We start from the raw sequence: 191,572 nt of genomic DNA on the forward strand, positions 1-191,572 counted from the left end.
GAGACGCATCTGATGATTTACGGTACCTGTACCCGATACAGCCCCATAAATCAGCCGGGCATAATCGGTTTTTGAAGTTGCTTCGAGGGTGATGGTTCCGTTGTTGGTAAGGGTGCCGGATACTTCCATGGATCTTCCCGCTGGAATTGTGGTTGTTCCATTAACTGTAAAATTCTCTGTGGAATTGCTTGGAATAATCAATGGTGTTGTACCTGACGTAGCATTGGCTGTATTTACAGCACCCCACTGTCCATCGCTGTCTGTAATTACATATTTTAAATTTCCAGTGGTATGATCTCTGACTTCAATTCTGCGTATTCCATTTGAATTATTATTGTTGACATAAGCCCCCCAACGACCATTTGCTGTAGCTGAATCTCTATACCACGATGCAATAGATGTAGCATAAGTTATTCCAACATTTTCCACATATGTACAAGCGATTGGTCTTCCAGTTCCAGACACATTGTCGTATAATACCACAAAATCTTTAGTGCTACCGAGCGAGTTTTGCCAAATTGCAGATATGTTAGAGGAGCTTGTTCCAAAATTAGCTACGATTGCAGAATTTGTGGTAGTAAGTCTGGTGGCAACTGTTGTTCCGCCGGCACCATCATTAAGCATTATTCTCATAATTACGTTATTCCCCGGTGTAAATCTTGTATTACCACTAGGTTCGGTGATAAACCATCCGGTATAACTACCAGATGCATTTGTAGTAAACTCACCAAAACTTCCGGATGTTGATAAACTTGGGCTTGATGTTTGGTAAAAACTCCCAGTTTCATTGTAAAAAATCACATTACCAGCACCATTAAATGTTGCTCCATCAGAAGAAATAACAACTTGATTAAAATATCTGTAAGTTGCATTTGGGATTAATCCGCTTATTGTCACGCGGAAAGCATATGGCACTCTGTTGTTATTTGTTCCATTTATGCCTTGAATATACTGCGGAAGAATTACTTCTGTCAAAGAGGGCTGTGAAAACATTGACAATGAAGGAAATAATAATAGCAAATAAAATCTTTTCATCACTCAGTCGTTTATGCGGTTTGACTTCATTTTCTTAGCGCCATAGGCTGCACCGGCAGCGATGAGCAGTCCGATCCCGCCATCGATGGGCACAGGGCCTCCCGGAGGGTCGGGTTGAGCATAGAGGGCTACAGGAGCCACTATAGTCGCTATCCACACGATAGACGATGCTGCGATGTTGAAAAGTTTTCTCATTTTTTGTAAGAATTAGACACTTTTTTTTATCATTGACCAAATGTATTTGTCTGAGAAAAAATCTTCGGTGTTGTGGGATTAAGATTTTGTTACCTTTACGTTTGACTGTTATCATAGACAATTTGTACATGAAGGAACATTTACAGAAGTTAATAAATTATGAACACGCATAGAATGGAATGCTAACTTTGTACATTGACCAACTGTGTTAAAAAACACATTAATCAATTGAGCATATATCACCTTTTTTGAATTGGATTCGTCAAAAAGGTCGTTTATCCATGCATAGTCAAAAAAATTTCGAGCGTATTAATTACTTGCAGAATTCTAAAAATATAATTTGGTCTATATTAACGGTTTTTGTATTGAATGAATGGCGCCATATTTAGGGCCAATCATCATATAGTAATCGTCTGGTAAACAACATTAAATGTGATAAGCGATATAGAAATCACCACAATACCCATCTTAGCCATGCTATCTTTACTATTTTAATAGAAAGCTGGTATTTTGAGGAAGATTATTTTTTCAACTTTAGAAAGAAATACTGAGAAAAAAATGTAATTTTTCATGGCACTACGTGTACTTTCATTAATAAAATTCACATGAACTACCTCGGCCATCTGTATCTGTCACCGCACGACGCACCCTTCAGACTCGGCAATCTGATGGCCGACGGGCTACCTGCCAGAACGGTGGTAAACTACCCTTCAAGGATGCAACTCGGCTATCGTTTCCACCTTTGGATTGACGACTTTACCGACCGCCATCCCTCCTTTAAACACAGCCGTGAGCTATTGGCCGTCACTCAACGACATTATGCCGGGGTGGTGGCCGATGTGCTGTACGACCATTTTTTGGCCAAAAACTGGGCAAAATATTCTAACGAGTCACTTGAAGATTTCAGTCAGACGTTTTACGTTCAATATCAAAGCTATCTGGATGTACTTCCTGAAAAATTTACCTATATGATGCAGTACATGGTACGCTACCGATGGCTGGAGTCCTATGCAAGTGTAGAAGGTTTGCAGCAGGCGCTATCCGGACTTGGCAGGCGCAGCCGGTACAAGAACAATATGCACACAGCCATTGAAGATATTTATGCTAACTATGAACAGCTGGAATGCGATTTTCTTGAGTTTATGGCTGAAATTAGGCGTGCTGCCCGAAAATGGCTAACTGACCATAACGGCTTTCTGTAGAATCCAACATTTTTTCAAATAGAGCCAGATTAAACCAAAAAGGCGGTACTTTAATAAACTTCAAAGCGATCGGCGTCCTTTAGAAAACCTAGAGACTCTCGCACTTGCACCAATTCATCCATCCTTACCGCAGCCGATACAACCTCTTCCCTACCCTCCTCAGCCACATGAAGGATTTGCCCCAAGACATCATACACAGCTGAATCGCCCGAGTGATATACGCCCTTTGCATCGTAGCCCACGCGGTTTACACCGGCCACGTAGGCCATATTTTCAATGGCACGGGCAGGCAATAGGGAACGCCAAGCATGGCTTCGTCTGTGTGGCCAATTCGCAACGTAGAGCAGCAAATCATAATACGCTCCCGGTCGTTGACGCGACCATACAGGAAAGCGCAAATCATAGCAGATCATCGGACATATTTTCCAACCACGATACTCGATCAGAATCCGCTCTATTCCGGGTGAATACACTTTTTCCTCTCCGGCGAGTGAGAAGAGGTGCTTCTTGTCGTATGTGTATTCCTCCCCTTCAGGAGTCAGGAAGTACAGCCGATTATAGTATCTGCCGTCATCGAAGGTAATCAACGATCCGCAAACAGCCGATTGATATTTTTCAGAAAGCTCTATCAAAAGTCGCCTGCCGGATTGGGCGGCACTATTTTCAAAAAGATGAGGCTCCATGCTGAAACCCGTGTTAAACATCTCCGGGAGCACAAGGAGATGGCAGCTGGGCATATCTTCGCACAGTTTTTGGATTTTGGCGTGATTGGCTTCTATATCGTGCCATTGAATATCGTACTGCAAAAGATTGATGCGCAATTCGTTCATAGGAAAATTTGGACTTATTTGTTTGATTTGGCTCTCCGCCGTACACACAAAAGTACATGCTCAGAAAGTCACCCGTATGCATGCCGAAGGCCGCTATTCCGAGCTGCTGGTTTACGGCTCAAAGATTGACTCTCTACGAGGTGATGAGGCCCTGCTGGTAGCCGATGCCTTTTTCAGAAACAAAAATCCCGGAAAAGCCGAAGAAATTCTCCGGAAGGTCATCGGACGTGGCTACACCACTGAAGAAGCCTACTGGCAACTAACTCAGGTGCTGCTCGCCCAGGAGAAATGGCTTCCGGCACTCGACAACATTGAGAAGGCCCTGAAATTCAACACATCAAACTTCACCTACCTGAAAGTGCGCGCGGGCATTCTGTTGCAACTTGGCAAAAACCGCGAGGCCGAGGCCGAATATCGAAAGTTGCTGCGCTTGCGACCCCATGATGAATCGCTTCATTGGCTCACTTACCAGTCCATTGTTGAGCAGGAAGACTACCGACGAGGTAAAAACTTTTTACTTTCAAATTTGTCGAAATTCAAAACTTCAGAATTTAAAAACAAGGTGTATGACGCACTGGTGCGCTTCTATCAATACACAGTGCAAAATCCGGACAGTGCCCTTTATTGGGTAAAAAAATGGCAAGCGGAAACGGGAAAAAATACTCTAAACGTTCCGATGGAACTAATCATTCTCAATACGTTGGGAAGGCATGATGAAGCAATAAAATTGTATGTTGACAACAAAAGATTGTTCTCTCCCGGCACCGATGGCGTCCTCTTCGATGAAATTTCGGGCCACTCAGAATTCGCGCTTCAGGTTTATCATCATGTCGAAAAATCTACCTACACCATGTACATTATGGATGCCGAACGTAAGTATATTCAGGGCAAAATCATTTGGAAAAAAATCGATGACGGCCGATCGGAAGCCATAGTCAGCCTTCCTCGACAATCAATCCGTAAAATTTATTCTATACCCATCAGCAATTACCAAAAAATAAAACAACAAAGTATTAACATCGCAAAAAGTGTGAACAATCTAGAATAATTTCGCTTGAAACAAATTGGCATTTTTAGATGTATTTAACGAAAACAACCGGATGAAAAAACACACTGCCCGAATTGCAGCGATTATTAGTTGTGCTGCCCTGGTTACAGGCCGGCTAACGAGCTACAGCAGCGGATTTTTCGGAAATGGATACACCGGTTCACCAGGCAATAATGGTATGACGTGTGTTTCATGTCATTCAGGCTCTCCGGTCACCACAGCACAGGGAGCCATTTCGAGCAATATTCCGTCTTCAGGATATGTGCCGGGCCAGTCCTACATTATCACGATCACAGCACAGCACCCTACTTTTAACACGTTTGGTTTCATGCTTACGGCGGAAAGTTCTTCCGGGGCTAAGGCAGGTAACTGGACAATATTAAATACTACCGAAACCCAGTTAACAGCAGGAGGCGCATATGTTTCTCACACTTCATCCGGAATTAGTGGCATGAATAACAGCAAGACATGGACTGTACAATGGACTGCACCTACACCTGGGGTTGGTCAGGTGACCTTCTATGCAGCCATCAACCGTGCCAACGGCAATTTTTCGACCAGTGGCGATCAGATACAGACAGCCACGTTGGCCGTAAGTCAGTTCAGTCCACCTCCTCCACCTCCACTCAGCCTTAAAATAGACACAGTAATACACGAGGTATGCCTCAATGGATGCAATGGCAGCATACAGGCCTCACATACAGGGGGTATACCTCCGGTTACATATTCCATTACAGGTGGCAGTTTTATAAATCTGTGTGGGGGTCAGTACTGGGTAAAAGTTACGGACAGTGTAGGTCAGAAAGACTCTTTGCAGGTCACAGTTCAAAATGGTGTAAATCCACCTGTACCGGATATTATATATGACCAGCAAAATATACTGCTTTACACTACAGCCCAGGCAGCACAATATCAATGGCTTTACGATGGCCAGCCTATACCCAACAGCAATAACGATACGCTTAGTCTGGTAGGATTACAGCCGGGAGAATACAGTGTGACAATTACTGATATAAAAAATTGTCAATCCACTTCGCAGAAACTTACAGTAATTTTTGGCAATATTCATCTCATAACTGCTCAGGACATAAGAGTATTACCCAATCCATGTAAAAGGGGGCAGTCCGCTTTCTTTGAATGGAATTACGAACCGGGTGAGTGGTTACTGTTCGATACTTCAGGCCGGTTACTCAAACGCTCTTACGCCGATCCTGGAAGAAATTTTATTCACACAGAGCACTTAAAACCGGGGACGTATCTAATCGTCATCCGCACCGGAAACTTATCACATGCCATATCTAAAATGCTGATATTGTGACTATAATTTCAGATGCGAGATGATTTTCTGCCGGGAGGCCTCTAGCACTTCAGGAGATAACTTTAGTTTGGGTTTGGTGAAATTAATGTCATTCATCGCATTAATGGGCATAAGGTGAATGTGGGCATGAGGAACTTCAAGTCCAATAACAGCCACACCAACCTTTATGCAAGGATATGCGTCTCTGATGGCATTTCCGATTTTCTTTGAAAAAGCCCAAAGTTCAGTATAAATATCATCGGGCAAATCAAAGAGGTTGTCCACCTCCATTTTAGGAATAACCAGCGTGTGACCTTCCGTAAGGGGAAATATATCGAGAAATGAATAGCAATTTTCAGTTTCGGCAATTTTATAGGATGGAATTTCGCCTTTTACGATTTTTGTGAAGATCGACGCCATATTCAAAATGTTTATACCACGGATATTTCAAGAATCTCGAATTCAAGGGTTCCGGCAGGTACTTTGATCGCTACTTTCTCACCTACTTTCTTTCCTACAAGACCCTGACCGATGGGTGAATTTATGGAAATCTTTCCTAACTTGAGGTTGGCTTCCGATTCAGATACCAACGTATAAGAGACGACCTGATTGTTTTTAAGGTTTTTAAGTTTTACAGTACTCATGACCATCACCTTCGATACATCGACATCTGATTTATCCATCAGACGAGCATTGGCGATGAGGTCTTCGAGTTTCGATATTTTTAGCTCCAAAAGGCCTTGGGCTTCTTTTGCTGCATCGTATTCTGCATTTTCAGATAAGTCGCCTTTATCGCGTGCTTCCGCGATTTGTTGAGAAATCTTTGGCCGTTCTACGTTTTTTAGATAATCGAGCTCTTCTTTTAATTTCTTTAAACCTTCTGGGGTTAAATAGGTAACTTTTGACATAGGTGTTCTTCTTTTAAGTTAAATAATAAAAGAATGAGACCTCGATTCGAGGCCTCATTCACGCCACAAATATACAATGTTAAAGCGATAATCTAACGCCTATGGAGTGAGTACCCTGAAAGGGTGTACGAGTTGTGCGAATAGAATAGTCAAAAGCAAGATTTGAACCTGATTCTTTAGACATGGGCACTAAAAAAGAAATACCAGCGGCTAAACCTGTATGGATATTAGTTTGTTGGCGGTCTATACGATTATCAAAGATGGTGTAACCAACTCTTGCCATGAAGGTTTGACGAAAAGCGTATTCGAGCCCTACACCATACTCATCTTTTTGAAGAGAGTTAGATTGGAAGTTGATAGCAGCGGTCAACAATTGATCACCACCAAGAAAGAAGTCATAGCTGCCACCGATTACCAAATTTGATGGAAACTCAAATTTTGCTGATCTGCTTGAGAAAGTTTGAGTGTAACCACCACCGGGAACAGTCGCTTGTATAGACATACCGTCACCACCGAAGGAGGCAGATGGGCCGATGTTACGCAGAGTGATTCCGAATTTTAGGCGGTTTTCTTCACCGGTGTGATATTGAACTCCTGCATCAACAAGTAGAGCTGAAACACTAAGGTTTGGAAGGCCCTGATTGTAAAATTTTAGATTTATGCCTCCAAAAATACTCTCCGTAAACTTTTGAGCATACCCACCCGTGATGATAGCAGCATAAGGTGAAATCGTAGAAATACCACCATCAGGCTGCGCTTCTGTGCGAACGATTAATTCTCCGTAAGAGAAATTGTTAATAGAAAGCGCCAAAGCTCCGGTACTACCTACAGTCTTTACAAGACCAATAGAGTTAATAGTGATATCACTACCGGCAAGCCATTGAGTATTTGTAAAAGCTATTTCGAGATTTTCGGTATTTGCAATACCAGCGATGTTAAGGAATACAGATTCAACTCCTCGTACACCGGCAGTATTTACATTTCCCCAGCCAGAATTTCGGGCCCAAGTGTTGTTGAGCAATTCATTAGCACCGGCTGAACCAACGCGCTGGGGGTTACCGGCAAAGAGTGAGCTTGCAGAGAGGCTCACAGCTATTGCGATAGAAGTTATTCTTCTCACTTTTTTACTCGGGATTAAATTGTTAGAACGCATTCAGGTCCACAGGTCGCATAGCACCAAACCACTTGACCACTTTATGCCCTATACCAAAGGCATCGACGTGTATGATGTACATTCCACTGGAAATGGGGATGCCATAGTTGTTTCTTAGATCCCATTCCACCCAGGTATCGGTATTGTCTTTTGTAATTGTACGAACAAGCTCTCCGTTGGTTGTGAAGATATTGATGTTACAACGTACCGGTAGATTAATAATCTTTACTCTGTTGTCAAGCTGAGAGGTCTCATACAGCGAGTAAGCGAAGTATGGATTAGGCACTACACCGATCAGATCGAGCGCATTCTTTGCTGTTTGTAGATCGTTGTTACGAGCAGCTATGCTTCGAGTGCTAAACTTATAGGAAGGATTGCCATTGTTTCCGTCAGGATTAGCACTGAACTGTGTTTGATAACGAGAGAAAGAGCGAGATACTCTCAGTTTAATAGTAACCTCAGCAGGCATACTTACATTGGGATCTACGTTATAACCAGGCGCTGTAAGAGGTATGCTTACCCAGTCAATATTTCTGAAAACAGCAGCTCTTGATATTGGTTGATTCAGGTTGCTTATTTCATTGAACAGCGGGAAGTCCTGAGGTTCATTTCCACGGTAAGTAAGGTCAATTGGTTGACCGGAACCATTCAATCCATCAGCAGCAAATACATAAACGTAGTGCTGCCCACCGAAAACAAAGTTTCCAAGTTTGTCCTGCACTTCAGAGGTTGGGTTCCATCGCATATCGTTGCCTCGCTGGCCAATGCGGAAGGAGTTTTCACCAAAAGCCATACAGAGTCTTCTGCCGGTTTCAACATCAATGGCATATCCGGGGAAGAAGGACCAACCCTGTGGTAAAGAAGGATCCTCAACCAACTGACCATTTACCAAACTCAGTGATGTACTCCTGCGCAGATCAAATTTATTTGCATCACCAATGGCAAGAGCAGGTTCCTCACACAATTCAAAAACAGGCACCCGGGTCCATTTACTACGGTCATTGGTAATCACAACATTTATCGATCTCAGGTTTGCAATATCTCTCCTTGGTGTTTGAGCCCGTGCCGGACCCATTCCTAAGTTGTTCGGAAGGGCTAACGTGTTTGTTCTAGCTAATGTGTACGGACCCCAAGTACCATCCACAAATGTTGCAAAGTATCTACAGGGATCCATTGGCTCAGATATATTTGTATTAGGCAAAACAAAAGTTTGATCAGGATACAGGTTAGCTGGTGGAGACGTAGCAACGGTATTAGTTCCTACAGCCAACCAGTTTCTCGGTGAAAAGGAAGTATTATCGGAGACTCCAGAGAGCCATGCTTTATTCGGATCTGTGAAGATTATCTGGGATCCAACTACACCATTTCTGTAGGTGCATTGCCAGTCTCTTCCTGGATTATTAAGGTTACTGATGGTCACTGATAGTCCAAGTTCCGGAATTATTTGCTCATTTGGGAAGCTCAGCGTGGTATCACTAAAGATCGGATTAGTCAGATTACCACCCGTAATAACCCAACGGGCGGTATCACCCACTCCTATAAGTTTTAAATTAAAATCTCCTGAAGGAACTCTTTTTGGGTCAACCACTTTAATATCGAGTGGACCAAAACCAGGTAGATATGCTAATTCATCCACCCTACCATCGCGTACGATTTTTTCTTCAATATCAGGTCTTAAATCTATGAATTTACCCATATTACCAAGACCTTCATAACGAATGATTTCAGGTGAATCGCCATAATTAGCCCCTAAAATCAAACCGTTTTGCTCTGGCTTTGTGATTCTTGGAATTCCTTTAAATACTAAAATTCCTTCAGCACCTGAAGTCTTTCTACCTGGCAAATAGGGTACTTTTTGAGTCAATTCTGGTCTGGCAGGATCGAATGGTGCAAATTGATTGACCGCATAGGCGATGGCAATGAAGTAATATTCGCGATGATTGATTAATCTCCTGTTAGATCCAGTAGCAAAGGCATCCTCTAATATTCTAAATGACATTCTGATACCATTGTTATTGGCTTGAATTGTCATATCTTGAGGAACGAGTGCATTTAAGCTCGGATCTCTGGTGTAGTTTACAAGCTGTGCATGTTGGTTTTTGATGTCACACTGAGCTACTAAACGAGCTAACGCAGGGTTGTAGAGATCAGCAACACTGACGTTGGCATCTCTCAACTGGAAGATTTGAAAACCTTCGAATTTGTAGTCATAGTATCCTGTGTCGCGCGCAGTTTGAATTTGCTGTGGAGTTGCCCCGGGAGGATCTGGGATCAAAGGATCTCTCTGACGATAGCGTAGATTGAAATTGTTAGAAGTTTCATCATAAAATAAGTTTAGAATCAATTCACGATCCAATTCTACGATGTTGAGTCTCGGACCATCGGGACCATCAAGCAATTGAAAGCAGTTGTCAAAGAGTTTTTGAGCCTTGTCGTCAGCAATGATTACCAATTCCATAGAGGCAAACAAGTCATCAGAGAAAAAGTTTCTCGCCCAAACTGCACCTGTTGTAATGAAGTTAAGAGCACCAGGGGCAAGTGAGAAAGGACCGGCACAATGAAGGCCTCTTTTATCAGCTTTGTTTGCGGGAGATTCCCACCATCCTCCGTTTGGAAGTGGAGCGTCGGGCTTATATGCACCAGTAGTATCGTATGATAGACCTGGATAAGCGAAAAAAGTACGGGTACCTGAACCATCTACAGTAAATCCATCCCCGTTATTAGTGTTACCCTTGCCGCTCGGATTTTCAATGACGAGAGGGTTACCATTTCTCCATATACACTGAAGGTATTGATAGAATTCAGCTGCATTCCTCGGGTCGGTTGTATTGGGGTTAACACCAGGGCTTCCTGTGTTATTGTAATACATAAAGCCGCTCATGATGATACGCTCATTTCTACCGATAGCCGGATTCTCAGGTTGACAAACTCCAAAGTCGTCGCGTACACCATCCACACATCCATCGCGGTCGTTGTCTATACCATCGAAGTAATCAGCAAATGGCCCTTGGAAAAAGTCAAATCCAATGGCAGGAGGATATGCTCCGTATCCCAGAGGACCAGCATCTACTGGCTCTGCGTTATAAACGTATCCGAGTCCACGTGCAATATCGCAGCCAATAATGTCGTCATAGGGGTTTCCCAGGTCGGCGTCAAACCAGGTACCAAAGAATGTATTTGTAAGTCTGAAAGTTGATTTGTTCAGGATTCGGTAGTTGTAAAAGGTCATATTGTTGATCTCGTCATTGGTCGAGAAGGCAAATGCCTGGGCACGAATTTCAAAACCGAGTGCTCCGGCCTGTGTTTCAGTGTGAATATTTCCACGGTCATTGTACACCCACCATATGGTCATATCGCCATACAAGAGGTCAACCTCTTTAATTCTACAATCGAAAGCTCTGTCAAGGTCATAGGCAGGATAATCAAAGCGATAGTCGTAGAGGTCGTTGCCATCTAGATCCATGAAAGGAGCAAGTTTGAAATCTAATTCTCCGTTAATACCATTACCTGGCCAATCGCGGATAATGGTGGGTACTTCATTTTCATAATTAGGATACTTAGCAGCTAAGTCGCAGTTTGGGTCGTCTTTGCACTGAAGCCAGCCTCTGTGTTTTTCTACCTGGGATCTGAAAATAATCCAAAATCTATCATAAGTACGACAAATCTCCGCATTTACACTTGCGAGTCCGTCGTTAGACAAAGGACCAGGCCAATAATCGTTACCGCGCTGACGATAGGTCATTGCGCCGAGTTTCAACTGATTACCCTCGTCCAATCCACCTAACCATAGAGCGCCGGCAAACATGGAGTGGCGGTTTGAACCTTTCGGTACTTCATATCGCGGTTGATTAAGGTTCCACCACATGTCACCTGCTGCTAATACAGTGGCTCTTACGTTATTCAGGTTAAGGTCAGCCTGGGCAGTAGCGGGTGCGCACAATTCCTGTAGAGTTCTACCTGTACGCTTTTTTGGGCTTCCAAGGCCCGGAATTTCTCTGGCGTTCATAAAAAGGGCAGCATTTGCCAGAGTGAGAATGAATAGTGTTCTCAACCAATTCATATTCAAATTATTAGAAATTAAACATAATACCTAAACGAATTCTTCTCGGCAAACCGAAATTAAATGGGCTCAATAAACGCACATTGTAGAGGTCGATATAAGACTGTGCACTAACCTGAGAGTTGATTGAGTTCACGGCCTGTGGAGAGGTAAGATAGCCATCGTCATCAGGCAATCCGGTGTATGGATATACAGCTACGATGTTCTTAGTGTTAAGCAAATTGAGGATCTGCAGGTATACATCTAAACCATAGACTTTTTTGCTTTCTTTATTGAATTTTATGTCAAAAACCTTATTTACACGAGCATCCACTCTTACTTGCCAGGGCAGACGTGAACCGTTTACTTGCCCGATAAGCGGGGATTGAGTTTCAGAACTATTGATCGGATACGCAAACAGCCTTCTCGAATAAGGGGTACCTGAGTTTGCAGTTACTACGAAATTAGCACCAGCGTTTTCAAAAATGCGTTTGTTAAACCAAACAGGGCCATTGTAATTAACTCCCTTCCCGTAGCGATAGTCAAGACGAGTTACAATTCTGTGGCGGGTATCGAAACTAAGAGGCAGGATATAGCGAATGTTTGGCTGTCCTGAGCGGGCCAGGTTTGCACCAGAGTTAGGACCAGAACCCGTACCATCGGCAAATTGGAGGGTATAGTTTGCTGTAACACTTACATTTCCAGTACGACGAAGGTCAAATTCGAAGGTGAAACCTTTTACAGTACCAAAGTCGCGGTTACCATATGTAATATATGTATTAGGATATGCCTGGGTGAGAGCAATGGTTTGCATCATATCTCGCATCTCGCGATAGAAGGCTGCAAGCTTGAGAACGGATCTGGATGAGAGAACTTGTTGGAAACCAAGTTCGTAATCAGTAGTTCTCTGAGGCTTAAGATTCGGATTATTAATCGGGTCTTGCAGGTTTTTACCAAATTCCAGCTCGAGATATTCAATGGGATTAAATCTTGACAATCCAACATCAGGTCGCTGAGCGAGTACATCGTAATGCGCATAGAAAAGTGCAACGTCAGAAATCGGGAAGTTAAAGCTCACACGAGGCATTACTACTACCTGAGGCCTGTAGTCGGTAAATGAGTTTGGGCCAAGACGTTGGTTCTCAGGGCGGTCATAGAGTACCGGACGCACATTACCACCTCCGAGGTCGGCTATAAGCTTGGGGTTATCTACCCGACGGCCCAAGATGTCGTACCAGTTATCGCCATCTCGGAAGCCAACGATGTTTGAAAACTCGTTACCTCCAATAAAATAGTTGTAGTTATCTACATATAATGCGAAATTATCTCCAATGTTAGAAGGAATATTGCCTCGAATGTTGGGGAAAATTCCGTTGCGCACCTCACCAACGGTTACACCTGGATACAAATTATATGGATCCTTGAGAACCGGCTGGTTTAGATCGAAATAGTCAACGCGCACACCTACGTTAAAACGCAAATCATAAAACTCAAATTGGTCTTGAATATAACCGGCTACATAGATGGGTTCGAAAGCGCCGATAGGTCTAAGCAATCTTCCATCAGCACCCCTGCGGGTAAAGAAATCGTTTATGGAAACACGTCGTTCTGAAATTCTTCCGGTGTGGTCATATCCATAATATCCGACAAGGCGAGAACCACTCAAGTTAATAAGTTCATCAGCACTAAATAGATCAAGTGAAAACACAGACGGATCGTAGCTAAACACGTTCAAGAAGTCCAATCCATTCGGATCGAGGCCAATTCTTCTTCTGAAGCGCTCGTCAAAAGCGTTTTGCTTGCCGGCATCAAATTTTCTAGGATAATAAATGGTGTCTAAGAATACGCCATTTTCATCTCTTACAGGCATGGGCTTGCCAAAGTCGAGCTCGCGGATATGGTCATTTTGCAACTGCTGCATCAAGCCCCAAAGTCCATTGGCCCCTACGCTGAAAGCGCGATCTATGCGCTGCTCGAATTCAAAACCTGTAATAATCTGGTGGCGCAGGTATTCAAATGAAAAAGAACCTGTAACGCGGAACTGAGAGAAGCGACCTATGCTGTAACCTGCTATCTGAGCACCTACGTTACCCCATAAATCGTTATATACTGTCTGTGGATTGTCGCCATTCCAGAGTGCGCGGCCTTGACGGAGTGCATCATATGTACGAGTGTTTCCCAGGAATGGATTTGCTCGTACGGTCTCATAGAAAATCTCTGTATATCTGGCTCTGATGGGATTGTATGGACCCGGACGGAAAGTAATAGCTGTGTCAAAAGGCACAATAGCTAACCAACCTTGCAGTCCGGTAGCGGTATCAGTACCATAGGTGAAAAAGAACGATTGAAATCTATCAAAATAACCAATATGGCCATACGCAAAGATGTTATCTCTGAATCGCGGATCAAAACTTCTGCGCTCACTCCTTGAGTAATCAACCTGAATTTGGTAGTAAGCATTTTTGATTTTAGAACTACCTTCTGAAGAACCTAAGGTCTGCTGGAATCTAGCAAACACCGCCCAGTCGGAGTTATTGGATTGTCCATAGTTTTCGTAATTAAAAAGTGAATTCAGGAAACTAACGTCTTTGCCCCATCGAGCTGAAAGGCGACCTCCCAATAAAATGCCCGAATTTGCTCCTGTTTTTATATTAATGTTCGACTGCAATCTCAACTCACTGCGATCGGCGTTTAATCGCGCGGGAATTTCTTCAAGGTCAGCCATTGTAATAAATTCTGTATTGTAGAGAACCCCTTGACCCAGGTTCGCCGGACGTACCGGTGTTTTTTGCAGTTCGCGCAAAACATTCTCTTTTACTCGGTACTGCTTCGTTACGAAAGGTCTTGGGTCGGCCTCGTATTGAAATTCTGATGAGAGTAGAAAACCAACTATCGGTTGACCCTTCTTCTTAATGAGTGGACCACCGGCAGTTAAAGCGAAAAGATTAAAGTGATACTTGTCAAAAAGAGAAGAGGAGAGAACTTCCGCTTCACCAAAGTAATTCGAAGAAGGACCCTTGGTAGTAGTAGAAATTACGCCACCGATCGCGTCGCCAAACTGAGCGGGAAGACCACCCGTGTACACTTGCTGCTGCGCGATGGCACCCTGAGGAAGCGAAAGGCTACCGCGCACCTTTACACCATCGATAAAATAGGTAGTTGCATCTTCGCGACCACCGCGTATGCTGATACCACCTCCTTCGACTGCCTGAAATGCCCCAGCCGCTGTAGCAGCCACTGCTGCCACATCGCGTATGGCCATTTGGGTGATTTCTTCAGAAGTCACTACTGTTTTGTTATCAACCAGAGGCTTCTCCCAGGTGATGGTAACCTCTGATAGCATTTCAGTAGATTCCTGCATGGGAATGTTTAGGGTGGTAGCCTCGTTCGGCTTTATTAAAATTCCGGTAATAGTAGCCTTAGCATAGCCCACTGCTGTTACCTCAATGTTATATGTACCGGGATTTAAAGGCGAAATGTTGTAGTTTCCGTTGTCGTCACTAGCTGTTCCCTTTACCACTGCCCCAGCTTTGTCTTTTACAATTACATTAGCGAATGGCACAGGTTCTTTGGGATTGCCTTTTTCAAAAATCCTTCCTATCAATCGACCTGGTCGCTCTTGTGCGCCGGCTGATAATGCAATAGCACATAAGAAAATGACGAGTAATCTTTTCACCATTTTTTGATTGTTATAATTTGGGCATTTTAGAGGGCATAAATTAAAAACATTTTAAATAATCCTTCAATAAAGGCAATAAGATTTTTTATTTCCGCGTTAGTGTGACGTATCTTACTGATTCTATTTTTGTTATAATTAGGTTAACGGTCAATTAATAAATTTTGAAACAAAATTGAACTTAGAGATGACTATAAATTTTGAAAATTTTAAAGGCTTTAAAGTCTGGAAATTTTTCGTTTTCTCAATAGCAATCGTCTTTATGCTCTTCAGTTGTAATGAATCTAATCAGCACATGGTGCCAAACGTGGTAGTAGATGAAATCATTTATCTCAACTTACCCTCAAGTGCTCCGTTACAATCTCCGGGCGGATGGATTTATCATCCAGGAGGGTTTAGAGGTTTACTGATTTACCGGGCTTTTTTTAATGGGAATGCGGATGACTTCCGAGCTTTTGACCGAACATGCCCTAATCATGTAAATCAAATATGCGGTGTAGTTCATGTTTTGCCTGATAATGTACTAACATATTGCAAATGCGACAGTGCTCGCTACGTATTGTTTGATGGGACACCTGCACAAGGCAATCAATCCCAGCCTCTCCGACAATATAGAGTGCAGTTTTTCGGCAACAGCATCCGGGTTTTTAATTGAGTATCGATTTTTCTTGTTTTTATTTGCTGTAAATTTTAGTAAAAATGAACACCCGTTATGTGCTATGCACGGCTGTTTTGATTTTTTCACTTCCTCTATTCTCTCAAAATTACTATCAACAAGGATTTTTTATCAGAGGTGGTGCCTCTTACACGTTGAGCCAACCTTACTCCATTCCTTTTAATAATTGGGAAAATCGAACGCTTACAGACTCTACACTCGATATACAGGTAAAATATTTCTCCCCAGGCTCTGGTGCTTTTGCACATTTAGGAGTAGGGTATCAGATAAATGATATCTTCCGAGTGGGTTTGGATGTGGCTTATCAATTCAATAGCACTTCCACGGTAAAAGATGTTTACACCACACGCATCGACACGGTCGATTTCACTTTTGAATCGCCCAGAACACTGACTTCTAATGCTTTTCTCTTTACACCTGAAGTGAGCTTTATGTTGCCAATAGAGTATATCACAAGGCCATATATACGCGTTGGCTTCCCAATACTTTTCGGTGTACTTCAGGAAAAATCGTCGATGGTGCTTCCTAATGGAAGCAATTTTTATGATTTTATAGAGAAACAAACAAATTATGTAGGACGCATTTCAATGGGCCTATCTGGTGCTATCGGCGTTGAGTGGTCGCTTGACGATCGGTTTTTTATCTTTACAGAGATAAGAGCATTAAATGCAAATTTCGCTCCGAGAAGGTCTGAACTGGTTTTTTATGAAGTAAACGGCCAAGGCCAACTGAATCAATTTGCCCACTTTGAGCGCGAAACCGTGTACGACCGCAACATACGAATCACGGACAGCGATGAAATCATCGCAAATGAGCCCAGCCGTGCCAGGCCATTCAGTCTGCCTTTCAATCACATTGGTATATCCGTAGGTCTTACTGTGCAGCTTTTTTAAGTTATCGGGACAGTGTTTCTGCGATTTCGAGCAGGTAGCGGTTGAGTTCTTTGTTGTGTTTTATAGCTTTTTCAAAAGGCACATAAACGATTTCACGACCCTGGCGGCCGACCATTACATTATACTTTCCGGCTATTAGTCCCTTCACAGCTGCATATCCCATTTCGCTGGCCAGCACCCGGTCATAGGCTGAAGGACTGCCTCCGCGCTGAATGTGGCCAAGAATTGTCACGCGCACATCGTACTTGTTAAAATTTGCTTTGACAGCCTCTGCCACCTGATAGGCGCCACCACTTTCATCGCCTTCGGCTACAATTACGATGGATGAATGCTTCTTACGCGACCATCCTTCGCGCAGTTTTTGTATCAGTACATCGATGTAAGTAGGTGTCTCCGGCACCAGAATGGCTTCAGCCCCGCAGGCTATGCCCGACCGCAAGGCAATAAATCCGGCATCTCGACCCATTACCTCAACGATAAAAAGCCTATTATGAGAGGCGGCCGTGTCGCGCAGTTTGTCCACAGCTTCTACCACTGTATTGACTGCTGTGTCATATCCTATGGTGGAATCCGTGCCATACAGGTCATTATCAATCGTGCCGGGGGCACCAATGGTTTTGATTCCGTGTTCTTCGTAAAGGACTGAAGCCCCCTTGAAAGACCCATCGCCACCGATACAGACCAGTCCTTCGATGCCATACTTTCTCAGATTTTCAGCGGCTTTAGCGCGGCCTTCCGGTGTGCGAAATTCTTCGCTTCGAGCAGTTTTGAGGATGGTGCCTCCGCGCTGAATGATGTTTGACACATCGCTGCTCTGCATGGGTATGATATCACCCTCAATCATGCCCTGATAGCCCCTGTAGATGCCAAACACCTCTAATCCATTGGCCAAAGCCGTGCGCACAGCCGCACGTATGCATGCATTCATGCCCGGTGCGTCACCTCCTGATGTGAAAATTCCGATTCGTTTCATGGCATATTAATATATGTGAAATTGTTGAAGAAATACCGGTAGTTGTCCGTTGTAAAGGGGAATGGTTTGGGAGGATTTCAATCCCAAGTGTTTCGTATGTTCCTTACCGGCTGAGAGTATCCAACACTCACTGCCGGGATAGTTTTTTTTCAAGGTTTCGCCTAATTTTGAGAAAAAAGCCTTTGGATCGATTTTCAATCGTTGATTGTACGGCACATTCATCATCAAAAAGGCCTTGTCCACTGGATTTTTCCAGGTGAAAAAATCAGCTTTTTCAACGTAAACTTTAGAATGACCAACTATTTTTTCAATAGACTTTCTCGCGTTTTCAATGGCTGATGTATCGTTGTCAATTGCATAGAATACTGTTTTACATTCCATGGATTCTTCAGACGTTGTAACCATTGCTTTTTTCCAGTGATCTTTGAATGAATCCCAATGAAATTTCAAAAAAGAAAAGTCTTTTCTAAACCGGTTAATACAGGAATTTTTTTTATAAAGCAAAGCTTCGCTTAGGAAGGTGCCCGAGCCGCAAAACGGATTGATGAAGGGCAGATTTCCGTCATATCCACTGAGCCTTATAATACCATGAGCAAGCACTTCATTCACAGGCGCCTTTGCTGAAAGCGATTTATATCCTCTTTTGTACAAGGGTTCGCCGGAAGTGTTAATGTAGATAGATACTGAATCTCTATAGATGTATTGATAAAATTCTATATCCGGATTTTCCACATCGACATTGCTCCTCGAGCCTGACGCTATCCGCTGAACATCTGCAATGGCATCTTTTAGCAGAAGGGAGGCATACATCGAATTGTCAATCCACGGACATTGATAAACATCGCTCTTTACGGCAAATGTTTGATTGGTTTTCAGGTAGTTTTGAAACGGAATTTTTGATGATTTGCGCACATATTCCTCTTTAGAACCAGCTGAAAATTCATCGATTAATACATAAACGTAAAGAGCCACACCGCAGCACACATTTACATCCACGATGAGCTTGCAGTCACCCTTGCACAGTACTGATCTTTTTTGAACAGAGAGCACTTCGCCACCAAGGCTTCGAATATCATCGGCAAGCAAATTTTCAAATCCAGTAAGTGTTTTGACAAGTAGGGTGTACATTCAGTGGTAAATGAGGTCAATTTTCGGCGGATTTTTTTCATCGTAAGGCAGTTGTGTAAAGACGACATTGGCTCGTGCTGTATCTTCTTTTTTTACAGCAAAGAAAACACTGTCGAGAAAGGTATTTTCTCCTCTCATAGCCTGAATCACAAGGGTAAATGCAGAGTCGCGTTCGCGGGCCACAAGGGTTGTCTTAACCTGTGTGACGATGAGCGTGTCGGACAACTGATAAGGCAAAATTTCTACATTCGAAATAAAAGACTCGTTTTTTTCTGTCGATTCCTCCTCGGATTTCATCTCGTCAGCACATCTACAAGACGAAAGTAACAAGCAGAACAGACCCAATAAACTGAGCGAAATCAGGTAGTTGGATTTTTTCATAAGTCGTCAATCGGTTTACACATACACGCGAATGCAATCTACGCAATCGGCCTGATACGACATGCCAAAAAGTGCTGCGTGAACAAGAAGGGGATAAAGCTTGTAAAGCGGTAATCTTTGCCTGAAATCGGACAATAGAGGAAACGTTTCGTAATAGGCCTTGTAAAAGTAATTGTCGAAGCCTCCGAAGAGCATGGTCATGGCCAAATCTACTTCCCTATGACCAAAATAGACCGCCGGATCGATGAAATACGGTCGGCCGTCGGCTGCAGCCATCAGATTACCACCCCAGAGGTCGCCGTGCAAAAGCGAGGGGGCTTCATCAGGAAGCAATTCGGGAAGTTTTTTGTATAATTCTTCCAGATCTGTGAGCACAAAATTCAGCAAATGACCACGCCTATGCGCTTCTGCAGCCGCCGGCCAGAGTTTGGAATGAAAGTAGCACTCTGCCCAATTGTCATACCGCCCATTTGGCTGCGGTAAAGAGCCGATATAATTGTCTTCGTCGAGGCCAAAAAAGGGCTGTGGCTGACGGTGCAGTTCTGCCAGCGCTGCACCAGCCAACTCCATGGTCGCAGAAGTTTTTTGGCCGGGCTCGATCCATTCTAATACCAAAACATCATCATCGACCAGCAATACTTCAGGCACATTCTTAAGACCTTGTCTTTTAAGCATTTGCAGGCCTCTGGCTTCTTTCCGGAAAAAATCCGCAGGCATCGGCTGTGATGTGGTTTTTACAAACAGACGCCTATCCCCGCCTTCAGCACGATACGATTGTCCAATACAGCCGCCGTGGACGGGATGTAATAATACCTTTCCATCAATATCAAAAAATGACTTAAACAGTCTTATAACTTTGTCCTCCAAATTTCTTTATTGTAAATTTCTGTAATTTTCCAATAATCCACGACTGTAAAGTACACTCCTTTGTATTTTTTTTTTTTTTTATGACTTTGAACCGGTATTCAGAAGTCCAGCCACTGTCCCTTCAAATTGCTGAATAGCCTCCTCCATCGGCCCATACCATGTGCCACCGGCGGCATTGCGGTGGCCACCTCCATTGAAGTACTTGCGGGCATATTGGTTTACATCCACATCGCCTTTTGAGCGAAAGGAAATGCGAATTTTACCTTCTTCTTCCCGAAAGAGGGCTGATACTTTTACCCCTCGTATGGATAGCCCCATATTTACAAATCCTTCTGAATCGTCTTTGTCCGCACCCGATTGTTCAAATTCCTCTTCTGTAATCCATGAATACGCTACAGAATCGCAAGGAAAGGTCAGATGGCTGAGCATGATGGCCATGAGCCTGAAGCGTTCGGGACGGTTTTGGTCGAAAATGGCTTCGTGAATGGCCGTATGAGGTGCGCCGGCTTCGAGTAAGGCCGCCACAGCCCTATGAGTGCGCGGTTGTACTGTATTGAAGCGAAAGGAACCGCTGTCAGTTAGAATGCCTGTGTACAAACACGTAGCCACAGCAGGTGTGAGCCACTTTTTGTCAGGATATGCTACTGAAAGTACGTGAAAGAGCAATTCACATGTACTGCAATATGACGTATCAGAAAATGAAATCGCAAAACCTGTATCAGGCTGCTGGTGGTGGTCGATGAGTACTTTCCTGCCTGTGAAAGATTTAAGTGCATCACACATCGCATCACCGGTACGGCTGAGGGTGTTGTAATCAAGGCAAAAGAGCAGGTCAGCCCTTTGCAGCGCGTCAATGAGAATGTCAGGTTTCTGATTATATGGTACACAGACCTCTGCCCCGGGCAGAAATTGCAGAGATGGGGATATTTCGTTTGGTGTAATTAAATGTACTTTTTTGCCCATATCACTGAGCACGTGATACAATGCCAGAGAACTCCCTGAAGCATCACCGTCAGGATTTATGTGCGTGGTGATCACAAATTCCGACCCTGCATCGATGAGTTTTTGTAATTCAGCGGCATCATTGGTCATGTACACAAAGGTAGATTCAATAAGTGAAAAGGATTTTCTCATAAAAAAACTGACTTAAAGCGATGGGGTGCGCCCGCCATCTACCGGCAGATTGATTCCTGTGATATAAGCCGCCTCCGGTGAAGCAAGGAATACAGCTGCAGCTGCAACTTCTTCCGGCAGGGCAAACCGACCTGCCGGGATTTCGCTGATCATCTCCAGGCGCACCTCCTCAGGCGACTTTTCTGTTTTTTGGGCCTTTGTCTCAATGATGGCCTTTAGGCGGTCAGTATCCGTAGCACCAGGCAATATGTTATTCACCGTGATGCCGTGTGGTGCTAGTTCATTGGCCAGGGTTTTTGACCAGTTGGCCATAGCCGCCCGGATGGTATTAGATACGCCCAGATTGGGTAGCGGGGCTTTTACAGAAGTGGAAATCACATTGATGATTCGGCCATAGCCTGCATGTTTCATCCCTTGCAGGCATGCCTGCATGATAAGGTGTGAAGCGATAACGTGCTGTGCAAAAGCCTTCTCAAGCTCCGATGCAGCCGCCTGATGTAAGGGCCCTGGTGCAGGCCCACCGGTATTGTTGATGACAATGTGAAAAGTCTTTGAGTGGGTGGCGATATATTCATCCAATGTTATCTTAAGGGCATATGGATCAGCCTGATTGGCAGCGATGTAGTCGTGCTTCTGGCCTGCCGAGGTGCTCAGTTCGCTCAGCGCTGTTAGACATTTGGCCTCATTGCGGGCAAGCAGGGTAACGGTAGCACCGGCTGCAGCCAGGCGCTTTGCTATGGCCAGTCCGATACCGGCAGTACTTCCCCCTACGAGGGCATTCAGTCCATTCAGTTGGATATTCATTGATTATACATACATTTTTTTGCGAATCTGCATATAGACCACCCCGGACAATACGACAATCACCACCGGAAGAGCCACATTGATGATCCTCCACAGCCACATCTCCTCGTATACGCGACTCATCTTCAGCAGCCTGAGTTTAAACTCACGGTTGCGCAGGGCGATGAGGCCTTTGTCGTCCAGCAAATAGTCGAAGATGTTGAGCATCAGGTCGCGGTTGCCGTACTGAGTGCCTGTAAACTGGTCGAAGCCCAGCGGAAGGGGTACCCCTTTCTGGATGTTGGGGTTCACGATGTTGAGCTGATTTTTAATAACATCGCCATCGGCTATTACCACTTGCTGGGTCGGCAAACTCTCTTCGCGGAAGGGTATCTGACGACCGGATTCTTTGGGCACAATCTGATTTTTGAAATACGACGTAAACTTCCCTTCCAGCAGCAACCCCACAGTTAAGAAGCGTTTGGGATAAGGTTCTACACCAGGATAGTTATACAAGTGCGCCAACCGCACGATATGTGGCGTGGCTACCGTACGGGTAGCGTCTGAAGTCTTCAGCAGAGGGGTCTTTTTCACGCCGGGTGCCATTACGGTGTCAATGGTTGAGGCAAATTCGAGCTTTACAGAGTTCAGATCTTTTGTGATCGGGTGAAAGACCAGAGGATCGATCAGCGGGAAGTATATCCACCTGCGCACCGAGCGCATATCACTCACCCACGCAGCCTTGCGGTCTTGCACCAGATTGGTATTGATGCGAAATCCGTAGCGGAAAAATAAATTTCCCAGCCGCAACTCATCCAGAATCGGATAGGCCATAAACTCCGAGGCACGGCTCAGCGAGTCCATATCTGCCGCCACCGCATCGATCAGCCACACCACTTTACCCCCGTTCATGATAAACTGGTCGATCAGAAAGAGGTCAAGGTCCGTAAAAGGCTTCTGTGGCTTTGCCACCACCAGACAATTGTAGTTGTCCATCCGCTGCATTTGCCGAAGGATGCTCACATCCCCGGTGACAGAGTCTTTTTCATACTGGCGAATGTTAAAGCGCGAGACAGTATAATGCTCCGACAGCGCTCTCGAAATATCTGCCACTCTTCCGGGCAGCAGTTCGTCATGCCCCTCCAGAAAAGCGATCGTCGGGCTAAACTTTCTTGTCAGCTTCCGTATGGCATTGGCCAGATTGTATTCCAGGTTTTGTATGGCGATGTTGATCTGGTTCTCAGGTGTGGTGTTGATGTGTGTGCTCAGCAGCTGAATGGCGGATTCCTTTTCCCCATAGGTAGCAATAATCCCCGGAAAAAGCTGCAGAAACTGCACCTGATTGCCCTCATTCACTTCCACCTGCACAGGCGAGAGCCCTTTAAATTCCAGTTGCTGCTGAAAGTCGCGCACCGCCTTCTTATCACCCACCGAAGCAGGGTCTTCTACCTTAAACAAGATGTTCCGGTTATACGCCCTGAATTCCTGTAGCACCTGACGCACCTCCCGCTGCAGTTTTCGGAAGCCCGAGGGCAACTGCCCATCCAGATAGAGCGTAAAAATCATCGGCTCCTTCACTTCAGCCAGCAGTTCTTTGGTGACCGGCGAGAGGCTGTAGCGCTTCTCAGCTGTGAGATCAAGTCTTACCACCCCCGCAAACTGCACCAGCACATACGCAGCCACCACTGCAGCCAGCAGGCTGCCATACCATATGTAGAGATTCTTTACCTTTTTAGTCATGCGCATTTAGCTTCTCCGCACTATTAATATCAATCGGGTAGTAGCCAGCGCCACCAAGATCATCCCCGCAAAGTACACCACATCTCTGCTATCCACCACCCCACGGCTGATGCTGTTGTAATGTTCACTGATGCTGAAGTGCGCCAGCAGCAGTCCAGTATTTCCTAGTACACTCAGAGCTGCCAGCTGATCAATCACATAGAAAAAGAAAAAACACAGAAACACCCCAATCAGAAAAGAAACGATTGAATTCTCCGTCAGCACCGACGCAAGTATTCCAAGGGCTGCGTACACCGCGCCGAGCATCAGCAGTCCGAGGTACGAGCCTATGGTAGCCCCCGAATCCAGATTGCCCGGCGGGTCGCCCAGCACATACACCGTCGCCACATACACCAGCGACGGCAGCAGCGAGAGGATTACCAGCGTTACAGCCGCCAGATATTTGCCCAGGATCAGCTGCCACTCCGTAAGAGGCCGCGTCAGCAGCAGCTCAATCGTACCGTACCGAATCTCATCCGAAAACATCCGCATCGTAATGGCCGGAATCAGAAACAGAAACACCCAGGGCGCAATGATAAACAGGCTATCCAGCCCCGCATACCCCATCGATAGCACATTCAGCCCCCCCGGAAACACAAACAGAAACAACCCCGTAAGCAGCAAAAAAGTAATAATCGTCAGGTACGCCGTCAGCGACCCGAAAAAACTTCTGATTTCCTTCCAATACAGACTTACCATCGTACCACACTCACAATAGACCAGCAAAAGTAAAGCCCCACCGGCTAAATACCGCCCTAAATCGCAGGACTGCACTGGATATTAAGGGTCTTTCACAGATGGTTTTTTTGGGCGTGCCCCCTGACAAGGCGCCTGTAGCGCCTTCGTCAGGGGTCGGGCTATCCGCTCCTATTCGCCTTGCAGCCGGGCGAGGCACATCGGGCTGCGGTGGCTTCGCCTGTCGCCTCCTCGCCCTGTGTGCCTCAGGCCCGTCTGCTGCGGCTCATATCCGCTTCTATCCCTCACGCGATGCACGTCAGCTTGCTGCACATCTCGCGCTTCCATCGCTCCAGTAACAAATCCGTGATAACATGCGCTTCTTCCAATCGACAGGCAGAACGCAGTGAAAACTAAAACTAATTAAAAACTTTTGCCGTGTACATCCGGGGCAGATTAAGCTAATACATTCCTCTTTGCCAATTCGGCTGCCAGCACATCCATACGCTTTGCCCATGTATTTTCCATAGCTTCCAATAATGGCGCGTGAGGCTCAAAATTTTTTTCTAACATGACATAGATGGCTTCGACAAAACCTTTAACTCCCTCAGCCACTGCCATATGCCCCGAAACTTTATCTATCAAATCAGGCAACGGTGTCGTTACAACCGGTTTATTGCATGCCAGATATTCATAGTATTTCGTAGGAAACACACCTGAAGTACGATCATTGACCAAATAAGGAATTAATCCAACATCAATGCTGTTTAATGCTTTATTCAACTCAAAGTATCCAAGCCGGCCAGTGAAAAGGACATTAGAATATTTTTTCAAACTGATTAATCCATTCTGTTTAAAATCACCAATCAGTACAAATAGAAGATCAGAACACCTCTCAACGATCCCTTCCATCAAAGGTATATCTACCACAAGATCGGTACCCATGTAGCCAATTACACCTTTGAAATTCTCAGCTCGCTTAGCAATCTCTTCAAGGCCTTCTGTTGGATAAAATCTCCCAACATCCACCCCTTGAGGAAGATATAGTATATCCGGCCTGATGTTAAAATAGTCTTCTACCGTCGTGCGACTGTCAGCAGTGACTAGATCGGCTGTTTCCACGGCTTTGCGTTCAACTTCTTTTGCCTTGCTCGATAACTGATCAGAAACCTGTCGACGTGCAAATAAGTCCAACCAACGAAAGCCCCCTTTTTGAAAATAGTTCAACATAAACGCATTGCAATATCCCGCATAAACTAACGACTCTTCAGCAGGAGCAGCATTCTTCGACAGAATTTTATAATTCAACCTGTCAAATACCGGGTTGTAATGAAAAGGTATATATAAGTGATTGACGAATTCAAAGTTCTTTCTTACAGGATTAGTTAAAACCGAAGGAGCTGATTTTCTTTTATTCGCCGAGTATTCTTGAAATTTAACCAGTAATTCTTTAAAACCATAATTGATTAAACCATAGGGCTGATGCACGTAAGCTCTTTCAAACCACTCTGAGAATCGAAAAATCAACTCATGCTGCCGCTCCCAATTGTGGCTCCAATGAACTGTAGGAAATGCTACAAAATTTCTAAGTTTCAATTAGCTTTTTTTCTTTTTGCGGTGAAAAACAAACACCTTCATCGGGAATCCGTTTACATCCTGCGAAAAAGCCGTTTGTAGTCTCCAGCCCAAATCAGAAGCTTTTTCGAGCACTTCAGCCGATGAGCGAATTATTGACGAACGCAATATGGCGGCTTCACGAAGATTTTCAGGAGTTGCATATACTTCCACTATTAGCCCCATATTTCGCATGTCTTGCAGCTTGCGGTCTATTTCTGTCAGTTTTGGCTGAAGCTGTGCCGCTGATTGAAGCACATCTGATTGTGCTGGCTCATATACGGAAACGACTAAATATTCGAGTTTAAGTGATTTGTGCTGGGCATGTGTTTTATGTCCGACAATCAGAAAGACAACAAAAACGATAAAACCTAAAATTCTTTTTCTCATTTCTTAAACCATGAACTGTACATTACATAATTATTTGCTATGCGCATTACCTCGCCTTCGAAAAGTTCCTGATCCAAGTCTTTGACCTTACGGGCAGGTACTCCGGCAAATATACTCCCTGAAGGCACGCGAGTACCTTCGAGCACCACAGCACCAGCTGCTATGATGCAGTTGCTTTCAATCACACAGCCATCCATCACTATGGCACCCATACCGATGAGCACATTGTCGTGTATCGTACATCCGTGCACGATGGCATTGTGGCCTATAGAAACGTTGTTGCCAATATTGGTAGGCGCCCTTTGATACGTGCAGTGGATTGTCGCATTGTCTTGTACGTTCACCTTGTTGCCCATTCGGATGTAGTGTACGTCGCCCCGCACCACGGCATTAAACCAAATACTGCAATCATCGCCCATCACCACATCGCCCACTACCACGGAGGTCTCGGCCAGATAGCAGTTTTGACCGAAAACAGGTGATTTGCCATTGACTTCCTTTACAATTGCCATAACGATTTATAAAAATCTGAACACAAAGGTAACAGGATGGTTTCTTGAGGTTGAATAAAAGTACTTTTGTGTTTAAATTACTTGAATAATGGAAACAAAAAAAATACCCATCAGCATATATGCCGAGGCTACTCCCAACCCATCTGTCATGAAATTTGTGGCCAATCGAATGCTGGTAGATGATGGTGCTTATGAATTCAAAAACATAGAAGAAGCTCGCATATCCCCCCTGGCTACTAAGTTATTTCACTTTCCCTTTGTAAAAGAAATATTTATCTCGGCTAATTTTATTGCTATTGCCAAATACAACATCACCGAGTGGAACGATGTGGCATTAGAAGTGCGTGAATTCATCTCTTCGTATCTGCAAGAAGGTAATCCTATAGTAACAGTACCCTCATCTATAGCTTCTGCCGCTGATGAAACTTGTGACACACAATCAGAAACCACCGTAGACTTTAAACTTCCTAATCCAGAAGAATTAGGTGAGGTAGAGCGCAGAATCGTGGAAATACTCGATGAATATGTAAAACCCGCTGTCGAGCAAGACGGCGGCAATATTGTTTTCGTTGGCTATGATGAAGGTGTTGTAAAAGTGCTTTTGCGCGGAGCATGCTCAGGATGCCCTTCTTCTACCCTCACGCTTAAGAACGGAATACTTACCCTACTACAGCGTATGTTGCCCACTTTGGTCAAAGATGTTGAAGCCATTAATGGGTAAAGGAAGAAAATGTAAATTTTTTATTGAATTTATTGCATCAAAACATTGATTAAATCGATGTAATCTAATTTAGCCGCCAACGATCACAATTCTTTTACCCATGATGCTCTCTCTCATCGAAAAATTTCCAGGGCATATTGTCGATGCAGTCACTTTAGCAAAGAACAGCGCTTTTAAAAAACCACAAAACGAAATCCGAAACGTAATCATTACCGGACTGGGAGGTAGTGGCATAGGCGCATCCATGGTGCAAGACCTCCTGTCAGCACATGTTGAGGTGCCCATCGTTATAAACAAAGACTACCATCTGCCTGCATTTGCTGGAGAAAATACACTTGTAATTGCCTGCAGCTACAGTGGCGATACCGAAGAAACCATCAGCGCCCTACAGCAGGCTGAAGATTGCAGCTGCGAAATTGCCATCATTACATCGGGTGGATACATGTTGGAAATAGCCCGCCAGAAAGGATACAATCACCTGGTGATGCCCGCCGGAAATCCGCCCCGCTCCATGCTTGGCTATAGCCTTGTATTTCAGCTTTACATGCTAGCTAACTACGGAATCTCTCGCCTTGCCTTAGACAACGATATCCTGCTTACATCTGAATACCTTCGCGAAAACCGTGAAAAAATTCAAACTGACGCTCGCTATATTACAGTGCGCTTGCATAAAAAAGTGTTTGCCATCTATGCCTGCAGCGGATTTGGCAGCATAGCCGAGCGCTTCCGCCAGCAACTGAATGAAAATGCCAAAATGCCTGGCTGGAATGGCACCATACCTGAGATGAATCACAATGAACTCGTCGGTTGGCAAGGTGGAGATGCCAATCTGGCAGCTGTATTTATTCATACCCCTTTTGACGATAAGAGAAACCAACGCCGGGCTGAAATCAGCGCTCAAATAATTTCCGATAGCACTCCCACCGTATTGCACATTCAAGCAATTGGTGAAACACCCTTGCGCGCCATGTTGTACCTCATACATCTAACTGACTGGATATCTTTCTATCTCAGTGAACTAAATGGCGTTGACATCATGGATATCCAAGTAATTAACCACCTAAAAAAAGAATTAGCCAACTACCGTTGAGCTTGCTTTCAAACCATCCACGCTCAGTAAAGCTGCTCCGATGGGGCATTCGCGACTATGCCCCCTCTTGGGCTCTGCAAGAGGAGCTCTTTAAAAGCGTTGAAGAGGGTAAACTGCTCAGAAGAAACGGCCAAACAGTCCAATATCCCGTCAACTATCTCATTACCGTTGAACATCCGCCCGTTTACACATTAGGCAAGAGTGCTAATGCAGCCAATCTCATCTACCCGGAGCAGTTTTACATTGAAAAAGGTGCCCAAATTTTTAAAACCAATCGAGGAGGAGACGTCACTTTCCACGGACCTGGTCAACTGGTAGTTTATCCCATTTTCGATCTTGACCAGTTTTTCACGGACATACACAAATATTTAAGGTTTTTGGAGGAAGCCGTTATCCGCACTCTGGCAGAGTACGGCATCATTGCCGATCGTTCACCCGGTGAAACCGGTGTTTGGATCGATCCTAAAGGGCTACAACCACGCAAAATTTGTGCAATGGGCGTAAGAGCAGCCCGCTGGATTACCATGCACGGACTATCCCTCAATGTAAATACTGACTTGAGGTGGTTTGATTACATCATCCCTTGCGGTATCCGCAATAAAGCGGTAACATCACTTAAAGAAGAACTCAACCGCGAGGTACCCTTGCAGGAAGTTGAAGAAAAGCTTCTTCGACACTTTAAAGAGCTATTCGAATTTCAATGGCATAGGTAAAATCCATCACAACGGACTGTTTTCTATAGCCATCCAAAGCGAAAGGGCAAATCCACCTCCAGACACAAAAATGAGCCAGTCTCTATGTTTGTAATTGAGCAAATTTTGTATTAATAGTGAAACTCCTAAAATAATAAAAACCACTACTAATTGTCCCCACTCAATTCCTAAGTTAAAAGGTAAAAGCGCCGACCAAAAACTTCCGGCAGAATTTGTAAGCATGGAATAGTAATTTGAAAAACCAAATCCATGAATTAATCCAAAAAGCAAGGCAATCCACTTGGTGAATTTTCCGCCCTTTTTATCGAGAGAGATGAGGTTGTTTATTGAAGAAAGTAAAATTGTTACGGGAATTAAAAATTCAATCCAATTTTTTGAAGGTTTAAAAAGATCTAAAGCGGAAAGAATTAATGTAATAGAATGACCAATGGTAAAAAGAGTAATCGTTATTATAATATCAAACCATTCTTTGGGCTGAAAGCGAACAATAAGTACCATTAAAAACAAAATATGGTCAATGGCTGCCAGATCTGTTATATGTGCATATCCAAGCCAGAAATAGGTAGAAAATGCTTCCATCAGGGCAATGTATATTCAGCATTTCTTGCGTCCAAAACAGTTGTTTTTATCTTATCGTTTCGATATATATGCACAACATTTTTTTGCGCCGAAAATTTTTCTAAGAAAATTGTATTTTTTACTTTTAAACGGTTTATAAAACTGCTTGATACTGTACCAAATATCAGCACTGCATCCCCCTTGTCTTTAATCTCTTTAAAAAATATCCTGAGGGATTTTTGGTCGTCGTATAGTTGAAAGTGTTTTTCAAAATAAACATATACTTTTAGTGAGTTTTTTTCTAAATTTTCAAAGTCGTCGTCAAGTACTTTTTCAAGGTCATCTTTAAAGACACGAATTTCAATTTGAAGGTCGCTTTCAGTAAATCTAATCGTTGAAACGCTCAGATAGTACTCGTGAGAAATAGCACTAAATATTGTGCTTAAGGTCAATAGAAAAACCTTTATGGACATCTGACTGAAGCTGTTTTAGCAGTATCTACATACAGTACTGTGGCTTCTTTTTCACAGTTGCGTATTACCATATGTACTATTGGAAGTGTGCCTTTCGTGCTGAGTACATACTCCGGGCACTCCATTCCGCGAATTTTACTCTCTGAAAAGTGAACCATAGAGACCGACAGTAAACTGTCAATTGATTCCTGTTCTATTCCGAGCTGAGAAAGTTGACATTTTGAAAATTCTGTAAGAATAAGTTCTTTTCTCTTTAGGTTGTCAATTACTCTGCCTTCAGGAAAGTATGTGCACGCAATGTTTCTGTTCCCAAATAAAAATTTAACCAGAAAAATTCCGAGTAACACCCCAAATAAATACAAAATGATTTTCTTTGCCATGACAGGGCAAAAGTAGAGAAATCAGCTAACTGATGAGATTAAAATTTTCATACCTGGTGGCACTCACATTTAGTCTTCTCGCCGTATTCACCGTAAACGACTTACAGGGTCAGGAACTTTTGGTGAATGAAATCAACGTTTTTGAAGGAATATCAAATGTGCCAATTTATACTATACAAACTGATGAAAAAGGATTTATATATCTGACTACCGAAAAAGGCATATTTCGCTATAATGGAATTACATTTACAAAGTTTGATCTAGATGGAGCAAATAATGAATCCTTTAATTACGTCTATAAGCTTAGCGATGGAAGAATTTTAGCAATAAACTTTTACGAGGGCATTTTCGAACTTAAAAACGACAAATTTGAAAAAAGAAACATCTTCGGAATAAAAGACTATAAATATACTTTTTTCTCAATAACTGAATTGAATAAAAAAATCTATTTACTAACGGATATTGCCCTTTTTGTGCTTGACAAAGAATTTCAAATAAGTAAATTATTGGACAACGAAAACAAAGAATACAACATAAAGTACTTCTCACACATGGAAAAAATAGGAGACACCATTTATGTGTTTCCAAAGGGAAAATATTTATTGAAAATCGATAAATTCGGTAATTTTTATAAAGATTCATTACCAGGAGATTGCAGATGGACTGCAACAGTAATGGGAAACCAATTGTTTTTCACATGCAGAGATTATCCTTCAGCCATTTTTAAAAGAGTAAGAGGAAATAACGAAAAAATTTACAATGCAATTTTTAACGATGAAATTACAACATATAAAATTAAAAATATAAATAACGATCTTTACTTCTGTACTTCAAAGGGATTAGCAAAAATAAATAATAAAACAAACCAAGTTGAGTGGATTATTCGAAACAAACGCACAAATGATTTAACCATTGATTACGAAGGGAATTACTGGGCAATAACACTTGATGGAGAACTTTTGAATTGGAATGATTTTAACATTAGAAAAATACACACAAAACTTGCTGAAAACATTACTAATTCAACAGCAATAGATTCAAACAAAATTCTGTTTGCTACAAGTTTAAATAACTTTTATTCATTTGATCTTAAAACCAAGACCTTAAAGCATATCGGACAGTATGGAAAAGACGGTGTAAAATTTTTATATTACGACAAAGCATCTAATAGACTCTACTTTCAGTTCGGTAGTATTGATTTAAGCACTGGAAAGTATTACAATTTCTATTCAGGAAATTATATTGCTAAAGGGCCAGATGGAGATATGATTTTTTGTATTTCCAATAAAATTTATGTGTTTTCAAACACACAAAAAGACAGTACCTATAAATTTCAAGCTGATATGGGCGGATATTTAAAAAAAATCTATGAATCCCGCTCGTATAAAACCGTTTTTATTGATTCTGCTGCCTACATTCTCCTTTTTAATGGAATAATTAAATATTATCAAGGAAATATAACTTTTGTAAAGGACCTTCTGACAGGTAAAAGTATAATAGGATATGACATGGTTATTGATTCTGAAAAGAATTTATGGGTTGCCAACTTAGATAAAGGTATAGAAGTGTACAGATATGAATTTTTGAAGAAAACTTTCGAAATGCAAAATTACTTTACTAAGGGTAGTTCAATCTTAAAGTTGAAATACAACAAGCCCTACATACTCGCATTGTATCAGGAGGGGTTAGTTATGATACATGAGAAAACACACGAAATCATAGATGTAAATAGCATCTTAGGAAAATTTAGTAAAGTAATGAACGATGCTGTTTATTCAAATGATACACTTTACATTTTTACAAAAGATGAAATCATTTTTTGTACATTGACAAATAAAAGAGATGCAAGGGCAAAAATTTTTCTTAATGGTATTACTGATGCTAATTCAAACTTTTATTCAACTGAAAATAATCCAGAAATAAAATTAAGCAGCAAAACTATCTTCCTAAATTACGATTTTTTAAGCTACAGCAATCAAGGTGGAATTAAAATAGCCTATAGAATAAAAGATTTAGATACATCCTGGAACTTTATAAGTGCAGATGTAAATAAAATCTTCTTTCCTTATTTAATTCCCGGAAAGCATACCATACAACTTGCAGCTGTAAACAGTAGTGGAAAAATAATATCCGATATACAAACAGTAACTGTTATTGTACCTCAGTCATTCTTTTTATCCCCATTGTTTTTTATTTTAGTTATAATTGCGTTAATCGGATTATTAGTAATAGCCTACTATTTAAACGATGCTAAGGTGAAGAAAAGAGAGCTTCTTAATAACCAACTTCGCATGTCAAAACTTACTGCTCTACGTTCGCGAATGAACCCACATTTTGTGTACAACATTTTGAATTCTATACAAAGTTTAATCTACATAGGTGATAAAAAAACAGCCAGTTCAAGCTTATCAAAATTTTCTGAACTTATGCGACTCGTGTTAGACCTCTCGGATAAAGAAAACATTTCACTGGTAGATGAAATACATGTCATTGAATTATATCTGGAATTGGAGAAATTGCGGTTTGGTGATGAATTTAAATTTACCATTGATTTTGATAATGAATTGAGATATTTAAATCCTAAAATACCGGGATTTTTCATACAACCGTTTGTAGAAAATTCGATCAAACATGGGCTTTTGCATAAAAATGGCGATAAGAGATTGCTGTTAAAAATAGAAAAGGGAACGAATAATGACATACGGATTATAGTTGATGACAATGGAATTGGTCGGAAAAAATCAGCAGAAATTAATGCCCGACGTAACCTAAAAAAATCTTCTTTCGCGGTTGAAGCTATTATCAATCGAATAAATTTGATAAATTCGCAACTGAAACGAAAAATTGTTTTGCAAATTTTTGACAAAGTGGACCTGAACAATGAACCTTCTGGCACGACTGTCATAATTAGCATACCCGTTGAATTAGAATTGGATACATAAATATTGATTATGGAAGAACAAAAAATTACTGCTCTCATTGTTGATGATGAATTGCATGCGCGTAGAGGTTTGCAGAGTCTGCTAGCCGAGCATTTTCCTGATATCACTGTATTAGGTGAGGCTAAGGATTTGCCTGAAGCAGTTAGACTGATCAACGAACTGCACCCAACGGTGATTTTCCTCGATGTAGAGATGCCAGGCTATAGCGGGACTCAGATTTTTGATTTCTTCCCAAGCACTGATGTTGACTTTAAAATCATTTTTGTAACTGCTTACAGTGAATATGCAGTTACAGCATTCGAATTAAGTGCAATAGACTACATTCTGAAGCCAATAACTCTGGAGGCTCTCAATCGAGCAATTACTAAACTGAAAGTAGCCCTCCAAGCCGATAAAAGCTTAGAGAAAGAGCGATTACAGGCGTTGATTGCCAATATTCAAAATCCGGAAGACGCAAGACTTGTACTTCCCTCAAACGACGGCCAGGTTGTTATTAAGCTCAATGATATTGTATTTCTGAAAGCAGACAGTTCCTACACAGAAATTTACTTGGCTGATGGGTCTAAACTCTTTTTGAGTCGAAAGCTGCTGGAGTTCGAAAAATTGCAAAACTATGGCCCTTTTATGCGCACCCACAGGTCATACATCGTTAATCTGAACCGCATAAAGAAAATCCTCAAACAAGATGGAGGCTTACTGATGGACAATGGAAGAGAAGTAGCCTTGGCGGCCGACAAGAAAAATCTATTGTACGAAAAGCTAAATGCACTTAGATTTTAATGTCTTCGCCGAAGAGCCTTTTTAAAAATTCTGAAATAATACCTTTCATCGCCCCATAAAGGTCGTCGATAGGACTGTCGTATCCCGGAATAATGTCGATGGAGTAATACCTTTTTAGCTCTAACAGCATAAAGAGAAAAAAAAACAAAAAGACAAAAACGTATATGATTTCTAATACAATTTTGGTGTCTTCTAATAGAAGCCAAAGCTTGTTTTTGAGTTTGTTTTTTTGAGCAGAGTTTTCCGTCATTTTAGTTTAAATGCCAATAAATTGGCTACGAGGCAGTGGCCCTTTGAGCCCTCTCCCACGTGGCTTTCTGACTACCTTTTAGCCAACGAATGAACCCAGCAAAAACGGCGTAGTTCATCATGGTAAAATAGTAGGGCACAAAGAGTACTTTTACTTTTATCTTTTTGCTTTGCAAATACCAGCCCACGAAAGCCATTAGATAAAAGAGAACCTGGCCAACGAAAAGCACTTGATACAACAAACCCTTTTCGAGCAAGAAGATGTTCAATAGAAAAATAATAGGAAGGGAAAAGGCAGCGATGCTCCAACGCAAAACTCTGTGCGAAGTATATAAAAAAGTGAGCAAAGGGTGTTTAAACAGGTTAAAGGCCGGGAGCAATCGACTCATGCTCTGCCAGCCTCCAGCGCAAATGCGCACTTTGCGCTTGAGTTCTTCCTTTACATCGGCTGATGCGGTTTCCATTGCATAAGCATTGGGCTCGTAGATCACTCTGTATCCTTTCAAGGCAATGCGCATGCTTTGCATAAAGTCGTCGAGGATGGTGTCTTCTTCGAGGTCCTGTACCAGAGAAGTGCGGAAAGAAATTAGTTCACCCGCAGCACCCACGATGGTAAGCATTTCGGAATCCATTTTTTTAAGGGCACTTTCGTATTTCCAGTACAATCCTTCGCCTGCAGCTGAGGCCCCTTCGGCTTCTGAGGTCATGATGCGCTTTTCTCCACTCACAGCTCCTACCTTGGGATCGCGATAGTGTTTTACGAGCTCGCGAATGGCTTCTTTGTTGAGCAGGGTATTGGCATCGCAAAAAACAACGATTTCTGATTTTACAAATTTCATTGCTCGATTTTCAGCAGCCGATTTGCCTGCTCTTCGATTTTCGTGCAACACTTTTACGCGACCGTCTTGTTCCAGAAGCTCTTTGGTGCGATCGGTAGAGCCATCGGTGATAAAGATGATTTCAAATTTATCTTTGGGATAGTCGAGTTGAAGGCAGTTTTCTACCTTTTTCAAGATGAAATCTTCTTCGTTGTAGGCTGGTACTACAAGCGTAACTGTAGGTTCATAATCCGTTTGGTCGACAAGCTTTTTAGTGGGAGTAAAAAGTCTTTTGAGTCGTACTAATAGAAAAAGAAGCATTCCATAACCCAAATAAGCGTAAAAGACGATGAAAAGCAGAATCCAAAAGAGCACTTCCATAGCTACTAACGAGTTTTTTGGGTTGTAAAATAATGGGTAAAATACTTCAAATTGTTTTTTAGGCGAATCCAAAGCGCCTTTGTGATAGGCCCGTCGGCCTTCATTCGTCGGGCTGATGTGTAGATGAATGCTTTAGGCGTGGAGACGAGTTTTATCTTTCCAAACTTACTCAGCTCAAAAGCCAAGGTGCCATCGCTGCCTCTTTTCAAGCTCTCGTCGTATCCGCCAAACTTCAAGGCCACCTCGCGCACATAGGCTGAGCTGGCCCCACCGCAATTCAGATGTGGGCGCTTGAAGTTTTTTAAATAAATCCCTATCAACTTGATGTACTGATAAATGTAGAGGGCAAGGGGGTAGTGATTGTCGTCGTCGTAAAACACATGCAGGCTGTACGTACAAACTACATTGGAATCGTCGAGCATAGGTTGTACCATTTTATCGGGCCATTCGGGCAGATAGATCGTATCCACATCGCCTGATATGACGTATTTGCCTTTTGCTGCTTTTAGGCCTGCATTGCGAGCTTTTGCGATGCCCGGTCGGGTTTCGAGCACAGATTTTACATTGCAGCGGTCGAGAAAGTCTTGTGTGCGATCTGTACTGTTGTTGTTTACCACGATGATTTCAATTGAGTGCTTGCTCTGTATATTGGCTAAGCTTGCCAAGGTTGGCAGTATGTTTTCTTCTTCATTCCAAGCGATGAGTACAATGGAAATGAGAGGATTGTCCGCATGAAATTTTTTGAATTTTTCGGCTATTGCATCAAAAAATTCGTTGGGTACATTTTCAAAAGGCACCTTTCGCCATTTTAAGTACTCTCTGACTTTTTTAGGCACATAAAAGCGGGAAAGTTGCAGCATGGTTTTTCAGTTTTTATTTATTTTTTATTTGTGTAAAATACTCTGGTAAGTTAATGAGTTGTTTTTTTACACGTATTAAAAAAGCTTTTGCGATGCTTCCGTCTGCCCGCATTCGGCGATTGCTGGTGTAGATGTAGGCCTGGCGATGGGGTACCATTTTTACTTTACCTATTTTACTAAGGTCATATGCCAAGGTGCCATCTTCCCATCGTTCCAAATCGGTATTATATCCTCCCACTTTGAGGGCGTCGGCCCGCCGATAGGCCATACTTGCACCACCACAGTTTAAATGAGGTCGCTTAAAACTGTGTAGATACTTATTAGCGTGTTTTAAATATTGATACACATGTAGATCGATGGGATAGTGCATCTCATCGGTGTAAAGAACGTGCATAGAATATGTTACGGCTATTTTAGGATCGTTTTTAAGTGGCTCGGTCAATCTTATGTACCAGTCGATGTTGTAAACAGTATCAGTGTCGCCTGTTACTATATAGGTGCCCTTGGCGTTTTCCAATCCGAGTTGCCGTGCTGGGCCTGCTCCTACTTTCTTCTCAGTGAAGTATTTGATGCCTAACCTATCGAGAATTTCCGTTGTGCGGTCATTCGAATCGTTATTAATGACCAAAAGCTCAGCAGGAACAGAAACTTCAAACTCAGCTACACTTGATAATGTGCACAGTATTCGATCCTCTTCGTTACGCACGATCAGTACTATGCTGACTTCGGGATTGGAATGATTGAAAGTAGAGAGCCTATTGCGCCAGTAACTCCACTGTGCCTCGGGTATAGCCTCAATCGGGGTTTTAAGCCATTTTAGGTGCTCTTTTACATGAGCAGGAAGGATAAATCGGGGCATATGCTTATATTTTTAAGTTAGCTCGCGGTAGTGGTCGATGAGTTGCGAAGCAGAGTTTTCCCAATTAAAGAGCCTTGCCCGTTCTAATCCTTTTTCGATTAATTGATTTCGAAATACAGTATCGGAGAGCAGCCGCAATGTGGCTGATGCGATATCATCTGGCCGAGTAGGGTCTGCAAACATGGCTGCGTCGCCTGCCACTTCAGGCATGGAGGTCACACTACTTGTTACTACAGGAGTGCCGCAAGCCATGGCTTCAATGATGGGAATTCCAAACGATTCGCGGAGCGAAGTATATAGAAATACTTCGGCCTGTGAGAGTATGGCTGGTAAGTCAGAATTTTTAATGTATCCTGTAAAGTGAATGTAATTAAAGAGATCTGAAAGATTGTTTCTGTCAAGTATGTTTTTTACAAACTGCTTGTCGAGGTCGCCCAAAAGGAGCTTGTAGGAGTAATTTGTCTCTTTGGCTATTAATGCAAAAGCTTTTAATGTGTTTTCAGTATTTTTCTTAGGGTCGGTATTGCCCAAAAACATTACGAATTTTTCCGGCAAGTAGTACTTCTGGCGCACAGTATCGAGCTGATGTGGGTCTGTTATCTTCCGAAAATGTGCACCTACTCCATTGTAAAGCACATGCAGTCGATCTTTAATCTGTGGTAAAAACCTCAGCACGTTACCCACTTCGTATTGGCTTACAGTGAGCACTCTGTTTGCCTGGGGAATGGCCGTTTTCACCACCCACCGGCGATACATGTTTCCAAAGCGCTGATAAGGAGTGTACCCGGGAGCGAAGAGCGGATTTTTTTCTAAATAAATAACGTCGTGTAGCGTAACCATTAATGGAACATCAAGCCAAATGGGAGCGGTATTTGAAGTGCAGTGGAGCAAATCGAGTTTATCAACTTTAGCGCGCTTCGGCAACCATAACTGCTCCCAAATCGGATAAGGCGCCTTGTGAACTATGACATGAAAGTTGTCTTCAGACTGAAAGCAGGGGTCTTCGCCTTCGTTTACATATACAAAGTACTCATTGTCTTTATCCAACTTACTCAGTGCCTTCAGTAGCTCGAGTGCCACGAAGTCCATTCCGTGCTTCTTTGCCCTGTAAATTCGCTGTGCTTCAAATCCGATGCGCGCCATTAGTCTACAGTTTTACTACTTCAAGGGGTCTTACTTTGGGTGAATGTGTGAGGTTCCAGAGGTATGCTTTCCAAAGAGCTTTGAGCAGCTTAAACTCGCCCTTTACAATAAAGCGAAGCGAATTGACCGGCAACGATACAAGTGTATAAAATAACCAGGCCGAGAGCAGCTTGGGGCCGGTAAAGTTTCGACGAGCGAAAAGAAGTCGGTTCCTGTTTAAGTAGTACACCTTCAAAGGGCTCATCCCTCCCACCGATACTGACTCTCTGTGGATGATTTGCGAGGTGCCTACATACCAGGTTTCGTACCCCGCCTTTCGTATCCGCTCGTTCCAGTCCAACTCTTCGTAGTAGAGAAAGTAGTCTTCGTACATCTCGCCTACTTCGTCAATCACTTTTCGAGGCACCATCATTGCGGCTCCATGAATGTATGCTGTAGGCCTCACATCGCGGTACTGGCCCGTGTCGAGCTCCCGATAGCCAATGCCTTTGTTGCGCATTGTGTAGGGATTAATTGGGGTAGTGCCTGCATACTGCAACAATCCCTCTGGCTTGTGGTACACAATGCGAGGGCTGGCCATACCACATTTGGGATGGGTTTTAAAGTGCTCCACGAGCGGGTCTAAAAAACCTGGCTCTACCAGTACATCGTTGTTTACAAAAAAGATGTATTCACCAGTACAATGTCTCAAACCAAAATTGTTACCTCCCGCAAATCCCAAATTTTTTCCTGTTTTTAAAAACTTTATGTCAGGAAATTTTTGACCAATGGGATCCGGATTATCGCGTTCACTGCCGTTGTCTACAATTACGATTTCAATGTTTGGATAGGTAATTTTTTTTAGAGATTCTATTAATTCGATTGTCATCTGTGTCTGATTGAAATTGACAGACAAGATGCTGACCAACGGCTTTGTGATCATACGGGCAAATTATCGCTGTAAATGTAAGAGGATTGCCTCTGAATCATTCATGATATTCAGCAATATTTGTTTAAATTGAAAACAAAGCCCACACGTATTTTTGTAAACAAATTAGTAACAAAGCGGATGAGGATTGTCCTAATGTTAATTGTCTTTGTATTCCTATCAACTTTAAATGCCCAACCGCGCAAACCTGAACCACTGATAGAGCCGCTTGGTAAGAAGCACGTAATCATCGATAAAGGCATCACAGGATACATGTACAGCATCGATGGCCAGTGGATATCAGCCCCTATGAAAATACCTGCCAGGCTCAATTCCAGAGATAAGCAAAGTTTTAAGCTTAAAGAGAATCTCTTAGGCACGGATAACATCGTTGCTCTTTACATGCATCAGGTGAAATACGGCGACAGAAAACTCTATGTATTATATAAGTTTTACAAAGTAGGGTATTACAAGTATCAGGCTACCCAAAAGGGCTGGAAAGAGGAATTGAGAGCCTATTACTACGTGCTCGACGATGATGCCCTGCAAGCTATTTTAAATGCCCCCAATGAAGATGTAATGCTCAAACTCAAACTATATGATTCTGGCATATTAAGCGATGTGAAAATTTCAAACGTACAGAAGAAGGCACTGTTACAAATACGCGTAAAGCAAGAGTTTGATCGACAATTAATCTTCCACATCGACAAATCAAATGGTGAAAGCGAAATTAGATTTTTCTTCTACTCTCAGCACAAGATTTTCAAAGACACTGAAGGTGTGCTTCAACCCGAATTTAAGATTTCAGGGCGATCGTATTTTGCTCAACCTACTCTGTTAAAATTTTTCTATTATCAGATTTCCAAAGAAACTTTAGAGAATTTTCTCAAAATGATAAACCCAAAGTTTAAAGACGAAGAACCAGACTTGCCATTAAGCGATGCAAACACAGGACAAGATTAATCGATTTTTTCAAAACGAAACGATTGCCGAAGTCCTACGCTGGGCAGCATTTCTGAGTTTTGCGGTTTTCACAGCTTTTTTAATAGCCAAAAAAGGTATCGCCATTGCGGCTGTACTAATGGCTTTGCCTATCGTGGTGGCATATATTATTCTGTTTTTCCGTTATCCTAAGCTGGGTATTTACACCTCGCTTGTCATCAGCTTTGTACTGCCGATGATTAACCGGTGGGGCGATTATTACGGAATTCCCCTTCCGCCTTTAGGATTAGGTGTTGATATTCTGTTGCTTCTTACATATGTTATTGTCATTTTAAAATATTGGAGGAGGACAGATTTTTCTGCTCTTAGCAACGATGTAATGCTGCTACTTACCATTTGGATGGCCTACATCGTTTTGCAAATTGCTAACCCACTGGCCTACAGTTTTGCTGCCTGGTTCTATTCAATGCGCGGCATTGCACTTTATCAATTACTCATAATTGGGCTAGGTTTCTGGATGTTTAACAGTCGAAAGGATTTTTACAACTGGCTGCATCTCTTCCTCGGCTTTTCTGCATTGGCCATCGTATGGGCCATTAAGCAGAAATTCATAGGCGTATCGCCTGCCGAGCAAAAGTGGCTCGACGATGGAGAGCACGTTACACATGTGCTTTTCGGAAAGTTGAGAATCTTCTCTTACTACTTCGACGCGGGCACCTTTGGGGCTGCTATGGGGCATGTGTGTATTGTTTCTGCTGTGCTGTTTCTTGGTCCTTATTCAAAAGCGCGAAAGATTTTCTACTTCTTGATGGCATTGTTTGGCTTCTATGCTATGATGCTTAGTGGCACGCGTGGTGCTCTGGCAGTGCCAGGGTTGGGCGGGGTGGCTTTTCTGGTGATGTCGAAAAATGTACGTTTGCTCGTAGCTGGTTCGCTCATCATGCTCGGTGGCTTTGTGTTTCTCAAATACACCACCATTCTTCAGAGCAATTATGAGGTAAATCGACTAAGAACTGCTCTCGACAGCGATGACCCTTCGCTCAACACTCGAAAGCGCAACCGAAAAAGGCTTACCGAATACCTGAGAGACAAGCCCTTTGGCGGTGGCGTAGGAACCACCGGAAGTTGGGGCAAGCGCTTCTCGCCGGGCACGTGGTTGGCCGACTTCGAGCCAGATGGCTTATACACCCGCATTCGGGCTGAGACCGGTCTCATAGGCCGCCAGTTTTACGTGTGGATGTGGCTGTACATTTTGTTTAAGGCGATTTGGAAAATATGGAAAATGCCGGCAGGTACAGAAGAGCACAATGTGTCAATGGCCCTCATGGCAGGATACGCGGGTATTCTTTTGGCTAATTACGGGAATGCGGTGATGACTCAGCACCCTATCAGCCTCGTTACATTTCTATCTATTTCTACAGTGTACACGATTCATCGATGGAATAATCCTACAAAACCTTATAAAGACCGAGAATGGTAAAAGACCTAAGGCATTAAAATAAAGTTTTAGGAAGAGCATGCAAACAAATGATAGGCTTGTTCACTTTTATATTTTGTACCAAAAATCATGTTTTAAATGAAAATAACCATACTCTCAGGAGCCACTCGCGAAAGCAGCCATTCCACATCAATAGCCAAAAGACTGGAGAAAAAGTTTTATGAGATTCAGGAAGATTTAGACGTTGTACTGATCGATAATAGAAAGCTGCGCCTTCCCGTGTTCGACAATTTTGAAAACCTATCAAACGAAGAAAAAGACCGTTTAGACGCAATATCTAAAACGCTTCTTTCATCGGATGCTCTGGTAATCGTATCACCCGAATACAACGGCGGAATAGCTGGTGGATTAAAAAATACTTTAGATTACTTTAGAAAAGAATACGAATGGCGCCCAATGGGTTTAGTGAGCGTTACTTCAGGTACCTTGGGCGGTCAGAATGCCATGAATCAAATGGCAGCTTTTGCCAGCTACGTAGGTGCATGTCTCGCTCCTACGCGCCTTATGGTAAGCCAAGTTCAAGAAGTAGTTAACCTCCCGCACAGTGCAGAGTCAATGCGCTTTGAAAAAAATGCTGAAAAGTTTTGCAGCGATTTGCTTCGCTTCGCTCAGATCATTAAAAATGGGATGTTAAATTATTCACTTGTAAAATAAAGATTTGGATTTCTTTTAACTTTGTAACAAATCCAATACATCATGAAAAAAATAAACCTCTTTGCAGTAGTACTTTCACTGCTACTCTTCTACGCTTGTAATTCCAACGAATCAGCCGAGAAAGAAGAATCAGTCCAAGAACTACAAGACGTTGTAGCTGAAGATACAACAGAAGAAGCTGAAGAACACGAACATCACATGCACGAAAGTCATGAGCATTCATCACAACCTGCTGAAAATAGTTCAACAAAGTCAGCATCAGCTTCTGAAAGCACCAAAAAATCCACTTCTACAAAAACATCTTCAGGCAAAAAGGCTTCGACCGATCAAGCTCAAACTCAGCAGCCCACTACACTAAAAGATGCGCTCAGACAACAGCCAACACAGGTAGAACAAGCCGCTCAAAAGGCCCAGCAGCAAAGCCAGGAGGCCATTCAGCGCGGCCAGCAAGCCACAGAAGATGCAGCTAAACAAGCTCAAGAGCAGCAAAGAGAATATCGCAAAGAAATGATGCGCCGTAGTCGCAATAATACTGAAAGCACCGGTGGCGGACAATAGCAACTCATTACGCTTTACGTTTCAAAGCCGTCATTACTCGACGGCTTTTTTTGTATCTGCTATTTTAATTACTTTGTAAATAGAATTTCTTCGACATGCCACTGAGCCAAAAGGAAATAAAGCTGATTAAATCACTCAATATAAAAAAATATAGAAAGCAACGCAACCTCTTTGTGGCAGAGGGTCGTAAGTTGATCGAAGACCTTCTTGAGTCGAACCTAAAACCTTATAGACTACTTACTACACAGCCTTCTGAAGCTCATACCTACGAGCTGATTGACGAAAAAACAATGAAGGCAATAAGTAATCTTGATACCCCCTCCTCGCATTTTGCCGTATTTGAAATACCTAAACTCCACACCTTCAAATCGCTCAGACCAGAGCGATTTTTTGCACTTTATGCACTTCAAGATCCCGGTAATCTCGGAACTATATTGAGGTCGCTCGATTGGTTTGGACCGATACCAGCAGTTATTTTATCGGGTACTGTAGATCCATTTTCCCAGAAAGTCGTTCAAGCATCTATGGGCAGCATCGGCAGAGTTCCAATGGTATTAACTGATTGTGAAGATCTCGATAGCTACATAAAAAAGGAGGGGATCGCCTTAATAGCAGCCCATATGACTGGGTTCCCAATTGACCAATTTAAAGCTCCCGAAAAGTTTTGCATAGTAATTGGAAACGAAGGCCAGGGATTATCAGATTTTCCTTTAATCCCCGATCAGATGATCAGTATTCCGCCCTCGCCGTATTCAAAGTGCGAAAGCTTAAATGCTTCTGTATCGGCCGGTATTCTGGCCTATTGGCTATATTCTACTTCGAGGTAAATTATAACTTCAATACGCAATTTTGTGCATCGCCTATGCCAGCAGGCACGTATTCATCAGCCTCAGCGTCGTTGATGTATTCGCTTCCATTTAACACATATCTGAATTGATATGAAGCGTCTTTGGGAAGCTCGATTTGAAGACTAAATCCACCGGCTTTGAGCTTTTTCATGGGATGCGCAGAGGGGTCCCAGCCATTGAAGTCGCCCACCAAAGAAGCCGATTCGGCGCCTTTAGCCTCAGAAGCTTCTATTGAAAAGCTCACCTTGCACACATCCTTTGTCTTGAAGTATTGTTTCTTGATAGCCATATGTTAAGAATTTTGTGTTGCAAAAGTACATTTTAAAATCATAAAAGCATATTAATCAATTATTTGTAAATTAAAGGTAGCCTTATCAAAATTTAATGATTTAGTAATACTATTCTTAACTTATTGCTTTTTCGCTCATTTTTAAAGCTGAAAGGCCGATCATTAAAATGTAGCGATGGTGTACTCTGTACGCTGTATTTCTTGGAAGCCACACTGTCCGTTTTGTATCGATTTTGCCTATAGTTGATTGGGTTGATCGGTGTATTCGGGTAAATCTCAGCATAAGTGAAAGATGATGTTTTGCGGAATCGTCATTGCATTCCGAAAATTTGAAACAGTTATAAATTTTTTCTTTTCAAACACGCTTAAACACACCTATTTAAATGGTATTTAAAAACGAAATTTTAACAAATACTTTTAACTTACCACTTCTGTTCACTACTTTCGATGCGATGCAATATGAGAATGCGAAGTGCCCCCGATGAATGCATTCGCATTAAAGATTACGTTTATTTCAAAAGACTTTTAGGATAAACCTTCTTGCATACATAGGTATCAGGTCTTCTTGGAGGCATTCTTCCGAATACTAGCAATGTTTTTCTGAAAAAACATGAAGTCACTCCAGTCTAAAATACTGATAGAGCGATAATCGAGTTACATGCCCTAAGCTTTTTCGATTTACATTTAAAAGGAAGAGTAGGCTGATCCTCTTATAGGTATACAGTCAGATAGCTAACCAATCAGAAAAAACAAGAAAAACTTATTAATGTAGATTTTTTAAATACATTCGTCATACTTCACGGTAAAGCTTTAAAAAATACCTTGACTCCAGAAGAAGCGTTAAGTACCTATTGGGGATTCAGCAATTTTAGGCCTCTTCAAAGAGAGATCGTAGAGTCTATCCTTCGAGGCCAAGATACGCTTGCGCTTTTGCCTACAGGTGGTGGCAAATCGCTGTGTTATCAAGTACCAGCAGTTTGTTCAATAGGTGTCACGTTGGTCATTTCTCCACTTATAGCTTTGATGAACGACCAGGTGGCTGCGCTCCAGAAGAAAGGCATACGAGCGGCAGCCATTACATCACAGCTTTCAAAACGCGAATGGCTTTCAGTATTGAACAGCTGGCACGAAAGCGATTTAAAACTCCTTTACCTCAGCCCTGAAAGGTTACAGAATTCACTTCTGCTAGAAAAACTCTCACAATTAAAAGTATCATTTATCGCTGTCGATGAGGCACATTGCATCTCTCAATGGGGTCACGACTTCAGGCCGGCCTATCGCCAGATAGCCTACTTGCGAGAGGTGCTGCCTTCTGATACAGCTGTTTTGGCCCTTACTGCCACTGCTACCCCTGAAGTGATTGAAGATATTGCTACTACACTGCGCTTCCGGCCTGGTTATCAACTTTTTAAAAAAAGTTTTCACCGTCCAAATCTCAGTTACAACATTCGGATAGTTGAGAACAAAATAGACCGACTTTTTGAAGCTCTTGATGCAGTACCGGGCAGTGCCATTGTCTTTATGCGTCACAGACTTAAAACGGCTCAAGTAGCCCGGCTCCTTTGTGCGCATGGTATAAAGGCAGACTATTACCACGCCGGTCTCACTGACGAAGAACGCAAAGAAAAACAAGAGGCCTGGATGCTAGGCAAAACGCGTGTTATAGCAGCAACCAATGCATTCGGGATGGGCATCGACAAGCCAAATGTGCGCCTTGTAATTCATCTCGACCCTGTACCTTCGCTCGAGGAGTACTTTCAGGAAGCTGGTCGTGCCGGGCGAGACGAAAAGTTGGCTTATGCCGTCAGTTTTATAAGTCCTGCTGATATTGCCCGTCTCACCGACCCGTCGAACAATTCCTTTCCAACGCCTGATGAAATCGGTGAGGTGTATCAAAAACTCTTCGAATTTCTCAGAATTCCGGTAGGACAAGGCGAGTGGGAAAAGTTCCCATTCTCAATACAAAAATTTGCTGAGTACACTAAGCTATCCAAGCTCAAATGCTATGAAATACTACGCTGGCTCGAGCGAGATGAACATCTCGGCTTCGACGATCAATGCCTTCGCCACTCGCGGCTTCGGTTTTACTTTGACTTTTACGATTTAAGTGCGCGCCATTCGCCTGAAAGTACAGTAATTAAGGTAGCACAAAACATCCTGCGCATGTACGAAGGTGTGCGTTACACCTTAGTTGAAATTGACGAAGCCCGAATAGCCAAATTGGCAGAAATAGAAGAATCACATGTGATAAAAATCCTTTATCATTTATCGCGTTCCGGTGACGCTGATTATTTTCCAAAAAACACCGAGGGGTTTCTCACTCTTTTTAAGCCAAGGCTCGACCGCAAGTCTTTTAAAATTGACCTGCAGGAGTACAATTTTCGTAAAACCCGGCATCAAGCCCGACTTGCATCTGTCCGCAGGTTTTATCAATCAACCGATGAATGCCGCGTAATTCATTTGCTCAAGTATCTCGGCGAAGAAAAAACAGACCCTTGTGGCCTATGCGACTACTGTCGCGACCTGCGTCGAAAACACAAAGTTCCTTCTCCTCCCAGCCTTTTTTTACGTCAATCGTCTGATAAAGAGACCATTACCCGCCAGCCCGATGGTAAGATTCTCTTTAAAAAAACCCCTTAAAAACGTTCGAACCACCACAGCTCTTATTAACTTTGCACGCATAACATTTAATTTTTAAGAGAGACAATGAATTTTCAACTGACGGAAGAGCACCTGATGATCCAACAGGCCGCACGCGACTTTGCTCAGAATGAGCTGCTTCCCGGTGTCATAGACCGCGATACCCACGAAAAATTTCCCGCCGAACAAATCAAAAAAATGGGAGAGCTCGGTTTCATGGGCATGATGGTCGATCCTAAATATGGCGGTGCAGGCCTCGACACCATCAGCTATGTGCTCGCAATGGAGGAGATTTCTAAAGTAGATGCTTCAGCCTCAGTCTGTATGAGCGTTAACAACTCCCTCGTATGCTGGGGCCTCGAAAAATTTGGAACCGAAGAACAAAAACAAAAGTATCTCGTGCCTTTGGCCAAAGGCGAAATCATCGGAGCCTTCTGCCTTTCAGAGCCCGAAGCCGGTTCCGACGCCACATCCCAAAAAACCACCGCCATCGACATGGGCGATTACTACCTGCTCAACGGCACCAAAAACTGGATCACAAACGGCAGCTCTGCCAGCGTGTACCTTGTAATGGCCCAGACCCACCCCGAAAAAGGCCACCGCGGCATCAACTGCCTTATAGTAGAGCGTGGCATGGAAGGATTTGTGATAGGTAAGAAAGAAGAAAAAATGGGCATTCGTGGCTCAGATACCCATTCATTGATGTTTACTGACGTAAAAGTGCCCAAAGAAAACCGCATAGGCGAAGATGGCTTCGGATTCAAATTTGCTATGAAGACCCTCTCAGGTGGTCGTATAGGCATTGCAGCACAGGCACTTGGTATTGCGTCTGGAGCCTATGAGCTCGCTCTCAAGTACAGCAAAGAGCGCAAAGCCTTCGGTAAGGAAATTTACAAGCACCAGGCCATTGCCTTCAAGCTCGCCGACATGGCTACCGAGATCGAAGCAGCCCGCCTTATGACGCTTAGAGCTGCCTGGCTGAAAGATCAGGGGCTCCCCTTCGACAAGGAAAGTGCTATGGCCAAGCTCTTTGCCTCAGAAGTAGCTATGAAGACCACTATCGAGGCAGTACAAATTCACGGTGGTTACGGCTATGTAAAAGAATTCCACGTTGAGCGCCTGATGCGCGATGCCAAGATCACCCAGATCTATGAGGGTACTTCTGAGATTCAGCGCATTGTAATCTCACGCGCCATTTTAGATCAGCAATAAAAAATTTTGTTTCTTCTTTTTTTGGGCGTGCCCCAGGCAAAGCTCCTTAAGGTGCGTTTGCCTGGGGTGGTCCGATGATGGTTCGGTTATCGTTCGGCTGCTCCGCAGCGCACCGCAGTGCCAGCTTCGCTATAACCCTTCACGTCTTTAGATGCTGAAAAAGTTTTTAACCTTTCATCAGCTCACCTCACGCATCGCTAGCATCGTTCGATTTACAATTACAAGATTAAGAAGATCCCTTATCCTTTAAATCCATCCGATGGTAGTTCCGGTTTTGCTTTCATTTACAACTCTTTAAATTAAATACATTACACTAGCTTTAACGTTATCTGAACAATTACACATAGCTACAGCGTATGACCTTTGTGAAAAGATTCAAACGTGCAAGATCACCTGCTTCTTAAAGCCTTAAGGGGCGAACCGGTAGAACGCCCTCCCGTATGGATGATGCGCCAGGCTGGCCGCTATTTGGCTTCTTACATGGAATTGAGAAAAAAGTACGATTTTTTCACCCGAGTTCAGACGCCTGAGCTCGCTTGTGAGATTACTCTCCAACCTGTGGATCAAATCGGGGTTGATGCTGCCATCTTGTTCTCCGATATACTTGTGGTGCCACAAGCCATGGGCCTCGAAGTGGAGCTGGTCGAGCACAAAGGCCCTTATTTACCCAAAACCATTCAGACCAAAGCCGATATTTCATCCCTCGAAGTAGATGAAGCTGCTGAAAGACTAAACTACGTGTACGATGCGATCAAACTCATTAAAAGGGCACTAAACGACCGTGTACCCCTTATCGGATTTGCCGGAGCACCATTTACTATACTTTGCTATATGGTCGAAGGCAAAGGCTCAAAAAATTTTGATCGCGCCCGTCAGTTTTGTATTAGCAAGCCAGTAGAGGCCCACAGCCTGCTAACAAAAATTACTCAAGTAACGATTGATTATCTCAAACGACAAGTAAAGGCAGGTGCTGATGTAGTACAAGTCTTTGACTCGTGGAGTGGTTTGCTCTCGCCTTCCGATTTCAACAAGTTTGCCCGTCCTTATCTATTACAAATAGCTGATGCTCTGCGTGTTCATGCACCTGTAATTCTATATCCAAAAGGCTCTTGGTATGCTTTAGCAGATTTGACAATAAATTCCAAAGCATCAGCACTTGGGGTTGATTGGTGCATTTCCCCGAAAACAGCACGTGAACTCACCGGTGGTATTATTACCCTTCAAGGAAATTTTGATCCTGCTCATTTGCACCTTACACCAGACCAGATACGGGAAGAAGTACATCAGATGATCGACGAATTCGGCCCGCAGCGCTATATCGCTAATCTCGGACATGGCATTACACCCAGTGTGCCCTTTGAAAATGCCAAGGCTTTTGTAGAGGCGGTAAAAGAATATCGAATGCACTGAATATGCATCCTTCGCGTTTTGATGTAAAAGAGTATCTTTCATCATATTACGTGCTTTTTCTCAAGTTTCATACCGAGTAAACGGGTTATTTTTGTAATTAAAAAGTAGATGATGAGGATCAAGCTCTATGTACTTGGTGTGCTAACGTTGTTGGTTTCAATCTTATCCATAAGTTGCAGAAAGGAAAACAACAAGTCCGATATTTATACTCCCACCCCATATAAGCTACAAGTTCCTCCAGGTTTTCCACCTCCGATATTAAATCCGAACAATCCGCTTACAGTAGAAGGTGTCGAGCTCGGCCGCCATCTCTTCTATGAAAAGAAGTTGTCGCGTGACAATTCTATGAGCTGTGCCAGCTGCCACAAACAGGAATTTGCTTTTTCAGATGCTCCAAATAAATTGAGTAAAGGAGTAGATGGCTTAGCGGGTACTTTTAACGCCATGCACATTGTAAACATGGCCTGGCTCGAAAATTTCTTCTGGAATGGGCGTTCACCAAGCCTCGAAGATCAAGCTTTCCATCCGATCGTGGACCCCCTGGAGATGAATACCACCTGGGAAGCTGTGCTTAAAAAACTGCGGGAAGACCCAAAGTACCCTCCAATGTTTAAAAAAGCTTTTGGTACCGAAGAAATCACCGTGGAGCGCGTCACAAAGGCCATAGCACAATTTGAGCGAACCTTAATTTCAGGAAATTCCAAGTACGACAAATGGCGTAGAGGAGAGACAACGCTTACAGAGCTTGAACTCTTTGGCTTTACCATGTTTGAAACCGAACGTGGCGACTGCTTTCACTGTCATGGAAGCACCACCACCGGCAATATGTTTGGAGCTTTCGGCCAGTTAATATTTACCAATAACGGTGTGGAGCCGGAGGCTACTATGCCCCTTGGTCGAATGGCTGTGACTGGAAATCCCGCTGATCGCGGTAAATTCAAAATTCCCTCGCTGCGCAATGTGGCCGTTACATTTCCTTACTTTCACGATGGCCGTTTTCAGTCACTTCAAGAAGTTATTGAATTTTACAATATGGGAGGGCATCCCTCGTCTACCATTGATCCTAACATGAAAGCCGCCGGTGTGGGTCGCAACTGGACGCAATACGAAAAAAGTGCTCTTCTTGCATTTTTAAATACGCTCACAGACGTTGATTTTCTCACTGACCCCCGCTTTTCTGATCCAAACGAGTAAATTCTTCCTTTTCATTTCTATCATTAAAATAAGAAATATGAATTCAGCTTTTTGAATTTTTATTCAAAAAAGAGAATTTTATCATTCCATTACCTTTGCCGGTAGTATGAAAACTTTTGAAGAAGTAAGTGCATTAGCGGGGCGCCTGGAAGCGCTAAGGGGGTATCTTTGACCCGGAAGGTAAGAAAATAGCCCTTCAAAACGAAGAAGAGCGTACAGCTGCACCAGGCTTTTGGGACGACCCAATAACAGCCCAGAAAATCCTTCGAAAGATTAAAGAACTGAAATTCTGGATCGAAGGCTTTGAAGAAGCTGCTCGAATGGTGGAAGAAGCGCAGCTTGCATACGATTTTTACAAAGAAGAAGTGATAAGCGAAGAAGAACTCGACAGAGCCTACGAAGCTGCTTTAAAAGCAATCGAAAGCCTCGAGTTCCGTAATATGCTCTCGGCCGAAGAAGATCGCCTAAGTGCCGTGCTACAGATTACCGCAGGCGCTGGTGGTACCGAGAGCTGCGATTGGGCATCTATGTTACTGCGCATGTACACACGCTGGGCAGAGCAGCATGGCTACAAGGTCACTGAACTTAACATTCAAGACGGCGATGTGGCCGGCATCAAAACGGCTACCATTCAGATAGAAGGCGATTATGCATTTGGCTATTTGAAAGGCGAAAACGGAGTACATCGTCTGGTGCGGATTTCTCCTTTTGATGCAAACGCTAAAAGACATACATCCTTTGCTTCCGTTTACGTGTATCCGCTTGTAGACGACACCATTCACATCGAAATCAATCCTGCCGACATCGAATGGGACACCTTCCGCTCAAGTGGTGCCGGCGGACAGAACGTAAACAAGGTGGAAACTGGCGTGCGCCTTCGTCACAAGCCTACCGGCATCATCATAGAAAATACGGAGACCCGCTCCCAGCTTCAAAACAAAGAAAAAGCCCTTCAACTGCTAAAGTCGCAACTCTATGAAATGGAGCTTGAAGCGCGCAACCAAAAGCGAGCTGAAATAGAGGCAGGCAAGAAGAAAATCGAGTGGGGTTCCCAAATTCGCAACTATGTGCTGCATCCCTACAAATTGGTAAAAGATGTGCGCACTGGAACTGAAACATCGAATGCCGAAGGCGTACTCGATGGCGATCTCGATGAGTTCCTCAAAGCTTACCTGATGAGCACGGGCAGCAGTAAGACAGCCAATGCAGAATCGGCTTTATGAAGTTTGGCATAATAGATCGCTACATCCTTCGATATTTTTTGGGCACTTTTTTCTTGACCCTGGTACTCATTCTACTTATAGCCATAGTATTTGACATCTCAGAAAAGATCGAAGATTTTATCACAAAAGGCGCTTCAGCCCGTGAAATAATCTTCGATTATTACCTGAACTTTATAGTGTACTATGGCAATATGTTCACCAGCATGATTGTGTTTATCTCAACGATCTTTTTCACAAGCATGCTGACAAATCGCACTGAAATAGTTGCCATTCTTACAGGTGGAATGAGTTTTAGTAGGTTAATGTATCCTTACGCTATTGGTACGATTATCGTCACTGTATTCAGCATGCTTCTAGCGCATTTTGTCATTCCCATAAGCAATGTGCGCAGACTTCATTTCGAAAATCTCTATATCAATGTTACATCTGGAGAGAGGAACAACGACTTACATCGACAGATTAAGCCAGGCCACCTGATATATCTGGAAAATTACAATCCCGACCGAATGAGCGGGTATAGATTTACTTATGAAGTATTTGATGGTCAGCGTCTTGTTTCTAAGCTCTCCTCTGATTTCATCAGCTTCGACACTGTTCAATCCAAATGGAAGCTCGACAATTACACAATTCGATACATTCAAGAGGGAGGCGATCAGCTCATCATTGGTCGGCAGCTCGATACAATTTTTGATTTTAAACCTGACGAACTTAGTCCAAAGCTTTATAGCGTCACAATGATGAATACGCCTCGGCTAATTGAATTTATTAAGGCCGAAAAAGTCAGAGGTTCAGAAAAAATAAACATGTATCTGCTTGAATTACATCAGCGCACCGCATGGCCTTTTGCTACCATCATTCTGGTACTCATTGCCGTAAGCCTGAGTAGTCAAAAACGCAGGGGTGGAATGGGGTTAAACATCGCATTGGGTTTAGGATTATGTGTTACATACGTATTTTTTCAAAGAGTTTCCGTTGTCTTTAGTACGAATGGCAATCTTTCACCTTTCATCGCTCTCTGGTTGCCGAATGTAATTTTCGCAGGGGTGGGAATTTATTTATTTCGAATAGCACCAAAATAAAAAAACCCGGGAATTGAATCCCGGGCTTTTTACTATCAGGACTGTCTATCCTTAAAATATAAAATTAGCGAATTACCAGCTTACCGCTCACTGATTCAGTAGCTGTGCGCAAAGTATAGGTGTAAACACCTGCGGGCAAATGACCAATTCGGATGTTTTTAGCATTAGCTCCTTGGTAAACAGCTACGAGCTCTTCGCTGTGTACGGTTTTACCAGTCAGGTCATGGATGCTGAACTGAGCTTTGCTGTTTTGAGCGAGGCTATAAGATACGGTTACGATATCTGATGCAGGATTTGGGAATACCTTTACTGAATTCTTCAAAAGAAGAAAGTCATTGTCAAGTCCAATGGTTCCAGTTCTTTCTACTTCAGCAAGTATGTATAAGACTACATCTACTTGCGCTCCCCAGGCATTCGGGTCGTTAAAAGCGTACCATTGACCAGTGTCCCACTTTTCCCATGCTGATCCACCACCGCAGTTTCCGCCTGTGTGGAAAATTCCAACAGTGTCATTTCTGTTGCCGCCTCCTACAACCACACTGGCAAAGAAAGGACCGGAATAATTAACCGGTGTGGCAAAGGTAAATTTGGTAAATTGACCTGATGTATCAATGTTGGTAGATGATACATTGGCTGATGTAGCTACACCCGTACCTGAGGGTGAACCGTTTGCAGCATTTACGTTGTAAATAATTACATTGTAATTATCTGCTGTACCAACAATTCTTTTTGCTCCAAAAGCTACAAGTACTGAGTGAATCTTGCCAAGAGTATTGGTTGCAATTCTTTGAGCTTTTTCAAAGTCGCCGTATCCATTTGTACCGGCTACAAATCCACCATTTGACGAACTGAGTAGCTGTGGACCAACTGTACAACCAGGCAACAAAGTAGGTGAAAGCGTATCATTAACATTCTCTGTACCACTTATAAAAAAGTGATGAGATAAATTCGGTGCAATTTTTACAACAGGTTTTCCTGCAATTTTTTGTTGCGCCTGAGCTGATAAGCTTATACTTAAAGCAAGAGTGAAGAGGTAGAATTTTTTCATATCAATCAATTTTCTACAAAACAATTAAAAAAAACTCAATGAATTTAATGTATTTTGAGACTTTCAAGAATTTTTATGGCATTTTCAAGTCTTTTTTGTCCAAAACCTGAAACTATTTCAAAAGTATAGTTGCATTTTTTTAAAATTGTTATGTGATAATCAAATAATTCTTTGCGATCGTGAGGATTTTCGCGCTGTGGATCATAGGTCCAAGGCAAGTCTATGTCTGATAGTAAAATCAAATCGTATTTTGGATTACAATAGCTATCCTCTATCATTTTGGAAGTTTTTCTATATTTCCATTCACTCCAAATTTTAATGGTGAGCAATGTAGTGTCGTAAAAAAGCCATTTTGACTCTTGTAATCTTTCATATAAACCTTCCCACATAAGTTGTCCAAGAGCTATTTTCTCTAAATCGTTGTAGGAATACAAATTGGACTGCGACAGTAAAAAATACCTTGCAAATTCTGGCACCCATAATCCTTTGTAATACAGGGCAAGTTTCTTACATAAGACAGATTTACCGGTAGATTCCGGGCCTAAAACAGCAATTTTCACAACTGTTGAGCGCGTTTTCCGAATTCGATTACCTCAAGATTTTCCACTTTTCCGGCATTGACCTGAAATCGCAAAGCTGTACGAACATGGTGAAATCCGTGAATTCCTGCTGCTCCGGGATTCATGTGTAAGCAAGCGTTTTTAGAGTCATACATAACCTTTAGGATGTGCGAGTGTCCGCATATGAATAATCCTGGATTGATGGCATTCCACATTTTTTGAACTCGTCTGACGTATTTGCCGGGGTATCCTCCAATGTGCGTGATCCAAACTCGCAGACCTTCTATTTCAAACACAGCATCCTCAGGCCATTTTTTTCGTAGAGCTGTATCGTCGATGTTACCAAATACCGCACGAAGCAAGGTGCCGGTCTGAGATAATCTTTCCAATACATTTTCAGAGCCTATATCACCGGCATGCCATACTTCGTCAGCCTGGGCTGCATACCGGCAAATGGCATCGTCCAGAAATCCATGTGTGTCTGAGAGTAAAAATATTCGTTTAATACCCGCTATCGATTACATGTACCTTTGCAAAAGTAAATACTGGTGTGCGTTGCGATATTTTATAGAGTTTGCTTATAATGGTATGGCCTTTCACGGCTGGCAGATTCAGCCAAACGCTATTACTGTACAGCAAACCCTGAATGAAGCACTTACTACAGTACTAAGGCAAGAAGTGTACGCAGTAGGCGCTGGCCGAACGGATACCGGAGTTCATGCGCTGCAAATGTTTGCGCATTTCGACACCTCAGAGCCCATAGACGATCTCGAGCGACTGACGCGTTCATTGAACGGAATCCTCTATCCTAATGTTGCCGTAAATCAGGTATTTAGAGTTAGCGACGAGGCTCATGCCCGATTCAGTGCCATAGAGCGCGAATACCAATACGACATTCATTATAAACATAACCCCTTTCTCTATCAACGAAGCCTTTTATGGCTGTGGCAACCATTTGATGTGGCTCAACTAAATAGAATCAGCCAGCTCCTCCTGGGAGAAAAGGATTTTTCCTGCTTCGAAAAAACCGGAGGAAACAACAAACATTCATATTGCCATGTGCGATTAGCACAATGGACAGAGACTGATGTGGGTATCCGTTTTACGATTCGCGCCAATCGCTTTTTGCGCAACATGGTGCGCGCCATAGTAGGCACTTTGCTGGATTATGGCTCTGGAAAACTTTCGGAATCAGAATTTACCTTCGTACTCGAAAGCGGAGATCGTCGTCAGGCGGGAGCTTCTGTTCCACCATACGCACTTTATCTGACTCAAGTTTGTTACCCCGACACAATTTTTATAACTCATGAGTGAATCATCTTATACTTCCACAGCCTTAGATATTTCAGCGCTTCGAAAAGTTTTCAGATTTATAGGACCTTACCGAAAGGAATTTTTTTACGGTATGGGACTAGTCATTTTTTTGTCAATCATTACATCGGCACGTCCAGTACTTATCCAAAAGGCTATTGACGAATCTATAATCACGCGTGACAAAACTCTGCTCATTCAGCTCAGCACCTTGATTTTAGCATTAATGGTGTTCGAGAGCATCGCCCAATACTTCTATTCATATCTGGCAAATTTTTTGGGCCAAAACATTATTAAAGACATACGAGCCTCGCTCTACAAGCGTTTAGTGCATTTTAAACTTGAATTTTATGACCGCACTCCCGTTGGAAATCTCGTAACGCGAGCAATATCAGATATTGAAGTTATTTCTGAAATTTTCTCAGAAGGATTACTTGTAATAATTGGTGACTTACTTAAGGTAGTAGCTATGCTTATTGCCATGTTTTATTTCATTGACTGGCGACTTAATCTCATAGCGCTATCCGTTTTACCATTTTTATTCGTCGCTACAAGGTGGTTTCAGAAAAACATAAAGATTTCCTTTCAACAGGTGCGCAACGAAGTGGCCAACCTAAACGCCTTCGTACAAGAACGTCTCACCGGAATGAGTGTCGTTCAGATCTTCGGCCGCGAAAAAGCTGAGTTTGAAAAATTCAAAATCATAAATGCTCGACATAGAGATGCCAACATTAAGGGCATATGGTACTTCAGCATCTTTTTACCTCTTCTTGACTTGATTTCAGCTATTTCAATTGCATTGGTAGTAAGTGCCGGTTCTTGGTGGGCAGTAAGTGGGCAGGATATTTCCCTTGGTGAATTAACCTCTCTGATCATGTTTATCAACATGATTTTCAGACCGCTTCGCCAGCTAGCTGATCGCATCAATTCGCTGCAGATGGGTATTGTGGCCTCCAATCGCGTATTTTCCTTACTCGACAATATTGAGTTCCCTGAATCAGATACCTCTACCTCTTTAATGCCTCCTATTGTAGGCCAAGTGCGTTTCGAAAATGTAACCTTTGGTTACAAGGCTGACGAAACGGTTTTGCACAATGTATCTTTTGAGATTGAAGCGGGCAAAACATTGGCTATAGTAGGTGCAACAGGAGCTGGCAAGTCCACTATTATTCAATTGTTATCACGCTACTACCAGCCTCGGGCAGGTGCTATTTACATCGATAATATTGATATTTCTAAAGTATCACTTCAGTCTCTGAGAGGTCAGATGGCTGTGGTACTTCAAGATGTGTTTCTGTTTTCTGACACTATTTACAAAAACATTACGCTCGGACAGCCATACACACTTGCTGAAGTAGAGGAAGCTGCTGACAGAATCGGCATTATGCCTTTCATTCGTTCACTGCCCGGTGGCTGGGATTACAATGTGCGTGAAAGAGGGGCTACTTTGAGCACAGGTCAGCGACAATTGATAGCGTTTTTGCGCGCTTATCTGGTACGTCCCAAAATTTTTATCCTCGATGAAGCTACTTCTAATATCGATAGCCAAACTGAACAGATGGTGCAAAAAGCCATAGAGCACATTACACGTGGTCGCACAAGCATCATCATCGCCCACCGATTAAGCACCATCTTGCATGCGGATAAAATCCTTGTGCTTAAAAAAGGCAAAATCATTGAAGAAGGCACACATCAAGAATTGCTTAAAAATAAAGGCTACTACAGCAAATTATTCGAGATACAATTCGCATCCTTGACCGAACAAGTCTCAGACCGATAATAATGAAAATACTTTTAATTGTATTTAAATTTTTAAATAATGTTGTGGTAAAAAACAGAGAGTTAGTTCTGTTTTTTATTGCTTCTGTTTTAATAGCTCTACTCTATCCGGAGGGGAGAAGATTTCCACATGATTGGAAAAAAAACTCAACCTGGAAATACGATGATTTGTCCGCTGAATTTGCCTTCGTACGACCCCTTTCCGACGATGAACTTTTCGAACAAAAAGATAGTATCCTACGAACTATTACATATTTTCAACTCCTACAACAATCACCTCAAATTCAACTACAATTTTCTGATTCATTAGCAAAAAACATCCTTGGGGATGAAACTTTAGATCTAATTGTTAAATTGTATAAAGTAAAATTGATTTCAAATGAAAAATTTAATGAAAAAAATTCCTGTTTTATTTTAAAAGATACAGATACACTTGCTATCGACTGTGAGAGTATTTTGCTTTCATCAAATGTACAAAAGGAGTTAAAAAAGTCACTTGATAGTGCATTCCTATATAAGGGTTTTTCACCTCAAAATGTTTTAATAACCATCGTACCAAACCTTAAGTTTTTTAAACAAGAAAAGTTATCAGAATCGAAGATTTTAGTAACTTCAAAAAGTGAATTGATACAGCAAGGTGATATACTTGTAAAAAAAGGACAGATCATAGATCTGAAAACACATAATAGATTGCTTTATTATAGAGATATTTACAATACTGGATACCCCTTTGGCTTAAACAGATCTTATTCATTTTTAGGCAAGTTTATTTTAGTATCTATTATACTGTTTATGTTGTATCAATTTTTAGTTTTTTTCAGGCCGAATGTGTTTGAAGATAGCTCCAAAATTCTGATGATACTTTCTATAGTCATATTCTTTTTTTTCGTAAGTATACAAGTAGCAAAAAGAAATGAAGAGTGGATTTATTTTGTGCCTTTGCCGATTGTTCCTATTGTCTTAAAAGCCTTTTATGATACGCGATTGGCACTCTTTACACATTTCTTATTGCTGTTGCTCATAGGCATTTATATTGGTGATGTTTATACGTTTTTCCTTTTGCATTTTACCAGTGGTGTTTTTTCCATTATCACTGTGGAATCAATTTATAAAAGAAGTCAACTTTTTACATCTGTTTTTAAAATAATTGCTGTTTATCTCTTTGTGTTTTTTGCTTTACAACTTACTACCGGACAAACTATTACCTCATCGACCGACATATATTTGAAATTAATCATTAATTCCTTTCTCATTTTATTGGCTTTTCCAATAATTTACGGTATTGAGAGAATTTTTGGCATGGTGTCAGACTTAAGCTTACTTGAGCTTTCAGATACCAATATGCCATTGCTCAAGGAACTTGCTGAAAAAGCACCTGGAACTTTTCAGCACAGTATCCAGGTGTCAAGTTTAGCCGAGAGTGCAGCTGCTGTCATAGGAGCCAACACACTGCTGGTGCGCACAGCGGCTTTGTATCACGATATCGGCAAAATGAAACACCCTCAGTTTTTTATTGAAAATCAGGTTAGCGGATACAATCCGCACGACGAACTTTCATTCGAAGAAAGCGCCAGAGTGATTATTGAACATGTAAAAGAGGGTATCACCTTGGCACGCGAACGCAAACTTCCTGAATCGATCATCGACTTTATTCGCACCCATCACGGCACTACTACTGTTCAATATTTTTACAAAATGTATTTAAAAAATTTTCCTGAAAATCCAACAGTGGAAAAACGTTTTCGGTACCAGGGTCCAACGCCATTTTCAAAAGAAACGGCTATACTTATGTTGGCTGACAGCGTGGAAGCGGCATGTCGTAGTCTGGCTCAGCATGGTGCTGATAGGTTTCAGTTAGAGGCCCAAATTGATGCCATTTTTGATTCGCTCATGGAACAGCGCCAGTTTGATAATGCAAACATTACACTTGCTGAAATATCAGAGGTTAAAAAGACTCTTAAGAAAAAAATCATCAACATTTACCACAGCCGAATAACTTATCCAAAATAATGACAATGGGGACTTTGTGCCAGAAATAACTTTGTGTTTAATTCTAACCATTTATCTTCTTCAACCGTCTATAAAATGGCTGAGCTAAACAAAGAAAACTTGGACGGCACATTTATCAATCTCGTTCTTGAACAGCACCAATCCACTACGACAGGTTTATTGGGCTGGATCGAACGTTTGATAAAGGGTGACAACAGGGCTGAAGAAGAATTATATAAATACATTTACCAAAAGCAATATGCCGTAGCTTACAGATATGTAAACAACCATGACGATGCCATCGAAATTTTCAATTCGGCCATGGTAAAAGTGTTTAAACACATTAAATCGCTCGACGATTATGAGAAAATTGAAAGCTGGATCAAAAAAATCATTATAAATACTGCTTTAGATTTTATTCGTACCAACAAACGACATAAAGACAACCTTCAGCCCATCGAAGATGATTTAAAAAAAATTCCAGTGACTGCTGCTGCTGATAGTGCCTTTGAATATGACTATTTAATTCAATTAGTATATCAGCTTCCGCAGCGAAAAAGAATGGTTTTTATGCTCTATGCCATTGAGGGATTTTCGCATAAAGAAATCGCTGAAACATTGCACATTTCTGAAAGTAATAGCAAACTCTTGCTGCATGAAGCAAGAAAATTTCTTCAGAACAGATTGAATAAAAAAGCTTGATGATGCAAAGAGAGGGTAAAGACATTGATAAATTGTTCAGAGAAGCTTTTGAACAAGCCAAAGAAGAAATCCCTCCTGTAAATCAGGCTTGGAGAAGTATGCAGCATAAACTCTATAAAAAGAGGCAAAAATCTTTTTTACTTGTTACTCATGCTCTTGCTAATGTTTTCCTTTTTATTGGATTTATTGGTTTTATTAAACCTATTTTGCTTGAACAAGAAAACGAACGCATATCAACAAGTGTGTTAAAAACTGAATACAACGATGATAAAACTTCAAAAAATCTCTCAGAAACCCATTCCATACCAACTAATAATGCAGAAATAACTTCAAAATCTAATTTGCCTAATAAAACTAATACTTTACTAGCTGTAAATATTTCGATCAGAAAAGATGAAGTTGACAGTAAAGCAGTGGACAAAAAAATTTTTTTTGAATACAAAAATTTTGAATTTCAAAAAGACGATAATACACCCAAATTATTTTTAAATATAGATGAAAAAATAATTACAAAGGATAAATCTGATTTTCAATGGATTTTGACAATTGGTTCTTTAATGCACAATCATTGGATTGTAGGAGGTGATTTTATGGGGAACAATTTGCCAAGTATTGGCGTCCTTATTTCAAAAAACATTAAGCCAAATATTCAAATTATTGCAGGTGTAAGGTACTTACATCGTGGCAACATGGATTACGTAACATATACAAAAACAAAAGAAATTTATGATCAGGAACAGATAAATTTTTACACTTTGTATGTAAATGGAACTCATTGGCTCGAAGTTCCGATTGGTGCTCAGTATTATTTACCAAATCGAAAAATATTTGTTGGTGGATTCATTACATCCGATATTTTTTTGCATCAAACAGCCGAATTGGGGGTAAAAACAATAGTACCCGCATTGAGCCTTCAGACTGAAGAGCGCCGAAAAAGAGCATGGAATTACGAATCAGGCATTCCAAAGGTGAATGTTGGTATTCGTGCAGAAATAGGTGTCTATTTGAATCCAAAAAGTACTGTAAATTTCTTCTCAAAAGTAAGTCCATATAGTGGGGTACCAAATGCCAACATTCAGAGAAATTACGGTTGGGATTTGGGTGTAGAATGGAGATATTACTTCTAATAACATTATGTTTAAATATTTTGTTTCACTTTTTGCGTTAACTTTCATACTGGTTTGTTGCAGAAAATTCGACAGCTTACCTCAGGATGCTTATTTTGAACCCCTCACCATCAGTTGGGATGAAAATGGAACAACCCATAGTTTCAAAGTTGGAGAGAATGCCTTGTATTCGAGAAGTTTCACAGTATTAAATTCTGAAGAAAATCGTGTTTTTATTTATGAATTTTATATTAATCACAATAATTTTATTCGCATATCATTTGCAAGTGAAAAATCAGGCGTTCAAATCGAGCAAGATTTAGAAGAACTTTTTCAACCAGATAAAGAAATATTTTTTGAAACAACAGATTATATTTCTACTGGTAAAACTGTTATTGAATTTATAGAAAATCGCACTATAACAGCAAGTTCAATTACCCCTTTAAATCTCCAGAAAAAAATTAAAATTCTGCAATCCAGAAAAGTTCAGATTTCTAACAAATTTTATTACGAGGCTGAGATAAGTTTTACTTGTATATTAAAAAAAGTTTCTGATAATTCTACTCAAACCCTTAACAACGGCAAGGCGAAGATTGCTATTCGGTACAAATAGTAGTTGCACTTAACATTGCATTTACATTTTACACTTTTGAGTGAGCCGTATTTTAGCCATTGAAGAAAATGACAAGGGAATTGAAAAACAAAAGAGTTGTTCTCGGTATAGTTGCATTAATGATTGGCGTTGTTTCTTATGTGATTTTTAATAAACCGAAGGACGATTTAGAGGCTTTAAAAGCCGATTACACCATCCATATCGAAGATACTGCCTCTATAACCAAAATCATTATTTCTGACAAGACGCCCAAATCAGTAACCCTCGTTCGCACGAAAAACGGATGGGAGACTGAAAGCGGTAATCCTGTGCGAATAGATGCCATTCAAACACTGCTCGAAACGCTTAATCGCGTCCGCCTTAAAAATTTTGTTCCCGAATCAGCTCGAGACAATGTGTTGCGCCGTATGGCAAGTGCCGGTAAGGAAGTGAAGGTATATGCCGGCAGTAGGCTAATCCGTCATTTCTATGTCGGTACTGAAACAATGGATGAAATGGGTACCTACATGATGCTAAAGGATGGTAAAAATCCGTATGCCATGTTTATACCTGGCTTTAACGGATTCTTGTCCACTCGATTTTTTGCAAACGAAGCGCTTTGGTTGCGAAAAACTATTTGGGCCTTCGACAATCTCGAAATCTCAAAAGTGGAATTCAAAGACTTTGATACACCTGAGAATTCTTTCACACTGACCGTTGATAACGGTTATCAACTGACCAATGCGACCGGTCAGCCAATAAAAGCAGACAGCATCAAGGCTGCCGTCTTCCTCGCAGGTTTTAGAACGGTGGAATACGAGGGTGTGATTTTGCCCGAAGATCCCATTTACAAAAGGCAAGATTCTTTAAAGGCCTCTATTCCAGCCTTTGAACTCACCGCTTGGAAAAAAAATGGCAGTTGGAAAAAACTTACGACATATCACATCAAGGCCAATGAAGATGCAGCTGAGTTTTACACCAATCTGGGCAAATTTGACCCCGACCGTCTGCATGCTTTCATTTCTGATGATAAAGGAAAAGAACTCTTTGTACTGGTTCAGTATTATGGTTTAGCGCCGGTACTTGTTACTGTTCACGATTTGAAAAAGCGATAATAACACATTCAAAAAAAATATTATGCGTGCATAAAATTTTGAAGTTCCCTTCTTGCGCAATACCTTCGCAACGTACAGTAACCCTTTAAAAGTGTGACTAATGAAAGTTTTGGTATGTATCAGTCATGTGCCTGACACAACTTCGAAGATCAACTTTATCAACAACAATACAGAGTTTGACAAAAACGGAGTGACCTTCGTAATCAATCCCTACGATGAATTTGGGCTTACTCGAGCCATTTGGCTACAAGAAAAACAGGGGGCTCACGTCACTGCAATTAATGTTGGAAAAGCAGAAACTGAGCCCACATTGCGCAAAGCTTTGGCTATAGGTGCAAATGACGCCATCAGAGTGGATGCAGAGCCTACTGACGCATACTTCGTAGCATCAGAAATTGCGGCTCAAGCACGAGAAGGCGGATATGATCTGATCATCGCAGGGCGTGAATCGATCGATTACAATGGTTCACAAGTGCCAGGAATGGTGGCAGCTATGCTCGGTTGGCCCTTTGTAAACGCTTGCGTGGGCCTCGAAATCGAGGGCAATAAAGCCAAAGTGATCAGAGAGATAGACGGAGGTAAGGAAAAGTCAGTGATATCTCTGCCAGCTGTTATTGCCGGGCAGAAAGGTTTGGTGGAAGAGAGCGATCTACGCATACCGAATATGAGAGGCATCATGCAAGCCCGTACTAAACCCCTGCGCGTGGTTGCACCTACCTCATCTGAATTTCTCACAAAGGCAGTAGCATATGAAAAACCTGCTCCAAAAGCTGCAGTAAAAATGGTAGATCCTGATAATATGGATGAGCTAGTGCGTCTGCTTCACGAAGAAGCGAAGGTGATATAAATCTTTTTAAATCAATAAATTTTTGAAGATATGAGTGTATTGGTGTTTGTAGAAAATTGGGACGGAAAGCTTAAAAAAGCTTCTTATGAAGTTGCCTCTTATGGTGCTCGCCTTGCAGCTAAACTTGGCACGCATGCCAATGCCGTGGTGATAAATGCAACAGACGACACATCTGTGCTTGGAAAATATGGGATCGAAACCGTTTATTCTGTTGAAAGTTCTGAACTCTCGAGCTTTAACAATTATAAAATAGCTGAGGCCATTTCAACAGCAGCCAAGGAATCGGGAGCCAAGATAGTTGTGCTTTCAGGTACATTCACTGGAAAAATGATAGCTCCGCTACTTGCAGTACACCACAAGGCAGCATTGATTACAAATGTAGTAGCCGATCCTGATAGCACTACTCCTTTAAAAGTAAAACGCAGTGCTTTTTCAAACAAAGGGTATGTGTATTATGAAAGTTTAGCTGATACGGCTATTATCTCCATAGTCCCTAATGCATTGGGTATTACCGAACACAGTGGAAAAGGTGAGGTGAAGAAGTTAAACTTCACACCCACTACATCTGTTCAAGTTGAGGTAGTTGAAATAGATCGCGCGAAAGGAAAAATTCCCCTGCCTGAAGCAGAAATAGTTGTATCAGCCGGCAGAGGCCTAAAAGGTCCTGAAAATTGGGGAATGATCGAAGAACTTGCCGAAGTGCTCGGTGCCAGCACAGCCTGCTCAAAGCCTGTGAGCGATATGCACTGGCGCCCACATAGCGAACACGTTGGTCAAACAGGAATTACAATTAATCCACAACTATACATTGCTGTGGGTATTTCTGGCGCTATACAGCACTTAGCAGGCGTAAGTGGCTCGAAGACCATTGTTGTTATCAACAGCGATCCGGAGGCACCATTCTTCAAAGCGGCTGATTACGGAGTAGTAGGCGATGCTTTTAAAGTAGTACCGGCATTGACCGAAGCGATAAGAAAGTATAAAGCACAATAAATGAATTAACTTTGCACCATGACTAAGGTGCAGCTCTTTTTGAAAGGTCTGTCTTACAGCCAGACCCACTCCGGTGCCTATGCACTGGTGTTAGGTGAAGATGAGCAAAACATTCGCCTGCCTATTATTATTGGCGGTTTTGAAGCTCAGAGCATTGCAATGGCTGTAGAAAACGAAATGAAAGTCCCCAGACCGCTGACGCACGACCTGTTCAAAAAATTTGCAGAAACATTTGGTATTGAAATCGTAGAAGTAGTCATCCATAAACTAGAAGAAGGGGTATTTTACTCCTATATCGTTTGTACGATGGGCGGCCGGGAAGAAATTCTCGACGCCCGTCCTTCTGATGCTGTGGCACTTGCCATACGATTTAATTGTCCTATTTATACAACAGAAGAAATTTTAGCTAAGGCAGGTGTGGTAATTGACGATCCAGATAAACCCAAGCCAAAATCCGCTCCAAAGGCTTCAAGCGATGAGTCGTCTTCTTCTAATCTCAGCAATAAATCCATCGAACAACTCAAAAAAATGCTCCAAAAGGCCGTTGAAGCTGAAGACTATGAATATGCGGCTCGTATCAGAGACGAAATGAGCAAAAGAGGATATTCAGGAATGTAATATTGTGCCTTCTTTTGCATTCCTGTTTTTACATGAATAAGAGCTACAGCACAATGCTAAACAGTGTTCTATCGAATTTCACAGCGATTCTTTTCGCTGTATTTTTTTTGTTTTTAGTTCCAGAGACGGCCTTATGTAAATCCTCTGATACATCCATTATTGCTGTTCAAACCACGGAGTATAAGGATGAGGATTCACTTGCTGACGAACCAATATTGGAAAAAAAGGACTTATCGTCATCAATCAAGGCACTTGAATCAGATGGTATTTCATTGATTTCGATAGCCAGGGGGGGTCTTGGGCTTACTGTATTATTGATTATTGGTGCTTTACTTTCAAAAGATCGAAAGAACATTAATTGGGCATTAATCGCCAAAGGCCTTTTTATACAAATCGTAATAGCAGTATCTGTACTCAAACTGCCTTGGGTGCAGCAAGCGGTCGATTTTATAAGCCAAAAGTTTGTTTTGCTGCTGTCTTTTACGCAAAACGGAGCGAAATTTCTCTTTGGAAGCATCATCGAAAATACTCAAACCTTTGGCTTTATATTCGCTTTTCAGGTACTTCCTACCGTAATCTTTTTCTCAGCTCTTACAAGTCTTCTCTTCTATTACGGCATTTTACAAAAAGTCGTATATGCCTTTGCCTGGTTTATGAAATACACGCTTAAGCTGAGCGGTGCCGAAAGTTTATCAGCAGCAGGCAACATTTTTTTGGGTCAAACAGAGTCTCCACTTCTTGTAAAGCCCTATATCAGCAGAATGACTCGTTCAGAGTTACTATGTGTGATGACCGGTGGAATGGCTACCATTGCTGGAGGGGTTTTGGCCGCTTACATCGGATTTTTAGGAGGCAATGATCCGATGCTTCAGGTGTTTTTTGCCAAACATCTCATTACGGCATCTGTAATGGCGGCTCCAGGTGCCATTGTCGCTTCTAAACTGCTCCTTCCTGAAACGGAGAAATTTTCGGAAGAGATGAATATAGAAAAGAGCAAAATCGGTTCAAATGCCCTGGAAGCAATTGCCAATGGAACTACCGATGGCCTGCGCTTGGCCGTAAATGTGGCAGCGATGCTCCTGGTTTTTATCTCAATGATCGCTTTGTTCAACTACATTTTAATGAACGCCATCGGCGAAATCGGCGGTATTAACGAAGGCATTCAAAAGCTTACCAACGGCCAGTACAATGGGCTTTCCTTGCAATTCATACTAGGTTATACCCTTGCACCGCTCACGTGGCTCATGGGCGTGAATGGTCCTGATATAGTACTCGTGGGTCAGTTGCTCGGCGAAAAATCCATTTTAAACGAGTTTGTGGCTTATGTATCAATGAGCCAAATAATCCAGGCTGGAGGTTTTGCTAATCCGAAATCCATTGTAATTGCCACTTACATCCTTTGTGGATTTGCCAATTTTGCAAGTATTGGAATTCAGATCGGGGGCATTGGTGCCTTAGCCCCAAACAGAAAGAGCGACTTGAGCAAATTGGGTATTTATGCTCTAATCGGTGGAAACCTTGCTTCAATGTTTACTGCCACTATTGTAGGCATTTTGATTTAAAAGCCTTAATTGCTTTTAATTTTCATTAATAAATCTAAAACATTTCCATTAGATTTACCGCCACTAATGCGAAATGTATCGTCATGAATGTACACTTTTCTGATAATTTTCCTTCAGAAGTTACATTGTGCTTTGTTCCTTTATGCAATGATGGTCCAGATTTTTCCGGTAACTTAGAACGTTTTGGAGTAAACAGCAGCCACTTCAGGGAATTTTTATCAAAGAAATCGACCAAAGAATTTGCCACGGTTGTAGGTTCTGCACTTTACGTCTTTATAAAGACAGATCCTTCAGAATCGTTTCTGGCTGTGATGCAAAAATTTCGCAAAGCAGCGAGAGACTACAAGGAGTATCCATCCAAATCCTGGGCTTTAGATCTTTTGCACATTCAGTCCTTAGATACTTGCGAAAGACTTGCTCAAGCGTGCATTCACGGTTTAATTACTTCAACCCAAAATATTGGAAAGAACAAAACAACCATCGACTTCGAGCACACTCTGTGTGATGAGAATGCTTCGTTAACTATTGTATCTCTATTTTCTGATAAATTAAATTCCAAAGCAGAAGAATTCAAAAACTTGGCGAGGGCACACCTCAACGCAATGAATCTGGGCAATGCTCCATCGAACAAAAAAGATGTAAACTACATGGCTGCATACTGCGAAGTATTGGCCAGAAAGACAGGTGTGGAAATCGAAATCTACCACAAAGATCGACTTGAAATCGAGGGTTTCAGAGCGCTTCTGGCTGTGAACAGAGGAAGTGAGTATCCGGCAAAATTTATCTTACTCAAATACAACATGTCAGCCAATGATCGCCCGCTTATTGCATTGGTGGGCAAGGGTGTACTATTTGATACCGGAGGAATCAATCTAAAGCCTTCAGACAACTTGTTTTTGATGAAAAGCGATATGTGTGGGGCTGCTGCAGTGCTCAGTGTAATAGAGGCAGTAGCCCTTTCGAAATTGAACATTCGACTTTTAGCAGCTGTGCCCTTTACCGATAATGCGATTGATGCAAAAAGCACCAAGCCCGGAGATGTAATTGGTTCTTATAACGGCAAAACCATTGAAGTAATTGACACGGATGCCGAAGGTCGCCTCTGCTTGGCCGATGCGATAAGCTATGTGTGTAAAAATTATTCGCCAAATTACCTCATTGATATCGCCACTCTAACAGGTTCAGCTGCAAGGGCCTTAGGACAACATTATGCGGCTTTGTTTTCAAATTCTGACAAATTATCTGCTCTTCTTTCGCAAGTCGGAAAAAACACTGGCGAAAAAGTCTGGCCTATGCCGCTCGACGAAGCTTATCGAGAAGATTTGCACTCTGACGTGGCTGATTTAGCGAATTTCTCAAACAAGCCTACTGCAGGGGCAATCAGCGCAGCACTTTTCTTACAAGAGTTTGTAGAAAATACCCAGCATTGGGCTCATATCGATATTGCCGGCACGGCTTATACATCTTCAGAATTTGGCAAACAGCGAAACGCAACCGGCTTTGGGGTGATTTTATTGTATCATTTGATTAAAAACATTTCAGAAAACGCTTAAAATTCTCTACGATGAAAAAACACACTTTTCTCTGCATCACTTTTTACTACAAAGGCGTAGATTTTCTTAGACAGTGCAAAAAAGAAGGCAACACTGTTTTTCTGCTAACAAAGAAGAAACTCGAAAACAAGCCTTGGCCCTGGGAGAGCATCGATGATGTTTTTTACATGGAAAACGATGAAAATACTCCTGAAAACATTGCAAACATTATTTTAGGTGTAGCCTGGCTCATGCGAAAACACAAGATAGATCGCGTAGTAGCCCTTGACGATTTTGATGTGGAAAAGGCAGCTGCCATACGTGAAGAATTCCGCATTCCGGGCATGGGACAGACCACAGCCCGCTACTTTAGAGACAAGTTGGCTATGCGCATTCAGGCCCGCGATGCTGGTTTGAGAGTTCCGGCATTTTCTCCTCTTTTTAACGATGAGGAAATCAATCACTTTGCTGACTCTATTCCAGCACCTTGGCTGGTAAAGCCCAGAAGCGAAGCTTCAGCGACCGGCATTAAAAAAGTTTACGACAAGCAACAATTGTGGGACGTTGTAAATAGCTTAGGCCAGCGAAGACATATGTTTCTTGTAGAGCAATTTAAACCCGGTGACGTATATCATGTCGATGCCCTCACAGTGGAAGGTAAGATGCTCTTTAACTGGACATCAAAGTATCTTGCTACTCCTTTCGACGTTGCTCATGGAGCCGGAATTTTCCGTTCGATGACCTTAGAGCACAACTCTACCGACGACAAGGTGCTAAAAAAGTTCAATACTGAAGTAATGAAAGCCTTTGGTATGAGAAACAGTGCCTCACACACTGAATACATCAAGTGCCACGATGATGGTCAATTTTACTTTCTCGAAACATCAGCCCGTGTGGGTGGCGCTCACTTAGGTATTATGGTTGAGGCAGCTTCTGGCGTCAATCTATGGAGCGAATGGGCCAGATTAGAATCTTGCCTGCTGCGCGGTGAAGCCTATGAGTTGCCTCCAATTAAAAAGCACTATTCAGGCATATTGATTTCTCTGGCAAGGCAGAAACATCCAGACATGTCGCCTTTCAATGACCCTGAAGTGTATTGTCACATCCCTGAAGAGCACCATGTGGCCCTGATCGTACATTCCGAAAAGCAGGATAGAATTCTGGAGCTGCTCGACAAATATGCTGCAATTGTTAAAGAACACTATCACGCCTCAGCCCCGGTGCCCGATAAACCTTCACACTAAATTGAATATTAGCTTTATTATTTAAGTGATCTTTATTTCGCTCATTGCCCGCATAAAGTCCGAAAACTTCTCAGTAGAAATGCCAACGGTATCGCCATTTTTCATTTTAATCGATCCGCCATCAGCCCGTACGTACTCGTGTACATAATTAAGGTTCACCAGATAACTCTTGTGTGTACGCATAAAGTGCGGATGGTTCGAAAAAATTTCGTCGTAATACTTTAGCAACTTGCTTGAAAAGATGCTTTCGTTGTTCCCGTACACAACGCGAGAATACGCCCCGTCAGCCTGTATATAGTAGATTTGATCAATATCGATGTAGCGTATGATCGAGGTAGTACTCACTGCCAGTTTTTTTGGATTACCGTTTTGAAAGTTGCTTAATAATACGTCGTACTTCCTGGCAATTTTTTCTTCTAATCCCATGTAGCGATCAATGGCTTCTATCAGCTCGTGGGCTTCAATGGGTTTCAGAAGGTAGTCAACAGCACTGAGTTTAAATGCCTGAATTGCATACTGATGATACGCTGTAGTGAAGATGATGTGAAAGTCGATTTCGTCTGGATTGAAAAAGTTCAACAACTCTAATCCACTGTGGCCAGGCATTTCAATATCTAAAAAGACCAAATCAGGTTTTAATTTATTGATGGACTTAACAGCCGAAGGGATGTCTTCACATGTATCAACGAGTTGTACCTCAGGAGTATTCTCAATAATTAATCCTTTTAACAACTGTCTGGCCATAGGTTCATCGTCAACGATAATGGCCCTTATAGACTTTTTCATGAAGTATATGGAATTAAAATTCTTACACGCGTTCCAGTTGAAATATGGTTTTCATCAAATAGTTCTTCGATATCAATTTTATAATTACCCCCCTTTAATTTATTTAACAAGTCTATTCTTTTATCATTTGCAAGAGATGAGAAGGGTTTATGTGCAATGTATTTCTTCGAATTGATTTCCCGGCTTTTTGAAAGGCCAATGCCATTGTCGGTTATTTCTACTGCTATTTGATTTTTTGAAATTTTTTGAATAAATATTCTTAAGTACTTTTCACCTTTTTTGTGTAACAAACCATGTTTAATAGCATTCTCAACGTAGGGTTGTATTAACATTGTAGGTATATAGATACTTTCCGTATCAAAGTCGTCGCTCATGCAAATGTCAAATTCAAAATTGTTTACAAAACGCATCTTTTCAAGTTCAAGATAGATGGCTATGGTCTTCAACTCGCTGGCTAAGTCAATTTGTTCGACCTCAGAATTTTCGAGAATAAGACGCGTTAACTTACTAAACTTTGAAAGATATTGGGTAGCACTGCGTTTGTCGTTTGCGTAAATGAATGCTTGAATGGTATTTAAAGCATTAAAGAAAAAATGTGGATTCATTTGCGCCTTAATGGATTTTAAAGTCATCAATGCAAGATTTTTTTCAATCTCTGCTTTTTCTGTCACAAGTTTGTTTTTTTTACTAAGCAATTGAATTTGCCATAGTACATAAAAAACAAATAAAATCAAGACAATAAATTGAAATAAAAATAAAAACCAGGTTTTTTTGTAAATAGGAGTTGTTACGACAATATTGAAGGATTTAATTAAGTCCATTTGTCCAAATTCTTTAATTGCAAAATCAATGGTATATTTATCAGGCTTCAGCGATGGAAAAAGTAAATAATCTGTACCAGAGAGAATAGAATTCCATTGCCCCTTATTGATTCGATAGTAAAGTCTTGATGTCGACCTTTTGTCTAAGTTCAAAAAAGTATAATTTACTTGTACATCTTGCCCTTTTTCGTATTTAATTTCTATATGTTGGGTATTATTTGGCTTTATCCCGTTTACATTATTTATAACAATTTTTTTTGGAAAGTTTATTTTTCTTTCAGTTATGTTATTTATATAGCTTAATCGAGAATTGGAAATTTCCAGGAAAATATTTTTTAATCTATATATGTATTTAATGTTTTGATTTGAAACAAGTTCTGTTTCGAATATCTTATTATTCTTTAATTCATATATTCTATTGAAAACTGAAATAAATATGGAATTATTTCCCAAAATAAATCGAATATCATTCGCTGAGAATGGTATTTGAATCCTATTAAATTTATTTTTTTTATTGTCGTAAATATAGAGTTGATTTCTAAAATCTATTCCATAAATATTGTCATTTATTTGAAATAATTTTTTTAAAAACAAATTAGGATAAGGCGATGAAATTTCGCCATTGCTTGTAGCAATTAAAACACCCGTGTTTGTTGAAACGAAAATTTTATTGTAAAGAGGTGAGAATATCACATCTTTGTTTCGATTAAAATTAGTAAACTTTCTAATGCGATTGAGTTTTTCAGAAGCATCGTAAAGCGAATCCCAACTGGATTTTTTTAATGGATTAAATACATAGTCCAAAAATCCATTACCTCCAGTAGCGGTTACGAAGTAGTACTTGTCGTCTACAATGGTTACTTTTTTAGGTGCTACATTTTCAACTGTGAATAATTCTCTTCCGTTCGGACGAATAATTTTTACTTGATTATTGAGAATAATTACAAGTTCATTGTAATTTGTATTAATAATGAAATGATTTATTTGCCTCTTATACACATCTTCGTATATCAATTTTGATTTTTTAGTCACAATATCAAATTCGAAGATTTTTCCAGATTCGGTGGATAGATAAATTTTGTTTGAAGTAAAAAATGTAGTTGTAAAATTTTCTTTTAAGTTTTGAAAATATTCAATGTCATTTTCACTCGGTATGATCAGTATGCCTGCGTTTAGTGTACTTGATATTAGTTGTCCATAATTATCAAGAATTGTTTTTGAAAATTTATAATCCTCCATAAAATAATTCTTTTTACTACCATCATGTATCTGAAGACCTAAATTAGTTGAAATGTAATACTTGTTGTTCTTTAAGTCAATCCAATTAATACGTACAACATCTGAATAAAAAAGTATTTTATCGTTTTCTTTTAATTTATAAACATTATACGTTGTATCTGACTTAATTTGGAAAAAGAGCTCATTATCAGTCGTTAAGATAGAGAAAATACCCGTTCGTGTATCTAAAGTGTCAATATTTTTAAAATTTTGAGTTATTTTATAAAATCCATTTCCGGAAATATAGTAAAAATTTCTAAAGAATACAATTGATGATATTTCCGCTTTTGGTAAATGAATTTCTTCAAGAACTTTTTGTGTGTTTAAATTGACTTTTACTAATGAATTTCCATTGTAAAAAATTAATAAGCTGTCAATAATTTTAAAAGTAGAATAATTATTTGATCTTAATTGTTTAAGTGTTTTAACTGTATCGTTTTCTATATAAAAAAAATGTCCATCGAAGGATTGGTACCAAATGCGTCCTTTGTGATCAAACTGAATACAACTTCCAGATTTATTTACATTCTCGGTATAGACAAATGATAAAAATTTATTTCCGTCGAATCGTTGAATGCCTTCTTCAGTGGTTATCCAAAGAAATCCATCTTTATCAAGACTAACATCGTAAGCAGTATTATCGAGCAAACCTTTTGAAACGTCAAATCGTTCGTGTACAGGAATTTGTGCCTTAAGACTAAAAATGCAAAGGTTTAGTAAAAACAGCAAAACAGATAAACTAAAACAAGAGGAATAATATTTTGACATGAAAGGACTAGAATAATTCGAAAGATATATTTTTCTTTTTCAGATCATTGATAATGCAAATATTAGATCACTTTTGCCAACTGGCTAACATCAAATTTATAGCTTTGCCAGCTGATTTTATAAATTCGAGAATGAACCAAGATACCGCTTTGAAAGATTTAATCGCCCATTGTAAGGAATATGGTTTTATTTTTCCATCAAGTGAAATTTACGATGGACTTGCCGCTGTGTACGATTACGGCCAACTTGGTGTGGAATTAAAAAACAACATTCGCAATTATTGGTGGAACGCCATGACAAGGTTGCATCAAAACATTGTCGGAATTGATGCTGCCATTTTTATGCACCCACTTACTTGGAAAGCTTCTGGCCATGTAGACGCATTCAGCGACCCGTTGATTGACAACAAAGACTCAAAAAAGCGATACAGAGCTGATGTGCTGATCGAAGAACAGATCGAGAAATACAACGAAAAAATAAAGAAAGAAGTAGAAAGAGCTCAAAAGCGCTTTGGCGAATCTTTTGACAGAGAACTCTTTATATCTACAAATGCGAGAATGCAAGAAATTGCTGGCAAGCGCGATACCCTTCACAAGCGATATGTGAAGGCTATGGAAGAAAACAACTTAGAAGAATTGCGCCAGATTATCTTAGACGAAGAGATTGTCTGTCCGATTTCAGGCACTCGCAATTGGACTGAAGTCAGGTATTTCAACCTAATGTTTGAAACTAAGCTTGGGTCTGTAGCTGACGAAGCTTCACTTATCTATTTACGACCTGAAACAGCCCAAGGAATTTTTGTTAATTTTCTAAACGTCTATAAAACCGGTAGAATGAAAGTGCCATTTGGCATTGCACAAACAGGAAAAGCCTTCAGAAACGAAATCGTTGCTCGCCAGTTCATTTTCCGTATGAGGGAGTTTGAACAGATGGAGATGCAATTTTTCGTAAAGCCGGGTACTGAAATGGACTGGTACCACTACTGGAAGGAAGAACGAATGAAATGGCACCTTTCGCTGGGCATTCCGGCTGAGTATTATCGCTTTCACGACCACGACAAATTAGCTCATTACGCCAATGCTGCTTGCGACATTCAATTCAACTTTCCATTTGGATTTAAAGAACTCGAAGGCATCCACTCGCGCACCGATTTTGACCTTTCCAATCACGAAAAATACAGTGGTAAAAAAATTCAATACTTCGATCCGGAAACTAACGAAAGCTACATTCCCTATGTAATTGAGACTTCAATTGGTCTCGACCGGAGCTTCCTGGCAATAATGAGCTATGCACTGCGCGAAGAAACTTTAGCCGATGGAAGTACAAGGATTAATTTAAAACTACCCTACATCTTGGCACCTATTAAAGTGGCTGTACTTCCGCTGGTAAAAAAAGATGGATTGCCAGAAAAAGCTAAAGAAGTACTCGAAATGCTTAAGTGGGATTTTATGTGCGCTTACGATGACAAAGATTCTATCGGTCGTCGATACAGACGTCAGGATGCCATTGGCACACCATACTGCGTTACCATTGATCACCAGACACTTGATGACAATACTGTGACCTTGCGCGACAGAGATTCATTAGAACAAATCCGATTGCCCATTCAAGATGTACACGCTTTTGCTAGTGATAAATTACACATAAAAAACTATTTAGGTGTGCCTAAAAAATAGTTTCAAGGCATTAATATGCGACTTATTTTTGCCTTGAAAAGAGGCAAAGGTGTATAGTCTTTCAGAAGAAAATTATCTCAAAACCATTTTTGATTTAAGCAATGGTGGTGCTACACCAGTGAGCACATCAGCCATTGCTGCTGCTTTAGATACAAAACCTCCGTCAGTGACTGAAATGATAAAAAAACTCACTGACAAAGGGCTCACTGTGTATGAAAAATATCAGGGTTGTATACTTACCGAGCAAGGCAGGCAACTGGCCGTGCGCATCGTTAGAAAGCATCGCTTATGGGAAGTCTTTTTAGTGCAAAATCTCGGCATGGGTTGGGATGAGGTGCATTCGATTGCAGAGCAAATGGAGCACATACAAAGTGATGCTCTTATCGAAAAGCTGGATAAATATCTGGGATTTCCAAAGTTTGATCCCCACGGTGAACCTATTCCTGACCGCAATGGGAACATCGCCCGAAATAACTATGAAAAACTCAGCATAATGAATGAAGGTGACACAGGTGTATTACGGGCTGTGACGTGCGACACAACCGATTTTCTTCAATACTTAGATTCAGAAAACGTTTGTTTGGGATGTGTTGTAAAAATTTTAAAAAAATATCCTCACGACAGCAGCTTTAAAATTGAGATTAATCGTACATTAAACACCAACATTTCACAAAAAACAGCTGAATTATTACTTATCGAACGGATATGAAGGGACTTCATTGGTTTATTTTAATAATTGTATCAACATATATTTACTCCTGTAATTCTAATTATCAGAGTGACAGTGCTAAACCATATGTTGTTTGCACAACTACTATGATATATGACGCACTGTCTCAAATACTTGACACTACAATGTATGTATCTACATTGATGCATCCTGGTATGGATCCACACACATTTAAGGCATCAGCGGGAGATTTGAAGCAATTGAAAAAAGCAGATTTTATTATTTACAATGGTTTAAATCTGGAAGGAAAATTTTCAGAAACATTAGATGAAATTTCAAAATCGGGAAAGGCTATTGCTGTTACAAAATATTTGAAAGAGTCTGATTTGATTTACACCGACGGAACTATTCCCGATCCGCACATCTGGTTTGATATACCGCTATGGCAATATTGCATTAGAAAAACTTTAGACGAAATAGTGATGCGCTTTAAAAATCAACTATCAGCTCAGGAAATTGATTACATAGAGAAAAATGCTGAGAAATACTTTTTAAAACTTACTGAAGTTCATCATGAAGCATTGAGAAAATTTGACGAAATTCCTCAGGAACAGAGAGTTGTTATAACTGCACATGATGCCTTTAATTATTTCGGAAGAAAATATGGAGTAGAAGTGATTGGTTTACAGGGTATAAGTACAGCTTCAGAATTCGGTCTAAAAGACGTAATAGAAATGATTCATTTGATTACCGAGCGTAAGATTCCAGCCATTTTTGTCGAGAGCACTGTATCAGACCATACTGTTAAGGCGGTAATAGATGGTTGTAAATCAAAAGGACATACCCTTATACTCGGCGGCACATTGTATTCTGATGCCCTTGGCCCTAAGGGATCGGGTCATCATACTTTATATGGAGCTTTTCGTCACAATGTAGAGGTGATCTATCGATCTCTAAAAACAACATATTAATGGAAAAAGATTCATCCAATGCAATCGAAGTATTTAATCTGACTGTCAGCTATACCCATAAACCTGCTCTTTGGGATGTAGATTTAGCAATTCCCAAAGGAGTTCTTTGTGGCATAATTGGACCAAATGGATCGGGTAAATCGACGCTGCTTAAAACAATTATGGGCCTAATAAAGCCTGATACCGGAAGTGTTCGCGTTTTTGGAAAACCTATCGACGAAGTTCGCAAGCGCGTGAGCTATGTTCCACAAAGGGAGTCGGTTGATTGGCATTTTCCTGTCAGTGTAATGGATGTAGCTCTTATGGGCGTTTATTCCAGAAAAAGCATTTTTTCAAAAATAACTGCCGCTGATAGAGAAATTGCCTCACAAGCTTTGGCCAAGGTTAATCTTTTAGAATATAAAGACCGACACATTAGTCAGCTGAGCGGGGGGCAGCAACAGAGGGTCTTTTTAGCTCGTGCTTTGGCACAGCAGGCTGATCTGTATATTATGGATGAGCCCTTCGCAGGAGTTGATGCCATCACAGAAGATGCGATTTTACATCTTCTTAAGGAGATGAAAGAAGATGGTAAAACGGTAGTAATAGTTCATCACGATTTACAAACCGCTTACGATTTCTTCGACTTCATTGTGATGCTGAATTCGAGGCTTGTAGTAGCTGCACCGAAAGAACAAGCCTTCAACAAGAGATATCTTCAAGAAGCATATGGAAGCAAATTGGCGATATTGAGCAAGATCAGCGAGCTCTTTGGAGCTGATGATCTGAAACGCACCACTACAGAAATCAATCGCGATGTGGCAGATGTTTGAACCAAATTTTCTATGGGTTACGGCTGGTAGCGTATTTCTTTCTTTGGCCTCCTCGGCAGTTGGTACTCATTACTTTTTACAGAAAAAATCACTTTCAGGCGATGTAATATCCCACGCTTTACTTCCCGGAGTTGTACTTGCATATTTGCTAATAGGTCAGAAAAGTTTTTCAGTGCTGTTTCTCGGATCCTTTTTAAGTGGATTACTATCGGTAGTTATGATGCAGTGGGTTCAACGCATCACTTTCATCAAGCCGGATGTTTCAATGGCGGTAGTACTAACTTCTTTTTATGGCTTTGGAATTGTTTTACTCACATATGCAAATAGGCTCCCATTAGGCAATCAAGCAGGACTAGATACTTTTTTGTTTGGAAAAGCAGCTGCACTCACACCATCGGATGTGCGAGCGTATTCTGTTCTTGCTTTTTCTATTTTATTAATTCTCAACATTTTCGAACGTTCCCTCATCATCGTTTCATTTGATCCGGTATTTGCGAAGGCATCAGGCTTACCAATAAAGACTTTACACTACATACTGGTTGCTCTGATCATAAGTTCTGTAGTGCTCGGAGTAAAAGCAGTAGGTGTCGTGCTCATGTCAGCCTTTATCATATTGCCTCCATTTATTGCCAGGCTTCTGACAGATGCATTTAACCAGATGAAGTTAATAGCTTCACTGTCGGGCGTGCTTATGGCTCTAATCGGCTCATCGGCTAGTTATTATTACTCAAAGGTGCCCACTGGGCCGGTAATGGTAGTAGCCGGTGGAGGTATATTGATCCTTATTTTACTAATTAAGGATTTGTACTTAAAAATCAGAAAGTACATCCTGCAACTTATTAGCGCCAGACAAATTCAGCTCGAGGATTTATTAAAACACCTGTACAAACTTGAAATCGAAGAAAATACAAATGTCGAAATTAGCCACTTAATGACTTCGCTTCCTGTTAATAATGCACTTTTTAAAAATAAAAGTGAAGTTAGTCGAACGATTAAACGCACAGCAAAGCGTGATTTGATCTCATTGAAAGGAGACTCAATCGCTCTGACAGATAAAGGACTATCGGAAGCCAAGAGAATCGTGCGCTTACACAGGCTTTGGGAAGTATATCAGGCATCAAAACTCGGCAAAGGTGTGGAAGCCATCCATGCAAGCGCTGAAACCATCGAACATATCATTCCAAAAAACGTGGAAGAAATGCTGATACAAGAACTCCAACAGCCTCAGAAAGATCCACACGGCAAAAACATACCTTACGATGGACATTGAGATTTTGCTCACAGCTTTATTTCTTTCTTCGGCTGCAGCTTTGGCCGGATCATTCTTAGTACTGAGTGGACGATCGATGTTCGGCGATGCTCTTTCGCATGCTGTGTTGCCTGGCATTGTACTCATGTACCTCCTTACCGGCGAGCGCTCTTTTGGTGGTTCTTTGGTAGGAGCTATCCTTACTGCTATTGTAGTTTCTTACTTAATCGAACATCTTCAAAACATAAGAGGAATACCATCAGATGCAGCAATCGGGGCAGTTTTTGTAGTTTTTTTTGCTTTGGGAATAATTTTTATAAGTGGTCCTGCTGCTGGAGTAGATCTTGACCAAGAGTGCGTTCTCTTTGGCGAAATTGCATTTGTTCCCTTCGAGCGATGGATTGTTGGTGGAATAGATTTAGGTGCTAAAGGAGTTTGGATTTCAGCTGGCTTATTAGTGTTTGTGGGTTTATTTCTCCATTTCTTTTGGTCTCTATTATCTGTCGTAACTTTTGATACAGAATATGCTAATGCGATTGGCATTCCTTCGAAAAAGTGGCAGCAGCTCTACAGCATTCTTATATCTGTAGTAGTTGTTATAGGTTTTGAATTAGTAGGAGCTGTTTTAATTGTATCGCTTTTAGTAGCGCCGTCAGCTATTGCGTGGTTATTTTCTGCCCGAATCAATGGAATGCTTCGATTAGCAGTTCTGGTGGCAATTGTGAGTTCTTTAGTGGGTACTGGAGTCGCTGATGTATTCGATGTTTCCATCAGCGGCTCCATTGCCAGTGTACAGGGAATCCTGTTCTTTATAGCATCGGCAGTTTACCGAAGAAGATTCGCTAATAAGCTTAAAAAGGTTCACTAACCGTTGTTGGATTGCTTTTCGATCAGGCGGAAACCTTCGCCGTGAATATTGATTATCTCGAGGCTTGGATCCTCTTTAATGTACTTGCGAATTTTTGCCATATACACATCCATGCTTCGAGCTGTGAAGTAACTGTCGTCTTTCCAGATTTTCAAGAGCGCATCCGTTCTCTTAACGAGGTCGTTTTTGTGCTTAAAAAGCAGTGCAAGCAATGCAATTTCTTTAGGCGAAAGCGTGCGGGCTTTATCAAAAATTTTGAGCTCTCTTAGTCGGGTATTGATAGTGCAATTTCCAGCGGTAAGCACTTCGGGGATTTCGCTGTCTTTGTTGTCGATCTCCTTGCGATTAAGCAGAGCGTAGATCTTGTGCAATAGAATTTCTGAGTCAAACGGTTTGATGATGTAGTCGTCAGCACCAGACTGATATCCTTTGATCACATCGTCTTTAAGTGCCTTAGCTGTTAAGAAAATGATCGGTGTTACCTTGTCGATCGCCCGAATATCTGCAGCGAGAGAAAAGCCGTCTTTTTTTGGCATCATCACATCAAGAATGATGATGTCGTAGTTGTTAGATTTAAAAAGATTAAGACCCATGATTCCATCACGGGCTAAGGTCACTTCAAAGTTGTTTATTTCAAGGTAATCCTTTAGTACCAATCCGAAGTTGGTATCATCTTCTACCAATAAGATTTTTTTTGTGCTCATTTTGTCGTGTTTTTAATTGTTTTTGAAGGTTACAGTGAAAGTGCTGCCTTTATTGAGCTCACTTTTCACTTTTATATCTCCGTTGTGAAGTTTTACGATTTCTTGCACGTAGCTAAGACCAAGGCCATGACCCTTTACGTCGTGAATGTTTCCGGTAGTTTGTCGGTAGAATCGATCGAAAACTCTTTTTTGTACTTCTGGGGTCATGCCAATTCCTTTGTCTTTTACTGCTATCGAAACTTCGTTTGGTTTAGGTGTAAAGAGTTCTATTTGAATGTCTAAGATTTCAGGTGAATACTTAATTGCATTATCCAGCAAATTTATGATAACATTTTTAATGTGTTCTTTATCTCCAAAAATTCTTGTATTCGATGCATTGTTGATCAACCTAATGTTTCCGTTTTTGCTCTCAATGATGTACTTCATGTGATGTATGGCTTCTTGTGCTACTTCAAGCAAGTCAAAATTTTCAAGTTTCAGTTGTAGTTGTTTTCGATCGAGTTGAGCAAGTCGAAGTACGATTTCAACTTGCTGATTCATACGTTTATTTTCTTCTTTGATTTTATTGACATATTTCATCAATCTCTCTGGATCAGAAATAACTTTCGGATTGCTCATCAAATCTGTTGTCAGACCAATGGTAGCAATCGGGGTTTTAAATTCATGAGTCATGTTGTTTATAAAATCCGATTTAATTCTTGAGATTTCCTTTTGTGTTAGCATTTGATCGACTGTGATGTAAAAAGTAACAATTATGATGACGATTAGAAAAAAAGTCAATACTATAAGCCATAGAACATTATTGTAAAGAAACGATTTCTTTTTTGGAAAGTAAAGATAAAGCCACACAGGTGGTGACATTACATCATATCGAAGGAGCATTGTCTTGTATTCTACCAGAGCAGGATCAAAATTTTTAGATCGAATTTTTGTCAATTGCTGTTTTTCGTAGATGCCATACTCAAAGGGAGTTTTAATATTTTTAAGTGCTAATTCACTCTTGATCAAAGAATCAAGATTGATACCTTCCAAACGTTCATCAATGGATTGAAAAGTGAAAAAATCAGTCATCATTAGCTCTTTCACAAGCGAATCGACCACCTGAATTCTGCGCTGATAGAATTTTTTTAAAGATTTGTTGAAGCTTTGTGCTATATCTGTCTTATCTAAATTCTCACTACCCGACTGTACTGTGCCGGGCATGTTTTCAAATACTTCGTCGATCGATTCTACTAATTCATTCTCAACTGGCGATTTTTGAAGATTTAATTTTTGGATAATTTTTCGAAATTTTTCGCTGTTGTCTATTTTTTCTGCTACTCGATTTAATGCTTCATTTACATCTCGATCTAAGTTGGTTTCTGATAGCTTCAGGGCGGCATTCATCCATAGAACTTGAATGACAATCACCCCAAAAAGCGCTATTGAATTTAGGGTAATTATGAATTTAATGTTCTTGAATCTCAATCAGATGTTTTTTGTTTGGCAAAGTTATACAAACGGTTGTACCTACGGAAACTTCAGAACTTAACTCAACGTGACCATCCATCTTTTCTACTGCTTCTTTTACCAAATATAGCCCCAATCCATTTCCTGATATTTCAGGTGAAACGCGGAAGAACATATTAAAGACTTTTTCTTGTAATTCGTTCACAATGCCTTCCCCATTGTCTCGTATTATAATTTTTGCTTCTTTTTCATTTGAAAATACTTCGATGTGAACTTCGGGGTTCGGATTGTCTTCGCGTCGAAATTTTATAGCATTCGAGATTAAATTTCCAAGTATGATTCTCAATCTAAAGGTATCTGTAACGAAGTCACTATTTGAATAGATACTGATGGATGTCTTTATGTTATTTTGATGTATTTCAAAAGAAAATTCTTTCAAAACAGATTCGATAAAACTCTTAAAATCGATAACCTTATAATCGAATACATCTTTTCCATTTTGATAATATTGAACGATAGATCGAATGAACGAATCTAACTTGATGACACTGTCTTCGATCATTGAAAAATATTGTATACTCATGGGGTCAGTCACATCTTCTCTGGCCATATTGAGTAGGCCTTTAATCGTAGTAATTGGCGCTCTCAAATCGTGAGAAGCAGAGTATATGAATCGATTTAATTCTTCATTTGTCTTTTCAAGTTTCTTAATTTGTTGGCGTATAGTTTCTCCGGCTAAAAAATATTTTACGGCATTATCAAGAATTATAGCGACATCGTTCAGGTCCCAAGGTTTTTTTATGTAGTTATATATGTGTCCTTTGTTTACAGCATCAATGACTGCGCTAATATCGGAATAGGCAGATGTTAGAATTTTTATCGCATCTGGATGCAACTGAGATGCCGTATATAAAAATTCAACGCCCGTTACAATCGGCATTCTTTGATCAGTGATGATGATTTCTGGTTTTTCAGTTTTTATGATTTCAATAGCTTCTTGCTGATCATGTGTTACAAAAACTTCATACTTTCTTCTAAAGGCAGCGAGGAATGACTGCAAGTTGCCAAGTTCGTCGTCTAAATAAAGTATCTTTATTTTTCTCATTGCGTTTCAAGAATTTCAGGTATTTCAGTAAGTTTTTTATAAATGTACAATTTGAAGGTAGTTCCTTTACCTAATTCGGAATCAACCCAAATTCTGCCACGATGTTTTTCAATAATTTTGTAAACAATCGACATTCCAAGTCCGGTTCCTTCACCTACTTTTTTTGTTGTGAAAAAGGGTTCAAAAATTCTCTTCTTTACCTCATCAGTCATTCCAATTCCGTTATCACTAATCTCTACTACAAAATACTTATCTGCATGGTATGTTTTAATCGTTATTTTTCCGGAATCATTTGGCTCAAAGGTTTTTCCATTAATGGCATCTATAGCGTTTGAAAGAATGTTCATAAAAACTTGATTTAACTTGCCAGGAAAACATTCGATGTCCGATTCATTGCAATAGTCTTTTTCGACGATGATTCTATTTTTAATTTTATTATTAAGAAGTACAAGGGTGGCTTCTATATTTTCATTGATATTAGTAAACTTTAATGCGTCCTCGTCAAGCCGGCTAAAAGTACGAAGGCCTACTACTATTTCGGTGGTGCGTTTTGCGCCTTCTTCAATTCCTTTTAGTAAGTCATCAATTTCTTTTTTGATATATTCTATATCGACCTGCTTTTTGAGAGAAATAATTTCATTTGCTTCAGGATGGTTGTCAAATGTTTTTTCATAAGCTTCAAGTATTTGAAGCAAATCATTAATGTCGAGTTTGAGAGGTTGGATTCCGCTTGTAATAAAATTGACCGGATTATTGATCTCATGGGCTATACCGGCAGTAAGCTGACCCAGGCTTGCCATTTTTTCTTTATCAACTAATTGCGATTGAGCTTCTTTTAACTCCTGAAGGGTTTTTTCCAGTTTTTGATTGGTTTTTGAGAGTTCTTCTGTTCGTTTTTGTACTTTTTCTTCGAGAATGATGTTTTGTTCTCGTATTAGTTTTTCGTTCTCTTCTGCCTTGAGCAGAGCCTGCAATTGTGAATATTCTTTTTCGCGCTGCAAAACTTTTATCTTATCAGCAAGTGCAAAGGATAGCAATAGTACTTCTATTCCTGAGCCAATAAACATTGTGTATTTAGTAAAATTGTTATAGGGTAGTATCCCAAAATCTTTCATGGAAAAAACAAAAATTCCTACCATGAAAATACTCCATGCTATTAGATAAAATTTGGCCGAGCGTATTCCAGATATGGCCATTTTTATTGAAATATAAAGTATGATTATTGCAACTAATCCCTGTGCAGGAAGTAAAATTTGATATCCTATTTTAATAGAAGAAAAAAGAGAAATTAATATTATTATAATGTATTGATAAATAAATAAATTTAAAATAAAATAAAAGTTTTTGCTGTATTCTTTTATATGAAGAAAGCTAATCATAAAAAGGATACCAGTAATACTAGCAAGTGCAGAAAAAAGCGTAGGTGTAATTTCGATTAAAAATGGCGAAAACTGAAAATACAAAAGATGTAAACCGTTGAAACTCGACTGAGCAACACCTACGAATAGTGTGTGAATAACATACCATAAATAAGATTTATCTCGAATGGTAATGAGCAGAAAGAAATTATATAAAAACATCGAAGCAATGAGTCCTATATAAAGACCATTAATAAGCAAATAGTTTCTTTCAATATCTCTATTGTATTCAATCGATTCTAACTTTAAAGGCACCAGCATTTGCTCATCATTGTGAATCTGAATGTACACCTCCAATTCATCGGTATCTTTAAAGATTAGGCGATATACGTGGTCTGTACTACGTACATCTCTTTTATCGATGGAAATGTGCGTATTACAAATTTTTTCAATTGTGTCATTTTTAGATATAATAAATAATCTTGAGCTCTCTAAAATAGGATTAGCAATTCTGAGTTTTATTGAATCATAATTACTGTGATTTTTTACTTTAAACCGCACCCATAATTCTCCATTTACATTGCCGAAATTAATCCTGTTATTTGTTGGTGATTCAAACGGCTTCTGTATTACATCTTTTAGTTTTAATCCATACTCATTAGAAATAAAAAATTGAGAAAATCTATTAATATCAATTACGTCTTCTCCTCGGTATTCAATTGTTGATAAAACTTGTTGTGCTTTTAACACATTTAAACTTGAGATACATATTAAGAAATACACTAATTTATTTAAAGTTTTCATGCTATTAAAAATCTAATTGATATTCGATGCACAAATCTCCTTTTGGTCCTTTTTCTTTTCGTATTTGTCTCGGTTTTTCTCTTAGAGAAAACACAACTTGTCTATCGTTTTCATCAGCTGCCTTAAGGGTATCTAAATCGTTGCAAACCATTAAGGTAGCAAGCATATCGGGTTTGGGATATTCGAATTTACCGTCCATACCTAGAGATGTTTCAACCACAAAGCCCACGTTTCTTACCATTTGTACTGTAAAGGGGGAGCAGAATACAAATAGAGTGTCTATTTTAAGTCGTTGAGCCAAAGTTACTCCAGCTTTTGCAACACAAGCTTTGGTAAGCAACCAAGATACGCCTCTTCCGGCGATTGCTTTAGAATTCCACAAGCCGCAAAGTTCAGCTACCTTACGTCCGGCATCTAATTCCCGTTGAATGTATTCTTGAAATCGGGGCTCAATATCCTTTAAGGCCTCTTCGACAGGCAGGGGTTGAAAGTCATTTCTTATTTGGATGCGTGCTCCGCCAAAAATTCTGATTCCATCACTGCTCTCTGCCACGATCGGATACACATCTGGATTATCAACCCATTGTGCTTTAACAGATGTTACTTTAGGTACGCCGTATTCTTCTAATACTTTTTCATGGCCTTGCACATACTTGAGGCACGCTTCCCGATCGTCGATCGAACGAAAGGCTCTAATTCTAAGGTCGATTTCTTCCTTCATCGATTTAAACAGTGTAATGAGTGAATATTTGATGAATAGGAAGTCGATAGGATTTTTTCACAACATCGGTAGATTTAAACAATCGAAACACAAATCCGAAGGAATAATCTGAATCTATTTGAAATAGTTTTTTAAATGCATTTTCAGCCTCGGCTAACAAGGCATTTTGCCAAGGCCGATGATAGGTATTGGGGTACAATCGATTTCTGTACATTAAAAAGGTAATAGGACTTACAGGTTGAAATCCGATTTCATATTGTGCAGCAAGTATCCAAATTTTCTCCACAGTTTTGCCCAACATAAGCATTTGGTTTCGATCGCACCCGTCAGATTGCACCATCATAAGGGCACCAGATTTTTCCACTGTTTCGCGACTCATTTTTTCAAGTCCTTTGCCTAAGCCCCAGTCGGCAGTAAGCGATAAAGCATTCCAGTCGCGTAATACTCTGAAGGCAGCTTTGTCGGTTACGGTGGGATTTAAGGTTTCGATGTCAATCCCGTCGCAGGTCTCTCGGGCATGGGCATCGTTCCAACGGGTTTCGTTCATAAAGTCGTGATGTGCCCATGGATGTGTCAATCGGATGCGATCTGCAATACCTACGAGCTTAGCGAATTCTTCGATGTCGGCTCTGTGGGTGAGAAGTTTAATTTTCTGGCCGGTTTCAAGCTGTTTTTCAGCTTCTTCAAAAAATGCAGCATCTATTTTTTCTATGCTTCCTTTCAATCGGTTTGTGTGTCGTTCGTATAGAAAGCGCACCCGAGCAGTTGCGGTGGAATCACTATTTTCAGATCGCTCGATCACTTGAATGGAAGCGATCAAATTTGTAAATTCATTATCTAATGAGTATTGAAGTTGGGTTTTAAGATGAAGCGCCTTTGCAGCTGTTTCAAAGTTTTCGAGTGCAGCTCCTAAGGCTAAATAGCTGCCTAAAAAATCGACATCGAGGAAGGAAAATGCTCTCCGTGGGTTTAGAAACAAATAAAAGGTGTCTTCGAAGAGCAACCACTTCCAGGGTTGGACGTTTCCGCCGGAAGGAGCCAGAGCCGCTGCTCGTATCAATGATTCGATTTCTTCAGTCGATAGTTTGAGGTAATGATTTTTCCTGGGTAGTTTTTTTACAAAATGGTCGAAGTACTGGTTCCAATCTGGTTCGTCTGGGGGAGTGGGAATGGATGGTTGAATCTCGTCTGCTGCTTTATCGGGTATTAGCTCTTCAAAGTCTAAATAATATCGACCGCTTTGGGTGTATTGGTTCAGAAAAATTCTGCGCGCCGTATCGGCTCCCATTGCTCCTCCAAGAAATACGCTCGATGCCAGTTGTGGCCAAGTATTAATGGTTTGCTGCACTTCGAGCATGCTTGCTTTCAGGCGGGCACTCATCTGCTCGGCGCTTACCATATCGAGTATGTAGGGAATTTTCTCTTCGTTTGTGAGTTCAGAGATGTTGTCAGGATTCAGCCCATCGGCCAGACCGTGGAGTATTGGGCGTAGAGGTTCGAGGTCGAAGCGCTCCACATCGAGCATACCCCGGTCGGAGGTGTCCATTAGTACAGGTATACCGAGCTCTCGGGCACGATGACGAGCGACGATTTTAATGTCCAGTCCGTCGCATTCATCTACGAGCAAGTCGATTTTTCCATCGGTGAGCAAAAAGTCATCAAGATTTTCACGCGTAATTCCTTCAGGATAGATTTTTACTTTTAAAAATGGATCTATTTCCGCTATTTCCCGAGCCGCGATTACTACCTTTTTTAAACCAATGTTAGTAATGCCTGAACGTAATCTGTTGATGTTGCTCAGCTCCAGTTCGTCGAAGTCCGCCAGGCGGAATTCAGTAGCTGAGCGCTCCATGGCCATTGTAATAGCAATGGTTTGACCCACTGATAATCCTATGATTCCAACCTTTTTAGATGAAAGAATTTTTTGTTCCTGAGGGGTTATTTTGTACTGATTACGCGCTGTTCGAACTCTGACGAAGTCTTCTTCTGATGGAATTCGACAAGCGGTATTTTTCCAAGGATAATATACCCAAATATCGGATTTTTCTTCTAATTTTTCTCGTATAAAATCTTTTGATTTTTGGTTATACAGAGAATGTTTCGAGGTAATTTCAGGATGCAATATTTTAAATAATTCGTGATAAATGGATTCTCTTATGTCATAAATAATCAGATTAGTTAAGTGTTTTTGTGCAATCTGAAATTCTTCGTTTGTAAAAAATTCTGCACGCCAATGTTCGATGAAATTTTCTATTGGAGTAAAATTTGAATTCATAGTATTGAATTTTCTTGAGCTCATCTTGTGAGCGATGCGCTAAAATAGAAAAATTTCGATTTTACAAAAAAGAAGATCAGCTTTGCCAAAAAATTAATTTTTTCGAGAAAAATGCTTCTTGGTTAATTGTTTAGTTTTGATTTAAAAAATTTAATCTGACTTTAGATTTGTTTTGTTTATTTGCGATTACCAAACTCAAGTAAATTATACTTAAAAAATTTCACTTCTATTTGCGTTTTTGAATCAAAAAACTACTATGAACGAAAGAGACTTGAAATCCATCAAAGTAGTGTATGTAGATGACGAAATGTCGAATCTCACAGCATTCAAATCAAATTTTCGACGTTTCTACACGGTAGAGACATTTATTAATCCCTCAGAAGCATTGGAGTGGCTCGATAAAAACGAAGCACATGTAGTTATCAGCGATCAACGCATGCCTGTAATGCAAGGAACAGAGTTTTTGGGAATTCTGTATGAAAAAAAGCCGGATATTGTTCGCATGCTTCTTACAGGTTATGCTGATATAAAGGCGGTAATCGATGCTATTAATGTAGGTCATGTATTCCGATACATTACCAAACCTTGGCATGAACACGATATGCGCACTGCCATTGAAAGTGCTTATGAAATGTATCGCCTAAAAAAAGAAAACGCTGAACTACTGCGCAAGCTCCAGAGGATAAATGAACAATTGGAATTTATGTACAGACAAAGCATTTTGTCCTGATAATGAAAAAGGCCTGACACCATCACGGGTCAGGCCTTTATTCATCACGCGTCACTACTTATTTGTTTCTTGCTTTTCTTCGCTCTTTAAGTTTTTCTCGTCTGTTTTTTCTTTCGTTTTTTAGTTTATTAAATTGTTCTTCGGTCAGCACTTTTTTTAGTTTTTCTTCGCGATCTTGAATGGCTTTTTTACGTTGTTCATTTAAATAAATCGCTTGTTCTGCGAATTCATCGTTGATTTTTGAAACTTCTAGGTACTGCTGTTCGCTGAGCATGAGCTCTTTAGAGAGTCTGTCTGTATTTCTTTTCGCCAACTCTTTAATCCTTTCAGGTGATAGTGCTGGCGATTCCTCTAATTGAGCCATTAAAGCTCCCACAGGAAGCACAAATGCTAATAGTATGATAATTAAACTTCTCATTTTTTGTCGCTTTTAATATTTGACAAGTTTTGTGCCAAAACGTTTAATTAATCCTTAGCCAATCTTTAGCGATGGATTAATTTGTCTTATGGCTGAAGTTTGGCAACTCAAACTCAATACCTTTGTATTAAGGCATACATGTTTATTGCAATTAAATGGAAAAACAGCAGAATTATTTGGGATATCATGTATCACTCACTGAAGTGGAACCTTGGAAAGACCTGATAATATGTGAGTTGGGAGAAGTGGGATTTGATATGTTTGAAGACACTGATAATGGATTTGTCGCCTGGGGTTATGAAAAAAATATTGATCAACAAAAAGCAATGAAGCTTTTGGAAGAGTATGAAAAAAAAGTTTCTCTTACTCTTCGAGTTGAGCAAACCCCTATCCAAAATTGGAATCAGGAGTGGGAAAAAAATTTTGATCCGGTGGAGATCCCTGGCTTTTTGCGCATACAGGCGCCCTTTCACCAATGGAAAGAGGGATTTCAATATTCCATCGTTATAGCGCCTAAAATGGCCTTTGGAACGGGACATCACTCTACAACTTATGGAATGTGTATGCTTATGCAGAAAATCGATTTCAAAGGTAAACGCGTGCTCGATATGGGATGTGGCTCTGGGGTTTTAGGAATATTGGCGCTTAAAATGGGTGCACACTCTGCTGATGGCATCGATATTGACGAGTGGGCTGTTCAGAATACGGAAGAAAATTCAGCTCTTAACTCAGTAAATATGTATGTAAAACTTGGCGATGCAAGTACTATTTCAGGAGTGTACGACGTTATTCTTGCTAACATACAGCGCAATGTGCTTCTGGCCGATATTCCCGAGTATATTAAGCATTTGTCCGGTGAAGGCAATCTTTTAGTATCGGGATTTTATCTAGAAGACATTCCTGCCATTGAGTCGGTATGTGTAGCACACCAATTATACTTAATTGACCGTTTTACAAATAACGGTTGGGTAGCCCTTCACTTTCAGAAAAAGAATTAGGATGAGTCGCATACAGGGGTGGTGTTTTTTTGGATTATTGAGTTTATTTCCGTTTTTATCTGCATCTCAAAAAGTTCGCTCCTTCAGCAACGATACAGCACTTTGGCGCTCTGAGGTTTATGAAGTACTCAAAGATCAAGACAAAGACAGGGCGGCTAAGTTGGTGAGTGAAATTAGTCCTATACTGAGTAGTGGAAAATTGTCTAAAGAAGCCTTTGAGTACCTTGTAAAAACAAGTAACACGCTGCTAAAGAAGAGACTACTCGACCTCGATGCATGGAACGACTGGTTTAAAGTAGTAATTCACCTAGCAGAACAAGAAGATCCAAAACACGCTCTTAGCTTTCACCAAGATTTTGAAATTTATACACAGAAAAATCCAAATAAAGCCATTCGCGACTACTTATCGGTAATGCATGGAGTCTTTTTAAAAGGTGAGCTTTATAACGATGGTCAGTTGAGATGGGTGTACACAGGTGCTTTTGAATTTTTGTTTGACAAAGAGCCTGTTTTTAAAATTTCAAACACTGATCTTTATGCTACCTTCAGAGGCGATAGCACTTATATCGAAAAAACACGTGGAACTTTTTATCCAAAAAGTTTGATTTGGTATGGACAAGAGGGTTTTATCTATTGGGAGCGCACTGGTCTGAGCCGCGATTCTGCCACGGCACGATTTCAAAAGTATCAGATAGATGTATCAAAAGCTTTTTTTGAGGCTGATAGTGTAACACTTTATACTAAAGTATATCTCAAAGAGCCTGTTAAAGGCCGGTTGGAGGAGCGACTGAGTAGCAGGAATACCCCTGAAACAGCCAATTTTCCGCGTTTTTATGCCTACCGAAAAGACATTGTCATAAAAAACATTGTAAAGGATGTCGATTATGTGGGTGGTTTTTCGGTGGTGGGCAGTGGTGTTTATGCCTCTGGCACACCTGACCATCCTGCTGCTTTTATACACTTTCATAACAAAAAACCTCAACTTATTGTACGTGGCGAGCGCTTTAGTCTTAAACCAAATTTATTTACTTCCGAAGCGGTGCAACTCTCCCTGTTGCTGGATGGCGACAGCATCTATCATCCACGACTTTACTACAGGTTGATACCCGACGATCGCATTGTTACTTTGATTCGCCAAAATGAGGGTCTTGGCCTTTCACCTTTTGTAGATTCGTACCACAAGTTGATCATGCGTTTTCAAACCCTGGTTTGGAAGTTGGGCGATGAGAAAATTTTAATCTCCAACATGAACCAAGGCTTAGAAATACCTGCAACATTTGAATCAGCCCAATACTACCGCGAAGAGCGAATGGATCGTTTAAGAGGGCTTAGTAACAAACACCCGCTGATGGAAGTAATTGAAATGAGCAAATACTTCGGTTCAGAGGTGCTCGACGCTGATAAAGTAGCCGAATATTTGCGCATCAATCCCCAAAACGGTAGAATATTTTTAATGAATTTGGCCGTTGAAGGTTTTTTAAAGTACGATTTAAATACCCACAGAGCAACCATCTTACCACGCACGTATGAGTATGTAAACAACTATTTAGACAAAAGAGACTTCGACGTTATTCAGTTTGTATCGTCAGTAAGTGGTAAACCAAATGCAACGCTCAGTTTGCTTTCTTTCGATTTAACCATCGAGGGGGTAAACAGCATCGCTTTGAGCGATTCACAGCAAGTAGGGCTTTTCCCCGCTGATCGAAAGATCGTAATGCACCGCAATCTGAATTTTGATTTTTCGGGTCGAATCTTAGCTGGGCGCTTCAGCTTTTGGGGGCGAGAGTTTAAGTTTAAATATGAGCCATTTATTATCGACATGCCTACGATTGACTCTATGCGCTTTGCTGTTGAGAGTTTTGAGAAAGACGCCACCGGAATTGTCACATTAGTAAACGTTCAGAGCGTACTGGCTGATCTAACCGGACAACTCGATATCGATAAACCTAACAATAAATCAGGCAGGAAATCACATGCAGAATATCCAATTTTTAGATCCCTAAAAGAGAGCTACATCTACTACGATAAGCCAAGTATTCACAATGGGGTGTACAACAAAAAGGACTTCTTTGTGCGCTTAGAACCCTTTACCATCGACAGCCTCGACAACAAGCGCACAGAGGGTATATCGTTTGACGGTACGCTGGTGAGTGCTGGTATCTTTCCCGACATTCAACAAACCATAAAGGTTCAGCGCGATTATTCATTGGGCTTTGAGATGGAAACGCCCGTCACGGGGCTGGCAGCTTATGGCGGAAAAGGAAAATTCACACAAAGTCTTTCTCTATCTAACAAAGGTCTTCGCGGTGATGGCCGGATAGACTATCTCTCATCGGTGGCTATAGCAAAAGAATTCTTCTTCTTCCCGGACTCTACCAATGCCGTGAATGTCTCTTACGAAATTGCTGAAGATTCAAAATACAACGTACCACATGTGCAAGCCGACAATGTCGTGCTTCACTGGGAGCCGAAGCGCGACATCATGTTTACGCAGAATACTTTGAGCCCTTTTTCGATGTATGACGACATAGCCATGAGGGCTGAAGGAAGAATGGCGCTCTCACCTAAAGGGCTTAGGGGCGATGCAGCCATAGCCTTCCAAAACGCTGAGATGAAATCGCGCGACTTCTCCTTTCGCCGACGCGAGTTTTCTGCTGATACGTCTAATTTCAGGGTACGTCCTTACGATTCAGGACCGTGGGTGTTTGAAACGCTGGCAGCTTCCTCTTATGTGAACTTTGACAAAATGAAGGGCAACTTCACCCTTCATTCAGCAGCTCAGTACATGCACTTCCCCGAGCATCTGTACATCGCTTACATGGATTATGCCGACTGGCATATTAGAGAAAAGTCGATCGAAGTAATGAAGAAAAGTGCATTGCCTTCGTCACGCATGGTAAGCACTCGTCGCGACCAAGACAGTCTTCAGTTTGTGGCAGGTAGTGTAAAGTTTAGGATGGTAGAAAATTACTTAGAGGTTTTTAAAGCTTTTGAGATTGAGGTGGCCGACGCTACCATTTATCCTGATACAGGCTATGTGGTGATCGATCCTCAGGCTCAAATGCGCACACTTAAAAATGCCAAAATCATCGCCAATCGCCAAACGAAATATCACACCTTTGAAAAAGCCACTGCGAGCATCATCTCGAGGAAAAATTATACAGGATCCGGATATTATCAATATTTAGACGAAGACAATACTGCCTGGCCTTTATTCTTCGATCTGATACAGGTAAATCGCCAAGGAATTACCAATGGTAGGGCTCAAATTTCAAAAGACGACGCCTTCTTCCTCAGCACCTATTTTGCCTTTTACGGCGAGGCATTATTAACTGCGCCAGAAAAACAACTCACTTTTGATGGCTATACACTGATCCAACACACGTGCGAAAGAATACAAACAGATTGGTTCCCCTTCAAGTCTATAATCGACCCAAAAAACATCATAATTGACTTACCTGAAACAGCTGAAGAACTCAACCGCGCCCGAATTTTTAACGGAATTTACATCGCCAATGACTCGACATCTGGCTATTCTGCATTCCTGTCGAAAGAGAGCAGTAGAGCTGATCTGGAGCTGATTCTGGCCGGAGGACAACTCTATTTCGATAAGGCACAAAACAGTTACATCATCACAACAGCCGAGAAAGTCAAAAATTCGGAAGCAAAAGGAAACTACCTGGCATTAAACATAAAAACCTGCGAAATGTATGGAGAGGGCCGCCTTTCGTTTGGCGACCGCACAGGCCTAGTTGAAATCGATGCCTATGGAACCATTCGGCACAAGCTAGCCAACGACGAAATTACCATCGATATGTGGATGGGCTTTGATTTTCACTTTAACGATGATGTGCTTAAGGCTATTTCCCAGACACTTAAAGACGCGGATCTTCCCTCTGCTGATTTAAGCAGGAGGGCATTTGCTGTGGCTGTAAACGAAATGCTCGACGGTCGCGAGCGTCAGCGATTCATTGACGAACTGCGAAAAACAGGCTTGCCCGAACGAATGCCCAAACCATTTCAAAGTACTATTACCTTCAGCGACATCAGGCTAAAGTGGAACCCAGAAACCAATTCGTTCTTTTCCGAAGGACCAATAGGCATTGGTTCGATAGGGAAAGTACAGATTAATAAACGCGTAAACGGTATACTTGAAATAGCCCGTAAACGCCGGGGGGATGAGGTGACGCTGTACATCGATTTAGGAAGTAAGGATGTATACTTCCTTCAGTACAGGCGAAATCTCATGGAGTTTTACTCACCACGCCAAGAGTTGATGGACATGATTACCAACACAAAGCCCGATGCGCGTCGCAAGGAAGAGAAGGGCAAGCAACCCTACTCATATACAACCTCTACTCGCGGAAAAATGAACCGATTTATAAACCGCATGGAAGGTGAAGGCGAATAATAATAGACATCGATCTTAGGGAAGTATGCTTTTGTTTTTTAAACCTTCGTATTGAATAAGTTCAGCTTTAAGTGAGCCAACTAATAATTCTGTTTTGATTAAAACTGGTACTTTGTTGTCGTCGTTTGATACCCAAATGGTCATTGTGTCTTTGTCTTTGAAAACTCGACCTTGTTGAACTAAAGGCTTGAATTTCAGGCAATTGATTTTTCCAAATTTGGTTTTAATAGTCTCTTCCCCAATATATCGGATTTGAAACTTAAACATTTCGTGATCGAGAAACACCGGAATCTGAATTACAGCTCCCGGAGTGAGTGATTTAATGTCGATAAACCGAGCATAGTAAAAGGCAGAAAAAATGTCTTGAGTGCGGTCTTCGAGCTGAAAGATTTTGTTTTTATCCAGCAATATGTCTACAGCAGTGTTTGTTTTAGAGTCGAAGAGGATGTGGTGTTTAATGATGTACCCACCTTCATCCACATCTCTGATGAATTCTATAGGTTCCAGGTTATCGATATCGTAGTAAGTTTCATATCTGTCGCGCACTCTGAAAAACCATTCGAACATTCCTTTTGAATAGCCGATGCCTACCATGTGGGCGATGTTTTTTCCTTGGCGCTGCTGAATGTCATCAACGCTTAAAATGGCTTCTCCAGCTGTAAGTAATCCGTAAGATATTGAATACACAAGTCGCTCGCCGGTAGCAAATGGCTTGACTGAACTGATGCGATTGGTTGGAGTGTTTTCGGCAGTTTGTACGGATGATTGTGCTCCGGCAGTGAGTGCTAAAAGTATTACTATGGCACTTTTGATGTTCATACGGAAACTTCTTTGTGCAAATAACTTCTAAAAAAATGCCAAAATTTTACTTTTGTCCAAAGATAATAACAGTATTATGAGACTCGCCATTTGGTTACTACTATTGGGCTTTTTGATTTATTCAGAAAACAGGCTTCGCACAGTTGGTGAAGAACGCCTTAAACCTTTGGTAAAAGGCATGAATCCACCGGACTTATCCATTGGAATATCGAGAGAGAGTTTGATAAATTTTTATGAAACAGCCGGTCGGGAAGGAAGAGAGACCTACACTAACATATTGATGAGATACGACCTGCTATATCCTCTTTCCTATGGATTGTTTTTTGCCTACACCATTTCGCTTCTTATACGGAATTTCCGCAAGCGCTTTTTAAGTATCCTGATTTTTCTGCCTCTTATCGGTATGCTGTCAGACTTTGTAGAGAATGCGGGCTTTATACTGCTCGCTTACGAATACCCAAATTTTGACGATCAACTGTTTGAAATAGCTCGAACAGCACAAATACTCAAGTGGTCAATGGCCTTCGCTTCAATAGCCTCTATACTTGTGCTATTGGTAGCTAATGGAATTAGACTCACCAATAGAACCAAATCTTAAAGCAGGAATAATCATTAAAACAAGGGCATTTAGCGCTTTTTGTTGTTTTGCTTTTTACCCTTTTTGTTTTTTCGATCTCTTCCCTGATTTTTTTCTTTTTGTCTTTCGGTTCTTTGAGAACGTTCGATTTTTACCTCATGAAGGGGAAATTGATCCAATATTTCCAATTTTTTAGCCACGAGCTCGAGGTTTGCTTTGTGTCGGGAAATATTTTTCTCAACCTCTTTGATAAAGGGATTTGAACTCGATTTATTAGAGAAAAGATTGATGTTGTTTTCTAGTTTTTGGAGGTCTTTTTTGAGGTCGTCGTACTGATGGAGGAGTCTTTGTCGCTCTATATACACAGCCTGCTTGTCGTCAGCATCCCACAAAGCTTGCATTTTCGCTTCGAAACGCACCAAGTAGATATTTTCTTTATCGAGATCGAGTTTTTCAAAGAGTGCATCTATTAGCTTTTGAAACTCTTTATCGATGTCGCGATATTCAGCAGGAACTTTTCCAAGTGACTTCCACTTTTCAATTTGTTCTTTTAAGAAGGTAACACTGATGTTATCTGATGGAGTAGTCTTTAACTCTTCGAGAAGGGCTTTTTTGTTTTCGTAATTTTTGTAAAGCTCAGCTTCTTTTTCTTTAAGGTATGCATGATATCTGTCGAAAAAGGAGTTGCACAACTCTCTGAATTCATTCCACATCGATTCAGAGAGTTTTCTTGGCACCGGACCGATGTTTTTCCAATCGGCCTGCAATTTTTTAAAAAAGTTTACCCCCTCTTCCCAGTCAGTTCTTTCAGCATTTTGACGTGCGAGTTCGATCAGTTCTTTTTTCTTCTGAAGGTTTTGCTGCTGAACCTGTTTGAATTGCTTGTAAAAAGCGTTTTTGCGCTTTATTATATCTCGAATAGCTGCGTTGAAATCTTCCCAAATTTTATCGTTTTCTTCATGCAGAACCCTACCGATTTTTTTAAATCTTTCGGCGTACGAACTCAAACTTTGGGTCAGATTTTGCCAGCCTTCATGTGTATTGATTTCATCAAGATTAATGGAACGCAGCTCTTCGAGAATAGCTTTTTTCTGAGCGATTTTTTCCTCTTTTTCCTTTTTAATTAGCTCTGCCAATTCACTTTTTTTACTACGCACTTTGTCAATAGCTTCATAGAATGCCTTTGCAAGTGCTTCTCGATTTTCGTAAGGAACAGGCCCTGTTTCTCTCCACTCTTTTTCAAGCGCTCTTACGGCTTTATTAAAATCAGCGATGCGTTCAAAAGTCTTATCTGCCAATTCGAGTGCTCGCTGTATGATTTCTTCCTTGATTTCCTGATTTTTTCTAAAGTGAAGTTCCCTAAAATCTTTATTTAACTTGAGATTGTCATAAAATCTGTCGAGGTAAAAAGAATAGGTACGATTTATGTGATCGGCCACATTGTAGGGTATAGGGCCAATTTTTTTCCAATTTTCTTGTAAGTTGCGGACCTTTTCGAAAATTTCCTCCGTAATGTCCACATTCATGGCAAGCGCTTTCAGCTCATCGAGTATAAGCTGCTTTTGATGAAGGTTGTTTTCGAGTTGTTCCTTTTTTTCTTTATAATATTCACTTAGTTTGTTCTTGTATTCTTTGTAAAGTTCTTTGAATTTGATACGAAGCGGCTGTTCATAGCTGAAATCTATTTCATTGCCACCTTCTTCGACAAAGGCGTGGAGCTTATCTCTGCGCTCTTCGTCGAGATGATAGAGCAGATGCCTTTTGATGGCTTCCATATGCTGCTTTATGGCAGATACATGGTTGTGTTTCAGCAGCGAAACAGCTTCTTTATAGAGTTTCTCTGGAGTATAATCTGCATATTTACTAAATAGACTTTCTGACTCTGAAGCTTCGTCTTCATGATCTTCTTCGTCAGAGTGATGCTCCTGGATTATGTCATCCATTTCATCATTTTGAGAAATCGAAGTTGTTTCCGGAGTAGAGGTTACGGTTATTTCATTTTGATCATCTACAGTCTTAGCCATATTGTTTTCGTGAAGTCCGTTGTTCATAGTCATTATGTAAATATCAGAATAACAGTGTTTTACAAAGAATGTTTTGATATAAATTCCCACGCTTTGCGAGCTTGTAAATGTAGCATTTCAAGTCCATTTTGCACATAGGCCTTTTGGTTTTCACATTTTTGTAAAAAAAGAGTCTTTTCCGGATTGTAAATCAAGTCAAAACAATAGCTTTTGGGTTTGATTTTTTTAAAGTCTATGGGTGGATGTTCATGGATACTCGGATACATTCCCAGTGGAGTGGTATTTACTATGATATCGGGGTATTCAAAGGCACTTTGATTAACCTCTTCATAAGTAAAGACATCAGCATTTTTTTTTGTGCGTGAAACTAGTATGTAAGGAATTCTCTGTTTTTCAAATACATATTTTATGGCAGCGGCACTACCGCCAGTACCGAGTACCATGGCATTTGACGGTACCCAACCGTTTAAAAATTTTAAAAGACTGATTTCGAAGGCCACTGCATCTGTATTGTGACCGATTAACTTACTTCCGTATGCTTTTACTACCGTATTAACTGCACCCACACCCTGAGCTTCTGGGGTAAGGTCGTGCAAGTAGTTGAGTATTTCCCGTTTGTATGGTATGGTTACATTAAAACCAATAATAGATTCATCTTTAAGGAGTCTAGAAACTTGTCGAATATCAGAAATTTCAAACAGTTGATACGAAAACTCTGATAAATCCTCTTGCTCAAAAAGCTTTTTCCAAATTTTAGGTGAATATGAGTGGCTTAAAGGATAGCCAATAAGACCTATTATTTTACCCATTGCCTCGCTCACTAACCAGCTTGGCAGCCATCACCTCAATGGTAATTACGAGAGCCGCGCCAATTATGAAAAATATAAAACATTCAAAAATCATCGGATCACTTTGCATTTCAGTAGGCCATATGCTGCGTTCGATAAAGGGCACTTCTATGCCTTTGCTGTTGATGCGGGTTTGTAAAACTTTCTTCCAAGGCCACACTTTATAGAGAGCGCCGATCATAAAACCACTTAGCAAGCCAACTGCTGCATCGTGGTATTTATTTAACAGCCATGTTAGGACGTTTGCCATTACCAAAAGCCCAAGTCCGCATCCAACGGCAAAAAGTATAATAATTCCGATTTGCAAAGAGGTAACAGCTTGAAGTATGGTCTCGTACTTGCCTAACAGAAGCAATATAAAACTGCCCGAAATGCCTGGCAATATCATGGCTGATATGGCAATAAAGCCGCTAAGGAAAATGAAGAAATTTCCTTCGGGCAAAGAGACCGGAACAGACCGAGTAATTTGGAACGCGATCGCAAATCCCAAAAGTAATAACGCGATTACGGCAACAGTCCAGGTTTTTATTTTTCTCATTACCAAAACAGAACTTGCCAAAATCAGCCCAAAAAAGAAAGACCACGTAAGTAATGGATAAACACTCAAAGCGTATTGAATAGCTTTTGCCAGGGATGCAATGGAGACGCCAATTCCGAGAAAAAGCGGTATTAAAACGCCGAGTCGGGCAGATTGTGCAAATGCTTGAAAGCCATTTGACTTCCACTCAAGCCAAGCCGGTCCGCCAAGATTTTTAATGCCTGCAAGCAGATCTTCATAAACACCTGTAATGAATGCAATGGTGCCACCCGAAACACCTGGTACTATATCAGCAGCACCCATACCCATCCCCTTTAAAAATGTTAAAAAATACTGTTTCATTTTAATAAATTGCCGACAAACCTAAGTGAAAAAAGGCAATTATGCCGGAGTATTCCGCTTTTGACCTGTTGATAAAAATGCCTGCACGGCCTGTATTTGTTGTAATTTTGTGGCCAAATTTGAAGTAATACTTCTCCTTATTTACCATGCCTGATTTTGAATACGACGAAACCACCGGCTTAGTAATGCGCTTTGAGCGTATGCTCGCCGAGGATCGTCAAGAATACTTTGACATTGATGAGTTAGAAATAATCATCGATTATTATTACGCCAGCGAGGAGCTCAAAAAAGCCTTGAAAGTAGCCGATTATGGCTCCGAGATCTTTCCTGCTTCTGAAGTGTTTCCGATTCGCAAAGCGCAGATCTACATAGATCTGGGCAGAATCGACGAATCCCGTAGAGTATTGAAAAAAGCTGCACAGATAGATCCAGACAATCCAGATGTACTCTATCTGCACGCCGAAATACATTCTAAAACCGGCAATCATCAACTCGCTATCCAATACCTCAAAAGACTCACTCAACTGTATCCCGAAGACACTGAGGCTTTGACTTTTTTAGCTTCTGAATATGTTGTGGTTTCTAACTTTCAGCAAGCCATAAGTATCTATCGTCAGTTGATCGAGGAATTTCCTGAAGATCATTTCATCTTACACAATTTGGTAAATTGTTATGATGAAATAGGCAACCATGAAGAAGCCATTAAGCTTATAAACAACGTTATAGATAAAGTACCTTACAACGAAGTTGCATGGCACAATTTGGGAAATATGTATGCCAAAAGTGGCAATTACGAGAAAGCCATTTGGGCATACGAATATTCTATTCTGATCGATGAAAATTATATAGCGCCCTATTATGACCTTGGCTACACCTATGAAACAGTGGGCAACTATGAAAAAGCCATAGAAATCTACAACCAAGCTTTAGAAATAGACATCTTCACAGCGCATTCCTACTTATGTCTCGGCAGGTGTTATGAGGCTTTAAATTCCAACAAAAAAGCACTTTTTTACTACAAAAAAGCTCTCGAAGAAGATGAAAATAACCCAGCAATACATGCTGCTCTCATAAAATTTCATGCGCAAAAAGATCACAATCGCAAGGCTCTATTGACTCACATCGAAAGGCTGCTCGAATTAGAGCCTGATGCCGAAAGCAAGCTTTTAGCTGCAAAAATTCTCTTTGCTCATCGACTTGACGTCGAGGCCATGAAGATCACAATAGAACTCATGGCTCAGCGGAAGTATGACAAAGAGCTCCTTCTCTACTACACGCGTGTGCTTATCGGCACCAATCGATTTAAAATAGCCATTAAGATATTGCGGTATCTGACGGATGTGCATCCCGACGATATACATATTAGAATAATTTTAACAGCTGTGTACATGCTAAATGACAACAATGCCTCTGCAAAAATTCATTTTCGGAAAGTCCGCAAACTCAGTTCCTATACCTTAGATGATCTGGTAGTACTGTTTGATCAATTTTTAAATACGGATGACCTCTCCGAGTGGATGTTTGATGTGAACATGGGGTTGTAGCGCTTCGAATGCCCTGCAAACATGACGATCCTCAATCAAATACGCGAATGGATTAACATACGACTGTACCCTTCCAAAAGAAGGGTGCTTTTGTTTTTGAGGTATTCATCCTTTTTTGTAGCGCTCGGTACCTTATGTGCACTTGTCATAAATTACGGCTACGAGCTCAGTGGTGAAGACCGAAGAATGGTCTATCAAATCGTTCGCTTTTCCTTGGTTTTTTACTTGATTAAATATGTAATAAAAATTATATACGATTTCCACCCTCTAGCGTTTATTAAAAATACCTTAAGGGAGGGCCTTATAATGCTCATCATTTTTGTGAATTTGCTCACAATTCACTTTTTCGATTTCAACGTGTTAACTTTTTTAGGTAACTTATTCGATATCGGCGATATCAATCACTTTTTTGAGGTGGGTATTCAAGTGTATTTTTTAATTGTATTTTTAATAGAAGTAGGAAAGGCGACATCAATACTTGAAAAGATAAATGTAAGCCCGAGTACATTGTTTATTTTTTCATTCATCATTCTAATAACCGTTGGAACAGCCCTGCTGATGATGCCAGAGATGAACACAGCCGGGGTTAGTCCTCGATTTATTGATGCTCTTTTCACCAGTATATCTGCCAGTTGTGTAACAGGTCTAACGGTGGTTGATACCGGTAATTTTTGGTCGGTTAAAGGGCAATTCGTCATAATGGTGTTAATACAATTTGGCGGATTGAGCATTATCAGTTTTGCTACACTACTTGTACTTTTTACTCGAAATAACATCGGAATTCGTCAGCAAAGCATTATGCAAAACAATCTTCTGGCTGATTCATTAAGTAGCTCTTCAGGTCTTTTAAAACGTATTTTTTATTATACTTTTTTCTTTGAAATTATCGGTGCTACGTTGTTGTATTTGTCCTATTACGGAAAGGTAGATTCGAGTGTGGGAAACAATATTTTCAATGCGCTTTTTCACAGCATATCAGCTTTCAATAATGCAGGCTTTTCAACTCATATTGGTGGATTTACATCCGATGAAGTGGATGATGTATATTTATTACATATTCTTATTGCTTTTTTAATCATTTTCGGCAGTTTGGGCTTTTCTAATATTTTTGATTTATTTTCGATCAGAAGGCGAAGAAGAGAACAAAGAAAGCCTTGGTTAGGGCTTAAAATCGACACTAAGATTTCGCTTTATGCCAGTAGTATTTTAATCTTGGTGGGTGCAGTTTTGTTTTACCTTTTGGAGGAAAAAAATGTGCTTTCTGGTAAAGATCTCTTTGCTAAAATTACCACATCTTTTTTTCAATCAGTAACCACACGTACAGCTGGCTTTAACACGGTAGATGTTGGGTCACTTCAGATGTCCACAATGATAATTTTTATCTTTCTCATGTTTATTGGTGCCTCACCGGGTTCAACAGGGGGTGGTATTAAGACAAACACTTTTGTACTGATTTTTTTAGGCACTTACACCATCATCCGAGGTCGTGCTCGCTTTGAGCTTTTTAAGCGCACGATTCCGCACGATTTAGTACTTAAGGCCTACTCTATAATGCTCTTCGCCATTTCGATCATCAGTCTGGGTATTTTTCTTCTCTCGTTGTTTGAGCCACAATTTTCCTTAATTCAAATATCTTTCGAACAGGTAAGTGCTTTTGCAACGGTAGGGCTTTCAACGGGCATTACACCTCATCTCAGCACAGCCGGAAAAATCATCATAATGTTTACCATGTTTATTGGAAGAGTAGGACCATTGACCCTGGCTTATTCACTCTTGCGGCAAACCAGGGCCAATGCTTATAAATACCCTGAAGCACGTATGATGGTGGGTTAATGTATTATTTAAATAAATTTTTTACCCATTTTATCTTGTTGCCAAAAGGCGGGTAGCGCAGAGGAATGTCGATCCAGGTAGATTTGTACAATACGCTGCGCTCGTGCGAAAAGCAGTCGAAGCTGCGCTTGCCGTGATAATTTCCCATGCCGCTATTGCCTACGCCACCGAAGGGCAAATGGTCGTTGGCAACTTGCATCACAACTTCATTGATGGCAGCTGAGCCAGAAGAGGTTTTTTGCAGGATTAATTCTTGCTCTTTGGAATCTTCTGAAAAAATGTAGAGCGCAAGCGGCTTTGGTCTTTCGTTGATGAATTGAATGGCTTCATGGAGTGTTTCAAAAGTTAAAATGGGCAAAACTGGACCAAAAATTTCTTCCTGCATCACAGGTTGATCGGCTGTAGCTTCTACGATGGTGGGCTCGATGTATCGGCGTTCGATGTCAGCGCGACCTCCAAAAAGCACTTTTGAGTGACGAATATAGTTTGCGATGCGCTCTGCATGGCCACGGCTTACGATGGCTGGATATTCTGGATTTTCAACTGGATTTTGACCATAGAATTTGTGGACATACTCCTTAAGTTTTTCGATTAAAGGCTCTTTAACGCTGCGCTGTACCATGATGTAATCAGGTGCTATGCATGTCTGGCCGGCGTTAATCAGCTTGCCCCACACAATTCGGCGTGCTGTTACATCAATGTTAGCCTTTTCAGTGACGATAGTTGGGCTCTTACCGCCTAATTCGAGCACAACCGGAGTCAGGTGTTTAACTGCTGCTTCGTAAACAATTTTGCCTACTCGGGGGCTACCGGTAAAGAATATTTTATCCCATTTAAGCTCTAATAATGCCTTTGATACTTCCGGACCACCGGGGAGCACTTTTACGAAAGATTCGTCGAAGGTGTTTGAAATAATCTTCTCAATAACAGAAGCTACAGTAGGTGTAAATTCAGAGGGTTTGATTACTGCAGTATTACCCGCTGACAGAGCACCTATAAGTGGCATCATCACGAGTTGGAAGGGATAATTCCAAGGTGCTATGATGAGGGTTTGTCCGTAGGGTTGGGGAAGTATTCTACTCACAGACCAAAAGTGGATTAATTGATTGGTGGGTACGTGTTTGCCTTTAGCCCACTTAGGTAAATTTTTGTAATGGAGTTGAATTTCTTGATAAACGATACCAAGTTCAGTGGCCCATGCTTCGAACTCCGATTTTCGCAGGTCGGTGTGAAGTGCGCTAAGGATTTCACCTTCATACAATTCTATGCTTTTTTTAAGCCGCATAAGAGCTTCGCGTCGATTTTGTACGGCTAGGGTATGTCCTTCAGCAAAGTACTTTTTCTGTTTTTCCAGAAGGTGAGAGAAGTTTATGGAAGTTATTTCTACGGTGTTCATAGTCGCATTTTTACAATAAAGCGATAAGCAAAAAAATTTGTTCAGTAGCGTCGGCCCATGCGATAGATTTCGTCGTAGTAATAAATGGCACCACTTGTAGTTTGAACGTAAGAGCGTTGATGAAGATGATCGTCTTTCGTGCGCTCTTCTACAGGAACATTTTTGTAGTAATTGCTGCGATATGTGAATCCGATATTCGAGTTTGGGTTAAACGATGGCAGTTTTCTAGCTCCATTGGAAGAATCGTGCACAATAGTTAGGGGTTTGTAGGGGAGAGAAAAGGTAGATTCTGTTTGAGTCAAATGCTGAGCTGAAGGAAGCGTATGCAGAAGTAAAAACAAAAGTGAGATAGCAGGTTTCATGGCTTTTGGAAAAAGAAAAGCCGCCCATATTTTGTGGCGGCTTAAAAATAAGGATAAAACTTTAATTAATTCCATCCAAAGCCAAAGTAGTCAGGTCTTCCATCGGGGCGAATACCCTGAATCAGCACACCGTCGCCTGATTTTAGACCTTGTAACATAGCGTTAAACTCCTCTACAGAGCGTACCGGACGATTGTTAGCAGAGGTAATGATGAATCCGTCAGGAACTCCGATTTTGCGGAATTTTCCACCTGGTTGTGTACTAACTACCTTAACGCCGTGAGAAATGTTAAAACGGCGTTTGTCTTCGTTAGAGATGTTTTCGAGCTTCGCACCTAAAATGTTTTCAAGGGCGAGATCTTCTTTCTTCACGATTTTGGTGTTGCCGTGAATATTGCGAAGTTTTACTTTGAAGTCACGGCGTTTATCGTCTCTTAGCACAGTCACCACGACTTCATCGCCAGGTCTTTTGCGACCGATTAATTCCTGAAGTTCTGAAACTTTAGAAATTTCGCGTCCATCGATAGCTATAACGATGTCTCCTTTTTTGATGCCTGCGGCTTCAGCAGCACTATTTTCATTTACTTCATTTATGTAAACTCCTTTTGTTTGCTTGATATTCAATTCACGAGCAAGTGCCGGCGACAGATCTGCAATGGACACTCCGAGGAAAGCTCTTTGTACATTGCCGTATTCGATCAAGTCTTCCATTACCTTCTTTACAATGTTAGAAGGTACAGCGAAGCTATATCCTTCAAAAGAACCGCGGGTAGATGATATAGCCGTATTAATGCCCACCAACTCTCCGCGTGTATTTACTAAAGCGCCACCGCTGTTTCCAGGGTTTACAGCTGCATCTGTTTGAATAAAAGCCTCGATCGGGAATTTGTCGGCAATGATATTGATGGAGCGCCCTTTTGCACTTACAATTCCGGCAGTCACTGTTCCGGTTAGATTAAAGGGATTACCCACTGCGAGCACCCATTGACCTACTCGGAGTTCATCGCTATTGCCAAATTTTATAAATGACAGATTGTCAGCATCTACTTTAAGCAGCGCAATATCTGTTGCAGGGTCTGTACCCACTACCCGAGCGCTGAGTTCGCGATTGTCGTGCAATACGACGGTGATTTCGTCGGCATTTGCGATTACGTGGTTATTGGTAACAATGTATCCATTTTTGGTTACAATCACTCCGCTACCAGTGCCTTGTTGTATGCGATCGGGCATCTGGCTGCGTCCGAAAAAGAGTTCTTCAAAAGGACTGAGCTGACGACCGCGGATGGTGGCAGAGGTTTTTACGTGCACTACGCTTGGCAGGGTAATTTCGGCTGCTGCTATGAAGTCGCCATCTTCAGGCGCAGCAGATGCCGGTCTTACAACCCCACTGTAACCTTCTTCACGAATAATGCGCACTTCAGGCTTTTCAAAAAAGAATTTATAACCTGCCAGAGTAGCTGCACCGGCTAGTATGGCAAAAGATATTTGAGCAAGCGTTTTTTTCATCGCTGTAAAAATTTTTAATTTTTGAGGCGTTTATGCCAAAAACTGTTCCAACCCCAATTTTATTGAAAACACAGCAATTTTTAACACTTGAGACAGATATCCTACTTCACCGGCGATTGCACAATTGATTTGATCACTTTTAGTGCCTCGGGTACATGCGATTTGGGCGCAAGGTTGCTCTTGTATGCCCAGGCTATGTTTCCATTCAGGTCAATAATATAGGTAATCCGAGAGAAGAAAACCCCCAAAAATCCAGTAGGTACGTCGTACATCCGGCGGATGGAACCATCGACGTCAGTGGCTAAATGAAAGGGCAAATTGAATCGGCTTGAAAACTGGGCATGAGAGTCGTCTGAGTCGCCCGAAATGCCAATTACCTCTGCTCCATGTTCAACAAACTCTTCGTATTCGTCACGAAAACTGCAGGCCTGAGCAGTACAGCCCGGGGTAAAATCTTTAGGATAGAAATAAAGTACAATGATTTTTCGACCAATAAATTTTGATAAATGCAATTTTTCGCCATGTTGGTTTTTGAATTCGAACAAGGGCGCTTTTGACTGAAAAGGCAACATTTTTTGTTTTTTGGAGAAAAACCTGGCTTGTAGTGGAATTGTTTTTCGATGCCGATGAAAAATTACTTTTCACCGTAGTGGACTGACATTTTCTAAAAATTTATAGCAACATGGGTGACAAAAAGTCATTTTTGCTGAGATTTTGCCTGATGGCACGTGTATTGACAAGTTTGAATGTAAAATTTTGAAAACAATCGGATTATGAGCAAAATAATTGGAATCGACTTAGGTACTACCAACTCATGCGTTGCTGTAATGGAGGGCAATGAGCCGGTAGTAATTCCAAACAGCGAAGGCAAGAGAACAACGCCTTCGGTAGTAGCTTTTGTGGAAGGAGGTGAGCGCAAAGTGGGTGATCCCGCTAAGCGTCAGGCAATAACCAACCCCAAAAAGACAATTTATTCTATAAAGAGATTCATGGGACGCACATATGATGAGTCGCTTTCAGAAGCGAGTCGTGTGCCCTATAAAATTGTGAAAGGTGACAATAATACACCTCGTGTAGAAATCGATGGCCGCCAATACACTCCGCAAGAGATTTCGGCCATGATTCTTCAGAAAATGAAAAAAACAGCCGAAGATTATCTCGGTACTACCGTAACTGAAGCCGTAATTACTGTACCTGCATATTTTAACGACGCTCAACGTCAGGCTACAAAAGAGGCTGGTGAAATTGCTGGTCTTAAGGTGCGTCGCATTATAAACGAGCCAACTGCTGCAGCCCTTGCCTACGGTATTGACAAGAGAGGCAAGGACATGAAGATCGTGGTCTTTGACTGCGGTGGTGGTACTCACGACGTATCAGTACTCGAGCTTGGCGACGGTGTTTTTGAAGTACGCGCAACTGATGGCGATACACACTTAGGAGGTGATGACTTCGACCAAGTAATTATCGACTGGTTGGCTGATTCCTTCAAACAAGAAGAAGGCATTGATCTCCGCAATGACCCGATGGCGTTACAGCGCTTGAAAGATGCAGCTGAAAAAGCTAAGATTGAGCTATCGTCTTCATCAACTACTGAAATCAATCTACCTTACATTACCGCTACCAATACAGGACCCAAACACCTTGTAAAAACACTTACAAGAGCTCAATTTGAGCAACTTTCACACCACCTCATCCAGCGCACTATCGAGCCATGCCGCTCGGCTCTGCAAAAGGCTGGATTGACCGTAAACGACATCGATGAAGTAATACTGGTAGGTGGTAGTACACGTATACCCGCCATTCAAGAAGCGGTGCGCAAATTCTTTGGCAAGGAACCTTCAAAAGGTGTAAACCCTGATGAAGTAGTAGCTATTGGTGCTGCCATTCAGGGTGGTGTTCTCAGCGGTGATGTAAAAGATGTATTGCTGCTCGACGTTACTCCGCTCTCACTTGGTATCGAAACTCTGGGAGGTGTATTCACTAAACTGATCGAGGCAAACACTACCATACCCACTCGCAAGAGTGAAATCTTCTCGACAGCCACTGACAACCAACCTTCCGTTGAAATTCACGTTCTGCAAGGAGAGCGCCCAATGGCTAAGGACAACAAAACCATCGGTCGCTTCCACTTAGACAACATTCCGCCGGCTCCAAGAGGAGTGCCTAAGATTGAAGTGACCTTTGACATCGATGCCAACGGTATCTTGAACGTATCGGCTAAGGATATGGGAACCGGCCGTGCTCAGAGCATCCGTATTGAAGCTTCTTCTGGATTGACAAAAGAAGAAATCGAGCGTATGCGGAGAGAAGCTGAGCTTAATGCGGAAGCCGACCGCAAGGCTCGTGAGCGCGCTGACAAGTTGGTAGCTGCTGACTCAACGATCTTCAGCACTGAGAATCAATTGAAGGAGTACGGCGACAAGATCGATCCGGCAATGAAGTCAGAGATCGAAAGTGCTCTTGCCGAGCTGAAGCAAGCTCATAGTGTGCAAGACATTGATCGCATCGATGTAGCTATGAAGCGCCTAAACGAAGCCTGGTCAAAAGCTGCCTCAACAATGTACAGCAATGCCGGAACATCTAATCAAGGATCTCAGTCAAGTTCGGGTAGCACCTCATCTACAGAGGGCGTATCAGATGTAGAGTACGAAGAAGTAACTGACAATAAGTAATAGTTTTATAAAAATAAGGATAAAAAACCGGGATCTTTAATTTCCCGGTTTTTTTTTACCTGCCTGTGATCTCCCGACGAAAGCTCAGACATTCTTTTTTGACATCTCGGTCTATCTAATCCCTTCTGCAATCAGAAGTCACAGATGTGCGCAGAAAGAGGATTGGGGTTTTCTGCTGGGATAAATTAAAGTTCACTGATGAGAAATAAAAAAGGCTGCAATGCATTCAAAGGTTAATTGCTTTGATTTTAAAAATATTCTCAAAGCTCTGAAGGTGCGAAAATAATTTTTAGAATATACAACTGATGTTGCTACTGTAGGGATAATGATTTGTTGCTCTTTTTTGATATTTACGTTATGCCTCAATGCGATTTTAATTTAACATCTTCGATTACACCCAGCATGAATTCATGCGAATCTATGTTCTAAAAAAGTTTTCGTTTTCAGTAAAGTTAATGTATTCCGGAGGGGCCTGTGGCCACTGTCGCGTGAGGCAAGCGGAGGGCGCGCGATTGCGCGGTGCGTAGGCGAAGCGAAGCTAAGCCGAAGCACGGGAACGAAGTGGACCCCGAAGCACGCCGACCCCGGCAAAAGCGCTGATAGCGCTTTGCCGGGGGCACGCCCAAAAACAAAAAAATTAAAAAAGCTTTAAAAGTCAAAGCCGAGGGAAATGTGGAATTGGCGCGGGAGGATGCTGTAGTCTTCGATGCCGCGGGCCCAGTCAATGCGCACCATATGGCCAAAGAGGAGCATACGCAGGCCGGCACCAAAGCTGCCGATAAGGGGGTCCTTGCGACTGTCGATGATGATGCGGAGATTGCCTTTGTCGATGATTTTTTGGTTGATGGCGTTTTCAGGGCTGAGGGGCGAGAGGCCGTTCCATGCGGTACCTACGTCGCTGAAAAGGACGATCTGCATGCTGCTGACAAAGGAGTTGCGGATAGGGCGGTTGAGGAGCATGCGAAAGATGGGCAGGCGCAGTTCCGAATTGAGGAGGGCAAAACTGTTTCCGTTACGGGCATTTTGGTAGAAGCCACGCATATTGGTAACGAGGGTTTGGAAGATGTAGTTCTGCGACTGAGCGATGGGTGTGCTTTCGTCGAAACGGGGCACGAAGGCATTGTCAACCCCGCCCAGGAAGTAGATAAGTCGCTCGGGGCCAAAAGAGGTACCTACGGCCAATCGATTGGCCCAGATGGCTGAGCGCCAAACGGGCAAGTAGTGGCGGGCATCGATGCCTGCGGTGTGCATTCCTGAGCGTGGATTGAAGAGGTCGCGGTAGTACTCGGTAAAGACCTTCCAGCGGTGACCTCGCCAGAGATTGACACCGGTGGTGAGGGCTTCGTCGTGCACATAGCTGGCGCGTAATATGGCTAAGTGCTTATAGAGTGTGGGCTGCTGAAGAGAAACAGCATCGCGGGCGAGGGTGATACGGGAATCAAGCCTGTAGGAAGGATGGAGATGGAGGGAACGGACTTCGTCGAGTGGGAAGATGGCTTTGTACTGTGCTTCGTGGGTGAGGAAGCGCACCCAAACGGGCTGGCCGCCTGTCTGAATAGCACTGCGACGGTAGAAGGTGAACTCGTGTTTCCAGCGCTTCTTGTGGTTGGCTAGCCAGAGGACTATTTCGTGATTGGGGGCGAGGGAGCGGCCGGCCAAGGGATTGAGCTCTGTGCGAATGCCGGCGAGCAGTCGGTAGTCGCGCAGTACATCGGCCATACCTACTTTGAACATGCCGTTGAACTGCGGATTGAGCAGAAAGGGCAGGGGCCTGCCGGTAAAGGGCTGATATTGGGGTAAAAGGAAGGCATTGTCGAGGCTGAAGGTAACATTTTCGCGATAGAAACTGAGCAGGTATGGACGACGAGGCGGGAGTTTAACTTCTTCGAGCTCGGGGGTCGTGCGGGTGGCGTGCATCCGGCCGAGTATTGACGGTACATTCGGGAGTGCCTGGGCAGGTGGCTGTAGCGCTGAAGGACGTGGGGCATAGCGATAACGCTCAAGCAGTCGAGGGTCAAACTGATAATCGTTGATGTTGATCTCATTATCGGGCTGCCGACCTTGAGGGGTATTGATTAATTGGTAAGTACTTTCGGGTTCTCTTTCGTCTGTTTTTGTAGGTGGTTTTTTGAACAGAGGTGTTGCTGTGTGGTCGGAAAGTGAACGGCGGAAGACGTAGGCTCTGTTCTTTCGCCGGAGGGTGTAGCAAAAGTCGCCGGTGTCGGCTCCGAGGGTATAGGTGTAAACGATGCCTGGAACGGAAGCAATGCGCTGATTTCGGAAAAAATAGCGGTAGTGAATGGCGGTGTCCACATGGCTGATGGTGCTGTCGAGTACCGCGAGATGGAGGTGTGTGTAGAGATCGGCGGTATGCTCCGCGTAAAGCATCCGGCCGTCGCCGGCTTTCAGAGGCCTAATGTGGCTGCCGGCTGACTGAAGAATGAGTTCAGGACGGTCTTTTTGCAGAAGGTCGATGTATTGGATGTTCAAAGAATTTCTGGTAGGAGTCCATTTGAGTTTATTGTCCAGATCGTTGGTTCGGCGGGTAGTGGCTACGGCAATCCATCGGCTATCGGAGACGTATGCAGGCCATAGATCAGGGTGGAAGTCGGAGGTGATTTTTTTCAGATTGGTATTGCGGATAGTGTATTCTATTACGTCGCTTTTGCCCTCCTTCATGGCGCTAAGGAGCAGCTTTTCGCCATCGGGACTATACACGGCAGAATAGACCTTATTGACTCCGTAAAGAGGTTTTACGGTCCATTTTTTTTCGTCGAAATCGTAAAAGTGCAGTTGGATGAAACCGGCTTTTTCGTCGATGACCAGCAGGATGGGAAGGGCCGGATTCCATGCCACAAGGGGCACTTTGAGATCTGTTTCTTCGTATGAGAGCGAGCCTGAGCGAAAGATGCGCTTTTTCTTACCACTTTCGACATTTATGAGATACACACGTTTTTTGCCATTTCGGGTGGTGGCTACGGCTAATCTTTGTTGCTGATGGCCAAAGGATATGTCAGTAATGACTTCGCCTTTTCGCAATCTGATCAATGTCGTATCTATGCTTGATCTCTGGAGTTCCCCAAGCTCTTTGTAAAGTTGCGAGCTGTATTCATTCCATCGACGGATGAGTTCTTTTGTAGAGATGCCGAGCACGTATTCGATGCCGAAGTCCATATTCTTATGTACAATGCTGGTGAAAAGTATGTTCTTGATCACATTTCGACCGTAGGTGAGCACGATGTACGACCATACGCCATGACCTGCCAGTCTTGCCAGATCGGGCTCAAGTGCATTGATGCGCCTAAAAGCTCGCTCTGAGTGCAGCCTAAGAATTTCCCAGGTGTACTGAGGGTCGTCGCCGTAAGCAAACCAGGACACCAATCCTTGTAAAAACCAATCGGGAAACTGCGCACGATAGAGGTCAAGACCACCGGCAGAGAGATCGCCGTAGATCTGATAGCGAATGAGTACATCGGCGATGCCGGCTCTCAGGTCGCGTTCGAGATTTTGCAGATTACCGTCGAAATAGAGCAGGATGGAAATTCGGTCATTAAAGCGGGAAATGCGGGTGTCGTTGTCAGGCTGATTGATGTCGAGATTGTTATTCGATTGTTTCTTATCGCCCAGAGTATTAAAGAGCAAGATTTGGAAGCGGTCGTCGAAGGCTACGTCCAGAGCAGCTTCGAGCTCACGCAGGTGCATATGTGCCATGGTTGCCACAGTATGAGGCAGTAGGTCATTGTCAGCATATGTGTAAATGTCCATGCGGTCGAAGCGGTAGAAGCCCCAGTCAAACTGATTGTATTGCACGCGATTGCGCCCGTACTGCTGCAGCAGCCCGTAGTAAAACTGCGCATCAGTACATACCGGAAGCATCAGCAGAATGACGACCCATACACGCACCACCCTCTTCATATAAACAAATATATCTGAAAAAAGAAGATTGAGGGCGTTATGTTTTGTGGTAACGAGATTCAAATTGGGACTTAAACTTTAACTAAATCTATGATTCGACAAAACCAATTACGAGAATAGGCAAAAAGAAGAGGTTAGATTTTTTGGAAGTTAAAAGCTTGTAATGAATAAAATTTTTTAATACAAGTACATTTCCTATACGAAATCCAAAGCATGGATGACTTCACAAAATTGCAAGAGACAAAAAATGCCGCTTTAATTCTCTTCAGATTTTACACTTTAAAACTGATGATATTCATCTTATTTGGCACGTATCTGAAAAAACATCTTCAAGTATTATTCATTCTATGTTTAAGCTTCGCTCTGAGCATCTTCATAATACCAATACCTTCTATGCCTCTATATTTGCCGCAGTTTGGTCTTTTTAATTCGTTTACATGAGTTTATTAGTAGTGGGTACAGTTGCCTTCGATGCGCTGGAGACTCCTTTTGGCAAGACAGATAAGATCATCGGTGGTGCAGCCACTTACATTAGCCTTGCGGCTTCATATTTGCTGCCTGAGATTCGGTTGGTTTCGGTCGTGGGCGATGATTTTCCGGACGAAACCATTCAGATGCTGCGCGAGCGGGGAGTTGATACAAGTGGTCTTCAGGTGAAGTCAGGTCAGAAGACTTTCTTTTGGAGCGGGCGGTACCACCTCGATATGAATACCCGCGATACGGTAGAAACACAACTCAACGTGCTGGCCGACTTCGACCCTGTGCTTCCAGACCATTTCAAAGACAGCAAATACCTGATGCTCGGCAACTTGATGCCCAGCGTGCAACAACGTGTGCTGGAGCAGATGAACGAACGGCCTCGCCTGATCGTGCTCGACACAATGAACTACTGGATGGAACACCATTGGGACGATCTGATGGAAAACCTGAAAAACGTAGATGTACTCACTATCAACGATTCGGAAGCCCGACAGCTTTCCGGTGAGTACTCTCTGGTAAAGGCAGCCTCTAAAATCCTGAAAATGGGCCCGAAATACCTGATCATCAAAAAGGGCGAACACGGGGCATTGCTCTTCGGCGAAGGTCATATTTTCATCGCACCGGCCCTGCCGCTGGAGGAGGTTTTTGATCCTACCGGAGCCGGCGATACGTTTGCCGGAGGGTTTATCTCTTACCTGGCCCGTACCGACGATGTGAGCTTTGAAAACATGAAGCGCGCCATCATACATGCCTCAGCCATGGCTTCTTTTTGTGTGGAAAAGTTTGGCACACAGCGCCTTGAAGAGCTTACGCTCGACGAATTGGCACACCGCCACCGCCTCTTCAGGGCATTGACCCACTATGAAATGGATTTTTCGACCCTGAAACAACTCATTTAAATCAGCTCCTATGTACAGTACTCTCAAACAGCGACTCGCTGACGAGCTAAAAAGCATTGAAGAAGCCGGACTATATAAGCGCGAGCGCATCATCACTTCACCTCAAGGACCAGAAATCACCCTGAATACCGGACAGAAAGTACTCAACTTCTGCGCAAACAATTATTTGGGGCTGTCATCTCATCCGAGAGTGCTCGAAGCCGCTCATCGCGCTCTGGAAACACACGGCTTTGGTATGTCGAGTGTGCGGTTTATCTGTGGAACACAGGATATTCACAAGGAGCTGGAAGAAAAGATTTCAGCATTCCTGGGCACAGAAGACACCATCCTTTACGCTGCCGCCTTCGATGCCAATGGGGGAGTCTTTGAACCCCTCTTTAACGATATGGACGCAATCATTTCCGACGAACTGAACCACGCCTCCATAATCGACGGAGTGCGCCTGTGTAAGGCCAGGCGCTACCGCTACAAAAACAACGACATGAACGACCTGGAGGCCAAGCTCAAGGAAGCTAACGAAGAAGGAGCACGCAATAAAATCATCGTGACAGACGGCGTATTTAGCATGGATGGCTACATCGCCCAGATGAATCACATCGTAGAGCTGGCCGAGAAGTACGATGCTCTCGTGATGACCGATGAATGTCATGCAACCGGATTTATAGGCAACACTGGCCGCGGTACCCACGAATTTCACAACGTCATGGGTCGTGTGGACATCATCACCGGTACCCTTGGAAAGGCACTTGGAGGAGCTATGGGCGGCTTTACTTCAGGTCGAAAGGAAATCATCGACATGCTTCGCCAGCGGTCGCGTCCATATCTGTTTAGCAACTCGCTTATGCCCGCCATCGTAGGGGCTTCAATAGCAGTTATTGACATGCTCAGTGAAACCACCGCTCTGCGTGACAAGGTAATGCACAATGCCGCTTACTTCCGCAAGCGAATGACGGAAGCTGGATTCGACATTAAACCGGGCATTCATCCCATTACACCTGTAATGCTCTACGATGCCCGCCTCTCACAAGTGATGGCTGACGAACTGTTGAAAGAAGGCATTTACGTCATCGGCTTCTTCTATCCGGTAGTGCCCCGCGACCAAGCGAGGATCCGTGTACAACTCTCAGCCGCTCACGAAATCGAACACATCGATCGCGCTGTAGAAGCCTTTATCAAAGTCGGTAAAAAACTCAACATCATCTAATTTCACGAATGAATAATACTCTTTTCAAAGGCTTTGGTACCCGCGCCATTCACGCCGGTCTGGAGCCTGACCCAAGCACCGGGGCTGTAATGACTCCCATCTATCAAACCTCCACCTACGCTCAAGAAGCACCAGGAAAGCACAAAGGCTACGAATATTCGCGCACCCACAACCCCACGCGCAAAGCTTTAGAGGCCAACCTCGCAGCCATCGAAGGTGGCAAATACGGCCTTGCGTTTGCCAGTGGACTGGCAGCCATCGACACCCTTTTAAAAACCTTAAATCCCGGAGACGAAATCATCTCCACCAATGACCTCTACGGAGGAACATACAGGCTTTTTGTGCGGGTGTATGAAAAATTTGGCCTGCGCTTTCACTTCGTGCCTATGCAGCAATTGTCTTCTATAGAAGAAAAGATCACTGAAAAAACCCGCCTCATCTGGGTAGAGACCCCTACCAATCCGATGCTGAACGTTATCGACATAGAAGCCGTTGCTCAATTGGCCAAGACAAAGGGAATACTGCTGGCTGTGGACAACACTTTTGCCTCTCCATACCTACAGCAGCCGCTCAAGCTAGGCGCCGATATTGTAATGCATTCTGCCACTAAATACATTGGTGGACACAGCGACTTGGTGATGGGCGCACTGGTGCTAAACAACGATGCCCTTGCTGAACAATTGTATTTCTTGCAGAATGCTGCAGGTGCTGTGCCAGGACCAATGGATTGTTTCCTGGCACTGCGCGGTATAAAGACACTCCATGTGCGGATGCAACGCCACTGCGAAAATGCCGAAAAAGTAGCCCGATTTCTACGTTCACATCCCAAGGTGGAAAAAGTCTTTTGGCCGGGTTTTCCAGATCATCCGGGCCACGAAATCGCCAAAAAGCAAATGCGCGCATTCGGAGGAATGATCTCTTTTACAATGAAGGGTGACAGCATCGAAGAGGCTTTTCGGGCCGTGTCGTCGTTTAAAATATTTACCCTGGCCGAATCACTTGGAGGAGTGGAATCGCTGGCTGGACACCCAGCTACCATGACACACGCCAGCATACCGCGCGAAGAGCGACTTAAAGCCGGACTCTCAGACTCTCTTATTCGCCTCAGTGTAGGCCTCGAAGATGCAGATGATCTAATAAGCGACCTCAAGCAGGTACTTCAATGAAAGGGAAAAAATTTGCCGTAATAGGTCTTGGACGTTTCGGTAGCGCCATCGCCCGCAAGCTCTCAGAGCGTGGTGCTGAAGTGATGGCAATTGACATTAATGAACAGAAAGTTGAAGACATTAAAGAAGACGTAGCCTACGCCATTACCCTGGACTCCACCGACCCAAAAAATCTCGAATCGCAAAACATACAGGAAATGGATGCCGTGGTGGTAGCCATCGGCACCAATTTTCAGGATCTGATACTCACCACCTTCGCCCTGATGGAGCTCGACGTTGAGCGCATTATTGTGCGTGCCCAAGACCCCATACAAAAACGAATTCTGGAAAAAATCGGCGTACGCGAAATCCTTTCTCTTGAAGACGAAGTATCAAACAACGTAGCTGAGCAGTTGCTCAACCCCTCTGTATTGATGAGCATTCGCTTACCCGATGACTACGAAATCATCGAAGTAAAAGCTCCGCGCATCATTTGTAACCGCACTTTGGCCGACATTGGTTTACGCGAGAAGTACAATATTAACTTAATTACACTCATGCGCAAAGGCAAACTTGACGACAAAATGCACATTATTGGTGTACCTGAACCGGCCACAAAAATTCTCGAAAACGATATCATTGTGATTTTTGGAAAATCGAAGGATATCGACCGCTTTTTAGAAATTAACGAATAGCTTTATAGCTCCTGTGTTTTCTCGTTAATACGATGGATTACTTCGTCAATGTTTTTTATTTCTTTTATTAAAAGCTCCAACAATTTTTCATTGGTTAATTCTGAAGATTCATTATTTAACAAATCCTTGTTTATAAACACTTCGCAAATACCGAGCGCGTTTGCGACGGGTCTGCGAATCACGTGCGACTGAATCCAGGCAATTTCGCGAAGTTTTTCGTTTTGAATTTGAAGTTTTTCTTCATTTTTTACTTGAATAGTAATGTCAATACATAGTAAAATTAGTTCTATTGAGTTCTCTTGTTCGATTATTCCACATTTTGCCATTAAAATCGTTTCAGATGTTTCGGAGCGGAGGTAAAACTTAATTTGATCTTCCTTTGAAAGGTTATTTAAAACTTTTTTCAAGAAAAATTCTACTCTCTGTCGGTCATTTTCGTGTACCAAATCGAGAAAGTTGATACCTTCTAAATTTTCAGGTCGAGTATTAAAATACCTCTCAGCTAAATGAGATGCAAACTTGATGTAAAAACCTTCTGATAAAGTAAAAATTATACCATGACTGTTGTCATTGATTGTGCGATAATATTGCTCTGATCTCTTTATTTGTTGCTGTGCAGAAATTTCCCTGGTGATATTGCTAAAAATAACACTGGTACCATAAGATTTCGTGCGTATATCAAAAACCGGATAAAATAAGACTTTAAAATACGACGTGTTTCCATCAGAATGTTTGTGAGAGAAATATCCGTGAAAAATATTTCCACTTACTGTCTCTTTTATGCCTTTTAAAAATTCTTCTCTAACGAGTTCATCTAAGTTCAAACTTTCTAATTTGTCTCCCTTTTTAATGTCTTTTCCAGAGAGATTTTTCATTACTTCTTTTGCCGTATTGTTGTATAAATAAATTTGATCATTAATGATAAATAAAATTCCATTCGGAGAGCTGTTTTGAATAGACTCTCGCAACGTATTGGAAGCGGTAAGTTCGATGTTTAAATTTTCTAATTCTATAATCTGCGGTACGATAATTACAGCCAGAATTATAATGACAATGAAAACCGATGAGAGAGAAAAAGCAATATTGATTTTTTCATTTATTATTTGTTGTTGATCGGTATAAGCAACCATTTCAATGATCATTTCGCTGATCACTTTTAGTGCAGAATCTACTTGTTCAATAACTCCTAGTAGGCGATCAACTTCATCCTTTGGTGTTATTAAATAATCTTCATAGGAACTTTGAACGATTTTCTCTAATTTTTCGAATTCCTGAAGTACATAGTCCTTCTTTTTAAAATCGATGTCTGTACTTCCGTAAAATTGTTTGGAAAAATCAATGGTTTTCAACAATTCTTTGTACGTTTTGATTACTCTTTCCGTTTTACCATCATGGGCTGAGAGCAGAATATGGTATTTCAATTCAGCAGTTTCGTTTTTAAAGCGCGATGTGATTATGAAAAACCTCTGTAAAAGATTTTGTTTCTCCTGACCTTGATTGTAAAAGTAGTATTGTGTCAAGGATATGCAAATGGCAAGAGCAATCAAAAAATAAACTTTGGCAGATAGTTTCAGGTTTTTGCTCACGTCGGGTCAGGGTTGTGACTTTTCTATCATCAAAAGTAAGGATTCTAAAGTATCCGCTTCTTGTGCCTTTTTATCGTGGCGCCATCTTTGAATTCTCGGAAATCTGAGGGCTACTCCACACTTATGTCTATTGCTAGGCTGAATACCTTCAAAAGCTATTTCAAAGACCAATTCGGGTTTTACGCTGCGCACGGGGCCAAAATTTTCAAGTGTATTTTGTCGGATAAATTTATCTACTTCTTTTATCTCTTCGTCAGTTAATCCGCTATATGCCTTTGTAAAGGGCACTAAAGTATCGCCATGCCACACGGCAAAGGTGTAATCTGTATACAGGTTTGCCCGTCGGCCATGTCCGCGTTGGGCATAAATGAGCACAGCGTCCACCGTACGGGCATCTACTTTCCACTTCCACCAGTCGCCCCGCTTCCTACCGGTATGGTAAGGAGAATTTTTGTGCTTAAGCATTAAGCCTTCGCTGCCTTTATGAGTGGCTTGGGTGCGGATATGAGCTACTTGCTCCCAACTCTTGGTTGAAAGAACGGGCGAAATATCAAAAAGTGGATTCAGATAGGCAGAGAGAATACGTTCCAACGCTGCCCTGCGTTCAATAGCCGGAATTGTTCGTATATCTGTGCCATCTACTTCTAGCAGGTCATACACCCTGAATCGAACAGGATGTTTTTCGATGAGCGATTTAGTCACTTTTTTTCTTCCCAGTCGCGGTTGTAGGGCATGAAAAGGAGCTACGCGACCTTCTTTTAGCACTGGAATGATTTCTCCATCGAGCACAACAGATTGCGGCAAGGAGGCAGCAGCTTCTATCAGCTCAGGAAAACTCTCTGAAATCAGCTCTTCGCCTCGCGACCAAAGCGCTACTGAATCTCCTCTTCTGATGAGCTGCCCTCTGATACCATCCCACTTGTACTCAATTAGCCATTCGCTAACAGGGCCGAGGGATTCTGGGGCTTCTTCAAGTGGATATGCCAAGCAGAACGGATAGGGCTTTAAATCGCTTTGAGCATCGGCCGAGCGCTCAAAGAGTGCTTGCCAAGTGGTCTCAGCAGGATTCCAATCTCCCGCCAAGGCTAATGCAACGGCATCTTGTGAAAGGCCTACAGCTGTGGCTATGGCTCGGTGAAGTAGCCCTTCGGAAACGCCAAGGCGAAAGCCGCCCATCATAAGCTTGTTAAACACAAAGCGCTCTTCAACAGTCATTTGTAGCCATTTTTGACTTATTGATATTTTCTTCTCTTCGGGGCTGAGTGTTCCGGCACTTTTTAGAAATTCCATGCTTTCGGCCAGGCTGAGGAAAGCATTTCCTTCTCCTTCGGGAAGAATTTTGGCTATGGTTTCAGCTAAGTCGCCTACGATATGCCAGGTTTCGTACACGAGCCAATCGGGTAAATCTGCCAATTCGCCTGCCCATTTGCGCAACTCGGTGCTACTGGCTGCCTTGCGTGGCCGCTTTCCGCTGAAAAGGGCTGCTGCCCAGAGTTTATCCTTGTCACTGGCTTCCCGAAAATATTTGACAAGAGCTGAAGTCTTGTCGGTCGTTTTATTGCTTTGGTCCAGACTACGGATAAGGTCTGAAAAGGCTTTCATGACCTATATAACCTGATATACAAAAAAGAGGTTCTTTCTTATATTATATCAACCTTCTTCCGCCGGAATTACATCTGATGAGAATGTATCGTTGAGAAAGCGAATGGTTTCTTTACAAAGCTCAGAAAGAACATTCAGATCAATGTCAGCAAGTTTTTTTACATAAATGCAGGATTTTCCCATTACAAATTTCCCTAAACCTCGAAGCAATTCACGGCTTTTTTCGGTATCGGAGTAAATGTAAAGTGAAAAGGCCGATGCGCGTGGGGAAAAACTAAGTACTGGTGCTTCACCTTCATGCCCGCTGGGGTAGCGGTATTTATATGTACCAAAGCCGATAATTGACGCACCAAACATTTTGGGCTCGTGCCTTGTGAGCTTTCCGAGCAGCTCAATAAGGGCATAGGAATCGGCCTTTTTTTGTGGATTTTTGATGGTTGTTTCCAGATATTCTGATACCGACTGATCTGTGTAGGTTGTTTTGTTTGGCATAGAAGGAATTTAGCGGTTAATAATTTTTTCCAAAGGCTTGCCTTTAGCTAGCTCATCCACCAGCTTGTCGAGAATGCGTACTAGACGCGCAGTCGGATGTTCGATGGATTCGATGCGCACACCGCATATTGTGCCCTTTATCTGACCGGCTGATGGATGTATGCGGGCATTATTAAAAAATTCGCTGAATGTCAGAGTGCTTTTAGTTAGTTCAATGACTTTTTCAGCAGTATATCCTGTCAGCCATCCGATCACCGACAATAGTTCAGCTTCGGTACGACCTTTCCTAACAACTTTCTGTACATAGAGAGGATACACCCGGTCGAAGGACATATCCAGTAGCTTTTGCTCTTTCGGGTTTGAATTTTCAGATGAGGGCATACTTGGGTGGGTTTTAATTGGAATACAATCCAGTTGCGTCAATATAATTCCAAACCTTGTGATGCAACAGAAACCGGATATCTTTCCCTGCTTTAAGGCTTTCGCGAATGTATGTAGATGAAATATCGATAGCCGGAGCTTTTTCGAAATAAATGCCTAATTCTGTTTCATCGGCGTCGAGCCGTACGAATGGGCGTGGATAGATGTATATGGCGTGATGTGATAATATTTGCTCATAGTCCTTCCACTTGCGGAAGTTTTTGATGTTATCAGCACCCATGAGCAGCACAAAGGTTCGGTTCGGATGGTTTGCGCGAAGTTTTTCCAGCGTTTTTACAGTGTAATTTGGCTTTGGCATGCCAAATTCTACATCGGAAGCCCGTAAACCATTTACTCCTTCAATGGCCAATTGTACCATGTAGAGTCGCTGGCGATCATCTGTAATTTTTTCTTTTTGCTTAAATGGGCTTTTAGGGCTTATGACAAACCACACTTCACCGAGGTCAGTCTCGTTCAGAAAATATTGAGCTATAATTAGGTGGCCAATGTGTATGGGATTAAATGTTCCGAAAAAGAGACCTGTTTTTTTCATTCAGACAGGTGTAGAAAGGATTTTACAAGTTGTTCAGCTTTTTTAAGGGCAAAATGTAGGTCAGTATTTTCAAGGCAAACGTCGAAAAGACTGGCATATTGCATTTCTTTTTCAGCTTTTGAGAGTCTCTGTTGCAGTTTCTCAGGTGTTTCGGTGTTGCGCTGCTGAAGACGCTCTTTTAAAACTTCGAGACTTGGTGGCTTCACAAATACGGCCAAGGCATTTGCGCCATACTGATTTTTAAGATTCAATCCGCCTACTACGTCAATATCAAAGATTACGGCTTTTCCCTTCTGGAAGATGCGATCGATTTCGCTTCGCAATGTGCCATAATATGCGCCTTTGTACACTTCTTCCCACTCTACAAATTCTCCTCTATGGATTTTCTGAAGGAATTCGTCTTTTGTAAGAAAGTAATAGTCTCTCCCGTTTTGCTCAGTGGGTCTAGGGGCACGGCTGGTAGCAGATACTGAAAACTCTATAAAATCGGGAAAAGTATTTAGAAGGTGTCTTACAATCGTCGTCTTGCCTGCACCGGATGGTGCAGAAAAGATGAGCAATTTTCTAAGGTCGGCAGTGGCTTGCATGAATTTTTTAATGGCTTAAACGATGTTCAAAATCTGTTCCTTGATTTTTTCGAGCTCGTCTTTCATTTGAACGACGATTTTTTGAATACCGGCGTGATTGGCTTTGGATCCCAAGGTATTGATTTCGCGGCCGATTTCTTGAGCTATGAAGTTGAGCTTGCGACCGGGATATTCTTCGCTGTTTATGGTTTCAATGAAATAGTTGAGGTGATTAGCGAGGCGTACTTTTTCTTCGGTGACATCGAACTTTTCGATGTAATAAATCAATTCTTGTTCGAAGCGGTTTTGATCTACTTGCACATCTTCGCCAAGAGAAGAAAGGTTGCTTTTTAACCTCTCGCGAATGCGCTCGATGCGCTCTTTTTCAAAAGGCTCAACTTGAGCAAGCAATTGGCGAATGGCAGAGATGCCTTTTTCAAACTCCTTGGTTAGGGCCAAGCCTTCAGCTTGCCTGTGTCTGATCACATTTTCGAGGGCGATGGTAAAAGCTTTTTCAAAGATTAAAATATCCTCATCCGAATGTTCTGCCGGTGATTGTATAAAGACATCAGGCATGCGAATAGCTGCCTGTAACAAGTCGGTTTGAATTCCAAACTCTAAAGACAGTTTCTTGAAAAACAGAATGTAGGACTTTAGTACTACTTCATTGATGGGCAATTGTGCATCTTGTATATCGGAGTAAATAGTAACTTCTACTTTACCTCTGAGTAAGAGGTCGGCTGTCAGTTTTCGAAGGTTGGGTTCCAGTGGACGAAGTTCGGCCGGAAGACGAAGGGTTAGGTCGAGCTGCCGGCTGTTCAGCGATTTAATTTCTGCCACATATCGCTTACCTCTCCACGTAAAGGAATGCTTTCCGAAGCCGGTCATCGAATGCAATGACATACTGATGTTTTAGCCGGCAAATGTAATTGGATGGTGTGGAAACAATTTTTTAATATTAAAATCGCCAACAGAGCGCTTCAAAATTCTCTAATCTTAAAACGCACCCGATCGGGATAGTCGCGTATGCGAAGTACTACAAGGCTATCTGAATAATTTGAAAACAAACTGAGATCAAATTCTCCAAAGCCTTCAATCAATCGATCGCATGGGCCCGTATCATCGACATATACCGACAGATTGGCCTGTGGTGGATAGGTTTTCAGCATGATTCCGTTCCACACGAGCATGGCAGCGCCTTCGTTGCATCCGCTGTACTGATAGCGTATGCGCAGACAGAGACCTTCCTGCACTACTTCAAGAGGAGTAGCTACCTGTACTTTTACAGAGTCTTCCACCGCCTGAAAAGCTTTAATCACCATCGGGGTGCAGGCGGGTTTTTCGACAGACTCCGGTGCGGATTCCACTGCAGACGCTGATTGGTCGAGTTTCTTTATCTTACAGGAAGTTGCCAATGCGATCAGCAGGCTACTGAGCCACCACCACTTTTTCATGCCAGGTTTTGTTTTCGGATTCGATGTGCAAAATGTACACCCCGGCACGATTCAGTTGAAAATGCTGGTTCATTCCTTCGGAAATATCTGTCAGTAGCAATCGGTGCAGCACTCTACCTGTCATATCCGTAAGGGTAATTTCAGCCTCACGAGTGGGATGCGTACCGGAATATGACAAGGTAAAGCGCCCGTCTGCCGAAGGATTGGGATACAGCCGCCATGAATGTACAGTTTGTTCAAACTCCTGCTGATTCACATACAGTCCGCCAAGGCTTGTCTGCCCTGTGTTAAGAGGATCGAGCCAAGGGCGCAGCTGGCGGTTGTTGGCCGTGCCGTTTTTATCCCAGTGATACCAGAATTTTCCGTAGAAATCTGTGCCAGTGCGAAATGAACAGGAAGCAGATCCACCGGTAAGGGTGCCAATAATTTCACCCGCAGAATTAAACAGAGGCGAGCCGCTGCTGCCTCCTTCCGTCACGCCATGGCCGCTTTGAGTCGCCACCCAATTTACAAGCCAGAAAGCACCCTGTGCCTGCTGAAAGGTGCCACTTTGCAAAGTAGCTGTGTAGGTGCTGATTTTTTTGATGTCGCCGTTGGGATGGTGAATACCAGCCCCCCCAATGGCAGGTATGTTATTTCTGTTCCATCCGGCATAGAAGACGTTGTATGAATTAGGAGGTTGTATAGCCAGCTCAAGAAGCAGCATGTCCGATCCGGTAGCTCCTCCGCCGTCGTTAGATCGCGCTCGGAGACGACCCCCGGTAATTATTTGGTTCGGTATCCCGGAGGAATTGGGCGGATTGGTACATGTAGGCGCTTCCCAATTGAATCTGAATACAATTGAAGCAAGAGCAACGGAGTCAATGATAACATCGTTGTCGTCGAGCACACAATGCTCGGCCGAGAGCAAGTAGGGCTTTCGATCCTGAGCTGTATTGTTTACCAATGCACCGGTGCAGTAGTAGATAAATCCACCGATGGGTACATTCATTCGCACTACACTGCGTCGTTGCAGCTGGTAGTTATTACCCTCAGGGCATCGCACATTTACATTGCAGCTGCCCGCTGTTCCAAAGTCAGCGGTACGCTTTTCGATATGCCAGACTGATGTTATATGTGCAGCCCGGATTGCCGGGATTTCGATAATGCCTTTGTAAAAAGGGCCAAGGCTTTCAATTTTGTTGGAAAAAATTTCTTCTCTTCGTTCAACCCCGTTTTCAATGATAGAAATCACAACCTTTTCATCAGCTGAAGACACTTTGAGCTGAACCCACACTTCATCATCGGTCAGATTATCTAATATGAATGACTCAGATAAATCAAAGTCTTTGGATAGAATCACACCGGCGGGTGTCAGGCGAGGATGTGGATTTTTGCTCAACATTTCTTGAACCGGATTTTCTATTCTGATGTGCTTTTGAGCAAAAACAAAATGAACCGAAACCAGAAGCACGAAAACGATCGATCTAATTAAAGGCATTGAATGAGTGTTTTATTTAAAATCAAAGCTACAATTAATTTACCAAAAAACGGATTGCCGCCGGAAATCGCATCTTCCAGTAGATCTCATTGTGGTCGTGAACAGGAAAAAAAAGACTTTTATAAGTATTGCCGATATGATTGCTTTTAAAAAGTCGATCCACAACTTGTTGATATGGACCGTATAAGGTATCGATACCTCTGTCGCCATAGTCGAAGTACCAGCGCTTTTCTTTCACGCTGTGAAAGCGCTGATGAAAATAGCTGATAAAACCCTCTCCTGCCGCAGAGGGTATTTCTTGAATCAAAGGCCAGTGTGTCGCAAAACAGGCTGCACCGTCGAAGGCATCGGGGTATCTCAAGACCGCATACCACGCAATCAGCCCTCCCATCGATGCACCTGCGATGTAAGCCTTGATTGAAGTCTTGTTTTTCAGATATTGCCTCTCTATTTCGGGTTTTACTCGTTGTGTGACATATTGTAGATAGGAATCGCCTACTACATCGGCGCGGTAATACGAAGTGCCGTTGGGACGCACAGCTGTGCGATAGTATTGCTGCACTTCAGCTGGTAAGGAGCGGAAGGGCTTCTCAGGGGTGTATTCTGAATGTCGAATGTCGCTATTAGGTATCGCTACTAAAAGGATTGGCGGAATGTATCCGTTTGAAATCAAGCTGTCGAGCGACTCGCGCACCATCCAGGCACGTCCGTTCCAGGTGGTCGAGGAGTCAAATAGGTTTTGGCCATCGTTCATATAGAGCACATGTTGTACTTTCTCAACGCCTTGAGCCGGTATCCATACAAATACACGGTCTTCGTTGGCAGGTCTTCCCGGTATTCGCAGAGTGTCCATTCGGCCGGGCTGGGCTGTGAGTATAAATATTGGAAAAACCAGAGCAGCAAAGAGATTTTTCATCATATTAAAATAGGTTTTTTTTGAATCACAACCAAATGTACCCAGGAATTTCCCTTCAGAAGAGGTAAAATCCAGGTTGGATTTTTTCAATGAGAAAAATTAACCCGTGACCGCCTGCTTCCGACGGCGTAACCAAGCTTCAATAAATACAACTGACAGGATAATTACCGTGCCAAGATAGAACTGAGGACTCATCTTCTCACGCTCACCGAGAAAGAGTGCGGCCATCAGTATGCCATACACCGGCTCAAGGTTAATGGTGAGCATGACACTGTAAGGGCTGAGAACTTTCATGACACGCACGCTCTCAATGAAGGCATAGGCCGTACACACGCTGGCGAGGATGAAAATGAGAAACCAATCGCCGTTGAGCCATCCCAGTGAACCTTTTGTGGTAAGTGACGCGAAAAGACCGGCATCCAATCGTCCTGAAACCCATAGATATAGAGTAAGGGCTATCCATCCGCCGGTAAGTTCATACGTTGTAATTACATTGGGCTTCAGGCGCTTAACCATCAAACCGTTGATCACCGAAAACAGGGCCGACAAAAAGGCGCTGCTTAGCGCCACTATTATACCCAAGGTGTGCTGTGTCTCAAAATTGAAAATAATATAAAGCCCGACCACCACGGCCATTCCGAGCAATATTTCACGCACGTCGAGCTTCCGGCGAAAGAAAATCGGCTCCAGTAATGCTGTAAAGAGCGCCCCGGTACTTAGGCACGCCAGCGTGACCGAAACGGTTGAAATCTTAATCGCATGAAAAAACGTGATCCAATGCGCGGCTATCACACTGCCGGCCAGTAGTAAGGTGACGATTTCGCGCACCGTAGCCCTGAAACTTCTTCCGATTATCAACAAATAGGTGACCAGTACAACCGTAGCCATCCACATGCGATGCCATACAAGCGTATAAGCATCCACTGTAATCAAGTGTCCGAGAATGCCGGTAAATCCCCAGATAAATACAATAAAATGCATGCGCAGGCGCGCACTCAGCTGGCTATCGGCAGACAATGCAATCAGAGTAAATTTCGGTTTTTAAAATTTAGGCAGCAAAGATAGACGCGGTTATTGCCCGGCAGGTCTGAAACATCTAATCCAGCTTAATCCACTTTAAATGGTGAAGTTCATCGCCGAGTTCTACAATTACGATGTACATCCCGCCGGAAAATCTTCCCGTAGGTACGGAAATTTTACTATCAATTATTTCAAATTCGGCTGTAGTCAGTTTATGCACTATCCGACCATCTGGCAGTGCAAATGAAATGGCTCTGACATCCTGTGCTCTGCTTCCCAGCTCGAGGGTCAGTTGGTTGCTACCAGGATTGGGATACAAACTAAACTGCGGTGTAAGCTCCCTGAGCTGACTAATGTGCAGACTTACACTGTTTTTTGAAATCAACCAACGCTCAGGATCAAAGACTACGGCTGATGCACCTTGAGGCATATAGTGTGCAAATGAAAATGATGCTCCTGGCACGCTTACACGCAAGTGATGTACCTGCTGATTGCTGTCTGTCACGCGTATCGGTAAGGGAATGCTAAACCAAGATACAGAGGGATGGCTTGTGGTCTGCGAAATGTTCATGCGAAGGCTGTCGCCGTCCTGCCACCAGATGATTTGATAGGTGGGATAGCCCTCCCCGTAAATCCATTGATCGAAAAACTCCGTAAGCGAACACTGGCAGGCAGCCTCCATATGGGCTTTGAATTGGGGAGTAAGCGCAAAGGCATACGCCAGCGAAGTGTCTTTCAGATAGTTTCTCGTGCCGGCGAAAAAGGCCGAATCACCCATCAGCCATCGCAGCGAATGCAATACATATCCGGCCTTAGAGTAAGTAAGCCGGCCGCTGAAAAGTCTGCTGAGATTCAATGTGTCCGGTGTGTAAACCGACCCATCCGGCTGTGACGTTATTTTGTTGATTTCATTGATTTTATATGCTTGATATTGCTGGGGTTTGATGTGTTCATAGGTCAGTTGGGTCAGATACACAGCCCAGCCTTCGTTGAGCCAGAGGTCGGCCCAGGAGCCGCAGGTCACCAGATCGCCAAACCACATATGCGCCAGTTCGTGTGTTATCAGGTCTTGCTGCCAGCCTCCCATGAAGCTCATCGTCTGATGCTCCATACCTCCATTCCACCCAAAGCGCGCATGGCCGTACTTCTCAGATTTGAAGGGATATGGCGCTATCAGGGTGTCAAAAAGTTTCATCACCTGATGCGTGTAAAGCACACTCTGATATACAGCAGGTGTATCGGTAGGATACACATAGTTCACAAAAGGAAGGGATTGCCCATTTGACGGCAGCGTAATTGGCTGGTCAAAGACCACATAAGGTGCTACTGCTATAGCCACCAGATAGGGGGCTACGGGATATCGATGCTTCCAGTAGCTGGTTCGCTGATTGCCCTGCACCCATTCTGACACCAGCACACCAAGAGATGCACCACGGTTGGGTACTGGTGTTGTGATTAGGATATCGATGGAATCAATCTTATCTGTCAGCCCATCCTTACAGGGCCACCAATCAGGCGATCCATACGGCTGTGAAAGGGTCCACAAGGCACTTCCAAAGCTGTACGTCTGCCGTCCCACACTGCCCAGCCCGGTGCTTACCGGAGTACCGCGGTAGTAAATTACCACGCTGTCAAGAATGCCTTTGGGTAATACTTGACCCAGCTGTATTGAAACCTGATGAAACTGATGCTGATAGCTGAGCATCTGCCCGGTGCGTAGGCTTTTAACCGAATCCACGGTCATCGAATTTCGCAGGTCGAAGACTAACGTGGCCACACTGTCCTGCAAGGCACGCACATACGTGGCAGCCGCCCCCTGAATAAACATGACAGACGGATTTACCCAGAAATGCAGACGGTGATACACCACATCATAGCGGGCCATCAGCGGTGATGAGAGCTGACCGCTCTTCCAGCGACTGCTCTTTAGCACAAAAGGCCGCTTGCACAACATATCGCCATCCTGAATTCCCGAATCAATCCTTTGACCCCACACACCTGTCGTCAGCACCACTGCTCCCACCAAAAGCCAGCTCCTACAAATCATAACATCTGAACGGTATATCCTTTTTGTTCTAACAAAGATAACACACCACCTTCTCCCAACAGATGGCCCGCTCCCACCGCAAAGAGCACAGATCCTTCTTTCATGGCGTCTTCCATCACCGGTATCCAACGCCCATTACGGTCAGAGATAAAGGCTTTTTCGGCCGCTGAAGGCAGCAGCACCCAAGCCCACTCATCAAAAAGCCGATGAATGCCTTCCATGTCGCCCGTATGGTATGCGTCTATCAGTGCATTAATGCCCTTTTTCACCTCCTCATAATGGGTTATACAGTACAATAGCTGTCGCCAGTATTCTTTATTTGGCACTTTGCCAATCGTGCCGATGTGCTCTTCAAAGCTTTCTAATCCTCTGACACTTTTGCCCAAGTTCATCGCCTGAAACATTAGTTGATGATCAAGAGCCATCGTAGAGCATTCAAACAGATCAACCTGCAATTGCGCCAACAGAGCAAACGGATGCATACTCAGAAGTTCATCTTCTCCGAAATTCCAGTGCTGCCTGTTGAATGCCCGGAGTTGTTCCAGCTCATTTTCACCCATTTCGACAGTAGTATCGGCTTTCAAATCCATCAAATTAAAATCTACCAGGTGTGCGGCATCAGGCGATATGTCCGTTTCTAAGTAGAGCACTTCGACAGCAGTCAGCAGGTCATTGATGCCATCAGGCCATTGATACCGGTCAGCACACACTATATGCATGGTACCGAAGATGTAGGAAGGTTTATCAGATTTTGTGCAGGAAATTCGATACAGCCAGTTGGTATATTTTTTTTCTAAAATGCTCATTTGTATTTCTTTTCGTTTCTTATAAAAATTTTGGAGTTTTTTTTCTGGGCGTGCCCCCAGGCAAAGCGCATTCGCGCCATTGCCTGGGGTCGGTGTCCTCTGGAGTACGCTTCGCTTCCGTGCTCAGGCATTCGCTTCGCTCAGCCTTCGCACCGCCCTGCGCTGCGCTTCGGGCGTCCGCCGGCCACCTCACGCGACGCTCACTGCGTTCGCTTCATTACCATAAATAACCCTTTTCACATTTTGCTTATCACCAGTACCAATTCACCTTTAAAAGGTTTTTGCTTGTGCATGCTCAGAAGCTGACTCACAGGGCCACGCACGGTCTGATGAAACATTTTGCTGATTTCTCGACTAATCGACACTTGTCGATCCGGTCCGAGTACTTCGGCCAGATCACTCAATGTCTTCTCAATTTTGTGAGGCGACTCGTACAGAACAATGGTTTCACGCCTTTCGGCCAGGGCTTTGAAAAAAGATTGCCTACCCTTTTTAACCGGTGGAAAGCCCAGAAACACAAACTCATCGCATGGAAATCCGCTTTCTACCAGAGCCGGCACAAATGCCGTGGCACCTGGCAGGCACTCGACATCCACTCCGTTTCTAAGGCATTCCCGCACCAGCAAAAATCCCGGATCGCTGATGCCCGGCGTACCGGCATCCGACACAAGAGCGGCCGATGTGTCTCCACTGAGTGATGCAATGATTGACGAAGTCACCTGATGCTCATTGTGCATGTGGTAGCTGCGCAAGGGCGTCTGAATGTCGAAGTGTCTGAGCAATATGGCAGTGGTACGTGTATCCTCGGCATAGATGACGCTTACCTCTCTGAGCACTTTCAGAGCGCGAAGTGTGATGTCTTCCAGATTGCCGATCGGAGTGGGCACTACATAGAGCTTGCCCATCAGTCTTCGATGATTTCAGGTTTGCCAAACTTCCGGCGAACCAGATTCTCCAGCCGTGTCACAAACTCTTTTTTCTCATCCCAATGTCCAAACTGAGCCCTCGCCTGGTGGAGGTAATTCATGGCCTGTTCGAAGGTCTGGGCACCGTTCATAGCATCGATTAATGCACTCATAGCTGCATCATCTCCATTAAACAAATGGCGTGAAAAGGCAATTTTGTCGTTCAGACCCAGCGCAATCTTACTCGATGTTGCAAGTCGTTCATTTAGTGCCAACCCACCATCGGTGATCGATACTTCTACTTTCTCCTGTTTGATTTCTGTATAAACTGCCCTGCCAACATTTTCTGTATCTACATACAATTTTTTTTCGATGACGGATTTCTCTGTTTTTTCTTGCACAAACGTCTTTTCAACCTTCTCTTTTACAGGTTTTTCAATGCGTATATCTGCTTGTTGATGTACAATTTCAGTCGGTGTATTCTCAGGTGTTTTTTTGTCTTCTACTTTGGTCTCATGTGTATCATATGTTTTTACACTCAATATTTTATCTGATGCTACATCGGTTTTTGTTTCATTTACAGCATGTTGTTGATACAGGTAGTGCATGATCACCAACTGTTCGTACAGCTCCCTACTCCATTCGACAAGCTGTGGTAGGTCATCTTTTGCGCTTTTCAGTATAGCAGCACAGAGTTCGTCCAGTACTTGCTTAGCTTCTTTGGCCATGAGATGTGTTTTGGTTACTACTTTTGGGTGCTTATTTCGGAAATGTTTTTAGAACAATACAGAGGCGAAAGTACAAAAGTCGGGTGGATAGAGGTGATTTGCGGCCCCATGTTTAGTGGTAAAACGGAAGAGCTCATGCGCAGATTACGCCGAGCGCAGATTGCCCGACAGAAAATAGAAATTTTTAAACCGGCCATTGACACCCGATACGACCATACCGATGTAGTCTCGCACGACCATAACCGCATCCCTTCAACACCAGTCGAACATAGTTCATCCATTTTGCTCTTGAGCGAAGGGATTGATGTGGTAGGGATAGATGAAGCTCAATTTTTCGACATAGGCATTGTAGATGTGTGCAACCAATTGGCCAACCAAGGTGTGCGCGTAATTGTAGCCGGCCTCGATATGGACAGCGAAGGCCGACCATTTGGCCCCATGCCTTTTTTGATGGCTACGGCTGAATTTGTCACAAAAGTGCATGCCATATGCACCCGCACGGGGGATCTGGCGCACTACAGCTTTCGAAAGGTCGCTTCCGATCAGCAGATTTTTCTCGGAGAGAAGGAAGAATACGAGCCTCTTAGCCGTCGCGCTTTTGTAGAAGCCATGAAATCGCGCAACAAGTAAACTAACTGATGTATCACCCTAAGCCTTACTCCCCAGCAGAAATAGCTTCCATCCTGAGGGCTGAAGTCATTGGCCCGTTGCATGATAAGCGTTGCATTCAGAATCTGTGGACAGACACCCGACAGGCCATGCCGGTGGACGAAAGTCTTTTCTTCTGCCTGCGGGGCCCGCACTTCGATGCTCATACGTTCCTGCCTCAGGCTATAAAAGCCGGTTTAAAATATGCTGTGGTAGAACGCCTACCCGCTGACGTGCCAGCAGATGTAGTCTTGTTTAAGGTTCAAAATACCCTCGACGCCCTTCAGCAACTGGCTGCGCATCACCGTAGCCAACTGACTGATGTGACCGTTGTCGGCATTACTGGTTCCAATGGTAAAACGATGGTCAAAGAATGGCTGTATGACTTGCTCTGGCCAGATTACGAAGTGGCGAAAAGCCCTTTGAGCTACAATTCTCAGGTAGGTGTACCGCTCTCGGTTTGGAAGATCGAACCCCTCCATCGCTTTGCCATTATCGAAGCCGGCATTTCACAACCCGGTGAAATGGAAAGGTTGGCACGCATCATTCGCCCTAATATTGGTATATTCACCTATCTCGGCAGTGCCCACGATGCCGGATTTGTCGATCGAAACCAGAAATTGATAGAAAAAGGAAAACTCTTCAAAGAGGCCAAGGTTATCATCCTGGGAACTGACCAATCGGAGGTTTCGGAATTTTTTTTAAATAATTTTCCTGAAAAATCTGTTTTTACCTGTGCTCTTTACCCCAAAACAGGAGATTTTGTCTTTAGGCATTTAGAAAATGAAACTTTTAACCTGGTCAAATGCCCATATGAGCATCTAACTGAGAAAAAACGTGAATTTGCTGTCCCCTTTACAGATGAAATTTCTGTAAAAAATACATTCACTGCCCTCACAGCTGCTCTTTTGGTTACCGAGGGAGATGAAAGCATTCTACGGAAAACGGCAGCTCTCCCGCCGGTGCGCATGCGCATGGAATGGACGCGCGGCATCAACGACTGCATGATTTTGAACGACTCGTACACCGCTGACCCCGAGGCACTCGTGTATGCCCTGCGCACGCTATTTTCATCAGGTATAGGCCGAAAAAAAATATTGGTGCTCTCAGAGCTTGACCAGCTAAAAAGTGAACAGCAACAGGTGTATTTCGATATTTTGGAGCGCGAACTTGCCGCTCAGCCTTCTAAAGAACTATACTCACTGTATTACGTCGGCCAAAGGCAGCATCTTACGATTCCATTTGCATCAAGAAATTTACAGATTTTCTCTACTACGGAAGAGCTTCTTCATGACTTTAAACATCATCCGCCCACACACGCCGACATTCTGTTGAAAGGAGCAAGGAGATTTGGATTCGAAAAAATCGCTCAAAGTCTGTCAGCTCATGTACACGAAACCCGTTTGGAAATAAATCTCAGCGCCATTGGTCGCAATCTCTCTTACTTCCGTTCGCGACTTCCAAAAAACACGAAAATAATGGCTATGGTAAAGGCTGCTTCCTATGGATCAGGATCAGTGGAATTGGCGCGCTATCTTACATCAGTGGGGGTAGATTACTTAGCCGTCGCATATGCCGACGAAGGCATCGAACTGCGCAATGCGCACATTCCAATGCCTATCATGGTCATGAATGCTCACCCACATGTGCTTCCGCTCGTAATAGAAAACGACCTCCAACCGGAAATCTACAGCTTCGAACAGTTGGAACATCTTGGAAATCTTTCTTCCAAAAAGCCGACTAAAATCCACTTGAAAATCGATACCGGTATGAAAAGGCTCGGCTTTGAGCCAGAGCATGTCGATCTGTTGCTTTCTACATTGCAACGGTTGCATTCAAACATTAAGGTAGAAAGTGTACTCTCTCACCTGGCGGCTGCTGATGAGCCCCTACAAAGAGATTTTACAATCAAACAAATAGAGCAATTTCACACTATTGTCGATAAAATTGAAGAAACACTTGGATATAACGTCATAAGACATATCCACAATACGGCTGGTTCTTTAGACTATTTCGACGAGCGTTGTCAGATGGTGCGTTTGGGAATTGGTTTGTATGGCATAGCACATTCTCCCGAGATTGAGCGCAATCTGCAACCGGCTGTAGAGTGGTATTCGTTTGTAAGCCAGGTAAAGGAATTGAAACCAGGTGATTCGGTGGGGTATGGTAGGTCGTTTGTGGCGGACAAACCAATGAAATCAGCCACTGTGGCCATTGGATATGCAGATGGTATCCGACGTTCGCTGAGCAATGGAAAGGGCGGATTTTATATACACGGTGTGTATTGTCCAATTATCGGCCGAGTGTGTATGGATATGACAATGGTAGATGTTTCAGGTCTTGATCAAGTTACAGCTGATGATCCGGTAGAAATCATTGGTCCGCACCAGAGCATTCAAGACCTTGCTCGAAAAATGGAAACCATTCCATACGAAGTACTTACATCGGTAGGCCATAGGGTTAGAAGGATTTATTTCAGGGAGTAGTGATATTTTGACAGAAAATGTACCTGTACCCTTGTACCAAACGACCAAACTGTTATTTCTACTCAAACTTTTACTCCCACCGTACTTCTTTCGAAAACAAAGAGAATGGAAATTTCCCTCAGAATTCACAGAAGAGTTCTGAAGGGTTTTTACCCCCTACAACTCTTTAAAAATCTGGCAAACGGCTTTAAATAGGGGGCAAGTTTTACAGAGGGAACTCTAAGATCAAATCGCACTATATAGGTTTAAGTTTGGGTTTAGTTTAAGTTCAGTGATGTATTGTAATAAAAAAGTCTGCAGCACTGCAAAAGATTAATAGTTTTGAGTTTCGACCCAATTTGGCAATCAAGCTCCGTAGGAGCGAAACTAATCTCTCGCATTTGCAACCTGTGTTGTTCTAATGAGCTTTTTGTTTGTTTGCTATGGCCATGCTATTGACATTTGGCCCTTATGGGGCTGTAAATCACATCACCCCCTCCGTAGTAATCAAAAAATACACGTTCATCTGTGTCTTTATCTAAGTGCATCTTTGGATTACCAACAAATGAGAAGTACCGGCCACTGAAGCGTGAGGTGCCCATCGGACGTAGAGTTGCTAGGTGCGTAGGTGAAAGCGAAGCTGTACCAAAGAACGGGAGCTAAGCTGACTGTAAAGGTGACCAGGCCCAGAAGAAGGCGCCTGACGGCATCTTACCTTGGCAGGCCCCATGTGGAAGGGCCATGCCTTAGGCGCGCCCAAATAAAAGCCCCTCGTCGGGACTGGATGCGTTAGAAAAATTTATATCCAACTGAAAAAGTCCAAAGCGATACTCGAGAGTCAGTGGGAATGCTTTGTCCGCTTACGTTAACCTGGTTGGCGAATCTGGATAATCCCATTTCGTATCGAACTTCTGCCATCATCTTCCAGAAGTCTACTCCGAGGCCAACCTGGCCACCAACGGTGCCATTTCGAAGGCCGTTTTCTAGTACGTCATTAGTAGAAGATACGTTGTAGCTGAGCACGGGGCCAAGATTGGCTCTAACTGGACCAAACTTAAGACCAAAGAGCACAGGAAAATCAAGTCTGTTAACGGTGACTCTTGAGTTTGTGGTTTGGTTATTTGATTGGCGGGCGCGATACTCTACATTGATGGACGAATAGTAGGCCTCAACACGTACTTGGTAGGTAAGGAAATTGATAGCGCTGAAGAGACCTCCTTGAAATCCGTAACGCATATCTCCGGCCTGTAGTGATTCGATGACTTGATTGGGATTGTTTACATCGTCCATATTAAGCCTTGTGGTATTAAGGCCGAGTTTTACACCTAAATCAAACTGTGCTGTGGCCAAATAGCCAACGGCTATGAAGAGAATGGTTGCGATTTTTTTCATGTTTTTCAGGGTTAAAATGTTTTTACGAAATAGACGTAGCGTTTTATATCGAGTTAGTAATTGTTTGTAAAAGCTCTTAAATGAGAGCTGAATGATGCATTTTTCTTTTTCAGCAAAGGGTTGGTTCAGATGCTTTGGTGAATGATTTCAAGGAGCTCTTCTTGAGTGGGGTATTGAAACCGGGTAAAGGGTTTTCCTGTTATCAATTCATAAAGCTGAATATAGCGCTGGCTTATTTCTTCGACTTTTTGGTCGGTCATTTCAGGAATTACTTCACCTGGACGGCCCTGGAAGCCATTTTCTATGAGCCATTGGCGAACAAATTCTTTTGACAGCTGCTGCTGTGGCTCGCCTCGGCTTTGTCGCTCTTCGTAGCCTTCAGCATAGAAATATCGCGATGAATCAGGAGTATGTACTTCGTCGATGAGGATGATTCTGCCAGAGCTGTCTTTTCCAAATTCGTATTTGGTATCCACTAAAATGAGTCCGCGCTCAGCGGCCATGCGAGTACCAATGTCAAAGAGGGTAAGAGCATAGTGTCTGAGAACTTCCCACTCCTCAGCTGTAGCCAAGCCGCGAGCAAGTATTTCTTCAGCAGAGATGTCTTCGTCATGTGTGCCGACGGCTTCTTTGGTAGTAGGAGTAATGATAGGCTGTGGTAGTGGGTCGTTTTCGCGAAGGCCCTCGGGCAGTGGTACACCGCATAGGATACGTTGGCCACTCTTATAGGTTCGCCAGGCATGGCCAGCCAGGTAGCCTCTGACGACCATTTCAATTTTGAAGGGTTTAGCTGATTTGCCTATGCTCACAAAGGGCAATGGACTGTGCTCGTACCAGTTGGGTACCTGTGTAGCAGTGGCTTGTAGGAAGTGCGCTGCGATGCCATTGAGCACTGAACCTTTATAAGGTATGAGGCGGGGAAGAACTACATCAAAGGCCGAGATTCGGTCGCTGGCGATCATGATGATTTTGTCGTTTTCGAGAAAGTACACATCGCGCACTTTGCCTCGGTAGAAGGATTTAAGGCCTTCAATGGGAAGGTGTTCTGTCATTGGGTAAGGGGGTTCAGATTTGGCTAAGGTCTTCTCGTTGATCAGGGTGAAGTTTATCGGATTCGAATTGGCGGTATTCCTGAATGATTCTTTTGACCAGCTTGTGGCGAATCACGTCTTTGTCGTCGAGTTTTACAATGGCAATGTCTTCAATGTTTTTGAGGATTTTTAATGCCTGTACCAAACCGGAACGCTGATTTTTCGGAAGGTCGATCTGGGTAAAATCACCGGTGATCACAAACTTAGCCGAGCGGCCCATGCGGGTGAGAAACATTTTCATTTGGGCCTCTGTGGTATTTTGAGCTTCGTCGAGTATAACGAAGGCGTTGTCGAGCGTGCGGCCGCGCATGAAGGCCAATGGTGCGATCTGGATGACACCCGACTCGATGTACATGGCCAGTTTTTCGTGTGGAATCATGTCAAGCAAGGCGTCGTAAAGAGGCTGTAGATAGGGGTCGAGTTTTTCTTTGAGATCGCCCGGCAGGAAGCCGAGATTTTCGCCGGCTTCTACTGCAGGCCTGGTCAGGATGATTCGCTTTACCTGTTTGTTTTTCAAAGCTCGAACAGCCAATGCCACAGCGGTATAGGTCTTTCCTGTTCCGGCTGGACCTACCGCGAAGACCATATCGCTCTTTTCCACGGCTTCTACTATACGCTGCTGATTGGGCGTCTGCGCTTTGATGAGGTGACCATTGACACCATACACAAGAACTTTCTCGCCGACTGAGTCGCTCATCATGCGATTCCGCTCTTCAGCTGAGGAAGTTAGGATGCGCTCCAGTTGGTTTTCGGAGAGCGATTGATACTTATCGAAGTGCATGATGAGGTATTCGATTTTGGCTTCGAAATCCATCAGCACATCTTCGGGGCCAGTTGCTTTTAGCTCATTGCCTCGGGCTGTAATTTTGAGCGTTGGATAATAGGATTGGATAATTTGCAGGTAACGGTTGTTGTTGCCATATACGCGACTTGGCAACGATTTCTGAAGCTCAAGCAGTTTTTCAGTCAAATGAAATGGGTATTAAAATCCGTATCTTTTTTCGTAAGGGGTTACACTTAACTTTGTTTGCAAAATAACAATCTTTCTCTGAATTAAAAAAAGCCCTTTGCAGCAAATGCCTTTAATCACCCTGACATCTGACTATGGGTTGCGCGACCATTATGTGGGTGCTCTTAAGGCATTGATCTATAAGTATCACGAAACGGCTACCATCATCGATATTTCTCATCAGATATCTACCTTCAAGGTATCGGAAGCTGCGGCAGTACTGCTCTTTGCAAGGCAATACTTTCCTGAAAACAGTGTACACATCGTCTGTGTGGACGAAAATCCGGTGAGTGAAGCCGCTTCAGGTCGGATTTTAGCTGGCTATGTCGAGGGCCAGTACTACATCACGGCTGACAATAGTTTTTTGGGATACATCAACTTCCACAAAACAGCAGCAAAAGTGGTAGAAATTCCTATAGATGCCAACGACCGCTCAAGCTGGCGCGCACATACCATAGCTAAGGCTGCCGCTGCCTTGGCAAAAGAGATCGACCTTTCACAGATCGGCTATGAGCCAGGCGAGTATTTGTCAAATGGCTTTCCTCAGCCCTTTTTTCGCAATAACGACACTCAACTTATTGCTCAAGTCATTTTCATCGATGAATATGGCAACATAGTGACTAATGTACACAAGCGCTATTTTGAAAAGAATTTTCAACGCTTGTCGTTTGAGATAAAAATTCGCAACAATGTGATTCGCAGAATTGTAGCAGGATATGAAGAGCTCAAATTTCGAAACACCGGTGAAGCATTTGCGCTGTTCAACTCAGCGGGATTTCTTGAAATTGGCCTTATTAACAGTGCTAATGTGCACCAGCCAAGAGGATACGCACGAAGCCTTGGGGCTGATAAACTTTTGGGTGTGAAAACCGGAGATACCATCACAATAGAGTTTGTATGATTCGAATTGTAAAAATGACTTTTAAGCCAGAAGACGTTCCAAGTTTTCTAAACATTTTCGAACAGAATAAAGAAAAAATCCGACATCAACCGGGATGTAATTCCCTAAAACTAGTAAACGACAAAGAAAACTCAAATGTGTTTTTTACCATTTCAGAGTGGGAACATCCTGATTATCTCGAACAATATCGCCAAAGTGAACTTTTTAAAAGCGTATGGGCTGCTACCAAAGTCCTATTCGCTGACAAGCCAGAAGCTTGGTCGGTAGATATTTTGTATGATTTGTAAAAGTTTTTGGATGAAGCGAAAAACCTTAGTTGCCATTATCATTTTTATAGCCATGAGCACGCTTTCTTGGGCTCAAAACAATCCCAAACTTTACAAAATTTTTGATAAAAAAGGAAAATCCATTCATTGGAAAAAAGTGCTTAGAAAATCAGCCAAAGCAGAGACAGTGTTTTTTGGCGAGTACCACGACGATCCAGTTATTCACTATCTTCAGCTGCAACTTCTAAAGCATCTTATCGAATCTGAAGAAAATCTCGCTTTGGGATTGGAAATGTTTGAATGGCAAGATGCAGAAGTGCTGAATGCCTACTTGAGTAGTAAAATCGACCAAAATACCTTTTTCAGCGAAGCAAATTCCATCTGGAAAAATTATAAGACAGACTACAGCCCTATGGTGGAATTGGCCAAAAGAAAAGGTATTTCGGTCTTCGCCTCAAATGTTCCACGAGCCTGGGCTTCGGCCGTATACAGAGGTGGCTTTGAAGCTCTAGATACCATTGAATCTGATTTAAAAAAGTACGTCCCTCCCCTACCCATTCCTTACGATGCCGAACTGCCCGGGTATCGCAACATGCTCAAAATGGCACATGGTCACGGGGGTGAAAATTTGCCGAAAGCCCAGGCCTTGAAAGATGCTGCAATGGCCTGGAGTGTGGTGCAACTACTGGAAAAAGGCTTCAAAATCCTTCATCTTAACGGCACGTATCACACCAACAATTTTGAGGGTATTATCTGGTATTTGGAAAAATATCGGCCTAAGACGCGATACTTCACTATAGCGATGGTGCGTCAGGCCAATATACAGAAGCTTAACAAGGAATTTCGAGGTCTGGCTGACGTAGTCATTGCAGTGCCCGACGATATGATTCGCACCCACTGATTCTCACTAGTTATGAAAACCCTGTTGGTATTTGCGCATTGGGAAGAAGCGCGTCACGTAGTTCGATACTTCGATGCCCGTAGTATCAATTGTCCGGCATTTTACAAGCGGTTTTCATGCGATAGTTATGATATAATTGTTACAGGTATAGGCATTTTAAATATGCAGGCTGCTGTGATTCATTATTTTTCAACGGAATCTAAAGCTGATTGTGCCCTTAATGTTGGTTTTGCCGGCAGCGCTTCTAAAACTTTGCACAGCTGGTATGCAGCATCGAGTGTGCACTGTACACCCTTTAAAGCACATTATCTAGATCCAGTTTTTTCAAAGTCGCCTTATGCTCCACTCCATACCGTACATCAGCCAGCTACCGAATCTCAAATGAAAAATAAGCCCGATAGCCTATTTGATATGGAAGGCTATGGCTTTGTTACAGGTGCAAAGCGGTTTCTTCAGATTCATCAAATCCATCTTTTAAAGTTTGTCAGTGACCGCGATGGAAAATTAGAGTCAGTAAAAAACTCTCTGAAAGACTACAATGAATCGGTAATCAACACCATTGAAACGGCTTTAGCTGAAATAAACCACATCATTCACCTGGCAGGCGACTTACGATTGTATTACGACCTGGAAACCTCGGTAAAGGACTTTTCAAACAAGCAAAGACTGAGTTTTACACAAACACAGCAGCTATTGGAGTATTGTATGTACTTGGTTAACGCAAAACAAAAACACAGGGTAAATTCGGTACTGGCTGAAAGCTATTTAAACATTCCTGACAGAGATAAAAGATTCGAAGAAATCTGCACAAGACTATACGCCAATGAATAAGCGGATTGTGTACATCGAAAGAGAATTGCAGAATCACAGCGGTGTACGCAAAATATTAGAAAAAATAAAGCCAAGTGCTGTCGAGTGGATCGAGCTCTACAAGGACGTTCTCAACCAGCGTGGTGGCAACTGGCGCGTACAAAAGCGCTATCAATCTCTTATTTTGGCTCGTAGAAAAGATACCTTCTATTATAAAGCCAGCCCATTGACGCATTCGATTGAATTCAAACACTTTTATTACAACACCTTAGCCATTAACTGCCTCTATGATTGCGAGTATTGCTACCTACAAGGCATGTTTAATACTCCGCATCTTGTATTATTTCTCAATAATGATGATTTTATTCATGCAGCTGATACTCTTTCAAAGCAATTACAAGAGCCTTTTTATATGGCTCTATCGTACGATACCGATCTACCTGCAGTAGAGCATTTGTATCCGTATTGCAATGAATGGATGAGTTATGCAGACTGTAATCCAAAAATTACCATAGAAATACGCACAAAAAGCAGTATTTTGTCCTTCTTCGCCAATAAAAAGCCCACAACAAACGTCGTGCTCTCCTGGAGCGTAAATCCTGAAGAAATTGCCAGACGTTTTGAGCCTCTTACCCCCTCCCCTTCTCTGCGAATAAAAGCTGCCCATAAAGCTCACGTAATGGGTTGGCCAGTAATGCTTTGCATTGATCCTATTGTTTATGTCAAGGATTTTAAAGCACTTTACAGAACATTTATTTCAAACCTGAGAAAATATTTTGATCCAGTTCGACTATTTGGCATCAGCATCGGCACAATGCGCATGAATACGGATTATCTAACCAACATTCGGAACCAGCGCCTTGATAGCGAATTACTATGGTATCCATTCGAGCGCAAAGACGGGCACGCTTATTATCCTAAAGATGTGCGAAAAGAACTCATTGAAACCGTCACTGAAGCGCTAAATAACGAAGGTTTTAATCGAATTTTCGTCTATGGCTGAACAAATAATTCTAACCGGCCACACCAGAGGCATTGGGGCTGAAGTGTGCAAACTTTTGGCTGCATCAGAAAAATATGACGTAGTCGGAATAGCGCGTTCTCGGTCGCCGATTATGGGAATCCGTCAATTTGCCTGCGATCTCTCAAACAGCATTGAAACTCAAAAACTCTGTGAAAAGCTCAAAAATGAAAATCCTAAATTTTTGATTGTTAATGCCGGTGGAAACTCTATTAAACCAGCAGAAAGCTATACGGTACAGGAAATCGAGCGAATCTATCAGCTTAATCTGGTATCGCCAGCTATGATTATACGGGCATGTCTTCCGGCACTGTTGCGAAACGAAGGCCACATCATCGCCCTGGGCAGCTTTTCGGCTCTCGAAGTGCGCCGTTGGAACAACTACTACGGCTCTGCAAAAGCAGGATTACACCACCTAGCAAAAAACCTTTTTGAGCAATACCGAAAGCAAAACCTTCGTGTAACGCTGATCGTACCTGATATAGTCGCAAGTGATTTTTATGCACACCAAGATTTCCAGCCAGATCCTTCCCCTCTGTATTCGATTCCACCAACGGAAGTAAGTCAGTTGGTCTTTGATCTGATTGAAAAAAAGACGGATTACATCCCTACAGAAATTGTAATCCGCCCACAGATGTTTAAACTCGATAGAAGGTAATACTACTCTAAAACGGCTGCAATACCCGGGAGTACGATACCTTCGAGATATTCGAGCATCGCTCCTCCGCCGGTAGATACATAGCTTACTTTGTCTTCAAGGCCATATTTCTTCACAGCAGCTACGGAGTCACCTCCACCGACCAAGCTGAAGGCACCTTTGGCTGTGGCTTCGGCCACGATATTTCCAAGTTCCAATGTGCCATTTTCGAACTTTTTCATTTCAAATACTCCAACTGGTCCATTCCACAAGATAACTTTTGAGCCAAGGAGTACTTCACGGTAGATTTCAAGACTCTTTGGCCCAACATCCAAACCCATCATATCATCAGGTATAGCATCTACCGCTGTAAGGCTTGTAGTGCCATTTTCTGAAAATTCAGTCGAATTTACTGAATCTACTGGCAGATATACTTTGACTCCCGCTTGTTGAGCTTGTTTGAGAATATCGTTTGCTGTATCGAGCAAGTCATTTTCTACCAGCGATTTACCCACATTTCCTCCTTTGGCTTTTACAAAAGTGTACGCCATTCCCCCGCCGATGATGATGTTGTCCACCCTCTTCAGCAGATTGCTGATGATACCAAGCTTAGAGCTCACCTTAGCACCTCCAATGATGGCTGTCACAGGTTTTTCAGTAGATTCCAGCACACGTGAAACATTTCTAATCTCATTGGCCATTACATATCCAAAGGCCTTCTTGCCCGGAAAGAATTTGGCAATCACAGCTGTAGAGGCATGCGCTCTGTGTGCCGTACCAAAGGCATCGTTTACATAAAAATCGGCATGACGGGCTAATTTCTGGGCAAATCCTTCGTCGCCAGCCTCTTCCTCCGGATAGAAGCGAAGGTTTTCTAACAATAGAACTTCGCCGGGTTTAAGGTTTTTTGACTTTTCGTATGCACCATCACCTATACAATCATCTGCAAATTGGACTTTTTGTCCAAGGTGTTTTTCTATCGTTGAAATGGTATGTTTAAGAGAAAATTCATCAGCCGGCCCCTTTTTTGGCCGCCCTAAATGTGACATCAAAATAGCTGCCCCACCGTCGTTTAGTATTTTTCTAATGGTGGGTATAGTGGCTACTATGCGCGTATCATCTGTCACAGTAAAATCTTTGTCCAAGGGAACATTGAAATCCACGCGTATGATTACGCGTTTGCCGTTGAAACTAAAATCGTCTATTGTTTTCATTTCGTAGTTACTTTTACGGCTACAAAGTAATATTTTCAAAGGTTCTCTAATTAAAAATCTTTATCAGCTAATTCAAAATTTTGTATGTGGAATTTTTCTAAACTGTTTTCAAATCGCGATACAGTAGAAAATTTAAAGGCAAATGTTCGCCAGGGTCGAGTGAGTCATGCACAAATTTTCTTTGGCAAAGAAGGATCGGAAGCTTTACCTGTAGCCTTTGCTTATATTAAATACTTATTTTGTGAAAATCGTACAGAAAATGATTCATGTGGAACTTGTACGTACTGCAAGCAAGTAGATTCGTTGAATCACCCGGATTTAAAAATTATATTTCCCTTTCCTTATTCTAAAGGCAAAATTGAAAGCTCAACAGATTTATTAGAAGATTTTTTAAAACAATTCAAAAAAAATCCATATCTCGATTTGTTTAAATTCAGTCAAAAAATTAGTGCAGAAAAAAAATCATTTTCCATACCAACTAGTGAATGTGAATCGTTAATTAAATTTTTAGGACTGAAATCGTTTTATGGGGGTAAAAAAATTGCTCTAATCTGGTATCCGGAACTGATAAATACAGCAGGGGCAAATAAAATATTAAAGACCATTGAAGAACCTTCAGGCGATACTCTTATACTTCTGGTGAGTTACAATCTTCACGATGTTTTGCCAACAGTTTTAAGTCGTTGTCAAGTTACACATTTTAAAGCACCTACTTTACAAGAAACTAGTGAATTTTTAAAAGAGAATTTTGAAAATATTTCTCATCACAATCCAGAAATCCTATTACAAATTAGCGATGGAAATATTGGAAATATTTTAGATATTTTAAGTAACAATAACCCCTTTGAAGAGTTTGAACCTATTTACAGTGTTTTCATAGAGTTTATTACTGGAAATTCTCCAAATAAGACTTTGCTATATGTACTTGAAAAAATAGAATTTTTAAATTCGAAAGGCAGAGAATTCACAAAACATTTTCTCAACTTTTTTATGAATAAAATCCACGATGATTTTATGATTAAAAATAGAGATAAATTTTCAACGGATACTTTGATTGAATTGCAAAAATTAGTGGACCATTACACCATGTTGGTAGAGCGAAATATTTCCATAAAAATGGCAATCATTTCCCTTTTAATTGGATCAAAAAACGCCTTTGTAACGCGCAATAAATCTATATTAATTCAGGAAAATATTTTGGTATGAACACTTTAGCAAAAAATTCGTATCTCTTTGAAGCCTCTTGGGAAGTAGGAAATCAGCTCGGTGGTATTTACACCGTAATTCGAAGCAAACTGCCTTCTATCACAAAAATTTTTGGAGATAGATACTGTTTGTTAGGCCCTCTTGTAAACGACAGTATAAATGCAGAATTTGAAGAGATCGACGATACCTCTGATTTTTTTGGCAAAGTTGTAAAAGGCTGTCGCGATTTGGGTTTTGAGGTAAAGTATGGAATCTGGTTGGTCACCGGGAGACCGAGAATTATTTTAATAAATCCGGTAGCTGTGTACAACAGATTGGATGTGTATAAAAAAAATCTTCATCAAATCTACGGTCTCGAATGGCGCGAAAACGACGATCTATATGACCAGGTTTTAATGTGGTCTGATACTCTTCGATCGTTCTTTAGGATAGTAAACCAGTTAAAAGGTAGAAATTCTGTCATTGCTCACTTTCATGAGTGGATGGCCTCAGTTCCCATCCTCGACATTCGAAAGGAAAGAATAGACATAAAAACCGTATTTACAACACATGCAACGATGCTAGGAAGATATCTGGCAATGAATGATCCGGAATTTTATCAAAAATTGCCTTACTACAATCCGGAAGAACATGCCAGAAGGTTTGGAATTACCTCAATGTTTCAAATTGAAAAACTGTGCGCTCAACATGCACATGCCTTTACTACTGTAAGTGAGCTCACTGCAAATGAATGTCAGTATTTACTATCAAAAAAACCAGATGTAATCACGCCAAACGGGCTGAATTTGGCGAGATTCTCAGCCAATCACGAGATTCAAGTGCGCCATGAAAATTATAAGAAAAAAATTCAAACTTTCGTGATGGCGCATTTTTTTCCGAGCTATACATTCGACCTGTCGAAAACACTTTTTTTCTTTACTTCCGGACGTTACGAATACAAAAACAAGGGTTTTGACGTGACGATTGAAGCACTTAAGTTGCTCAATCGCATGATGATAGAAGCAAATGTCGATCTTACAATAGTTACATTCTTTATTACAAAAACACAAACTTGGAATATTCTTCCAGACGTACTTGAGCAAAAGGCAAAACTCGACGAAATTCGAAACACCTGTAGTGCCATAGAACAGCAGATTGCTGAAAAGCTCTTTTTTAAAGCAGCTTCTTCTCACGATCACAATTTACCTGATCTCAATGAGCTCGTGGACGAATATTGGCGATTGAGATATAGAAGGACGATTTTAAATTGGAAGTCCACTAAATGGCCCGTTATAGTAACTCACAATCTCGTGAATGACGTGGATGACCATATACTTAACGGATTAAGGCATAGTCAGCTTTTTAACAGCCCCTTTGATAAGGTTAAGGTCGTATATCACCCTGACTTTATCGTTTCTACAAATCCACTTTTTAGTATGGATTATGGCCAGTTTGTAAGAGGTTGTCATTTGGGAATTTTTCCGAGCTATTATGAGCCTTGGGGTTATACCCCTCTTGAGTGTATAGCTCGTGGCGTACCAGCAGTCACATCAGATCTTTCGGGATTTGGGCGCTACGTAATGAATATGGAAGAAGACTTTTACAACAGTGGTGTTTATGCCATTAAGCGCCTTGGAAAAAACAACCAGCAAATTGTCTCGGATCTTTCAAAATTCCTGTTTCAATTCGTTAAAATGTCACAGAGACAACGAATGATAATGCGCAATAAATTAGAAGATTTCAGCGAACACTTCGATTGGAGTAATCTGGTAAAATACTACATCGAAGCATATGAATTCGCTACTCAATCTCAGTAATCTTTTGAAAAATGTACATATTTGAAGAATACTGGCCAGTAAAAAGTGCAATTACATTACTGAGAAGACCGAGCACAGCACCACGAAAAGTGCCAAGTTTGGTCTTTCTATATTTTTCACTTAAAATCGACACATAAAAGGCATCAAAAAACATTGGTTTCTTTTTCTTGAATTTAAATCCATATCTCTCCACCAATCGAATGATTGTTTGTTCTTTAAAATGATGTAAATGGATGGGAACGTCCCATGCAACCCAATCGCTGTTATAATATTTCGCATCAAATGTCTCTGGATTGGGAACTGCAAGGAGTAAAATTCCATTTTTTTTCAAATGTCTATTGAAGTATTTCAAATATTTCTCCGGTTCATAAAGGTGTTCAAATACATGAAAAAGAGTTACTACATCATAACTATGGGCTATTAAATAAAACTCGCTTTCCGAGAGCACATCCAATCCTTTAGCTTTGCAATACTCAATCATGTGAGGTGCAAACTCAACGCCTTGAACTTTTTGAAATTTATCAATAACAAACTCAAGAAATGCACCATTACCACATCCATAGTCTAAGATTGATAGATTACTGGTATATTGATTTAAAACAGATCTAAGCGCATTCCATTTACTTCGATGATTCAGTATTTGAATCAACTTATAAATCAGATCAAAGAGCGACTTTGAACCAGAATTTTTATGGGAATCATACTGGGAAAAGTTGTAATAAAGGCCAATTTGTTCTTTTGATACGACTGGCTCTGTCCTTATAAGTCCACATGAAGTACATTCAAAGAGAGAAAAAACCTCATTTGTTGTTCTCCATGCTTTTGGATGTTCTTTGCGCTCGATCCATTGATCCGAATTACATACTATACAAGATACACTCATTACCTTCCCATGTAGATTAGAAGAATATTGATATCTGAAGGATTTATACCACTGATTCTTGAGGCCTGACCAATAGTTTTAGGTTTAATGGCAGTGAGTTTTTCTTTTGCTTCAGTACTTAATGAGTGTACTGCGTTGTAATCAAATGAATGAGGTATTTCCAAATGTTCAAATTTTAGCAATTTCTCCGCAATTTCTTTTTCTTTGGCTATATAACCTTCATATTTTATCAGGATTTCAGCGGATTCGCAAATCTCTTCATTTATTTTATTATTATGTATAAATTCATTTATTTCTTGCACATTATAAAAATCCTTGAGTGAAATTTCTGGTCGGGTCAAAATGGGTTTTAATTTCATCTTTTGCTTGGCAGGTACTGAATTTTTTGATTCTAATACAGCATTTAGAACATTAAGATCTAAACTGAGATTTGATATGAACTCGATAAAGGAGTTTCTTTTTTGGTACTTTTCTTTAAAATCTTGGTAGCGTTGTTCATTAATCAGACCTATTTGATAGCCTAAAGGAGTCAAACGTTCATCAGCATTGTCTTGGCGAAGGTGCATTCTAAATTCAGAACGAGACGTAAACATTCTGTAGGGTTCTTCAGTGCCCTTAGTAATTAGGTCATCAATTAAAACACCTATGTATGCTTGATCGCGTCGAATGATTATCTTTTCTAAATTATGGGCATGCTGATGCGCATTAATTCCGGCCACTATTCCTTGGCCAGCCGCCTCTTCGTACCCGGTGGTACCATTAATTTGGCCAGCAAAGAAAAGTCCGCTTACCAGTTTTGTTTCCAGCGTATGAAAGAGTTGTGTGGGTGGAAAATAGTCATACTCAATAGCATATCCCGGTCTAAAGAATCGTGCATTTTCAAAACCAGGAATTTTAGTCAATGCTTTGTATTGAATTTCTGCAGGTAGAGAGGTGGAAAATCCATTAATATACATTTCCACTGTATTTCTACCCTCTGGTTCGATAAACAACTGATGTCGCTCACGGTGGGCAAACCGATTTATTTTGTCTTCAATAGAAGGACAATATCTGGGCCCTACACCTGTGATATGCCCTGTAAACATCGGACTTTGGTCAAAGCCTAACTTTAATGTATCATGTACTTCAGGCGAGGTGTAGGCGATATAGCAAGGCATTTGATTTTTTACGGGCTCTGTATCTGTATAACTGAATTTTCCAGGATTTTCATCTCCATCTTGCCTCTCAAATTTTGTAAAATCGAGCGATCGACCATCTATGCGCGGAGGAGTACCAGTCTTCATTCTTCCGTGCTCAAATCCAATTTTCTTCAAAGCCTCTGTTATTCCACGCGCTGCTCCTTCGCCCATTCTACCCCCACCATATTTGTTGAGTCCTACGTGAATTACTCCGTTGAGAAAAGTACCACTGGTAAGAACTACTGATTTTGCATAAAAAGTTTGGTTTAAATTGGTCTTTACTCCCACTATCCTATCATCTTTCACTAGCACATCCACTACCATGTCTTGAAAGAAGTGCAGGTTTGGAATTTGTTCCAGCTGATATCTCCACTCGGCAGCGAAGGCCATACGATCGTTCTGTGCCCTTGGCGACCACATTGCCGGACCTTTGGAACGGTTTAACATCCGAAATTGTATCGTAGTCTTATCCGTTACTATACCGCTTAATCCGCCAAGTGCATCAATTTCCCGAATGATTTGACCCTTTGCAATACCACCCATAGCCGGATTACAGCTCATCTGCCCGATCACCTGCATATTCATCGTTATGAGCAATGTTTTAGAACCCATTTTTGCAGCTGCTGCGGCAGCTTCGTTACCTGCATGTCCGGCACCTACAACGATTACATCAAAGTGATTATCTCTTACCATAGTTTAATGTTTCACGTGGAACGTATAAAACAGATCCGTTAATTCCTTTTCCTTTTCAGTCATAATTTGTTTCTCCTCTTGAGTTGAATCATTGAATCCAACACAATGTAATAAGGCATGATAAAAAGTTCTAATATATTCCCATTGAATAGGTTTCTCAGAAACAAGACAAAATTTATCTACATAATCTAAACAAATAAAAATTTCAACATCAATAAAATTTTTTTTCAGTGAACAAAATGTGATAACATCAGTGTAATAATTGTGTTTCAAAACATTTGAATTTAAAGCAAGCATGTCATCAAGAAAAAGATTTGTAAGAACAATATTTCTAAAATTAACTGGGTAAAACCTTCTGAATACGTTAATAAGCTCAGTAATCAAGTGCTCAGTAAAAAAATTGTGAGGATCATTAATAACGAACATTATTCTTTAAAATTAGGTCTTTTCTGCTTATGTACAAGATGTTAAAATTATTCGCCTTTATTAAATCAATTTCCTCCACATTCCGATCGTCAACAAAATTTCCTTTTCTTTTATTATCCATTACTTCGTTTAATCTTTTAGAATTCTCTGAATCTAACCATTTAATTTTCCTCTTTAATTCATCAATTACAGATGAATAAGATAATTTATTATTCCTTAATTGTTTTTCTAATTCTTCTAATGAGTCCCTGCTACCTTTACTTCCAGATTTACCATCTTTTTCTTTTCTATCATTATTAGAATTTGAATTTTCAGATGAATTTTCGTTGCCCTCATTTTTTGAATCATTATTTAGCTTATTGTTAGATCCCTCATTAGAATTTGAACCATTAGCATTTTTACCGTCTTTATACTCTTCACCAAGTAATTCACTTAATCCGGGCTTTTTAGAATTCCCGTTATTAGATGGGTTTGAACAATTTGAATTATTCTGATTATTATTTTGATTATTAAAATTCATATTATTTTGTTCAATGTTTTTTATGATTTGATAAAGTTTAACTGATAGAGAGTTGATAGCATAAACATAATTTTTTAAATCTGTACTATTTTGAATTGTATTCTTCAATCTGTTATAATCTTCAGATAAAATAGATCGAAGAGATTTATTTTTAAAAAGTATAATATTTAAGGAATCTGATAAAGATAACAAATTAGAATTATTTAATAAATCTTTATTGTTTTTATACTTATTCCTTTCAATATCAATAGAAAGATTATTAAAAGACAATAATAAACTCTCCAGAATAATTTGTTCAGAGGAGTTTATTTCACCTGATTCGGATGAATTATCATTGGTGCTTTTATTTTTATTATTTTCTTTATTGTATCTATTTAAGGTATTTTGAAGTTTTTGTTTCAAAATATCATTGGCTAAGTCCTGAGAATTTTTTGCATTATTTTGATACTCCTCTAAAAATTTACCTACATCTTTTAAAAGTGAATTGATTTGATTTATCCGCATTTGATCATTAATAAATGAAGAAATATTATTTAATTGACTTTGAAAATTTTGTAAAATTTGATATATTTCACTTATGGAAGAGGTTTTAATCAATTCATTTAAATTATTAATAACCGAAACTATTTCTTTTTCAAGATTTTCGAGGTATTGATATGGTAAATCGCTATTATTAGAAATATTCATCGAAGCACCAAAAATCGATGTATTAATTCCTATTGATACTTTTGTAGTCTTATTTAAAATATTTGTCGCAATAATTGTATATTGTAAATTAGTATCCAATTCAAAAAGAACAGAAGTTTTAGGCTGTTTAAAAAAATCTTTATTGTTATTTATTTGTAGATATTTAAGCCCATTTTCATCAGTGACTGAAATTAAATATAAATTTCCAATTTTAGAATAATTTATTATTGGATTTGAAATATTTCTTTTAGAAAAATGAACCTGAAATGTATCACATATGTAAGTATTGCAAAAAATAAAGTCGATAACTGTATCCTTATTAAACAAAAATTTTCCAGAAAATAAATTATTAGAAGAATTTTCAGCAACTAATTTATATTCCACAATTGACATATCTAAAATATTTAAATGGGTTAAATTTGTAAAATGTTCTTTAATAGTATTTTCATAATTTGTATAAACAGAAAATTCACGAATTTTTGGACGAGGTACAATATTGATCTGAATCTTTTTTTGAAAAGAATTTAATTTAAAAATTAGATTTTTTTCATTAGTTGTCGCCAAACCAACAAAATTTTGTCCATTAGTTAAATTTGTATTGTAACTCCCATATTGTAACTGTATTTGTCCTTTGCTATCAAAATCAGTAAATAGAAAAATACTATCACCTTCAACAAAAAAATCTTTATTAAAGGTGTAAGAAATTTTTTGTATATATTTATCAAAAACGTCATCGTTTACATTAATTTGAAAAAATTTAAAGCTAAAGGAAATAGATAGGACAAGGATAACAAATACATAAAGTATAACCTTTTTGGGTTTTGGGAAAAAAATGTATTTTAAACGATTTGATAATTCCACTGTTGAAAAAACATCGTCTCTTTTAACTAAATCACCCTGAATGGAAAATTCTAAAAAATCTTTCTTAGTAAAAAGTAAGTTGAATAATTTCTTTTTTAGTGAATTGGAAAAATAAAATAAGACAATAAGACAAAATGCCACTATAAAAAGGAAAAATATTAAAACACCAATATTTGATAATATATTAAAAACAGAGAAATTTTTTACTAAGTGAAGACTAAAATTTACTATTGCGTTAAAATTAACGTAAATTAAACTAAAAAAAGTCAAAATACTAAGTCCAACAACAAAGACCTTTAAATACCACAAAAACTTTACACGACTCAAGTTCATAATTTTGCACAAAATTACAAATGAGAAGAGTACGATTTGCGCCCAGCCCTACCGGACCTTTGCATATTGGCGGTGTAAGAACAGCACTTTATAATTATTTGTTTGCAAAACAGGAAAACGGAAAGTTTTTAATAAGAATTGAAGATACCGACCAAACACGAACTGTATCTTATGCAGAAAATTACATATTTGAAACGCTTGAATGGCTAGGTTTGATTCCTGATGAAGGATACAATCAAGAAGAACGCAAACAATATAAACAATCCAACAGAAAAGATATTTATAAACAGTTTGTCGACAAACTTTTAGAGTCCGGCGCAGCATATATAGCATTTGATACTCAAGAAGAACTGGAACATATTAGAGAATTATCACATAAAAGTGGTAGACAATGGCAGTATGACAGTATTACACGCCAGTACATGCGCAATAGTCTAACATTGCCATCCGATGAAGTTGAAAAATTATTAGCCTCTAACACACCTCATGTCGTAAGACTTAAACTTGATAGGAATGAAGAAGTACGTTTCGATGACTTAATCAGAGGCACAGTAGTCTTTAATACGAGTAATTTAGATGATAAAATCCTTTTTAAATCTGACGGAATGCCGACCTATCATATGGCAAATGTCGTGGATGACCATCTAATGAACATTACTCATGTAATACGAGGCGAAGAATGGTTGCCTTCCACTCCCATACATGTACTCTTGTACCTAAAGTTAGGATTAAAAGATAGAATGCCAAAATTTGCACACTTACCCTTGTTATTGCGACCAGATGGAAATGGCAAATTGAGTAAGAGAGATGGTGAAAAATATGGGTTTCCTGTATTTCCTCTACAATTTATATCTGAAAATAACGTCCTTGTAAAAGGTTATAAAGAAACAGGTTTTTTACCACAGGCATTTATTAACATGTTAGCACTTTTAGGATGGAATCCTGGGACTGAACAAGAAATATTTAGTTTAGAAGAATTAATTCAACAATTTTCTATAGATAGAATTTCAAAATCAGGTGCAAAGTTTAGTTATGATAAAGCTTTGTGGATTAATCATAATCACATAAAAAATTCTTCTACTGAATATCTATTCGATTACATAGTTAAAAATTTTCAAATTGAAAATCTTGAAAAAGAATTGTTATTCAGGTTAATAGAGGTTGACAAAATACGAGTGAATCTTATAACAGAAATATTAGAAGACTATAGATCATGCATTGATTATGAAAATAATATAGATAAAGAATTCTTTAATTTACAAATTCAAAAAATTAATAAACCCATTGTAGAAAATCTTATAGAAAATTTACAAAAAATTAACGATGAATCAAAAAGCCACATTGACGAATTTTTCAAAAATTTCTTAAATACAAACAATATAAAAATTGGTTCAATAGGACTACCTTTGAGAGCACTTTTATTGGGTAAAAAAACTGGTCCTTCTATTTCAGAAATTATATATGTTTTAGGAAAGAATTTAACAATTAAAAGACTTGAAAAAATTTATGAGATTTAGAATTAAACTTGAAAATATTCGAATTTATGGTTTCAATGGATGTATAGAAGAAGAATCTAAAATTGGAACAGATTATTTAGTAAACATAGAGCTTACTACTGTGAATTCATCTTACAAAACAGATGATCTAACTGAAACTGTTGATTATTGTACAGTTTATGCAATTGTAGAAGAAGAGAGCCGAAACCGCTACAATCTCATTGAAACACTGGCACACAAGATTTTATACAGGCTCAAAAACTTGTCTAATGTTGAAAGTTGCTCTGTAGAAATTAAAAAATTAAATCCTCCAGTTAATGGAGATGTTGCATCAGTCTCTGTTATATTTGCAGCCTAATTAGGTTCTGTGGCCGAGGGGCTAGGCAGAGGTCTGCAAAACCTCCTACACCGGTTCGAATCCGGTCGGAACCTCTACTAAAATATCACCCCTACACTTTATGGAAACTTTTATTTCAAACGACCCAAAAGTGATTCCCGGCACTTGGGTCGGTAGAAACACTTTTCTATCTAACAATTTTATAGAATCATATTCTCCCATAGATAACTCACTATTGGGAACAGTTAGTGTAACAACGCTCGAACAATACAATACTGTCATAGAAGAGGCTTATAAGGCTTTTATAGAATGGAGGAAAGTACCCGCTCCAAAAAGAGGTGCATTTATAAGAGCATTTGCTGACAAAGTACGAGAGAAAAAAGAGGAGTTAGCAAAGCTTATAACACTCGAAATGGGTAAATCCATACAAGAAGCTTTGGGTGAAGTTCAAGAAATCATCGACATATGCGACTTTGCTGTTGGACTATCGAGACAACTATATGGACTAACAATACAATCAGAGCGACCTAATCATAAGATGCTTGAAACTTGGCATCCACTAGGAATTGTAGGTATTATATCAGCATTTAACTTTCCGATGGCTGTTTGGTCATGGAATTCAACCATTGCGTGGGTGTGTGGGAATGTGACTGTATGGAAGCCAAGTGAAAAAGTTCCTTTATGCGCAATAGAACTTCAAAAAATTGTTTCACAAGTTTTAGAAGAATTCAATTATCCACAAGCCATTTCAAACGTAATAAATGGTGATTACCGTGTTGGCGAATACTTGTCACACGATCATAGAGTAGCGCTTATCTCTGCCACGGGAAGTACACGAATGGGTAAAGAAGTAGCTAAAGCAGTATCAGCACGTTTAGGTAAATATCTTTTAGAACTTGGTGGAAATAATGCAATCATAGTAACACCATCCGCCGATTTAAAGCTATTGATTCCGGCCGCCGTTTTTGGTGCAGTAGGTACAGCTGGACAAAGATGCACTAGTACACGTAGATTAATTATTCACAGCAGTGTTTACGAAAAAGTAATAAGCGCCCTAATAAATGCATATAACCAACTTAGGATTGGTAATCCAATAGATGAAAAAAATCACCTTGGACCTCTGATCGATAAAAATGCAGTAGAAAGTTATTTACAAGCCATTGATAAAGCCATTTATTATGGAGGTAAGATAATTCAACCAGGTGGTATTTTAGAAGGTGAAGAATATACTTCAGGGCTTTATGTAAAACCTTGTATTATAGAAGTAACACCGGATAATCCTGTAGTACAAGTTGAAACATTTGCTCCTATTCTATACGTAATGAAGTATGAAACACTAGAAGAAGCAATCGAAATTCATAACAATGTACCACAAGGCCTTTCATCATCTATTATGACACTCAATATGCGCGAAGCCGAATACTTTCTTTCGAGTGAAGGAAGCGATTGTGGAATTGCCAACGTGAATATTGGAACCTCAGGCGCTGAGATTGGAGGAGCATTTGGAGGTGAAAAAGAAACAGGAGGTGGACGCGAAAGCGGTAGTGATGCCTGGAAAAATTACATGAGGCGACAGACATCCACTATTAATTACGGCACTGACCTTCCCTTAGCGCAGGGCATAAAATTTACAATCGATTAAAGTTAATAGATAAAAGTTGCGGAAAGTTTTCTATTATAATAGAACTTTTTGAAGCGATTAATTGAAATAATTTAAGACCTGCTGCTACCGAAATACTATCTCTAATTTCACCGTTTAAAACTAAAGAAATAAACTCTTCAACTTTTATTTTTTTAATTTCAAGCAGTTCTGTTTCATCGTTATCAGTACTAAAAAAAGTTAAATCTCCAGCAAGAAAAATATATGATATTTCATCTGTTGCACTATTGCTAAGATCTAGCTCTTGAATTAAAAACCACTTATTAGCAACTGCACCAATTTCCTCTTTTAACTCTCGCTTTGCACTTTCTAAGACATCTTCATCTTCTGGTCCGCCACCTTCGGGAATTTCCCATGAATTTCTGTTAAGTGGATATCTATATTGACCAACAATATATGTATAACCTCCATCATCTATAGGTACAATCCCTATTGCAAAATTTTTAAAATGAACCAAACCATAAATTCCCTTACCTCCATTTGGATTTATAATATCTCGATGATGTACCCTTATCCATTTATTTTCATAGACTATTTTATCGTTTAAAGTAGTCCAGGGATTATCACTGCTCATAAGGTTATTTTTACTCCGTTATATTTTTTTTCTACGTCATTTTTGTATTCAATAGTAAGATATTTATTTCCATTTTGATCATAAAAGGACCATATACCTTCACGCTTACCTAAAATATAGTAACCACTTATCATTTTTTTTCCATTAGGATAGTAAACTGTATAACTTCCATTCAATAAGCCATTTTCGTAAAAAATTTCCGATTTTATCTTATCATCGTTGTAAAATGTCAACCATTTACCGCTTTTTAAATCGTTTATATATAGACCTTTTTCAGTAAAATTATTAATTGATAAAAACCAAGAACCGTTTAATAATCCCTCTTCATAATAAGCTTCTTTTATCAAATTTCCATCACAATCAAATTCTCTGAGTACTCCATCTTCTTTTCCATTAATAAAATAGACTTCTTTCAAAATTTTTCCATTAATGCAATACGTCAACCACTTGCCATTCAACAAATCTCTTTTGTACTCGCCAATTTCTTGAATGGATCCATCAGGAAAATAGTATTCCCAAATTCCTTCTTTTAAGTCGTTTAGAAATTCTCCTTTTGAATAAAGACTACCATCGGGATAATAAAATTGCCATAATCCAATCTTGCGTCCATTAGAATCAAGCTTACCTTCTGATAAAAGGCTTCCATTTTCTGAAAACATTCTGGTATATAAATATTTACCATTTACATCATAAAAAGTATGTTTTCCTATAGGAATAGAATCCTGAATAAATAAACCTTCCTGTTTTATTAAAAAAGTATTTTCATGATACCTTTTTAAATAATTTACTTTAGCTTTATTTGAATTATCAATTAACGAATCATTTATCCAAGTTTCAATTTTTAATATTTCACCAGAAGGACTAAAGAATTTAAATTGACCATTTTTTTTGCCATTCTTATAAAATCCTTCTAATCTTCTTTTATAATCTGGGTAAAATTCCATATATATTCCTTCGAGGAATCCAAAATTGTTTTTCCTATTAACTAGTAATTTTTTTAATAAAATTCCATCCTTGTATGAAAGCACCGAAATAATTGTTCCAAAAGAATCAAATTCATAAGCATCACCATTTTCTAAACCATTTACATAATGATACATAAAACTTTTTTTACCATTATTATATATAACTCTCACACCATTTAGTACATTATTTATATAAAATGAGGAATCGACCAATTGGCCATTTTCAAACAATAACGAGGGTCCATGTTTATTTCCGTTCGAATAATTTATTTTTGAGCGTAAATTTCCAAGAGAATCATAAAAATACCATATTCCGTCTAATAAATAGTTTATACGGTTTCCTTCACTTTTTTTAACTCCATTTTCATAATAATTTATCCAATATCCATCTGGCACATTATTTCTAACAAAGCCTTTGCTTGCTATTGCTCCATTTTGATAATACAATATAACTGGTACAAGGCTATCACTACTCTGACCTTTCAACAAGAACCAATTAACAACAATGAATAATGATAGAATGAATCTTTTAGTTTTTTTTGTTGTTATTATTAAATTGTTAATTCTGTGTAAAAAAAATATTTCCAAAACTTTGAAATTTGGTTTATCAAATATAAATAAAACAAAATTAACAGTCCGTTCATTCAAAGTTTCCTGAATATCAGGAGGATTTTAAAAATATCAACAATAGTTAGTCTTTGAATTAACGTAATGCTTTGAATTATTTTTTTTGGTCCTACTGTCGAATAAAAACATCTGTATATAACAGCGTATCGTAATAATTTATGAAAAGAATAGTTTGCACCAGTGCATTTTTTATCATATTAAATAAAACAAGCATTCAAACAAAATTATTTTCTAAAAGTTACTCTGACTTATTAACATACTATCTTTGTAAAAACTAACATTCACGTGAAACTCGCCATTGCTTCAGACCATGCAGGTTATGAATTGAAAGAATTCCTAAAGAATAATTTAGCTGAATATCAAATTATAGACATTGGATGTTTTAGTTCCGAAAGTGTCGATTACCCTGATTACGGTCATCAGCTTGCAGAGCTTGTAGAAAAGGGTGAAGTTTCTTATGGAATTGCCATTTGTGGGAGTGGTAATGGTATTAATATGACAGTAAACAAACATCAAGGTATTAGAGGTGCGCTATGCTGGGATGTAGAAATCGCTCATCTTGCAAAAGCTCACAACGATGCTAACATCATTTCTTTGCCTGCTCGATTTTTATCAAAAGAAAAAGCTCTTGATTTGGTTCGTATTTTCTTACAAACTCCTTTTGAAGGAGGAAGGCATTTGAACAGAATTAAAAAAATACCTTGTTGATAATTACGTTTTTTGTGCTTTTTGTAAAATATTCAGAATGATTTCAGACTTGATGAATGGTCTGATTGCTTGTAAATCTACTTCAAAATCAACTATGCCTTCTGAATAAGGTGCAATTTCGTATGGGTTGTAGAAAAACTTAATTTTTGTATCAGTAATAGTAAAGTTATCAGGAATAAAAAATTCATTATCTGCTATAAAATAAATTGTGTTTTCATATGATACATTATCACCTATACCCTTTGCCTTTCTGAAGTATTTTTCACAGATCTTTACTAAATTATCGTTTACGATCAAAACACTGTCAAGTTTTAAGCGATTTCCATTATAAAGATTGTAATTCAATATTTTAGAAGTTTCTATACCATGTGCTCCACCTCTGAATGTGTATGAATACATATCGATACTGAGCAATCCATTTTTGTTGTAAAGAACATTAAGAGTATAAGTCGTTTCCCAGGGTAAATCGTAATCAGGAAATTCTTTTAATAAGTTTCTGTATTCTTCAATTAAAATATCAACCAATTCATCTAAATTTTTAGCAGTTGATGTTTCATCGCCTTCGTGATAAAGAATTTCTTTTTCGATGTCTAATTCGATGTTTACAGCTACCTTGTCGCTAACTCCCGATTTAATGTCTAGTGTTTGTATTTTAATCGTCATACAAGGACTTAAATCTGAAGAACAATCTCCAATTTGCTTTTCTCGATTTTTAATGGAATACTGAATTGAATCAATGTTTTGGTTAGAAAATCCTGACGATCCGTCTTCGTATTGACAAGAAATAATATTGAAGATGAATGCAACAAAAAGAAATGAAATGAGTAATCTCATTTGTTAGGCTATTTAAGTGCTAAAGTACACAAATGGTAAACATATGTAGAATTTTTCCTTATTATTCTTCAGCTAAAATAGCTTCTTTTAATATTTCAGCTCCAGTAATTACGATTGGATAACCCGATATCTGATCTGAATCGATGATAAAGTTTGATGAATTTCTTTTTATTACTTGTACGGGGATAAGCTTAAAAGTGGAATTACTAATTTGAATGAAAATGTACTCTTTATCATCAAATATAAACAAACTACTTCTAGGAATCAAATAACCAGATATAGAGTCAGAAAATGCAAGAGCTGAAACTGATTCACCAACGATTAAATTTTGTGATTTATCCTTCGGATGACAATGTATAACAATCGATTTTGTGTCGTTTTCAATAAAAGAAGAAATATTAATCACTTCCGCTTCTTTTAAAGTGTTGTCAGACATGGTTTTAAAATAAATTGACTGAATGTTTTTTAAAGATGAATAGGTAGATGGGCTCACAAACACTTCAATATGCAAGTGTTCGCTATTCTGAATAGTAAATAAAAGAGTATTTGATTCAATGTAAGAACCTTGATTGATTAAAACACTTGATACGATTCCATTACTCGGTGAAAGGATAATGACATCTGAATAAAGATTGCCATTTAAAATGTTTTTTGAATTAAAACCAAGTGAGGATATCAATTTTTCTTGTGCTGTGAATGCTGCTAATGATTGAAAATAAGCATTTTTAGCCATTTCAAAAGTTCTAACTGATGTTGCAGAATCTCTGAGTAATTGTTTTTGCCTTTCGTATTCTAAGGAATCGGTTTTTAATTGAATGTAATCACTTAAAAGTTTCTGTTGAATAGATAAGATTTCAGGATGTTTAATTCTGCAAAGAATATCCCCTTTTTTTACTTTTGATCCTTGGTAAACGCGTACATCGTCGACAAATCCTTTTGTAAGTGAATAAACTGAAAAGACACTTTGAGGAGGAGCTAATACTATCCCATTCAATGAAATTGTATCGGAGTAAAAGTCTTTATCTATTTTACTCGCTGAAATAAATTTTAATTTAGTATCTTCATTAGAAAATTCTATCATTTCATTCAAAAGACTTTTTGATTCCTTTTGAATCATTTCTTTATTCGAGCAGGAAAAAAGAGTAATTGAAAGATATGAAAGAAAAATTACATTAGATTTCATCTGATAAAAAATTTAAATCGTTAAGGAGTAATTGATACTGTAATAGGGTGTTTAAGTAATTAATTTCTGTAGCAGTGGAAAGAGAAATACTTTGCAAAAATTCAAAAACGGAAATGCTTCCATTTTTAAATTCTGAAAAGGCAGTTGTTCTGATTTTTCGGCTGTATTGTTGCTGAAAATCTGCGTATTGTTGTAATTGATTTTGGAGCTCAATCAGAGATATTACCAAGCCTTTAACCTTGTTTTTAAGTTCGTTTTTTGAATATTCTGATTGTTTAATGGATTTTTCCCATTCAATCTGAGACTGTTTAATACGTGCTATAGTTGCATGCGGAATCAAAGGAATTTGTATTCCGACCATCACTCCTTGAAAACTTCGAATACCGTCTAAGCTTTGATTGAAATAACCGACTTGTATGTCTGGCACAAATGAACTCTTTTGAATGGATATGTTAGCTCTGGCGATTGCTTGTGATAGATCTAGATCTTTTATAAAAAATTCGGAAAGTTGAGGACTGTCTTTAATAAAACGAATTGAAATAGAAGAATCAGCAACTGCAATTTGCGCTTGTGGATCAAGTCCAATAAGAGATTTAAGATCAGCTTCGTTTCGAGAAAGTTGAGCCAAATAGGTTTTATATCGCAAGGAGGTTTCTCTATATCGACTTTCGAGTAACATGATGTCGAGAGGTTTCGCGGCACCACTTGCTCTTAGGGCTTCAAGAGAATTTTTAAGTTGTTCATATTGGTTATTCTCAAACTCAAAGAGTTGTAAGATCCATTTACTAATCAGCCATTGATACCAGGCCGCCGTGATATCGCGTATCAGGACTTTTTTTGCGATCTCAAGTCTGTTTATGGATTGTTTTTGACTTAGTGTAGCTTTTTTGAATAATGTAAGCTGACGTCCGATAGAATGAATGTTTTGAAGTATTTCAACATTGTAGTCATTGAATTCGTAGTTGATTTGACCATATGTAAGCATAGCCGATGTTGCCCCAGGATCAAAAGCGGCAATTTTTTCGAGTCGGGCAATTTGAATGTCAGATTGGGCATTGAATATTAATGGATTGTTTTTTAAGCCCAATTGAATGACTTCTTCGAGTGTAAGTTTTTGAATCGGATTTTGACCATTAGTTGTAAATGCGAATAGTAGTAGAATAATAGTTATTGGAGTTTTTCCAAAGAAGTTCCCTTTTTCATTTCTATAAAGTATAAAATAAGCAGAGGGCAGTACAAAAAGCGTTAAAAGTGTAGCAGTAATGAGTCCGCCAATCACTACCGTAGCCAAGGGGCGCTGCACTTCTGCTCCGGCGGAGGTACTAATAGCCATTGGTAAGAAACCCAATGCGGCAACGCTACCTGTCATAAGTACCGGTCTAAGTCGAGTTGAGCAGGCTTCGAGAAGGGTTTTCATCAAATCGTTATCCTGAATTTTTCGATGACGTTCGATAATGACCGACATCAGTACTACGCCGTTGAGCACAGCCACGCCAAAAAGAGCTATAAATCCAATGGCGGCCGAAATACTGAAGGGCATGCTTCGCACAACCAAAGCAAGAACTCCACCTATAGAGGCCATTGGTACTACAGAGAAGATGAGAAGCGAAGATTTTATGCTATTAAATGCCATAAATAGGAGTAGTAAAATAATCATCAACACAAGAGGAAGTACCAATGTGAGCCGCTGCGTGGCGCGCTGCAGGTTTTCAAACTGCCCGCCATAGTCAAGCATTACACCCGGTGGAATTACAATGGATTGTTTGACGTGCTGCTCAATTTCGGCCACGACGGATTTTATATCTCTGCCTCGTACATTGATGCCGATTTCTACTTTTCGAAGTCCGCGCTCGCGAGAGATCTGACGGGTACCGCTGACTTCTTTTTCCACAGTTAGACTACTAAGCGAAAGGCTGTTTTTCTCTGATTTTACTGGAATAAGATGTAAGGGTAGATTAGATGTAGCAGAGTCCATCCGCACTACCACATCAAACTTTCGCTCGTTTTCATAAAGTTCGCTTGCCTTTACGCCAGCTACCAAACTTTGCACGGCTGTATTGATTTGGTCGATGTTAATACCAGAAGCGGAAGCCATTATGCGATTCATTTCAAATACGCGGATGGGTAGTCCGGTATTTCTTTCCAGTTTTACATCGGCGGCACCCTCAGTAACTGAGGCGATTTTGTAAATCTCTGCTGCTACCCTATTGAGTACAGTTCGGTCTTCACCCAATACTTTGATTGAGATATCTGATTTACTACCTGAAAGCAATTCGTTAAAACGCAGTTGAATGGGTTGTGAAAATTCAAGCTGAATGCCTGGCAGGGTGTTTTCGAGCTTCGACTTCATAGCCTCCATGAGTTCGTCCTTTGTTTTAGCGGATACCCAAATTTTCTTTGGTTTGAGGATGATAATGATATCCGCTTCTTCGATGGCCATGGGATCGGTGGGCACCTCCGGTGCACCGATTTTAGATACGACGTGTTTGACTTCCGGAAAATTTTCTAATAGGGTCTTCTCAATATTTGTGGTGGTTTGAATCATTTTATCTAACGAAGAGCCCGGTTCAATAAGGACTTGCAGAGCAAGGTCGCCTTCCTCGAGGCTGGGGATGAATTCGGCGCCTCTGTTTAGCAGTATGACTACTGCTGTTACGAAGAGTAGAACAGCTGTTGTAACGGTAGCCTTGGCATGGTGAAGAATTCGGTGTAAATATTTGGTGTAAAATATTTCTAACTTCTTGTGCAGAAGTTCAGAAAAGGGCAAATGCTTGTCATTAGGCTTTAACCATAGGGCACAAAGCATGGGTACATATGTAATGGATAAAATAAAAGAGCCGATAAGCGCAAAAGAAATAGTCAATACCATGGGTTTAAACATCTTCCCCTCAACCCCTTCGAAAGCTAAAACTGGAAGCAACACTAGCAGAATGATGGCAATACCAAAAATTGCCTTGCTGTAGATGCTGGCTGTATGGTCGGATAGATCTTTTTTAAAGGAAAAAGAAGAGGTATAAAAATTTGGCTTTCGCAATTCGAAGAAGTGAATCACTCCTTCGGTCACGATCACAGCCCCATCCACGATAATGCCAAAATCGATGGCGCCGAGCGACATTAGATTAGCCGAAACACCTGCCAGTCGCATCATGCTAAACGCGAAAAGCATCGAGAGAGGTATAATGCTGGCCGTTATCAGAGCCGCCTTTATGCTTCCCAAAAAAATCACCAATACCACAACTACTATAATAGCACCTTCGGTCAGATTTTTTATGACGGTGTCGATGGTGCGACCTATGAGCTCTGATCGGTCGAGAAATGGTTCAATTGAAACACCTGGTGGCAAAAGGCTTTGTACTTTTGCTATGCGCTCGTGAACATTTTTCAACACTTTCGATGAACTTTGGTCCTTGAGCATCATAGTGATTCCGCCCACTACTTCCCCTTTGCCATCCATCGTAGTGGCGCCATAGCGCATGGCATGGCCGGGACGCACATCGGCCACTTGAGAGAGTAGCACTACAGTGTTGCCGCGCATGCCGACAGGAATGTTTTGCAAATCACGTTCGTTGCGAGCACGACCATCGCTTTTGAGGTACACAGCGTTAGGCCCGGCAGCTACGTAACCACTGCCTGCGCTGGCATTATTTGATCGGATGGCCTGCACCAGATCATCTACCGAAAAGTTGTATTGCATCAGTAATTCGGGCCTATAGGCCACTTCGTATTGCTTTACATATCCGCCTAATGAGGAGATATCAATGACACCTTCGATGCCGGCCAGATATTTTTTCACTATCCAATCCTGAATGGTGCGCAGATCGTAAAGCGAATATTGATGCTTGTACGCCGGGTCGACTCGAAGAACGTACTGATAAATCTCACCCAATCCTGTGGTGATGGGCAGCATTTCGGGCTTTCCGTATTCGATGGGAATTTCATCACTCAGTATGTTGAGCTGTTCGCCGATAAGCTGGCGACAGCGCATAATGTCGCGATGCTCTTCAAAGACGACCGTGATTACGCTTAAGCCATACCGAGTGATGCTGCGCAGCTCCACTACTCCAGGCAGGTTAGCCATTTTGCGCTCGACCGGGGCGGTGATGAAGTATTCCACCTCTTCAGCTGAAAGGGCAGGCGAAAAAGTGACAATCTGAACTTGATTGTTAGTAATATCGGGTACGGCATCGAGTGGCAGTTGGAGCATCGACCACACACCCCATATTACGAGCAGCACTACACCGGCGCTAATTAAAATGGGATTAAAGACGCTGAAATGGATAATTTTGCGAATCATAATCAGTAAAACCGATAAATTTTTAAGAATTAAAAATTGATTAGAGACCCAGAAGAAGATTTATCCCAAAAATGGCGGGCCTCTGAAACAGATAGCGTTGATTAAAAAATAGAACGGAAGTCGCTCTTCATAAAAAATAATATATCCAGGAGTAAGCAGCCAAAGGTATTCGAATGTAAGTGTAGGTTCTGGTAAAAATACAGCAGCTAAAAGCTTAAAGCACTTGTAAGAAGAGTTATTTTTAAAATTGTCTAAGTGATTTTCACCGATGTCGAAGGAAAAAATGCGCTTCAGAAATTCAAAGATGTCTTTCGGAGTTTCGGAGGATGGTTTTTCAAAAAAGTGATTTTCAGTAGTGGAGGGATGAAAGCAGTGCTCGTGCGGCAGCATAGAGTGCAGGTGCATCACCAGCAAAGCCACCCAAAGGAGTATATTACGCACCCATTTCATCACTACAAAAGTAAATCGAAGAGATTAACATCAATGATAGGACATGAATATTTTATGCGCCTAGCGCTTAAGGAGGCTGAGGAAGCTTTTAGAAAAGGCGAAATACCCGTAGGAGCAGTGATTGAAAGTGAAGGTGTCATTATAGCCAAAGGGCATAATCAAACCGAAGCTCTCGACGACGTGACGGCTCATGCCGAAATGATCGCAATCACATCAGCCGCAAATTCAATAGGAAGCAAATATCTTAAAAACTGCACTCTGTATGTAACACTTGAGCCCTGCGTAATGTGTGCCGGAGCGCTCTTTTGGTCACAAATAGATCGCGTGGTTTATGCCGCTGATGATCCCAAAAGAGGCTTTACAAGGGTCGGCCAACTGTTGCATCCAAAAACGCAGGTAGTCTCCGGAATACTTCAAAAAGAGGCAGAAGCCCTGTTATTGGAATTTTTTCAAAAGCTCAGAAAATAGTTTCAAAATATTATTTGTTTCCATTTATGATATTTATTCCAATATTTGGAATAATAGAGTTTCATCCTTGTTTTTTAAAATACTGTAAATCAGATTAATAAATTTTTTTTAGTTGTTGGCATTCGTCTTGGCATCCTTTGAACGAATACTAAAACCTACCAAGATGAAAACCACCACACCCAACTTCGTAAAATGGCTTCGAATAGCTTTTCTGGCACTTACAGCTCTTTCACTGCTCGAACTGGCCGGAGCCACCTTTGCAGAATATAAATTTTTGTGGGGTTACAGCTTTTTAATTGTTCTAACACTTATCGTACTGACCTATGCACTACTCGGCCGACCCTACTTCAGAATGGATACGACAGAGGATATTCTCGAATTTGAAAATGGTTTTTCAATGTTTGATTTTTTAGATAAGTACCTGATTGTGAAGCGCGACAAAGTACTTCATATGACTATCAAAGAGCGCTTGTTCAAAAGAGTGCTTGTCGTACAGTATGAAGAGCTGGGAGAAGTGCAGGAAATGGAATTTGAAATCAGCTTTTTATCTGAAAAGCAGGTGTCAGAAATTAAAAAAGACATTGAACGCATCAAAGGAATCAGCGTACTGAGAGACTACAATACTGAAGTGTAAGTCACCAGAAAAATCTGTCCCAAATGTCATATATTTGTCGAAATTTATGATCATGTATCCCGAAGAACTCATAGCTCCTATGCGTGCAGATCTGGTAAATGCTGGATTTACCGAGACGCGCACACCAGAAGATGTAGAAAAGTATATTAAAAATACACCTGGAACGGTATTAGTAATGGTTAACTCAGTATGTGGTTGTGCGGCAGCTAATGCGAGGCCGGCTGTAAAAATGGCTGTAAGACATTCAAAAAGACCTGACCATCTAATCACCGTTTTTGCTGGTAACGATGTAGAAGCCGTAAAAAAAGCCAGGGAATACATGTTGCCCTTCCCGCCATCGTCTCCGTCGATAGCACTTTTTAAGGACGGCATGCTCGTGCACATGATCGAGCGGCACCATATAGAGGGCAGGCCCGCCGAATTGATCGCGCAGAATCTAATTTCAGCTTTCGAAGAATATTGTTAAAAAGCAAAATCCCGCGATTAAGCGGGATTTTTTATTTTAATGGCCCCTGGTGGCCCCACCAGGAATCGAACCTGGATTTAAAGTTTAGGAAACTTCCGTTCTATCCATTGAACTATGGGGCCTTATAGGCGCTGACAAAATTAATACGTTTTAATTTTCTTCTACGCCAAGACCTCCTACATACCTGTCCCACTTTTGGAGCAAAGCAGCCATGTCAGCTGGTAGGTCAGAGTCGAAGGTCATGCGCTGGCCGGTGAGTGGGTGGTCGAAGGAAAGGGTTTTTGCGTGCAAGGCATGTCGGGGGCATACTTCCATGCAGTTGTGGATAAACTGGGTGTATTTTTGATGATGTGTACCTTTTAAGATGCGGTCGCCACCGTATTCCCAGTCGTTAAAAAGTGGGTGGCCTATGTGCTTCATGTGCACCCGGATCTGATGCGTACGGCCGGTTTCGAGGCGACATTCTACCAAGGTGACATATCCAAACCGGCGAAGCACGCGATAGTGTGTCACAGCATGCTTGCCGATACCACTCTCCGGCGGAAAGACATCCATCACCTTGCGATCTTTCAGGTTGCGCCCCACATTGCCTATGATGGTGCCTTCGTCCTGATCGAAATCGCCCCATACGATGGCCTGATAGGTGCGGCCGGTGGTGCGCTCGTAGAATTGGCGCGCCAGGTGCATCATTGCAAATTCGGTAAGGGCTACCACCATGATGCCCGAAGTGTTTTTATCGAGGCGATGTACCAGTCCGGGTCTGATGGGGTCTGTGGTACCCTTTGGCAGATTTTTATTGACATGAAAAAGCAAACCATTGACTAAAGTGCCGGAGCGATTGCCCACGCCGGGATGCACGACCAGCCCTGGCTGCTTATCGATCACCACCAGATGAGGATCTTCATAGAGGATGTTCAGAGGGATGTTTTCAGGTATGAGCTCGGTATCCCGTGGCGGGTGGGGGAGTACTACTGTTACCACATCGCCGGCTTTTACCTTGTAATTTGACTTTACCGGTTTACCGTTTACCAATACATTTCCTGCATCCGCGGCCTGTTGGATCTTGGTACGCGATGAGCCTTCGATGAAGTTGTGCAGAAATTTATCGACTCTGTAGGGCTTTTGACCCGGGGTGGCTACAAAACGGTGGTGTTCGTAGAGTTCTTCTGATGATTCTTCTCCGTTGGACAAGAGTTCTTCTTCTGAAAGCATCAGATTAGAGAGCTTTGATGAGTTTTTTAATCAATGCAGGTTGTCCTTTCGAATCTGTAAATCGCAATACATAAAGGCCAGCGGGAAGATCACTTACAGTGATTTCGGTTAAATTTTCACTTAGTAAAAATGTTTTGACAATGGTACCGGCGGGCGAGCAGATTTCCACTCGCTGATAGGTGTGCGAATCTTGTCTAATAGATAGTTTGTCTCGAGCCGGATTGGGAAAGATTGCAATGTCACTTGTTGGAGCTTCGTGTTTTGTAACAGAAAGATTTAAAGGCTGGTAGCGGAAATAAGGTCTCAGCAAAAGGCTTCCCTGAAAGATGCTCTGAAACCAGTTGGCCCCATCGCCAAATACCAAAAGGTGACGCTGAGGTGAGTGCACATCAAATCCAATATTCAGCGGTCGGATGGTGCGTTGTTTTACACCGATGAAGACAGGGGTGTTGATAAACAGTGGTTCGGTGAGAGGATATGCTACAAAGGTTTGATAAAGAGGAGGATAAAAGGGCTTTAGCCAGTTGGGTGATTCGTAAAGTTTTGCACCGGGCACACCCTGATTATTTTGATATACTACGATTTTAAAATCATTCTCTGTAGCATCTACACCAGCGTAAATAAAATTCAAATAGATGCCCACTAATGTATCGGGACTAAGAGGAGTAAGATTTACCAAAGTAATGGCCCCGGCCTGATCTACAATTCCGAATGCTCGCTCAGGGCTACCATCGTCGTAAGCATAGAAGTTTCTGAATTCCTGAAGGTGTCGCACAGTATCATTTCGCAGGATTCCTGCATTCGCACCAGCAAAGAAGCTTTCGACTAAAATTGAAAATTCACCAGAGGGCGTGCCAGGTATTGAAATGGGATTAACAAAAGGCTGAATGAACTCGATCTCTGTGTTATAGGGGTGAGCATCGTCCAATGTGGGATTGCCGTTTCCGGAGGCAATCAGCTGGTTGTTGTAAAAAGCTCTGTATTGTGCCAGTACCAGATTTTGGGTGCCGGGAGGACCGTTTTTTCGGTATCGGTGAGCTACGTCGCTGCGAATCAGATTGTTGTTAAACACCCACCAGGGCACTGCTGAGAAATTGCCGCTCAGAATGGACGGATGAGACCGTGTAAAGGCAGGATCGGCAATTAGGGTATCGTTTGCATTGCGGTTGGCGTCCAATCGAACATAATCGAGATGCCATTCATCGAAGGCTCCCGATGGAGCGCCATGACTTATAAACCGAAATCTGAAGCCTTTTCTCAAAAACTTAGGATCATTTACCGGTAGTATAACCTGGCGAAATGGCTGTGGTACATTACCGGAGCCATTTATACCCCAGGCCCAATGCCATGTACTATCGAGAGGACTCCAGAAATAAAGGGAGAGGCTGTCATTTGTTTCAGGGGCTTCGCCGTGTCCACCTGGTTGGTAATAAAAGGAGAGAAAAACGTTTGACCTGTTTTCAAGGTTTATAAATTTCGAGGTGAGGATATCACATGTATCTGTTGTAATGCGATTGGGATGATAGGGTTCGCCTTTTTCGTCCAGACCATCAAAGGTCGCTACCCCGATGGTGATCATCCCTATGCCTTTTTTGTTATTGATCAAGACTTTATGGTCAGCCCAGAAGGAAGGCTCCGGAAAAATGGAGTTGTAAGAGAAATCGTCAATTATGGGTAACTCAACGGTATCGAGCTGGGTGGTTTTAAATGCAGGCTTATCCAGAGGCAATCGCGTAGGTACGTAGAGCTCTTCCTTTATCTGTGCATATAGTGGAAGTCCAACACAAAAAGCCCAAAGTACCCCTAAGACTGCATTAATCTTCATCTTCTGTAACAAGATTGCTGAAATAAGTTAACGAATCTACCGGCATTTTGGTATTATCTGTTGTAAGCCAGATGCTGATCTCGCTGCCGCGCATAATGGTCTTGTCGAGCGAAGGCATGGGTTCCTGCCGATATACAAAGGCTTTGGCTGTATCGGTGCCGTAGTCAAAGGCGATGAAGCCTAGGTTTAGGCCGCGGCTGAGCAAGATGTTTTTTACAGTAGCAAAATTTTTGCCTAACAAGTACGGCACTTCGATCAATTCGTTGTCAAGCCCAAGCCCGACCACCAAATCAATGACAGAGCCTTTGGGCAGATAATCATTTGAGCTGAGTTCGCGACCATTGTGCTGAGCTGCTACGACCATGTCCCTTCCTATGTAGGGAACATACGAGATACGACCTAAGCGAAAGCCTTTAGATTCCAGATCGTATATGGCTCTTCGCCGTGAGCGTTCCACAAGATTGGGGACTTTTACGAGTCGCGGTCCTGAAGGATTGACAGTCAGCTTAATTTCTTTTCCCGGTTTCACCTTAGCACCAGGTGCAGGATATTGGCTGATGACGCTTAGAATGGGTTTGTCCGGATAGTACTCTGATGAATCGAGCACTACCGACTTTAGTTCCAGACGCTGAAGTTCGCTTTCGGCTTCAAAAAGGGAATATCCTTTCAAATCGGGAACATTGAGTTCGTACCCGTGCATAGTGTAGTAGTCAGCCCATTTCAGAAAGCCATAAACAGCTACCACTACTACCAGCAGTAAGATGAGTATTTGGTAAAGAAATGTTTTAGAGCCTAAAAACCGTAGAAAACTCATTTACAAAATTTTTAATGAGACAAAGGTATGAAGCTCGTAGGCCTTGAATGTCATTAGAATCTCACTCGAAGCCGCGCGTGTCAATTAAATTGTAATATAAGATACAGTATATGGCCCTGAAGCCATCGCGCCAGTTAATTTTTTTTCCTTCGGCAAAAGTGCGTCCATAATAAGAAATACCAACTTCATATATACGAATTCCGGGCACGCGGGAGATTTTAGCTGTGACTTCGGGTTCAAATCCAAAGCGGTCTTCCTTAAGGTGGATGCGCTGAATAATGGAAGTGCGAAAGAGCTTATAGCATGTTTCCATATCCGTAAGGTTCAGATTGGTAAACATATTGCTCAGAAAGGTCAGGAATTTATTTCCAATCGAGTGCCAGAAGAAAAGAATCCGGTGAGGATTGCCACCCATAAATCTTGAGCCATACACCACGTCTGCAAATCCATCTACGGCTGGCTTGAGCAATATGTTGTATTCTGCGGGGTCATATTCAAGATCAGCGTCCTGAATGATGAGAAATTCTCCTTTGGCCTGTGCAATGCCGGTGCGCAGAGCTGCACCTTTGCCGCGATTGACCGGATGCTGAAAGTAGCGAATGTTCATCTCAGGGTGTTGGTCGATGTAGGCGCGGATTTGTTGGTCAGTATCGTCTGTGGAGCAGTCGTTTACGATGATTACCTCTTTCTGTATGCCATCGATTAGTTCAGCCTTGCGAATGCGGTTGAGTATCTTGTGGATGGTTTTACCTTCATTATATACGGGCATTACAATCGACAGAAGTTTGAATTCGTCCTTAATTTCAAACATTTGATTTTGATATAAGCCCGCAAAAATACTTGCTTTGTAAAACAAAGATTTTTAATGCTTTCTGAATGGATGTTGCCATCGTAATTCTGAACTATAACGGCCGCCGGTATCTTGAGGAATATTTGCACGACCTAATCCGACACAGTCCGGGACATAGTGTTATAGTTGTAGATAATGCCTCTACTGACGATTCTGTACAGTGGCTTAGAAAGCAGCAGCCCGAAGTCAGATTAATCGAATTAAGTGACAACTATGGATTTGCCGGGGGATATAATCGAGGACTTTCACAAATTTCAGCGGATGTGTACATACTGATTAACAGCGATGTAAAAGTCACACCAGGCTGGATAGAACCCCTAATTTACCTGCTGGAAAATGTTGCCGATGCTGCTGCAGTACAGCCAAAGATCAAATCGCTACGACAGCCAGACTACTTTGAATACGCCGGTGCCGCCGGAGGATATGTCGATCTGTTGGGATATCCGTTTTGCAGGGGCAGAATTTTCGATACTCTTGAGAAGGATGAAGGCCAATACGACGATAGCTGCCCGGTATTCTGGACTTCCGGGGCTTGTATGGCAATACGCGCCGATGCTTTCTGGAAAGCTGGCGGATTTGACGAAGCTTTTTTTGCCCATCAGGAGGAAATAGATCTGTGCTGGCGATTGCAGCGGATGGGATATTCGCTCTTCGTTGAGCCAAGCTCTGTCGTTTATCACCTCGGTGGTGGCACGCTGGACTACCAATCTCCCCGAAAAACCTTTCTAAACTTTCGAAATAACCTGATAATGCTTGCCAAAAACATGACAGTTTCGCAGCTTATTTGGGTATTACCCTTACGATTGGTGCTGGACGGTATTGCAGGCATTTGGTTTTTGGTAAATGGAAAAAGCACCCTGACTTGGCAAATCGTTAGAGCGCATTTTTCGTTTTACACGCATTTGAAAAATATTGTCAAACAACGAAAAAATTTTAATAGTAAAAGTCCACACACAAAACACGTTCAATTATTCAAAAAGGCCGTTCTTGTTGAATATTTTTTGAAAGGAAGGGGGTATTTTAGGGAATTTGCATCATAGGTTTTTAAAGTACTTAAGTGTTAACGTGAGAATAGAATTTGACTCTCATCATGTTCTTCAGCCTTTTATAATTCAGAAATTTGCACTATTAACTATATTCAAAGCTGCGTGAGTTTATTCATTGACACCATCATTAAGTACGAGCGGCCTTTACCTCGATACACTTCTTACCCCACTGTGCCATTTTGGGATGTAGAGCATTTTGATGCCGAAAAGGCGTTAGGTATGCTAAAACGAAGCATGCTTACAAAACCTGATGTAAGCATCTACATACATTTGCCCTATTGTGAAAGTTTGTGCACCTTCTGTGGGTGCAATCGACGAATTACAAAAAATCACGCTGTCGAACAGCCATACATCGATGCTGTACTCGAAGAATGGCGACTCTATCTACTTAAGATGCCACAACCGCCTGTGATCACACATATTCACCTCGGCGGAGGTACGCCTACTTTTTTTTCGCCCTCTGAATTGAAAAGATTGATTGATGGAATTGTTAGAAGGCACAAATTATCGCCCAATTATGAGTTTAGTATCGAGGTTCACCCGAATACATGTACCTATGAGCATATTGATGTGCTTTCAGATTTGGGTTTTCGCAGAATTTCTGTAGGTATTCAAGACTTTGACCCCCGAGTACAGTTTATCATTAACCGCAATCAGACATTTGAAAAAACCCAGGACATTATTGAATATGCTCGCTCAAAGGGATTTACCGGTGTAAATGTGGATCTAGTTTACGGTTTACCGATGCAGACGCTTGATAGTGTTGCTCTAACAATGGACAAAATTGCTAAACTCAAGCCGGATCGAATCGCCTATTATGCCTATGCACATGTTCCGTGGAAGAGCAAGGCTCAGCGAAGATATACGGAAGCTGACCTCCCCTCAGCACGCGAAAAGATTCAAATGTTTCTTTTGGCCCGCGACAGACTTCAACAGTTGGGATATGAGCAAATTGCTATGGACCATTTTGCTCTGCCGAATGATTCAATGACAAAAGCTTGGCGTGACCAAAGCCTTCACAGAAACTTCATGGGCTATACAACTGACTTAACACCCTTGTTAATTGGCTTGGGCGCCTCTTCAATCAGCGATTTTAATGGAAACTATACCCAAAACTACAAGGAAGTAGAGAAGTATCTCGATGAAATAAAAGCTGGAAAACTCCCAATTGAGCGAGGGCACCTTTCCTCTGAGATGGATAATCTTATCCGTGCCCATATCATGCAAGTGATGTGTGAGGGAAAAGTCAAAATACCCGCAAACGCTTTATCCGGTGAGCATTTCGAATTTATCGACAGCCAGATAAAGCAATTTTTAACGGATGGAATTCTCACCTGGGAGAATGAATCTCTGCAAGTAACAGAGTTAGGTCAGATCTTGCTGAGAAATGTAGCTTCGATCTTTGATACCTATCTGTTTTATAGAGGATTAACGGAAAAAATGTTTAGCAAAAGTGTTTAAAACGGCATTTACCACTTTTTGTAAATAACTCCTGAACTGTGGTCGTTCATGGCTCCGGTCACTGAGCTCAGCACGTTTATCCGATCATGCCAGCGCAAATATCCCATAAGAGCGAATATGATAGCTTCTTTGTACTCAACTATTTGGTTGTTGGGAATTATCAGTTCTGCACTTGTGCTTTCCTTTAATTTTTTAATTAGTAAAGGGTGGTAAGCTCCTCCGCCTGTTACCAGCACTTTACCCGTTTTTGGAATATCACTTGAAATGCGCTTTACAATGTGCTCAATGGCAGTATGCATTAAGTCGCGAGGATCAAAGGCAGGCTCATAGATTTGGTCGAGAAATATGTTTTCAATCCATTCGCGACCGAGAGATTTTGGGGGAGGCTTTTTGTAATACTCAATATTTTCCCATTGCTGGTAGAGTTCAGAAATAAATTTTCCTTTCGATGAGTACATGCCGTTTCGGTCCATACTGTCGCCCAATCGCTCTGCCCACCTGTTCAGCACAAAATTTACCGGGCAGATGTCCCAGGCTCTTCGTTTTCCATTGATGTGCAAACTGATATTAGCGAATCCACCCAAATTCAAACAGGCATCGTATTCGCCGAAAAGCAACTCATCGCCAATAGGTACTAACGGTGCTCCCTGACCTCCTAATGCCACATCCTGACTTCTGAAGTCGCAGACTACATTAAAGCCTGTCAACGCCATGATGGTAGCCCCGTGCCCAAGCTGAAGTGTAAGCCCTGTGTCTGGTTCGTGAAAAATGGTATGACCGTGAGAACTTATTATAAGATTTTGTACTGATTCGTTAGAATAGCCTTGAACTGCATTTTTAAATTCCTCGCTCTCCATAAAGCGAAGAATTTGAAAAGCAATGTAGCGGCCGTAGTGCACATTCATGCTACACAGGTACAAGCCATTTTTGGTATGCAGTTGTGAAAGTTCTTGTTTCCATTCCTTGTCATATTCAAGGGTAATGGCAGACAATAGCTTGTAACTTACTGGATCAAAGCCTTCAAAATCACAGAGTGCCAGGTCTATACCATCGAGTGATGTACCTGACATTACACCGATTACAAGCATCAAAAATTAGAATATGCCGTAAATGTACCCTACCTGACTTGAATATCGAATACCAATCTGGAAAAGGTCATCTCTTTATGTCGTTGCAAATCGATCTATAAAATAAGATTAAAGCTACAATCTTCCCTAGAAATGAGATATATAGCCAAATTAAAAAAGCACAAAAGCTGATTTATACCTACGATTACCTCTCTCCAGCTTGTTCGTGCTTACGCATCTCAGTAAGCCAATAAATAAAAGCTCCAAATCCAATAAAAAGGAGTAAGTGGTTGGGAATATTTCCTAATATGGGAAGGATTTGAAAGGTCCACTCAAAAAAATCGGCCAATGCGTAAGCTATCTTTGATACCATACCCTTTATTTTGCCGCAAAAATAAGTACCCATTGGTAGGTATAAGCAAATTTTTTGAAAAAAAGACTGCCAACAAAGCCATTGCATTGATTGTTTTCGAGCTGCTTTTTTCTTTAGCAATGTTGGCTGTTCACAAGTATTTAAGAAACAATCCATCACCTTCAATGATTGACTTGATTGTTTTCTTATTTCTAAATTCACTCGTAATTTTTGTTGTTGATTTTGCTATTGAAAAAATAGAATTAAGCAGAAAAAATATTTATTATCTTCCCATATTGTTTGCCTTAAATGTATATGTATTTTTTAAAAGTAACACCATTCAATTTCTTTTATTTGAGCTATATTTTATAATTGTAATGTTTTTTGTTATTAAATCACAAAACAAAGAAAATATCCGTATGGATATTTTTCATTTTTCACTGGTTTTATCTATACTATTTTTTATATTTCCATCGAGTATTTTTTTAATTTTACCAATAATATTTTTATTGTTGTTTTTTTCAGTTAAACAAGTTTTTAATATTGTAACTCTACTTCTTTCTATTTCTTTGACCTTCTTTTTTCTTTATAGCAATCTTTATTTCATCAAGAGGCTTTGGAATGTGGATTTGTATTCCAACTTATTTACTTTTTTTGAAAAGGATCTTTTTCACTTTGAAATCAGTCAAATCACAATTGTCTTACTCTCACTTTTTTTAATTGGATTATACGAAGTTCCTCAGGCTTTACGTAAAACCAATCTTTTCCGAAAAAACTTTTTTTACTTTTCATTGATTCTAATTATAATTGATATTATTTTTGCTATTTTATTTAAAAAATATACTCAAAGCTTTTCATTGATTTTATTGTCGAATTTGTTCGGAAATTTTATTCGTTTCAGACCAAAATACTATGTACGTGAGGTCTTTTTCACGGGTGTTTTAATTTTATTAATAATTCTTTTGTTGATATAAAAAAAATAATAGCATATGGCAATTTATAAATTCGGTGAGTTTGTGCCAGTGGTTCATCCCACGGCCTATATACATCCGCAAGCAACAGTGATAGGCGATGTAATAATTGGCAAAGATGTATATGTAGGCCCAGGTGCTCGTATTCGTGGCGATTGGGGTCGAATTATATTAAAAGATGGCTGTAATGTGCAGGAAAATTGCGTGATACACATGTTTCCAGGTGTTACAGTGATACTTGAAGAAATGGCACATATAGGCCATGGAGCTATGATTCATGGAGCACACATTGGCAGAAATGTATTGGTGGGAATGAATGCTGTCGTAATGGATGAGGTTTACATCGGAGACGAGAGCATTATCGGAGCCATGTCGTTCGTGCCACAAGGCATGAAAATACCTGAAAGAAGTTTGGCAGTGGGCAATCCTGCACAAGTAATAAAAAAAATAACAGACGACATGATCGCCTGGAAGACAAAGGGAACAGAGCTCTACATGAAACTACCCTCGCAAATGCATGAGGGCTGCATAGAAGTAAAACCACTTTCCGAAATTGAGCCAAATAGGCCTGAACATCCTACGGACTATTTTCCACTTCGCAAGTAAGCGGTAATCATTTTGCCAAATTGGCGGAAGTCACCTGCTTAACTTTACGATAAGAGTCAGAGGCTCGATATTTGTTACAAATCCGAAGTTATTTCTTTAAAGATGATACAGAAACTCCTGGTCAAACTGTTTGGAAGCAAAAACGAAAGAGACCTAAAGGAAATAGAACCTTATGTTAAGAAAATCAACGAAATATATTCTGGGTTAAAGTCCCTTTCTAATGATGAGCTCAGGGCAAAAACACTGGAATTCAAATCAAAAATAGCAGCAGCTACAGAGAGCATAACCTCACAAATAGCTGAAAAAAGATGTGCAGCTGATGCTACAGAGGATGTAGATGAGAAGGAAAAATTGTTTACAGAAATCGAAAAACTCGAAAAACAAGAGCTTGAAGTCATCGAAAAAGTCCTTCTCGAACTGTTGCCCGAGGCTTTTGCAGTAGTGCGCGAAACTGCTCGTCGCTTCGCCGAAAATGAATATTTAGATGTTACAGCTACGGAATTTGATCGCGCATTAGCAGCGCGCAAGTCGAATGTGCAAATTATTGAGCCTAAGGCGCGCTGGTCGAGTACTTGGTTAGTAGCTGGACATCCGGTGCGTTGGGATATGGTACACTACGATGTACAGCTCATCGGCGGTGTGGTATTGCACAAGGGTAAAATCGCCGAAATGGCTACGGGTGAAGGTAAAACGCTTGTAGCTACACTACCCGTGTATTTAAACGCTTTAGCAGGTAAAGGAGTACATGTAGTGACTGTAAACGATTATCTGGCAAAGCGCGATGCCGACTGGATGGGTCCTATTTACGAGTTCCATGGTCTTTCAGTAGGTTGCATTGACAAAACACAGCCAAACTCTGCCGAACGGAAGGCTGCCTACCAAAGCGATATCACATTCGGTACTAATTCGGAATTTGGCTTTGACTACCTGCGTGACAATATGGCACGCAGCGTAGATGAAATCGTGCAACGCAAGCATCACTATGCCATAGTTGACGAGGTGGACTCCGTGCTCATCGACGATGCACGTACCCCTTTAATCATTTCAGGACCTACCGGAAAAAACAACCTCAAAGACTTCGAAGAGCTCAAGCCTTATGTGGCAAGATTAGTAGAAGAACAAAGAAAAATTGTAACTGCTGAACTCAACGAAGCAAAAAAACTCATTGCAGCTGGCGACACAAAAAATGGCGGATTTCATTTACTTAGAGCTCACCGAGGTTTGCCTAAATTCAAGCCATTAATCAAATACCTCAGTGAAGAGGGCATAAAGACCATCTTGCAAAAAACTGAAAACTTTTACCTCCAGGAGCAAGGCAAGGAAATGCCCAAAGTAGATGCCGAGCTGCTCTTTACCATTGAAGAAAAAAACAATCAAATCGATCTTACTGAAAAAGGCATCGAATTTCTCTCCAGAGATACCTCGCCCGACTTCTTCGTACTGCCCGATCTAGGTGCTGCAGTTGCTGAAATTGAAAAGGCTGACCTTACCCCTGAGGAGAAGATAGCTCGAAAAGATCAGCTTATGCGCGATTTCGCCATTCGCAGCGAGCGCATTCACATTATGAATCAGCTGGTGCGCGCCTACACCATGTTTGAGAAAGACATAGAGTACGTGGTGATGGACAACAAGGTGAAAATCGTCGATGAGCAAACAGGCCGTATTATGGAGGGCAGGCGATATTCCGATGGCTTACACCAAGCTCTTGAAGCCAAAGAAGGCGTAAAAATTGAAGCCTCCACCCAAACCTATGCTACCATCACTCTTCAAAACTATTTCCGCATGTACCACAAGCTGGCCGGTATGACTGGTACGGCTGAAACAGAAGCAGCTGAGTTTTGGGAAATTTACAAGCTCGATGTGGTGGTAATTCCAACCAATAAACCCGTACAGCGCATCGATAAAGACGACTTGGTGTACAAGACTAAACGCGAAAAATTCAATGCCGTAATCGAAGAAATTGTAAAGCTTGTAAACCAGAACAGACCAGTGCTCGTAGGTACTACCAATGTGGAAACCTCAGAGCTGCTTAGCCGTATGCTATCGCTGCGCAAAATCAAACACAATGTGCTCAACGCCAAACTTCACCAAAAAGAAGCAGAAATTGTAGCCGAAGCAGGACGCCCCGGTACAGTTACAATAGCCACTAACATGGCCGGTCGTGGTACCGACATCAAATTAACTCCTGAAAGCCGGGCAGCAGGTGGTTTGGCAATACTGGGTACAGAGCGACATGACTCTCGCCGTGTGGATCGTCAGCTCAGAGGTAGAGCAGGGCGCCAGGGCGATCCAGGTTCATCACAATTTTTCCTTTCGCTCGAAGACAACCTTATGCGTCTCTTTGGTTCCGAGCGACTAGCCTCCATTATGGACAAGCTCGGCCATAAAGAGGGCGACATCATCCAACACCCGATGGTGACTAAATCAATCGAACGCGCCCAAAAGAAAGTAGAAGAAAACAACTTTGGTATTCGCAAGCGACTACTGGAATACGACGACGTGATGAACAAGCAGCGCGAGGTGATCTATCGATGGCGTCGAAATGCGCTTTACGGCGAAAAATTAGCTATTGATCTGGCAGATGCTATTTACCAGACTTGTGCAGGCGCAGTAGAGATGTACAAAGATTCAAAAGATTTCGAGGCCTTTCGGGTAGAATTAGCCAGATACTTCGGTACAGATGCTCCATTCTCAAAAGGAGATTTCGAGAAAAAAGACATCGAGTCACTCATTTCAAAGCTTTATGTATTTGTAATGGATCATTACCATAAAAAGTCTGAATCTATTGCCGACAGAGCCTGGCCTGCCATTAAAAATGTTTATGAAACCCACGGGGCGCAGTTTCAGAATATTTTAATACCATTTACCGACGGTCATAAAGGCATCCAGATAGCAGCCGATCTAAAAAAAGCATACGAAACCAAGTGTAGGTCAATAATTCGCGATTTCGAAAAATCCGTAACGCTTACCCTCATCGATGAGGCGTGGAAAGATCACCTTCGCGATATGGACGACCTACGCCAGGCAGTTCAAGGCGCTGTGTATGAGCAAAAAGATCCACTTCTGATTTACAAATTCGAATCATTTGAGCTCTTCAAGCGCATGAAGGAAAATCTCAACAAAGACCTTGTTTCCTTCTTGATGCATGCTTACATACCCATGGAAAATCAACAACCCGTAAGTGCTACAGCGCCAGCTCGCCAAGTTCGTTCTCGACAAGAGTCGCTCGTAACTTCAGGGCCTGGTTCTGCTTCATCTGAAGAACCTGTAAGAAGAGCACCAAGGCCTATAATAAGTGAAAAGAAATACGGCCGAAATGACCATGTAGTGATTCAAAACCTTACAACTGGCGAAAAAAGGGAACTCAAATACAAGCAAGCCATACCACTACTCCAATCAGGAGCATGGGTAATCGTTGATTAATTAATTTATCCAAGAAAAACTTTCAATTCATCAGGGTCTGATGCAGTCATCATACCCTGAATTTTTTTTTGTTCAATAATTTTTACCAATAGGTTTAAATGCTCTGTATTATTTAAAAAATCAAAAGATTCTCTTCTCAAAATTAATGTAGCTGTAGAATGGGTTTTTAAAAAATTTTTGTACGCTTCAGATAGCTTCTCGAGATATTCTGGCTCGATTTTCTGTTCGAACCATCGACCTCTTTGTTGAATGTTTTTGAGCAACGTTTCCGTTTCAGCGCTTAAAAATATCAACAGGTCTGGCTTACGAACTTTTTTAAACAACATATCAAAAAAGTGCTCATAAAGGAAAAACTCTTTTTCCGAAAGATTTACCGAAGCAAATAGTTTTGATTTAAAAGGATGATAATCCGAAACAAAAACAGGCTGAAACAAATCGATTTCGATCAGCAAATCGTGCAGTTGCTGATAGCGCTCTGCCATAAATGCCATTTCAACCGTAAAAGCCCAACGCTCCGGATTCGAATAAAATTCATTTAGAAAAGGGTTGTCAGCAAATTGTTCTAATATCACACGCGCATCCAGAGCTTCAGCCAGGAGTGTGGCTAGAGTGGTTTTTCCGGCACCGATATTTCCTTCGATAGCAATATAGATAGGTTCTTTCATGCAACTTTGATTACTTGCGATGTATCGCTACATTCTTTTAAGAGTTCTAAACAGGATTTTTTTAAGAAAGGATGTTGCCAATGGGGTGTGAGCTCACTGACAGGTATGAGAGTAAACTTTCGAAGATGCATCCGAGGATGAGGAATCTGAACAATCTCAGAATTTTCAATTAGGTCGAAAGCGTGCACAATATCGATGTCTAATGTTCGCGAGGTATATTTTCCAATGTGTGTACGGTCGCGTCCACACTGATATTCTATTTCCAGTAAAGTAGACATTAATAAATTTGCTCTGAGAGGCGTTTTCACTTCAATGGCTTGGTTTAAAAATTCGGCTCCATCCATCTTCCATGGTTCGGTAGCATATAAAGACGATTCTTGTAAAATTTCAATACCTTGTTTTAGTAAAAGAGATTTTGCAAATGCAAAAGTTTTTTTCACATCGCCCACATTGCCGCCAAGCAGTAATATGTATTTTTTATCTTGTTTCATCACACAATGCGTACAGGTCAATCACAAGTCATTGTATCATTGCAAACTAAACACACAATCAGTCTATGAAAACGTTTTTTAAAATGCTAATAGCCAGCATCCTTGGGGGTGCGATTCTTATTTTCTTGATCTTTTTTACCCTTATCGGCATCGGAATGGCCGGCCAGAAGGAGTTTGAGTTGAAAGAAAATTCGGTACTTTTCCTTGATTTAAACTACCCGATCAACGAGCGCGAGTCAAGTAATCCGTTTCAAAACTTCGACCCCATCAGCGGTCAGGCACAAAAAACTTTAGGACTTTATGAGATCGTAAAAGCAATAAAAGAAGCTAAAGAAAACGATAAAGTCGCAGGAATCTACATCAAATCCGGTAATGTAGAGGCTGGTATGGGTACTTTGAAAGAAATCAGAGATGCTTTAGTAAAATTCAAAGAATCAGGAAAATTTATCATTGCCTTCGACGAGAACTTATCGCAACGCGGTTACTACTTGAGTAGTGTGGCCGACAGTATATATGTGCCCGAAGAAGGAATTGTCGAATTTGGAGGACTTTCCACTGCTGTGCCCTTTTACCGAAAGTTTTTAGAGAATGTAGGCATTAAGGCCGAGGTAGTTCGCGGTAGTAACAATAAATTCAAATCAGCAGTTGAGCCCTTTCTCGAATACCAGATCAGCGAGGCAAACCGAGAGCAAATTACTACATTTCAAAATTCCATTTGGTCGATTATTCGGGCTGATATTGCAACATCTCGAAACATTGCTCCGGAGAAGCTCGACGAAATTGCCAATACCCGCGAAGCGACCATACCACAGAGAGCCGCTGAACTTGGATTGATTACGCGTACCGCATATTTAGATGAAGTAAGAGATGTATTAGTTTCATTAACAAAGAATGAAAAATACGAAGATGTACAGTTGGCATCAGTATCACAAGTAACCTCATTAAAAAAATCTTCGAAAGACAAGACAAAATCGAGCAGAGACCGCATCGCCATTGTTTTTGCACAGGGAGAAATAGGCAGTGGTGAAGGCAGTGATACAGAAATAGGTAGTGATCGCATAGCCGAAGCTATTCGAAAGGCGCATGAAGACGAAAAAGTAAAAGCCATTGTGATGCGTGTAAACAGTCCGGGAGGAGCAGTTTTAGCCAGCGATATCATTTTAAGAGAAGTTATACGTGCTAAAGAGAAAAAGCCATTTATAGTATCTTTTGGGGATTTGGCTGCTTCAGGTGGCTACTACATTTCTTGTATGGCCGATACAATAGTAGCCCAACCCACGACGATTACTGGATCAATTGGAGTATTTGGTTTGTTCTTCAGCGCTCAAGATCTGCTAAACAACAAACTTGGAATCCGTTTCGATGTGGTTAAAACACACGAATATGCAGATTTCGGAGCTATTGATCGCCCCTTACGTGAGAGTGAGCGGCAGTTTTTACAGCGATATATTGACAAGTTTTACGGCGGATTTTTGAAAAAAGTAGCCTCGGGTCGTGGCCTCGATTCTCTTTACATTGACAGCATAGGACAGGGGAGAGTCTGGACCGGTGAGTGGGGCCTTAAACTCGGACTTGTCGATGTGTTAGGCGGTTTACAAGATGCTATTGATATTGCTGCAAAGAAAGCAGGACTCGATGCTTACAAGATTGTAACTTATCCTGAACCAGTAGACCCTTTTAAAGTGATCTTGAAACAATTAGGCTTCGATTCAGAATTAAAATTGAAAAAACAATTGGGAATTCTTTACTTTTATTTTGAAAAAATAAAAAGTATCTACAAACAACAAGGACTTTTAATGCGTATGGAGTACGACTTCCATATTCAGTAACAAATTGAATTCTACATCTGAGATATCAAATTTGGCGCGGAGAGATTTTATGTTGCTCACCGCCCTTTTTATTAGTGCCCTTATCACTTGTAATCTTATAGCTAATAAGTTTATTACAATCGATTTGGGCTTTAAGCAGTTTGTGATTTCTGCTGGTGTACTGCCTTATCCTATCACTTTTTTGATCACAGATATTCTTTCAGAAATCTACGGAAAGAAAAAAACTCAAGAAGTTGTAGTTGTAGGGTTTGCAGCAGCCATTTTTACCTTATTCATTCTGGCATTAGGCGGCTGGTTTAATGCTATTCCGAATTCAGTGGTTTCGGATGAGGTGTATAATCAAGTATTTAAAAATTCCTGGAGACTTATAGGCGCATCAATGGCCGCCTACATAGTAGCACAGCTTGTGGATGTAAAACTCTTTCATTTTTGGAAGAGGCTCACTAAAGGCCGAATGCTTTGGGTGAGAAACAACTTTTCTACTATTTTCTCACAATTAGTTGACACCATTTTGGTTGTTTCCATCATTTTTATCGGCAGAGAAAATTTTTCAACGATTACTCAATACATAATTGATGGATGGATTTTTAAAGTAATCATAGCAGCTTTTGACACACCCTTTTTCTATGCAGCTGTATATTGGTATCGAAAAAAATACGCTATTTCCAATTCATATCAGGAAGTAGATTTTTAGTCGTAGATGAGTGAATTAAGGAATTCCATTGCATTATATATCATTCAAATAAGTTTAATTCTTCTCAAAATTCCCTACCTTTCATTAGGATTTGGACCTGAGGAAGATGCTTGGGGACATGTGTACAATATTATAGAGATGTATGAGCAAGGCCACTACATCATATCTCGCTTGCCAGGTCATCCGTCATATGAAGCATTAATGTTTTTGCTGTTTCCGTTAATAAAATACCCCTTTGTCTTCAATTTATTCAGTGCTATTGCCGCAGCCTTTGCCATCAATGAGTTTTATAAGTTGTTACGGCTTATCAATGCTAAATATGCCTTGCTATGGACAATGGCCTTTGGCTTAATGCCGGCCTTTTTTCTTGGAAGCACCTATGTCATCGATTATGCCTTCTCGATCTGGTGGATGTTGCGTTCTACCAGATTGCTCTTCCAAGGAAGATTTGTCGAATCGGGTTTTTCACTTGGTGTAGCTACAGCTTTTCGAATTACCTCCTTCGCCTTAGTGTTGCCAGCCATTTTGTATTTAATTAAAAATAAATCCGCAGCGAAAAATCATTTGTCTTTTTTATTCACAGCTTCATTAGTGGCATTTCTGTTTTATGCGCCGATTATTTACACGTATGGAATAGACTTTTTTGATTACCATAAACCCCCCGGTTCCGGATTTTTAAAAGCGCTTTACAAATTTCTTCCAGGGGCACTAGGTTTATTGGGTTCTCTTGGTTTTTTGGCAATTTTATTTAATGTCTTTTATCGAAGTCGCAACGAGTTAAAACAGATTATGAATAAACCTATTAACATGTTTTTTCTTGTTACATCTCTTCTATTTTTTATCTCTTATATTCGACTACCTGAGAAAACGGCTTTTGCTATTCCAATTTTTGCCTATTTATATCTTTGTTTCGCACAGATTGATATACACAAAGGCCGTTTTTTACTCGTAACACTTGTGGTTAGCATATTCATTGCAGGCCTGCAGTTTGTACATCCTTACAGAGGTTGCAATCCGTCAGCAATTGCATTAAGGGGGAATGTAGGGGGACAGACGATTGAAGTAGCTCCTTTAAAAGGATTGTATTTAAGTGAATTAGAAAAAAGACAAAACAAAGTAAAATTTGCTGAATGCGCGTTCAATACGCTAAAAAGTTTTCATGATTCCAAAACTGTGGTAATTTGTGGCTGGTGGTATGCTCAGCTGAAAACGATGGAGTGGAGTAGTGATCAAGATTTGTCACCCCATCTTGTTTACTATCTTTCACAAGATGAGTTGAAGCACTTTCTTTCCGAGGGATATGTAATATATCATTTAGAAGATCTCTCTGCAGTAAATGACCGACTTAAAGGAACTTCGTTAAAGGATTTTTCAAAACCAATTCAAATCGATTGTCCATGAATACAGAAAAGTTTTATTCAGAAAATGCTCCAAAGCCTGTCGGCTTATATCCACATGCACGTAGGGCAGGGAACTTGCTATTTTTATCAGGTGTTGGTCCACGAATAGCTAGATCTGACATAAACGATTCCGGAGTTCCTGGTTTAGTGCTTGATCACAATGGAAATTATAAAGAATTTGACTTTGAAGCTCAGGTGCACAGTGTTTTTCAGAATGTGCGGACGATACTCGAAGCCAGTGGAAGTCGCTGGGAAAATTTGATTGACATTACGGTGTTTTTGGTAAACATGAAGCGCGACTTTCACGCGTTTAACAGAATCTATGCGGAATACTTTAAAGAAAATCAACCGTGCCGAACCACTGTAGAGGTTAATGCACTGCCTACTCCAATTGCTATTGAATTAAAGTGCATAGCCACCATATAATAAAAATCCCGGGTGAGCGACCCGGGATCCAAGTGGCTAAAAGCGATTAACACAAAATTTACCCAAATGAAAAAAGCACACTTATGGTGAAAAGAACGTTGCTTTTATTGGGTCAATCTTTGTGCCAAAGAGTGTTTTTAAAGGTAAATAGATTAAAAATCAAATGTTAAAGCGGAAGTGCATGATGTCACCGTCTTTCACCACATATTCTTTTCCTTCAATGCGGAGTTTGCCAGCTTCGCGTACAGCGGCTTCAGAGCCATATTGAATGTAATCTTCATAGGAAATTACTTCAGCTCGAATAAATCCTTTTTCAAAATCAGAATGAATCACTCCGGCAGCTTTAGGTGCGGTATCGCCCTTTTTGATCGTCCAAGCTCGCACCTCTTTTTCACCTGCAGTAAAAAAGGTTTGAAGATTCAATAATTCATAAGCCGCGCGGATCAGGCGATTTACGCCAGGCTCTACCAGGCCAAGTTCTTCTAAAAAGAGTTTTCGTTCGTCGTAAGATTCGAGTTCAGCAATTTCGCTTTCGATTTTAGCAGCCAGTATTAAAACACCAGCATTTTCTTTTTTGGCAATTTCGCTAATGGAATCCACCCAATGATTACCTGTCGCTGCTGCACTTTCATCCACATTACATACGTAAAGCACTGGTTTATATGTAAGAAGTTGAAGGCTTTTTACAATGTCTTGTTCATCTTCATTGGCCGGTAGAAAAACGCGTGCATTCTTTCCTTCAAGCAGCAGTTGGCGAATCTGACTTAATACATTGAATTCTTTAGAAGCTGACTTATCGCCGGTTTTTGCTGCTTTTTCAATTTTAGAGATGCGTTTTTCGAGAGTTTCAAGATCTTTGAGCTGCAGTTCGGTATCGATTACCTCCTTATCACGAATAGGATTGACTGAGCCATCTACATGAATGATATTAGGATCTTCAAAACAGCGCAGTACGTGTAGTATTGCGTGCGTTTCGCGAATATTTCCTAGAAACTGATTTCCAAGACCTTCTCCCTTTGAAGCCCCTTTTACAAGACCTGCTATATCTACAATTTCAACAGTTGCCGGTACTACGCGTTGCGGTTTTACCAACTCAGTCAACTTCTCAAGGCGCGGATCAGGCACATTTACCATACCTACATTGGGCTCAATGGTACAAAAGGGAAAGTTTGCACTTTGTGCTTTTGCGTTTGACAGACAGTTAAATAACGTTGATTTTCCAACATTGGGAAGCCCAACAATACCACATTTCATAAATACTAACTAAGGCAGCCAAAAGTATATTACTAGGTAATTACCACGGACTAAATTTTTTTGTAATAAAAATTCGATGCTCAATAGTTCTACATTAAAAGTTCCCTTTAATTCGTTTATTTGCAAAAAACAACGATTTTAATATGATTTATTTGCTGCAAAAGACTTTGTTTACACTTCCTTTAAAAAATCCTGTATTAATATTTTCTGTAATTCTTTTCATAATCTTATTTGCTCCAATACTTCTCAATAAATTAAAAATCCCGCATTTAATAGGACTAATTATTGCAGGTGCCATCATTGGTCCAAATGGATTTCACATAATGGACCGGGATAGCAGCATTATACTCTTTGGCAATGCCGGTTTGCTCTACATAATGTTTCTGGCAGGTCTCGAAATCGATTTAGCTGATTTTAAGAAAAACAGCTATAAAAGCCTCCTTTTCGGACTCCTTACATTTTCTATACCCATGACATTGGGTACATTAAGCTCTCTGTACATTCTCGGATTTGGCATATTGACATCAATATTATTAGCCAGTATGTATGCTTCACATACTTTATTAGCATATCCTTTAATTAGCAAGTTCGGAATTACAAAAAACAGAGCCGTTAATCTAACTGTAGGTGGCACAGTAATTACTGACACACTTGCGCTCTTAGTGCTGGCCGTAATTGCTGGTATGACTACTGGAACAGTAGATAGTTACTTTTGGTATCGTCTAATTATTTCAGTTCTTGTTTTTGGTGCTGTTGTCTTATTGGGTTTTCCAATTTTAGCTCGTTGGTTTTTTAAAAATTTCAACGACAGCATTTCACAATACATTTTTGTTTTAGCAATGCTTTTTTTAGGAGCGTTTTTTGCTGAAGTAGCAGGTGTTGAGGCGATTATAGGAGCATTTTTGGTGGGACTAGCATTAAACAAACTCATTCCACATACTTCTCCGTTAATGAACAGAATTGAATTCGTTGGAAATGCTCTGTTCATTCCATTTTTTCTTATAGGTGTGGGAATGCTGATCGATTACAGAGTCTTTTTTAGGGGGTATGAAACGTTGCTTGTAGCAACTGTAATGGTAGTGATAGCAACTTTTTCAAAATATGCTGCTGCATACCTTACTCAAAAAATTTACAATTTCAATCTAGCAGAGCGACTGGTCATTTTTGGCTTAAGCAATGCCCAGGCTGCTGCTACGCTTGCTGCAGTTTTGGTCGGTTATAACATTATTTTAAATAAGAGCGAAGTTGAAGCTGCTGCCGCTGTAGGACAAATAGTAGAACCTGTGCGTTTGCTGAATGACAGTGTACTAAATGGTACCATTTTAATGATACTTGTTACGTGTACAATTGCATCATTTGCAGCCCAAAAAGGCGCGCAAATGCTTGCTTTAAGTGAATTGGACGCCAATCAAGAGAATGAAGATGAAATTTCGCAAGAAGAAAAAATTTTAATTGCAACTCATCAAGAAAATCAAGTTGAAGAATTGGTACAGCTGGCTCTATTAATAAAATCAAATAAAAACAAATCAGGTCTTCACGCACTCACAGTAGTGGATGAAGGCAGTAATGAGCTAAACGACAAGATAGCTAAAAAAGTCTTAGAAAAAGCTGTTTTAACAGCATCTGGCGCTGATGTTCGACTCAACGATATACTTCGCTACGATGTAAATGTAGTAAATGCCATTACCGGAACCATCAAAGAGAAAAAAGTTTCCGATCTTATCTTGGGTCTCAATTCAAACAAAGGCATTTCAAAAAATTTTTTAGGCAATCTTGCTGAAGGGATCCTTGATAAAAATAATGTTACAATTTTTATATACAAGCCACAACAACCCCTTTCCACCATTAAAAGACATTTAGTGATCATTCCAGACAAAGCTGAAAAAGAACTCGGTTTTCTTTTTTGGCTGAAAAAAATTTGGAATATCTCAAAAAATTCAGGAGCTAAAATTGTTTTCTATTCAAGTCAAAACACACTTGAGTATTTAAAGCAGATCAATGAAAAGATGCCCATCAATTGCGAATTTGAAGTATTTGACGACTGGGACGATTTTCTAATTCTTTCAAGACACGTAAAGCCCGATGACAATTTAATCATTCAACTCAGTAGGCCCCATAAACCATCATATCAGAGCAATATGAACAAAATACCACACTATTTGAATAAATATTTTACTCAAAACAATTTCTTACTGGTGTACCCCATTCAGATCGGCGTAGATGCAGATGACAATCTGAATCTCAAAAACCCATCGATGCCCGAATCCATCGAGCGCTTGGATGATCTGGGTAAGGCAATAGCTAAAATATTTAAATTCAAATGAGAAGTACTTCAACTACCTGCCCTGATTTCAATTGATGTAGCATTTTTCCTTAAGGAAGATTAAATACTGATAACTCTCTCAAAAAATTTTTTCAGAGCACTTGTACAGAAGAGATATGAGTATTTACCTTTGCAGCCCGTTTTTTGAGGACGGGATAGATCTTTGAGAGGTTGGGTAGAGGGGTTAAAGTCCTAACGAAGTGCAAAAACGAAAGATGTATGTTGCACGAAAGGAAGTTAGGTGTACCTTTGCAGCCCGATTTTAAAAACGGACGAGTTAAATCAAGAAGTTCTTTGAAAATATAGGTTAGCAGCAGACAGAGAAGGTTGGAGAGCGAGCGGGTTGAAGGATTTACAACGGAGAGTTTGATCCTGGC

Annotated in this window: 168 protein-coding genes and 2 tRNA genes (1 of these 170 only partly in view); 80 read left to right on the plus strand and 90 right to left on the minus strand. The window is 41.1% G+C overall.

The window, feature by feature from the left end:
• Both ACK4EX_RS04165 and ACK4EX_RS04170 read right to left on the minus strand, forming a co-directional pair.
• On the minus strand, positions 1–1,035 hold the 5' portion of the coding sequence (locus ACK4EX_RS04165) for a T9SS type A sorting domain-containing protein (protein WP_409770021.1). Its footprint begins 1,371 nt before the window's first position; the window shows 1,035 of its 2,406 coding nt (coding positions 1–1,035); it begins with the start codon at positions 1,033–1,035; its stop codon lies beyond the left edge, outside the window.
• A 3-nt stretch (positions 1,036–1,038) separates the two neighbouring features.
• Complete coding sequence (locus ACK4EX_RS04170) at positions 1,039–1,230, minus strand: PID-CTERM protein-sorting domain-containing protein (protein ID WP_409770024.1); 192 nt, start codon at positions 1,228–1,230, stop codon at positions 1,039–1,041.
• Positions 1,231–1,835: 605 nt separating this feature from the next.
• Here ACK4EX_RS04170 and ACK4EX_RS04175 point away from each other — a divergent pair.
• On the plus strand, positions 1,836–2,432 hold the full coding sequence (locus tag ACK4EX_RS04175; protein ID WP_409770026.1) for an ACP phosphodiesterase: 597 nt from the start codon (positions 1,836–1,838) through the stop codon (positions 2,430–2,432).
• 50 nt (positions 2,433–2,482) lie between these two features.
• On the opposite strand, the gene ACK4EX_RS04180 is transcribed toward ACK4EX_RS04175, so the two are convergent.
• Positions 2,483–3,262 carry a nitrilase-related carbon-nitrogen hydrolase gene (locus ACK4EX_RS04180; protein WP_409770028.1) on the minus strand — a complete coding sequence of 260 codons (780 nt, stop codon included), beginning with the start codon at positions 3,260–3,262 and terminating at the stop codon, positions 2,483–2,485.
• Between ACK4EX_RS04180 and ACK4EX_RS04185 the strand changes: the two genes are divergently transcribed.
• Both ACK4EX_RS04185 and ACK4EX_RS04190 read left to right on the plus strand, forming a co-directional pair.
• Positions 3,243–4,310, plus strand: a complete 1,068-nt coding sequence (locus ACK4EX_RS04185) for a tetratricopeptide repeat protein (protein ID WP_409770030.1) — start codon at positions 3,243–3,245, stop codon at positions 4,308–4,310. The two genes, ACK4EX_RS04180 and ACK4EX_RS04185, sit on opposite strands and share 20 nt — an antisense overlap.
• Positions 4,311–4,362: 52 nt before the next feature.
• Entirely contained in the window at positions 4,363–5,628 is a 1,266-nt protein-coding gene (locus tag ACK4EX_RS04190; RefSeq protein WP_409770032.1) for a choice-of-anchor V domain-containing protein, read from the plus strand.
• On the opposite strand, the gene ACK4EX_RS04195 is transcribed toward ACK4EX_RS04190, so the two are convergent.
• The 5 genes from ACK4EX_RS04195 to ACK4EX_RS04215 all read right to left on the minus strand — a co-directional run bounded on the left by ACK4EX_RS04195 (position 5,629) and on the right by ACK4EX_RS04215 (position 15,386).
• Positions 5,629–6,027, minus strand: a complete 399-nt coding sequence (locus ACK4EX_RS04195; protein ID WP_409770034.1) for an HIT family protein — start codon at positions 6,025–6,027, stop codon at positions 5,629–5,631.
• Positions 6,028–6,038: 11 nt separating this feature from the next.
• Positions 6,039–6,515, minus strand: a complete 477-nt coding sequence (gene greA, locus ACK4EX_RS04200; protein WP_409770036.1) for a transcription elongation factor GreA — start codon at positions 6,513–6,515, stop codon at positions 6,039–6,041.
• 79 nt (positions 6,516–6,594) lie between these two features.
• The gene (locus ACK4EX_RS04205) at positions 6,595–7,635 is read right to left on the minus strand and encodes a PorV/PorQ family protein (RefSeq protein ID WP_409770038.1); all 1,041 of its coding nucleotides are present in this window, start codon (positions 7,633–7,635) and stop codon (positions 6,595–6,597) included.
• Between the two features lie 22 nt (positions 7,636–7,657).
• Positions 7,658–11,728: a hypothetical protein gene (locus ACK4EX_RS04210; RefSeq protein WP_409770040.1), complete on the minus strand. Its 4,071-nt coding sequence runs from the start codon at positions 11,726–11,728 to the stop codon at positions 7,658–7,660.
• Between the two features lie 10 nt (positions 11,729–11,738).
• Entirely contained in the window at positions 11,739–15,386 is a 3,648-nt protein-coding gene (locus ACK4EX_RS04215) for a carboxypeptidase regulatory-like domain-containing protein (RefSeq protein ID WP_409770041.1), read from the minus strand.
• A 184-nt stretch (positions 15,387–15,570) separates the two neighbouring features.
• Here ACK4EX_RS04215 and ACK4EX_RS04220 point away from each other — a divergent pair, with 184 nt between their 5' ends.
• A complete protein-coding gene (locus tag ACK4EX_RS04220) occupies positions 15,571–16,038 on the plus strand; it encodes a hypothetical protein (protein WP_409770044.1) in 468 nt (155 codons plus the stop codon).
• A gap of 44 nt (positions 16,039–16,082) precedes the next feature.
• The gene (locus ACK4EX_RS04225) at positions 16,083–16,952 is read left to right on the plus strand and encodes a hypothetical protein (RefSeq protein WP_409770046.1); all 870 of its coding nucleotides are present in this window, start codon (positions 16,083–16,085) and stop codon (positions 16,950–16,952) included.
• 1 nt (position 16,953) lies between these two features.
• Here ACK4EX_RS04225 and pfkA read toward each other — a convergent pair whose 3' ends face one another.
• The 8 genes from pfkA to gldF form a co-directional block, all read right to left on the minus strand.
• Positions 16,954–17,925 carry a 6-phosphofructokinase gene (gene pfkA, locus ACK4EX_RS04230; protein WP_409770049.1) on the minus strand — a complete coding sequence of 324 codons (972 nt, stop codon included), beginning with the start codon at positions 17,923–17,925 and terminating at the stop codon, positions 16,954–16,956.
• Positions 17,926–17,931: 6 nt separating this feature from the next.
• Entirely contained in the window at positions 17,932–19,053 is a 1,122-nt protein-coding gene (locus tag ACK4EX_RS04235) for a class I SAM-dependent RNA methyltransferase (RefSeq protein ID WP_409770052.1), read from the minus strand.
• Complete coding sequence (locus ACK4EX_RS04240) at positions 19,054–19,350, minus strand: hypothetical protein (RefSeq protein WP_409770053.1); 297 nt, start codon at positions 19,348–19,350, stop codon at positions 19,054–19,056.
• A 99-nt stretch (positions 19,351–19,449) separates the two neighbouring features.
• Positions 19,450–20,301 carry a fructosamine kinase family protein gene (locus ACK4EX_RS04245; protein ID WP_409770055.1) on the minus strand — a complete coding sequence of 284 codons (852 nt, stop codon included), beginning with the start codon at positions 20,299–20,301 and terminating at the stop codon, positions 19,450–19,452.
• Positions 20,302–20,379: 78 nt separating this feature from the next.
• Complete coding sequence (locus ACK4EX_RS04250; RefSeq protein ID WP_409770056.1) at positions 20,380–21,435, minus strand: DHH family phosphoesterase; 1,056 nt, start codon at positions 21,433–21,435, stop codon at positions 20,380–20,382.
• Positions 21,436–21,447: 12 nt separating this feature from the next.
• Complete coding sequence (locus ACK4EX_RS04255; protein ID WP_409770058.1) at positions 21,448–22,239, minus strand: SDR family oxidoreductase; 792 nt, start codon at positions 22,237–22,239, stop codon at positions 21,448–21,450.
• 3 nt (positions 22,240–22,242) lie between these two features.
• Complete coding sequence (gene gldG, locus ACK4EX_RS04260; protein WP_409770060.1) at positions 22,243–23,964, minus strand: gliding motility-associated ABC transporter substrate-binding protein GldG; 1,722 nt, start codon at positions 23,962–23,964, stop codon at positions 22,243–22,245.
• Positions 23,965–24,696 carry a gliding motility-associated ABC transporter permease subunit GldF gene (gldF, locus tag ACK4EX_RS04265; RefSeq protein ID WP_409770063.1) on the minus strand — a complete coding sequence of 244 codons (732 nt, stop codon included), beginning with the start codon at positions 24,694–24,696 and terminating at the stop codon, positions 23,965–23,967.
• 98 nt (positions 24,697–24,794) lie between these two features.
• Here gldF and ACK4EX_RS04270 point away from each other — a divergent pair, with 98 nt between their 5' ends.
• Entirely contained in the window at positions 24,795–25,031 is a 237-nt protein-coding gene (locus tag ACK4EX_RS04270) for a hypothetical protein (RefSeq protein WP_409770066.1), read from the plus strand.
• A gap of 97 nt (positions 25,032–25,128) precedes the next feature.
• Here the strand turns inward: ACK4EX_RS04270 and ACK4EX_RS04275 are convergent, their stop codons facing one another.
• Genes ACK4EX_RS04275 through ACK4EX_RS04285 form a run of 3 tightly spaced genes read right to left on the minus strand, consistent with a single transcriptional unit; the run spans position 25,129 to position 27,188 of the window.
• Entirely contained in the window at positions 25,129–26,268 is a 1,140-nt protein-coding gene (locus ACK4EX_RS04275) for a glycosyltransferase (protein ID WP_409770067.1), read from the minus strand.
• Positions 26,269–26,676 carry a hypothetical protein gene (locus tag ACK4EX_RS04280; protein ID WP_409770069.1) on the minus strand — a complete coding sequence of 136 codons (408 nt, stop codon included), beginning with the start codon at positions 26,674–26,676 and terminating at the stop codon, positions 26,269–26,271. It lies immediately after the preceding gene.
• Entirely contained in the window at positions 26,673–27,188 is a 516-nt protein-coding gene (locus ACK4EX_RS04285) for a gamma carbonic anhydrase family protein (RefSeq protein WP_409770071.1), read from the minus strand. The genes ACK4EX_RS04280 and ACK4EX_RS04285 overlap by 4 nt, the downstream gene beginning before the upstream one ends.
• Before the next feature lie 88 nt (positions 27,189–27,276).
• On the opposite strand from ACK4EX_RS04285, the gene ACK4EX_RS04290 reads away from it, so the two are divergent.
• The 3 genes from ACK4EX_RS04290 to lipB all read left to right on the plus strand — a co-directional run bounded on the left by ACK4EX_RS04290 (position 27,277) and on the right by lipB (position 29,712).
• Positions 27,277–27,909 (plus strand): NifU family protein, encoded by a 633-nt coding sequence (locus tag ACK4EX_RS04290; RefSeq protein ID WP_409770073.1) that lies wholly within the window; start codon positions 27,277–27,279, stop codon positions 27,907–27,909.
• Between the two features lie 100 nt (positions 27,910–28,009).
• A complete protein-coding gene (locus tag ACK4EX_RS04295; protein ID WP_409770074.1) occupies positions 28,010–28,999 on the plus strand; it encodes a bifunctional phosphoglucose/phosphomannose isomerase in 990 nt (329 codons plus the stop codon).
• Positions 28,996–29,712, plus strand: a complete 717-nt coding sequence (gene lipB / locus ACK4EX_RS04300) for a lipoyl(octanoyl) transferase LipB (protein ID WP_409770076.1) — start codon at positions 28,996–28,998, stop codon at positions 29,710–29,712. The genes ACK4EX_RS04295 and lipB overlap by 4 nt, the downstream gene beginning before the upstream one ends.
• 6 nt (positions 29,713–29,718) lie before the next feature.
• Here lipB and ACK4EX_RS04305 read toward each other — a convergent pair whose 3' ends face one another.
• Genes ACK4EX_RS04305 through ACK4EX_RS04315 form a run of 3 tightly spaced genes read right to left on the minus strand, consistent with a single transcriptional unit; the run spans position 29,719 to position 31,123 of the window.
• Positions 29,719–30,291, minus strand: a complete 573-nt coding sequence (locus tag ACK4EX_RS04305; protein ID WP_409770079.1) for a HupE/UreJ family protein — start codon at positions 30,289–30,291, stop codon at positions 29,719–29,721.
• On the minus strand, positions 30,291–30,743 hold the full coding sequence (locus ACK4EX_RS04310) for a DUF6702 family protein (protein WP_409770081.1): 453 nt from the start codon (positions 30,741–30,743) through the stop codon (positions 30,291–30,293). Before ACK4EX_RS04310 ends, ACK4EX_RS04305 begins: the two co-directional genes overlap by 1 nt.
• On the minus strand, positions 30,734–31,123 hold the full coding sequence (locus tag ACK4EX_RS04315; protein ID WP_409770083.1) for a hypothetical protein: 390 nt from the start codon (positions 31,121–31,123) through the stop codon (positions 30,734–30,736). The genes ACK4EX_RS04310 and ACK4EX_RS04315 overlap by 10 nt, the downstream gene beginning before the upstream one ends.
• Positions 31,124–31,179: 56 nt before the next feature.
• Between ACK4EX_RS04315 and ACK4EX_RS04320 the strand changes: the two genes are divergently transcribed.
• Entirely contained in the window at positions 31,180–34,065 is a 2,886-nt protein-coding gene (locus ACK4EX_RS04320) for a sensor histidine kinase (protein ID WP_409770085.1), read from the plus strand.
• Positions 34,066–34,074: 9 nt separating this feature from the next.
• Positions 34,075–34,845, plus strand: coding sequence for a LytR/AlgR family response regulator transcription factor (locus tag ACK4EX_RS04325; RefSeq protein ID WP_409770088.1), 771 nt, complete (start codon positions 34,075–34,077; stop codon positions 34,843–34,845).
• Here ACK4EX_RS04325 and ACK4EX_RS04330 read toward each other — a convergent pair.
• From ACK4EX_RS04330 to ACK4EX_RS04355, 6 genes are read right to left on the minus strand one after another with little or no spacing between them, the layout of a single operon-like run.
• Positions 34,835–35,095 carry a hypothetical protein gene (locus tag ACK4EX_RS04330; protein WP_409770090.1) on the minus strand — a complete coding sequence of 87 codons (261 nt, stop codon included), beginning with the start codon at positions 35,093–35,095 and terminating at the stop codon, positions 34,835–34,837. The genes ACK4EX_RS04325 and ACK4EX_RS04330 overlap by 11 nt on opposite strands.
• 25 nt (positions 35,096–35,120) lie before the next feature.
• On the minus strand, positions 35,121–36,293 hold the full coding sequence (locus ACK4EX_RS04335) for a glycosyltransferase family 2 protein (protein ID WP_409770091.1): 1,173 nt from the start codon (positions 36,291–36,293) through the stop codon (positions 35,121–35,123).
• Positions 36,294–36,298: 5 nt separating this feature from the next.
• Complete coding sequence (locus ACK4EX_RS04340) at positions 36,299–37,153, minus strand: glycosyltransferase family 2 protein (RefSeq protein ID WP_409770093.1); 855 nt, start codon at positions 37,151–37,153, stop codon at positions 36,299–36,301.
• Between the two features lie 13 nt (positions 37,154–37,166).
• Positions 37,167–38,012: a glycosyltransferase family 2 protein gene (locus tag ACK4EX_RS04345; RefSeq protein ID WP_409770095.1), complete on the minus strand. Its 846-nt coding sequence runs from the start codon at positions 38,010–38,012 to the stop codon at positions 37,167–37,169.
• Between the two features lie 12 nt (positions 38,013–38,024).
• Positions 38,025–39,155: a glycosyltransferase family 4 protein gene (locus ACK4EX_RS04350; protein ID WP_409770096.1), complete on the minus strand. Its 1,131-nt coding sequence runs from the start codon at positions 39,153–39,155 to the stop codon at positions 38,025–38,027.
• A 4-nt stretch (positions 39,156–39,159) separates the two neighbouring features.
• The gene (locus ACK4EX_RS04355; RefSeq protein WP_409770097.1) at positions 39,160–40,077 is read right to left on the minus strand and encodes a glycosyltransferase family 2 protein; all 918 of its coding nucleotides are present in this window, start codon (positions 40,075–40,077) and stop codon (positions 39,160–39,162) included.
• Between the two features lie 126 nt (positions 40,078–40,203).
• On the opposite strand from ACK4EX_RS04355, the gene ACK4EX_RS04360 reads away from it, so the two are divergent.
• The 5 genes from ACK4EX_RS04360 (at position 40,204) to ACK4EX_RS04380 (ending at position 44,541) form a co-directional block, all read left to right on the plus strand.
• Positions 40,204–41,025 (plus strand): hypothetical protein, encoded by an 822-nt coding sequence (locus ACK4EX_RS04360; RefSeq protein ID WP_409770100.1) that lies wholly within the window; start codon positions 40,204–40,206, stop codon positions 41,023–41,025.
• Complete coding sequence (locus tag ACK4EX_RS04365) at positions 41,003–42,484, plus strand: O-antigen ligase family protein (RefSeq protein WP_409770102.1); 1,482 nt, start codon at positions 41,003–41,005, stop codon at positions 42,482–42,484. Before ACK4EX_RS04360 ends, ACK4EX_RS04365 begins: the two co-directional genes overlap by 23 nt.
• A gap of 96 nt (positions 42,485–42,580) precedes the next feature.
• Positions 42,581–43,156: an NADPH-dependent FMN reductase gene (locus ACK4EX_RS04370; protein ID WP_409770104.1), complete on the plus strand. Its 576-nt coding sequence runs from the start codon at positions 42,581–42,583 to the stop codon at positions 43,154–43,156.
• Between the two features lie 42 nt (positions 43,157–43,198).
• On the plus strand, positions 43,199–43,714 hold the full coding sequence (locus ACK4EX_RS04375) for a hypothetical protein (RefSeq protein ID WP_409770106.1): 516 nt from the start codon (positions 43,199–43,201) through the stop codon (positions 43,712–43,714).
• 95 nt (positions 43,715–43,809) lie between these two features.
• Positions 43,810–44,541 carry a TrmH family RNA methyltransferase gene (locus ACK4EX_RS04380; RefSeq protein ID WP_409770109.1) on the plus strand — a complete coding sequence of 244 codons (732 nt, stop codon included), beginning with the start codon at positions 43,810–43,812 and terminating at the stop codon, positions 44,539–44,541.
• Position 44,542: 1 nt separating this feature from the next.
• On the opposite strand, the gene ACK4EX_RS04385 is transcribed toward ACK4EX_RS04380, so the two are convergent.
• On the minus strand, positions 44,543–44,851 hold the full coding sequence (locus ACK4EX_RS04385; protein ID WP_409770111.1) for an isoamylase early set domain-containing protein: 309 nt from the start codon (positions 44,849–44,851) through the stop codon (positions 44,543–44,545).
• Between the two features lie 822 nt (positions 44,852–45,673).
• Between ACK4EX_RS04385 and ACK4EX_RS04390 the strand changes: the two genes are divergently transcribed.
• The 6 genes from ACK4EX_RS04390 to ACK4EX_RS04415 all read left to right on the plus strand — a co-directional run bounded on the left by ACK4EX_RS04390 (position 45,674) and on the right by ACK4EX_RS04415 (position 53,609).
• On the plus strand, positions 45,674–47,491 hold the full coding sequence (locus ACK4EX_RS04390) for a RecQ family ATP-dependent DNA helicase (protein WP_409770114.1): 1,818 nt from the start codon (positions 45,674–45,676) through the stop codon (positions 47,489–47,491).
• 66 nt (positions 47,492–47,557) lie between these two features.
• Positions 47,558–48,703, plus strand: a complete 1,146-nt coding sequence (locus ACK4EX_RS04395; protein ID WP_409770117.1) for an acyl-CoA dehydrogenase — start codon at positions 47,558–47,560, stop codon at positions 48,701–48,703.
• Positions 48,704–49,084: 381 nt separating this feature from the next.
• The gene (hemE, locus tag ACK4EX_RS04400; RefSeq protein ID WP_409770120.1) at positions 49,085–50,113 is read left to right on the plus strand and encodes a uroporphyrinogen decarboxylase; all 1,029 of its coding nucleotides are present in this window, start codon (positions 49,085–49,087) and stop codon (positions 50,111–50,113) included.
• Between the two features lie 108 nt (positions 50,114–50,221).
• Positions 50,222–51,307 (plus strand): cytochrome-c peroxidase, encoded by a 1,086-nt coding sequence (locus ACK4EX_RS04405; protein ID WP_409770123.1) that lies wholly within the window; start codon positions 50,222–50,224, stop codon positions 51,305–51,307.
• A gap of 106 nt (positions 51,308–51,413) precedes the next feature.
• Positions 51,414–52,530, plus strand: a protein-coding gene (gene prfB / locus ACK4EX_RS04410) for a peptide chain release factor 2 (RefSeq protein WP_409770125.1) whose coding sequence is annotated in 2 segments (ribosomal slippage) — positions 51,414–51,476 and positions 51,478–52,530 — 1,116 coding nt in all. Because the reading frame shifts where the segments join, the coding sequence is not laid out codon by codon here.
• A complete protein-coding gene (locus tag ACK4EX_RS04415; protein ID WP_409770127.1) occupies positions 52,527–53,609 on the plus strand; it encodes an LptF/LptG family permease in 1,083 nt (360 codons plus the stop codon). Before prfB ends, ACK4EX_RS04415 begins: the two co-directional genes overlap by 4 nt.
• A 64-nt stretch (positions 53,610–53,673) precedes the next feature.
• Here ACK4EX_RS04415 and ACK4EX_RS04420 read toward each other — a convergent pair whose 3' ends face one another.
• The 3 genes from ACK4EX_RS04420 to ACK4EX_RS04430 are packed head-to-tail and all read right to left on the minus strand — an operon-like array spanning position 53,674 to position 55,732.
• Positions 53,674–54,657: a T9SS type A sorting domain-containing protein gene (locus ACK4EX_RS04420; protein ID WP_409770129.1), complete on the minus strand. Its 984-nt coding sequence runs from the start codon at positions 54,655–54,657 to the stop codon at positions 53,674–53,676.
• A gap of 44 nt (positions 54,658–54,701) precedes the next feature.
• A complete protein-coding gene (locus tag ACK4EX_RS04425) occupies positions 54,702–55,217 on the minus strand; it encodes an AAA family ATPase (RefSeq protein ID WP_409770131.1) in 516 nt (171 codons plus the stop codon).
• A complete protein-coding gene (locus ACK4EX_RS04430) occupies positions 55,214–55,732 on the minus strand; it encodes a metallophosphoesterase family protein (RefSeq protein ID WP_409770381.1) in 519 nt (172 codons plus the stop codon). The genes ACK4EX_RS04425 and ACK4EX_RS04430 overlap by 4 nt, the downstream gene beginning before the upstream one ends.
• On the opposite strand from ACK4EX_RS04430, the gene truA reads away from it, so the two are divergent.
• From truA to ACK4EX_RS04495, 13 genes are all read left to right on the plus strand, one after another.
• Entirely contained in the window at positions 55,695–56,531 is an 837-nt protein-coding gene (gene truA, locus ACK4EX_RS04435) for a tRNA pseudouridine(38-40) synthase TruA (RefSeq protein ID WP_409770134.1), read from the plus strand. The two genes, ACK4EX_RS04430 and truA, sit on opposite strands and share 38 nt — an antisense overlap.
• A complete protein-coding gene (locus ACK4EX_RS04440; protein WP_409770137.1) occupies positions 56,524–58,308 on the plus strand; it encodes an ABC transporter ATP-binding protein in 1,785 nt (594 codons plus the stop codon). Before truA ends, ACK4EX_RS04440 begins: the two co-directional genes overlap by 8 nt.
• A 2-nt stretch (positions 58,309–58,310) precedes the next feature.
• Positions 58,311–60,317, plus strand: coding sequence for an HD family phosphohydrolase (locus tag ACK4EX_RS04445; RefSeq protein ID WP_409770139.1), 2,007 nt, complete (start codon positions 58,311–58,313; stop codon positions 60,315–60,317).
• Positions 60,318–60,392: 75 nt separating this feature from the next.
• Complete coding sequence (locus ACK4EX_RS04450; RefSeq protein WP_409770141.1) at positions 60,393–60,998, plus strand: RNA polymerase sigma factor; 606 nt, start codon at positions 60,393–60,395, stop codon at positions 60,996–60,998.
• Positions 60,998–62,125 carry a hypothetical protein gene (locus ACK4EX_RS04455; protein WP_409770142.1) on the plus strand — a complete coding sequence of 376 codons (1,128 nt, stop codon included), beginning with the start codon at positions 60,998–61,000 and terminating at the stop codon, positions 62,123–62,125. Before ACK4EX_RS04450 ends, ACK4EX_RS04455 begins: the two co-directional genes overlap by 1 nt.
• A 7-nt stretch (positions 62,126–62,132) precedes the next feature.
• Positions 62,133–62,717, plus strand: coding sequence for a hypothetical protein (locus tag ACK4EX_RS04460; protein WP_409770143.1), 585 nt, complete (start codon positions 62,133–62,135; stop codon positions 62,715–62,717).
• An 80-nt stretch (positions 62,718–62,797) separates the two neighbouring features.
• Positions 62,798–63,811, plus strand: coding sequence for a hypothetical protein (locus ACK4EX_RS04465; protein ID WP_409770145.1), 1,014 nt, complete (start codon positions 62,798–62,800; stop codon positions 63,809–63,811).
• A 100-nt stretch (positions 63,812–63,911) separates the two neighbouring features.
• Positions 63,912–64,658: an electron transfer flavoprotein subunit beta/FixA family protein gene (locus ACK4EX_RS04470; RefSeq protein WP_409770147.1), complete on the plus strand. Its 747-nt coding sequence runs from the start codon at positions 63,912–63,914 to the stop codon at positions 64,656–64,658.
• Positions 64,659–64,688: 30 nt separating this feature from the next.
• Positions 64,689–65,651: an electron transfer flavoprotein subunit alpha/FixB family protein gene (locus tag ACK4EX_RS04475; protein ID WP_409770149.1), complete on the plus strand. Its 963-nt coding sequence runs from the start codon at positions 64,689–64,691 to the stop codon at positions 65,649–65,651.
• Positions 65,652–65,669: 18 nt separating this feature from the next.
• Entirely contained in the window at positions 65,670–66,269 is a 600-nt protein-coding gene (locus tag ACK4EX_RS04480; RefSeq protein ID WP_409770150.1) for a bifunctional nuclease domain-containing protein, read from the plus strand.
• A gap of 32 nt (positions 66,270–66,301) precedes the next feature.
• Complete coding sequence (locus ACK4EX_RS04485) at positions 66,302–67,831, plus strand: NupC/NupG family nucleoside CNT transporter (protein ID WP_409770153.1); 1,530 nt, start codon at positions 66,302–66,304, stop codon at positions 67,829–67,831.
• 83 nt (positions 67,832–67,914) lie between these two features.
• On the plus strand, positions 67,915–69,384 hold the full coding sequence (locus ACK4EX_RS04490; protein ID WP_409770155.1) for a leucyl aminopeptidase family protein: 1,470 nt from the start codon (positions 67,915–67,917) through the stop codon (positions 69,382–69,384).
• Between the two features lie 11 nt (positions 69,385–69,395).
• Positions 69,396–70,607, plus strand: a complete 1,212-nt coding sequence (locus tag ACK4EX_RS04495) for an acetyl-CoA carboxylase biotin carboxylase subunit family protein (RefSeq protein WP_409770157.1) — start codon at positions 69,396–69,398, stop codon at positions 70,605–70,607.
• A gap of 21 nt (positions 70,608–70,628) precedes the next feature.
• Here ACK4EX_RS04495 and ACK4EX_RS04500 read toward each other — a convergent pair whose 3' ends face one another.
• On the minus strand, positions 70,629–71,393 hold the full coding sequence (locus ACK4EX_RS04500) for a LytR/AlgR family response regulator transcription factor (RefSeq protein ID WP_409770159.1): 765 nt from the start codon (positions 71,391–71,393) through the stop codon (positions 70,629–70,631).
• The gene (locus ACK4EX_RS04505; RefSeq protein WP_409770161.1) at positions 71,390–74,260 is read right to left on the minus strand and encodes a sensor histidine kinase; all 2,871 of its coding nucleotides are present in this window, start codon (positions 74,258–74,260) and stop codon (positions 71,390–71,392) included. Before ACK4EX_RS04505 ends, ACK4EX_RS04500 begins: the two co-directional genes overlap by 4 nt.
• Positions 74,261–74,391: 131 nt before the next feature.
• Between ACK4EX_RS04505 and ACK4EX_RS04510 the strand changes: the two genes are divergently transcribed.
• Genes ACK4EX_RS04510 through ACK4EX_RS04535 form a run of 6 tightly spaced genes read left to right on the plus strand, consistent with a single transcriptional unit; the run spans position 74,392 to position 80,506 of the window.
• Positions 74,392–75,936 carry a glycine--tRNA ligase gene (locus ACK4EX_RS04510; RefSeq protein ID WP_409770164.1) on the plus strand — a complete coding sequence of 515 codons (1,545 nt, stop codon included), beginning with the start codon at positions 74,392–74,394 and terminating at the stop codon, positions 75,934–75,936.
• A 49-nt stretch (positions 75,937–75,985) separates the two neighbouring features.
• A complete protein-coding gene (locus tag ACK4EX_RS04515; RefSeq protein ID WP_409770167.1) occupies positions 75,986–76,645 on the plus strand; it encodes a metal-dependent transcriptional regulator in 660 nt (219 codons plus the stop codon).
• Positions 76,642–77,577 carry a metal ABC transporter solute-binding protein, Zn/Mn family gene (locus ACK4EX_RS04520; protein ID WP_409770169.1) on the plus strand — a complete coding sequence of 312 codons (936 nt, stop codon included), beginning with the start codon at positions 76,642–76,644 and terminating at the stop codon, positions 77,575–77,577. Before ACK4EX_RS04515 ends, ACK4EX_RS04520 begins: the two co-directional genes overlap by 4 nt.
• Positions 77,577–78,389 (plus strand): metal ABC transporter ATP-binding protein, encoded by an 813-nt coding sequence (locus ACK4EX_RS04525; RefSeq protein WP_409770171.1) that lies wholly within the window; start codon positions 77,577–77,579, stop codon positions 78,387–78,389. Before ACK4EX_RS04520 ends, ACK4EX_RS04525 begins: the two co-directional genes overlap by 1 nt.
• Positions 78,373–79,659: a metal ABC transporter permease gene (locus ACK4EX_RS04530; RefSeq protein ID WP_409770173.1), complete on the plus strand. Its 1,287-nt coding sequence runs from the start codon at positions 78,373–78,375 to the stop codon at positions 79,657–79,659. The genes ACK4EX_RS04525 and ACK4EX_RS04530 overlap by 17 nt, the downstream gene beginning before the upstream one ends.
• Complete coding sequence (locus tag ACK4EX_RS04535) at positions 79,649–80,506, plus strand: metal ABC transporter permease (protein WP_409770175.1); 858 nt, start codon at positions 79,649–79,651, stop codon at positions 80,504–80,506. Before ACK4EX_RS04530 ends, ACK4EX_RS04535 begins: the two co-directional genes overlap by 11 nt.
• Here the strand turns inward: ACK4EX_RS04535 and ACK4EX_RS04540 are convergent.
• The 6 genes from ACK4EX_RS04540 to ACK4EX_RS04565 are packed head-to-tail and all read right to left on the minus strand — an operon-like array spanning position 80,503 to position 88,922.
• Entirely contained in the window at positions 80,503–81,210 is a 708-nt protein-coding gene (locus ACK4EX_RS04540) for a response regulator transcription factor (RefSeq protein ID WP_124396677.1), read from the minus strand. The genes ACK4EX_RS04535 and ACK4EX_RS04540 overlap by 4 nt on opposite strands.
• 12 nt (positions 81,211–81,222) lie before the next feature.
• Positions 81,223–82,677, minus strand: a complete 1,455-nt coding sequence (locus tag ACK4EX_RS04545; protein WP_409770178.1) for a sensor histidine kinase — start codon at positions 82,675–82,677, stop codon at positions 81,223–81,225.
• Positions 82,658–83,764 (minus strand): hybrid sensor histidine kinase/response regulator, encoded by a 1,107-nt coding sequence (locus ACK4EX_RS04550; RefSeq protein WP_409770179.1) that lies wholly within the window; start codon positions 83,762–83,764, stop codon positions 82,658–82,660. The genes ACK4EX_RS04545 and ACK4EX_RS04550 overlap by 20 nt, the downstream gene beginning before the upstream one ends.
• Positions 83,761–85,926: a 7TM diverse intracellular signaling domain-containing protein gene (locus ACK4EX_RS04555; protein ID WP_409770181.1), complete on the minus strand. Its 2,166-nt coding sequence runs from the start codon at positions 85,924–85,926 to the stop codon at positions 83,761–83,763. Before ACK4EX_RS04555 ends, ACK4EX_RS04550 begins: the two co-directional genes overlap by 4 nt.
• A gap of 4 nt (positions 85,927–85,930) precedes the next feature.
• On the minus strand, positions 85,931–86,647 hold the full coding sequence (locus ACK4EX_RS04560; protein ID WP_409770184.1) for a hypothetical protein: 717 nt from the start codon (positions 86,645–86,647) through the stop codon (positions 85,931–85,933).
• A 4-nt stretch (positions 86,648–86,651) separates the two neighbouring features.
• Positions 86,652–88,922 carry an Rv1355c family protein gene (locus tag ACK4EX_RS04565; RefSeq protein WP_409770186.1) on the minus strand — a complete coding sequence of 757 codons (2,271 nt, stop codon included), beginning with the start codon at positions 88,920–88,922 and terminating at the stop codon, positions 86,652–86,654.
• Positions 88,923–89,178: 256 nt separating this feature from the next.
• Here ACK4EX_RS04565 and ACK4EX_RS04570 point away from each other — a divergent pair, with 256 nt between their 5' ends.
• Positions 89,179–89,652, plus strand: a complete 474-nt coding sequence (locus ACK4EX_RS04570) for a response regulator (protein ID WP_409770188.1) — start codon at positions 89,179–89,181, stop codon at positions 89,650–89,652.
• Positions 89,653–89,710: 58 nt separating this feature from the next.
• On the opposite strand, the gene ACK4EX_RS04575 is transcribed toward ACK4EX_RS04570, so the two are convergent.
• A complete protein-coding gene (locus tag ACK4EX_RS04575) occupies positions 89,711–90,070 on the minus strand; it encodes a hypothetical protein (RefSeq protein ID WP_409770189.1) in 360 nt (119 codons plus the stop codon).
• Positions 90,071–90,225: 155 nt separating this feature from the next.
• On the opposite strand from ACK4EX_RS04575, the gene prmA reads away from it, so the two are divergent.
• The gene (gene prmA, locus ACK4EX_RS04580) at positions 90,226–91,068 is read left to right on the plus strand and encodes a 50S ribosomal protein L11 methyltransferase (RefSeq protein WP_409770192.1); all 843 of its coding nucleotides are present in this window, start codon (positions 90,226–90,228) and stop codon (positions 91,066–91,068) included.
• Between the two features lies 1 nt (position 91,069).
• A complete protein-coding gene (locus tag ACK4EX_RS04585; RefSeq protein ID WP_409770194.1) occupies positions 91,070–95,479 on the plus strand; it encodes a hypothetical protein in 4,410 nt (1,469 codons plus the stop codon).
• A gap of 15 nt (positions 95,480–95,494) precedes the next feature.
• Here the strand turns inward: ACK4EX_RS04585 and ACK4EX_RS04590 are convergent, their stop codons facing one another.
• A complete protein-coding gene (locus ACK4EX_RS04590) occupies positions 95,495–96,298 on the minus strand; it encodes a DUF3108 domain-containing protein (protein WP_409770197.1) in 804 nt (267 codons plus the stop codon).
• 76 nt (positions 96,299–96,374) lie between these two features.
• Between ACK4EX_RS04590 and ACK4EX_RS04595 the strand changes: the two genes are divergently transcribed.
• Positions 96,375–96,896 (plus strand): hypothetical protein, encoded by a 522-nt coding sequence (locus ACK4EX_RS04595; RefSeq protein ID WP_409770200.1) that lies wholly within the window; start codon positions 96,375–96,377, stop codon positions 96,894–96,896.
• 29 nt (positions 96,897–96,925) lie between these two features.
• Here the strand turns inward: ACK4EX_RS04595 and ACK4EX_RS04600 are convergent, their stop codons facing one another.
• From ACK4EX_RS04600 to ACK4EX_RS04610, 3 genes are read right to left on the minus strand one after another with little or no spacing between them, the layout of a single operon-like run.
• Entirely contained in the window at positions 96,926–98,926 is a 2,001-nt protein-coding gene (locus ACK4EX_RS04600; protein WP_409770203.1) for a DUF349 domain-containing protein, read from the minus strand.
• 32 nt (positions 98,927–98,958) lie between these two features.
• Positions 98,959–99,708, minus strand: a complete 750-nt coding sequence (locus ACK4EX_RS04605; RefSeq protein WP_409770205.1) for a shikimate dehydrogenase family protein — start codon at positions 99,706–99,708, stop codon at positions 98,959–98,961.
• A complete protein-coding gene (locus tag ACK4EX_RS04610; RefSeq protein WP_409770207.1) occupies positions 99,701–100,627 on the minus strand; it encodes a DUF368 domain-containing protein in 927 nt (308 codons plus the stop codon). The genes ACK4EX_RS04605 and ACK4EX_RS04610 overlap by 8 nt, the downstream gene beginning before the upstream one ends.
• A gap of 146 nt (positions 100,628–100,773) precedes the next feature.
• Between ACK4EX_RS04610 and ACK4EX_RS04615 the strand changes: the two genes are divergently transcribed.
• Both ACK4EX_RS04615 and ACK4EX_RS04620 read left to right on the plus strand, forming a co-directional pair.
• Positions 100,774–102,171: a tetratricopeptide repeat protein gene (locus ACK4EX_RS04615; RefSeq protein ID WP_409770209.1), complete on the plus strand. Its 1,398-nt coding sequence runs from the start codon at positions 100,774–100,776 to the stop codon at positions 102,169–102,171.
• Between the two features lie 21 nt (positions 102,172–102,192).
• Positions 102,193–104,004: a TrkH family potassium uptake protein gene (locus tag ACK4EX_RS04620; RefSeq protein ID WP_409770212.1), complete on the plus strand. Its 1,812-nt coding sequence runs from the start codon at positions 102,193–102,195 to the stop codon at positions 104,002–104,004.
• A gap of 4 nt (positions 104,005–104,008) precedes the next feature.
• Here the strand turns inward: ACK4EX_RS04620 and ACK4EX_RS04625 are convergent, their stop codons facing one another.
• From ACK4EX_RS04625 to ACK4EX_RS04640, 4 genes are all read right to left on the minus strand, one after another.
• Positions 104,009–105,400 (minus strand): aldehyde dehydrogenase, encoded by a 1,392-nt coding sequence (locus ACK4EX_RS04625; RefSeq protein ID WP_409770213.1) that lies wholly within the window; start codon positions 105,398–105,400, stop codon positions 104,009–104,011.
• A 41-nt stretch (positions 105,401–105,441) separates the two neighbouring features.
• Positions 105,442–105,762 carry a hypothetical protein gene (locus tag ACK4EX_RS04630; protein ID WP_409770215.1) on the minus strand — a complete coding sequence of 107 codons (321 nt, stop codon included), beginning with the start codon at positions 105,760–105,762 and terminating at the stop codon, positions 105,442–105,444.
• A 65-nt stretch (positions 105,763–105,827) separates the two neighbouring features.
• A complete protein-coding gene (locus ACK4EX_RS04635) occupies positions 105,828–107,267 on the minus strand; it encodes a Do family serine endopeptidase (protein WP_409770217.1) in 1,440 nt (479 codons plus the stop codon).
• A 101-nt stretch (positions 107,268–107,368) separates the two neighbouring features.
• Complete coding sequence (locus ACK4EX_RS04640; protein ID WP_409770219.1) at positions 107,369–107,839, minus strand: peroxiredoxin; 471 nt, start codon at positions 107,837–107,839, stop codon at positions 107,369–107,371.
• Between the two features lie 201 nt (positions 107,840–108,040).
• Here ACK4EX_RS04640 and dnaK point away from each other — a divergent pair, with 201 nt between their 5' ends.
• A complete protein-coding gene (gene dnaK / locus ACK4EX_RS04645; protein WP_409770221.1) occupies positions 108,041–109,939 on the plus strand; it encodes a molecular chaperone DnaK in 1,899 nt (632 codons plus the stop codon).
• 648 nt (positions 109,940–110,587) lie between these two features.
• Here dnaK and ACK4EX_RS04650 read toward each other — a convergent pair.
• On the minus strand, positions 110,588–113,854 hold the full coding sequence (locus ACK4EX_RS04650; protein ID WP_409770223.1) for a hypothetical protein: 3,267 nt from the start codon (positions 113,852–113,854) through the stop codon (positions 110,588–110,590).
• Positions 113,855–114,291: 437 nt separating this feature from the next.
• Here ACK4EX_RS04650 and ACK4EX_RS04655 point away from each other — a divergent pair, with 437 nt between their 5' ends.
• Genes ACK4EX_RS04655 through ACK4EX_RS04670 form a run of 4 tightly spaced genes read left to right on the plus strand, consistent with a single transcriptional unit; the run spans position 114,292 to position 118,277 of the window.
• A complete protein-coding gene (locus tag ACK4EX_RS04655; RefSeq protein WP_409770225.1) occupies positions 114,292–115,233 on the plus strand; it encodes a PfkB family carbohydrate kinase in 942 nt (313 codons plus the stop codon).
• 10 nt (positions 115,234–115,243) lie between these two features.
• Positions 115,244–116,437 (plus strand): glycine C-acetyltransferase, encoded by a 1,194-nt coding sequence (kbl, locus tag ACK4EX_RS04660; protein WP_409770227.1) that lies wholly within the window; start codon positions 115,244–115,246, stop codon positions 116,435–116,437.
• Between the two features lie 8 nt (positions 116,438–116,445).
• Positions 116,446–117,603 carry a cystathionine gamma-synthase gene (locus ACK4EX_RS04665; RefSeq protein WP_409770229.1) on the plus strand — a complete coding sequence of 386 codons (1,158 nt, stop codon included), beginning with the start codon at positions 116,446–116,448 and terminating at the stop codon, positions 117,601–117,603.
• Positions 117,600–118,277: a potassium channel family protein gene (locus ACK4EX_RS04670; protein ID WP_409770231.1), complete on the plus strand. Its 678-nt coding sequence runs from the start codon at positions 117,600–117,602 to the stop codon at positions 118,275–118,277. Before ACK4EX_RS04665 ends, ACK4EX_RS04670 begins: the two co-directional genes overlap by 4 nt.
• Before the next feature lie 2 nt (positions 118,278–118,279).
• On the opposite strand, the gene ACK4EX_RS04675 is transcribed toward ACK4EX_RS04670, so the two are convergent.
• The 15 genes from ACK4EX_RS04675 to ACK4EX_RS04745 form a co-directional block, all read right to left on the minus strand.
• Entirely contained in the window at positions 118,280–119,626 is a 1,347-nt protein-coding gene (locus ACK4EX_RS04675; protein ID WP_409770233.1) for a PAS domain-containing protein, read from the minus strand.
• 243 nt (positions 119,627–119,869) lie between these two features.
• Positions 119,870–121,465, minus strand: coding sequence for an ATP-dependent DNA ligase (locus tag ACK4EX_RS04680; RefSeq protein ID WP_409770235.1), 1,596 nt, complete (start codon positions 121,463–121,465; stop codon positions 119,870–119,872).
• A gap of 48 nt (positions 121,466–121,513) precedes the next feature.
• Complete coding sequence (locus tag ACK4EX_RS04685; RefSeq protein WP_409770237.1) at positions 121,514–121,957, minus strand: DUF1801 domain-containing protein; 444 nt, start codon at positions 121,955–121,957, stop codon at positions 121,514–121,516.
• Between the two features lie 9 nt (positions 121,958–121,966).
• Positions 121,967–122,338, minus strand: coding sequence for a DUF2200 family protein (locus ACK4EX_RS04690; RefSeq protein ID WP_409770239.1), 372 nt, complete (start codon positions 122,336–122,338; stop codon positions 121,967–121,969).
• Between the two features lie 13 nt (positions 122,339–122,351).
• Complete coding sequence (gene nadD / locus ACK4EX_RS04695) at positions 122,352–122,930, minus strand: nicotinate (nicotinamide) nucleotide adenylyltransferase (protein ID WP_409770241.1); 579 nt, start codon at positions 122,928–122,930, stop codon at positions 122,352–122,354.
• Positions 122,927–123,517 (minus strand): guanylate kinase, encoded by a 591-nt coding sequence (gene gmk / locus ACK4EX_RS04700; protein ID WP_409770244.1) that lies wholly within the window; start codon positions 123,515–123,517, stop codon positions 122,927–122,929. The genes nadD and gmk overlap by 4 nt, the downstream gene beginning before the upstream one ends.
• Positions 123,518–123,532: 15 nt before the next feature.
• Entirely contained in the window at positions 123,533–124,399 is an 867-nt protein-coding gene (locus ACK4EX_RS04705; protein WP_409770246.1) for a YicC/YloC family endoribonuclease, read from the minus strand.
• 77 nt (positions 124,400–124,476) lie between these two features.
• Positions 124,477–124,950: a hypothetical protein gene (locus ACK4EX_RS04710; protein ID WP_409770248.1), complete on the minus strand. Its 474-nt coding sequence runs from the start codon at positions 124,948–124,950 to the stop codon at positions 124,477–124,479.
• Positions 124,925–126,430: a T9SS type A sorting domain-containing protein gene (locus ACK4EX_RS04715; protein WP_409770250.1), complete on the minus strand. Its 1,506-nt coding sequence runs from the start codon at positions 126,428–126,430 to the stop codon at positions 124,925–124,927. The genes ACK4EX_RS04710 and ACK4EX_RS04715 overlap by 26 nt, the downstream gene beginning before the upstream one ends.
• Before the next feature lie 34 nt (positions 126,431–126,464).
• A complete protein-coding gene (locus ACK4EX_RS04720; protein WP_409770252.1) occupies positions 126,465–127,436 on the minus strand; it encodes an alpha/beta hydrolase in 972 nt (323 codons plus the stop codon).
• Between the two features lie 9 nt (positions 127,437–127,445).
• A complete protein-coding gene (locus ACK4EX_RS04725) occupies positions 127,446–128,363 on the minus strand; it encodes a DMT family transporter (protein WP_409770254.1) in 918 nt (305 codons plus the stop codon).
• A 79-nt stretch (positions 128,364–128,442) separates the two neighbouring features.
• A complete protein-coding gene (locus ACK4EX_RS04730; protein WP_409770257.1) occupies positions 128,443–130,413 on the minus strand; it encodes a M1 family aminopeptidase in 1,971 nt (656 codons plus the stop codon).
• Positions 130,410–131,219: a TraB/GumN family protein gene (locus ACK4EX_RS04735; RefSeq protein ID WP_409770259.1), complete on the minus strand. Its 810-nt coding sequence runs from the start codon at positions 131,217–131,219 to the stop codon at positions 130,410–130,412. Before ACK4EX_RS04735 ends, ACK4EX_RS04730 begins: the two co-directional genes overlap by 4 nt.
• 236 nt (positions 131,220–131,455) lie before the next feature.
• Positions 131,456–132,124 (minus strand): 16S rRNA (cytidine(1402)-2'-O)-methyltransferase, encoded by a 669-nt coding sequence (rsmI, locus tag ACK4EX_RS04740; protein ID WP_409770261.1) that lies wholly within the window; start codon positions 132,122–132,124, stop codon positions 131,456–131,458.
• On the minus strand, positions 132,124–132,852 hold the full coding sequence (locus ACK4EX_RS04745; RefSeq protein ID WP_409770264.1) for a hypothetical protein: 729 nt from the start codon (positions 132,850–132,852) through the stop codon (positions 132,124–132,126). Before ACK4EX_RS04745 ends, rsmI begins: the two co-directional genes overlap by 1 nt.
• Before the next feature lie 42 nt (positions 132,853–132,894).
• On the opposite strand from ACK4EX_RS04745, the gene ACK4EX_RS04750 reads away from it, so the two are divergent.
• Together ACK4EX_RS04750 and ACK4EX_RS04755 are read left to right on the plus strand one after the other, a co-directional pair.
• On the plus strand, positions 132,895–133,482 hold the full coding sequence (locus ACK4EX_RS04750) for a thymidine kinase (protein ID WP_409770265.1): 588 nt from the start codon (positions 132,895–132,897) through the stop codon (positions 133,480–133,482).
• 8 nt (positions 133,483–133,490) lie between these two features.
• Positions 133,491–135,986, plus strand: coding sequence for a bifunctional UDP-N-acetylmuramoyl-tripeptide:D-alanyl-D-alanine ligase/alanine racemase (locus ACK4EX_RS04755; protein ID WP_409770267.1), 2,496 nt, complete (start codon positions 133,491–133,493; stop codon positions 135,984–135,986).
• A gap of 431 nt (positions 135,987–136,417) precedes the next feature.
• On the opposite strand, the gene ACK4EX_RS04760 is transcribed toward ACK4EX_RS04755, so the two are convergent.
• The 4 genes from ACK4EX_RS04760 to ACK4EX_RS04775 form a co-directional block, all read right to left on the minus strand.
• On the minus strand, positions 136,418–136,567 hold the full coding sequence (locus tag ACK4EX_RS04760) for a hypothetical protein (protein ID WP_409770270.1): 150 nt from the start codon (positions 136,565–136,567) through the stop codon (positions 136,418–136,420).
• Between the two features lie 187 nt (positions 136,568–136,754).
• Positions 136,755–137,357, minus strand: coding sequence for a porin family protein (locus ACK4EX_RS04765; RefSeq protein WP_409770273.1), 603 nt, complete (start codon positions 137,355–137,357; stop codon positions 136,755–136,757).
• Positions 137,358–137,482: 125 nt separating this feature from the next.
• Positions 137,483–138,409, minus strand: coding sequence for a phosphoribosylaminoimidazolesuccinocarboxamide synthase (locus tag ACK4EX_RS04770; protein WP_409770274.1), 927 nt, complete (start codon positions 138,407–138,409; stop codon positions 137,483–137,485).
• Between the two features lie 13 nt (positions 138,410–138,422).
• Positions 138,423–139,418 carry a PhoH family protein gene (locus tag ACK4EX_RS04775; RefSeq protein WP_409770276.1) on the minus strand — a complete coding sequence of 332 codons (996 nt, stop codon included), beginning with the start codon at positions 139,416–139,418 and terminating at the stop codon, positions 138,423–138,425.
• 106 nt (positions 139,419–139,524) lie between these two features.
• On the opposite strand from ACK4EX_RS04775, the gene ACK4EX_RS04780 reads away from it, so the two are divergent.
• The 6 genes from ACK4EX_RS04780 to ACK4EX_RS04805 are packed head-to-tail and all read left to right on the plus strand — an operon-like array spanning position 139,525 to position 144,014.
• Positions 139,525–140,358, plus strand: a complete 834-nt coding sequence (locus ACK4EX_RS04780; protein ID WP_409770277.1) for an S-adenosyl-l-methionine hydroxide adenosyltransferase family protein — start codon at positions 139,525–139,527, stop codon at positions 140,356–140,358.
• On the plus strand, positions 140,355–140,645 hold the full coding sequence (locus tag ACK4EX_RS04785) for a putative quinol monooxygenase (protein WP_409770279.1): 291 nt from the start codon (positions 140,355–140,357) through the stop codon (positions 140,643–140,645). The genes ACK4EX_RS04780 and ACK4EX_RS04785 overlap by 4 nt, the downstream gene beginning before the upstream one ends.
• A 10-nt stretch (positions 140,646–140,655) precedes the next feature.
• Positions 140,656–141,525 (plus strand): ChaN family lipoprotein, encoded by an 870-nt coding sequence (locus ACK4EX_RS04790; RefSeq protein WP_409770281.1) that lies wholly within the window; start codon positions 140,656–140,658, stop codon positions 141,523–141,525.
• Between the two features lie 12 nt (positions 141,526–141,537).
• Positions 141,538–142,356, plus strand: coding sequence for a hypothetical protein (locus ACK4EX_RS04795; protein ID WP_409770283.1), 819 nt, complete (start codon positions 141,538–141,540; stop codon positions 142,354–142,356).
• Positions 142,349–143,338: a radical SAM protein gene (locus tag ACK4EX_RS04800; RefSeq protein ID WP_409770284.1), complete on the plus strand. Its 990-nt coding sequence runs from the start codon at positions 142,349–142,351 to the stop codon at positions 143,336–143,338. The genes ACK4EX_RS04795 and ACK4EX_RS04800 overlap by 8 nt, the downstream gene beginning before the upstream one ends.
• Complete coding sequence (locus ACK4EX_RS04805) at positions 143,331–144,014, plus strand: SDR family oxidoreductase (RefSeq protein ID WP_409770286.1); 684 nt, start codon at positions 143,331–143,333, stop codon at positions 144,012–144,014. The genes ACK4EX_RS04800 and ACK4EX_RS04805 overlap by 8 nt, the downstream gene beginning before the upstream one ends.
• Before the next feature lie 2 nt (positions 144,015–144,016).
• Here the strand turns inward: ACK4EX_RS04805 and ACK4EX_RS04810 are convergent, their stop codons facing one another.
• Entirely contained in the window at positions 144,017–145,207 is a 1,191-nt protein-coding gene (locus ACK4EX_RS04810) for a phosphoglycerate kinase (RefSeq protein ID WP_409770288.1), read from the minus strand.
• Between the two features lie 84 nt (positions 145,208–145,291).
• On the opposite strand from ACK4EX_RS04810, the gene ACK4EX_RS04815 reads away from it, so the two are divergent.
• Positions 145,292–146,413, plus strand: a complete 1,122-nt coding sequence (locus ACK4EX_RS04815) for an ATP-binding protein (protein WP_409770290.1) — start codon at positions 145,292–145,294, stop codon at positions 146,411–146,413.
• Positions 146,410–148,209 (plus strand): glycosyltransferase, encoded by a 1,800-nt coding sequence (locus tag ACK4EX_RS04820; protein WP_409770292.1) that lies wholly within the window; start codon positions 146,410–146,412, stop codon positions 148,207–148,209. The genes ACK4EX_RS04815 and ACK4EX_RS04820 overlap by 4 nt, the downstream gene beginning before the upstream one ends.
• Here ACK4EX_RS04820 and ACK4EX_RS04825 read toward each other — a convergent pair.
• Genes ACK4EX_RS04825 through ACK4EX_RS04840 form a run of 4 tightly spaced genes read right to left on the minus strand, consistent with a single transcriptional unit; the run spans position 148,193 to position 153,784 of the window.
• Complete coding sequence (locus tag ACK4EX_RS04825; RefSeq protein WP_409770295.1) at positions 148,193–149,092, minus strand: class I SAM-dependent methyltransferase; 900 nt, start codon at positions 149,090–149,092, stop codon at positions 148,193–148,195. The two genes, ACK4EX_RS04820 and ACK4EX_RS04825, sit on opposite strands and share 17 nt — an antisense overlap.
• A complete protein-coding gene (gene mnmG, locus ACK4EX_RS04830) occupies positions 149,092–150,963 on the minus strand; it encodes a tRNA uridine-5-carboxymethylaminomethyl(34) synthesis enzyme MnmG (RefSeq protein WP_409770298.1) in 1,872 nt (623 codons plus the stop codon). The genes ACK4EX_RS04825 and mnmG overlap by 1 nt, the downstream gene beginning before the upstream one ends.
• 3 nt (positions 150,964–150,966) lie before the next feature.
• Positions 150,967–151,389 carry an rRNA maturation RNase YbeY gene (ybeY, locus tag ACK4EX_RS04835; RefSeq protein ID WP_409770300.1) on the minus strand — a complete coding sequence of 141 codons (423 nt, stop codon included), beginning with the start codon at positions 151,387–151,389 and terminating at the stop codon, positions 150,967–150,969.
• A complete protein-coding gene (locus tag ACK4EX_RS04840; RefSeq protein WP_409770302.1) occupies positions 151,376–153,784 on the minus strand; it encodes a hypothetical protein in 2,409 nt (802 codons plus the stop codon). The genes ybeY and ACK4EX_RS04840 overlap by 14 nt, the downstream gene beginning before the upstream one ends.
• Before the next feature lie 26 nt (positions 153,785–153,810).
• On the opposite strand from ACK4EX_RS04840, the gene gltX reads away from it, so the two are divergent.
• From gltX to ACK4EX_RS04860, 4 genes are all read left to right on the plus strand, one after another.
• On the plus strand, positions 153,811–155,307 hold the full coding sequence (gltX, locus tag ACK4EX_RS04845) for a glutamate--tRNA ligase (protein ID WP_409770303.1): 1,497 nt from the start codon (positions 153,811–153,813) through the stop codon (positions 155,305–155,307).
• On the plus strand, positions 155,285–155,644 hold the full coding sequence (gene folB, locus ACK4EX_RS04850; RefSeq protein WP_409770305.1) for a dihydroneopterin aldolase: 360 nt from the start codon (positions 155,285–155,287) through the stop codon (positions 155,642–155,644). Before gltX ends, folB begins: the two co-directional genes overlap by 23 nt.
• A 3-nt stretch (positions 155,645–155,647) precedes the next feature.
• Positions 155,648–155,718 (plus strand) — tRNA-Cys (locus ACK4EX_RS04855).
• Between the two features lie 26 nt (positions 155,719–155,744).
• Positions 155,745–157,265, plus strand: a complete 1,521-nt coding sequence (locus ACK4EX_RS04860; protein WP_409770307.1) for an aldehyde dehydrogenase family protein — start codon at positions 155,745–155,747, stop codon at positions 157,263–157,265.
• On the opposite strand, the gene ACK4EX_RS04865 is transcribed toward ACK4EX_RS04860, so the two are convergent.
• Positions 157,252–157,857: an NUDIX domain-containing protein gene (locus ACK4EX_RS04865; RefSeq protein WP_409770310.1), complete on the minus strand. Its 606-nt coding sequence runs from the start codon at positions 157,855–157,857 to the stop codon at positions 157,252–157,254. The genes ACK4EX_RS04860 and ACK4EX_RS04865 overlap by 14 nt on opposite strands.
• Positions 157,854–159,470 carry a toxin-antitoxin system YwqK family antitoxin gene (locus ACK4EX_RS04870; RefSeq protein WP_409770313.1) on the minus strand — a complete coding sequence of 539 codons (1,617 nt, stop codon included), beginning with the start codon at positions 159,468–159,470 and terminating at the stop codon, positions 157,854–157,856. The genes ACK4EX_RS04865 and ACK4EX_RS04870 overlap by 4 nt, the downstream gene beginning before the upstream one ends.
• 264 nt (positions 159,471–159,734) lie before the next feature.
• On the opposite strand from ACK4EX_RS04870, the gene rpiB reads away from it, so the two are divergent.
• Positions 159,735–160,157: a ribose 5-phosphate isomerase B gene (rpiB, locus tag ACK4EX_RS04875; protein ID WP_409770315.1), complete on the plus strand. Its 423-nt coding sequence runs from the start codon at positions 159,735–159,737 to the stop codon at positions 160,155–160,157.
• Positions 160,158–160,160: 3 nt separating this feature from the next.
• On the opposite strand, the gene ACK4EX_RS04880 is transcribed toward rpiB, so the two are convergent.
• The 4 genes from ACK4EX_RS04880 to ACK4EX_RS04895 form a co-directional block, all read right to left on the minus strand.
• Positions 160,161–160,991: a DUF3298 domain-containing protein gene (locus ACK4EX_RS04880; protein WP_409770317.1), complete on the minus strand. Its 831-nt coding sequence runs from the start codon at positions 160,989–160,991 to the stop codon at positions 160,161–160,163.
• 61 nt (positions 160,992–161,052) lie between these two features.
• The gene (locus tag ACK4EX_RS04885) at positions 161,053–162,174 is read right to left on the minus strand and encodes an efflux RND transporter periplasmic adaptor subunit (protein ID WP_409770319.1); all 1,122 of its coding nucleotides are present in this window, start codon (positions 162,172–162,174) and stop codon (positions 161,053–161,055) included.
• Positions 162,164–166,468 carry a CusA/CzcA family heavy metal efflux RND transporter gene (locus ACK4EX_RS04890; protein WP_409770321.1) on the minus strand — a complete coding sequence of 1,435 codons (4,305 nt, stop codon included), beginning with the start codon at positions 166,466–166,468 and terminating at the stop codon, positions 162,164–162,166. The genes ACK4EX_RS04885 and ACK4EX_RS04890 overlap by 11 nt, the downstream gene beginning before the upstream one ends.
• Positions 166,469–166,528: 60 nt before the next feature.
• Entirely contained in the window at positions 166,529–166,918 is a 390-nt protein-coding gene (locus tag ACK4EX_RS04895) for a hypothetical protein (RefSeq protein WP_409770323.1), read from the minus strand.
• Between the two features lie 33 nt (positions 166,919–166,951).
• Between ACK4EX_RS04895 and ACK4EX_RS04900 the strand changes: the two genes are divergently transcribed.
• The 3 genes from ACK4EX_RS04900 to ACK4EX_RS04910 all read left to right on the plus strand — a co-directional run bounded on the left by ACK4EX_RS04900 (position 166,952) and on the right by ACK4EX_RS04910 (position 168,486).
• Entirely contained in the window at positions 166,952–167,386 is a 435-nt protein-coding gene (locus tag ACK4EX_RS04900; RefSeq protein WP_409770324.1) for a nucleoside deaminase, read from the plus strand.
• A 163-nt stretch (positions 167,387–167,549) separates the two neighbouring features.
• Positions 167,550–168,020 carry a hypothetical protein gene (locus ACK4EX_RS04905; protein WP_409770326.1) on the plus strand — a complete coding sequence of 157 codons (471 nt, stop codon included), beginning with the start codon at positions 167,550–167,552 and terminating at the stop codon, positions 168,018–168,020.
• Positions 168,021–168,072: 52 nt separating this feature from the next.
• Positions 168,073–168,486, plus strand: a complete 414-nt coding sequence (locus ACK4EX_RS04910; protein WP_409770328.1) for a BrxA/BrxB family bacilliredoxin — start codon at positions 168,073–168,075, stop codon at positions 168,484–168,486.
• 47 nt (positions 168,487–168,533) lie between these two features.
• Here the strand turns inward: ACK4EX_RS04910 and ACK4EX_RS04915 are convergent.
• The 5 genes from ACK4EX_RS04915 to ACK4EX_RS04935 all read right to left on the minus strand — a co-directional run bounded on the left by ACK4EX_RS04915 (position 168,534) and on the right by ACK4EX_RS04935 (position 173,148).
• Positions 168,534–168,608 (minus strand) — tRNA-Arg (locus ACK4EX_RS04915).
• A gap of 28 nt (positions 168,609–168,636) precedes the next feature.
• A complete protein-coding gene (locus ACK4EX_RS04920; protein ID WP_409770330.1) occupies positions 168,637–169,698 on the minus strand; it encodes an RluA family pseudouridine synthase in 1,062 nt (353 codons plus the stop codon).
• Positions 169,699–169,702: 4 nt separating this feature from the next.
• Positions 169,703–171,523 (minus strand): T9SS type A sorting domain-containing protein, encoded by a 1,821-nt coding sequence (locus ACK4EX_RS04925; protein WP_409770333.1) that lies wholly within the window; start codon positions 171,521–171,523, stop codon positions 169,703–169,705.
• Positions 171,513–172,337: a PASTA domain-containing protein gene (locus ACK4EX_RS04930; protein ID WP_409770336.1), complete on the minus strand. Its 825-nt coding sequence runs from the start codon at positions 172,335–172,337 to the stop codon at positions 171,513–171,515. Before ACK4EX_RS04930 ends, ACK4EX_RS04925 begins: the two co-directional genes overlap by 11 nt.
• A gap of 61 nt (positions 172,338–172,398) precedes the next feature.
• Positions 172,399–173,148 (minus strand): glycosyltransferase family 2 protein, encoded by a 750-nt coding sequence (locus ACK4EX_RS04935; protein ID WP_409770339.1) that lies wholly within the window; start codon positions 173,146–173,148, stop codon positions 172,399–172,401.
• Between the two features lie 65 nt (positions 173,149–173,213).
• Between ACK4EX_RS04935 and ACK4EX_RS04940 the strand changes: the two genes are divergently transcribed.
• Positions 173,214–174,227 (plus strand): glycosyltransferase family 2 protein, encoded by a 1,014-nt coding sequence (locus tag ACK4EX_RS04940; RefSeq protein ID WP_409770341.1) that lies wholly within the window; start codon positions 173,214–173,216, stop codon positions 174,225–174,227.
• Between the two features lie 108 nt (positions 174,228–174,335).
• On the plus strand, positions 174,336–175,694 hold the full coding sequence (hemN, locus tag ACK4EX_RS04945) for an oxygen-independent coproporphyrinogen III oxidase (RefSeq protein ID WP_409770344.1): 1,359 nt from the start codon (positions 174,336–174,338) through the stop codon (positions 175,692–175,694).
• Between the two features lie 8 nt (positions 175,695–175,702).
• Here the strand turns inward: hemN and ACK4EX_RS04950 are convergent, their stop codons facing one another.
• A complete protein-coding gene (locus ACK4EX_RS04950; RefSeq protein ID WP_409770383.1) occupies positions 175,703–176,782 on the minus strand; it encodes an anhydro-N-acetylmuramic acid kinase in 1,080 nt (359 codons plus the stop codon).
• A gap of 327 nt (positions 176,783–177,109) precedes the next feature.
• Here ACK4EX_RS04950 and ACK4EX_RS04955 point away from each other — a divergent pair, with 327 nt between their 5' ends.
• The 3 genes from ACK4EX_RS04955 to secA all read left to right on the plus strand — a co-directional run bounded on the left by ACK4EX_RS04955 (position 177,110) and on the right by secA (position 182,113).
• Positions 177,110–178,087 carry a hypothetical protein gene (locus ACK4EX_RS04955; protein WP_409770347.1) on the plus strand — a complete coding sequence of 326 codons (978 nt, stop codon included), beginning with the start codon at positions 177,110–177,112 and terminating at the stop codon, positions 178,085–178,087.
• A 15-nt stretch (positions 178,088–178,102) separates the two neighbouring features.
• The gene (locus ACK4EX_RS04960) at positions 178,103–178,690 is read left to right on the plus strand and encodes a transferase hexapeptide repeat family protein (RefSeq protein WP_409770350.1); all 588 of its coding nucleotides are present in this window, start codon (positions 178,103–178,105) and stop codon (positions 178,688–178,690) included.
• 102 nt (positions 178,691–178,792) lie between these two features.
• Complete coding sequence (gene secA / locus ACK4EX_RS04965) at positions 178,793–182,113, plus strand: preprotein translocase subunit SecA (RefSeq protein ID WP_409770352.1); 3,321 nt, start codon at positions 178,793–178,795, stop codon at positions 182,111–182,113.
• A gap of 5 nt (positions 182,114–182,118) precedes the next feature.
• On the opposite strand, the gene ACK4EX_RS04970 is transcribed toward secA, so the two are convergent.
• Both ACK4EX_RS04970 and folK read right to left on the minus strand, forming a co-directional pair.
• Positions 182,119–182,778 (minus strand): deoxynucleoside kinase, encoded by a 660-nt coding sequence (locus ACK4EX_RS04970; RefSeq protein WP_409770354.1) that lies wholly within the window; start codon positions 182,776–182,778, stop codon positions 182,119–182,121.
• Positions 182,775–183,269 (minus strand): 2-amino-4-hydroxy-6-hydroxymethyldihydropteridine diphosphokinase, encoded by a 495-nt coding sequence (gene folK / locus ACK4EX_RS04975; protein WP_409770355.1) that lies wholly within the window; start codon positions 183,267–183,269, stop codon positions 182,775–182,777. Before folK ends, ACK4EX_RS04970 begins: the two co-directional genes overlap by 4 nt.
• Positions 183,270–183,334: 65 nt before the next feature.
• Between folK and sppA the strand changes: the two genes are divergently transcribed.
• The 4 genes from sppA to ACK4EX_RS04995 are packed head-to-tail and all read left to right on the plus strand — an operon-like array spanning position 183,335 to position 187,618.
• The gene (sppA, locus tag ACK4EX_RS04980) at positions 183,335–185,098 is read left to right on the plus strand and encodes a signal peptide peptidase SppA (RefSeq protein ID WP_409770358.1); all 1,764 of its coding nucleotides are present in this window, start codon (positions 183,335–183,337) and stop codon (positions 185,096–185,098) included.
• 4 nt (positions 185,099–185,102) lie between these two features.
• Entirely contained in the window at positions 185,103–185,792 is a 690-nt protein-coding gene (locus ACK4EX_RS04985) for a queuosine precursor transporter (protein WP_409770361.1), read from the plus strand.
• Between the two features lie 6 nt (positions 185,793–185,798).
• Positions 185,799–187,193: a hypothetical protein gene (locus ACK4EX_RS04990; RefSeq protein WP_409770362.1), complete on the plus strand. Its 1,395-nt coding sequence runs from the start codon at positions 185,799–185,801 to the stop codon at positions 187,191–187,193.
• Complete coding sequence (locus tag ACK4EX_RS04995) at positions 187,190–187,618, plus strand: RidA family protein (protein ID WP_409770363.1); 429 nt, start codon at positions 187,190–187,192, stop codon at positions 187,616–187,618. Before ACK4EX_RS04990 ends, ACK4EX_RS04995 begins: the two co-directional genes overlap by 4 nt.
• Before the next feature lie 159 nt (positions 187,619–187,777).
• On the opposite strand, the gene ychF is transcribed toward ACK4EX_RS04995, so the two are convergent.
• Positions 187,778–188,872, minus strand: a complete 1,095-nt coding sequence (gene ychF, locus ACK4EX_RS05000; protein WP_409770365.1) for a redox-regulated ATPase YchF — start codon at positions 188,870–188,872, stop codon at positions 187,778–187,780.
• Positions 188,873–189,015: 143 nt separating this feature from the next.
• Here ychF and ACK4EX_RS05005 point away from each other — a divergent pair, with 143 nt between their 5' ends.
• Positions 189,016–191,196, plus strand: coding sequence for a cation:proton antiporter (locus ACK4EX_RS05005; protein WP_409770368.1), 2,181 nt, complete (start codon positions 189,016–189,018; stop codon positions 191,194–191,196).
• 91 nt (positions 191,197–191,287) lie between these two features.
• Here the strand turns inward: ACK4EX_RS05005 and ACK4EX_RS05010 are convergent.
• Positions 191,288–191,572: hypothetical protein (locus ACK4EX_RS05010; protein WP_409770371.1), on the minus strand; the 285-nt coding region annotated here is incomplete at its 5' end.

Source organism: Thermaurantimonas sp., assembly GCF_046299575.1.
Classification (GTDB): Bacteria; Bacteroidota; Bacteroidia; order Flavobacteriales; family Schleiferiaceae; genus Thermaurantimonas.

What these genes read in the sequence shown, in the direction of transcription:
- ACK4EX_RS04170 (WP_409770024.1), bottom strand. Translation starts at nt 1,230, where the DNA reads ATGAGAAAACTTTTCAACATCGCAGCATCGTCTATCGTGTGGATAGCG.
- ACK4EX_RS04175 (WP_409770026.1), top strand. Translation starts at nt 1,836, where the DNA reads ATGAACTACCTCGGCCATCTGTATCTGTCACCGCACGACGCACCCTTC.
- ACK4EX_RS04180 (WP_409770028.1), bottom strand. Translation starts at nt 3,262, where the DNA reads ATGAACGAATTGCGCATCAATCTTTTGCAGTACGATATTCAATGGCAC.
- ACK4EX_RS04190 (WP_409770032.1), top strand. Translation starts at nt 4,363, where the DNA reads ATGAAAAAACACACTGCCCGAATTGCAGCGATTATTAGTTGTGCTGCC.
- ACK4EX_RS04195 (WP_409770034.1), bottom strand. Translation starts at nt 6,027, where the DNA reads ATGGCGTCGATCTTCACAAAAATCGTAAAAGGCGAAATTCCATCCTAT.
- greA (WP_409770036.1), bottom strand. Translation starts at nt 6,515, where the DNA reads ATGTCAAAAGTTACCTATTTAACCCCAGAAGGTTTAAAGAAATTAAAA.
- ACK4EX_RS04210 (WP_409770040.1), bottom strand. Translation starts at nt 11,728, where the DNA reads ATGAATTGGTTGAGAACACTATTCATTCTCACTCTGGCAAATGCTGCC.
- ACK4EX_RS04215 (WP_409770041.1), bottom strand. Translation starts at nt 15,386, where the DNA reads ATGGTGAAAAGATTACTCGTCATTTTCTTATGTGCTATTGCATTATCA.
- ACK4EX_RS04220 (WP_409770044.1), top strand. Translation starts at nt 15,571, where the DNA reads ATGACTATAAATTTTGAAAATTTTAAAGGCTTTAAAGTCTGGAAATTT.
- ACK4EX_RS04225 (WP_409770046.1), top strand. Translation starts at nt 16,083, where the DNA reads ATGAACACCCGTTATGTGCTATGCACGGCTGTTTTGATTTTTTCACTT.
- pfkA (WP_409770049.1), bottom strand. Translation starts at nt 17,925, where the DNA reads ATGAAACGAATCGGAATTTTCACATCAGGAGGTGACGCACCGGGCATG.
- ACK4EX_RS04235 (WP_409770052.1), bottom strand. Translation starts at nt 19,053, where the DNA reads ATGTACACCCTACTTGTCAAAACACTTACTGGATTTGAAAATTTGCTT.
- ACK4EX_RS04240 (WP_409770053.1), bottom strand. Translation starts at nt 19,350, where the DNA reads ATGAAATCCGAGGAGGAATCGACAGAAAAAAACGAGTCTTTTATTTCG.
- ACK4EX_RS04250 (WP_409770056.1), bottom strand. Translation starts at nt 21,435, where the DNA reads ATGAGAAAATCCTTTTCACTTATTGAATCTACCTTTGTGTACATGACC.
- ACK4EX_RS04255 (WP_409770058.1), bottom strand. Translation starts at nt 22,239, where the DNA reads ATGAATATCCAACTGAATGGACTGAATGCCCTCGTAGGGGGAAGTACT.
- gldG (WP_409770060.1), bottom strand. Translation starts at nt 23,964, where the DNA reads ATGCGCATGACTAAAAAGGTAAAGAATCTCTACATATGGTATGGCAGC.
- gldF (WP_409770063.1), bottom strand. Translation starts at nt 24,696, where the DNA reads ATGGTAAGTCTGTATTGGAAGGAAATCAGAAGTTTTTTCGGGTCGCTG.
- ACK4EX_RS04270 (WP_409770066.1), top strand. Translation starts at nt 24,795, where the DNA reads ATGGTTTTTTTGGGCGTGCCCCCTGACAAGGCGCCTGTAGCGCCTTCG.
- ACK4EX_RS04280 (WP_409770069.1), bottom strand. Translation starts at nt 26,676, where the DNA reads ATGAGAAAAAGAATTTTAGGTTTTATCGTTTTTGTTGTCTTTCTGATT.
- ACK4EX_RS04285 (WP_409770071.1), bottom strand. Translation starts at nt 27,188, where the DNA reads ATGGCAATTGTAAAGGAAGTCAATGGCAAATCACCTGTTTTCGGTCAA.
- ACK4EX_RS04290 (WP_409770073.1), top strand. Translation starts at nt 27,277, where the DNA reads ATGGAAACAAAAAAAATACCCATCAGCATATATGCCGAGGCTACTCCC.
- ACK4EX_RS04295 (WP_409770074.1), top strand. Translation starts at nt 28,010, where the DNA reads ATGATGCTCTCTCTCATCGAAAAATTTCCAGGGCATATTGTCGATGCA.
- ACK4EX_RS04305 (WP_409770079.1), bottom strand. Translation starts at nt 30,291, where the DNA reads ATGGAAGCATTTTCTACCTATTTCTGGCTTGGATATGCACATATAACA.
- ACK4EX_RS04310 (WP_409770081.1), bottom strand. Translation starts at nt 30,743, where the DNA reads ATGTCCATAAAGGTTTTTCTATTGACCTTAAGCACAATATTTAGTGCT.
- ACK4EX_RS04315 (WP_409770083.1), bottom strand. Translation starts at nt 31,123, where the DNA reads ATGGCAAAGAAAATCATTTTGTATTTATTTGGGGTGTTACTCGGAATT.
- ACK4EX_RS04325 (WP_409770088.1), top strand. Translation starts at nt 34,075, where the DNA reads ATGGAAGAACAAAAAATTACTGCTCTCATTGTTGATGATGAATTGCAT.
- ACK4EX_RS04330 (WP_409770090.1), bottom strand. Translation starts at nt 35,095, where the DNA reads ATGACGGAAAACTCTGCTCAAAAAAACAAACTCAAAAACAAGCTTTGG.
- ACK4EX_RS04335 (WP_409770091.1), bottom strand. Translation starts at nt 36,293, where the DNA reads ATGGAAGTGCTCTTTTGGATTCTGCTTTTCATCGTCTTTTACGCTTAT.
- ACK4EX_RS04340 (WP_409770093.1), bottom strand. Translation starts at nt 37,153, where the DNA reads ATGCTGCAACTTTCCCGCTTTTATGTGCCTAAAAAAGTCAGAGAGTAC.
- ACK4EX_RS04345 (WP_409770095.1), bottom strand. Translation starts at nt 38,012, where the DNA reads ATGCCCCGATTTATCCTTCCTGCTCATGTAAAAGAGCACCTAAAATGG.
- ACK4EX_RS04350 (WP_409770096.1), bottom strand. Translation starts at nt 39,155, where the DNA reads ATGGCGCGCATCGGATTTGAAGCACAGCGAATTTACAGGGCAAAGAAG.
- ACK4EX_RS04355 (WP_409770097.1), bottom strand. Translation starts at nt 40,077, where the DNA reads ATGATCACAAAGCCGTTGGTCAGCATCTTGTCTGTCAATTTCAATCAG.
- ACK4EX_RS04360 (WP_409770100.1), top strand. Translation starts at nt 40,204, where the DNA reads ATGAGGATTGTCCTAATGTTAATTGTCTTTGTATTCCTATCAACTTTA.
- ACK4EX_RS04365 (WP_409770102.1), top strand. Translation starts at nt 41,003, where the DNA reads ATGCAAACACAGGACAAGATTAATCGATTTTTTCAAAACGAAACGATT.
- ACK4EX_RS04370 (WP_409770104.1), top strand. Translation starts at nt 42,581, where the DNA reads ATGAAAATAACCATACTCTCAGGAGCCACTCGCGAAAGCAGCCATTCC.
- ACK4EX_RS04375 (WP_409770106.1), top strand. Translation starts at nt 43,199, where the DNA reads ATGAAAAAAATAAACCTCTTTGCAGTAGTACTTTCACTGCTACTCTTC.
- ACK4EX_RS04380 (WP_409770109.1), top strand. Translation starts at nt 43,810, where the DNA reads ATGCCACTGAGCCAAAAGGAAATAAAGCTGATTAAATCACTCAATATA.
- ACK4EX_RS04385 (WP_409770111.1), bottom strand. Translation starts at nt 44,851, where the DNA reads ATGGCTATCAAGAAACAATACTTCAAGACAAAGGATGTGTGCAAGGTG.
- ACK4EX_RS04395 (WP_409770117.1), top strand. Translation starts at nt 47,558, where the DNA reads ATGAATTTTCAACTGACGGAAGAGCACCTGATGATCCAACAGGCCGCA.
- ACK4EX_RS04405 (WP_409770123.1), top strand. Translation starts at nt 50,222, where the DNA reads ATGATGAGGATCAAGCTCTATGTACTTGGTGTGCTAACGTTGTTGGTT.
- ACK4EX_RS04415 (WP_409770127.1), top strand. Translation starts at nt 52,527, where the DNA reads ATGAAGTTTGGCATAATAGATCGCTACATCCTTCGATATTTTTTGGGC.
- ACK4EX_RS04420 (WP_409770129.1), bottom strand. Translation starts at nt 54,657, where the DNA reads ATGAAAAAATTCTACCTCTTCACTCTTGCTTTAAGTATAAGCTTATCA.
- ACK4EX_RS04440 (WP_409770137.1), top strand. Translation starts at nt 56,524, where the DNA reads ATGAGTGAATCATCTTATACTTCCACAGCCTTAGATATTTCAGCGCTT.
- ACK4EX_RS04445 (WP_409770139.1), top strand. Translation starts at nt 58,311, where the DNA reads ATGAAAATACTTTTAATTGTATTTAAATTTTTAAATAATGTTGTGGTA.
- ACK4EX_RS04450 (WP_409770141.1), top strand. Translation starts at nt 60,393, where the DNA reads ATGGCTGAGCTAAACAAAGAAAACTTGGACGGCACATTTATCAATCTC.
- ACK4EX_RS04455 (WP_409770142.1), top strand. Translation starts at nt 60,998, where the DNA reads ATGATGCAAAGAGAGGGTAAAGACATTGATAAATTGTTCAGAGAAGCT.
- ACK4EX_RS04460 (WP_409770143.1), top strand. Translation starts at nt 62,133, where the DNA reads ATGTTTAAATATTTTGTTTCACTTTTTGCGTTAACTTTCATACTGGTT.
- ACK4EX_RS04470 (WP_409770147.1), top strand. Translation starts at nt 63,912, where the DNA reads ATGAAAGTTTTGGTATGTATCAGTCATGTGCCTGACACAACTTCGAAG.
- ACK4EX_RS04475 (WP_409770149.1), top strand. Translation starts at nt 64,689, where the DNA reads ATGAGTGTATTGGTGTTTGTAGAAAATTGGGACGGAAAGCTTAAAAAA.
- ACK4EX_RS04480 (WP_409770150.1), top strand. Translation starts at nt 65,670, where the DNA reads ATGACTAAGGTGCAGCTCTTTTTGAAAGGTCTGTCTTACAGCCAGACC.
- ACK4EX_RS04485 (WP_409770153.1), top strand. Translation starts at nt 66,302, where the DNA reads ATGAATAAGAGCTACAGCACAATGCTAAACAGTGTTCTATCGAATTTC.
- ACK4EX_RS04490 (WP_409770155.1), top strand. Translation starts at nt 67,915, where the DNA reads ATGAATGTACACTTTTCTGATAATTTTCCTTCAGAAGTTACATTGTGC.
- ACK4EX_RS04495 (WP_409770157.1), top strand. Translation starts at nt 69,396, where the DNA reads ATGAAAAAACACACTTTTCTCTGCATCACTTTTTACTACAAAGGCGTA.
- ACK4EX_RS04500 (WP_409770159.1), bottom strand. Translation starts at nt 71,393, where the DNA reads ATGAAAAAGTCTATAAGGGCCATTATCGTTGACGATGAACCTATGGCC.
- ACK4EX_RS04505 (WP_409770161.1), bottom strand. Translation starts at nt 74,260, where the DNA reads ATGTCAAAATATTATTCCTCTTGTTTTAGTTTATCTGTTTTGCTGTTT.
- ACK4EX_RS04510 (WP_409770164.1), top strand. Translation starts at nt 74,392, where the DNA reads ATGAACCAAGATACCGCTTTGAAAGATTTAATCGCCCATTGTAAGGAA.
- ACK4EX_RS04520 (WP_409770169.1), top strand. Translation starts at nt 76,642, where the DNA reads ATGAAGGGACTTCATTGGTTTATTTTAATAATTGTATCAACATATATT.
- ACK4EX_RS04525 (WP_409770171.1), top strand. Translation starts at nt 77,577, where the DNA reads ATGGAAAAAGATTCATCCAATGCAATCGAAGTATTTAATCTGACTGTC.
- ACK4EX_RS04530 (WP_409770173.1), top strand. Translation starts at nt 78,373, where the DNA reads ATGTGGCAGATGTTTGAACCAAATTTTCTATGGGTTACGGCTGGTAGC.
- ACK4EX_RS04535 (WP_409770175.1), top strand. Translation starts at nt 79,649, where the DNA reads ATGGACATTGAGATTTTGCTCACAGCTTTATTTCTTTCTTCGGCTGCA.
- ACK4EX_RS04540 (WP_124396677.1), bottom strand. Translation starts at nt 81,210, where the DNA reads ATGAGCACAAAAAAAATCTTATTGGTAGAAGATGATACCAACTTCGGA.
- ACK4EX_RS04550 (WP_409770179.1), bottom strand. Translation starts at nt 83,764, where the DNA reads ATGAGAAAAATAAAGATACTTTATTTAGACGACGAACTTGGCAACTTG.
- ACK4EX_RS04555 (WP_409770181.1), bottom strand. Translation starts at nt 85,926, where the DNA reads ATGAAAACTTTAAATAAATTAGTGTATTTCTTAATATGTATCTCAAGT.
- ACK4EX_RS04560 (WP_409770184.1), bottom strand. Translation starts at nt 86,647, where the DNA reads ATGAAGGAAGAAATCGACCTTAGAATTAGAGCCTTTCGTTCGATCGAC.
- ACK4EX_RS04565 (WP_409770186.1), bottom strand. Translation starts at nt 88,922, where the DNA reads ATGAATTCAAATTTTACTCCAATAGAAAATTTCATCGAACATTGGCGT.
- ACK4EX_RS04570 (WP_409770188.1), top strand. Translation starts at nt 89,179, where the DNA reads ATGAACGAAAGAGACTTGAAATCCATCAAAGTAGTGTATGTAGATGAC.
- ACK4EX_RS04575 (WP_409770189.1), bottom strand. Translation starts at nt 90,070, where the DNA reads ATGAGAAGTTTAATTATCATACTATTAGCATTTGTGCTTCCTGTGGGA.
- prmA (WP_409770192.1), top strand. Translation starts at nt 90,226, where the DNA reads ATGGAAAAACAGCAGAATTATTTGGGATATCATGTATCACTCACTGAA.
- ACK4EX_RS04585 (WP_409770194.1), top strand. Translation starts at nt 91,070, where the DNA reads ATGAGTCGCATACAGGGGTGGTGTTTTTTTGGATTATTGAGTTTATTT.
- ACK4EX_RS04590 (WP_409770197.1), bottom strand. Translation starts at nt 96,298, where the DNA reads ATGAACATCAAAAGTGCCATAGTAATACTTTTAGCACTCACTGCCGGA.
- ACK4EX_RS04595 (WP_409770200.1), top strand. Translation starts at nt 96,375, where the DNA reads ATGAGACTCGCCATTTGGTTACTACTATTGGGCTTTTTGATTTATTCA.
- ACK4EX_RS04600 (WP_409770203.1), bottom strand. Translation starts at nt 98,926, where the DNA reads ATGAACAACGGACTTCACGAAAACAATATGGCTAAGACTGTAGATGAT.
- ACK4EX_RS04605 (WP_409770205.1), bottom strand. Translation starts at nt 99,708, where the DNA reads ATGGGTAAAATAATAGGTCTTATTGGCTATCCTTTAAGCCACTCATAT.
- ACK4EX_RS04610 (WP_409770207.1), bottom strand. Translation starts at nt 100,627, where the DNA reads ATGAAACAGTATTTTTTAACATTTTTAAAGGGGATGGGTATGGGTGCT.
- ACK4EX_RS04615 (WP_409770209.1), top strand. Translation starts at nt 100,774, where the DNA reads ATGCCTGATTTTGAATACGACGAAACCACCGGCTTAGTAATGCGCTTT.
- ACK4EX_RS04620 (WP_409770212.1), top strand. Translation starts at nt 102,193, where the DNA reads ATGACGATCCTCAATCAAATACGCGAATGGATTAACATACGACTGTAC.
- ACK4EX_RS04625 (WP_409770213.1), bottom strand. Translation starts at nt 105,400, where the DNA reads ATGAACACCGTAGAAATAACTTCCATAAACTTCTCTCACCTTCTGGAA.
- ACK4EX_RS04630 (WP_409770215.1), bottom strand. Translation starts at nt 105,762, where the DNA reads ATGAAACCTGCTATCTCACTTTTGTTTTTACTTCTGCATACGCTTCCT.
- ACK4EX_RS04635 (WP_409770217.1), bottom strand. Translation starts at nt 107,267, where the DNA reads ATGAAAAAAACGCTTGCTCAAATATCTTTTGCCATACTAGCCGGTGCA.
- ACK4EX_RS04640 (WP_409770219.1), bottom strand. Translation starts at nt 107,839, where the DNA reads ATGTTGCCTTTTCAGTCAAAAGCGCCCTTGTTCGAATTCAAAAACCAA.
- dnaK (WP_409770221.1), top strand. Translation starts at nt 108,041, where the DNA reads ATGAGCAAAATAATTGGAATCGACTTAGGTACTACCAACTCATGCGTT.
- ACK4EX_RS04650 (WP_409770223.1), bottom strand. Translation starts at nt 113,854, where the DNA reads ATGAAGAGGGTGGTGCGTGTATGGGTCGTCATTCTGCTGATGCTTCCG.
- ACK4EX_RS04655 (WP_409770225.1), top strand. Translation starts at nt 114,292, where the DNA reads ATGAGTTTATTAGTAGTGGGTACAGTTGCCTTCGATGCGCTGGAGACT.
- kbl (WP_409770227.1), top strand. Translation starts at nt 115,244, where the DNA reads ATGTACAGTACTCTCAAACAGCGACTCGCTGACGAGCTAAAAAGCATT.
- ACK4EX_RS04665 (WP_409770229.1), top strand. Translation starts at nt 116,446, where the DNA reads ATGAATAATACTCTTTTCAAAGGCTTTGGTACCCGCGCCATTCACGCC.
- ACK4EX_RS04670 (WP_409770231.1), top strand. Translation starts at nt 117,600, where the DNA reads ATGAAAGGGAAAAAATTTGCCGTAATAGGTCTTGGACGTTTCGGTAGC.
- ACK4EX_RS04680 (WP_409770235.1), bottom strand. Translation starts at nt 121,465, where the DNA reads ATGAAAGCCTTTTCAGACCTTATCCGTAGTCTGGACCAAAGCAATAAA.
- ACK4EX_RS04685 (WP_409770237.1), bottom strand. Translation starts at nt 121,957, where the DNA reads ATGCCAAACAAAACAACCTACACAGATCAGTCGGTATCAGAATATCTG.
- ACK4EX_RS04690 (WP_409770239.1), bottom strand. Translation starts at nt 122,338, where the DNA reads ATGCCCTCATCTGAAAATTCAAACCCGAAAGAGCAAAAGCTACTGGAT.
- nadD (WP_409770241.1), bottom strand. Translation starts at nt 122,930, where the DNA reads ATGAAAAAAACAGGTCTCTTTTTCGGAACATTTAATCCCATACACATT.
- gmk (WP_409770244.1), bottom strand. Translation starts at nt 123,517, where the DNA reads ATGCAAGCCACTGCCGACCTTAGAAAATTGCTCATCTTTTCTGCACCA.
- ACK4EX_RS04705 (WP_409770246.1), bottom strand. Translation starts at nt 124,399, where the DNA reads ATGTCATTGCATTCGATGACCGGCTTCGGAAAGCATTCCTTTACGTGG.
- ACK4EX_RS04710 (WP_409770248.1), bottom strand. Translation starts at nt 124,950, where the DNA reads ATGAAAAAGTGGTGGTGGCTCAGTAGCCTGCTGATCGCATTGGCAACT.
- ACK4EX_RS04715 (WP_409770250.1), bottom strand. Translation starts at nt 126,430, where the DNA reads ATGCCTTTAATTAGATCGATCGTTTTCGTGCTTCTGGTTTCGGTTCAT.
- ACK4EX_RS04730 (WP_409770257.1), bottom strand. Translation starts at nt 130,413, where the DNA reads ATGATTTGTAGGAGCTGGCTTTTGGTGGGAGCAGTGGTGCTGACGACA.
- ACK4EX_RS04735 (WP_409770259.1), bottom strand. Translation starts at nt 131,219, where the DNA reads ATGAGCATTTTAGAAAAAAAATATACCAACTGGCTGTATCGAATTTCC.
- rsmI (WP_409770261.1), bottom strand. Translation starts at nt 132,124, where the DNA reads ATGGGCAAGCTCTATGTAGTGCCCACTCCGATCGGCAATCTGGAAGAC.
- ACK4EX_RS04745 (WP_409770264.1), bottom strand. Translation starts at nt 132,852, where the DNA reads ATGGCCAAAGAAGCTAAGCAAGTACTGGACGAACTCTGTGCTGCTATA.
- ACK4EX_RS04750 (WP_409770265.1), top strand. Translation starts at nt 132,895, where the DNA reads ATGTTTTTAGAACAATACAGAGGCGAAAGTACAAAAGTCGGGTGGATA.
- ACK4EX_RS04755 (WP_409770267.1), top strand. Translation starts at nt 133,491, where the DNA reads ATGTATCACCCTAAGCCTTACTCCCCAGCAGAAATAGCTTCCATCCTG.
- ACK4EX_RS04760 (WP_409770270.1), bottom strand. Translation starts at nt 136,567, where the DNA reads ATGGGCACCTCACGCTTCAGTGGCCGGTACTTCTCATTTGTTGGTAAT.
- ACK4EX_RS04765 (WP_409770273.1), bottom strand. Translation starts at nt 137,357, where the DNA reads ATGAAAAAAATCGCAACCATTCTCTTCATAGCCGTTGGCTATTTGGCC.
- ACK4EX_RS04770 (WP_409770274.1), bottom strand. Translation starts at nt 138,409, where the DNA reads ATGACAGAACACCTTCCCATTGAAGGCCTTAAATCCTTCTACCGAGGC.
- ACK4EX_RS04780 (WP_409770277.1), top strand. Translation starts at nt 139,525, where the DNA reads ATGCCTTTAATCACCCTGACATCTGACTATGGGTTGCGCGACCATTAT.
- ACK4EX_RS04785 (WP_409770279.1), top strand. Translation starts at nt 140,355, where the DNA reads ATGATTCGAATTGTAAAAATGACTTTTAAGCCAGAAGACGTTCCAAGT.
- ACK4EX_RS04790 (WP_409770281.1), top strand. Translation starts at nt 140,656, where the DNA reads ATGAAGCGAAAAACCTTAGTTGCCATTATCATTTTTATAGCCATGAGC.
- ACK4EX_RS04795 (WP_409770283.1), top strand. Translation starts at nt 141,538, where the DNA reads ATGAAAACCCTGTTGGTATTTGCGCATTGGGAAGAAGCGCGTCACGTA.
- ACK4EX_RS04800 (WP_409770284.1), top strand. Translation starts at nt 142,349, where the DNA reads ATGAATAAGCGGATTGTGTACATCGAAAGAGAATTGCAGAATCACAGC.
- ACK4EX_RS04805 (WP_409770286.1), top strand. Translation starts at nt 143,331, where the DNA reads ATGGCTGAACAAATAATTCTAACCGGCCACACCAGAGGCATTGGGGCT.
- ACK4EX_RS04810 (WP_409770288.1), bottom strand. Translation starts at nt 145,207, where the DNA reads ATGAAAACAATAGACGATTTTAGTTTCAACGGCAAACGCGTAATCATA.
- ACK4EX_RS04815 (WP_409770290.1), top strand. Translation starts at nt 145,292, where the DNA reads ATGTGGAATTTTTCTAAACTGTTTTCAAATCGCGATACAGTAGAAAAT.
- ACK4EX_RS04820 (WP_409770292.1), top strand. Translation starts at nt 146,410, where the DNA reads ATGAACACTTTAGCAAAAAATTCGTATCTCTTTGAAGCCTCTTGGGAA.
- ACK4EX_RS04825 (WP_409770295.1), bottom strand. Translation starts at nt 149,092, where the DNA reads ATGAGTGTATCTTGTATAGTATGTAATTCGGATCAATGGATCGAGCGC.
- mnmG (WP_409770298.1), bottom strand. Translation starts at nt 150,963, where the DNA reads ATGGTAAGAGATAATCACTTTGATGTAATCGTTGTAGGTGCCGGACAT.
- ybeY (WP_409770300.1), bottom strand. Translation starts at nt 151,389, where the DNA reads ATGTTCGTTATTAATGATCCTCACAATTTTTTTACTGAGCACTTGATT.
- gltX (WP_409770303.1), top strand. Translation starts at nt 153,811, where the DNA reads ATGAGAAGAGTACGATTTGCGCCCAGCCCTACCGGACCTTTGCATATT.
- ACK4EX_RS04860 (WP_409770307.1), top strand. Translation starts at nt 155,745, where the DNA reads ATGGAAACTTTTATTTCAAACGACCCAAAAGTGATTCCCGGCACTTGG.
- ACK4EX_RS04865 (WP_409770310.1), bottom strand. Translation starts at nt 157,857, where the DNA reads ATGAGCAGTGATAATCCCTGGACTACTTTAAACGATAAAATAGTCTAT.
- ACK4EX_RS04880 (WP_409770317.1), bottom strand. Translation starts at nt 160,991, where the DNA reads ATGAGATTACTCATTTCATTTCTTTTTGTTGCATTCATCTTCAATATT.
- ACK4EX_RS04885 (WP_409770319.1), bottom strand. Translation starts at nt 162,174, where the DNA reads ATGAAATCTAATGTAATTTTTCTTTCATATCTTTCAATTACTCTTTTT.
- ACK4EX_RS04890 (WP_409770321.1), bottom strand. Translation starts at nt 166,468, where the DNA reads ATGATTCGCAAAATTATCCATTTCAGCGTCTTTAATCCCATTTTAATT.
- ACK4EX_RS04895 (WP_409770323.1), bottom strand. Translation starts at nt 166,918, where the DNA reads ATGAAATGGGTGCGTAATATACTCCTTTGGGTGGCTTTGCTGGTGATG.
- ACK4EX_RS04900 (WP_409770324.1), top strand. Translation starts at nt 166,952, where the DNA reads ATGATAGGACATGAATATTTTATGCGCCTAGCGCTTAAGGAGGCTGAG.
- ACK4EX_RS04905 (WP_409770326.1), top strand. Translation starts at nt 167,550, where the DNA reads ATGAAAACCACCACACCCAACTTCGTAAAATGGCTTCGAATAGCTTTT.
- ACK4EX_RS04910 (WP_409770328.1), top strand. Translation starts at nt 168,073, where the DNA reads ATGTATCCCGAAGAACTCATAGCTCCTATGCGTGCAGATCTGGTAAAT.
- ACK4EX_RS04920 (WP_409770330.1), bottom strand. Translation starts at nt 169,698, where the DNA reads ATGCTTTCAGAAGAAGAACTCTTGTCCAACGGAGAAGAATCATCAGAA.
- ACK4EX_RS04925 (WP_409770333.1), bottom strand. Translation starts at nt 171,523, where the DNA reads ATGAAGATTAATGCAGTCTTAGGGGTACTTTGGGCTTTTTGTGTTGGA.
- ACK4EX_RS04930 (WP_409770336.1), bottom strand. Translation starts at nt 172,337, where the DNA reads ATGAGTTTTCTACGGTTTTTAGGCTCTAAAACATTTCTTTACCAAATA.
- ACK4EX_RS04935 (WP_409770339.1), bottom strand. Translation starts at nt 173,148, where the DNA reads ATGTTTGAAATTAAGGACGAATTCAAACTTCTGTCGATTGTAATGCCC.
- ACK4EX_RS04940 (WP_409770341.1), top strand. Translation starts at nt 173,214, where the DNA reads ATGGATGTTGCCATCGTAATTCTGAACTATAACGGCCGCCGGTATCTT.
- ACK4EX_RS04950 (WP_409770383.1), bottom strand. Translation starts at nt 176,782, where the DNA reads ATGCTTGTAATCGGTGTAATGTCAGGTACATCACTCGATGGTATAGAC.
- ACK4EX_RS04955 (WP_409770347.1), top strand. Translation starts at nt 177,110, where the DNA reads ATGCGTAAGCTATCTTTGATACCATACCCTTTATTTTGCCGCAAAAAT.
- ACK4EX_RS04960 (WP_409770350.1), top strand. Translation starts at nt 178,103, where the DNA reads ATGGCAATTTATAAATTCGGTGAGTTTGTGCCAGTGGTTCATCCCACG.
- secA (WP_409770352.1), top strand. Translation starts at nt 178,793, where the DNA reads ATGATACAGAAACTCCTGGTCAAACTGTTTGGAAGCAAAAACGAAAGA.
- ACK4EX_RS04970 (WP_409770354.1), bottom strand. Translation starts at nt 182,778, where the DNA reads ATGAAAGAACCTATCTATATTGCTATCGAAGGAAATATCGGTGCCGGA.
- folK (WP_409770355.1), bottom strand. Translation starts at nt 183,269, where the DNA reads ATGAAACAAGATAAAAAATACATATTACTGCTTGGCGGCAATGTGGGC.
- sppA (WP_409770358.1), top strand. Translation starts at nt 183,335, where the DNA reads ATGAAAACGTTTTTTAAAATGCTAATAGCCAGCATCCTTGGGGGTGCG.
- ACK4EX_RS04990 (WP_409770362.1), top strand. Translation starts at nt 185,799, where the DNA reads ATGAGTGAATTAAGGAATTCCATTGCATTATATATCATTCAAATAAGT.
- ACK4EX_RS04995 (WP_409770363.1), top strand. Translation starts at nt 187,190, where the DNA reads ATGAATACAGAAAAGTTTTATTCAGAAAATGCTCCAAAGCCTGTCGGC.
- ychF (WP_409770365.1), bottom strand. Translation starts at nt 188,872, where the DNA reads ATGAAATGTGGTATTGTTGGGCTTCCCAATGTTGGAAAATCAACGTTA.
- ACK4EX_RS05005 (WP_409770368.1), top strand. Translation starts at nt 189,016, where the DNA reads ATGATTTATTTGCTGCAAAAGACTTTGTTTACACTTCCTTTAAAAAAT.